General features: G+C 58.9%; 235 protein-coding genes and 1 tRNA gene (2 of these 236 cut by a window edge). 128 read left to right on the top strand and 108 right to left on the bottom strand.

Annotation, left to right across the window (positions count from 1 at the left end; translation table 11 throughout):
* The 4 genes from J7380_RS09030 to J7380_RS09015 all read left to right on the top strand — a co-directional run.
* On the top strand, positions 1-384 hold the 3' end of the coding sequence (locus J7380_RS09030; RefSeq protein ID WP_209195426.1) for an enolase C-terminal domain-like protein. It extends 723 nt beyond the left edge of the window; the window shows 384 of its 1,107 coding nt (coding positions 724-1,107); its start codon lies beyond the left edge, outside the window; the stop codon is at positions 382-384.
* Positions 381-1,496 carry an enolase C-terminal domain-like protein gene (locus tag J7380_RS09025; protein WP_209195425.1) on the top strand — a complete coding sequence of 372 codons (1,116 nt, stop codon included), beginning with the start codon at positions 381-383 and terminating at the stop codon, positions 1,494-1,496. The genes J7380_RS09030 and J7380_RS09025 overlap by 4 nt, the downstream gene beginning before the upstream one ends.
* A gap of 109 nt (positions 1,497-1,605) precedes the next feature.
* The gene (locus tag J7380_RS09020; RefSeq protein ID WP_209195424.1) at positions 1,606-2,709 is read left to right on the top strand and encodes a mandelate racemase/muconate lactonizing enzyme family protein; all 1,104 of its coding nucleotides are present in this window, start codon (positions 1,606-1,608) and stop codon (positions 2,707-2,709) included.
* Between the two features lies 1 nt (position 2,710).
* Entirely contained in the window at positions 2,711-3,988 is a 1,278-nt protein-coding gene (locus tag J7380_RS09015) for an aminotransferase class III-fold pyridoxal phosphate-dependent enzyme (RefSeq protein WP_209195423.1), read from the top strand.
* A 229-nt stretch (positions 3,989-4,217) separates the two neighbouring features.
* Here the strand turns inward: J7380_RS09015 and hemC are convergent, their stop codons facing one another.
* On the bottom strand, positions 4,218-5,177 hold the full coding sequence (gene hemC / locus J7380_RS09010; protein ID WP_209195422.1) for a hydroxymethylbilane synthase: 960 nt from the start codon (positions 5,175-5,177) through the stop codon (positions 4,218-4,220).
* 106 nt (positions 5,178-5,283) lie between these two features.
* Here hemC and hemE point away from each other — a divergent pair, with 106 nt between their 5' ends.
* Positions 5,284-6,318 (top strand): uroporphyrinogen decarboxylase, encoded by a 1,035-nt coding sequence (hemE, locus tag J7380_RS09005; protein ID WP_209195421.1) that lies wholly within the window; start codon positions 5,284-5,286, stop codon positions 6,316-6,318.
* Positions 6,319-6,400: 82 nt separating this feature from the next.
* On the opposite strand, the gene J7380_RS09000 is transcribed toward hemE, so the two are convergent.
* Entirely contained in the window at positions 6,401-7,489 is a 1,089-nt protein-coding gene (locus J7380_RS09000) for a CaiB/BaiF CoA-transferase family protein (RefSeq protein WP_209195420.1), read from the bottom strand.
* A 19-nt stretch (positions 7,490-7,508) separates the two neighbouring features.
* Positions 7,509-7,649 carry a hypothetical protein gene (locus tag J7380_RS08995; protein ID WP_209195419.1) on the bottom strand — a complete coding sequence of 47 codons (141 nt, stop codon included), beginning with the start codon at positions 7,647-7,649 and terminating at the stop codon, positions 7,509-7,511.
* Between J7380_RS08995 and J7380_RS08990 the strand changes: the two genes are divergently transcribed.
* From J7380_RS08990 to uvrC, 6 genes are all read left to right on the top strand, one after another.
* The gene (locus J7380_RS08990) at positions 7,648-8,577 is read left to right on the top strand and encodes an ABC transporter ATP-binding protein (protein ID WP_170353628.1); all 930 of its coding nucleotides are present in this window, start codon (positions 7,648-7,650) and stop codon (positions 8,575-8,577) included. The two genes, J7380_RS08995 and J7380_RS08990, sit on opposite strands and share 2 nt — an antisense overlap.
* Entirely contained in the window at positions 8,574-9,335 is a 762-nt protein-coding gene (locus tag J7380_RS08985) for an ABC transporter permease (RefSeq protein ID WP_209195418.1), read from the top strand. The genes J7380_RS08990 and J7380_RS08985 overlap by 4 nt, the downstream gene beginning before the upstream one ends.
* Positions 9,336-9,447: 112 nt before the next feature.
* Complete coding sequence (locus J7380_RS08980; RefSeq protein ID WP_170751957.1) at positions 9,448-10,245, top strand: S49 family peptidase; 798 nt, start codon at positions 9,448-9,450, stop codon at positions 10,243-10,245.
* A gap of 168 nt (positions 10,246-10,413) precedes the next feature.
* Complete coding sequence (locus tag J7380_RS08975; RefSeq protein WP_209195417.1) at positions 10,414-11,376, top strand: calcium/sodium antiporter; 963 nt, start codon at positions 10,414-10,416, stop codon at positions 11,374-11,376.
* 18 nt (positions 11,377-11,394) lie between these two features.
* Entirely contained in the window at positions 11,395-12,174 is a 780-nt protein-coding gene (locus J7380_RS08970; RefSeq protein ID WP_209195416.1) for an SDR family oxidoreductase, read from the top strand.
* 289 nt (positions 12,175-12,463) lie between these two features.
* The gene (gene uvrC / locus J7380_RS08965; RefSeq protein ID WP_209195652.1) at positions 12,464-14,338 is read left to right on the top strand and encodes an excinuclease ABC subunit UvrC; all 1,875 of its coding nucleotides are present in this window, start codon (positions 12,464-12,466) and stop codon (positions 14,336-14,338) included.
* Here uvrC and J7380_RS08960 read toward each other — a convergent pair.
* The gene (locus tag J7380_RS08960) at positions 14,335-15,219 is read right to left on the bottom strand and encodes a DMT family transporter (protein ID WP_209195415.1); all 885 of its coding nucleotides are present in this window, start codon (positions 15,217-15,219) and stop codon (positions 14,335-14,337) included. The two genes, uvrC and J7380_RS08960, sit on opposite strands and share 4 nt — an antisense overlap.
* A gap of 171 nt (positions 15,220-15,390) precedes the next feature.
* On the opposite strand from J7380_RS08960, the gene pgsA reads away from it, so the two are divergent.
* The 3 genes from pgsA to J7380_RS08945 are packed head-to-tail and all read left to right on the top strand — an operon-like array spanning position 15,391 to position 16,756.
* Complete coding sequence (pgsA, locus tag J7380_RS08955; protein ID WP_209195414.1) at positions 15,391-16,059, top strand: CDP-diacylglycerol--glycerol-3-phosphate 3-phosphatidyltransferase; 669 nt, start codon at positions 15,391-15,393, stop codon at positions 16,057-16,059.
* A 3-nt stretch (positions 16,060-16,062) separates the two neighbouring features.
* Entirely contained in the window at positions 16,063-16,308 is a 246-nt protein-coding gene (moaD, locus tag J7380_RS08950) for a molybdopterin converting factor subunit 1 (protein WP_170353620.1), read from the top strand.
* Between the two features lies 1 nt (position 16,309).
* Positions 16,310-16,756, top strand: a complete 447-nt coding sequence (locus J7380_RS08945) for a molybdenum cofactor biosynthesis protein MoaE (protein ID WP_170751946.1) — start codon at positions 16,310-16,312, stop codon at positions 16,754-16,756.
* A gap of 1 nt (position 16,757) precedes the next feature.
* On the opposite strand, the gene J7380_RS08940 is transcribed toward J7380_RS08945, so the two are convergent.
* From J7380_RS08940 to ubiA, 3 genes are all read right to left on the bottom strand, one after another.
* Positions 16,758-17,078, bottom strand: a complete 321-nt coding sequence (locus J7380_RS08940) for a hypothetical protein (RefSeq protein WP_209195413.1) — start codon at positions 17,076-17,078, stop codon at positions 16,758-16,760.
* A 1-nt stretch (position 17,079) separates the two neighbouring features.
* A complete protein-coding gene (locus J7380_RS08935; protein ID WP_209195412.1) occupies positions 17,080-18,990 on the bottom strand; it encodes an OmpA family protein in 1,911 nt (636 codons plus the stop codon).
* A 65-nt stretch (positions 18,991-19,055) separates the two neighbouring features.
* Positions 19,056-20,018 (bottom strand): 4-hydroxybenzoate octaprenyltransferase, encoded by a 963-nt coding sequence (ubiA, locus tag J7380_RS08930; protein WP_209195411.1) that lies wholly within the window; start codon positions 20,016-20,018, stop codon positions 19,056-19,058.
* 11 nt (positions 20,019-20,029) lie between these two features.
* On the opposite strand from ubiA, the gene J7380_RS08925 reads away from it, so the two are divergent.
* The 9 genes from J7380_RS08925 (at position 20,030) to J7380_RS08885 (ending at position 29,297) form a co-directional block, all read left to right on the top strand.
* Entirely contained in the window at positions 20,030-20,755 is a 726-nt protein-coding gene (locus J7380_RS08925; protein WP_209195410.1) for a 16S rRNA (uracil(1498)-N(3))-methyltransferase, read from the top strand.
* On the top strand, positions 20,752-21,600 hold the full coding sequence (locus tag J7380_RS08920) for a GNAT family N-acetyltransferase (protein ID WP_170751940.1): 849 nt from the start codon (positions 20,752-20,754) through the stop codon (positions 21,598-21,600). Before J7380_RS08925 ends, J7380_RS08920 begins: the two co-directional genes overlap by 4 nt.
* A complete protein-coding gene (locus tag J7380_RS08915) occupies positions 21,597-22,124 on the top strand; it encodes a hypothetical protein (protein WP_209195409.1) in 528 nt (175 codons plus the stop codon). Before J7380_RS08920 ends, J7380_RS08915 begins: the two co-directional genes overlap by 4 nt.
* A gap of 64 nt (positions 22,125-22,188) precedes the next feature.
* Positions 22,189-23,559 carry a glutamate--cysteine ligase gene (locus J7380_RS08910; RefSeq protein WP_209195408.1) on the top strand — a complete coding sequence of 457 codons (1,371 nt, stop codon included), beginning with the start codon at positions 22,189-22,191 and terminating at the stop codon, positions 23,557-23,559.
* A gap of 70 nt (positions 23,560-23,629) precedes the next feature.
* Positions 23,630-24,703: a phenylalanine--tRNA ligase subunit alpha gene (pheS, locus tag J7380_RS08905; protein WP_209195407.1), complete on the top strand. Its 1,074-nt coding sequence runs from the start codon at positions 23,630-23,632 to the stop codon at positions 24,701-24,703.
* Entirely contained in the window at positions 24,700-25,215 is a 516-nt protein-coding gene (locus J7380_RS08900; RefSeq protein WP_209195406.1) for a hypothetical protein, read from the top strand. The genes pheS and J7380_RS08900 overlap by 4 nt, the downstream gene beginning before the upstream one ends.
* 287 nt (positions 25,216-25,502) lie before the next feature.
* Entirely contained in the window at positions 25,503-26,306 is an 804-nt protein-coding gene (locus J7380_RS08895; protein WP_209195405.1) for a polyhydroxybutyrate depolymerase, read from the top strand.
* A 78-nt stretch (positions 26,307-26,384) separates the two neighbouring features.
* Positions 26,385-28,781, top strand: coding sequence for a phenylalanine--tRNA ligase subunit beta (gene pheT / locus J7380_RS08890; protein WP_209195404.1), 2,397 nt, complete (start codon positions 26,385-26,387; stop codon positions 28,779-28,781).
* Between the two features lie 69 nt (positions 28,782-28,850).
* Positions 28,851-29,297, top strand: coding sequence for a YtoQ family protein (locus J7380_RS08885; RefSeq protein WP_209195403.1), 447 nt, complete (start codon positions 28,851-28,853; stop codon positions 29,295-29,297).
* Positions 29,298-29,337: 40 nt separating this feature from the next.
* On the opposite strand, the gene J7380_RS08880 is transcribed toward J7380_RS08885, so the two are convergent.
* Positions 29,338-30,036: a glutathione S-transferase N-terminal domain-containing protein gene (locus J7380_RS08880; protein ID WP_209195402.1), complete on the bottom strand. Its 699-nt coding sequence runs from the start codon at positions 30,034-30,036 to the stop codon at positions 29,338-29,340.
* Between the two features lie 217 nt (positions 30,037-30,253).
* On the opposite strand from J7380_RS08880, the gene J7380_RS08875 reads away from it, so the two are divergent.
* Positions 30,254-31,060 carry a mechanosensitive ion channel domain-containing protein gene (locus J7380_RS08875; RefSeq protein ID WP_209195401.1) on the top strand — a complete coding sequence of 269 codons (807 nt, stop codon included), beginning with the start codon at positions 30,254-30,256 and terminating at the stop codon, positions 31,058-31,060.
* Between the two features lie 190 nt (positions 31,061-31,250).
* On the opposite strand, the gene ald is transcribed toward J7380_RS08875, so the two are convergent.
* Positions 31,251-32,369: an alanine dehydrogenase gene (ald, locus tag J7380_RS08870; RefSeq protein WP_209195400.1), complete on the bottom strand. Its 1,119-nt coding sequence runs from the start codon at positions 32,367-32,369 to the stop codon at positions 31,251-31,253.
* Positions 32,370-32,505: 136 nt separating this feature from the next.
* Between ald and J7380_RS08865 the strand changes: the two genes are divergently transcribed.
* Positions 32,506-32,964 (top strand): Lrp/AsnC family transcriptional regulator, encoded by a 459-nt coding sequence (locus J7380_RS08865; protein WP_170353602.1) that lies wholly within the window; start codon positions 32,506-32,508, stop codon positions 32,962-32,964.
* On the opposite strand, the gene J7380_RS08860 is transcribed toward J7380_RS08865, so the two are convergent.
* Complete coding sequence (locus tag J7380_RS08860) at positions 32,965-33,804, bottom strand: CPBP family intramembrane glutamic endopeptidase (protein WP_209195399.1); 840 nt, start codon at positions 33,802-33,804, stop codon at positions 32,965-32,967.
* 219 nt (positions 33,805-34,023) lie between these two features.
* On the opposite strand from J7380_RS08860, the gene ppk2 reads away from it, so the two are divergent.
* Positions 34,024-34,941: a polyphosphate kinase 2 gene (gene ppk2, locus J7380_RS08855; RefSeq protein ID WP_170353600.1), complete on the top strand. Its 918-nt coding sequence runs from the start codon at positions 34,024-34,026 to the stop codon at positions 34,939-34,941.
* 51 nt (positions 34,942-34,992) lie between these two features.
* On the opposite strand, the gene J7380_RS08850 is transcribed toward ppk2, so the two are convergent.
* On the bottom strand, positions 34,993-35,964 hold the full coding sequence (locus tag J7380_RS08850) for a CAP domain-containing protein (RefSeq protein ID WP_209195398.1): 972 nt from the start codon (positions 35,962-35,964) through the stop codon (positions 34,993-34,995).
* Between the two features lie 292 nt (positions 35,965-36,256).
* The gene (gene rpsU / locus J7380_RS08845) at positions 36,257-36,463 is read right to left on the bottom strand and encodes a 30S ribosomal protein S21 (RefSeq protein WP_005614280.1); all 207 of its coding nucleotides are present in this window, start codon (positions 36,461-36,463) and stop codon (positions 36,257-36,259) included.
* A 111-nt stretch (positions 36,464-36,574) separates the two neighbouring features.
* Here rpsU and J7380_RS08840 point away from each other — a divergent pair, with 111 nt between their 5' ends.
* Together J7380_RS08840 and J7380_RS08835 are read left to right on the top strand one after the other, a co-directional pair.
* Complete coding sequence (locus J7380_RS08840) at positions 36,575-37,267, top strand: COQ9 family protein (protein ID WP_209195397.1); 693 nt, start codon at positions 36,575-36,577, stop codon at positions 37,265-37,267.
* A gap of 55 nt (positions 37,268-37,322) precedes the next feature.
* A complete protein-coding gene (locus tag J7380_RS08835) occupies positions 37,323-38,309 on the top strand; it encodes an NAD(P)H-quinone oxidoreductase (protein WP_209195396.1) in 987 nt (328 codons plus the stop codon).
* A 14-nt stretch (positions 38,310-38,323) separates the two neighbouring features.
* Here J7380_RS08835 and J7380_RS08830 read toward each other — a convergent pair whose 3' ends face one another.
* Positions 38,324-39,181, bottom strand: a complete 858-nt coding sequence (locus tag J7380_RS08830) for a DUF2189 domain-containing protein (RefSeq protein WP_209195395.1) — start codon at positions 39,179-39,181, stop codon at positions 38,324-38,326.
* A gap of 193 nt (positions 39,182-39,374) precedes the next feature.
* Here J7380_RS08830 and J7380_RS08825 point away from each other — a divergent pair, with 193 nt between their 5' ends.
* On the top strand, positions 39,375-40,358 hold the full coding sequence (locus J7380_RS08825) for a quinone oxidoreductase (protein WP_170353595.1): 984 nt from the start codon (positions 39,375-39,377) through the stop codon (positions 40,356-40,358).
* A 48-nt stretch (positions 40,359-40,406) separates the two neighbouring features.
* On the opposite strand, the gene J7380_RS08820 is transcribed toward J7380_RS08825, so the two are convergent.
* The 10 genes from J7380_RS08820 to J7380_RS08775 all read right to left on the bottom strand — a co-directional run bounded on the left by J7380_RS08820 (position 40,407) and on the right by J7380_RS08775 (position 47,027).
* Positions 40,407-40,940 (bottom strand): outer membrane beta-barrel protein, encoded by a 534-nt coding sequence (locus tag J7380_RS08820; protein WP_209195394.1) that lies wholly within the window; start codon positions 40,938-40,940, stop codon positions 40,407-40,409.
* A 256-nt stretch (positions 40,941-41,196) separates the two neighbouring features.
* Positions 41,197-41,673: a YHS domain-containing (seleno)protein gene (locus J7380_RS08815; protein WP_209195393.1), complete on the bottom strand. Its 477-nt coding sequence runs from the start codon at positions 41,671-41,673 to the stop codon at positions 41,197-41,199.
* Between the two features lie 195 nt (positions 41,674-41,868).
* The gene (locus tag J7380_RS08810) at positions 41,869-42,138 is read right to left on the bottom strand and encodes a hypothetical protein (RefSeq protein ID WP_209195392.1); all 270 of its coding nucleotides are present in this window, start codon (positions 42,136-42,138) and stop codon (positions 41,869-41,871) included.
* Entirely contained in the window at positions 42,135-42,740 is a 606-nt protein-coding gene (gene plsY / locus J7380_RS08805) for a glycerol-3-phosphate 1-O-acyltransferase PlsY (protein WP_209195391.1), read from the bottom strand. The genes J7380_RS08810 and plsY overlap by 4 nt, the downstream gene beginning before the upstream one ends.
* Positions 42,740-44,020, bottom strand: a complete 1,281-nt coding sequence (gene pyrC, locus J7380_RS08800) for a dihydroorotase (RefSeq protein ID WP_209195390.1) — start codon at positions 44,018-44,020, stop codon at positions 42,740-42,742. The genes plsY and pyrC overlap by 1 nt, the downstream gene beginning before the upstream one ends.
* The gene (locus J7380_RS08795) at positions 44,017-44,469 is read right to left on the bottom strand and encodes a hypothetical protein (protein ID WP_209195389.1); all 453 of its coding nucleotides are present in this window, start codon (positions 44,467-44,469) and stop codon (positions 44,017-44,019) included. The genes pyrC and J7380_RS08795 overlap by 4 nt, the downstream gene beginning before the upstream one ends.
* Positions 44,466-44,852, bottom strand: coding sequence for a hypothetical protein (locus J7380_RS08790; RefSeq protein ID WP_209195388.1), 387 nt, complete (start codon positions 44,850-44,852; stop codon positions 44,466-44,468). Before J7380_RS08790 ends, J7380_RS08795 begins: the two co-directional genes overlap by 4 nt.
* The gene (locus J7380_RS08785) at positions 44,837-45,355 is read right to left on the bottom strand and encodes a hypothetical protein (protein WP_209195387.1); all 519 of its coding nucleotides are present in this window, start codon (positions 45,353-45,355) and stop codon (positions 44,837-44,839) included. The genes J7380_RS08790 and J7380_RS08785 overlap by 16 nt, the downstream gene beginning before the upstream one ends.
* Positions 45,352-46,287 (bottom strand): aspartate carbamoyltransferase catalytic subunit, encoded by a 936-nt coding sequence (locus J7380_RS08780; protein WP_209195386.1) that lies wholly within the window; start codon positions 46,285-46,287, stop codon positions 45,352-45,354. Before J7380_RS08780 ends, J7380_RS08785 begins: the two co-directional genes overlap by 4 nt.
* Before the next feature lie 59 nt (positions 46,288-46,346).
* Positions 46,347-47,027, bottom strand: a complete 681-nt coding sequence (locus J7380_RS08775) for a scavenger receptor class F, member 2 (RefSeq protein WP_209195385.1) — start codon at positions 47,025-47,027, stop codon at positions 46,347-46,349.
* Positions 47,028-47,100: 73 nt separating this feature from the next.
* Between J7380_RS08775 and J7380_RS08770 the strand changes: the two genes are divergently transcribed.
* The 6 genes from J7380_RS08770 (at position 47,101) to J7380_RS08745 (ending at position 54,592) form a co-directional block, all read left to right on the top strand.
* The gene (locus J7380_RS08770) at positions 47,101-47,862 is read left to right on the top strand and encodes a uracil-DNA glycosylase (protein ID WP_209195384.1); all 762 of its coding nucleotides are present in this window, start codon (positions 47,101-47,103) and stop codon (positions 47,860-47,862) included.
* Positions 47,862-48,461, top strand: a complete 600-nt coding sequence (locus J7380_RS08765) for a metallophosphoesterase (protein WP_209195383.1) — start codon at positions 47,862-47,864, stop codon at positions 48,459-48,461. Before J7380_RS08770 ends, J7380_RS08765 begins: the two co-directional genes overlap by 1 nt.
* Positions 48,458-49,078 carry a LysE family translocator gene (locus J7380_RS08760; protein WP_209195382.1) on the top strand — a complete coding sequence of 207 codons (621 nt, stop codon included), beginning with the start codon at positions 48,458-48,460 and terminating at the stop codon, positions 49,076-49,078. Before J7380_RS08765 ends, J7380_RS08760 begins: the two co-directional genes overlap by 4 nt.
* Before the next feature lie 6 nt (positions 49,079-49,084).
* The gene (moaB, locus tag J7380_RS08755; protein WP_209195381.1) at positions 49,085-49,627 is read left to right on the top strand and encodes a molybdenum cofactor biosynthesis protein B; all 543 of its coding nucleotides are present in this window, start codon (positions 49,085-49,087) and stop codon (positions 49,625-49,627) included.
* Positions 49,628-49,733: 106 nt separating this feature from the next.
* Positions 49,734-51,188 carry an HlyD family efflux transporter periplasmic adaptor subunit gene (locus J7380_RS08750; protein WP_209195380.1) on the top strand — a complete coding sequence of 485 codons (1,455 nt, stop codon included), beginning with the start codon at positions 49,734-49,736 and terminating at the stop codon, positions 51,186-51,188.
* A 5-nt stretch (positions 51,189-51,193) separates the two neighbouring features.
* The gene (locus J7380_RS08745; protein ID WP_209195379.1) at positions 51,194-54,592 is read left to right on the top strand and encodes an efflux RND transporter permease subunit; all 3,399 of its coding nucleotides are present in this window, start codon (positions 51,194-51,196) and stop codon (positions 54,590-54,592) included.
* On the opposite strand, the gene J7380_RS08740 is transcribed toward J7380_RS08745, so the two are convergent.
* Together J7380_RS08740 and J7380_RS08735 are read right to left on the bottom strand one after the other, a co-directional pair.
* Positions 54,589-55,008, bottom strand: coding sequence for an NUDIX hydrolase (locus J7380_RS08740; RefSeq protein WP_209195378.1), 420 nt, complete (start codon positions 55,006-55,008; stop codon positions 54,589-54,591). The two genes, J7380_RS08745 and J7380_RS08740, sit on opposite strands and share 4 nt — an antisense overlap.
* 5 nt (positions 55,009-55,013) lie before the next feature.
* Positions 55,014-55,814: a protein-disulfide reductase DsbD domain-containing protein gene (locus J7380_RS08735; RefSeq protein WP_247742463.1), complete on the bottom strand. Its 801-nt coding sequence runs from the start codon at positions 55,812-55,814 to the stop codon at positions 55,014-55,016.
* 157 nt (positions 55,815-55,971) lie between these two features.
* On the opposite strand from J7380_RS08735, the gene J7380_RS08730 reads away from it, so the two are divergent.
* The gene (locus tag J7380_RS08730; RefSeq protein ID WP_170353576.1) at positions 55,972-56,526 is read left to right on the top strand and encodes a YqgE/AlgH family protein; all 555 of its coding nucleotides are present in this window, start codon (positions 55,972-55,974) and stop codon (positions 56,524-56,526) included.
* Here the strand turns inward: J7380_RS08730 and J7380_RS08725 are convergent, their stop codons facing one another.
* Positions 56,527-57,477 (bottom strand): L-threonylcarbamoyladenylate synthase, encoded by a 951-nt coding sequence (locus J7380_RS08725; RefSeq protein ID WP_209195376.1) that lies wholly within the window; start codon positions 57,475-57,477, stop codon positions 56,527-56,529.
* A 136-nt stretch (positions 57,478-57,613) separates the two neighbouring features.
* Here J7380_RS08725 and J7380_RS08720 point away from each other — a divergent pair, with 136 nt between their 5' ends.
* From J7380_RS08720 to J7380_RS08690, 7 genes are all read left to right on the top strand, one after another.
* Entirely contained in the window at positions 57,614-59,317 is a 1,704-nt protein-coding gene (locus tag J7380_RS08720; RefSeq protein WP_209195375.1) for an acyl-CoA dehydrogenase, read from the top strand.
* Positions 59,317-60,363, top strand: coding sequence for an MBL fold metallo-hydrolase (locus tag J7380_RS08715; RefSeq protein ID WP_209195374.1), 1,047 nt, complete (start codon positions 59,317-59,319; stop codon positions 60,361-60,363). The genes J7380_RS08720 and J7380_RS08715 overlap by 1 nt, the downstream gene beginning before the upstream one ends.
* A gap of 4 nt (positions 60,364-60,367) precedes the next feature.
* Complete coding sequence (locus J7380_RS08710; RefSeq protein ID WP_209195373.1) at positions 60,368-60,817, top strand: DUF6173 family protein; 450 nt, start codon at positions 60,368-60,370, stop codon at positions 60,815-60,817.
* A gap of 64 nt (positions 60,818-60,881) precedes the next feature.
* Positions 60,882-62,720 (top strand): glycerophosphodiester phosphodiesterase family protein, encoded by a 1,839-nt coding sequence (locus J7380_RS20575; RefSeq protein WP_209195372.1) that lies wholly within the window; start codon positions 60,882-60,884, stop codon positions 62,718-62,720.
* Entirely contained in the window at positions 62,707-63,267 is a 561-nt protein-coding gene (locus tag J7380_RS08700) for a hypothetical protein (protein WP_209195371.1), read from the top strand. The genes J7380_RS20575 and J7380_RS08700 overlap by 14 nt, the downstream gene beginning before the upstream one ends.
* Before the next feature lie 65 nt (positions 63,268-63,332).
* Positions 63,333-63,467, top strand: a complete 135-nt coding sequence (locus J7380_RS08695) for an aa3-type cytochrome c oxidase subunit IV (protein WP_170353569.1) — start codon at positions 63,333-63,335, stop codon at positions 63,465-63,467.
* Between the two features lie 33 nt (positions 63,468-63,500).
* On the top strand, positions 63,501-64,121 hold the full coding sequence (locus J7380_RS08690) for a hypothetical protein (RefSeq protein WP_209195651.1): 621 nt from the start codon (positions 63,501-63,503) through the stop codon (positions 64,119-64,121).
* On the opposite strand, the gene J7380_RS08685 is transcribed toward J7380_RS08690, so the two are convergent.
* Positions 64,110-64,442, bottom strand: coding sequence for an AzlD domain-containing protein (locus J7380_RS08685; RefSeq protein ID WP_170353567.1), 333 nt, complete (start codon positions 64,440-64,442; stop codon positions 64,110-64,112). The genes J7380_RS08690 and J7380_RS08685 overlap by 12 nt on opposite strands.
* Entirely contained in the window at positions 64,439-65,155 is a 717-nt protein-coding gene (locus J7380_RS08680; RefSeq protein WP_209195370.1) for an AzlC family ABC transporter permease, read from the bottom strand. The genes J7380_RS08685 and J7380_RS08680 overlap by 4 nt, the downstream gene beginning before the upstream one ends.
* Here J7380_RS08680 and J7380_RS08675 point away from each other — a divergent pair.
* From J7380_RS08675 to glp, 5 genes are read left to right on the top strand one after another with little or no spacing between them, the layout of a single operon-like run.
* Positions 65,154-66,092 carry a formate dehydrogenase accessory sulfurtransferase FdhD gene (locus J7380_RS08675; RefSeq protein ID WP_247742462.1) on the top strand — a complete coding sequence of 313 codons (939 nt, stop codon included), beginning with the start codon at positions 65,154-65,156 and terminating at the stop codon, positions 66,090-66,092. The genes J7380_RS08680 and J7380_RS08675 overlap by 2 nt on opposite strands.
* On the top strand, positions 66,089-66,625 hold the full coding sequence (locus J7380_RS08670) for a hypothetical protein (protein WP_209195369.1): 537 nt from the start codon (positions 66,089-66,091) through the stop codon (positions 66,623-66,625). The genes J7380_RS08675 and J7380_RS08670 overlap by 4 nt, the downstream gene beginning before the upstream one ends.
* Complete coding sequence (gene mobA, locus J7380_RS08665; protein WP_209195368.1) at positions 66,622-67,266, top strand: molybdenum cofactor guanylyltransferase MobA; 645 nt, start codon at positions 66,622-66,624, stop codon at positions 67,264-67,266. Before J7380_RS08670 ends, mobA begins: the two co-directional genes overlap by 4 nt.
* On the top strand, positions 67,263-67,754 hold the full coding sequence (gene mobB, locus J7380_RS08660; RefSeq protein ID WP_209195367.1) for a molybdopterin-guanine dinucleotide biosynthesis protein B: 492 nt from the start codon (positions 67,263-67,265) through the stop codon (positions 67,752-67,754). The genes mobA and mobB overlap by 4 nt, the downstream gene beginning before the upstream one ends.
* Positions 67,751-69,016, top strand: a complete 1,266-nt coding sequence (gene glp / locus J7380_RS08655; protein WP_209195366.1) for a gephyrin-like molybdotransferase Glp — start codon at positions 67,751-67,753, stop codon at positions 69,014-69,016. The genes mobB and glp overlap by 4 nt, the downstream gene beginning before the upstream one ends.
* On the opposite strand, the gene J7380_RS08650 is transcribed toward glp, so the two are convergent.
* The 3 genes from J7380_RS08650 to J7380_RS08640 form a co-directional block, all read right to left on the bottom strand.
* Positions 69,013-70,005, bottom strand: coding sequence for a hypothetical protein (locus J7380_RS08650; protein ID WP_209195365.1), 993 nt, complete (start codon positions 70,003-70,005; stop codon positions 69,013-69,015). The two genes, glp and J7380_RS08650, sit on opposite strands and share 4 nt — an antisense overlap.
* Positions 70,006-70,019: 14 nt before the next feature.
* Complete coding sequence (gene greA / locus J7380_RS08645; RefSeq protein WP_170353560.1) at positions 70,020-70,490, bottom strand: transcription elongation factor GreA; 471 nt, start codon at positions 70,488-70,490, stop codon at positions 70,020-70,022.
* 139 nt (positions 70,491-70,629) lie between these two features.
* On the bottom strand, positions 70,630-71,010 hold the full coding sequence (locus J7380_RS08640; RefSeq protein WP_209195364.1) for a VOC family protein: 381 nt from the start codon (positions 71,008-71,010) through the stop codon (positions 70,630-70,632).
* An 89-nt stretch (positions 71,011-71,099) separates the two neighbouring features.
* Here J7380_RS08640 and soxR point away from each other — a divergent pair, with 89 nt between their 5' ends.
* The 4 genes from soxR (at position 71,100) to J7380_RS08620 (ending at position 75,965) form a co-directional block, all read left to right on the top strand.
* Positions 71,100-71,555 (top strand): redox-sensitive transcriptional activator SoxR, encoded by a 456-nt coding sequence (soxR, locus tag J7380_RS08635; protein ID WP_170353559.1) that lies wholly within the window; start codon positions 71,100-71,102, stop codon positions 71,553-71,555.
* A gap of 136 nt (positions 71,556-71,691) precedes the next feature.
* Positions 71,692-73,338: an electron transfer flavoprotein-ubiquinone oxidoreductase gene (locus J7380_RS08630; protein WP_209195363.1), complete on the top strand. Its 1,647-nt coding sequence runs from the start codon at positions 71,692-71,694 to the stop codon at positions 73,336-73,338.
* A 103-nt stretch (positions 73,339-73,441) separates the two neighbouring features.
* Positions 73,442-75,154 carry a tetratricopeptide repeat protein gene (locus J7380_RS08625; RefSeq protein ID WP_209195362.1) on the top strand — a complete coding sequence of 571 codons (1,713 nt, stop codon included), beginning with the start codon at positions 73,442-73,444 and terminating at the stop codon, positions 75,152-75,154.
* Positions 75,144-75,965, top strand: coding sequence for a 4-(cytidine 5'-diphospho)-2-C-methyl-D-erythritol kinase (locus tag J7380_RS08620; protein ID WP_209195361.1), 822 nt, complete (start codon positions 75,144-75,146; stop codon positions 75,963-75,965). Before J7380_RS08625 ends, J7380_RS08620 begins: the two co-directional genes overlap by 11 nt.
* On the opposite strand, the gene J7380_RS08615 is transcribed toward J7380_RS08620, so the two are convergent.
* Positions 75,958-76,956 carry a polyprenyl synthetase family protein gene (locus tag J7380_RS08615; protein WP_209195360.1) on the bottom strand — a complete coding sequence of 333 codons (999 nt, stop codon included), beginning with the start codon at positions 76,954-76,956 and terminating at the stop codon, positions 75,958-75,960. The two genes, J7380_RS08620 and J7380_RS08615, sit on opposite strands and share 8 nt — an antisense overlap.
* A gap of 56 nt (positions 76,957-77,012) precedes the next feature.
* Between J7380_RS08615 and J7380_RS08610 the strand changes: the two genes are divergently transcribed.
* The 3 genes from J7380_RS08610 (at position 77,013) to J7380_RS08600 (ending at position 78,284) form a co-directional block, all read left to right on the top strand.
* On the top strand, positions 77,013-77,228 hold the full coding sequence (locus J7380_RS08610; protein WP_170353555.1) for a DUF2007 domain-containing protein: 216 nt from the start codon (positions 77,013-77,015) through the stop codon (positions 77,226-77,228).
* Complete coding sequence (locus J7380_RS08605; protein ID WP_209195359.1) at positions 77,225-77,995, top strand: methyltransferase; 771 nt, start codon at positions 77,225-77,227, stop codon at positions 77,993-77,995. Before J7380_RS08610 ends, J7380_RS08605 begins: the two co-directional genes overlap by 4 nt.
* A gap of 124 nt (positions 77,996-78,119) precedes the next feature.
* The gene (locus tag J7380_RS08600) at positions 78,120-78,284 is read left to right on the top strand and encodes a DUF465 domain-containing protein (RefSeq protein WP_170353553.1); all 165 of its coding nucleotides are present in this window, start codon (positions 78,120-78,122) and stop codon (positions 78,282-78,284) included.
* On the opposite strand, the gene J7380_RS08595 is transcribed toward J7380_RS08600, so the two are convergent.
* The 9 genes from J7380_RS08595 to J7380_RS08555 all read right to left on the bottom strand — a co-directional run bounded on the left by J7380_RS08595 (position 78,281) and on the right by J7380_RS08555 (position 85,901).
* Positions 78,281-79,147 carry an EamA family transporter gene (locus J7380_RS08595; protein ID WP_209195358.1) on the bottom strand — a complete coding sequence of 289 codons (867 nt, stop codon included), beginning with the start codon at positions 79,145-79,147 and terminating at the stop codon, positions 78,281-78,283. The two genes, J7380_RS08600 and J7380_RS08595, sit on opposite strands and share 4 nt — an antisense overlap.
* Positions 79,144-80,091 carry a transcriptional regulator GcvA gene (locus tag J7380_RS08590; protein WP_209195357.1) on the bottom strand — a complete coding sequence of 316 codons (948 nt, stop codon included), beginning with the start codon at positions 80,089-80,091 and terminating at the stop codon, positions 79,144-79,146. Before J7380_RS08590 ends, J7380_RS08595 begins: the two co-directional genes overlap by 4 nt.
* Before the next feature lie 297 nt (positions 80,092-80,388).
* On the bottom strand, positions 80,389-81,111 hold the full coding sequence (gene phbB, locus J7380_RS08585) for an acetoacetyl-CoA reductase (protein ID WP_171122624.1): 723 nt from the start codon (positions 81,109-81,111) through the stop codon (positions 80,389-80,391).
* A 184-nt stretch (positions 81,112-81,295) separates the two neighbouring features.
* The gene (locus J7380_RS08580) at positions 81,296-82,471 is read right to left on the bottom strand and encodes an acetyl-CoA C-acetyltransferase (protein WP_170751844.1); all 1,176 of its coding nucleotides are present in this window, start codon (positions 82,469-82,471) and stop codon (positions 81,296-81,298) included.
* A 182-nt stretch (positions 82,472-82,653) separates the two neighbouring features.
* Positions 82,654-83,487 carry an EAL domain-containing protein gene (locus J7380_RS08575; protein WP_209195356.1) on the bottom strand — a complete coding sequence of 278 codons (834 nt, stop codon included), beginning with the start codon at positions 83,485-83,487 and terminating at the stop codon, positions 82,654-82,656.
* A gap of 81 nt (positions 83,488-83,568) precedes the next feature.
* On the bottom strand, positions 83,569-83,757 hold the full coding sequence (locus J7380_RS08570; RefSeq protein ID WP_209195355.1) for a hypothetical protein: 189 nt from the start codon (positions 83,755-83,757) through the stop codon (positions 83,569-83,571).
* Between the two features lie 90 nt (positions 83,758-83,847).
* Positions 83,848-84,819: a sterol desaturase family protein gene (locus tag J7380_RS08565; RefSeq protein WP_209195354.1), complete on the bottom strand. Its 972-nt coding sequence runs from the start codon at positions 84,817-84,819 to the stop codon at positions 83,848-83,850.
* Positions 84,816-85,202 (bottom strand): hypothetical protein, encoded by a 387-nt coding sequence (locus J7380_RS08560; protein ID WP_170751835.1) that lies wholly within the window; start codon positions 85,200-85,202, stop codon positions 84,816-84,818. Before J7380_RS08560 ends, J7380_RS08565 begins: the two co-directional genes overlap by 4 nt.
* A gap of 132 nt (positions 85,203-85,334) precedes the next feature.
* Positions 85,335-85,901 carry a TlpA disulfide reductase family protein gene (locus J7380_RS08555; protein WP_209195353.1) on the bottom strand — a complete coding sequence of 189 codons (567 nt, stop codon included), beginning with the start codon at positions 85,899-85,901 and terminating at the stop codon, positions 85,335-85,337.
* Between the two features lie 21 nt (positions 85,902-85,922).
* Here J7380_RS08555 and argH point away from each other — a divergent pair, with 21 nt between their 5' ends.
* The 4 genes from argH to J7380_RS08535 all read left to right on the top strand — a co-directional run bounded on the left by argH (position 85,923) and on the right by J7380_RS08535 (position 91,602).
* Positions 85,923-87,311: an argininosuccinate lyase gene (gene argH, locus J7380_RS08550; RefSeq protein WP_209195352.1), complete on the top strand. Its 1,389-nt coding sequence runs from the start codon at positions 85,923-85,925 to the stop codon at positions 87,309-87,311.
* Positions 87,311-87,493 (top strand): argininosuccinate lyase, encoded by a 183-nt coding sequence (locus J7380_RS08545; RefSeq protein ID WP_170353542.1) that lies wholly within the window; start codon positions 87,311-87,313, stop codon positions 87,491-87,493. The genes argH and J7380_RS08545 overlap by 1 nt, the downstream gene beginning before the upstream one ends.
* A 262-nt stretch (positions 87,494-87,755) precedes the next feature.
* Positions 87,756-89,021, top strand: coding sequence for a diaminopimelate decarboxylase (gene lysA, locus J7380_RS08540; protein ID WP_209195351.1), 1,266 nt, complete (start codon positions 87,756-87,758; stop codon positions 89,019-89,021).
* A 40-nt stretch (positions 89,022-89,061) separates the two neighbouring features.
* Positions 89,062-91,602, top strand: a complete 2,541-nt coding sequence (locus J7380_RS08535) for a TIGR02302 family protein (RefSeq protein WP_209195350.1) — start codon at positions 89,062-89,064, stop codon at positions 91,600-91,602.
* Positions 91,603-91,610: 8 nt separating this feature from the next.
* On the opposite strand, the gene J7380_RS08530 is transcribed toward J7380_RS08535, so the two are convergent.
* Entirely contained in the window at positions 91,611-92,345 is a 735-nt protein-coding gene (locus J7380_RS08530) for a zinc-ribbon domain-containing protein (protein ID WP_209195349.1), read from the bottom strand.
* A gap of 183 nt (positions 92,346-92,528) precedes the next feature.
* Between J7380_RS08530 and J7380_RS08525 the strand changes: the two genes are divergently transcribed.
* The 4 genes from J7380_RS08525 to J7380_RS08510 are packed head-to-tail and all read left to right on the top strand — an operon-like array spanning position 92,529 to position 95,434.
* Positions 92,529-93,206 (top strand): ATP-binding cassette domain-containing protein, encoded by a 678-nt coding sequence (locus J7380_RS08525; RefSeq protein WP_209195348.1) that lies wholly within the window; start codon positions 92,529-92,531, stop codon positions 93,204-93,206.
* Positions 93,203-94,102, top strand: coding sequence for a cell division protein FtsX (locus tag J7380_RS08520; protein ID WP_209195347.1), 900 nt, complete (start codon positions 93,203-93,205; stop codon positions 94,100-94,102). The genes J7380_RS08525 and J7380_RS08520 overlap by 4 nt, the downstream gene beginning before the upstream one ends.
* On the top strand, positions 94,102-94,842 hold the full coding sequence (locus J7380_RS08515; RefSeq protein ID WP_209195346.1) for a 1-acyl-sn-glycerol-3-phosphate acyltransferase: 741 nt from the start codon (positions 94,102-94,104) through the stop codon (positions 94,840-94,842). Before J7380_RS08520 ends, J7380_RS08515 begins: the two co-directional genes overlap by 1 nt.
* A complete protein-coding gene (locus J7380_RS08510) occupies positions 94,829-95,434 on the top strand; it encodes a pyridoxamine 5'-phosphate oxidase family protein (protein ID WP_209195345.1) in 606 nt (201 codons plus the stop codon). The genes J7380_RS08515 and J7380_RS08510 overlap by 14 nt, the downstream gene beginning before the upstream one ends.
* 1 nt (position 95,435) lies before the next feature.
* Here the strand turns inward: J7380_RS08510 and J7380_RS08505 are convergent, their stop codons facing one another.
* The 12 genes from J7380_RS08505 to mdh form a co-directional block, all read right to left on the bottom strand.
* On the bottom strand, positions 95,436-96,179 hold the full coding sequence (locus J7380_RS08505; protein ID WP_209195344.1) for a DUF533 domain-containing protein: 744 nt from the start codon (positions 96,177-96,179) through the stop codon (positions 95,436-95,438).
* 257 nt (positions 96,180-96,436) lie between these two features.
* Positions 96,437-97,825 (bottom strand): dihydrolipoyl dehydrogenase, encoded by a 1,389-nt coding sequence (gene lpdA / locus J7380_RS08500; RefSeq protein WP_209195343.1) that lies wholly within the window; start codon positions 97,823-97,825, stop codon positions 96,437-96,439.
* Between the two features lie 79 nt (positions 97,826-97,904).
* The gene (locus J7380_RS08495; RefSeq protein ID WP_209195649.1) at positions 97,905-98,294 is read right to left on the bottom strand and encodes an MAPEG family protein; all 390 of its coding nucleotides are present in this window, start codon (positions 98,292-98,294) and stop codon (positions 97,905-97,907) included.
* An 84-nt stretch (positions 98,295-98,378) separates the two neighbouring features.
* Entirely contained in the window at positions 98,379-98,771 is a 393-nt protein-coding gene (locus J7380_RS08490) for an MAPEG family protein (protein ID WP_209195342.1), read from the bottom strand.
* Positions 98,772-98,899: 128 nt separating this feature from the next.
* On the bottom strand, positions 98,900-99,169 hold the full coding sequence (locus tag J7380_RS08485; protein ID WP_209195341.1) for a hypothetical protein: 270 nt from the start codon (positions 99,167-99,169) through the stop codon (positions 98,900-98,902).
* A 2-nt stretch (positions 99,170-99,171) separates the two neighbouring features.
* On the bottom strand, positions 99,172-100,680 hold the full coding sequence (gene odhB / locus J7380_RS08480; protein ID WP_209195340.1) for a 2-oxoglutarate dehydrogenase complex dihydrolipoyllysine-residue succinyltransferase: 1,509 nt from the start codon (positions 100,678-100,680) through the stop codon (positions 99,172-99,174).
* Between the two features lie 2 nt (positions 100,681-100,682).
* Positions 100,683-103,640, bottom strand: a complete 2,958-nt coding sequence (locus tag J7380_RS08475; protein ID WP_209195339.1) for a 2-oxoglutarate dehydrogenase E1 component — start codon at positions 103,638-103,640, stop codon at positions 100,683-100,685.
* Positions 103,637-104,179: a DUF805 domain-containing protein gene (locus J7380_RS08470; protein ID WP_209195338.1), complete on the bottom strand. Its 543-nt coding sequence runs from the start codon at positions 104,177-104,179 to the stop codon at positions 103,637-103,639. The genes J7380_RS08475 and J7380_RS08470 overlap by 4 nt, the downstream gene beginning before the upstream one ends.
* On the bottom strand, positions 104,176-104,673 hold the full coding sequence (locus tag J7380_RS08465; RefSeq protein ID WP_209195337.1) for a DUF805 domain-containing protein: 498 nt from the start codon (positions 104,671-104,673) through the stop codon (positions 104,176-104,178). The genes J7380_RS08470 and J7380_RS08465 overlap by 4 nt, the downstream gene beginning before the upstream one ends.
* Positions 104,674-104,794: 121 nt before the next feature.
* Positions 104,795-105,676: a succinate--CoA ligase subunit alpha gene (gene sucD, locus J7380_RS08460; protein WP_170378979.1), complete on the bottom strand. Its 882-nt coding sequence runs from the start codon at positions 105,674-105,676 to the stop codon at positions 104,795-104,797.
* Between the two features lie 538 nt (positions 105,677-106,214).
* Positions 106,215-107,408 carry an ADP-forming succinate--CoA ligase subunit beta gene (gene sucC, locus J7380_RS08455; protein WP_209195336.1) on the bottom strand — a complete coding sequence of 398 codons (1,194 nt, stop codon included), beginning with the start codon at positions 107,406-107,408 and terminating at the stop codon, positions 106,215-106,217.
* Positions 107,409-107,726: 318 nt separating this feature from the next.
* Positions 107,727-108,689: a malate dehydrogenase gene (gene mdh / locus J7380_RS08450; protein ID WP_170353522.1), complete on the bottom strand. Its 963-nt coding sequence runs from the start codon at positions 108,687-108,689 to the stop codon at positions 107,727-107,729.
* Between the two features lie 146 nt (positions 108,690-108,835).
* Here mdh and J7380_RS08445 point away from each other — a divergent pair, with 146 nt between their 5' ends.
* Positions 108,836-109,591 (top strand): sulfite exporter TauE/SafE family protein, encoded by a 756-nt coding sequence (locus J7380_RS08445; protein WP_209195335.1) that lies wholly within the window; start codon positions 108,836-108,838, stop codon positions 109,589-109,591.
* Here J7380_RS08445 and J7380_RS08440 read toward each other — a convergent pair.
* A complete protein-coding gene (locus J7380_RS08440) occupies positions 109,588-109,887 on the bottom strand; it encodes a hypothetical protein (protein WP_209195334.1) in 300 nt (99 codons plus the stop codon). The two genes, J7380_RS08445 and J7380_RS08440, sit on opposite strands and share 4 nt — an antisense overlap.
* A gap of 171 nt (positions 109,888-110,058) precedes the next feature.
* On the opposite strand from J7380_RS08440, the gene J7380_RS08435 reads away from it, so the two are divergent.
* The 8 genes from J7380_RS08435 to sdhA all read left to right on the top strand — a co-directional run bounded on the left by J7380_RS08435 (position 110,059) and on the right by sdhA (position 116,233).
* Positions 110,059-110,916, top strand: a complete 858-nt coding sequence (locus J7380_RS08435) for a CoA ester lyase (RefSeq protein ID WP_209195333.1) — start codon at positions 110,059-110,061, stop codon at positions 110,914-110,916.
* A gap of 6 nt (positions 110,917-110,922) precedes the next feature.
* On the top strand, positions 110,923-111,477 hold the full coding sequence (locus J7380_RS08430; RefSeq protein ID WP_209195332.1) for an NnrU family protein: 555 nt from the start codon (positions 110,923-110,925) through the stop codon (positions 111,475-111,477).
* Between the two features lie 10 nt (positions 111,478-111,487).
* Positions 111,488-111,694 (top strand): DUF1737 domain-containing protein, encoded by a 207-nt coding sequence (locus J7380_RS08425; RefSeq protein WP_209195331.1) that lies wholly within the window; start codon positions 111,488-111,490, stop codon positions 111,692-111,694.
* On the top strand, positions 111,694-112,722 hold the full coding sequence (locus tag J7380_RS08420; RefSeq protein WP_209195330.1) for a MaoC family dehydratase: 1,029 nt from the start codon (positions 111,694-111,696) through the stop codon (positions 112,720-112,722). Before J7380_RS08425 ends, J7380_RS08420 begins: the two co-directional genes overlap by 1 nt.
* 55 nt (positions 112,723-112,777) lie before the next feature.
* Complete coding sequence (locus J7380_RS08415; RefSeq protein WP_209195329.1) at positions 112,778-113,440, top strand: DUF1194 domain-containing protein; 663 nt, start codon at positions 112,778-112,780, stop codon at positions 113,438-113,440.
* A 198-nt stretch (positions 113,441-113,638) separates the two neighbouring features.
* Positions 113,639-114,025: a succinate dehydrogenase, cytochrome b556 subunit gene (gene sdhC / locus J7380_RS08410; RefSeq protein ID WP_209195328.1), complete on the top strand. Its 387-nt coding sequence runs from the start codon at positions 113,639-113,641 to the stop codon at positions 114,023-114,025.
* A gap of 12 nt (positions 114,026-114,037) precedes the next feature.
* The gene (gene sdhD / locus J7380_RS08405; RefSeq protein ID WP_209195327.1) at positions 114,038-114,409 is read left to right on the top strand and encodes a succinate dehydrogenase, hydrophobic membrane anchor protein; all 372 of its coding nucleotides are present in this window, start codon (positions 114,038-114,040) and stop codon (positions 114,407-114,409) included.
* A gap of 18 nt (positions 114,410-114,427) precedes the next feature.
* Positions 114,428-116,233, top strand: a complete 1,806-nt coding sequence (sdhA, locus tag J7380_RS08400; protein WP_209195326.1) for a succinate dehydrogenase flavoprotein subunit — start codon at positions 114,428-114,430, stop codon at positions 116,231-116,233.
* A 68-nt stretch (positions 116,234-116,301) separates the two neighbouring features.
* Here sdhA and J7380_RS08395 read toward each other — a convergent pair whose 3' ends face one another.
* Entirely contained in the window at positions 116,302-117,357 is a 1,056-nt protein-coding gene (locus J7380_RS08395; RefSeq protein WP_209195325.1) for a glycosyltransferase family 4 protein, read from the bottom strand.
* A gap of 163 nt (positions 117,358-117,520) precedes the next feature.
* On the opposite strand from J7380_RS08395, the gene J7380_RS08390 reads away from it, so the two are divergent.
* The 3 genes from J7380_RS08390 (at position 117,521) to J7380_RS08380 (ending at position 118,936) form a co-directional block, all read left to right on the top strand.
* Positions 117,521-118,300, top strand: coding sequence for a succinate dehydrogenase iron-sulfur subunit (locus tag J7380_RS08390; RefSeq protein ID WP_170751781.1), 780 nt, complete (start codon positions 117,521-117,523; stop codon positions 118,298-118,300).
* Between the two features lie 88 nt (positions 118,301-118,388).
* Positions 118,389-118,637, top strand: coding sequence for a hypothetical protein (locus tag J7380_RS08385; protein WP_209195324.1), 249 nt, complete (start codon positions 118,389-118,391; stop codon positions 118,635-118,637).
* 152 nt (positions 118,638-118,789) lie between these two features.
* Positions 118,790-118,936, top strand: coding sequence for a hypothetical protein (locus tag J7380_RS08380; RefSeq protein WP_170751779.1), 147 nt, complete (start codon positions 118,790-118,792; stop codon positions 118,934-118,936).
* Positions 118,937-119,185: 249 nt separating this feature from the next.
* Here the strand turns inward: J7380_RS08380 and deoD are convergent, their stop codons facing one another.
* The 3 genes from deoD to J7380_RS08365 all read right to left on the bottom strand — a co-directional run bounded on the left by deoD (position 119,186) and on the right by J7380_RS08365 (position 122,321).
* On the bottom strand, positions 119,186-119,896 hold the full coding sequence (deoD, locus tag J7380_RS08375; RefSeq protein WP_209195323.1) for a purine-nucleoside phosphorylase: 711 nt from the start codon (positions 119,894-119,896) through the stop codon (positions 119,186-119,188).
* A 17-nt stretch (positions 119,897-119,913) separates the two neighbouring features.
* Positions 119,914-120,231: an H-NS histone family protein gene (locus J7380_RS08370; protein ID WP_170353506.1), complete on the bottom strand. Its 318-nt coding sequence runs from the start codon at positions 120,229-120,231 to the stop codon at positions 119,914-119,916.
* Positions 120,232-120,356: 125 nt separating this feature from the next.
* Complete coding sequence (locus J7380_RS08365; RefSeq protein ID WP_209195322.1) at positions 120,357-122,321, bottom strand: protein meaA; 1,965 nt, start codon at positions 122,319-122,321, stop codon at positions 120,357-120,359.
* Between the two features lie 143 nt (positions 122,322-122,464).
* Between J7380_RS08365 and J7380_RS08360 the strand changes: the two genes are divergently transcribed.
* The 7 genes from J7380_RS08360 (at position 122,465) to J7380_RS08330 (ending at position 129,376) form a co-directional block, all read left to right on the top strand.
* Positions 122,465-123,853 (top strand): 1-acyl-sn-glycerol-3-phosphate acyltransferase, encoded by a 1,389-nt coding sequence (locus J7380_RS08360; RefSeq protein ID WP_209195321.1) that lies wholly within the window; start codon positions 122,465-122,467, stop codon positions 123,851-123,853.
* A 112-nt stretch (positions 123,854-123,965) separates the two neighbouring features.
* Positions 123,966-125,252, top strand: coding sequence for a crotonyl-CoA carboxylase/reductase (ccrA, locus tag J7380_RS08355; RefSeq protein ID WP_209195320.1), 1,287 nt, complete (start codon positions 123,966-123,968; stop codon positions 125,250-125,252).
* 207 nt (positions 125,253-125,459) lie between these two features.
* On the top strand, positions 125,460-125,681 hold the full coding sequence (locus tag J7380_RS08350; RefSeq protein WP_209195319.1) for a hypothetical protein: 222 nt from the start codon (positions 125,460-125,462) through the stop codon (positions 125,679-125,681).
* The gene (locus tag J7380_RS08345; protein ID WP_209195318.1) at positions 125,617-126,336 is read left to right on the top strand and encodes a LuxR family transcriptional regulator; all 720 of its coding nucleotides are present in this window, start codon (positions 125,617-125,619) and stop codon (positions 126,334-126,336) included. Before J7380_RS08350 ends, J7380_RS08345 begins: the two co-directional genes overlap by 65 nt.
* A gap of 83 nt (positions 126,337-126,419) precedes the next feature.
* A complete protein-coding gene (locus J7380_RS08340) occupies positions 126,420-127,058 on the top strand; it encodes an acyl-homoserine-lactone synthase (protein ID WP_209195317.1) in 639 nt (212 codons plus the stop codon).
* A gap of 60 nt (positions 127,059-127,118) precedes the next feature.
* Positions 127,119-128,651, top strand: a complete 1,533-nt coding sequence (locus tag J7380_RS08335; RefSeq protein ID WP_209195316.1) for an AAA family ATPase — start codon at positions 127,119-127,121, stop codon at positions 128,649-128,651.
* Positions 128,648-129,376 carry an SDR family oxidoreductase gene (locus tag J7380_RS08330; RefSeq protein ID WP_209195315.1) on the top strand — a complete coding sequence of 243 codons (729 nt, stop codon included), beginning with the start codon at positions 128,648-128,650 and terminating at the stop codon, positions 129,374-129,376. The genes J7380_RS08335 and J7380_RS08330 overlap by 4 nt, the downstream gene beginning before the upstream one ends.
* Position 129,377: 1 nt before the next feature.
* Here the strand turns inward: J7380_RS08330 and J7380_RS08325 are convergent, their stop codons facing one another.
* The 13 genes from J7380_RS08325 to trpS form a co-directional block, all read right to left on the bottom strand.
* Positions 129,378-130,145, bottom strand: a complete 768-nt coding sequence (locus tag J7380_RS08325) for a TIGR02186 family protein (RefSeq protein ID WP_209195314.1) — start codon at positions 130,143-130,145, stop codon at positions 129,378-129,380.
* 2 nt (positions 130,146-130,147) lie between these two features.
* Positions 130,148-131,068 carry a sulfite exporter TauE/SafE family protein gene (locus J7380_RS08320; protein WP_209195313.1) on the bottom strand — a complete coding sequence of 307 codons (921 nt, stop codon included), beginning with the start codon at positions 131,066-131,068 and terminating at the stop codon, positions 130,148-130,150.
* Between the two features lie 248 nt (positions 131,069-131,316).
* A complete protein-coding gene (locus J7380_RS08315; protein WP_209195312.1) occupies positions 131,317-132,285 on the bottom strand; it encodes an ABC transporter permease in 969 nt (322 codons plus the stop codon).
* On the bottom strand, positions 132,285-133,379 hold the full coding sequence (locus J7380_RS08310) for an ABC transporter permease (RefSeq protein WP_170784867.1): 1,095 nt from the start codon (positions 133,377-133,379) through the stop codon (positions 132,285-132,287). Before J7380_RS08310 ends, J7380_RS08315 begins: the two co-directional genes overlap by 1 nt.
* Before the next feature lie 3 nt (positions 133,380-133,382).
* Entirely contained in the window at positions 133,383-134,912 is a 1,530-nt protein-coding gene (locus J7380_RS08305) for an ABC transporter ATP-binding protein (RefSeq protein ID WP_209195311.1), read from the bottom strand.
* An 87-nt stretch (positions 134,913-134,999) separates the two neighbouring features.
* Positions 135,000-135,998 (bottom strand): BMP family ABC transporter substrate-binding protein, encoded by a 999-nt coding sequence (locus tag J7380_RS08300; protein ID WP_170353493.1) that lies wholly within the window; start codon positions 135,996-135,998, stop codon positions 135,000-135,002.
* A gap of 158 nt (positions 135,999-136,156) precedes the next feature.
* A complete protein-coding gene (locus J7380_RS08295; RefSeq protein ID WP_209195310.1) occupies positions 136,157-136,570 on the bottom strand; it encodes a GNAT family N-acetyltransferase in 414 nt (137 codons plus the stop codon).
* A complete protein-coding gene (gene tsaB, locus J7380_RS08290; RefSeq protein ID WP_209195309.1) occupies positions 136,567-137,154 on the bottom strand; it encodes a tRNA (adenosine(37)-N6)-threonylcarbamoyltransferase complex dimerization subunit type 1 TsaB in 588 nt (195 codons plus the stop codon). The genes J7380_RS08295 and tsaB overlap by 4 nt, the downstream gene beginning before the upstream one ends.
* Entirely contained in the window at positions 137,144-137,707 is a 564-nt protein-coding gene (locus J7380_RS08285; protein WP_209195308.1) for a NifU family protein, read from the bottom strand. The genes tsaB and J7380_RS08285 overlap by 11 nt, the downstream gene beginning before the upstream one ends.
* A gap of 69 nt (positions 137,708-137,776) precedes the next feature.
* A complete protein-coding gene (locus tag J7380_RS08280; RefSeq protein ID WP_209195307.1) occupies positions 137,777-138,370 on the bottom strand; it encodes a 2-hydroxychromene-2-carboxylate isomerase in 594 nt (197 codons plus the stop codon).
* On the bottom strand, positions 138,371-138,826 hold the full coding sequence (locus tag J7380_RS08275) for a universal stress protein (RefSeq protein ID WP_209195306.1): 456 nt from the start codon (positions 138,824-138,826) through the stop codon (positions 138,371-138,373). It abuts the gene before it with no gap.
* A gap of 60 nt (positions 138,827-138,886) precedes the next feature.
* Positions 138,887-139,750: a branched-chain amino acid aminotransferase gene (locus J7380_RS08270; RefSeq protein ID WP_209195305.1), complete on the bottom strand. Its 864-nt coding sequence runs from the start codon at positions 139,748-139,750 to the stop codon at positions 138,887-138,889.
* Positions 139,751-139,809: 59 nt separating this feature from the next.
* Entirely contained in the window at positions 139,810-140,838 is a 1,029-nt protein-coding gene (trpS, locus tag J7380_RS08265) for a tryptophan--tRNA ligase (protein ID WP_209195304.1), read from the bottom strand.
* An 86-nt stretch (positions 140,839-140,924) separates the two neighbouring features.
* On the opposite strand from trpS, the gene J7380_RS08260 reads away from it, so the two are divergent.
* On the top strand, positions 140,925-141,611 hold the full coding sequence (locus J7380_RS08260) for a rhomboid family intramembrane serine protease (protein ID WP_209195303.1): 687 nt from the start codon (positions 140,925-140,927) through the stop codon (positions 141,609-141,611).
* Here J7380_RS08260 and murJ read toward each other — a convergent pair whose 3' ends face one another.
* The 3 genes from murJ to J7380_RS08245 are packed head-to-tail and all read right to left on the bottom strand — an operon-like array spanning position 141,612 to position 147,101.
* Positions 141,612-143,153 (bottom strand): murein biosynthesis integral membrane protein MurJ, encoded by a 1,542-nt coding sequence (gene murJ / locus J7380_RS08255; protein WP_209195302.1) that lies wholly within the window; start codon positions 143,151-143,153, stop codon positions 141,612-141,614.
* Positions 143,150-145,969 carry a [protein-PII] uridylyltransferase gene (locus J7380_RS08250; protein ID WP_209195301.1) on the bottom strand — a complete coding sequence of 940 codons (2,820 nt, stop codon included), beginning with the start codon at positions 145,967-145,969 and terminating at the stop codon, positions 143,150-143,152. Before J7380_RS08250 ends, murJ begins: the two co-directional genes overlap by 4 nt.
* Positions 145,929-147,101 carry a penicillin-binding protein activator gene (locus tag J7380_RS08245; RefSeq protein WP_209195300.1) on the bottom strand — a complete coding sequence of 391 codons (1,173 nt, stop codon included), beginning with the start codon at positions 147,099-147,101 and terminating at the stop codon, positions 145,929-145,931. The genes J7380_RS08250 and J7380_RS08245 overlap by 41 nt, the downstream gene beginning before the upstream one ends.
* Positions 147,102-147,188: 87 nt before the next feature.
* Between J7380_RS08245 and rsmI the strand changes: the two genes are divergently transcribed.
* The 3 genes from rsmI (at position 147,189) to gshB (ending at position 149,413) form a co-directional block, all read left to right on the top strand.
* Positions 147,189-148,046: a 16S rRNA (cytidine(1402)-2'-O)-methyltransferase gene (rsmI, locus tag J7380_RS08240; protein ID WP_209195299.1), complete on the top strand. Its 858-nt coding sequence runs from the start codon at positions 147,189-147,191 to the stop codon at positions 148,044-148,046.
* Position 148,047: 1 nt separating this feature from the next.
* Complete coding sequence (locus J7380_RS08235; RefSeq protein WP_209195298.1) at positions 148,048-148,419, top strand: YraN family protein; 372 nt, start codon at positions 148,048-148,050, stop codon at positions 148,417-148,419.
* A gap of 61 nt (positions 148,420-148,480) precedes the next feature.
* Positions 148,481-149,413: a glutathione synthase gene (gene gshB / locus J7380_RS08230; protein WP_209195297.1), complete on the top strand. Its 933-nt coding sequence runs from the start codon at positions 148,481-148,483 to the stop codon at positions 149,411-149,413.
* On the opposite strand, the gene J7380_RS08225 is transcribed toward gshB, so the two are convergent.
* The 4 genes from J7380_RS08225 to cobU are packed head-to-tail and all read right to left on the bottom strand — an operon-like array spanning position 149,410 to position 153,003.
* Positions 149,410-150,921 carry a YifB family Mg chelatase-like AAA ATPase gene (locus J7380_RS08225; protein ID WP_209195296.1) on the bottom strand — a complete coding sequence of 504 codons (1,512 nt, stop codon included), beginning with the start codon at positions 150,919-150,921 and terminating at the stop codon, positions 149,410-149,412. The genes gshB and J7380_RS08225 overlap by 4 nt on opposite strands.
* 45 nt (positions 150,922-150,966) lie before the next feature.
* Positions 150,967-151,848: a glutathione S-transferase gene (locus J7380_RS08220; RefSeq protein WP_209195295.1), complete on the bottom strand. Its 882-nt coding sequence runs from the start codon at positions 151,846-151,848 to the stop codon at positions 150,967-150,969.
* A gap of 58 nt (positions 151,849-151,906) precedes the next feature.
* Positions 151,907-152,485, bottom strand: coding sequence for a histidine phosphatase family protein (locus tag J7380_RS08215; protein WP_209195294.1), 579 nt, complete (start codon positions 152,483-152,485; stop codon positions 151,907-151,909).
* The gene (gene cobU / locus J7380_RS08210; RefSeq protein ID WP_209195648.1) at positions 152,482-153,003 is read right to left on the bottom strand and encodes a bifunctional adenosylcobinamide kinase/adenosylcobinamide-phosphate guanylyltransferase; all 522 of its coding nucleotides are present in this window, start codon (positions 153,001-153,003) and stop codon (positions 152,482-152,484) included. Before cobU ends, J7380_RS08215 begins: the two co-directional genes overlap by 4 nt.
* Before the next feature lie 99 nt (positions 153,004-153,102).
* Here cobU and J7380_RS08205 point away from each other — a divergent pair, with 99 nt between their 5' ends.
* From J7380_RS08205 to J7380_RS08180, 6 genes are all read left to right on the top strand, one after another.
* A complete protein-coding gene (locus J7380_RS08205; protein WP_209195293.1) occupies positions 153,103-153,981 on the top strand; it encodes an RNA polymerase factor sigma-32 in 879 nt (292 codons plus the stop codon).
* Entirely contained in the window at positions 153,978-154,793 is an 816-nt protein-coding gene (locus J7380_RS08200) for a ChaN family lipoprotein (RefSeq protein WP_209195292.1), read from the top strand. Before J7380_RS08205 ends, J7380_RS08200 begins: the two co-directional genes overlap by 4 nt.
* A gap of 63 nt (positions 154,794-154,856) precedes the next feature.
* Complete coding sequence (coaBC, locus tag J7380_RS08195; RefSeq protein WP_209195291.1) at positions 154,857-156,053, top strand: bifunctional phosphopantothenoylcysteine decarboxylase/phosphopantothenate--cysteine ligase CoaBC; 1,197 nt, start codon at positions 154,857-154,859, stop codon at positions 156,051-156,053.
* A 15-nt stretch (positions 156,054-156,068) separates the two neighbouring features.
* Entirely contained in the window at positions 156,069-156,524 is a 456-nt protein-coding gene (gene dut, locus J7380_RS08190) for a dUTP diphosphatase (protein WP_209195290.1), read from the top strand.
* Positions 156,524-157,561: a molybdopterin-synthase adenylyltransferase MoeB gene (gene moeB, locus J7380_RS08185; protein ID WP_209195289.1), complete on the top strand. Its 1,038-nt coding sequence runs from the start codon at positions 156,524-156,526 to the stop codon at positions 157,559-157,561. The genes dut and moeB overlap by 1 nt, the downstream gene beginning before the upstream one ends.
* Positions 157,562-157,619: 58 nt before the next feature.
* Positions 157,620-159,632 (top strand): M3 family metallopeptidase, encoded by a 2,013-nt coding sequence (locus J7380_RS08180; RefSeq protein WP_209195288.1) that lies wholly within the window; start codon positions 157,620-157,622, stop codon positions 159,630-159,632.
* Here the strand turns inward: J7380_RS08180 and J7380_RS08175 are convergent.
* Genes J7380_RS08175 through J7380_RS08150 form a run of 6 tightly spaced genes read right to left on the bottom strand, consistent with a single transcriptional unit; the run spans position 159,621 to position 166,185 of the window.
* The gene (locus tag J7380_RS08175) at positions 159,621-160,553 is read right to left on the bottom strand and encodes a glyoxylate/hydroxypyruvate reductase A (protein ID WP_209195287.1); all 933 of its coding nucleotides are present in this window, start codon (positions 160,551-160,553) and stop codon (positions 159,621-159,623) included. The genes J7380_RS08180 and J7380_RS08175 overlap by 12 nt on opposite strands.
* A 15-nt stretch (positions 160,554-160,568) precedes the next feature.
* Entirely contained in the window at positions 160,569-161,708 is a 1,140-nt protein-coding gene (rodA, locus tag J7380_RS08170; protein WP_170353468.1) for a rod shape-determining protein RodA, read from the bottom strand.
* Positions 161,705-163,654, bottom strand: a complete 1,950-nt coding sequence (mrdA, locus tag J7380_RS08165; protein WP_209195286.1) for a penicillin-binding protein 2 — start codon at positions 163,652-163,654, stop codon at positions 161,705-161,707. The genes rodA and mrdA overlap by 4 nt, the downstream gene beginning before the upstream one ends.
* Positions 163,654-164,187 carry a rod shape-determining protein MreD gene (locus J7380_RS08160; RefSeq protein ID WP_209195285.1) on the bottom strand — a complete coding sequence of 178 codons (534 nt, stop codon included), beginning with the start codon at positions 164,185-164,187 and terminating at the stop codon, positions 163,654-163,656. The genes mrdA and J7380_RS08160 overlap by 1 nt, the downstream gene beginning before the upstream one ends.
* On the bottom strand, positions 164,180-165,082 hold the full coding sequence (gene mreC / locus J7380_RS08155; RefSeq protein ID WP_170353465.1) for a rod shape-determining protein MreC: 903 nt from the start codon (positions 165,080-165,082) through the stop codon (positions 164,180-164,182). The genes J7380_RS08160 and mreC overlap by 8 nt, the downstream gene beginning before the upstream one ends.
* Before the next feature lie 56 nt (positions 165,083-165,138).
* Positions 165,139-166,185, bottom strand: coding sequence for a rod shape-determining protein (locus tag J7380_RS08150; RefSeq protein WP_039523195.1), 1,047 nt, complete (start codon positions 166,183-166,185; stop codon positions 165,139-165,141).
* Positions 166,186-166,340: 155 nt separating this feature from the next.
* On the opposite strand from J7380_RS08150, the gene rlmJ reads away from it, so the two are divergent.
* Both rlmJ and J7380_RS08140 read left to right on the top strand, forming a co-directional pair.
* Positions 166,341-167,126: a 23S rRNA (adenine(2030)-N(6))-methyltransferase RlmJ gene (gene rlmJ, locus J7380_RS08145; protein ID WP_209195284.1), complete on the top strand. Its 786-nt coding sequence runs from the start codon at positions 166,341-166,343 to the stop codon at positions 167,124-167,126.
* A gap of 122 nt (positions 167,127-167,248) precedes the next feature.
* Positions 167,249-168,982, top strand: a complete 1,734-nt coding sequence (locus J7380_RS08140; protein ID WP_209195283.1) for an adenylate/guanylate cyclase domain-containing protein — start codon at positions 167,249-167,251, stop codon at positions 168,980-168,982.
* 45 nt (positions 168,983-169,027) lie between these two features.
* Here J7380_RS08140 and J7380_RS08135 read toward each other — a convergent pair whose 3' ends face one another.
* Positions 169,028-170,596: a 2-isopropylmalate synthase gene (locus J7380_RS08135; RefSeq protein ID WP_209195282.1), complete on the bottom strand. Its 1,569-nt coding sequence runs from the start codon at positions 170,594-170,596 to the stop codon at positions 169,028-169,030.
* A 286-nt stretch (positions 170,597-170,882) separates the two neighbouring features.
* Between J7380_RS08135 and J7380_RS08130 the strand changes: the two genes are divergently transcribed.
* Positions 170,883-171,548, top strand: coding sequence for an SDR family NAD(P)-dependent oxidoreductase (locus J7380_RS08130; RefSeq protein ID WP_209195281.1), 666 nt, complete (start codon positions 170,883-170,885; stop codon positions 171,546-171,548).
* Positions 171,549-171,554: 6 nt separating this feature from the next.
* Here J7380_RS08130 and J7380_RS08125 read toward each other — a convergent pair whose 3' ends face one another.
* Positions 171,555-173,021 (bottom strand): 2-isopropylmalate synthase, encoded by a 1,467-nt coding sequence (locus tag J7380_RS08125; protein WP_209195280.1) that lies wholly within the window; start codon positions 173,019-173,021, stop codon positions 171,555-171,557.
* Positions 173,022-173,166: 145 nt separating this feature from the next.
* On the opposite strand from J7380_RS08125, the gene J7380_RS08120 reads away from it, so the two are divergent.
* From J7380_RS08120 to J7380_RS08110, 3 genes are all read left to right on the top strand, one after another.
* Entirely contained in the window at positions 173,167-174,825 is a 1,659-nt protein-coding gene (locus J7380_RS08120) for an NAD+ synthase (RefSeq protein ID WP_209195279.1), read from the top strand.
* A 257-nt stretch (positions 174,826-175,082) separates the two neighbouring features.
* On the top strand, positions 175,083-175,349 hold the full coding sequence (locus J7380_RS08115; protein WP_209195278.1) for a hypothetical protein: 267 nt from the start codon (positions 175,083-175,085) through the stop codon (positions 175,347-175,349).
* 135 nt (positions 175,350-175,484) lie between these two features.
* Positions 175,485-176,813: an FAD-binding oxidoreductase gene (locus J7380_RS08110; protein WP_209195277.1), complete on the top strand. Its 1,329-nt coding sequence runs from the start codon at positions 175,485-175,487 to the stop codon at positions 176,811-176,813.
* A gap of 3 nt (positions 176,814-176,816) precedes the next feature.
* On the opposite strand, the gene J7380_RS08105 is transcribed toward J7380_RS08110, so the two are convergent.
* A complete protein-coding gene (locus J7380_RS08105; RefSeq protein WP_170751699.1) occupies positions 176,817-177,749 on the bottom strand; it encodes an MBL fold metallo-hydrolase in 933 nt (310 codons plus the stop codon).
* 233 nt (positions 177,750-177,982) lie between these two features.
* On the opposite strand from J7380_RS08105, the gene gltX reads away from it, so the two are divergent.
* Positions 177,983-179,308 carry a glutamate--tRNA ligase gene (gene gltX, locus J7380_RS08100; protein WP_209195276.1) on the top strand — a complete coding sequence of 442 codons (1,326 nt, stop codon included), beginning with the start codon at positions 177,983-177,985 and terminating at the stop codon, positions 179,306-179,308.
* Between the two features lie 66 nt (positions 179,309-179,374).
* On the opposite strand, the gene J7380_RS08095 is transcribed toward gltX, so the two are convergent.
* The gene (locus J7380_RS08095) at positions 179,375-179,944 is read right to left on the bottom strand and encodes a gamma-glutamylcyclotransferase family protein (protein ID WP_209195275.1); all 570 of its coding nucleotides are present in this window, start codon (positions 179,942-179,944) and stop codon (positions 179,375-179,377) included.
* Between the two features lie 94 nt (positions 179,945-180,038).
* On the opposite strand from J7380_RS08095, the gene J7380_RS08090 reads away from it, so the two are divergent.
* Positions 180,039-180,485 carry an Rrf2 family transcriptional regulator gene (locus J7380_RS08090; protein ID WP_209195274.1) on the top strand — a complete coding sequence of 149 codons (447 nt, stop codon included), beginning with the start codon at positions 180,039-180,041 and terminating at the stop codon, positions 180,483-180,485.
* Between the two features lie 2 nt (positions 180,486-180,487).
* Here J7380_RS08090 and J7380_RS08085 read toward each other — a convergent pair whose 3' ends face one another.
* A complete protein-coding gene (locus tag J7380_RS08085) occupies positions 180,488-183,016 on the bottom strand; it encodes an FtsX-like permease family protein (RefSeq protein ID WP_209195273.1) in 2,529 nt (842 codons plus the stop codon).
* The gene (locus tag J7380_RS08080; protein ID WP_209195272.1) at positions 183,013-183,708 is read right to left on the bottom strand and encodes an ATP-binding cassette domain-containing protein; all 696 of its coding nucleotides are present in this window, start codon (positions 183,706-183,708) and stop codon (positions 183,013-183,015) included. Before J7380_RS08080 ends, J7380_RS08085 begins: the two co-directional genes overlap by 4 nt.
* Before the next feature lie 48 nt (positions 183,709-183,756).
* On the opposite strand from J7380_RS08080, the gene J7380_RS08075 reads away from it, so the two are divergent.
* Positions 183,757-184,383, top strand: coding sequence for an arylesterase (locus J7380_RS08075; RefSeq protein ID WP_209195647.1), 627 nt, complete (start codon positions 183,757-183,759; stop codon positions 184,381-184,383).
* A gap of 13 nt (positions 184,384-184,396) precedes the next feature.
* On the opposite strand, the gene J7380_RS08070 is transcribed toward J7380_RS08075, so the two are convergent.
* On the bottom strand, positions 184,397-184,957 hold the full coding sequence (locus tag J7380_RS08070) for a L,D-transpeptidase (protein ID WP_209195271.1): 561 nt from the start codon (positions 184,955-184,957) through the stop codon (positions 184,397-184,399).
* Positions 184,958-185,125: 168 nt separating this feature from the next.
* Positions 185,126-185,332 (bottom strand): cold-shock protein, encoded by a 207-nt coding sequence (locus J7380_RS08065; RefSeq protein ID WP_170350547.1) that lies wholly within the window; start codon positions 185,330-185,332, stop codon positions 185,126-185,128.
* 361 nt (positions 185,333-185,693) lie between these two features.
* Between J7380_RS08065 and J7380_RS08060 the strand changes: the two genes are divergently transcribed.
* A complete protein-coding gene (locus tag J7380_RS08060; protein ID WP_209195270.1) occupies positions 185,694-186,572 on the top strand; it encodes an HAD family hydrolase in 879 nt (292 codons plus the stop codon).
* A gap of 25 nt (positions 186,573-186,597) precedes the next feature.
* Here J7380_RS08060 and ettA read toward each other — a convergent pair whose 3' ends face one another.
* Positions 186,598-188,253 (bottom strand): energy-dependent translational throttle protein EttA, encoded by a 1,656-nt coding sequence (gene ettA / locus J7380_RS08055; protein ID WP_209195269.1) that lies wholly within the window; start codon positions 188,251-188,253, stop codon positions 186,598-186,600.
* A gap of 138 nt (positions 188,254-188,391) precedes the next feature.
* Between ettA and J7380_RS08050 the strand changes: the two genes are divergently transcribed.
* The 3 genes from J7380_RS08050 (at position 188,392) to dacB (ending at position 191,059) form a co-directional block, all read left to right on the top strand.
* Positions 188,392-188,862: an MOSC domain-containing protein gene (locus tag J7380_RS08050; protein WP_209195268.1), complete on the top strand. Its 471-nt coding sequence runs from the start codon at positions 188,392-188,394 to the stop codon at positions 188,860-188,862.
* 32 nt (positions 188,863-188,894) lie between these two features.
* Positions 188,895-189,515: a nicotinate-nucleotide adenylyltransferase gene (locus J7380_RS08045; RefSeq protein ID WP_209195267.1), complete on the top strand. Its 621-nt coding sequence runs from the start codon at positions 188,895-188,897 to the stop codon at positions 189,513-189,515.
* A gap of 65 nt (positions 189,516-189,580) precedes the next feature.
* Positions 189,581-191,059, top strand: coding sequence for a D-alanyl-D-alanine carboxypeptidase/D-alanyl-D-alanine-endopeptidase (dacB, locus tag J7380_RS08040; RefSeq protein WP_209195266.1), 1,479 nt, complete (start codon positions 189,581-189,583; stop codon positions 191,057-191,059).
* On the opposite strand, the gene J7380_RS08035 is transcribed toward dacB, so the two are convergent.
* Both J7380_RS08035 and J7380_RS08030 read right to left on the bottom strand, forming a co-directional pair.
* On the bottom strand, positions 191,056-191,478 hold the full coding sequence (locus J7380_RS08035; RefSeq protein ID WP_170353444.1) for a tellurite resistance TerB family protein: 423 nt from the start codon (positions 191,476-191,478) through the stop codon (positions 191,056-191,058). The two genes, dacB and J7380_RS08035, sit on opposite strands and share 4 nt — an antisense overlap.
* A gap of 83 nt (positions 191,479-191,561) precedes the next feature.
* On the bottom strand, positions 191,562-192,029 hold the full coding sequence (locus J7380_RS08030; protein ID WP_209195265.1) for an Lrp/AsnC family transcriptional regulator: 468 nt from the start codon (positions 192,027-192,029) through the stop codon (positions 191,562-191,564).
* A gap of 42 nt (positions 192,030-192,071) precedes the next feature.
* On the opposite strand from J7380_RS08030, the gene phhA reads away from it, so the two are divergent.
* The 4 genes from phhA (at position 192,072) to J7380_RS08010 (ending at position 197,519) form a co-directional block, all read left to right on the top strand.
* Positions 192,072-192,938, top strand: a complete 867-nt coding sequence (phhA, locus tag J7380_RS08025; RefSeq protein ID WP_280635744.1) for a phenylalanine 4-monooxygenase — start codon at positions 192,072-192,074, stop codon at positions 192,936-192,938.
* A gap of 129 nt (positions 192,939-193,067) precedes the next feature.
* Positions 193,068-194,642, top strand: coding sequence for a lysine--tRNA ligase (locus J7380_RS08020; RefSeq protein WP_209195263.1), 1,575 nt, complete (start codon positions 193,068-193,070; stop codon positions 194,640-194,642).
* Positions 194,643-194,690: 48 nt separating this feature from the next.
* Positions 194,691-195,092: a DUF4864 domain-containing protein gene (locus J7380_RS08015; protein ID WP_170751680.1), complete on the top strand. Its 402-nt coding sequence runs from the start codon at positions 194,691-194,693 to the stop codon at positions 195,090-195,092.
* Between the two features lie 138 nt (positions 195,093-195,230).
* The gene (locus J7380_RS08010) at positions 195,231-197,519 is read left to right on the top strand and encodes a glycosyl hydrolase family 28-related protein (protein WP_209195262.1); all 2,289 of its coding nucleotides are present in this window, start codon (positions 195,231-195,233) and stop codon (positions 197,517-197,519) included.
* Positions 197,520-197,529: 10 nt separating this feature from the next.
* Here the strand turns inward: J7380_RS08010 and J7380_RS08005 are convergent, their stop codons facing one another.
* Complete coding sequence (locus J7380_RS08005; protein WP_247742461.1) at positions 197,530-198,210, bottom strand: hypothetical protein; 681 nt, start codon at positions 198,208-198,210, stop codon at positions 197,530-197,532.
* A 123-nt stretch (positions 198,211-198,333) separates the two neighbouring features.
* On the opposite strand from J7380_RS08005, the gene J7380_RS08000 reads away from it, so the two are divergent.
* Together J7380_RS08000 and J7380_RS07995 are read left to right on the top strand one after the other, a co-directional pair.
* Entirely contained in the window at positions 198,334-198,657 is a 324-nt protein-coding gene (locus tag J7380_RS08000; RefSeq protein ID WP_209195261.1) for an antibiotic biosynthesis monooxygenase family protein, read from the top strand.
* 69 nt (positions 198,658-198,726) lie between these two features.
* Positions 198,727-199,134, top strand: a complete 408-nt coding sequence (locus J7380_RS07995; RefSeq protein ID WP_209195260.1) for a universal stress protein — start codon at positions 198,727-198,729, stop codon at positions 199,132-199,134.
* On the opposite strand, the gene J7380_RS07990 is transcribed toward J7380_RS07995, so the two are convergent.
* Complete coding sequence (locus J7380_RS07990; RefSeq protein ID WP_209195259.1) at positions 199,119-199,622, bottom strand: pyridoxamine 5'-phosphate oxidase family protein; 504 nt, start codon at positions 199,620-199,622, stop codon at positions 199,119-199,121. The genes J7380_RS07995 and J7380_RS07990 overlap by 16 nt on opposite strands.
* A gap of 265 nt (positions 199,623-199,887) precedes the next feature.
* Between J7380_RS07990 and J7380_RS07985 the strand changes: the two genes are divergently transcribed.
* On the top strand, positions 199,888-200,178 hold the full coding sequence (locus J7380_RS07985) for an excalibur calcium-binding domain-containing protein (protein WP_247742460.1): 291 nt from the start codon (positions 199,888-199,890) through the stop codon (positions 200,176-200,178).
* 7 nt (positions 200,179-200,185) lie between these two features.
* Positions 200,186-200,539 carry an MmcQ/YjbR family DNA-binding protein gene (locus tag J7380_RS07980; RefSeq protein ID WP_209195257.1) on the top strand — a complete coding sequence of 118 codons (354 nt, stop codon included), beginning with the start codon at positions 200,186-200,188 and terminating at the stop codon, positions 200,537-200,539.
* On the opposite strand, the gene J7380_RS07975 is transcribed toward J7380_RS07980, so the two are convergent.
* Positions 200,536-201,237, bottom strand: coding sequence for an ORF6N domain-containing protein (locus J7380_RS07975; RefSeq protein ID WP_209195256.1), 702 nt, complete (start codon positions 201,235-201,237; stop codon positions 200,536-200,538). The genes J7380_RS07980 and J7380_RS07975 overlap by 4 nt on opposite strands.
* 223 nt (positions 201,238-201,460) lie before the next feature.
* On the opposite strand from J7380_RS07975, the gene J7380_RS07970 reads away from it, so the two are divergent.
* Complete coding sequence (locus tag J7380_RS07970) at positions 201,461-201,751, top strand: hypothetical protein (RefSeq protein WP_170353432.1); 291 nt, start codon at positions 201,461-201,463, stop codon at positions 201,749-201,751.
* A gap of 120 nt (positions 201,752-201,871) precedes the next feature.
* On the opposite strand, the gene J7380_RS07965 is transcribed toward J7380_RS07970, so the two are convergent.
* On the bottom strand, positions 201,872-202,300 hold the full coding sequence (locus tag J7380_RS07965) for a hypothetical protein (protein WP_209195255.1): 429 nt from the start codon (positions 202,298-202,300) through the stop codon (positions 201,872-201,874).
* Between the two features lie 90 nt (positions 202,301-202,390).
* Complete coding sequence (uvrB, locus tag J7380_RS07960; protein WP_209195254.1) at positions 202,391-204,577, bottom strand: excinuclease ABC subunit UvrB; 2,187 nt, start codon at positions 204,575-204,577, stop codon at positions 202,391-202,393.
* A gap of 153 nt (positions 204,578-204,730) precedes the next feature.
* On the opposite strand from uvrB, the gene J7380_RS07955 reads away from it, so the two are divergent.
* The 3 genes from J7380_RS07955 to J7380_RS07945 all read left to right on the top strand — a co-directional run bounded on the left by J7380_RS07955 (position 204,731) and on the right by J7380_RS07945 (position 205,671).
* A complete protein-coding gene (locus J7380_RS07955; RefSeq protein ID WP_170353429.1) occupies positions 204,731-205,042 on the top strand; it encodes an ETC complex I subunit in 312 nt (103 codons plus the stop codon).
* Positions 205,043-205,519 (top strand): GNAT family N-acetyltransferase, encoded by a 477-nt coding sequence (locus tag J7380_RS07950; RefSeq protein WP_209195253.1) that lies wholly within the window; start codon positions 205,043-205,045, stop codon positions 205,517-205,519.
* Positions 205,520-205,594: 75 nt separating this feature from the next.
* Positions 205,595-205,671: transfer RNA gene (locus tag J7380_RS07945), tRNA-Arg, on the top strand.
* Positions 205,672-205,761: 90 nt separating this feature from the next.
* Here J7380_RS07945 and J7380_RS07940 read toward each other — a convergent pair.
* Positions 205,762-205,923: a hypothetical protein gene (locus J7380_RS07940; RefSeq protein ID WP_209195252.1), complete on the bottom strand. Its 162-nt coding sequence runs from the start codon at positions 205,921-205,923 to the stop codon at positions 205,762-205,764.
* Between the two features lie 341 nt (positions 205,924-206,264).
* On the opposite strand from J7380_RS07940, the gene iolG reads away from it, so the two are divergent.
* The 9 genes from iolG (at position 206,265) to J7380_RS07895 (ending at position 215,960) form a co-directional block, all read left to right on the top strand.
* Positions 206,265-207,278 carry an inositol 2-dehydrogenase gene (gene iolG, locus J7380_RS07935; RefSeq protein WP_209195251.1) on the top strand — a complete coding sequence of 338 codons (1,014 nt, stop codon included), beginning with the start codon at positions 206,265-206,267 and terminating at the stop codon, positions 207,276-207,278.
* Positions 207,279-207,401: 123 nt separating this feature from the next.
* Positions 207,402-208,322, top strand: a complete 921-nt coding sequence (locus tag J7380_RS07930) for a sugar ABC transporter substrate-binding protein (RefSeq protein ID WP_209195250.1) — start codon at positions 207,402-207,404, stop codon at positions 208,320-208,322.
* 67 nt (positions 208,323-208,389) lie between these two features.
* A complete protein-coding gene (locus J7380_RS07925; RefSeq protein WP_209195249.1) occupies positions 208,390-209,496 on the top strand; it encodes an ABC transporter permease in 1,107 nt (368 codons plus the stop codon).
* 1 nt (position 209,497) lies between these two features.
* Positions 209,498-210,319 carry an ATP-binding cassette domain-containing protein gene (locus J7380_RS07920; protein ID WP_209195248.1) on the top strand — a complete coding sequence of 274 codons (822 nt, stop codon included), beginning with the start codon at positions 209,498-209,500 and terminating at the stop codon, positions 210,317-210,319.
* Positions 210,320-210,390: 71 nt separating this feature from the next.
* A complete protein-coding gene (gene iolD, locus J7380_RS07915) occupies positions 210,391-212,223 on the top strand; it encodes a 3D-(3,5/4)-trihydroxycyclohexane-1,2-dione acylhydrolase (decyclizing) (RefSeq protein ID WP_209195247.1) in 1,833 nt (610 codons plus the stop codon).
* The gene (gene iolE, locus J7380_RS07910) at positions 212,220-213,119 is read left to right on the top strand and encodes a myo-inosose-2 dehydratase (RefSeq protein ID WP_209195246.1); all 900 of its coding nucleotides are present in this window, start codon (positions 212,220-212,222) and stop codon (positions 213,117-213,119) included. The genes iolD and iolE overlap by 4 nt, the downstream gene beginning before the upstream one ends.
* A 49-nt stretch (positions 213,120-213,168) precedes the next feature.
* On the top strand, positions 213,169-214,350 hold the full coding sequence (locus J7380_RS07905) for a phytanoyl-CoA dioxygenase family protein (RefSeq protein WP_209195245.1): 1,182 nt from the start codon (positions 213,169-213,171) through the stop codon (positions 214,348-214,350).
* 48 nt (positions 214,351-214,398) lie between these two features.
* Entirely contained in the window at positions 214,399-215,205 is an 807-nt protein-coding gene (gene iolB / locus J7380_RS07900; RefSeq protein ID WP_209195244.1) for a 5-deoxy-glucuronate isomerase, read from the top strand.
* Positions 215,202-215,960, top strand: a complete 759-nt coding sequence (locus tag J7380_RS07895; protein ID WP_209195243.1) for an SDR family oxidoreductase — start codon at positions 215,202-215,204, stop codon at positions 215,958-215,960. The genes iolB and J7380_RS07895 overlap by 4 nt, the downstream gene beginning before the upstream one ends.
* Positions 215,961-216,018: 58 nt before the next feature.
* On the opposite strand, the gene J7380_RS07890 is transcribed toward J7380_RS07895, so the two are convergent.
* Genes J7380_RS07890 through iolC form a run of 3 tightly spaced genes read right to left on the bottom strand, consistent with a single transcriptional unit; the run spans position 216,019 to position 218,668 of the window.
* Positions 216,019-216,858: a class II fructose-bisphosphate aldolase gene (locus J7380_RS07890; RefSeq protein ID WP_209195242.1), complete on the bottom strand. Its 840-nt coding sequence runs from the start codon at positions 216,856-216,858 to the stop codon at positions 216,019-216,021.
* Positions 216,855-217,691 carry a 5-deoxy-glucuronate isomerase gene (locus tag J7380_RS07885; protein WP_209195241.1) on the bottom strand — a complete coding sequence of 279 codons (837 nt, stop codon included), beginning with the start codon at positions 217,689-217,691 and terminating at the stop codon, positions 216,855-216,857. Before J7380_RS07885 ends, J7380_RS07890 begins: the two co-directional genes overlap by 4 nt.
* 8 nt (positions 217,692-217,699) lie before the next feature.
* Positions 217,700-218,668, bottom strand: coding sequence for a 5-dehydro-2-deoxygluconokinase (gene iolC / locus J7380_RS07880; RefSeq protein ID WP_209195645.1), 969 nt, complete (start codon positions 218,666-218,668; stop codon positions 217,700-217,702).
* Positions 218,669-218,795: 127 nt separating this feature from the next.
* On the opposite strand from iolC, the gene J7380_RS07875 reads away from it, so the two are divergent.
* Together J7380_RS07875 and J7380_RS07870 are read left to right on the top strand one after the other, a co-directional pair.
* Entirely contained in the window at positions 218,796-219,899 is a 1,104-nt protein-coding gene (locus J7380_RS07875; protein ID WP_209195240.1) for a Gfo/Idh/MocA family oxidoreductase, read from the top strand.
* 36 nt (positions 219,900-219,935) lie between these two features.
* Positions 219,936-221,069, top strand: coding sequence for a Gfo/Idh/MocA family oxidoreductase (locus J7380_RS07870; RefSeq protein ID WP_209195239.1), 1,134 nt, complete (start codon positions 219,936-219,938; stop codon positions 221,067-221,069).
* Here the strand turns inward: J7380_RS07870 and J7380_RS07865 are convergent, their stop codons facing one another.
* The 3 genes from J7380_RS07865 to J7380_RS07855 form a co-directional block, all read right to left on the bottom strand.
* Positions 221,070-222,068 (bottom strand): LacI family DNA-binding transcriptional regulator, encoded by a 999-nt coding sequence (locus J7380_RS07865; protein WP_209195238.1) that lies wholly within the window; start codon positions 222,066-222,068, stop codon positions 221,070-221,072. It abuts the gene before it with no gap.
* 281 nt (positions 222,069-222,349) lie between these two features.
* Positions 222,350-223,735: an aldehyde dehydrogenase family protein gene (locus tag J7380_RS07860; RefSeq protein ID WP_209195237.1), complete on the bottom strand. Its 1,386-nt coding sequence runs from the start codon at positions 223,733-223,735 to the stop codon at positions 222,350-222,352.
* Positions 223,732-224,031 carry the final stretch of an acetolactate synthase large subunit gene (locus J7380_RS07855; RefSeq protein ID WP_209195236.1) on the bottom strand. Its footprint extends 1,374 nt past the window's final position, so only the last 300 of its 1,674 coding nucleotides appear in the window; its start codon lies off the right edge, out of view; it ends in the stop codon at positions 223,732-223,734. The genes J7380_RS07860 and J7380_RS07855 overlap by 4 nt, the downstream gene beginning before the upstream one ends.

The raw sequence follows: 224,031 nt of genomic DNA, 5'->3' as shown, positions 1-224,031 counted from the left end.
GAATGCCTGACTGGAATGCACATGGCGCAGCGCATCGTCGCGGATCAGGGGGCCGAGATCTGCTGCCTGAAGCTTTCCAATCTCGGCGGGCTCAGCAAGGCGCGACGGGTGCGTGACTATCTGATTGAAAACCGTATTCCCGTGGTGGCCGAGGACACTTGGGGCGGTGAAATCACCACTGCCACCGTTGCCCATTTTGCCGCCTCGACGCCCGAAGAATACCTGCAAAACACGACAGACCTGATGAACTACAACACCCGCTCGACCGGATGCGGTGGGGCTGTGTCGCGAAACGGCAAGCTCTACGCGCCAGATGCGTCAGGTTTGGGTGTCACCCCGGATTTCAAAAGCCTCGGCGCGCCCGTGGCAGAGTACGCGCTATGAAGATCAAAACCATCACCGTCTACCAAATAGACCTGCCGCTCGAACATCCCTATTGGCTGTCTGGCGGGCGTTTGAAATTCGAAACGCTGGACGCAACGCTGGTGAAGATCGAAACCGATACTGGCTTGATCGGCTGGGGCGAGGGCACGCCTTGGGGCCATACCTACGTGCCCGCCCACGGCCCGGGCATTCGTGCCGGGATCGAGACCATGGCCCCCTTCATTCTGGGCCTCGACCCGCGCCGGGTGCTCGAGGTCGAACGCGCCATGGACACGGCGCTGCCCGGTCACCTCTATGCCAAAAGCCCGATCGATATGGCCTGTTGGGACATCGCCGGGCAAGCGGCGGGCCTGCCGATTGCCGACCTGATGGGCGGCGGGTCCCGCACCCCGCGCCCGATTGCCTCGTCCGTCGGTGCCAAAACCGCCGAAGAAACGCGCGAGGTGATGACCCGCTACCGCGACCGAGGCTACATCGCCCATTCGGTCAAAATCGGCGGAGACGTCGAACGCGATATCGCCCGCATCCGCGACGTGGAAACCATCCGCCGCCCTGGTGAGATTGTCCTCTATGACGTGAACCGCGGCTGGACCCGCCAACAGGCGCTGCGGGTGATGAAAGCCTGCGAGCCAATGCAGGTGATGTTCGAACAGCCCTGCGAATCCCTCGACGACATCGCTGCCATCGCCCCCCGCCACGCCTCACCCGTCTCAGTGGACGAAAGCCTCGTCACCCTGCAAGACGCCACCCGCATCGCGCGCGACGGTCTGGCCGAGGTCTTTGGCATCAAGCTCAACCGCGTCGGCGGCCTGACCAAAGCGGCCCGGATGCGTGATATCGCGCTGGCCCACGGAATCGACATGTTCGTCATGGCCACCGGAGGCACAGTTCTTGCCGATTCCGAGGCCCTGCATCTGGCCGCCACCATTCCCGATCAGAACTGCCATGCCGTCTGGGCCTGTCAGGACATGATCACCGTCGATATCGCCAACGGTCGCGGCCCTCGCAACAAAAACGGACACCTCCACTTGCCCGAAGCCCCGGGCCTCGGCGTCCAACCCGACGAAGACGCCCTCGGCCCCCCAACCGCAACCTATGAGGCCCCGCGATGATCCGTCCCTTCATCTGGCTAGAAATATCTCGGGGTGTGAATTGGCCGCAGGCCAAGAGAGGGGCTGGCCCCTCTGATGACAACGCGCTGCACCCCGAAGGACGACGGCCATGAAGATCACCAAACTCACCCTGTGGTCGGTCGACCTCACCAGCCACGAAACTTATCACATGGCCGAAGGTAAAACCTGCGCCACGGTCAAGACCCATGTTCTGTGCCTAGAAACCGACACTGGCCTGAAAGGTTGGGGCGAGGTCTGCCCAATCCCAAACTACCTGCCCGCATATGCCGATGGTGTACCTGCGGCGATCACCGAGATGGCCCCGGAAATCCTAGGGGTGTCGCCTTTCGGGGCCGATGCCCCGATGCGCAAGCTCGACGGGTTTCTTCAAGGCCACCGCTACGCCAAATCCGTCGTCGATCTTGCCCTATGGGACCTGTTCGGCCATGCCACAGGCCAGCCGGTCTATGCTTTGCTGGGCGGGCGCACGCGTAAGGACATGCCGCTCTATCACTCGATCACCTGCATAGACCCCGATGAGATGGCCCGCATCGCGCAGACCGCCTATCAGACCGGTATTCGCCAGTTTCAGGTCAAACTTGGCGTCGAAGCCGACTGGCAGGCCGATGCCGAACGCCTGACCAAAGTGCGCGAAGCTGTGGGGCCGGGGCCAATCGTCTACGGAGACTGGAACTGCGGCGCATCGCGCCTGCAGGCTACACGCACGGGGCGGGCGGTGGCGCATCTGGATGTGATGCTGGAACAGCCCTGCAAAACGCTGGAGGACTGCGCCGCTGTCCGGCAAGCAACAGGCCTGCCGATGAAGCTGGACGAGAACGCCCATGATCTGGCGTCGCTGCTGCGCGCGCATGAATTGGGTTGCATGGATGCCGTGGCGCTGAAACTGTCCAAGTTCGGTGGGCTTTCGGCCATGCGTCGCGCGCGCGATCTGACCGTGCATCTGGGGGCCGAGATCTGCGCGGAATGCACATGGGGGTCCGATATCGTCACCGCAGCTTCATTGCATTTCGCCGCCTCGACCCCGCAGGGATCGCTGATGAACACCTGCGACCTGTCCTCTTATGTGGCCCCGCGCCTCTGCCCCGATGCGCCCAGCCGCAAGGATGGACGCATCGCCCCGCCCGAAGGCCCCGGTCTGGGCGTGACGCCCGACCCGGAAATCCTTGGTTCCCCGATATTGGAGATCGCCTGAGATGCTCAAGATCAACACTCAATCCGAATGGATCGCCCGCGCCAACGCCGCATTGCCCGCCGGGGGATTTGGCAATTTCGACCCCGGCATCATCATCGCCCGTGGCGAAGGCAGTCGCGTCTGGGATGAGGACGGGACGGAATATATAGACTATCTGATCGGCTCCGGACCGATGTTGTTGGGCCACGGCCACCCCGAGGTGATGGAGGCGGTGCTGGAACAACTGCCCAAAGGCATGACTTTTTTCGCCAACAACGCCAGGGGCATCGAACTGGCCGAGGCGATCATCGACGCCGTGCCGTGTTGCGAACAGGTGCGCTTTGTCGCCTCGGGTGGTGAGGCGGATATGTACGCCATCCGTCTGGCCCGCGCCTATACCGGTCGCGACAAGATTCTGAAATTCGAAGGCGGCTATCACGGCATGAGCGCTGAGGCGCAGATGAGCCTCGCCCCCAGCCGCCGCGTGAACTTCCCGCAGGCGGTGCCCGACAGCGCCGGCATCCCGGCGGGCGTGGCCGAGCAGATGCTGATCGCGCCGTTCAACGACCTTGAGGCCGTCGCAGCCCTGCTGGATGAACATGACGACATCGCCGCGATCATGGTCGAGCCGCTGCAACGGATCATCCCGCCAATGCCCGGATATCTGCAGGGCCTGCGTGACCTGTGCGACAAACACAATGTCCTGCTGATCTTTGACGAGATCGTGACCGGTTTCCGCCTGGCTTATGGCGGCGCGCAAGAGAAATACGGCGTGACGCCCGATATCTGCACGCTGGGCAAGATCACCGGCGGCGGCTTCCCTCTGGCCGCGCTGGGCGCAAGCACCGAGATCATGAAGCATTTCGACAAGGCGCAGGTCGGCGAAGACGGCTGGCTGATGCAACTGGGCACATTGTCGGGCAATCCGGTGGCCTCGGCCGCAGGGCTGAAAACGATGGAAATCCTGCGCCGTGAAGGTACCTATGAGCGTCTGAGGGCCACAGGGGCCGCATTGCAACAGATGCAGGTTGATGCGCTGACAGCGGCCGGTATCCCGCATCAGGTTTGTGGCGATGAAACTCTGTTTGATATCTATTTCACCGATGCCCAGTGTCGCGACTATCGCAGCGCTCGGCACGATGACCCCCGGCGCAACGTGGATTACAACAACAGCTTACGGGCGAGTGGCATCTTTAAATCGCCCGGAAAGCTCTACCCTTCCCTGGCGGTAACTGACACGGATATTGAAATGACAAGGGAAGCGGTCAATACGGCGGTCGAGTTGATTGCCAATAGATGACCGCATGCTGCGCAAAAAAAGGACGGGCCGCTGTCAAATCAATGACAACGGCCCTAACTGATCGGATCTCAGGATCGGGTCTCACCCCCTCGAACACCACTTAAAACGGTACAGACTTACAAAACTTTCGACTTATTTGAGACCGAGCCGACTTCACAACCGGTATGCAAGCGTTATGCCTGACCCATCAGGTAACGGCAGTGAAGTAGTTCACATTGCGTGAATTTTTTTAGTTTCGCCAATCAAAGAATCCGGCACCCGCCTGTGCAAGCAGGGTTTTAGCAACGGTGCGTCCCATTTCGACGCCGTCTTCAATCGATCCTACAACGTCTTCGGTGATCGCCTCAGACCCATCCGGGCGCAAAACCTCGCCCCTCAGGTGAAGTTGACCCGCATTGATCTCAGCCAGACCCGCTATTGGCGTTTCGCAGGAGCCGTCCAGCGCGGCCAGCAATGCGCGTTCGGCGGCCAAACGCTGCCCCGTTTCAATGTGGTGAATCGCTTCCAGCATACCCGCAGCACGGGAATCGCCGCTGCGGCGTTCGATGCCAATGGTGCCCTGTGCGATGGCGGGCAGCATGTCCTCGGGTGCAATGGCGGTGGCGGGGACGTCTTCCATGTTCAGGCGGCGGATACCGGCCATGGCCAGAAAGGTACAATCGGCCACGCCGTCCGCCAGTTTCTTCAGCCGCGTCTGCACGTTGCCTCGGAATTCCACTACGTTCAGGTCAGGCCGACGATTCAACAACTGCGCCCGGCGGCGCAGGGATGAGGTGCCGACGGTGGCACCCTGCGGCAGGTCGTGGATTGATTTCAGGCTGGGCGAGATGAACGCGTCGCGCACATCTTCACGCGGCAGGAAGGTGTCCAGCACCAGACCTGCGGGCTGCTCCACCGGCATATCCTTGGTGGAATGCACCGCGATGTCGATATCGCCGCGCAGCATCGCCTCTTCGATCTCTTTGGTGAACAGACCCTTGTTGCCGATCTCTTTCAACGGGCGGTCTGCGTCGATCATGGCGCGGTTGTCGCCGGTGGTCTTGATGACCACGATCTCGAACGCCTCTTCGGGCAGATCGAACGCCGCTGCCAGCCGCTGCCGGGTTTCATAGGCTTGTGCCAGCGCCAGAGGCGATCCTCGGGTGCCGATCTTGAGAGGTTGGGCGGGGGAGGGCAGGGTCAATGTCATGGCCACAGCTTTAATCGCGTCACATTGCCCTGACAATGGGGGCAGAGCTTGACAAATTGCCACTGAGGGCCGACCCGTGGCGCAAACCAGATGATTGGGGGCAAAGATGGCCGAGACAAAGAAGATACTGCGCGCATTGGCAGGTGAAGTTCAGGATGTGCCGCCGATCTGGATGATGCGTCAGGCCGGGCGCTACCTTCCCGAATACCGCGCGACGCGGGCGCAGGCGGGGGATTTCCTGTCGCTGTGCTATAACCCCGAGCTGGCGGCCGAAGTCACATTGCAGCCGATCCGTCGCTATGGGTTCGATGCGGCGATCCTGTTTGCCGATATCCTGTTGGTGCCACAGGCGCTGGGCGCGGATTTGTGGTTTGTCACCGGTGAAGGCCCGCGCCTGTCGACCATTACTCAGCAGGCCGAGTTCGATGCGCTGAAGCCCGTGGATGCGATTCATGAGACTTTGTCTCCGGTCTATGAAACCGTGCGCATCCTGTCGCGGGAATTGCCGTCCGAGACGACTCTGATCGGTTTTGCGGGCGCGCCCTGGACGGTGGCCACCTATATGATCGCCGGGCGCGGCACGCCGGATCAAGGCCCGGCCCATGCCCTGCGCGAGGGCAATGTGGCGTTGTTCGAGGCCCTGCTGGAGCGGATTACGCTGGCGACGATCGAATACCTCTCGGCCCAGATCGAGGCCGGGGCCGAGGTGGTCAAGATCTTTGACAGCTGGGCCGGGTCCCTGAAGGGCGAGGCATTCCAGAAATATGCGGTTGAGCCGTGCCGTGTGATCACTCAGGCCATCAAAGAACGTCATCCCGGAATTCCGGTCATCGGTTTCCCGCGCGAGGCCGGTGAGGGCTATGTCGGGTTTGCCAAAGCCACCGGCGTGGATTGTGTGGCGCTGGACAATTCGGTCGCGCCGGATTGGGCGGCGGCCAATGTGCAGGTGGATGGCTGTGTGCAGGGCAATCTGGCCTCGTCCCATATGGTGACGGGCGGGCAGGCTTTGGTGGATGAGACGCGGCAGATCGTTGAGGCGTTTTCCAAGGGGCCGCATATTTTCAATCTGGGGCATGGGATCACGCCGGATGCTGATCCTGAGAATGTGCAGCTGATGATTGATACGGTGCGCGCGCGGTAAGCCGGGTGGAAGGGGGCCAGCCCCCTTCTTGGCCTGCGGCCAATTCATCCCCCGAGATATTTTTGGCCAGATGAAGGGTGGATCAGTTTTTGGTGTCGAGGTCGGCGAGAATCTCGGCCCGGTGTTCGTCTCGATTTGGGCTGGGTTTTGATTGCCAGTCATGGGTTGAGAATCGTGGGGCGGCCACAGCTTGCAGGTTGCCGTTCTGCGTTGTCCAAGTTTGGCGACTTTGGTTCATTGGGTGGTCAAGTGCCTGTTCGGGGCTGAGAACCGGCGCGACGCAGGCGTCTGAGCCGTGGAACAGGTGTGCCCAGTGGTCGCGCGGTTGTTGGGCGAAAATCGCTGTAAGGCGTTTGGTGAGCGTGGGCCAGCGCGTGCTGTCATACTGCTGTTCAAAGCCCGGGTCTTCTGACAGGCCCAGTAGCTGCAGGAATGTGGCGTAGAATTTGGGTTCCAGGCATTGCACCGTGATGAAGCCGCCGTCGGCGCAGCTGTAGGTGCGGCTCCAATGGGGGCCGTCGAGAAGGCTTTGACCTCTGATTTCATCAAGATTTTCGGTTTGCCGCAGGCTCATCAGCAGGTTCATCATATGGGCCGAACCGTCGTAGATGGCGGCATCGACGACGGTGCCTTCCCCTGTCTTTTGAGCATGTAGCAGGCCGGCCAGGAGGCCCGCCACCAGATACATGGCGCCACCGCCGATGTCGCCCACCAAAGTCGCGGGAGTCTGTGGCGGCTGACCTGCTTGCGACGCGTACCAGAGCGCGCCGGACAGCGCGATGTAGTTCAGGTCATGCCCCGCGGTGTTGGCCAGCGGGCTGTTCTGGCCCCAACCAGTCATGCGGCCATAGACCAGTTTGGGGTTCAGGGCGTGGCAAGGAGCCGGGCCGAGGCCCAGCTTTTCCATGACACCTGGGCGGAATCCTTCGATAAGCGCATCGCCAGAAGCGATCAGGCGTTGGGTGATGTCCAGATCGTCTGAGTCTTTCAGATCCAACGCAATCGACCGTTTACCGCGATCCAGCACCGATTGCTCGGGCATTCCGGGTGTTCCTGCCCCTCCCTTGCGGTGGATGGTGATCACATCTGCGCCCATATCTGCCAGCAACATGGCGGCGAAGGGGGCGGGACCCAGCCCTTCGAATTCGATGATCCGAAAACCGTTCAGCATTTTGCCGCTCCTGTAAGTATCACCGCAGGGTTTCGGGAATACCGGCGAATTGCAAGCCCGGGCAGGCTTCGGCAAAATCCGCGTAACGGCCGGTGCGGAATGGGTCTGTTCTGTGCTGGCCCACCGGGGTAGGGTCGCCGTCAGGACAGGGAAACAGCATGACCACCATTCTTTCGATCAGGGATTTGCGAAAATCCTATGCTGACGGGTTTGAGGCGCTTAAGGGCGTGACTTTGGACATTCGGCAGGGTGAGATTCTGGCCTTGCTGGGTCCGAATGGCGCGGGCAAAACAACTCTGATTTCAACCATCTGCGGAATTACCACGCCGAGTTCGGGTACAGTTACGGTCGGAGGGCATGACATCCAGTCCGACTTTCGCGCTGCGCGCCGGATGATCGGCCTTGTCCCGCAGGAGATCGCGCTGGAGCCATTCGAAAAAGTCTGGAACACGGTACGTTTGTCGCGTGGGCTGTTTGGCTTGGGTCGAGATGACGCGCGGATCGAAGAGATCCTGCGCAAGCTGTCCCTGTGGGACAAGCGCCGCAATGCCATCAAAGAGCTGTCGGGCGGGATGAAGCGCAGGGTGCTGATCGCAAAAGCGTTGGCGCATGAGCCGCGCGTGCTGTTTCTGGATGAACCCACCGCCGGTGTTGATGTTGAATTGCGCAAGGATATGTGGGAGATCGTGGCCGAACTGAAACAGGCGGGCGTCACGATCATTCTGACCACTCATTACATCGAAGAGGCCGAAGCAATTGCCGACCGCGTTGGTGTCATCGACAAAGGCGAATTGCTGCTGGTTCAGGACAAGAACACTCTGATGGCGCAAATGGGCAAGAAGCAGATCGAAGTCATGCTGACCGATCCCATCGCGTCGATCCCCGACAGTCTTGCAGCGCATAACCTGACGTTGAATGGCAATGGCGATGCCCTGATCTATACCTACGATACCCATGCCGACCGCACCGGCATCACCACGTTGCTGAACGATGTGGCGCAAGCCGGGCTTATTCTGCGCGACGTGCAGACCCGTCAGTCGAGCCTGGAAGAAATCTTCGTCAATCTGGTGTCGGGAGAGCCTGCATGAACTGGTCCGCAATCGCTGCTATTTACCGGTTCGAAATGGCCCGGTTTTTCCGGACGCTGGCACAGAGCTTTTTGTCTCCGGTTCTGTCGACCTCTTTGTATTTCGTCGTCTTCGGTACTGCGATCGGCAGTCGTATCCAAGAAGTTGAGGGCGTATCCTATGGCGCGTTCATCGTGCCGGGTTTGATCATGCTGTCGGTGGTGACGTTGTCGATATCGAACGCGTCTTTCGGGATTTATTTCCCCAAATTCCTTGGCACGATCTACGAGCTGCTCTCGGCCCCTGTGAACTTCATCGAGATCGTGATCGGCTATGTGGGGGCGGCGGCGACCAAGGCGCTGTTCGTAGGAGTGGTGATCCTGATCACAGCGACGTTTTTTGTGGATTTACGGATCGAACATCCGCTGGCGATGGTGGCGTTTCTGGTGCTGACTTGCCTCAGTTTCTCATTGCTTGGGTTCATAATTGGCATCTGGGCAGGCAACTTCGAGCAGATGTCGCTGGTGCCGCAACTGGTGGTAACACCGTTGATCTTTTTGGGTGGCACATTCTATTCGATCTCGATGCTGCCGCCGGTTTGGCAAACGATCACATTGTTCAATCCTGTAGTCTATCTGATTTCAGGTTTCAGATGGTCGTTTTATGGGCTGGCGGATGTGCCGATAGGCTTCAGCCTGCTGGCAATCGTGGCCTTTACAGGCATTTGTCTTGGCATCATCTGGTGGATTTTCAAAACCGGTTGGCGCATTCGCAGCTAGGTGCGTTTGGCGTTGCATTTTTGCCCATCAACTCCGGGAAATGTGATCCGGCTGCATCTAACGTTCAAACGGTCCCTTGTTTAGCACAATGGCGCACTCTACATCGGCTCCCATGAAACTCAGCCTGCCCTTTGTCAAAAAACAGCCATGCGTGGCCATTGTGCGTCTGTCCGGAGCCATCGGAATGGCCGGCCGAGGATCGATGTCCGACACGTCGCTGGCCCCGGTTCTTGAGAAAGCCTTTCGCAAAGGCAAACCCGCCGCCGTCGCTCTCGAGGTCAACTCTCCCGGCGGTTCACCGGTGCAAAGTTCTTTGATCGGCGCGCGTATTCGGCGGTTATCTGAGGAATTAAACGTTCCTGTCATAGCATTTGTCGAAGATGTCGCCGCCTCGGGCGGGTATTGGCTGGCAGCTGCAGCTGATGAAATTTATGCCGACGACAGTTCGGTTCTGGGGTCCATCGGAGTGATCTCATCCGGCTTTGGCGCGCATGTACTTTTGAAACGTCAGGGGATCGAGCGGCGCGTGCATACGGCCGGAGAGTCGAAATCCATGCTCGACCCGTTCTCGCCCGAAAAGAAAGAGGATGTGGCCCGGCTAGAGCGCCTTTTGGGTGATATTCACGAAAATTTCATCGCCCATGTCAAAACCCGGCGTGATGGAAAACTGGATGAGAGTCAGGATCTGTTCACCGGCGAGATTTGGCTGGCGCGTCGCGCGCAGGAATTGGGATTGATCGACGGGATTGCTCATCTGAAACCCAAGATGCAAGAGCGGTTCGGCGACAAGGTAAAATTCCGGCGCTATGGGTTGCGGAAACCTTTGTGGTCCCGGTTCGGTGCTTCCTTGGCACAGGATGCGATTGCAGGGCTTGAGGAACGCGCGGCCTATGCGCGTTTTGGGTTGTGACGTGATTATCAAGATTGTCACCCTCTTCCTGATCGCCATGGGCGTGTTGGCCATGTTTGGAAAGCTGCGTTTTCCCGGACAAAAAAGGTTGCAATCGGCACGGTGTCCGCGCTGCGGGCGGTTCAGGATCGGTAAAGGCCCCTGCGCCTGCAAAAAAGGAGGCCGTACATGACGGCATGGCTGTTATCCGGCCTCGGATTGCTGATCCTGTTGCTGGCAGGAGATGCGCTAGTACGTGGTGCGGTAAACCTGAGCCTGCGTCTGGGCGTACCTGCGTTGATCGTCAGTCTGACGATTGTGGCCTTTGGCACTTCGGCGCCTGAATTGTTGATCGCTATCAGTGCGATCAAGGAAAACGCGCCGGGTATTGCGCTCGGGAACGTGGTCGGGTCGAACACGGCCAACATCCTGCTGGTATTGGGCCTTCCAGCGTTGCTTGCCACTTTGCACACAAGCGAATGCGACAGCCGCAAGAACTATGTCTTCATGATCATGGCCACAGTGTTGTTTATTGGGTTGGCTTTCTTGGGCGAATTCAATCTGGTCAGCGGAGGTATCCTGCTGGCTGCACTGGCTCTGGTCCTGTGGAATGCCTTCCGCGAGGCCCATGCCCATCGGAAAGCCTGTGGTGAGGCTTGCAACGATGACGAAGAACTGGATGGCCTCGAAGAGGCCGACCCGGATATGCCGTACTGGAAGATCGCGATCTATCTGCTGCTGGGTCTGATCGGATTGCCGATGGGAGCGCATCTGCTGGTCGAAAACGCAACCGTAATCGCGCGCACCTATGGGATCAGTGAAACGATTATCGGCCTGACCTTGGTGGCGGTCGGCACGTCTCTGCCTGAATTGGCCACGACGGTTATGGCGGCGTTGCGGCGTCAGGCGGACGTTGCGCTAGGTAACGTGATCGGGTCAAACATGTTCAACCTGTTGGCCATTGTCGGTATCGCGACATTGGTCGGGCGAATTCCGGTTGATCCCGAGTTCCTGCAATTCGATCTGTGGGTCATGCTGGGCGCCTCATTGCTGCTGATCCCGTTCGTGTTTTTCAAGAAAGATATCACGCGCGTGTGGGGCTTGCTGTTGACCCTGCTCTATGCGGTCTACATCGTCACATTGCTGGCGTAATGTGACGGAGAGTCCCCGATGACCCGAGCCCTTGTAACCGGAGCAGGTATTCGCCTTGGCCGGGCCATGGCCCTGTATCTGGCGCAGCGTGGATATGATGTCGCTGTCCATTATGCTTCGTCCGAACAACCGGCGTCGGATGTCGTAGCCGAGATACGATCAATGGGTCGCAATGCTGTTGCCCTACAAGCCGACCTGCTGGACGAGGCGCAGGTGAACGCCCTGTTGCCCCGCGCAGCCGAGGCATTGGGTGGGTCGATCACCTGTTTGGTCAACAACGCCTCGATCTTTGAATACGACAATATCCAAACGGCCACGCGGCAAAGCTGGGACCGGCACCTCGAAAGCAACCTGCGCGCGCCTTTTGTGCTGACCCAGGCGATGGCTGAACAAGGGTTGCAGCCCGACACCGATGCGGCAGGCGAACCGGTTGCAACCGGTCTGATCGTCAATATGGTCGACATGCGGGTACGCAAGCTGACCCCCGAGTTCATGTCCTACACCATCGCCAAGATGGGTCTGTGGGCGCTGACCCGCACTGCTGCGCAAGCGTTGACTCCGGCGATCCGCGTCAACGCAATCGGTCCCGGTCCCACGATGCAGGGGCACCGCCAAAGCGTCGATCACTTCAATGCGCAACGGCGGAACACGGTATTGGAGCGCGGCGCGAACCCTTCAGACATCACTGCCGCGCTGGGGTATTTTCTGGATGCACAGGCGGTCACAGGGCAGCTTTTATGTGTGGATGGTGGGCAGCATCTTGGCTGGCAAACTCCGGATGTTTTGGGCGTTGAATAGGTAATTCTCAGATAAGTTTTGCACCGCTCTCATTTCCGTTACCAACACGTTACAAAAATGTATTGTTTTTCATGCACTTGTCTCGTTTGAGAAAAATAATTAACAAAAACAAATGGTTAAGTTATTGCCTAATTTTTGTGCAAATCAAGGAATCCTTAATGAATTAAGGGAAAATCGCGATACCCGGAAACTTATCTTCATACTTATCCACAGAAACCGTGGATTTGTTTTCTCTTGATCTGAGGCGCGCAAGATTGCAGCCATGGTCAGGGAATCATATTTCAGACACATGACCGTCCAGAACGAATCGAACTCCGAAAACCAGAGCGTTGGATACGAGTGTATACAGCGATATGTGAAAACGCTGGACAGTTCTCCGGGCGTTTACCGGATGTTGGATGCCGACAGTCGTGTTCTGTACGTGGGCAAGGCGCGAAACCTGAAGGCGCGGGTGTCGAACTATACGCGGCCCGGACATTCGGGGCGGATCGAGAAGATGATCGCCGCGACGGCTTCGATGATGTTTCTGACCACGCGGACCGAGACCGAGGCGCTGCTGCTGGAGCAGAACCTGATCAAGCAGCTCAAGCCCAAATACAACGTGCTGCTGCGCGACGATAAGAGTTTTCCGAACATTCTGGTGTCGAAGGATCATGGCTTTCCGCAAATCAAGAAACATCGCGGGGCCAAGAAAGAAAAGGGCGCCTATTTCGGCCCTTTCGCCAATGCGGGCGCGGTGAACCGGACGCTGAACCAGCTGCAAAAGGCGTTTCTGCTGCGCAACTGCTCGGATTCCATGTTCGACAGCCGCACGCGGCCCTGTCTGCTGTATCAGATCAAGCGTTGTTCGGGGCCGTGTGTGGGGTTGATTTCCGAGGCCGACTACGGCGAAAGCGTCAAGGATGCGGAACGGTTCCTGTCGGGCCGCTCGACCAAGGTGCAGGAGGATCTGGCCGAACAGATGATGGCCGCGTCCGAAGCGATGGAGTTCGAACGCGCCGCCAGCCTGCGCGACCGTATTCGCGCGCTGACGCAGGTGCAGACGTCCCAAGGCATCAATCCACGCGGCGTTGCCGAGGCGGATGTGATCGGCCTCTATATGGATAGTGGGCAAGCCTGTGTGCAGGTGTTCTTTATCCGGGCCAACCAGAACTGGGGCAACAAGGACTTTTACCCTCGGGTCGGGGCGGATGTGTCGCCTGCCGAGGTGATGGAGGCTTTCCTTGGGCAGTTCTACGACAACAAGGAGCCGCCGCGTCAGTTGATCCTGTCGGACGGGGTCGAGAACGCTGATCTGATGCAGGACGCGCTGTCGGAAAAGGCCGGTCGCAAGGTGGAAATCCTTGTGCCGCAGCGCGGTGAGAAACAGGAGCTGGTCGCCGGGGCCCTGCGCAACGCGCGCGAGTCGCTGGCACGGCGCATGTCGGAAAGCGCCACGCAGGCCAAGCTGTTGCGTGGCGTGGCCGAGGCGTTTGATCTGGACACGCCACCCGAGCGGATCGAGGTCTACGATAACAGCCATATCCAAGGCACCAACGCGGTGGGCGGCATGATCGTGGCGGGCCCCGAGGGGTTCATGAAAAACGCCTATCGCAAGTTCAACATCCGGGGTGATGACCTGACCCCCGGCGACGATTTTGGCATGATGAAAGAGGTTCTGACCCGCCGTTTCACCCGCCTTTTGAAAGAAGACCCGGATCGGGACAAGGGCCATTGGCCCGACCTGCTGCTGATCGACGGTGGCGCAGGACAGGTGAGTGCGGTGCATGAGATTATGGTCGAACACGGTGTCGAAGACATCCCGATGGTCGGCGTCGCCAAGGGCGTGGATCGCGACCACGGCAAAGAGGAATTCCACCGCATCGGCCAACGCGCCTTTGCGCTGAAGCGTAACGATCCGGTGCTGTATTTCATTCAACGCCTGCGGGATGAGGCGCACAGGTTCGCCATCGGCACCCATCGCGCCAAACGGGCCAAGGCCGTTGGGGCGACGCCTCTGGACGAAATCCCCGGCGTGGGCGCGGCGCGCAAACGCGCCCTGTTGACCCATTTCGGCAGCGCCAAAGCGGTCAGCCGGGCCAATCTGGCGGACTTGAAGGCGGTGGACGGGATCTCAGCCGGGTTGGCGCAGAAGGTCTATGATTTCTTTCACGACAAGGGCTAGGCCCGCCGCCCGCGCCACAGGATGTACAGCCCTGACGCCACGATCAGCGCCGACCCGATCCACACGGTCTGGTCCAGCCGCTCATCAAACATCACAACGCCCAACCCGATCCCGAACAGCAGCCGCGAATAGCGGAAGGGCGTGACGGACGACACCTCACCCGTGCGCATCGCCTTCATCAGCGAGGCATAGGCCATGACGCCCATCACGATTGCGCCGGTCAAATGCAGGCTGACTTGCGCGCTTAGGGGCTGCATCGGTGTGCCCTCCCAGAACTGATAGGCCAGTCCGGCGATGATGATGCAGAGGAAACCGTAGAACCCCAGCACCTCGGTCCCCAGTGACGCGGGCGCGGCGCGGCTGGCCAGATCGCGCCCGGCAAAGCCCAGCATCCCCAACACCGCAAGGATGGACAGGGCTGAGAAGCTGTCCCCGGTCGGTTGGATGATGATCACGACGCCGAAAAGACCGATCAGAATGGCGCTCCACCGCCGCCAGCCGACGGTTTCGCCAAAGACCAGAGCAGCGCCCGCAACAACGACCAGAGGCGTGGCCTGCAGGATCACCGTGGCTGAGGATAGTGGGGTCAGCGCGATGGCCAGCACATAGAACAACCGCCCTAGGATTTCGAATATCGCACGCACCTTCATCGGGCGCGACAGTACATCGGTCTGAAACAGCCGTGTGCCGCGCAGCAGTGCCACCACGGCATAGATCACCGCACCGCCTGCGCCGAACAGTACCAGCACCTGCCAGATCGAAATCGCCGCCGAGGCCGCTTTGATCAGCGCATCCTCAAGCGCGAACAGTGCCATTGCGGCGATCATCCATGCGCTGCCGATCAGGTTCGATCGGGGGTCGGTTTGAATGTGACGGGTCATGTATCGCTCTGTCTGGGCCAGCCGCCAATCTGACCGCAAAGCCCGCGCGCGCCAAGCCGTGTGATTGGGGTTGCGACCCTTTGACCCCGAAGGCCACAACTGCCTGTGATCGGGTCAGATTTTCAATGGTCCATCTTTTATGTCCTGAACCGGCGATGTAGAGTTTTTTCCATGAAGTGGAATTTGCCCAATATCCTGACCGTGCTGCGCCTTATGGCTGCCCCCGGTCTGGCCGTGATGTTTTTGTATTTCACCCGGCCCTATGCCGACTGGTTTGCTCTCATCCTGTTCATGTCAGCGGCGATCACCGACTGGTTCGATGGGTATCTGGCCCGTGCTTGGAAGCAGGAAACCAAGATCGGAGCGATGCTGGACCCTATTGCCGACAAGGCGATGGTGGTGATCGCGCTGATGATCCTTGTGGGCTATTCGACCGAGCACTGGACGCCTTGGCTGGTGCTGCCCGCCACCGTGATTCTGTTCCGCGAGGTGTTTGTTTCGGGGTTGCGGGAATATCTGGGCGATGTGGCGGGGACTTTGAAAGTGACCAAGCTGGCCAAATGGAAGACCACAGCGCAGATGTTTGCCATTGCGGTGTTGTTTTCACAGGGAATTTTTGAACATTACTTTGTCATGGCCACGTTTGGCATGGACCCTGCGACCATTGATCAGGTTCTCATTGGACAGCTTGAGGACGTAAACCACATCCGCTGGCATCTGGAAGGTATGTTCTGGTCCGGCCGGATCGGTCTGTGGCTGCTGTGGATCGCGGCGACGCTGACGTTGATCACCGGCTATGACTACCTACGTAAAGCCATGCCCCATCTGAAGGAGAGCTAAGCGATGGATGTGCTGTATTTCGCATGGGTGCGCGAACGCATCGGTCTGCCCAAGGAAAAGGTCGAGACACAGGCCGCAACCGTATCCGAGCTGGTCGCGGAACTGACCGCGCGTGAAGATCGCTATGCCGCTGCTTTTGCCGACCTGTCGGCGCTGCGCGTGGCGCTGGATCAGGAACTGTCGGACTTTGATGCCCCCTTGTCGGGCGTGCGCGAAGTTGCGTTTTTTCCGCCCATGACAGGTGGCTAAGATGCGGATCGTCGTACAAGAAGCCCCGTTCGACATGGGGGCCGAGGCCAACGCCTTTGCTGCCGGGGATGAGGCCGCAAATGGGGCCATCGTAACCTTCACTGGTGTTGTGCGCGATCTGGCCACAGGCGATCTGGACGTGATGGAGATCGAGCATTATCCCGGCATGACCGAGCGCGCCCTGACCAAGATCGCCGAAGAAGCACAATCGCGCTGGTCGCTGGGCGATGTGCTGGTGATTCACCGCCACGGAAGGCTGGCTCCGGGGGATCGGATCATGATGGTGGCCACAGCCTCGCCTCATCGCAAAGACGCTTTCGAAGCGGCAGAATACCTGATGGATTACCTGAAATCCCGTGCGCCGTTCTGGAAGAAAGAGATCACCAATTCTGGTGCTGACTGGGTCGCTGCCAAGGACGAAGACGAGGACGCGCTGACGCGCTGGTGATTTAATCTGCGTTGTTGATGCGCCCGCGCAGCTCTTCGGCCTCTTGCCTTGCTGCGCGTAGCCCATCCATGGCGGCGGACAGTTCGGCCTCGGCTTGCGTTAGCTGGTTGGTCAGTTCAGCCTCGCGCTGCTGCAGATATGTGATGGCCTGATCGCGGGTTTCCTCGGCCTCGTGCAGCTCCTGGCTCATGCGGTCCAGATCGGCCACGTCGCTTTGGCGCACGCGGGACAGGCGATGGGCCAGCCAGTTGGCGAACCACCCCATGCAAAACGCTGCAAACAAAATGACGGCGGTGGCGATGATGAATTCTAGTCTGTTCAACTTACTGGTCCCCTGCGCCGGTTTCTTCGGCGTCTGTTTGTGCGTCTTCTGACGGCTGTGTGTCCTGTTCCAGCGCTTCCAGACCCGTCTCGGAATTGGCGACGGGTTCAGGGCGGATCAGGCGGAATTCAATCCGACGGTTTTCTTCGCGACCTTCCTCGGAGCCGTTGTCGGCGATAGGTTGCGTTTCGCCGTATCCCACTGCGGTGTAGCTTGCGGTGGGGACGCGCCGTCCGCGCAGCTCGTTTAGGATGGACTGTGCCCGAGCCTGGCTGAGCTGCTGATTCATCTCTTCCCGGCCCTGACTGTCGGTGTGGCCCTGGATCTCCATCCGGATTGGGCCGCATTCGCGCAGAATGTCGGCGATCTGGTTCACAGTATCACGCGAATCCGCCGCCACCGTGGCCGAGCCAGGTTCGAAGGCAATCTTGCTGGCCGTCTGAACTTCGGCAATGCGGTCTTCGCATTGCTCGGGGTCTGGCAGGGCGTCTTCGGGTTCCGGAGGTTTTTGGTAGGTGATCGAAAGTGTGTATTCCTGCGCTTCGCCCAGCTTGTCGGACAAAAGGCCAGCGATGCGCGCTCTGGTGTCGGGTTCATGGCTGACGCCGTTCAGCATGACATCGTCCGGCGTCACAGTCAGAGCGCCATTGTGCAGTAAGGACAGCGCCTCAAGCCCGGCCAGGACGCGCACGGCCCAGTCGGTGGGCAGGTCAGGCACAACGCGGGTTGCAGTATAAACCTGTTCCGAGCCAAACGCCGCGCGGGCATAGCTGTCGACCATGTCCCGAAGGGTTTCATCACCCAAGCGCCCGCGCATTTGGACCAGCCCTTCGGGGCTGCGCGTGGCGGAAAACTCGGGCGGGCCTGTGGGTTCGTCGGTATCAGGCTCGGGCAGGACGGCGTGAAGGGCGAAGACCTCGGGCAGCGCATTCTCAAGCTCGCCTACCACGCGGTCGAAAGTGGCGGCGTTCGTACCCATCTCGGCGACCAGCGTGATGTCGGCGTCAGACATGGTCACAGATCCCAAACCGATCTGAGCTAACGCCTTGATGCTGAGCGTTGCGGCCTCGGACCAGCGGGGTGATGGAACGCCCAAACCGATCGTACAGGTGTAAGGTCCGGTCAGCCCTGCCGCTTCGGCGGTGGCAATGATGGCGTTTCGGGAATCCTGATCAGGCGCCGAACACGCGTCGAAATGACCGCCTTCGGCATCGACAATGTAGCGCAGCGTAAACGGCGTGATCACCGGCCGCGGGGCCGTGATCGACAACCCGATCCTAAGGCTGGGTGGGGCAGCGCGCGTCAAATCCTGTTCAAGCCGTTCCTTTTCCTGCTGGCTGTCGGCGATAGCGGTAATCCTCACCAACCCCGGACTGGCCGAAATCTTGGCGCGCGGAAGCCGAACAAGGGCTTCGATCGCGTAGGTCAGTGCCTCGTCCCAGCCTTTGGGCTTGGGATAATCAGCGGTCTCAAGAAGGTCAGATACGTTGTCCCCGTCCAGCCGATGCAAACGCTCCATCAGAGCCTCGCGGTCCTGGCTGAGCGGGACCAGACCTATCACCGAAATACCGCTGTCATTGCGCAGAATTTCGGCCGAGAACTTGGGTGGTGCCAATTGGGTCGTGGGTGCGACCTCCATCTCGTCAATAACGCGCGAGGTGTCGACTTCGGTGCCGGCAGCGGTCAGGGCGCTGAAACGCGCGGCTTCGTCAGCAGCGGTGCCAGTCAGTATGACGCGCAAGCCGTCGGATTCGACCTCGGCCCAGTCATGGCCTTTCAGATCAAGCGCGCGGCGCACCGCGAATTCCGATGCCTCTTCGACCTTGGTGACCGAGTAACTGGCGGCCAGCAGAGACAGCCCGGCAGAAACCAGGAAGATAAAGGCAACAGCTAGGAGATAAGGCAGACGCATGTGCAGACAGAAGACTCCTCGGGTGATTGAGCCGGACTCTTACAGAGGCCCGGCCCGAGGTGCAATCAGACCAGCAAGGCCACACAAAGGAAGATCAGCGGAATAAGGCCGGTGTCGCGATTTGCGCGGAAAAGTTGCAGCAGCTTGGCGTTGTCTTCGGTGTCCAGTCCGCGCAATTGCCACGCCATGTGCCACCCCATCGCCCACGGCCCGGCCAGCGCAACAAAAAGCGCCATGATCGAGGCCTGAGTCGTTGCCGCGTCGATGATCGCCAGCCCCATCAGCGACACGGTCGCAACGAGGAAGTATTTCAGCCATCTGGCTGTATCTGAACCAAACAGGCGTGCAGTGGATTTGATGCCGATCAACTCGTCATCTTCGGCGTCCTGATGGGCATAGATCGTGTCGTAGAACAGCGTCCAGGCGATTCCGGCCAGATAGAGCGTGATCGCGGGCACCCCGACCGTTCCGGTATGCGCTGCCCAGGCCAGCAGAATGCCCCAGTTGAACGCCAGTCCCAAAAACACCTGGGGCCACCATGTAAAGCGTTTTGCGAACGGATAGATTGTCACCGGCAACAGCGACAGGACGCCCATCGCAATCGCAGCTTGATTGAAGGTCAGCAAAATACCCAACGCCAACAGGCATTGCAGCCCCATCCAGACAACCGCTTGTCGTACCGTGACCTGACCTGATGGGATCGGACGCGACCGAGTACGCTCGACCTGAGCGTCGAACTCGCGATCGGTGATGTCGTTCCACGTGCAGCCGGCGCCGCGCATCAGAAAAGCGCCGATTGCGCAGCCAATGGCGATCCAAAGGTCTTCCCATCGCGGGGTGCCATCGCTGAGGATGGCCAGCGCAAGACCCCACCAACAGGGAATCAGCAACAGCCATGTGCCGATGGGCCGGTCCGCGCGGCTTAGGCGCAGATAGGGGCGGGTGAAGGCGGGCGCATGGGTGTCGACCCAGTTGCCGCTTACGGCATCAGCGACCTGACCGTCTGGTGTTGGGGCATTGCCTTGCATATTAAGGTCTCATGAGTGCAAAGATCAGACTGTATGTAGAGCACCCTTTGGGTCCGGGGCAATCGGTTCCTTTGACGCGTGATCAGGCCCACTACCTGTTTGGCGTCATGCGGCTGGCCGTGGGCGGGCAGGTGGCTCTGTTTAACGGCCAGGATGGCGAGTGGCTTGCCGACGTGGCCGAAGCGGGCAAGCGTGGTGGCGTGCTGTCCTGCGCCCGCCAGACCAAACCACTGCAAATGCCGCCCGATCTGTGGTTCCTGTTTGCGCCGATCAAAAAGGCGCGCACCGATTTCATTGTCGAAAAAGCAGCCGAGATGGGGGCCGCGCGTATCCTGCCCGTGCAGACTGAGTTCACCAATTCCGAGCGTATACGCCAAGACCGTCTTCAGGCCCACGCAGTCGAAGCGGCAGAGCAATGCGGCGGAACTTACGTGCCCGAGGTTTCCGATCTGCAGCGGCTTGATCGCGTGCTGGATGGGTGGCCAGAAAACCGACAACTGATGTTCTGCGACGAGGCAGAGGTTGGGTCGGCCCTGCGATTGGCAGCCAATGAAACGGGCCAACCCTGGGCGATTCTGATCGGCCCCGAGGGCGGGTTTTCGGATCGCGAACGGGCCCGCTTGTCTGGTCTTCCTTACGCACATGTGGTCAGCCTTGGGCCACGTATTCTGCGCGCGGATACAGCAGCGGTGGCGGCGCTGACCATGTGGCAGCAGGCACTGGGGGATTGGTCGTGAGCTGGCAACAGGCCCAACAAGAGGACGTGCCACGCATCACCCGGTTTTTGTCCGACCACATTCAGACCTCGATGTTTCCTCTGGCCAATCTGCGGGATTTTGGTTTGAGGGGCACGGACCCTCGTGCCTTGAACGTCTGGACTTTGGGTGACGGCCCGCGCGCGGTCTTCGCGATCACGAATGAGGGCATGGTCCTGACCCAGTGCCCGGACTGTTCCGATGACGAGCTTATGGCCGCGATTGACCTGATCCGGGGGCGCCCCTTGTTCGGCATCGCCGCCGAGGCGGCTCAGGCGCGGCGTATCATGCAGATGGCGGGATGGGCCGGCAGACCCGCGACGCTCAACAGTGATGAACCGGGCTTTACGCTGGACCTGACACAGCTTGTCGTGCCGGACACGACGGGGGCTATGCTGGAACCTTTAAGCGGGTTTTACGGGGACATTGCCGAAGGCTGGCGGACCGACTATTTGATCGAGGCGATGGATTTCGATCCCGCCCGCGCGCGAAAACAGGCGCGTAAGGACTTTGTCGCTTATACCCAGCGCAACTCACATCGAATATTGCTGATCGACGGGCAGCCCGTGGCCATGACCGGGTTCAACGCGCGCTTGCCTGACGTAGTCCAGATCGGAGGGGTCTATACCCCGCCCGAACTGCGTGGACGGGGGTATGCCCGCTTGGCGGTTGGGTTGCATCTGCTTGAGGCAAACGCCAGTGGCGTATCCCGTGCCGTTCTGTTTGCGGCTTCTGATTCCGCAGCGCGTGCTTATATGGCTATTGGATTCAAACCGGCAGGGCAGTTTTCACTGATCCTGTTCAAAGACCCAAAGGACCCGGCATGAGCTTTATCCGACCCGAAGCCAAACTGACCCTGTGGCGCTGGCGCGAAGTGCTGGTCGCCGTGGCCGTTCTGCTGGTTGGTCTGAGCTGGATTGGCGGCCCCGGCGGATTGCTGGGCTGGATGGGCTGGGTATTGGTGATCGTCGCGGCGGCGCTGACCGTGATCGGTGTGCAACGCGCGCGGTTTCGCACTGGCGCGGGTGGTCCCGGAGTTGTCACCATCGACGAAGGGCAGATTACCTATCTCGGTCCGCTGGACGGCGGAATGGTCGCCACGCGCGAGATCGAACGGCTGGCGCTGGACCCGACCTCGAACCCGGCGCATTGGGTGCTGTCGCAACAAGGCCAGCCGACGCTTCACATTCCCGTGAATGCCGAAGGGGCAGAGGCTCTGTTTGATGTGTTCTCGAACCTGCCAGGGCTGAAAACCGAACAGATGCTGGCCGAACTGAACGGCGGCGCGGTGCATCCCGTGGTGATCTGGGAAAAGCGCCCGATGCGCCCGGCGCATCTGCGGCTGCATTGACACTGGCGGCATTTCCCCCCACGACTGACCCAAAGACAGACACATCAGGATCGGAGAGCGGTTCATGTCCATCCCCCAGTCCGGCGGCGGGCCGATCGAACGCCACGAACAACTTGCGGAATATCTGGAATCGGGCTGCAAGCCCAAAGCCGATTGGCGCATCGGGACCGAGCATGAGAAGTTCGGCTATTGCAAGGACACGCTGAAACCGCTGCCGTTCGAGGGCAAACGCTCCATCGTGGCGGTGCTTGAGGGTCTGCGCGACCGCCATGGCTGGGCCGAGGTGCGCGAGGGCGACAACCTGATCGGTCTGGAAAAGGACGGCGCGAATGTCAGCCTTGAGCCCGGTGGCGCGTTGGAGCTGTCGGGTGCTCCGCTGGAGACGATCCACGAGACCTGCGATGAGGTGAACACCCACCTGCGCGAGGTGAAGGATATCGCCGATGAGATCGGCGTGGGATTCATCGGTCTGGGCGCGGCTCCGATCTGGACCCATGATGAGATGCCGTTGATGCCCAAGGGCCGCTATCGGCTGATGAACGACTATATGGAGAAGGTCGGCACCATGGGCCGCGCCATGATGCGGCGCACTTGTACCGTTCAGGTCAATATCGACTTTGGGTCTGAGGCCGACATGGTGCAGAAACTACGCGTGGCGCTGGCCTTGCAGCCGGTGGCGACGGCGCTCTTTGCCAATTCGCCGTTTTTCGAGGGCAAGCCCAACGGCCAGAAAAGCTGGCGCAGCCATATCTGGCGGCATCTGGATGATGCGCGGACCGGGATGCTGCCTTTCGTGTTCGAAGAGGGGTTCGGGTTCGAACGCTATGTCCAATACGCGCTCGATGTGCCGATGTATTTCGTCTACCGCGACGGGCAGTATATCAACGCGCTGGGCATGTCCTTCCGCGATTTCCTGCAGGGCAAACTGCCCGCGCTGCCCGGCGAGACGCCGACGCTTTCCGATTGGGCTGATCACCTGACAACCGCCTTCCCCGAGGCCCGCATCAAGAAATACATGGAGATGCGCGGCGCCGATGGCGGCCCGTGGCGCCGCCTGTGCGCGCTGCCTGCCTTTTGGGTGGGTCTGACCTATGATCAGGGCGCGCTGGATGCGGCGTGGGATCTGGTCAAGGGCTGGGACGCGGAAACCCGCGAGGAACTGCGCGTTCAGGCGGCGGTTCAGGGCCTTCAGGCGCAGGTCGGCGGCATCAACATGCACGATCTGGCGCGCGAGGTCGTGGCGATCTCCGACGCCGGTCTGAAATCCCGCGCTTTCCCCGGCGCAGGTGGTCTAGTGCCGGATGAGACGCATTTCCTGAACGCGCTGAAAGAAAGCATCGACACAGGGAAAGTCCCCGCCGATGAGTTGCTGGATCACTACAATGGCGACTGGAACGGCGATCTGACCCGGATTTATCCCGAATACAGCTATTGATCCGCACCGTCCCGCTTGCAATCGCGGGGCGGGGCCGATAGCAGGTTGGCGACCAAATTCAGAGGGCGTCATGGACGATCTTAAGGCAAAATATCTGGGGCAAATCGCCGAGGCCGGCGACGAGAACGCGCTTGAGGCGATCCGCGTCGCCGCCGTGGGCAAAAAAGGCGAGGTCGCGCTGAAGATGCGCGAGCTGGGCAAAATGACGCCCGAGGAACGCCAGATCGCAGGCCCCGCGCTGAACGCCCTGAAGGATGAGATCAACTCGGCGCTGGCCGCCAAAAAGGCCGCGCTGGCCGATGCCGCGCTGGATGAGCGTCTGCGCACCGAATGGCTGGACGTGACCCTGCCGACCCGCGCGCGCCGTCAGGGCTCGATCCACCCGATCAGCCAAGCGACCGAGGAGCTGACCGCGATCTTTGCCGAGCTGGGCTTTGCCGTAGCCGAAGGGCCTCGGATCGAAGACGACTGGTACAACTTTGACGCCCTGAATATCCCCGGCCACCACCCCGCGCGGGCCGAGATGGACACGTTCTACATGCACCGCGCCGAAGGCGACGACCGCCCGCCGCATGTGCTGCGGACGCATACATCGCCGGTGCAGATCCGCTCGATGGAGAAACAGGGCGCGCCGATCCGCGTCATCTGTCCGGGCGGCGTATACCGTGCCGACTATGACCAGACCCACACGCCGATGTTCCATCAGGTCGAGGGGCTGGCCATCGACAAGGACATCTCGATGGCGAACCTGAAATGGGTTCTGGAAGAGTTCGTGAAGGCGTTCTTTGAGGTCGACGATGTCGAACTGCGCTTCCGCGCCTCGCACTTCCCCTTCACCGAGCCGTCGGCTGAGGTCGATATCCGCTGTTCCTGGGATAACGGCCAGCTGAAGATCGGCGAAGGCGACGACTGGTTGGAGATTCTTGGCTCGGGCATGGTCCACCCCAAGGTGATCGCCGCCGGTGGGATTGATCCGGAGGTCTATCAGGGTTTTGCCTTCGGCATCGGGATCGACCGTCTGGCGATGCTGAAATACGGCATTCCGGATTTGCGGGCGTTCTTTGACAGCGATCTGCGTTGGCTGCGCCACTATGGGTTCGCTGCACTGGATATGCCGAACCTGCATGGTGGGTTGTCGCGGTGAATGAGGAGAAAATGGTCACGGCGTGTGAAAACGTTTGTCGTGATTTTTCTTGGGCAACCGGGTTCGTTAATGATTTGGCACCAATGATCGCTCTTGCTGGGGCGATCCTTCTATTCTTTTTGCAGCGGCGTACTGATCAAAGAGCGAATGAAAGACGTTTGAAGCAAGAAGTCTACCGCAAATACTTGCGTTGGCTCGCCGATAATATCGGTCACTTGAACAGCAGTGATAACAATGAAACGGAAACGCGCTTTGAAATTGTTCGACTTAGAATGGAGATGATGTGCATCGCCTCCGATGAAGTCGTAGTTGCATTGAAAGAGGTAGGGGAAGCGCGGGAAAACCTATCTGCGCAAACCGCGCAGAACTTCGCAGAAGCTATTGCCAAGCTAGTACTGAGTATGAGGAGAGATGGATTTCCCTATACTGGAATTAGTCAGAATGACATTGCGGATGTAATTGAAAAGCTACCTTTCAAGTTTACTCCAGACAACGCTCAGGAGGAGGTATAGCGCCGCTGTTGTCTCGAATTATGCGCGGAGCAAAGGCCGATAGGCCGCCGCGCTATCGCCAGACCGCCCGGACGGGCTGGCGATTTGTCTCCGCCAGCACAACGCTCGAACAGCGCGCGGATTTGGCTGGCATAAAGTGCCCAACACCGACCGAAGATCGCCACCCCGCGGTCTGGCGACAGCGCGGCTTGTGATCTGATATTACCAATGGGCGATCGCGCGGCTTGTTACAGGTTCCCACAGGGTTGTGACGTGACAGTTTGCGTCAGGCGGCTAGGCTCCGGCCTATGATTTATCGACTACTTTTTCTGCTGCTGACCGCTACCCCTGCACTCGCCATGGGTCCGTGGAAATCCGATTGCCATGGCGACACCGCCTGCGAGCTCGGAGACCGCTCATATCATGTGCTGGAGCCCGAGGGATGGGACGGGGAAACCCCTCTGCCCATTCTGCTGCATTTCCACGGCTGGGCGCGGCAGGGGACTGTGGTGGTGAATCATCAGCGCATCGCCGGGGCCACAAAACTGCGCGGCGTGTTGCTGGTGGCCCCCAACGGCTTGGGCAAAAGCTGGGACTTCTGGACATCAGACACGCGTGACGTTCCCTTTGCCGATGCGGTGCTTGAGGATGTGGCCAAGCGCTATCCGGTTGATCCTGAACGCATCTATGTCTCGGGCTATTCCTTCGGCGGCGCGATGGCGTGGCGCTATGTGTGCCAGTCGGGCAATGACGTTGCCGCCCTGCTGGCCGTTGCGGGCAGCATCCGCCAGACCGAGGACTGCCCCGAAGCCCCGCGCGAGGCGCGCCATGTGCACGGCCTCAGCGATACGGTGATGGATTTCCCGTATGGCACCAATGGCGACACGACCTATCCGGTGGCGCTGTGGCGCGCGGCTTATGGGTGCCACGATGCCACCCCGCGCGGCGATTGGAGCGTGGTGCCGATCCTGACCCTCAGCCGGGTGGAATGGACCGACTGCGCGCGCGGGCAGGTCACGCTGGACACGCATCCGGGCGGGCATTTTATCCCCCATGGCTGGATCGGGCGGCAATTGGACGAGCTTTTGGGCCGCACCCCCACCTATCCCTAATGCGCAGCGCTTGCACCTTGGCGCAATCTTTGTCATTGCCTGTGCCGACTGGATATCTGCCAAAAAAGGCCCCGAGCAATGAAATTCACTCTGTCCTGGCTGAAAGACCACCTCGACACGGACGCGTCGGTTGATGAGATCGCCGAGGCGCTGACCGACCTCGGCCTTGAGGTCGAAGAGATCGTGAACCCGGCGGACCGGCTGGCGGGCTTTACGCTGGGCCATGTGAAGCACGCAGAAAAGCACCCCGACGCCGACAAGCTGCGCGTTTGCACGGTGGAAACCGATGAGGGCGATCTGCAGATCATCTGCGGTGCGCCCAACGCGCGCGAAGGCATCACCGTCGTGGTTTGCAAGCCGGGCATGTATATCCCCGGTCTGGATATCACCATCAGCGTCGGCAAGATCCGGGGCGTCGAAAGCTTTGGCATGATGGCCTCCGAGCGTGAGCTGGAGTTGTCGGACGAGCATGATGGCATTATCGAACTGCCCTCGGGCGAAGTCGGTGATCGCTTCGTCGACTGGTTGGCCGAGAATGACCCGTCCAAGGTCGATCCGATGATCGAGATTGCGATCACGCCGAACCGCCCCGATGCGCTGGGTGTGGCGGGGATTGCGCGCGATCTGGCCGCGCGTGGGGTGGGCACGCTGAAAGAGCATATCCACGCGCCAGTGCCCGGCGATTTCGAATGCCCGATCAAGGTGACGATAGACGACGACACCCTGGACGGCGCGCCGCATTTCACCGGACGTTTGATCCGGGGCGTCAAGAACGGCCCCAGCCCGCAATGGCTGCAGGATCAGTTGAAGGCCATCGGTCTGCGTCCCATTTCGGCGTTGGTGGATATCACCAACTACATGACCTTTGATCAGAACCGCCCGCTGCACGTGTTTGATGCGGATAAGGTGCAGGGCAACCTGCGAGTTCACCGCGCCAAGGGTGGTGAAACGCTGGTGGCGCTGGATGAGAAGGAATACACCCTGCAGCGCGGCATGATGGTGATCTCGGACGACAAGGGCGCGGAATCCATCGCGGGCATCATGGGCGGCGAGGAAACCGGCTGTACCGATGAAACGGTCAATGTCTTCCTTGAAAGCGCGTTCTGGGATCATGTGCAGATCGCCCTGACGGGCCGCGCGCTGAAAATCAATTCGGACGCACGTTACCGCTTTGAACGTGGCGTTGACCCGCAATTCACCCGTGAAGGGTTGGAGCAGGCGACGCAGATGATTCTGGATATCTGCGGCGGCGAGGTATCCTCGGTTGTCGAGGCCGGGAAGGCCCCGAACCACGCGCGCGCCTACAAGCTGGATGCGGCGCGGGTGCAGTCTCTGGTCGGGATGGATATTCCTGAAAGCGAACAGCGCCAGACCCTGACCCGTCTGGGTTTCCGCCTTGAGGGGGAGATGGCGCAGGTGCCCAGTTGGCGCCCTGATATCATGGGCGAGGCCGATCTGGTGGAAGAGGTTGCGCGGATTGCCTCGCTGACCAAGCTACAGGGTAAGCCGCTGCCGCGTGTGACTGATGGCATCCCCAAAGCGGTGATGACCCCGACGCAGCGCCGTCAGTCGATGGCGCGCCGGACATGTGCGGCGCTGGGGTACAATGAATGTGTGTCTTATACCTTCATTGATCAGGCGTCCGCTGCCCTGTTTGGGGGCGGCGATGCCGCGACGCAGCTGGAAAACCCGATTTCCTCGGAAATGAGCCATATGCGCCCCGATCTGCTGCCCGGTCTGCTGCAGGCAGCCGCGCGTAATCAGGCACGCGGCTTTGCCGATGTTGCCCTGTTCGAGGTTGGCCCTGTTTTCCACGGCGGCGAGCCCGGCAACCAGAAAACCCAGATCACTGGTCTACTGGTGGGCCGCGATGGTCCCAAAGATGTGCACGGGGCTGCGCGCGCCGTGGATGTGTTTGACGTCAAAGCCGATGCCGAGGCCGTACTGGCCGCGATCGGTGCGCCCGCCAAGGTGCAGGTCTTGCGCGATGGCGATGCATGGTGGCATCCGGGCCGTCACGGCAAAATCTGTCTGGGTCCGAAAAAGGTGCTGGGCGTGTTTGGTGAACTGCACCCGCGCATCCTGCAGGCGCTGGATATCAAGGGCCCGGCGATGGCCTTTACCATCTGGCCGGACGAAGTGCCTCTGCCGCGCAAGTCCGGGGCTACCCGTGCGGCGCTTGAACTGCGCGATCTGCAGGCGGTGGAACGTGACTTTGCCTTTGTGGTTGATGCGGATGTCGAAGCTCTGACCTTGGTGAACGCAGCGGCAGGCGCGGATAAGGCGCTGATCGACGATGTACGCGTGTTCGATGAATTCATCGGTGGTAGCCTGGGTGAGGGCAAGAAATCGCTGGCCATCACCGTGCGTTTGCAACCGACGGACAAGACCCTCAAGGAAGAGGATATCGAGGCGGTTGGTCAGAAGATCATCGCCAAAGTGTCCAAGGCCACGGGCGGCGTTCTGCGCGGCTGATCGGTGGGGCACGATAACAAGACAAAAGGGGCCGGACGCGCCCCTTTTTCATTTCAGGAGGAGCAAGACATGCTGAACGTTTACCTCTCGGGCGAGATTCACACCGATTGGCGCGACCAGATCATCGAAGGCGCGCAGGGGCTGGATATCACCTTTAACAGCCCGGTGACCGACCACGCGGCCAGCGACGATTGCGGCGTGGCCATTCTGGGGGCCGAGCCGAACAAATACTGGCACGACCACAAGGGCGCGATGGTCAACGCGATCCGCACCCGTAAGGGGATCGCGGATGCGGATGTGGTCGTGGTCCGCTTTGGCGAGAAATACAAGCAGTGGAATGCGGCCTTCGACGCAGGTTATGCTGCCGCTCTGGGCAAATCCCTGATCGTGCTGCATGGCCCCGACCATCAGCACGCGCTGAAAGAGGTCGACGCCGCAGCTCTGGCGGTGGCCGAGCACCCCGCGCAGGTGGTCGAGGTTCTGCGCTATGTTCTGACCGGGCAACTGCCCGGATAGCGGTCGATAGGGCGGGGCAATGCCTCGCCCCCCATATGCCTTAGCTCGTCGCAGGGATAACCAATCCGCGCTGGACCGCCGGGCGGTCCAGAAAGCGGTCCACATATGGCTGAAGGTTGGCGAAATCAGACCATCCAAGCAGCTCTTTCACACCGTAATAGTCCAAGCCTCGCAGCCACGGCACAATGGCGATATCGGCAATTGAATAGCTGCCCGCGATCCATTCCTGCCCTTCAAGCTGTGTGTTCAGCACATTGAGCAAGCGCTTGGCTTCGTTGATGTAGCGTTCGCGGGGGCGAGGGTCTTCGATCTCGCTACCGGCGAATTTGTGGAAATAGCCAAGCTGACCGAACATCGGGCCAAGGCCACCCATCTGGAACATCAGCCATTGTGTCACGCGGGCTTTGTCCGCTGCGGTCGCGCCCATCAACTGATCGCTTTTCTCTGCCAGATATAGCAGGATTGCGCCGCTCTCGAACAGGGATACAGCCTCGCCATCCGGGCCGTTGGGATCAATAATCGCAGGGATTTTGTTGTTTGGATTCAGCGACAGGAATTCGGGGCTTTTGACATCTGAATCTGCGAGTGTGACTAGATGTGCCTCGTAAGGAAGGCCAATCTCTTCCAGCATGATCGAAACTTTGACACCGTTTGGCGTTGGATAGGAATAAAGCTGCAACCTGTCGGGTGTCTGGGCAGGCCAGCGGCCGGTAATTGGATGAGTTGAGGTGTCAAGCATGGTGCGCTCCTGAATGCGGTTCCGAGTTGAGGTAAGCACTGGCTAAATGTGTTACCAGTAGAGCACCTGTGCATTCCCGGTCAGTTCTTGTGCATTTCGCAACAGAGGGGAAAACCAGGTTATTCCGCACCTAGACCAGAGGCGCATTCTCGCTCACAATCTTGTGTATCCCGCATCTGTACCGCGGGTTTTGCATAGCTCGCATAAGGAGAGACGTGTGGACGAGGTTGTAACGCAGGTCGGAGCGTTTGCTCCGCTTATTATGAATGCAGTCAAGGCACTGATTGTTCTGATTTTGGGCTGGATCGTGGCCGGTGCGATAGGCGGTATGGTGCGCCGGCGCATCAACGCGACCCCGCAGATTGACCCGACTCTCGGCAACTTTATGGCCAGCCTTGTGAAATGGGCTATCCTGGCGATGGTTCTGGTCGCCGTTCTGGGGATTTTCGGGATTGAGGCCACAAGTATTGTCGCCATTTTGGGTGCGGCATCGCTGGCTATCGGTCTGGCGCTGCAAGGGACGCTTAGCGATCTGGCGGCGGGCGTGATGCTGGTGGTATTCCGGCCTTACAAGCTGGGTCAATATGTGGATATCGGCGGTACTGCTGGGACGGTGCAGGACCTGAACCTGTTCACGACCGAATTGGTGACGCCGGATAACGTGCAGATCATTGTTCCCAACGGGCAGGCTTGGGGAACGGTGATCACCAACTATTCGGCCCATGACACGCGACGCGTGGACCTGGTATTTGGGATTGATTACGGCGACAGCGCAGATCAGGCGATGCAGATCATTCTGGACGTGGCCAAGGCGGATGAGCGTATTCACAGCGATCCTGAACCATGGGTGCGTGTGACCAATTTGGGCGACAGCTCGGTTGATCTGACGGCGCGGCTGTGGTGTGCCGCTGCAGATTATTGGGACGTTAAGTTTGAAATCACGAAGGCCGTTAAAGAAGCGTTCGATGCCAAGGGGGTATCGATTCCTTATCCGCATTCGGTCGAGATCCAAAAACAGGCATAACGCTCCCGCCCGTCATACGGGCATTGGAATGCCCTTTTCCGGTTGGGCCCAGCGCCGCGCTGATCGCGCGGCGCTTTTTCGTTTGTTGCAACGTTGGTCAGAGGTTCGACCGCGCCGCGCGATCAGCGCGGCGCTACGCCCAACGCTGTAAACGCACTCGTCAGAGGGCGCTTTCAGGGGCGGGAGTATCTTAAGCCTTGATGACGACGTTGGGGGACACCACGTCGATCCCGAGTGCTTTGCCGACGGCGTAGTAGGTCAGCTTACCCGCATGTACGTTCAGTCCGGCCATCAGATGAGGATCGTCCTGACATGCTTGTTTCCAGCCTTTGTCGGCCAACGCCAGCATGAAGGGCATGGTAGCGTTGCCAAGCGCGATGGTCGATGTGCGGGCGACAGCTCCGGGCATGTTGGCGACGCAATAGTGCATGATGCCATCAACATCATAGATCGGTTCGGCATGGGTCGTCGCTTTCGACGTCTCAAAACACCCACCCTGATCGATCGCAACGTCGACAAGGACTGCTCCGGGTTTCATGGTAGAAAGTTGCGCGCGGGTCACCAGCTTTGGCGCAGCCGCACCGGGGATCAGCACCGCGCCGATGACCATGTCGGCGGATTGGATCAGCTCGGCCGTTGCGCCGGCTGTCGAGTATTGGTTCTTAAACGTTCCGCCAAAAACGTCATCCAGATAGCGCAGGCGCGGCAGCGACCGGTCAAGAACCGTCACATCTGCCCCCATCCCTGCGGCGATCTTGGCGGCATGTGTTCCCACGACACCACCGCCAATGACAACAACTTTCGCTGGACCAACTCCGGGAACGCCGCCCATCAGAACACCGCGCCCGCCATTGGCCTTCTGCAGGGTCCACGACCCGACCTGCGGGGCGAGGCGGCCTGCAACCTCGGACATGGGTGCAAGCAAAGGCAGCCCCCCATTGGCGTCCGTTACAGTCTCGTACGCGATAGCCGTACAGCCCGAAGCAAGCAGGTCATGGGTCTGGTCTGGGTCCGGGGCCAGGTGCAGATAGGTAAACAGCAGCTGTCCCTCGCGCAGCATCTTGCGTTCGCCTGCCTGCGGTTCTTTGACTTTGACGATCATGTCGGCAGTGGCGAAAACTTCGGCTGCGGTGTCGACAATGCGCGCTCCGGCTGCGACGTAGTCGGCATTGTCAAAACCCGAGCCCTGACCGGCTCCGGTTTCAATGATCACCTCGTGGCCGCGCGCGACCGCTTCTTGCGCAGCGTTCGGGGTCATTCCGACGCGGAACTCCTGCGGTTTGATTTCTTTGGGGCAACCGATCTTCATTTGGTCTCTCCGTTTGTAAACTGCTTAAATAATGGGCAACTTTGTGCGCAATTTCTGTGAAACTCTGCCCGTATGAACGCTTTATTTCCGGATAATTTTCGGTATTTTGACCTGAACTCGCAAAAGGATTGCGCAGATGGCCATTGATACGACGGATCGAAAGATTCTGGCGGCATTGCAGCGTAACGGTCGGATGTCTAATGCAGAACTGTCCGAACAGGCCAATTTGTCGCCTTCGGCCTGCCACAGACGGGTGCAACGGTTGGAATCCGAGGGCTTTATTCGCAACTACGTTGCCTTGTTGGATGCACGCAAGATGAACGTGCCGACAACCGTATTTGTCGAGATCACTCTGCAAGGACAGGCCGAAGAGGTTCTGGATGCCTTCGAAAAGGCCGTTGCCCGTATTCCGGATGTGCTGGAGTGTCACCTTATGGCGGGAACGGCGGACTACATCCTGAAAGTCGTCGCCGAAAACACCGAGGACTTTGCCCGCATCCATCGGCAATACTTGTCGCGACTACCCGGAGTGGCGCAGATGCAAAGTTCGTTTGCGCTTCGAACCGTGTTCAAAACCACGGCTTTACCGGTTTGATCAGGCCGGTCCGGGATAGGTGAACAGCACCAAATGCGCGGCGTTGAAGCAGAAATGCATGAGGACAGGAACCCACAGACGTCCGGTTGCATAATAACCCAGCCCGCAAGCCGCGCCCAGAATGGTTGCGAAACCTGCCAATGCCGGTCCTCCGCCGATGTGAACCAAACCAAACAAAAGGCTTGCAGCAGCTATCCCCAGACCCGCGCCAAAACGGGAAGAGATCAACGATTGCAAATAGCCGCGAAAAAACACCTCTTCCGTCAGGCAGGTCAAGAAGAGATTGGACAGCGCGAAGATCACCCACCAATGGGGCAGACTGATCTCGGGGCGGACGGCATTGACGGCAGAACCCACTGCCAACAGGGCAGGCAACAAGGCGAAACCAACTGCCAACGGGATTTTGCGCAGTGCCACAGCCCCACCAATCATGCCGGGCCACGCCAAAGCGACGGTGAACAGCACCATGGGCTTGTCCAGGTTCAAGTACATCGTGAAATCGCGACTTAAAGGGCCAGATTGAACCTGATCAAGGACCAGAAGGTTGTGAAATCCCGGGACCAGATGCGCCCCGAGCGCGATGCACCATATGACGAGTGTAATATGGCCAAGCGCGGCCCACATCCCGGACAGGTTGCGCAGCATCAACGCGCCTGCAAAACCGACAGTAACCACCCCTGCGGCGATCGGCGTAACCAGCCCCAGTGTCAGCGAGACCGCTCCGAAAACCCCCAATAGTCCCATACCCAACGCCGGTTTGCCTGATACGGTGCTGACCATGGCGGCGATCAGCAAAAGCCACGGCCAGATCGCGGGCAGCAATGCGAAAAAATGGGTCAAAGTCGCGCCTTTGCAGTTCGGTTTGCGCCTTGATGCCGTGGTTGGGCGCGTTCTGGCAAGACGGTTCAACAGTGAACGGGCTGCGGATTTGCGTCACAGTGATCTTGCCGCCGTAAGCTGTTAGGCTTAGGAAAAGACCTTCATCAATTCATCCGATGACATCAGGCGGTTACATGCGCCCGATACGGTCCGAACCCGGGAATTTGTAAGGAGCAGACCTTGGCTGACGAATATAACGACGCCTCTAAAGACTGGCTTGAGGCCGAGCTGGAAGACACGCTGGACGAAGATTTCGAGATCGAGTTCAGCGAGCCCATGTTGTCGATGGAAATCCGCAAGATCTACAAGGATCAGCACCCCGAGATGCTGGACCGCAAGGTCTATTTCCGGAACCTGCTGCGTCTTCAGGCCGAGTTGATCAAAGTGCAGGATTGGGTGCAGCACACGGGTGCCAAGGTTTGTATCCTGTTCGAAGGTCGCGACAGCGCGGGCAAGGGGGGCGTGATCAAGCGGATCACGCAGCGCCTGAACCCACGGGTTGCGCGTGTCGTTGCTCTGCCCGCGCCAAGCCGTCGGGAACAAAGCCAGTGGTATTTCCAGCGCTACGTTCCGCATCTGCCTGCAGCGGGCGAAATCGTGCTGTTCGACCGGTCATGGTACAATCGCGCGGGCGTCGAACGGGTCATGGGCTTTGCGACCGAAGATCAGGTTGAACAGTTCTTTCAGGACGTTCCCGAATTTGAACGGATGCTGGTGCGCTCGGGCATCATTTTGCTGAAATACTGGTTCTCGATCACCGATGAAGAGCAGCAGTTGCGGTTCCTCATGCGCATCCACGATCCGATGAAGCAGTGGAAGCTGTCGCCGATGGATCTGGAATCTCGTATCCGATGGGAGGCCTACACTAAGGCCAAAGAAGACATGCTGTTCCGCACCAATATCCCGGAAGCGCCGTGGTATATCGTCGAAGGCAATGACAAAAAGCGCGAGCGTCTGAACTGTATCGAACACCTGCTGACCAAGATCCCCTACACGGATGTACCGCAGGAAAAGGTCAACCTGCCTGATCGCAAGTACAACCCGGAATACGAACGCCGTGTTCTGCCGGACGAACTGCACGTGCCAAAAATATACTGATCGGTCCGAAAGGATGCGAAGCAGCGCTCTGCTTCGCATCAGGTTGGAGCGTTAGGCTGCGTCCATCATGCAATCGACGTTGAAGAAGGTGAGCGAAAAGAAGTCTTCGGCTCCGCCAGACGTCATCTCGGGACAGATTGGTTCGTCCGCAACCGGGACTGAATCATCTGCTATGACCAAATCCATGTCGTCCTGGGTCTCAGGCGGGGTCATGTCGTCATCATTCCACGCGAATTGATCGAAATCTTCTTTTAGCTGCTGAATGAATGCGTCCAGTTCAGCCAGAAAGGCCGCAACATCGAAGCAATCTGCATCAGCGTCTTCGGTGTCCGGCTGTTCAGGGGCCGGATCGTCGTTGTCGGTGACGTCAGTACCCGGCTGTTCTGGGGCTGGGTCGTCGGTTTCGGTAAGGTCAGTATCCGGCTGCTCCGGAGAAGGATTGTCCGTTTCTGTGACGTCAGTGTCCGGCTGTTCGGTGACTGGGTCTTCGGTCTCGGTCACATCAGTATCGGGTTGTGCGGGGTCTGGCTCTGCAGGTGGGGTAGGCGCCATGGCTGTGCCGCCGCTGTCCAGCATGACTGCCGCATCAGTTGTGGCAAAGTTCTGCGTGACGATCACGGCGTCAGAACCCTGCATATCGCCGGTCTCGATGCCGATGCCGATATATTTGAAATCAGGATTCAGGATATTCGCGCGATGACCGGGGCTGTTCATCAGGCCCTGGTGCAGTTGCGCCACGTCGTCGCTGATCCCTGGCGCGCCGCGCTCTGATTGCCAGGCGATATTCTCGCCAGTTCGCCAACTGCCTTCAAGATCGAACCCGGCCGCCTGCATCCGCTGGGTGGCGGTTGATCCGCCTGACCCGGTGTGGCTGAACGTGTCCGTATCCAGCATCCAGCTGCTGTGATCTTCCGACGAATCGTTGAGCTGCGTTTCAAGCTGTAATGGGTCCAAGCCACGAGACGTACGCTCTTGGTTGATCAACGCCAGCATTTCCCGTTCTACTTGACTTGCTGCAGACATTTTTGCCTCCTTAAGTTGTTGTGTCCGAATGGACAGACCCACTTAGAGAACCGGCAAAAGACATGAACAGTGAGGTCGGAAAGATCGGCGCATTTCGGCGGGAGGGCGCACCGAAACAGAGATTCGCCGCGCTGGATAACGCCGAGAAAATGGCAAATCAATGTCTCGGCGAGTTGTTGCGATCGCTAAGAGGCGGGGCCGGCGAAATCCCTCTTAAAAAACGACAAACCCCCGGGCGGGGCCTCGGGGGTCGTCAAATAGTGTCATCCAAAGCCGGACGAGCATCAGGTGCTTAGAGCAAACCTTCGCGCTGTGCTTTCTTACGTGCCAGTTTACGGGCACGGCGGATCGCTTCAGCTTTCTCGCGCGCTTTTTTCTCGGACGGTTTCTCGAAATGTTGCTTAAGCTTCATTTCACGGAACACGCCTTCGCGCTGCAGCTTTTTCTTCAGGGCACGAAGCGCCTGATCGACGTTATTGTCGCGAACACTAACCTGCATGTGGTTGTCACCACCTTTCTAGATAGAGTTGCAAGGAAATTGCAGGAGGTGGCCGTATAGCAAAGCCGCTCTAACTTGTCTAGTACTGGTGCCAGAACCCGGAGAACCGCCATGACCATATCCTACGAAGATACCAAAACCCAGCTTTTGGACGCTATGCTGGCCCATGTACCGTTTGATGGCTGGTCGGAAACCAGCTTTCGCATGGCCATCAGTGACTGCGGTATTGATGAAACGCTGGCACGGTCGATCTGTCCTCGTGGTGCGGTTGATATGGCCCTGGCTTTTCATGCCCGCGGGGACGCGGCGATGGCAGAGCGTCTGAAAACCGAAGATCTGAGCGATCTGAAATTCCGTGACCGGATCGCTGCTGCTGTCCGGTTCCGTCTTCAGGCGGTAGAGGACAAGGAACTCGTGCGTCGTGGGATGACGTTGTTTTCTTTGCCGATGCACGCGGCTGATGGGGCCAAGGCGATGTGGCAGACCTGCGATCTGATCTGGGACACGCTTGGCGATACATCTGACGATGTGAACTGGTACACCAAGCGGGCGACGTTGTCGGGGGTCTATTCCTCGACCGTGCTGTTCTGGCTGGGGGATGATTCGCCTGACCAGCAGAGAACGTGGGAGTTTCTGGACCGCCGCATCGACAACGTCATGCAGTTCGAAAAGCTCAAGGCGCAGGTGAATGGCAACCCACTGTTCAAGCCCTTTCTTGCGGTGCCGAATTGGTTGGCAGGTCAGGTTAAAGCTCCGATGAAGATGCGGGCTGATCTGCCGGGAATGCTGAACCCGCGCAAGTAAGCGTCTGGGCCTTTCCGAATTCGCCTGTTAGGCATTGGGCAAAGGAGAATTGCCCATGACCCAGACAATGCGCGCTGTAGAAATCACCAAACCCGGCGGGCCCGAGGTTCTGCAGATAACGGACCGACCGGTGCCTGAACCTGCTGCGGGTCAGGTGGTGCTTAAGGTGGCCTATGCCGGGGTAAACCGTCCGGATGCGCTGCAGCGGGCGGGTGCGTATGATCCTCCTCCGGGTGCCAGCGATCTGCCGGGGCTTGAGGCATCGGGTGAGGTCGTGGCCCTAGGTTCCGGCGTTCAGGGGCTTTCAGTTGGTGACCAGGTTTGCGCCTTGTTGCCCGGCGGCGGCTATGCCGAATACGTTGCCACGCCCGCTGCCCATTGCTTGCCGGTGCCAGAGGGGATGGGCCTGAAAGAGGCCGCGTGTCTGCCCGAGACCTTCTTTACCGTCTGGTCCAATGTCTTCACACGCGGCGGTCTGAAAGCGGGAGAGCGTTTTTTGGTTCACGGCGGCTCCAGCGGGATCGGAACAACGGCGATCCAGCTTGCAAATGCCTTCGGCGCACGGGTCTTTGCCACTGCCGGATCGGCCGAGAAATGCGCCGCTTGCGAGAAACTGGGGGCCGAGAAGGCGATCAATTACCGGGATGAGGATTTCGTATCCGCAATGAGGGCCGAGGGTGGGGCGAACCTGATCCTTGATATGGTGGGCGGGGACTATATCCCGCGCAACGTCAAAGCTCTGGCCGAGGATGGGCGGCTGGTTCAAATCGCCTTCCTGCAAGGCCCCAAGGTCGAGCTGAACTTTGCCATGATGATGGTGAAACGCCTGACCCTGACCGGCAGCACCTTGCGTCCGCAATCCGATCTGGCCAAGGCCAAAATCGCCCAGGACCTGCGCGAGGCAGTCTGGCCGCTGCTGGATGCGGGCAAGATTGCCCCGGTGATGGACAGCGAGTTTGACATGGCCGAGGCCTCAGCGGCCCATGCGCGGATGGAAAGCTCGGGTCATATCGGCAAGATCGTTCTTAAGATCGGCGGCTAGGACCGTCTTCCGGTTCAGGTCACGGCGCAGCGATACAGGTGCCAGGTGGCGTGGCCCAGAACCGGAATGACAACAATCAACCCCAGTAACATCGGGATCGCGCCCAGTATCAACGCACTGGACACAACCAGACCCCAGGTCAGGATGACCGATGGGTTGTGCCGCAGAACGCGAACCGATGTCACTACGGCGAGCGGCACCCCGACTTTGCGGTCAAGAAGCAAGGGGAAGCTGATCACGCTTGTGGCCAGTGCGACGAGGGCGAAGAAGAACCCGACCAAGATGCCAGAAAGGATCATGACCCAGCCTGCCTTTGTTGTGAAAACTTGGAGTACGAAGGTGCTGAACGAGGTCGGTAGATCAGGACCCAATGTCTGAACATAAATGCTCTGCGCGACCATCAACCAGATCAGCAAAAGCGCCACCAGATAGAAGCCCAGTGTCAGAATGGCCCCGAACGAGGGTGACCGGAATACACCAAGTGCATCCAGCCAATGGGCTTCGGCCCCTTGCTCGCGTTTTCGGCTGATTTCATAAAGACCCACGGCCGCCACAGGCCCGATCAATGCGAAACCTGCGATCAGGGGGGCCAGTAAAGGTATCATATTCCGGTTCAGGCCGAACCCGAACATCAGCAAGCCCGCCAGAGGGTAGATCAATACCACGAAGACCGCATCTGCGCGGGTTTCCATAAAGTCTTCCGAGCCGGCTCGCAGACACGCCCAGAGGTCGCTGAAACTCAGCGTCTGAACCTTGGGCATTTTGGGTGTCCCAGCGCCACCAATTCCGGTGACGCTCTCTGCAACATGATCACTGGTGGCTCCCAGCGTTTGGGCCGCCCAGCTGATCGGATTTCCTATCGTCCTGACCATCGTCATCCCCTCGCGTTTGCCTATCAGCGCCGCAGAGATGATCCGGTACGAGTTGCCTGTGGCCGGACCAGCCGGCAACGCTCAAGCACCAGTATAGCATAATTTTTTGCGTTTGGGTCGCCTTGGACCTGCTTGTGCCGATTGCTCTGGATCGCAGGCGTGTTAGCTTGGCCCCAGGTTACAGGAGGTGAGTATGCAGCAAACGGCACGTACCGTCGTCATTCACGAACACGGCGGCCCCGAGGTTCTGAAGATCGAAGACCGTCCGATAGGCGATCCTGGACCGGGCGAAGTTCGCATTCGTCATCAAGCCTGTGGATTGAACTTCATCGATGTCTATCAGCGGACCGGCCTCTATCCGATGGACTTGCCGCACGCATTGGGAATGGAGGCGTCTGGGGTGATCGAAGCGGTGGGCGAAGGCGTCACCCATCTGCAACCGGGCCAACGCGCCGCCTATGCGGCTAATCCCTCTGGTGCTTATTGCGAGGCGCGCGTGATGCCGGCCGCACAGGTTTGTCCTTTGCCTGATGATATCTCGTTTGATGCGGCTGCGGCCATGATGCTTAAGGGGATGACGGTCGAGTATCTGTTTCACCGCACGACCCCGCTGAAACGGGGTGACACCGTTCTGTTCCACGCCGCCGCCGGTGGTGTCGGGCTGATTGCGTGCCAATGGGCCAAATCCGAGGGGATCAAGCTGATCGGTACGGCTGGAACGGATGAAAAATGCAGTCTGGCTCAGTTCAACGGGGCGACACATTGCATCAACTACCGGACCGAGAATTTTGCCGAGCGGGTCGCCGAGATCACGGGTGGCAAGGGCGTCGATGCGGTGATGGATTCGATTGGTGCGCAGACATTTGCAGGCTCTCTGGAATGCCTGAAACCACTGGGTATGATGATTTCCTTTGGCAATGCTTCGGGGCCGGTGCCGTTGATGGATATAGCCATTCTGGCCAAGAAAGGCTCGCTCAAGATCACGCGACCGACTTTGTTTACTCACACTGCTGATCACGCCGTCTGTCAGGCCATGGCGCGGCGCCTGTTCAACAAGGTGCAGGGGAATGAGGTTAAAATCCATATCGACCAGCGCTTTCCGCTTGAGCAGGTCGCCGACGCCCACCGCGCGCTTGAAGCCCGTCAGACGACAGGAAGTACGGTCTTGGAGCTGTAGTCTGGCAAGGTCCCGACGTGTGCCGGGACCGTTTCTGGAGGCGTTAAATCAAAACCGATAGGCCGCACGGGCCTGAAAGGTTGTGGCGTCAACATCAACGCCGGATGAATTGAAATCGTTGAACTCGTGATACAGGATTTCACCGCCAATGCTGACATTGGGTGCGACGATATGTTCGTAACCGGCACCGATAAACCAACCATTATCGCTGCTCAGATTGTCGGTACCAGCCTCGGCATATCCGCCGATGCCATAAAGCAGTCCCACTGACGTGACCTTGTAGCCAGCACGGGCCTTGATGCGCCACACATCCTCGACCGTGGCCGCGCCGCCCAGATCAACATCGGTCCAGTCATAGTCGAAGCCGCCACCTACGACCCAATCCCCCAGATCGTAATCATAACCCAGAATGATACCGCCGATCGCGCCGTCTCCGTCGATGCCAGAGACGTTGGTGTCGATATCGGCATAACCAACCTGCAGACCGCCGTAGAAGCCCGTCCAGTTGCCAGAAGACTGCGCAGCAGCGGATCCTGCGGCCAGAAATGCAATGCCTGCCGCTGCTAAAAGACGTTTATTCATATTGTGTTCCTTTCCCTCAAATTGGTTTTTTGTGCCGACCCACGGATGATCGTGCGCTCACATAACTGAATACGTTTGAGCGAGAGGCTGGATCATTCACGGATGAAAGTGGGTTGTCGACGCGGGCATCTGCAGCGCGGGCATTCCGGACAATCCGAAGCAGAGGCGGTTAGGGAAAGTATGCGAGTGAATTAAAAACAAAAGAAAAACGGCGGCAGAATGCTCTGCCGCCGTTGTGTTGGAGTGCGTAGGCGGATTATTGCGCCTGCAGTTCTGCCGGAGTTTTGTCGGCAATGTCTTTCCAGTTGGCGTCCGCACGCTCGTTAAAGCCCGGGATGTCGCCTTCCCAGCGTTCCTGAATGTCGGCCGACAGGTTCAGGTACAGCTTGTTGTCAACGATTTTCCAGTAGTTCGGGTCGCCGTCAAACTTGAAGCCCATCGCGGTGCCGAATGCGCAGTAGCCGCCATATGCGGGCAGGTACGCTTCGGGGTTTTCTTCGAATGCAGCTTTGTTTTCTTCATTGGCAAAGCGGTACAGCGCATCGTTGTGCAGCGTGGTGATGCGGTAGTCGCCCTTGGTGGCTTCGCCAACGGTGAAGTAGGCAACCGGGTCATAACCCTGCAGCGCCAGACCGGTCGAGCTTGCGTTCAGTTCAACGCCAGCGGCCAGAGCCGTGCTTGCAACTGCAACAGACAGCGCAACGCCGCCGATGAGGGATTTGATCTTGTTCATGGTTTTCACCTTTCGTGAATTGAGCCACCGGACGACACCCTGAATTGTGCCTGAGTGACCCTTTCGATTTTGTTCCGTGCGGTCGGTAATTGGCCGTCACGACACCGAAGTGGGTAATGCTGTGATCACGTTCAAAACAATCAATTGTGATTGTGCGTAATAGAATAGGTTTTGTGCAAATATGCAGAGTAGAGCCTAGAAATCAGGCGCAAAGCCAACAACGAATTCAATCACTTTTTCAGCCGGCATCTCACACGGGCGCAGCAATGCACCACTATTTGCCGTCATGTACAGGTTCAGGCTGATGTAATCGGTCCCACCAAGCTCGTGTGCTACCAGCTTTATGGATTTTCCGCCTGCCAGCGCGGTTCGGCTCACGACATAGCGACGCCCATGACTGCGCCCAGTTGACGTTCCAAGCGGGATGCGGAAAACCGCCGTCAGGAACGGCGCCAGCGCGGTCAAGATTTTCCGATTTTGGGTTCCGTTCCGGCCCGGATGCGGGCGATATTTGCCCCGTGACGCCAGTAGACCAGCAAGGTCAGGGCCACACCCAATCCAAACGCAGTGCCATTGGTCAGAAACATCACCCAAATCGTCGACATCGCGGCAGCACTGAGAGCTGCCAAAGACGAGATTCGCCAGACGACTGCGGCAAACAGCCATGTCAGGCAACAGGCAACACCGACCCGCCAGTCCAGCATCAGCCATAGCCCAAGGAAGGTTGCAACACCTTTGCCGCCCTTGAAACCAAGCCATACTGGAAAGCAGTGACCCAAAAAGGCGGCCAGCGCAGCGATTTGTGCAGCGTCTTCGCCAGCCACGATCCGGGCCAGCAGGACGGCCATTGCGCCTTTTGCGGCGTCAAAGATCAGCGTCAGCGCGGCGGCGCGCTTGTTCCCGGTGCGCAGAACGTTTGTGGCGCCAATATTGCCCGATCCGATATTGCGCAGATTGCCGAGCCCCATGACATTGGCGATGATCATGCCAAAGGGGATCGACCCCATCAAATAACCAAGCGCGGCCCAAAGGATCAGTTGGGCCGTGGAACTGTCAATGGGGGGCATCAGGGTCTCCGGTATACTTCTTGGCCTGCGACATAGGTTGCCGTGACCTTACCTTGCATCCGCTGGCCGTCAAACGGAGTGTTCTGCGATTTCGATTTCAGGCTGAAACGATCCAGCACAAAAGGCACATCCGGGTCGAACAGGACCAGATCGGCGGGTGCGCCCTCGGTCAATCGACCACTATCCAGACCCAGCCGTTTTGCAGGGTTCAAAGCCATCGCCCGGAACAGGGTCGGAAGATCAAGCTGTTCGGCATGGTAAAGGCGCAGTGCGGCAGGCAACAGCGTTTCCAGCGCAACCGCCCCCGAGGCCGCTTCTTCAAAAGGCAGACGTTTACTTTCTTCGTCCTGCGGCGTGTGCATGGAACTGATTGTATCAATCAGTCCGGTCCGCACCGCCTCGATCACCGCCTGCCGGTCATCCTCGGACCGCAGAGGCGGTTTCACCTTGAAGAAGGTGCGATAGTCGGCCACGTCCAACTCGTTCAGCGTCAGATGGTGGATCGATGTGCCTGCGGTGATGTCCAGCCCGTTGCGTTTGGCGCGTTCCAGCGCGGGCAAGGCGCGGGCGGTGGTGATCTGATCGGCGTGATACGCGGCCCCGGTCATCTCAAGCAGAGCAATATCGCGGTCTAGCCCCATGCGCTCGGCCATGGGCGAGACGGCAGGCAACCCATAAAGCGCGGCGAACTTGCCGCTGGTCGCGGCGGCCCCGGCGCTGAGGCCTGGCTCCTGCGGGTGCGCGATCACCAACGCGCCGCAGGACTTCGCATAAGTCAGCGCGCGGGAAAACACCTTGGTATTGGCGATCACATGGTCGCAATCGGTAAAGGCCACGGCACCTGCATCTTGCAGAAAGCCGATCTCGGTCATCTCGCGACCGTCGCGGGCTTTGGTCAGGGCGGCCATGGGCAGCACATTGACCGGAGCATCCGCCTGCGCGCGACGCGTGGCGAATTCCAGCGTTTCGGGCGTGTCTATAGCGGGGCTGGTGTCGGGGCGGGTGACGATCGTGGTCACGCCCCCGGCCGCAGCGGCCAAACCGGCGGATTTATAGCTTTCCTTGTGTCGCTCACCGGGCTCGCAGACCTTGACGCCGATATCGACGATGCCGGGGGCGAGGCAGTGCCCGCCGCAGTCGATCACCTGCGCGTCTGTGGCCGGAGCGGCACCTTCACCGAGGCCAGCGATACGTCCGCCCGAGACGTGCAGCCAGCCAAGCGTGTCCGTTCCCGCCTCGGGGTCGATCAGGCGGGCATTGGTGAAAAACTGGTCGGTCATGTCTGGGCCTCTCGGGCTTTGGTCAGGGCTTCCATGGCAGCGTCCGGGTCGGGGAGGTATTCGAATACCAGGAAACGCAGGTGCGAAAACACGATGTTGTGTCCGTTGCGATAGAATTTCAGGTCGGGATGAACGGATAAGGATTTTGCTTTGAATATCTCGCTGATCCACCAGACGTTGCGGTTGGTCACGACATAGACGCGCCGCGTGCGGATCAACCGTTCCCACCACATGAAAAACGCCAGAAACAGCGTGCATCCGATAAGCTTCCAATAGTCGCGGACAGTCTCTGCAAACCACGGGCTGGCAATCCAACTGAGCGCAAGGCAGGCAATTAGAATGCGATATGCCCATCTCAGGCGTGGAGGAAAATATCCCTGGTCAGGCCGCCCATGCCACAGCACCTGTTCCGTGTCGGGTATTTTCTTGCGCCACCAGTCGTCGCTCATCCCATGGCCCTTTCTATGGCGGCTTTGGTGGCGGCGGGGTCGGCTTGGTACTTGATCAGGTGCTTGTCGCCGCTTTTGGTGACGACCTGCACAAAGCTGCCCATCGTGTTGACCGCTTCAATCTGATTCAGCGCCACGGTGCGTGGGCCGGGGCCGGTGAGGGTGGTGTCCGACATCTCCCACGTGTTTGTTAGCTCTTCTGAGGCCAGATACCACGCGCGAAACCCGATGGCGGCCAGACCCGCGGGCGCGCCGGTCCAGACATAAGGATTGCCGATCAGCCACAGCACGGTCATCGCCCCGGCCATTGCGATCGCGGCCAGAGTCAGGTTGGTCTGGATATAAGCGCGTTTGTGCGGCGTGAAGGTTACAGGATCAGCCATAGGGCACCTCCGACAATAAGCAGGGCGATCACCGCCAGTAGCGCCGACCCGATACGGCGCGGCGCGTTGTTTTCTACGGGGTTCTGGGGCGCTGAGAAGGGCTTGGCGCTTTCGGCCTCGATCATACCACCGGACCAGTTTGTTGCCTCTTCAGTGTATAGTCCCAGCAGGCGTACCCGTGGGTCGGGGTTGAGTTTCGCGGCCTTGCCGTGAAAGGCTGCGCTGCGGACGGCCATGACCCAGCCTTCGATAGCATCCAGCATTGTGCGGTTCAGCTGATCCTCGGACACACCGCCACCTTCATGCAGATATCCATACAGCCCGAGGTCTTCGAGGTCCGATACCGGAAAGACATCGATCTGCCCTCTGTCCAGACCATCGACCCCCAGAACCTGATCGGCAGCACCGGGTTCACGCAGGAACTTGGCCTCTTCGGCGCGCATGTCCAACGTGAACAGGCGGATCACACCGCGTTCATGAGGGGCCACGGTCAGGTTGCTCATGCGGCCTCGCGCAGGTTGCGGGCCAGCAGCTCCATCGCGGCCATGCGGACGGCGACGCCCATTTCGACCTGTTCCTGAATGACGGAGCGGTTGATGTCATCAGCCAGCGTGCCGTCGATTTCCACGCCGCGGTTCATCGGGCCGGGGTGCATAACGATGGCGTCGGGCTTGGCCAGCGCCAGTTTCGCCGCATCCAGCCCGTAGCGGTGGTAATACTCGCGCTCCGAGGGGATGAACCCGCCATCCATCCGCTCTTTCTGAAGGCGCAGCATCATGACGACGTCGACGTCCTTCAGACCCTCATTCATGTCGTCATAGATCTCGGCCCCGAACTCGGCAAAGGTCGAAGGCACCAGCGTCGGCGGGCCGATCAGGCGGATGCGGTTTTCCATCTTGCCCAGCAGGATCAGGTTCGACCGCGCGACGCGTGAATGTGCCACGTCCCCGCAAATCGCGATGTTCAGACGGTGCAAACGACCCTTGGCGCGGCGGATGGTCAACGCGTCCAACAGCGCCTGCGTGGGGTGTTCGTGCTTGCCGTCGCCTGCATTCAGCACGGCGCAATTCACCTTTTGCGCCAGCAGGTCCACCGCGCCGGAATGCGGATGCCGCACCACAAGAAGATCGGGATGCATCGCATTCAGCGTCATCGCCGTGTCGATCAGTGTTTCCCCCTTTTTGATCGAACTGGCCTGCATCGCCATGTTCATCACATCCGCGCCCAGCCGCTTGCCTGCCAGCTCAAAGCTGGCCTGCGTGCGGGTCGAGTTCTCAAAGAACATGTTGATCTGGGTCAGCCCCGACAGAACGTCGGAATGCTTGGTCGACTGCCGGTTCATGTCGACATAGGTCTCGGCCAGGTCAAGAATGGCGGTGATATCGGATTGCGACAGATGCTCGATGCCAAGAAGGTGACGATGGGCGAAACGCATGGGCGGGCTCCTGTCTGACAATCGAGCCGCTTATAGAAACCTGTGGGGGCTAAAGCAACCTATGGTTCAGAGCCTTCAGGCAGTTTCTCACATCCGCCTTCGGGCAGGCATCGCTCGCCGGGTCTGCACCATTTGGCATTGCCGCAATCGACCGCTTTGACCGGGACGCAGCCCTGATTGGCCGAGCATTTGAAACCCTGCCGGCATTGTGATCCGGTTTCTTCGCACAGGAACCAGCCGGGGCGGGTGCATCCACCGCCGGGCAGGCAGCTTGTGCCGCTGGCGCAGGTACGGCCATCGTCGCATTTTGGCCGGGGCAGAGTGAATTCCAGCTGGATTGCCTCGCATTCGCCACGCCCGTTGCAAGAGGTGCCGCTGGGGCAGTCCAGACTGGACCGGCACTTGTTTTCGCCCTTTGGGGCACATCTGCGATTGCCGACGCACCGTTCAAATGGGCCGCAGGAAAAGCCGCCGCCGCAATAGGTGCCACCGGGCGGGATGCAGTTTCCGTCAAAACTGCAGCGCTGTCCAACGGGGCAGCAATTCCGCCCACATCTGAGTTGCCCCGCGCGGCATTGGTTCTGGATACGGTTGCGTTGTTGGAAGCCGTTGCGATCTTGGATGCCTCGGTTCTGAACGCCGAAACGGTCGTTCACCTGCGCAAAGCCAGAGGTACTGACGGGGATCAGCAGCAAGATGACCAGAAAGAATCGAATAAGGCTCGGCATGAATAGTGCCATGGTCTGCCCGGTTGCCGGGTCGATCAAGTGCTATTCGCTTTCCCTCGGTCAAAAGCTGGTTAGATTGTGAGGCATGGAATCGGCTTTGGATTATCACACGGCGCGGGCCCTTTTGGACTGGCAGATCGAACTGGGCGCGACCGAGTCTATCGGGGATGTGCCGATAGACCGCTACGCGTTGCCTGACACCGCGCCCAAGGTCAAGAAACCTGTGGCGCAGGCGGCGCCGGAAAAACCCAAACAGGTCGATCCGGTTGCGGTGGCCAAAGCTGCGGCTCAAGGCTCGGGATCGCTGGATCAATTGCGCGCGACCATGGCGTCGTTTGACCATTGCGAGCTGAAGCGCGGGGCGCGGCAGTTGGTGTTTGCCGATGGCACGCCGGGGGCGCGGGTGATGATCATCGGCGAGGCTCCGGGTCGCGAGGAAGATCGCGAAGGTAAACCCTTTGTAGGTCGCGCGGGTCAGTTATTGGACCGGATGTTAGCCGCGATTGATCTGGATCGTCACAAGAACGTCTACATTACCAATGTGCTGCCGTGGCGGCCTCCGCAGAACCGGGATCCCAAGCCCGAAGAGATCGGGATGATGAAGCCGTTTCTGGAACGGCACGTGGCCTTGGCCAAGCCCGAGGTTCTGGTGGTCATGGGCAATATCAGCTGTCAGGCGGTGCTGGGCAAACGCGGCATCACCCGACTGCGCGGGCAGTGGGATCAGGCGATGAACCTTCCGGTGATCCCCATGTTCCACCCCGCCTATCTGCTGCGCCAGCCACAGGCCAAACGCCAAGCCTGGGCCGATTTGCTAGAGCTGAAAGCCCGTTTGGAGGGCAAGTGATGCGCATTCTGGCCTTTTCCGACCTGCATATGGCCCGCAACCGCGCCGCCGAACTGGTTGCCGCCAGCGACACTGCCGATCTGGTGATCGGGGCCGGAGACTTCTGTAACATGCGGCAGGGTCTGGACGAGGCGATGGAGATGCTGTCTGGCATCGCCGCGCCCTTGGTTTTAGTGCCCGGCAATGCCGAAAGCGCCGAGGAATTGACACAGGCCGCGCCGCAAGGCGTGCACGTCTTGCACGGCACGGGCATGACGATAGACGGCCTGCGCCTGTTCGGGTTGGGTTACGGCGTACCGCCCACACCATTCGGAGACTGGTCCTGTGATCTGACCGAGGCCGAGGCGACCGAGTTGCTGGACCGCTGCGACGGGGCTCACGTCCTGATCACGCATTCTCCGCCCAAAGGCTATGGTGATGTGACGTCGACCGGTGATGCCGTAGGATCGACCGCCGTGCGTGACGCTATTGAGCGGCTACAGCCGCAGTTGTCGTTGCACGGGCATATCCACGACAGTTGGGGATATCGCGGCACGCTGGGGCGCACTCAGATCACCAATCTGGGGCCGCGCGTGAATTGGTTTGAGGGTGCGGCATGATCGAAACTGTCACCTTACTGGCTTTCATACCGGCGGCTTTGGCGCTGAACTTCACGCCGGGCGCGGATATGATGTTCTGTTTCGGGCAGGGTCTGAAATCGGGGTCTAAACCTGCCTTGGTGGCCAGTGCTGGTGTCTCGGTCGGGCTTATGGTGCATGTTCTTCTGGCCGGGCTGGGGCTGGGCGCAGCGGTGGCAGCGCTGCCGTGGCTGTTTGACGTGATCCGCTGGATGGGCGTGGCCTATCTGCTGTATCTGGCCTGGGGCGCGATCCGAAACGGAGCCATTTCTGCAGACGCCCCCACCAGACCGGCGCATCACGCGTTCAGGGACGGCATGGTGGTGAACCTGACCAACCCCAAGGTGATCCTGTTCGTGCTGGCCTTTATCCCCCAATTCGTAAATCCGGCCCTTGGCCCGATCTTGCCGCAATTCCTGATCTTTGGCGTGGTCATTGCCCTGGGTGGGTTTGTGGTGAACGGACTGGTCGGAGTATTTGCTGGTGGCGCGGGCAAGGTTCTGATCTCGAACCCGCGCGCCTCGCGTATCATGGGCTGGGTGACGGGGGGGATTTTCACCGCCCTCGCCATCCGGCTTGCCATCATGGAAAGGGCCTGACGCAAGATGTCACGCATTGACGAAACCAAAGACTTCATTCCGGTACGGATCGCTGTTCTGACCGTCTCGGACACCCGCTCGCTGGACGAGGACCGCTCGGGGCAGACACTGGTAGACCGCATCGAAAAGGCTGGCCATTTGGTGGCGGACCGCAAGATCATCCGCGATGAGCGCGCTCAGATTGCTGATCAGTTGCGCGACTGGGTCGCCAATCCCGATATCGACGTTGTGATCTCGACCGGTGGCACTGGTCTGACCGGGCGCGATGTATCGGTCGAGGCGCATCGGGACGTCTATGAGAAAGAGATCGAAGCCTTCGGAACAGTGTTCACGATCGTGTCGATGGAGAAGATCGGCACTTCGGCCGTTCAATCCCGCGCCACGGGGGGCGTGGCCGGCGGCACCTATCTGTTCGCATTGCCCGGCAGCCCCGGCGCCTGCAAGGATGCCTGGGACGCGATTCTGGAAAAGCAGTTCGACTACCGCCACCGTCCCTGCAATTTCGTGGAAATAATGCCAAGATTGGACGAACATCTGCGACGGAAGTAGACTGGTCGCACGTTCAACTGTTCATAACCGCTTTGTGGCTTGGCATTTTTGACCGCACAGCTACCTTTTGCGGCAGGTAGCCTGATGCAACCGGGGTAAGTGCAATATGCGATTTCTGAGGCAAAGCCTTGTCGGAGTGTTTCTGGCGTCTTTGACGCTGGCTCTCTTGTTTGCGGCTGCTCAGATCATTGCGGGCGCGGTGCAGGATTTGCTGACACGCGAGGACGCGGCACCACAGGCGCGGGAACGAGTTTTTGCGGTCACTGTCCGACCGGCGGAACTGGAAACCGTGACACCTTATCTCGAGGCATTTGGCGAAGTACAAAGCCGCAGACGCTTGGAACTGCGCGCGGCACTTGGCGGGCGCGTAGTGTCTTTGTCAGATGACTTCGAGGATGGCGGTTCCGTTAGTGCCGGCGAGGTTTTGGTCGAACTGGACCCTGCCGATGCGCAATCGGCACTGGATCGGGCCAAGTCAGATCTGCTGGATGCTCAATTCGAAGAACGCGACGCCGAGCGGTCTTTACTGCTTGCTCAGGATGAGTTGAAGTCATCGGAAACGCAGGTCGAATTGCGAAACCGCGCGATGAAACGTCAGCAGGATCTTCTTGCTCGGGGCGTTGGTTCGGTGGCGACGGCTGATGATGCCGAACTTGCTGCGGCAGCCGCAGAGCAAGCGGTTTTGGCCCGGCGCATCGCGTTGGCACAGGCGGAATCGCGGGTGGATCAGGCGACGACGCTGTTGTCACGGGCACGCATCGCACTTGAGGCCGCCGAGCGTGATTTGGGCGACATGACCATCCACGCGAGGTTCGGTGGAACGCTTACGGATGTAACGCTGGTCGAAGGCCGTTTGGTTTCGGCAAACGAAAAACTGGCAGAACTGGTCGATCCGAATGCGCTTGAAGTCGCGTTCCGCGTTTCGACCGCGCAATTCGTGCGTTTGCTGGATGCCGAGGGCGATCTAATCAACGCGCCCGTCACGGTCTCGCTTGAGGTCACGGGCACTGATCTGTCCGCGACTGGTCGCATCAGCCGCGATAGTGGGTCAGCCGGTGAGGGCCAAACGGGGCGCTTGCTTTATGCGCGGATGGATAACGCGTCGGGTTTCAAACCCGGTGACTTCGTGACAGTGACCGTGCAGGAACAGCCATTGGACAATGTGGTGCGGCTGCCGTCTTCGGTTCTGGATGCGGTCGGCACGGTTCTGGTGCTGGGCACAGATGACCGGCTCGAAGCTTTGCCGGTCGAACTGATCCGTCGTCAAGGGGATGAGGTGTTGTTGCGGGGCAAAGGTCTGGACGGCCGCGAGGTTGTCATCGGGCGCACGCCGTTGCTGGGTGCCGGTGTTCGTGTCCGCCCCTTGCGGATCGAAGCCAATGCCGGGGCTGAACCCGATTTGGTCGAGCTGTCGGACGAGCAGCGCGCGCAGCTTGTCGCGCAGGTCGAGGCCAGCGACAAGATGCCGAAGGATATGAAAGACCGCGTCCTCGGGCAGCTTAGCGAGGCGAAAGTTCCGGCATCTCTGGTGCGCCGCATTGAAAACCGGGCCGGAGGTTAGCCGCTATGATGCGCGAGATCCCCGGCGCGGCCAGCGGTATCCTCAGCTATTTCACCCGACATCGTACAGTGGCGAACCTGTTGCTGCTGGTTTTGCTGGTGCTGGGTGTGGCGGCTTTGCCCAACATGCGGGCGCAGTTCTTTCCAGACGTCATCCTTGAACGTGTTGACGTCGACGTCGTTTGGGAAGGGGCGGGTCCCGAGGATGTGGACAATGGAATCGTTCAGGCGCTTGAACCTGCGCTGCTGGCGGTTGAAGGCGTTTCCAGTACCGAGGCGACCTCGCGCGAGGGGCGAACCAACATTCGGCTGGAGTTCGAGCCGAATTGGGACATGTCCCGCGCAGTAGAAGAAGTCAGAACAGCCGTTGATGGCGTGACCAACCTGCCAGAAGATGCCGAAGAGCCTACGATCCGGCGCGGTGCGTGGCGGGACCGTGTAACGGATGTGGTGGTAACCGGGCCTGTTGCCCCGGATCAACTTGCCAAATTCACCGATGAACTGATCAACCGCCTGTTCGCCGTGGGTGTTACACGGACGACCATCCGGGGGCTGGCTGCACCGCGCGTGGTGGTCGAGGTTCCGACCGCGCAGTTGATTGCCAACGATATCACACTGTCCGAGATCGCGACTGCCGTTGCGGCCGAAGTCACGGCTAACCCCGCCGGGGATGTCACGGGCGCCAATGCCCGCATTCGCACCGGCACCGAGAAGCGAACGCCTGAGGAAATTGAAGGCATCCCGCTGCGCAATTTCCCGGACGGATCCAAGTTGCTGATCGGCGACGTGGCGCAGATCCGCGTTGAGGGCGTTGACCGAATTCGCAGCTATTTCGTAGGTGAAAACCCGGCGATGTCAGTGCGGGTGGATCGCTCGAACCTAGGAGACGCAATCGAGATTCAGGGCACTGTCGAGGAGGTCGTAGCCGAGATGCAGGCCAGCCTGCCTGCAGGCGTGTCGGTCGAGCTGATCCGAACCCGCGCGCAAGCAATCACCGACAGGCTGGATATCCTGATTGACAATGGCCTCATGGGCCTGGGGCTGGTTGTGTGTCTGCTGTTTCTGTTCCTGAATGCGCGTATAGCGTTCTGGGTGGCGGCGGGGATCCCGGTGGCGATGTCTGCGGCGATTGCTTTCATGTATATTGGCGGGTTGTCGATCAACATGGTGTCGCTGTTTGGTCTGATCATCACGCTGGGTATCGTGGTGGACGACGCCATTGTTGTGGGTGAACATGCCGATTTCCGTGCTCGTCGCTTGGGCGAGGCCCCGATGGTGGCAGCTGAAAGCGCAGCGCGACGCATGGCGATGCCGGTTTTTGCCGCGACCCTGACAACGGTCATTGCCTTTTTCGGTCTGACCGCGATTGGCGGCCGGTTCGGCGAGTTGATCCGGGACATTCCCTTTACTGTGATCGCGGTTCTGATCGCCTCGTTGATCGAGTGTTTCTTGATCCTGCCGAACCATATGGCCCACGCTATTGCACATTCCGCGAAAGAACACTGGTATGATTGGCCCAACCGGGTCGTCAACCGCGGGTTCCGCTGGGTGCGCGATCAGTTGTTCCGCCCATTCATCGCATGGGTCATCTGGGCGCGTTATGTCGTTGTGGCGCTGATGATCCTGATCCTGGCAAGTCAGGCGGCGCTGTTCATCAAAGGTGATGTGAACTGGCGATTCTTCAATGCGCCCGAGCGTGGTTCGGTCACCGGCAATTTCATCATGGCAGAAGGCGCGACGCGTCAGGACACGCTGGCCATGATGCGTCAGCTGCAGATTGCCGTGGACGAATTGGGGCAAATTTACGAGGAACGCCATGGGCGCAATCCCATTGACTATGTCTTGTCCGAGATTGGCGGATCGGCGGGCCGCGGACTGTCTGCGGCGGATGGCAAGGACGAAGATCTTCTCGGCGGCATCTCGATCGAGTTGATCGATGCCGATCTGCGCCCCTATTCCAGTTTTGAATTCGTTGGCGAATTGCAGGATTTCGTCCCGCGCCATCCCAAGGTCGAATTGCTCAGTTTCCGTGGCTGGCGGTCGGGGCCGGGTGGTGATGCGATTGACGTGCAGTTTTATGGGGCAGACGTAGACACGCTTAAGGCCGCATCCGAAGACCTGCAGGCCGAGCTTTCGAAATACCCCGAAGTCTCGGCGCTGGAGGATAATCTTGCTTATGACAAGGAAGAGTTCATTCTGGATCTGACAGCGCAGGGACAAGCGCTTGGCTTCCGGATTGAAACACTGGGCCGTGTCCTGCGAGACCGTCTGAACGGGATCGAGGCCGCGACCTTCCCTGATGGTCCCCGCAGCGCTGAAATCCGGGTCGAATTGCCCGAGGACGAGCTGACTGCCGATTTCCTGGAACGCACACTGATGCGGACTCCGGATGGCGTGTATGTGCCGCTGGCTGATATCGTATCAGTTCAGCGCAAGTCAGGGTTTTCGACTGTACGCCGTGAAAATGGCCTGCGGGTCATCTCGGTCAATGGCGACATCGCGGAAGACGACCCCACCCGCGCCGAAGAGATAAACCGCGCGATGAGCGAGGAAATTTTACCCGACATCGCCGCCAAACGTCAGGTCGAATGGACCATGGCAGGTTTGAGCGAGCAGGAGGATGAGTTTCTGTCCGAGGCCCGCACCGGTCTGATCCTGTGTCTGACCGGCATCTATCTTGTTCTGGCCTGGGTCTTTGCCAGTTGGACGCGACCTCTGGTTGTTATGGCGATTATTCCGTTTGGGTTGGTTGGAACGATCTGGGGCCACTACATCTGGGAGGTGCCGCTGAGCATGTTCACCGTTGTAGGGCTGCTGGGGATGACCGGGATTATCATCAACGACTCGATCGTTCTGGTGACGACGATTGATGCCTATCAGCAGGATCGCGGGCTGGTGCCGTCTATCATCGAAGGAACCGCAGACCGATTGCGTCCGGTTATGCTGACAACGCTGACGACTGTTCTTGGCCTGACCCCGTTGCTGTATGAGGGGTCGCAACAGGCGCAATTCCTCAAACCGACGGTGATCACTCTGGTCTATGGCCTGGCCTTCGGGATGATTTTGGTACTGGTTCTGGTGCCAGCGCTGTTGGGCATTCTGAACGACCTGTCGCGCCCGATCACGGCTATGCGGCGCGCGGTGCGCGCGCCTGACCGGGTGGTGCAGGGTGCTCTTGCCGCTACAGGTACAGCGTTGCTGGTCTGGTTCGGCATAACCATGGTGCTGCCGGTCGTTACGGGTGCGCCTTTGGGTATATTGTCTGGGCTTTATGGGTCTGCGGACGGTCTCGTAGCTCTGCAAATGGGGCTGGGCGCATTTGTTGCGGGGGCGGTTGTCATTCTTGTGCTCAGCATCGCCGCGTCTGGCCTGTTTTTCGCACGTCTCAAGGCCCGCTCGGCCTAGTTTCGGCGCAGGGCCGTCTCTAATAGATCATTGACCCGGTTGCTCATGGGCAGGTCACCGCGCCGTATCTGTTCCAAGGGAAACCAACGCGCATCCAACGCATCGTCGCCTGCAACAGGCTGCCCGGACTGGTATGCGCACATCACACCAACCAAAAGGTAATGCGACACTACAGCCCCGTGCGAGTCCCGTCGCAACAGATCCAGATTGTCCAGATAATGCAGAGGCTTCGCCGTGACCGAGGTTTCCTCATGCAATTCGCGTTGTGCGGCTTGCAGAACCGTTTCGCCCCATTCCACATGACCGCCGGGAAAGCCCCACAATCCGGCGTCTGGCTGTTTGCTGCGTTGCACAAGCAGAACCTGCGCGTCGTGTATGACGACAGCCAGTGCCCCGATTTTTGGCGTTTGAACCATCGGGATCAACCCGCGCTGCACCCTTTGATGTCAACCGCGTGATTAGCGCCCAGAACGGTGATCCTGATCTCGGACCGCTCCAACGCAAAGGGCGCCCCGGATGCGCTGATCACTTCGGACGTGGCAACCAGAGTGTCACCCTGGCGCTCAGTGTCGGGTTGTGATGCCCAAAGAGTGGGATTGCCGGGCTCGATCACTGCCAGTTCCTGACCGCCAGCCGAGGGCATGGTCACCCGAGCTTCGATCTGCATCCCGTCCGATGTCGGTGTCAGGCGGCAGCTGGTCTGAGCGACCCTTGCCTCTTTTGCAGAATAAGGGCGCTGCGCGAGCGCTGCAGCAATGGCCGGGTTGCGCCCGGCATCGGCGTTCAGCCTGTGATCGAAGTCCAGTTGTGCCGGGATGCAGACTTCCTTGCACACGCCAAGATCCATCGTGCCTTTCAGATGCACTGGTTGGCCGGGATTCTTCGGTGTAATCTCAACCGGCAGAACAAGTTGGTCTTCGTACCCGATGGATTGCAGTCCATTCTGGACAAAGACTTCAGGGGTCGGCCACGTGATCGACACGTTCCCAACATTGTCCGAACTGTTCCAGTCGAAATGCGGTGGAATGCCTGCATCACCGGGCGCGCGCCAATAGGTTTTCCACCCATCATCCAACGTCACCCGCACGGCTGTCATATAGGTTCCCTGCGTGGTGCGACCACCGTCGAGAATATCCAATTCAGCCACGGTACCGGTCACCTGCGCGGATGCCGGGGCAACAACTCCAAGGGCGAAGGTCAATGCGATCGCTGAGACTGTCATGTGTACGTTCATAAGCTATAAATGCGCGGTCCTGACGCAGATTCCAAGTCACGTTCAGGTCACTCGAATGAAATCTGCGGAAATCTGCGCTGATCTCTTGCCATTCGCCGCCGCTCGGGGCCATTGTTGAAGAGCACCAAGCAAGAGATGCCATCTTATGGACCTGACCGGAAAACTGTTGATTGCGATGCCGGGTATGGGCGATCCGCGCTTCGATCATTCGGTGGTATATATGTGCAGCCACGGAGATGACGGGGCGATGGGTCTGATCATCAACAAGCCGTCAGACCTGCGGATCAAGACTTTGCTTGGGCAGCTCAACATCGCCTGCCGAATCCCTGTCGTGGGCGAACGCCTCGTACATTTTGGTGGGCCGGTCGAGATGTCGCGCGGCTTTGTTCTGCACAGTTCCGATTATGATGCGAATCTGCATTCGATGAAAATTTCGGATGATTTCAGCATGACCGCAACGCTGGACGTCCTTGAAGATTTGGCCTCGGGTCGTGGTCCGCTGAATTCGACCCTGGCGCTGGGCTATTCCGGCTGGGGTCCGGGCCAGCTTGAGGATGAGATCGCCATGAATGGCTGGCTGACCACGGATGCGTCCTCGAAACTGGTGTTCGACGTCCCCGATGACGAGAAATGGGAGGCCGCGCTTGCCACTTTGGGTGTTGATCCGTTGACTTTGTCGGCCAGTGCCGGGCGTGCCTGATCAGCGATCGCGCGGCGCAGCGGCGCGGCGCAGACGGTCATTGATTGCTGCCCCAAGGCCGTGGTCCGGGATTGGCGAAACCGCAATCGGTCGACCGGTGGTGTTCAACTGATGCAGCGCTGCAAACAGGTTTGCGGCGGCTTCGACCAAATTGCCTTCGGCCGACAGGTTGAGGTCGCAAGGAATAGACCCAAAGCCCAATAGCACCTCGTCCCCCTGAGTGGCGTCAGCGTTCAAGCGAACCGGGGCATCGGGCGCGTAGTGGGATAGTAACTGGCCGGGTGCTGTCAGCAGATCTCCGGTTTGATGTAGATGGAGGCGGGTGTTCAGGGTGCTCTCGATCTCTTCCAGCGCGACGCCGCCGGGCCGTAGCAAAGTTGGCTCACCTGCCAGTCCAACGATCGTCGATTCCAGACCGACCCCGCACGGGCCGTCGTTTACGATAGCGGCAATGCGTCCGTCCAACCCGGCCCGCACATGATCAGCGGTTGTCGGGCTGATTTGCCCTGACGGGTTCGCTGACGGCGCCGCAACGGGCCCGTCAAAGGCTTCAAGAATAGCGCGTGCCGTAGGATGGGCCGGAACGCGAACGGCCAGCGTATCGAGGCCAGCGGTCACCAGAGACGACACTTGATGGTCAGCGCGCAAGGGCAGAACCAAAGTCAGCGGGCCGGGCCAAAAAGCATCTGCCAGAACCTGTGCCCGATCGGACCATGTCACAAATCGTTTTGCGGCGTCGACCGATGCGACATGCGCGATCAATGGGTTGAAACTGGGGCGGCCTTTGGCTGCATAAATGCGGGCCACGGCCTCTCCGTTGCGGGCATCGCCGCCCAGTCCATAGACGGTCTCGGTCGGGAAGGCGACAAGCTGTCCTTGCCGCAGCAGGTCCGCTGCCTGCGCAATTCCGTCCGGGTCGGCGAACAGTTCGTGTGTTCCGTTGGGGATCATGGGTGGTGACGCCGCGTTTTGATTGCTTGTATCATGGGGACAGGTACGTAATCGTCCAAATCCAGATGAATAACGGTGGGCGCTGGGTTTTCCAACCCCGCCGTTGCAGACCTTTATACAGCCCCGAGGTGAAGCCATGCCATATCGCGCACCAGTCTCTGACTACGAATTCCTGTTCCGCCACGCGGTCGATTTCGGACAGATCGCCGCCACTGACAAGTTTTCGGAAGCCAGCGAAGACGTGGTCAGCGCGATTCTGACCGAAGCTGGAAAGATGTGCGAAGAGGTCATGGCCCCGCTGCAACGCCCCGGCGATCTGGAGCCGGCGCGGCTGGAGAACGGTGTTTTGCGCACCTCACCGGGTTATGGCGACGGCTGGAAAGCGATTGCCGAAGGCGGCTGGATCGGCATGAGCGCGGATCCCGAATATGGTGGCATGGGCCTGCCTATGACTCTGACAACCGCCGTAAACGAGATGATGTCAGCGGCCTGTCTGTCACTGCAATTGGCTCCGCTGATGACGCAGGGCCAGATCGAAGCGTTGGAACACCACGCCAGTGATGCGCTGAAAGAGCTGTACCTGCCCAAGATGATCGCGGGCGAGTGGTCTGGCACCATGAACCTGACCGAACCGCAGGCCGGTTCGGATGTGGGTGCGCTGACATCAAAAGCGGAACCCAATGGCGATGGTACCTATGCGGTGTCGGGCCAAAAAATCTACATCTCTTGGGGCGACAACGACTTTGCGGAAAACGTCTGCCACCTTGTTCTGGCGCGTCTGCCCGACGGCGTCCCCGGAACCAAGGGGATTTCGCTGTTCCTGGTACCCAAATACCTACCGGACGAAAACGGCAATCCCGGTGTGGCGAATGACCTGAAAGTGGTTTCGCTGGAGCACAAGATGGGCCTTCACGGCTCGCCGACCTGCGTGATGCAGTATGACGGTGCCAAAGGCTGGCTTGTGGGCAAGGAACATGGCGGTATGGCCGCGATGTTTACCATGATGAACAACGCGCGTCTGGGCGTCGGTGGTCAGGGCGTTGGCGTGGCCGAGGGTGCCTATCAGCACGCATTGGCCTATGCGTTGGAACGCAAGCAGGGCAAGACGCCTTCTGGTACCATCATCGACCACGCCGATGTGCGCCGGATGCTGATGAGCATGCGTGCCGACACGTTTGCGGCGCGGGCGATCATGCTGGCCAATGCGGCGGCGATCGACATGGCGACGGCCACCAATGATCCCGAATGGGTGTCGCGCGCTGCGCTGCTGACCCCGATCAGCAAGGCGTTTGGAACCGAAACAGGCATGCGCGTCTCGGAAGAGGGCGTGCAGGTCCACGGTGGAATGGGCTTCATCGAGGAAACCGGCGCGGCGCAGTTCTATCGCGATGTCCGCGTGACAGCGATCTATGAGGGAACCAACGGCATTCAGGCGATGGACCTGGTGGCCCGCAAGATGATGGATGGCGGCGAAGCGGCCAGCCGTCTTCTGGACGAGATCGAGGATCACGCCGAAACGGCCCGTGCGACCATGCCGGAACTGGCCGGTCCGGTCTGGGAAGCCACCGAAAGCCTGCGCGAGGCCACCGAGTGGTTGGTGTCGCAGGCCGATATGAACAATCGTTTTGCCGGTGCCGTGCCCTATTTGCACGCCTTCGCCCGCATTTTGGGCGCGCATTACCACCTGAAGGCGGCGCTGGCCGAGCCCGAAGGTCCGCGCTTCAAGCTGGCGCGCTTTTACATCAACGCATTGCTGCCTGAAAACTCAGGTCTGTTGGCACAGGCGCAAAACGGGGCCGAGGATGTCTACGGTCTCAGCGCAGAAGAACTGGCCGCCTGATGGACGGCGAGAGCCCTTTGACGATCCGTTATCCCTGGCCCGAGGCTCCGGCCCCGGGCGAGGCGACTGAGGTCGCCGAAGGCGTGCTGTGGATGCGCTTGCCGCTGCCCATGGCGCTGGATCACGTCAACATTTATGCTCTGGATGATGGTGACGGTTGGACGGTGATCGACACCGGTCTGTCCTCGAACAAGACGCGCCGCATATGGGCTGATTTGATGGCGGGTCCGCTGGGCGGCAAGCCGGTCAAACGGGTGGTGGTGACACATCACCATCCTGACCATGTCGGCAATGCCGGTTGGTTCCAGTCCGAACACGGGGCCGAGCTGGTGACAACCCGCACCGCATGGCTGTTTTCGCGGATGCTGCAGCTGGACGTACAGGAAACCTGGCCGACCGAGACGCTGGATTATTACCGCAGCGCCGGGATGGATGCGGATTTCCTGGCCAAACGCATGACCGAACGGCCGTTCAATTTCTGCGACACGGTCTATCCGATGCCGCTGGGCTTTACCCGGATCAAGCAGGGCAGCGTGATCCAAATGGGCGGGCGCGATTGGGACGTGCATATGGGCAATGGCCACGCCCCAGAACACGCGACCTTCTGGAGCCGTGACGACAATCTGGTGATCACTGGCGATCAGATCCTAAGCTCGATCAGCCCCAATCTGGGGGTTTATGTGACCGAACCGCTGGCCGATCCGGTGGCTGAATGGCTTGAGGCCTGTGAGCGGTTGCAAGGGTTGGCGCGCCCCGAGCACCTGGCGTTGGGCGGGCACAAGCTGCCCTTCACTGGCCTTCCGCTGCGGATGAAGCAACTGATAGACAATCACCATGGTGCGTTGGAGCGTCTGCAAAACTATCTGGACACGCCCAAAACCGCTGCCGAGTGCTTTCCGCCCCTGTTCAAACGCCAGATCGGCGATGGCGAATATGGGCTGGCTCTGGTCGAGTCGGTTGCACATCTGAACCATCTTTACCACATTGGAGCGGTGACCCGGACGCGGCGCGCAGACGGGGCGTGGGAGTTTCAACGCAAAGGGTAGAGCCATGGACAAAATCGAAACCTCGGCCGAGGCAGCAGAAGCGGCGGCCTTGCCCCGCTGTTACGAAGTCCATGCCAACCCTGACGCCCGATCCGGTACGCAAAACCTGCCCGACACACTACAAAAACCGGTTGAAAGCAAAAGCCCGGCGCAATGGGCCTATGAGCGGCTGATCCTTTATATCCAGAATTTCGAGAAAACGCTGGATGCCGATCACGAGGTCGCCATGGGCTTCACTGGTGGCGATGCAGGCGTGATGCGAATCGAAGGGATGGGATATTTCGACCCCGACATGATCACCTTTTATGGCTCGGACGGGTCCGGCGCGCGGACGCAATTGGTGCAGCATGTCAGCCAGCTGAACGTGATGCTGCGCGCCCTGCCCAAATCGGTCGAGGACAAGCCAGCCAACCGCATCGGATTCCGTCTGGCGGCCGATCTGGAAGAAAGCTGAGCGTACATCTTGCAATTCACCTCTGTGCGGCCTTGAATATGTTGGTCATTCAAGGGGAACGCTGGTGAGCCTTTTTTCAGCCGGTACAACATCCTATCGCGGTGCCTGGGCGCGGCGCCGTGTCTTTGTGCCGATCTATCTGGCCGTGCGCCTGCTGCTGGTTGCGCTAATCGCGCCGGGGGTGGCGCTGACCGTCAATCTGGCGGTGTCGCTGTCAAACCAGACCGCGCTGACGGATCAAGCCATCGCCGCGTTTGTCTTGTCTCCTGTCGGGTTCGTGGCGGCTGTGGTGGTGCTTAGCCTGTTTCTGTTGGCCGAGGTACTGGTTTTTTCGGTCATGGCGGCCTCGTTGCGAATGGGTGAACGTGACCCGTGGCGCGCGGGCAGTTCCGCCATTGGCCTGATCCTGTCGCGCCTGCCTGCTCTGTTCGGTTTCGCGGTGCGGTTCGTGTTGCGGGTGTTGCTGTTGGTTGTGCCATTTGCCGCTGTCGCGGCGGTGATCGCGTGGTGGACCCTGACCGAATATGACATCAACTATTACCTGACGTTCCGCCCGCCATCCTTCCTTGTGGCCGTGGGCCTGATCGGCGCGGTGGTGCTGGTCATGGCTTGGGTGTTGATCCGCAGGCTCTCGGCCTGGGCGCTGGGCCTGCATCTGGTGTTGTTCGAATCTGTGGCCCCCGCCAGCGCTTTTAACGTCAGCGCCACCCGGATGGAGGGTAAACGCGGGCGGCTCAAGCTTGAGCTGGCGATCTGGCTGGGCCTGCGCATTGTCATTGCCGCGTTGATTGCGACGGTGGCGGGGCTGTTGTTCGATTTGGTGCCGCTGCAGGGGGCGTCTCATCTGAAACTGGCGCTGATCTACAGTCTGATCGTTGCCGGGCTGTGGTCTCTGGCCGGGCTGGTTCTGGCCGCAACGGCGCTGGGCGCGCTGGCGGTGCTGCTGGATGGGTTTTTCGAGATCAAGACTTCGGAGCCCCCGCATCCCGAACCGGGCAATCTGCGCGTGCCGCTTCTCGCCGCTGTGGGCGGCGCGGCGGTGGCTGTGGTTGCCGGGCTTTGGGTCGGGCAGGAGGTGCTGGACCGTGTCGATGCCCCCGACCGGGCCGAGGTGATCGGCCACCGGGGGGCTGCAGCGTTGCGGCCGGAAAACACCATGGCCGCAGTTCTGAAAGCCATCGAGGACGGCGCCGATTGGGTCGAGATCGACGTCCAGGAATCAGCCGATGACGTGGTGATCGTGGCCCATGACAGCGATTTCATGAAACTGGCGGGTGTGCCCACAAAGGTCTGGGATGCCACGATGGAAGACGTGGCCGAGATCGACATCGGCAGTTGGTTCGATCCCGAATACGCCGATGAACGCACCCCGACTCTGCGACAAGTTCTGGAGGCAGCAAAGGGCAAGGCCAAGGTCATCATCGAGTTGAAGTATTACGGTCACGACGTCGATCTGGAAAACCGCGTGGCGGCTTTGGTGGAAGAGTTCGAGATGCAGGACGACATCGCCACCATGTCGCTGAAATACCCCGCCGTGCAGAAAATGGAAAAATTGCGCCCCGACTGGCGCGCCGGTGTTCTGGCCGCCACCGCGGTCGGAGACCTTTCAGGGCTTGAAGGTGAGTTTGTGGCCGTCAATGCGGGCATGGCGACGCCGGGGCTGGTGCGCAGCGTGCAGGCGGCAGGCAAGGATATCTATGTCTGGACGGTGAATGACCCGCTGCAGATGTCGGCCATGGCTTCGATGGGGGTGGACGGGCTGATCACCGATGACCCGGCGCTGGCCAACGAGGTGCTGCGCATCCGGGCCGAGATGGGCCCGGCTGAGCGCCTTTTGCTGTGGCTTGCAACTACTTTTGGCATGTCCGTGGACAAACAGGCGATGCGCGATGCAAGCCCGTAAACTGGCGCTGATCCTGTCGATTCTGACCAGCCCGGTCGCGGCGCAGGATTTCATGCGCAGCCTCGAACTGCCCGCCCATCGCGCGCTGATCGCCCAAAGCGAGGGTGCGGATTTGACGGCATTCGAGACTGATGGATGCTCGGGCGGGTTGTCGACCAGCTGGCGGTTCGTGGCCGAGACCTTCCCGAAGTTCCGCGCTTTGTATGAAGCGCACCCGCCCTGGGAATACTGCTGCGTGGCCCATGATCGGGCCTATCACAACGCGGGTGCAGCCCTGCGCGCCGAAGACAGCTATGACGCGCGCCTGTCAGCGGATGACACGCTGCGCGCCTGCGTGAAACAGCACGGCACTGAACACGCCGAAGAGTATTCTGTCCGCTATGACATGACACCCGACCAGATTCGCACAGCCCATTCCGTGACAGCCGAAGCGATGTTTGCGGCTGTTCGATTCGGCGGCGCGCCCTGCTCTGGCCTGCCGTGGCGCTGGGGCTTTGGGTATCCGGGCTGTTCGGTGTTCCAATCGGCGGCCCCTGCGCGCGAATGACGTGGTGACAGCCCTTGGATTTTCGATTACCAACGTCTCAAACACGCGAATTGGGAATCTTTCACATGGCTGAATACAAGCACGGCGAAATGGACATTAAAGTTCAGGAAAAAACATTTGACGGCTTTATCAAGGCGACCACGTGGTGCGTCGTAGCCATCGCCTTCCTGTGCCTGTTCCTGGCGGTTTTCGCTTCTTAAACCTTAAAATCGGGGTCCATCGTGATCAGGATAATGATTGCCTGCCTTCTGGCAGCAACGGTGGCCGGCTGCGTGGGCTCTCAACGTCCGCAGGCCGATTTCTCAGAGATTGCGGCCCGGTCCTATAGTGATCCCGGCCCGTCGACCCTGACGCTGTATACGATGATCAGCACGCGCACCGGTTCGGGGGCGCATACCTCGTTGATGATCAGCGGTAGCGAGCGGGTGATTTTTGACCCCGCAGGATCTTTCCGCGCCGATGTGGTGCCGATCAAGGATGATGTGCTGTATGGCATCACTCCGAACGTGGAGCGCGCCTATCGCAGCAGCCACGCGCGCGAGACGCACTATGCCCGCATCCAGACCATCGAAGTGACTCCGCAACAGGCCGAGATCGCGCTGCAACTGGCCAAACAATCCGGCCCGGTGGCAGGGGCGTTCTGTGCCAATTCAACCGCGCATCTGCTGCAGCAGGTGCCGGGGTTCGAGCAGATCAGCACCACCTTTTACCCGGTGAAACTGTCCGATCAGTTCGGCCAGATACCGGGAGTGGTGACGACGGAATACCGTGAGAATGACTCGGCTGACTTGCAAGCCGGGTTGGCAGCGAACAATGCCCTTCTGAACCAGCAGGACACGGCCCTAGCCCAGTAGATACAGCAAACCGTAAAGGGTTCCGGCCCCGCTGAAAATCGCGGCGATCACGTTCTTGGTCCACAGTCCCACGGCCACAGAGACCGCCGCAGCCGACATACGCGGTATGTCCGGCTGGCCTTCGGTCGCGGTCGGCCAGACCACCAGCGGCGCAATCAGCGCGGGGATGATCGCAACGGCGGTATAGCGCAGATGGCGCAGCAGCCATGGGGGCATCGGGCGGTCTCCGACCAATCCGATGAAGACAAAGCGCAGCCCATAGCTGCCGATCGCCAGTCCGATGATAATGGTCCAGACGGTAACGGGATCTGGCGGGGTCATGTCCGGGCCTTTCTGCGCTCAGCGATCAGTTCGGCCTGAGCGCCTGCGATCATGCCCGCGCATCCGGCGATCAGCAGGCCAAGGTTATAGGGGACGCCGACGGTAAACAGCGACACGACGACGGCAACAAGTGCCGCAACCACATGCGGTAAGGTCCGCATCATCGGCCCGATCATGGCCAGAAAGGTGATCGGCAAGGCAAAATCCAACGCCCAGCTTTCGGGAATACGGGTGCCCAGCACCGCCCCCAGATATGTCGCCAAGATCCACAGCGGCGTGATCGGCGTGACCGAGCCGACGAAATAGGCCATCCGCTGCGGCACGCTCATGTCGGGCTGTTTCTCGAACTGGATGATCGAGCTGGCATAGGATTGATCCACGGTCAGATAGGCCGCGAATGCCCTCTGCCACATCGGCGCGGCCCCCAGATAGGGCGTCAGCGAGGCGGAATACATCGCCATCCGCAGGTTCACCGCCAAAGCCGAGATCAGGATGATTGCCGTCGGCGTCTGGTCCTGCAGCAGTTGCAGCGCGGCAAACTGGGCCGCCCCGGCAAAGACGGTCGCGGTCAGCGTCATGGTCTGCAACAGGTTCAGCCCGGCCTCGGTCGCGAAGACGCCGAACAGGGTGCCAAAGGGGATTGCCACGAAGATGAACGGCGTCCCGTCGCGAAAACCCTTCCAGAAGTATGACTTGGATGTGGTGTCTGCCATGGCTAAATCCTATGGTGATGCTCGCAGCAGTATCTGTCTTACGAAGGGGTTGCAATTGGCCACGGAACTCGATCTTTCGGACTACATCATCGCCCCCGATCCCGGCGCGGCCCGCCTGACCCGCGCGGTTGAGGGCGTGGACCAGAATGGCGAGGTCAGCCAAATCTCGGTGGTTGAGGAGCGGCCGCTGACCATTTTCCTCAACTCACAGGAAATCGTGACGGCGATGACCATTGGCGACTACCCCGAATATCTGGCGCTGGGGTTCCTGCGCAATCAGGGGATGCTGTTGGCGGATGATGAAATCACCCGCGTTGATTATGACGATGATCTGGAAACCGTGGTGGTGCGGACCGCGCGTGAAACCTCGTATGAGGACAAGCTCAAGAAAAAGACCCGCACCAGCGGCTGCGCAGTGGGCACGGTCTTTGGCGACATGATGGAGGGGCTTGAGGACGTGCGCCTGCCGCAGGTTCAGGTGCGGACCTCGTGGCTCTATGACCTTGCGGCCAAGATTAACCGCACCCCGTCGCTGTATCTTGAGGCCGGGGCGATCCACGGCACGGTGCTGTGCTGCGAAAATCGTCCGCTGGTCTATATGGAAGACGTGGGCCGCCACAACGCCGTCGACAAAATCGCGGGCTGGATGCTGTCCGAAGGCGCGGTGGCCGAGGACAAGATCCTCTATACGACTGGGCGACTGACATCCGAGATGGTGATCAAAACGGCGATGATGGGTATCCCGGTGCTGGCGTCTCGGTCCGGGTTCACCGCTTGGGGCGTCGAGATCGCGCGCGAGGTCGGCCTGACCCTGATCGGTCGTATGCGCGGGCAGCGGTTCGTGTGCCTAGCGGGCGAGGACCGCCTGCTGCGCGACATCGATCCCTCCAGCGTGGCGGTTGAGGATAAGAAACATCGACGGAAGAGTGCCGGATGATCTTTGATGTTCTTTACATTATTTTCTTATTTGTTCTTTCGATCGGCATCTTACCGCTGGGCGTTCTTGCCGCGTGGAACTACTCACGCAGCAAAAGAACCGTTGTAGAAGGAATGGCTCGATTGGACGCAAACACTTTGGATCGATTGGGTTGGGAGGCAAGAGGATACATCGGGGCTTTTGATCTGCGGGCTCCCTTTCGAATGGGCTGGAACACGTGGGGACTGGCTGTCCAGAAGCAGAATGTCGCCCTGCAGCGCACTTTATTGCGCGGTTTGCCAACTGGAGTTGACGTTTCAGATGAAACCAGAAAATCGGTTCGCCGGTTCCGTCGCTATTTCAGTTTTTTTGTCGTGCCGGTAGCGGTCATAATCCTGTTTCCAGCTTACATTCGTCTTAGCCATGATTTGGCTAGCTTTTCCGGCCTGCCCTTGTACGCGTGTTTCATTTTGCTGGGTTTGGGTGTCGCGCTTTTTATATTCAATCCCCCGGAAAAATTCCAAAGATGGCCAGAGATCGAGAACCAAACATGACCAAACCCCTCGGAGTGATTCTTGCCGGTGGACTGGCGACCCGGATGGGTGGCGGCGACAAAGGGCTGTTGCAGATCGGTGGCCAGAGCCTGATGGCGCATGTGATCGACCGGATCGCGCCTCAGGTGGACGGGCTGGCGTTGAATGCCAATGGTGATCCTGACCGGTTTGCCGATCTGAACCTGCCGATCCTGCCGGATACGATTGACGGCTTCGCGGGCCCTCTGGCCGGGGTGCTGGCGGGGTTGGACTGGGCGGCGACACAAGGCGCGGACTCAATCGTCACCGCCGCCGCCGATACACCGTTTTTCCCGCGTGATCTGGTGGCACGGCTAACCGAAGCCGCCATGGGGCAAACCTATCCGCTTGTGCTGGCTACCACGCCGCGCAGGGGGGACGAAGTGCTGAAATCCGGCGGAGGCAAACGCATCAACCGGCACCCGACCTTTGGCCTCTGGCCCGTAGCGCTGCGCGATGATCTGCGGGCGGCGTTGCAGGACGGTTTGCGCAAGGTGGTGATCTGGACCGACCAGCATGACGGGCGCGAGGCGCTGTTTCCGGCGGACCCGTTCGACCCCTTTTTTAACGTCAACACGCCCGACGATCTGGCGCGGGCCGAACAGCTGCTGGAGCAGGCATGAGGGTTTACGGCGTCACCGGCTGGAAAAACGCCGGCAAGACCGGTCTGATGGAGCGTTTGGTGGCCGAGATCACTGGGCGGGGGTTTACAGTCTCGACCCTTAAGCATGCGCATCACAGCGTCGATGTAGATCAGCCCGGTACTGACAGCTATCGCCACCGCACGGCAGGCGCGTCCGAGGTGCTGCTGGCCTCGGGTCAGCGTATTGCGATCATGCAAGAACTGCGCGGCGCGCCCGAGCCTTCGATGGCGGATCTGCTGGCGCGCTTGTCTCCGGTCGATCTGGTGCTGATCGAGGGGTTCAAGCGCGAGAGCCACCCCAAGGTCGAGGCGTTCCGGGCCGAGGCCGGAAACGCGCTGATGGCTCCCGAAAACCCGACGATCCGCGCCGTGGCCAGCGACACGCCGCTGCAGGTGGATCAGCCGGTTTTTGACCTGAACAACACGGCGGCGATTGCCGATTTCATCCTGCAAGAGGTGGGGCTATGACCAAACACGATATCGCGCCCCCTCCGCTGCGCAACGATTGTTTTGCCTTGCCCGCCGGGGTGAACTGGACCCCGGTCGACGATGCGCTGGCCCTGTTGCGCGACCGGCTGACCGTGGTTGCAGGCGTGGAAACCGTGCCTTTGGCGCAGGCCACCGGGCGTATTCTGGCGCAGGAGGTTATCGCCCAACGCTCGAACCCGCCCCAGCCCAATACGGCGGTAGATGGCTATGGCTTTGCCGGGGCCGCGCTTGACGGCCCTCAGGTGATGCCGGTGCACCCGGGGCGCGCAGCGGCTGGGATACCGTTTGATGGCACGGTGCCCGACGGCCACGCGCTGCGTGTGCTGACCGGGGCGGCGCTGCCTGCGGGCGTGGATACAGTCATTCTGGAGGAGGACGTGACCGTTCAAGACGGCCACATCGCTTTTCACGGGCCGCTGAAACGCGGCGCAAATACCCGCAAGGCAGGCGAGGATGTGGCTGAGGGCGATGCGGTTCTGCCCGCCGGACGCCGCCTGACCCCGGCCGATCTGGCGCTGTTGTCGGCCACGGGGCTGGCCGAGGTTCCGGCCCGCACAGTTCTGCGTGTGGCGGTTCTGTCCACGGGGGATGAGCTGATCGAACCCGGTGAAACCGCAGGGCCGGGTCAGATTTACGACGCGAACCGCCCGATGTTGCTGTCCCTGCTGGGACGGATGGGGTTTGACGCGGTCGATATGGGCCGGGTTCCTGATGATCGCGAGGCGTTGCGGAATTGTCTGAACCAAGCCGCTGAACGCGCGGATGTGATCCTGACCAGTGGCGGCGCGTCTGCCGGGGATGAGGACCATGTCTCGGCCCTGTTGCGGCAGGCAGGGGCGATGCAGGAATGGCGGATTGCGTTGAAACCCGGTCGCCCTCTGGCGCTTGGGATGTGGGACGAAACGCCTGTGTTCGGCCTGCCCGGAAACCCGGTGGCCGCGTTGGTTTGCACGCTGATCTTTGCGCGCCCGGCCCTGGGCCTGATGGCGGGCGAGGGGTGGTCGACCCCTCAAGGCTTTGACCTGCCCGCCGCGTTTGAAAAGCGTAAGAAACCGGGCCGCCGCGAGTATCTGCGCGCCCGCATCCGTGATGGCCGGGCTGAGGTGTTCGCCTCCGAAGGGTCTGGCAGGATCAGTGGGCTAAGCTGGGCCGAAGGGCTGGTCGAAATCAGTGACGATGCGCGTCACATCAAACCGGGCGACATGGTCCGGTTCATCCCCTACGGCAGCTTTGATCTTTAATCGAAGGTTCCGGCCACGCGCCCCAAAAGCATGAACGCCCGTGCGGTGCGCGTGTCTCCGAGTGCGGTTAGATCAGCGTCGCTGGCCTCGGGTTCGAATTCGATGATCATGTGGTCGAACCGGCGCAGAAAGTGGTGGGCGGCGTCGCGGAAGATGGGATCCTGCTTCATCCGGGCTGACGTCAGCGCCAGTGACGAACGGTCCCTTATGCCGCCCAAAGCAGCCACAGCACGTCCGCGTGACCCTTGTGCAAATTGCCGCCAGATTTCCGGGCGTGCCATGTCGGGACGCAGGTCATCCATGTAGATGCCTTCCTGACTAAGAAGGGTCAGCACGTCCTGCGATGCCTGAACCAACTGGGCAGCTTTGCGATCCTTTAGCGCCAACCTCAGTGCGTTGAAACCTTCGGTATCTTCTTCTGTTTCAGGGAAGTTCAGGGCGCGGATGAACACATCCGTTCCAAGCGGAGGTGCGATGTCTTCGGCTTGTGTTCCAAGTTCCAGCGTGGTCTGGTCGCCGTTTGCATTCGGGGTCTTGCCCCGAACAGGCTGAGTCCGATGCGTGGAAAACGTGGCTAGGGTACTTTCTGTCTTTTTGGCTGTCTCGACAATTTCGTCCAGCTTTTTGGTAACATTGGGCTCATAGCCGCTGGAGGCGCGCTGCTGCTGTGCGATCAACGCATTGCGGATCGCGTCGATCGAGCTTTGCAGACGCGCGCTTTCTTCACGCATGATACGGCTCGCGCGCAGTGCCGTGGCCGCCACCCAGATCATCGCAACGGGCATGAAGACCGCCAGCAGCGTGACAACAAATCCGCCGCCTTCGATTTTTCCCGGCAACACCAGAAATACGACCGACACGACCAGCCAGATTAGGCTGAGAACGATGGCCGCGATTTCGATTTCGGTCAACGTAGGTTCCGCTGGCCGGTCATACATACCAATCGGCGTGGGCCGTTCGGTTTCGTGCTCTGGCGTGGACTCGGACATTGTCGGCGCTTGGCTCAGGCGTATTCGATACTCAGGATTTCATAGGAACGTACACCACCAGGGGTGCGGACTTCGACACTGTCACCTTCTTCCTTGCCGATCAAGGCGCGGGCGATAGGAGATTTGATATTCAGCAGACCACTTTCGATACTGGCCTCATATTCACCGACAATCTGCCAGGTCTTTTCCTCGTCAGTGTCTTCATCGACCAAAGTGACCTTGGCGCCGAATTTCACAGCACCGGACAGCTTTGCTGGGTCGATCACGTCGGCCAGCGACAAGATACCTTCCAGTTCTTTGATGCGGCCTTCGATAAAGCCCTGCTTTTCACGCGCCGAGTGATATTCGGCGTTTTCCTTCAGGTCGCCCAGCTCTCGGGCCGAAGCGATGGCTTCGATGATCGCAGGGCGCTCGACGGATTTGAGGTTTTTCAGCTCCGCCTCGAGCGCGGCATTGCCCGCAGGCGTCATGGGAATCTTTTCCATATTCTCGTCGTCCACGCGTAAATTGAGTCGCCCCGCCGCACGAGATTGGCGCCGGGGCGAGTGATTGGGTCGTCAAATACCTGACCTAAATGACGCGTGAAATGCAAGGGGGCTAAATCACCCCAACGCGGATTACAGCCTACGTGTAGCTAATCACCTCGAATTCGATCCCGTTGTCGTCATCAAAATAGAACCTTTTGCCCGGTTCGTAGTCAGCATGCGACGTTGGCGTGAAGCCTGCCTTGATAACGCGGGCTTCGGTTTCGTCGATATCTTCGACCAGAACACCAACATGATTAAGCCCACCAACGATACCATAGCTACTTTCTTGTGATGGTTTGGGATCGCTGGGTGCGTAGAGCGCCAAATATGTGTGCGCGCTGCCCACATGGACCGTATATCCGCCCGCGATGGCTGGTCCTTCCCAGCGGGTTTTCCAACCAAAGACTTCGTGCATCCATTTGGCCGAGGCCTGAGGGTCGCGGACGGTAAAGTTGGTGTGTTCAAGCGTCGCCATCATGGGATCTCCTTTTTTCAGCTTGAGGCGTGTCGCGACTCATCGTAATTTCTAAACCTAACTTTAGGTCAAGGTATTTGTTGGAGGATAAGTTGGCGTTATCCGAGGGGCTGGCCATTGGCGCTTTGGCCCGGCGCACGGGATTGGCGGTTTCGGCCATTCGCTACTATGAGGCGCAAGGGTTGATCACCCCGTGGCGCAACGCGGGCGGGCAGCGGCGGTATCAGCGCGCTGATATCCGGCGGCTGAGCTTTGTCATGATCGCCCAGCAGTTCGGTTTGTCTCTGCCCGAAATCCGGCAGGTGTTGTCGGGTCTGCCGGGCAATCGGACGCCAACACCGAAAGACTGGCAAAAGATCAGCGTCGGGTTGCGCGCGCATCTGGATCAGCGAATCGAGACGCTGACGCGGTTGCGTGACAATCTGGATGGCTGCATTGGCTGCGGCTGTCTGAGCTTGCCCAAATGTGCGCTCTACAACCCGGATGACCGGGCCAAGTCAAAGGGAAGTGGCCCCAGGTACCTGCTGGGGGACAGCCCGGACGCGTGATCTGCCGCATTGCGGCATTGTTACGCCGTGTTCTGATTGACCAAGGACTTGGTGAACATGTAGTCAGCAGGGAAAGAAAATTGCGCCGAGCACGTGCACAAAGCGCCAATTCGGAAAGTTAGCTAAGGAGCCCGCGATGGCCGATATTGAACGCGAAGCGATGGAATACGATGTGGTGATCGTGGGCGCAGGCCCGGCCGGTCTGTCTGCGGCCATCCGTTTGAAACAGCTTGATGCCGATCTGAACGTTGTCGTTCTGGAAAAGGGCTCGGAAGTCGGGGCGCACATTCTGTCTGGTGCGGTGCTTGATCCCTGCGGCCTGGATGCTTTGATCCCGGACTGGAAAGAGAAGGGCGCGCCGCTGAACACAGAGGTGCATGAAGACAATTTCTATATGCTGGGTGAGGCCGGTCAGATCCGCATCCCCAACTGGCCGATGCCGCCGCTGATGAACAACCACGGTAACTACATCGTGTCGATGGGCAATGTTTGCCGCTGGATGGCCGAACAGGCCGAAGAACTGGGCGTAGAAATCTTCCCCGGGATGGCCTGTTCCGATCTGGTTTACGGCGAGAATGGCGAAGTCAAAGGCGTGGTGGCCGGTGTCTTTGGTTTGGAAGCCGATGGCTCATATGGTCCGAACACCGAGCCGGGGATGGAGCTGCACGGCAAATACGTCTTCCTGTCGGAAGGTGTGCGTGGATCGCTGTCCAAAGAGGTTATCGCCAAATACGATCTGTCAGCGGGCAAAGAGCCGCAGAAATACGGCGTCGGCATGAAAGAAATCTGGGAGATCGACCCGGCCAAGCACAAAGAAGGCTCTGTCACGCACACGATGGGCTGGCCTCTGGGCAGCAACGCGGGTGGCGGATCGTTCATCTATCACCTTGAAAACAATCAGGTCTATGTCGGTTTCGTGGTTCACCTGAACTACAAGAACCCGCACCTGTATCCCTACATGGAATTCCAGCGCTTCAAGCACCACCCAATGGTCGCCGAGCTGCTGAAAGGCGGCAAGCGCGTGGCCTACGGTGCCCGTGCGATCACCGAAGGGGGCTATCAGTCGATGCCGAAACTGGTTGCGCCGGGTGTGGCGCTGCTGGGCTGTTCGGCGGGTATGGTCAACGTGCCGCGCATCAAGGGCAACCACAACGCGATGCTGTCGGGCAAAGCCGCAGCCGAGGCCGCCTTTGACGCGATCAAGGCCGACCGTTCTGGCGACGAACTGACCGCATACGAGACCGACGTGCGCGAAGGTGCCATCGGCGCCGACCTGAAAAAGGTGCGAAACGTCAAGCCGATCTGGTCGAAATGGGGCCTGACCGCATCGCTGATGCTGGGCGGAATGGACATGTGGACCAACACGCTGGGCTTTTCGTTGTTCGGCACCGTGGGCCACGGCAAGAACGATGCCGAGGCGACCGAGGATGCCAGCAAACACCAGTCCATCGACTATCCCAAGCCCGATGGCGTGCTGTCTTTTGACCGCCTGACCAACGTATCTTTCGCGGCCACCAACCACGAAGAAAGCCAACCCTGCCACCTGAAGCTGGCAGACCCGGCGATCCCGGTCAGCGTCAACATGCCCAAGTTCGACGAGCCTGCGCAACGCTATTGCCCGGCGGGTGTCTACGAAATGGTCGAGGATGAAAACGGTCCGCGATTCGTCATCAACTTCCAGAACTGTGTTCACTGCAAGACCTGCGATATCAAGGATCCCAGCCAGAACATCACCTGGACCACGCCGCAGGGTGGTGACGGACCGAATTATCCCAACATGTAAGCGAAAAACGGGCAATGGCAGGGTCGTGAAGGGTCTGCCATTGCCTCTTTCCGGCCGAAGCCCTAGCTTAGACAGCAGTCAACAATGGCAGGGCAGGATTTTGGTGGTATCCTTCTTACGTCGCGCGGCAGTTGCCGCGCTTCTTTCATCGGCCTTTTCGTTTCCGGGTTTTGCGGATACTGGATCCGGAGCCTATCTGGCCGGACGTCAGGCAATTTTCCAGAACGATTACTCCGCGGCCGAACGGTACTATGCGCAGGCTCTGCGTGCCGACCCCGAGAACGGTAAGCTGCTGGAAAGCGTTGTGGTCGCGCGGCTGTCGCTGGGCCAGATAAAACGCGCGTTGCCGGTCGCCCAGGCGATTGAAGAGCTCGGTATGGCCAGCCAAGCGGCCCGTATGGCCATTGCGGTTAATCTGCTGGCCCAGGGCGAGCTGGATGAATTCCTGTCCCGTGACCCGGAAACGCAAGGCATAGGGCCGCTCGTCGACGGATTACTGTTGGGTTGGGCCTATGTCGGCCAGGGTGCGATGACTAACGCGATGGAGCAGTTCGACACTGTTGCCACGCAAGACGGGCTTACCGAATTTGCGCTGTACCACAAGGCGCTGGCCCTGGCCTCGATCGGGGATTTCGAAGGGGCCGAGGCGATCTTTGCAGCCAATGGTGGCGTGATTGCTCGCTTTACCCGCCGTGCCGCGCTGGCCCGCACCGAAGTCCTGTCACAACTGGATCGTAATGCCGATGCACTTGCGTTTCTGAATGAGGTCTTTGTTGCAGGCAGCGACCCGTCGATCGAAGGCTATGAGGCACGCTTGAATACAGGCGAAACCTTGCCATTCACACATGTCGGGTCGCCACAAGACGGCATGGCCGAAGTGTTCTTTTCTGTTGGGGCAGCTCTCAGTCGCGAAGCTGCACAGAACTATGTCCTGCTTTATGCCCAGCTCGCGGCCTTTCTACGCTCCGATCATGTCGACGCGATCCTGCTGAGTGCTGAATTGCTGGATGGGCTTGAGCAATATGATCTTGCGGTCGAAGCCTACCTTAAAGTGCCGGCGACCAGCAGCGATTACCATGCGGCTGAACTAGGCCGTGCCGAGGTTTTGGGCCGCGCGGGCAAGACAGATGCCGCGGCCGAAGTTCTGCAGAACCTGGCCGCCAAAAGCCCTGACCTGCCCAGTGTGCATGTGGCGCTTGCCGATCTGCAGCGCCGCGAGGAAAACTACTCGGCTGCAGTGGAAACATACAACACGGCGATCGAACTGATCGATTCGGGTGTGGGGGGCAACTGGTTCCTGCACTACGCCCGAGGCATCTCGCACGAACGCCTCAAGCAGTGGGATCAGGCCGAAGCCGATTTCCGCCGCGCGCTGGAGCTGAATCCAGATCAGCCGCAGGTGTTAAACTATCTGGGTTATTCGCTGGTCGAGCGTCAGGAAAAGCTGGATGAGGCGCTGGATATGATCGAACGCGCCGTGGCAGCGCGCCCTGACAGCGGCTATATTGTTGACAGTCTTGGCTGGGTTCTGTTCCGTTTAGGCCGCTACAACGAGGCGGTCGAGCATATGGAGCATGCGGTCGAGCTGATGCCTGTTGATCCGGTCGTCAATGATCATCTGGGCGATGTCTATTGGGCCGTGGGTCGCGCGCGCGAGGCCGAGTTCCAGTGGAAACGTGCTCTGTCTTTCATCGATCCCGAAGACACAGATGGCGAGGCCGATCCGGACCGTATCCGCCGCAAGCTGGAAATTGGACTGGACGCGGTTCTTGTCGAAGAAGGGGCCGAGCCCCTGAAAGTGGCCAATGAAGGCTGAGGCGTTTGCCCCCGCCAAGATCAATCTGACCCTGCATGTGACCGGCCGCCGCGAGGATGGCTATCACCTGCTGGATTCGCTGGTGGTGTTTGCGGATGTCGGTGATACGTTGGGGTTCACTCCGGGCGATGATCTGTCAATCGCCGTGACAGGTGAACACGCTGAAGGAGTGCCGACAGACAGTCGCAATCTGGTCTGGAAAGCCGCGCAGGCGGCAGGCTGGACCGGCGTTATCGACCTGAACAAAGTGCTACCGCATGGCGGCGGCATTGGGGGCGGGTCCTCGGACGCGGCGGCGACACTACGGATGGCGGCAGAGCAGGGCAGGACAGTCTTACCCGACGTGGCCCTGTCGCTGGGGGCTGATATCCCGGTCTGCGTCAAGGCTCGGGCCATGCGAATGCGGGGCATTGGGGACGATTTGACGCCAGCTTCGCTGCCCTCTCTGCCAGCCCTGTTGGTTAACCCTGGCGTCGAAGTACCCACCGGGCGCGTGTTCGCGGCTTTGGAAAACCGCGACAACCTGCCGATGCCTGCAGAGATCCCCGAGTTTGAGACTGTCGAAACCTGTGCCGATTGGTTGCAGGATCAGCGCAACGACCTTGAACTGCCGACAATGGGTCTGGCTCCTGAAGTCGCCCGCGTTCTGAATGAACTGTCAGGCACCAAAGCGGCCCTTATGGCCCGCATGTCAGGGTCGGGTTCGACCTGTTTTGCGCTTTATCCCACGATGAAAGATGCGCATTTCGCCGCTTATGAGATCGGTGCGGCCCATCCCGATTGGTGGTGCCGCGCGACTCAGCTTAATTGAGGCGCGAGACCACGTAATCGGCCAAATCACGCAGCAGCGTGCGGATCTCGTGATCAGGCAGGGCCTCCAGCGATGCTTTGGCCTTGTTCGCCCAGCCGAATGCATCCGCCCGCGTTGCTTCAAGCGTGCTGTACTTGGCCATCAGCCCAAGCGCGTGGTCCAGATCACCCTCTTCCTGACGACCGCGGCCGATGGTGCGTTCCCAGAAGGCGTGTTCGTCGGGCGTGGCCTGCGCCACAGCTTTGATCACCGGCAGGGTCAGCTTTCGCTCGCGGAAATCATCTCCCACGTTCTTACCTGTGGCTGCGCTGTCGCCTTGATAGTCCAGCAGATCATCCGCAATCTGGAACGCGATCCCAAGCGCATCGCCATAGTCATAGAGCGCCCTGACCTGTTCCTCGGACGCGCCTGCGATCACGCCGCCCACCTCGGTCGCGGCCGAGAACAGCGCCGCCGTCTTGCCGCGCACGACCTGCAAGTAAATCGCCTCGGTCGTGCCCAGATCGGTCGCGGCGGTCATTTGCAGCACTTCACCTTCGGCAATCGTGGCCGAGGCATTGGCCAGGATATCCAGAACCCGCAGCGATCCTGTCTCAACCATCAACTGAAAGCTGCGAGAGAACAGGTAGTCGCCGACCAGAACGCTGGATTTGTTGTCCCATAGAAGGTTCGCAGTCGGCCGCCCGCGTCGCTGGGCGCTTTCGTCGACCACATCATCATGCAGCAGGGTGGCGGTGTGAATGAACTCGACGGTTGCGGCCAGACGCACGTGGTGATCTCCGGCATAGCCGAACAGCCGCGCTGCCGCCAAGGTCAGCATCGGGCGCAGGCGTTTGCCGCCTGCCTCGACCAGATGCGCGGTGACTTCGGGAATGCGCGGTGCGTGTTCGGACGCCATGCGCGTGCGGATCAACTCGTTGACCGCGCCCATTTCGCCCGTCAGTATTTCCGCCAAACGCTCATGCGGTTTTGTGACCGTGTCGATATTCATCACACCCTTGATACAAGGCTCGACATCCCAGTCGCCTTGCCCTTACATCCATCCCCATGAAAGAACTTTTGCGCAGCACTGATCCGACGATTCTGGCCTTTGCATCTGCCCTTCTTGAGGGCGAGGATATAGACTGCTTTCAGATGGACGTAAATATGAGCATCCTCGAAGGTGGCATCGGAATCTTCCCCCGCCGCTTGATGGTGCGCGCCGATGACCTGACCCGCGCCGAACGTGTCATGCACGACAATGATATCCCTTTGGGTCGATGACACTGTTTGCTGACGCCGACCTGACTCGAAACGACTTTCTGGGCGGGCGTGTGCGCCTGTGGCAACCCATAATGGGCTATCGCGCAGGCGTAGACCCTGTTTTATTGGCCGCATCTGTACCCGCAATACCCGGTCAGACAGTTCTGGAACTGGGCTGTGGCGCTGGGGCCGCCGTTTTTTGCCTGATGGCCCGCGTACCCGATCTGCAGGCTGTGGGGGTCGAGTTGCAGCCTGCATATGCCGATCTGGCGCGTCGGAATGCCGCTGAAAATTCCGTCTCGCTTGAGGTTTTTGAGGCTGATCTGGCCGCTTTGCCGTCCGATCTCAAACAGCGCCAGTTCGATCACGTTATTGCGAACCCGCCCTATTATCGGGCCGGAGCGCACAGCCCGGCGGCGGATGAAGGCCGTAGCGCCGCATTAGGTGAGAACACGCCGTTGAATCTTTGGATCGAGACTGCGGCCAAACGCCTTGCCCCCCGGGGTTATCTGCACATGATTCAGAAAGCGGACCGGCTACCAGATATGCTGGCCGCCTGTGAGGGGTGCTTGGGGTCCGTCGAAGTATTGCCGTTGTCCGCCCGTGTCGGTCGACGTGCTGAACTGGTTATTCTGAGGGGCAGAAAGGGCGGAAAAGCCGCGTTTCAGCTGCACGCCCCGCTGGTTCTCCATTCAGGTGAGCGCCATGAGGTAGACGGTGACAGTTACACTCCGCCAGTTTCGGCCGTATTGCGCGAAGGGGCGGGCTTGCCCGGATTTTCCAGCTGACAGGCATTAACCAGCCGATTTTGTCGGATTTGTTATATTTTCTGTGCACCCGCAGCGTGACAGGGTGGAAACGATGTGCTCAACTTCTTACGTGAAACTCAGACATCAACAGAGGAGTACCGCCATGAGCGTGAGCGCACACCTGACCGAACTTAAGAAAAAGCACGAAAACCTCGGTCTTGAAGTTGAACAAGCACAACGCTCGCCTGGTATCGACGACCTTCACATTGCTCAGCTTAAAAAACAGAAGCTAAGGCTCAAGGAAGAGATTGAGCGATTGTCGAGTTAACGGCGCATACTGGCCCGGGCGGCAACTAATGCGCCGCCAGTGATTAAAACAGCCGCGATCGCCAGGCCCCAGCTTGGGGCGGCGATCCCGGCAACCACCAGAACAAGCGTAGACAGAAGCGGGGCCGCGTAGGATGACGTGCCCAGAATTTGAATGTCTCCCTGCTTGACCCCGATATCCCAGACATAAAACGCCAAGCCAACGGGCCCTAGCCCCAAAGCTATGACCGATCCCCAGCCAAGTGCGTTGTCCGGCCAGACTGTCTCCTCAACGGCGATGTGCAAAAGGCCCGAGGCGATGGCCGTGGCCACACAGAACACAGCCACCGAACTGGTTGGCGTGTCGCCAAGGCGGCGCGACAGCACCGAATATCCCGACCATGTCAGAGCGCACAGCAGTGCCAGTGCATAGCCGGGCAAGTGTTCGGCCTGGAAACCGCTGCTACCGCCACCCGCGATGATCACGGCGGCCCCGGCGAAACCCAGGCAGGCCCCGATCAGGTGGCCGATGCGCAAATGCTCTCCGGGCAATAGCCCCGAGAGCAGGACGATCAGCAGAGGCCACAGATAGGCGATCAGCCCGGCCTCTGCGGCAGGGGCCATTCGCAAAGCCGAGAAATACAGCGCGTGATAGCCAAAAAGACCGATTGTCCCGAACAGATAGGTCGTCCAGGGGATTTCTCGAAGCTGACTCAACCCGCCTGTGGCCCATGTCCAAACCAATCCCAGCGTTCCGCCGATGGAAAAGCACAACGCGTTCAGCAGCAAAGGCGGCGTGGGCGCGGACCCAACCGTAAAGAGGGCCAGCAGGGCCCAAAGCAGGACGGCGACAAAGCCGATTCCTGTTGCGCGCGTTCTTGTCACGGTGCGGGCACCTCTTCCACCGGAATGATTTCGAACTCATCCGACAAATGCGCAGTCTTTTCAATCTCGGACATGAACCAATCGCGGAACGCCGCAATCTGAGGTCTGTTTTCGGCCCCTTTAAGACACAGAAACCGGAAGCGGCCCATGGTCTCGATTGCGACCTTGAAGGGGGCCACCAAACGGCCTTCCGCCAGATCCTTGATAATCATAGCCCTTCGGCCGAGCACGACGCCCACTCCGGCAACGGCCGCGTCAATTGCATGATCCGCGTTAGAAAAATGCGCGCCGTGCTGTGGGTTGAAGTCTACCCCGACGGCCCGAAACCATGTGGGCCAGTCAGACGGGGGCCGCAGAAACGCAATCGAGTCGTCAAAGATCAATGGCGCCTCCCGCAGGCTTTCAGGCGTCGGAAATTGTTCGGCCAAATCCGGGGTCATCACCGGGGTCAGCCATTCCTTGCGAACGGGTACAGAATACAACCCTTCGTCCCTGCCATAGCCAAAGCGGATCGCCACATCTACATCATCCCTCTCGAGGTCCATGTTACGTAATGTGGCCGAGAACTTCAGGTCGATCTCTGGATGCGCGCGGGCAAAGTCATAGAGCCGCGGAGCCAACCACTTGGCCGTCAAGGCTGGGCCCGCCGTAATGGTCAGGCTGGTGTCATTGCCCAGCCGCCGGGCCGCCTGCCAAGCGGCTTGTAGCGTAGCGAATCCGTCTGCCGCACCGGGGGCCAAGGCGCGCCCGGCTTCCGTCAATTCTACCGCGCGGTTGAGGCGACGAAACAGGGGGCGTCCCAGATGCTCCTCCAGCGATTTGATCTGAAAGGACAGGGCTGCGGGCGTGACATGCAGTTCTTCTGCAGCCTTTGAAAAAGACATGTGGCGGGCGGCGGCATCAAAGGCCCGTAGGGCGGTAAGTGGCGGTAGGTAGTCGCTCATAGGGTAAGAATATCTTAACTGAGATCAGAAGAAAGCTCGTTTGTCGGCTTTAAAAATAAGCCTCATATTGATCTCAAGTCAAACAACGCTGAACTGAAAGGAGATATTCCATGATCGAGGCAACCTCCAGCCCCTCTGTCGCCCGCGCCTTTCGGCGTGCCCATTTCGAACGGTCCCGCGCGATCGGTGACTTGGTGAAATGGCTATTCGGTTCCCGCTGAGCGCAGCGCGCGCGTTCTTACGGGATAAAAAAGGGCCGGTCTTAAAAGACCGGCCCGTTTTCGTTTTGCACAGGGATTAAACGAAGAACTGCGCACCGTTGGCCGAAATGGTCGATCCGTTGATGAACTGCGAATCGTCCGATGCCAGGAAAGCCACGCAGCGTGCGATTTCCTCGGGTTCACCCAAACGTCCTGCCGGGATTTGCGCGACGATAGAATCGCGTACTTTCTCAGGCACAGCCATGACCATCTCGGTCGCGATGTAGCCGGGGCAGATGGCGTTTGCGGTGATACCAGCCCGCGCGCCTTCCTGCGCCAGTGATTTCACGATGCCCAGATCACCGGCCTTGGTCGCCGCATAGTTCACCTGCGCGAACTGACCCTTCTGACCGTTGATCGAGCTGATGACGATGATGCGGCCGAATTTGCGCTCGCGCATGCCGGGCCAGACGGGGTGAACGGTGTTGAACACGCCGGTCAGGTTGGTGTCGATCACCTGATGCCACTGTTCCGGGGTCATCTTGTGGAACGGGGCGTCGCGGGTAATGCCCGCGTTGGCGACCACGATGTCGATAGGGCCGACCTCGGCCTCTACTTTTTCGATTCCCGCTTTGGATTCGTCATAATCAGCCACGTTCCACTTGTATGTGGCGATGCCGGTTTCCTCGGTGAATTTTGCGGCCGCTTCATCGTTGCCGGCATAGGTGGCTGCAACATTGTACCCTTCGGCTTTCAGCGCCTTGGAAATTGCTGCGCCGATGCCGCGGGAACCGCCGGTGACGAGTGCTGTACGTGCCATTTAGGCTTCCTCCAATTTAAGTCGTCTTGGTAATGCTGTTACTTTGATAGGTAATCTTGCGCAATATTATTTCGTCAAGAATCGTCGAAACCCATAGGGCAATATCGTCGCATCTTTGGGTCAGCCCCAGTGTAACAAAAAGGGCGCCTGCGGGGCGCCCTTTCTATGTTCAGTGCTTAAAAGCTTAGTCGCGCTCCACGCACAGGGCGACGCCCATGCCGCCGCCGATGCAAAGGGTCGCCAGGCCCTTTTTCGCATCACGGCGCTTCATTTCGAACAGCAGCGTGTTCAGCACCCGGCAGCCCGAGGCACCGATTGGGTGGCCGATGGCGATGGCGCCACCATTCACGTTCACGATCGACGGATCCCAACCCATGTCCTTGTTCACTGCACAAGCCTGTGCAGCGAAGGCTTCGTTGGCCTCGACCAGATCCAGATCGTCAACCGACCAACCCGCTTTCTCCAGCGCTTTGCGCGAGGCATAGATCGGGCCGACGCCCATGATCGACGGGTCCAGACCAACAGTGGCGAAGGACGCGATGCGGGCCAGAGGCTCAATCCCGCGCTTTTCCGCATTCTCGGCCGACATCAGAAGTGTCGCCGCCGCACCGTCATTCAAACCGGATGCGTTCGCCGCCGTAACCGAACCCTCTTTGGTGAAGGCAGGGCGCAGCTTGCCCATGGCCTCCATGGTTGCGCCGTGGCGGATATATTCGTCGCTGTCCATCACGATGTCGCCCTTGCGGGTCTTGATGGTGAAGGGCGTGATCTCATCCGCGAACTTACCAGCCTTTTGCGCAGCTTCGGCCTTGTTCTGGCTGGCGACGGCAAATTCGTCCTGCATGTCGCGGCTGATTTGCCATTGCTCGGCTACGTTTTCAGCGGTCTGACCCATGTGATAGCCGTTAAATGCGTCCCACAGACCGTCGCGGATCATGGTGTCGATATACTTCATGTCACCCATCTTGTGACCGGCACGCAGTGCTGCGGCGTGGGGCGACAGGGTCATGTTTTCCTGACCACCAGCGGCGACAATATCAGCATCGCCCAGCTGGATGTGCTGTGCGCCCAGGGCAACCGCCCGCAGGCCCGAACCACAAACCTGGTTGATGACCCATGCGGCGCTTTCTTTGGGCAGACCCGCGTTGATGTGCGCCTGACGCGCAGGGTTCTGACCCTGTGCTGCTGTCAGAACCTGACCCATAATGGTCTCGCTGACCTCACCCTTTTCGATCCCTGCACGTTCGACAACGGCTTCGAGAACGGCGGTACCCAAGTCATGCGCGGGTGTGTTTGCGAACGAGCCGCCAAAACTACCGACACCGGTGCGTGCTGCGGATGCGATTACTACGTTGGTCATTAAGACAATCCTTTACCGTCAAGGTTCTGTGGGAAACGTGACGGCGCAGGCAACAGGGAAAGGTCCCTATCGGTTCAGAGCGCCTCATGATCCCCCGCTCCAACTGATATTGGAATAACGCAATGCTGCTGCTGCAGCAACGGTCAGCTTGTCTCAGGTAGGGTGCCGCAAGGTAATGGAGCTCACCCCGCTGTTTTTATTTCGTTTTTTGCCTTCCAAGGGGCGGATACAGTGGGGGCGCCGAACAAGAAACCTTGAAGGCAATCGACGCCGTTAGCGACCAGAAATTCTGCATCTTCTTTGGTTTCGACCGATTCGGCTGTAACCAGAATTTCGAACTCGCGCGCGACGGCAATAAGCGCGCGAACCAGGGCTTGGTTGTCCGGATTCGCGCTGATCCCACGTATGAACTGGCCGTCAATCTTGGCTGCATCAAACAAAAACTCGCGGAAATGCCGAAAGCTGAAATTGCTGGCGCCAAAGTCGTCCAGTGCAAAGGCGACGCCGCGCGGCTGCATCCGGTCCATGAAGTCCATGACCAGTTCAGGAACAGTCATGGCAGAGTTTTCCGAGATTTCCAGGATCAGCCGCTCTCCGATACTGGTATCTTTCTTCAGGAATCGTTCGAGGACGCGCGACCATCTGCTGTATCCAATTGATCGCGCCGACATGTTGACGGACATGCGTATCTCTGGGTTCCGGGCCAATGCGCGCAGGCCCATTTCCAGCGCGATACAGTCCAACTCACGGCCAATTGGTGTGTTTTCCAGTTGAGGCATAAAGTCTCGCGCCGGTATCACTCGACCGGTTTCGTCCAGAACCCGAATGAACCCCTCGTAAAACGCGACACCATGCGGAGGGTTCGCCTGCATCACCGGTTGAAACGCCAGTTTACATTGTTTGTGCTTCACAGCGTCGGTTGCCATCTGGACCGTCGATGCATCCCGCGAGGTTACGGCCGCATTAAGCGGATTGTCCGACCCTTCTGGCAAATCCGCGAGTTTCTTGTCCGTCATGCGTGGTCCACCTTTTACCGTCATCGGTCGCCAGTGGATTTCAGAACAAACGTGTGAATTTGCCGTTAACGTCTGAAGGTATCAGCGTGCAATTCGTGACATGCGCCCGACAGAGATCGCTGCACCGATCACCGCGCCAGCAAAGCCTAGCGTCATCATGACAAAACCTAGCGCCACAAGAACGGATGCCCCGTTGTTCAATGCAGTCATCATAGCGATCATAAGACCCGTCAGACCAAATAGCGTGGATATGGTCGTTAAACGGGGCATTTCGGGTCTCCGGTTGGGTCTCGGCATATCAGGGTGATATGGGCGACGCTGACCGGTATTCAAGAAACGAGTAGGGTCGGATCGGCGGAATTAAGCCTGTTTTGCCTGTGTATTGGGCGGTTTTGCATCAAAATGCTCAAATCCGGGCGTTCCGCGATCTTCCGGGTGGCGGGCAAGGTGTTTGGCTTTGATCTGTTCTGAACTGTCACGGCTGCCGTCATGGCTGTAGCCAGGCGGCGCAAAGCAATAGGCTAGGCGTTCGCGCAGGCTTAGCCCCGGTTGGGTGGCGTCGCGCCAGATACTGACCCATTCGTGAAAGGCCACGCGCAGAGGGTTGAACGTGCCAATATTGTGAACCAGCCCGAAATCGACGCGGTCATCCTCCTGTTCGGGGACGAAAGTGCCAAACATCTTGTCCCAGATGATGAAGACACCGGCATAGTTGCAATCCAGATAGCGCGCGTTGCGGCCGTGATGGGCGCGGTGGTGGCTGGGGGTGTTCATCACCGCTTCGAACCAACGGGGCATTTTGCCAATCGCTTCGGTGTGGATCCAGAACTGATAGATCAGGTTTAGCCCGCCCACGAACAGCACCATGGCCGGGTGGAACCCCAACAGGATCAGAGGCGCGCGCACGACCATCATGAAGGTGAAAGTATAAGTCCAAGTTTGCCGCAGCGCAGTCGTCAGGTTGTAGTGCTGTGAGCTGTGATGATTGACGTGGCTGGCCCAGACCCAGCGGATGCGATGACCGAACCGATGAACCCAATAGTACCTTAAATCGTCCAGTACAAAACACAGAATGATGACCGGGATCGAGGTGCCCAGGTTCAAGGGCGTGACCTGCCACAGCCACATAAAGAACGCATAGGCGATAAAGCCCAGTAACAGGCCCGAGACGATATTCCCCGCCCCCATGATCAACGAGGTCACCGCGTCACGCGTCTCGTACCGGCCACCTCTGCCTTTGACGGTGATCCACAGGAACTCGGCCAGAATGGCGGCGATAAAAAAGGGAACGGCCCACTGAACGGCGTCAGGGAAGGTTACTTGGTCGGTCATACGGGCTCCATCAGGTTTTGCCAGTGCTGGCGCTCGAAATCGTCAAGACGGATAAGAACTTTGGGTGTGGCGAAATCGTGAAACCGGATTTCAAACCCTTCGGCGCGGTCAAGCCTGTCAAAATCCAGAAGGTGACGCGCCACGGTGTCGGCGCCGAACGACCAGACAAGGCCGTTGCCCGCAGGTGTTCGGATCAAGGCCGTATGGCCGTCATTGGTGATTGTTACATCAACAACCTCGTCGCCGGGTACGTGTCGCAACCAAGCGGCTTTTGCGCTGTCCGGGGTTAGCTGCGTGATACGAGACTTGCCCGCAAGATGCATCATCAAGGTGATCCCCGCGATCCCCCCGATCACCAGAACCAGCAAAATTCCAAGCGGCATGGCCATCCTCCCGCAGGGCAGAGTGCAAGTCGCTTGCGGCAGTGTCAAAGGTGGCGTTGCGTAAGCCTCTCGCAGAAAAAGACCGGCCCGCGAGGCACGGACCGGTTACCGCATTTTCAAAGTCGACTGCGATTAGCTTTCACCGCCCACCAATGCGCCGACAATTGCTTTGGCACTGTCGGAGTTCCATTCGGCATCGCCTATCAGGCGGGCTATTTCATCCCCGTTGGGATCAAGGATCACAGTGATCGGCAAGGCAATCACGCCAAATTCTCGCGCCACAGCCGAGCCCGCGTCCTGATGGCGGGGCAGGTTGTCGATGCCGTTTTCCTCGAAGAACTTCTTGATCCCGGCGGGCGAATTGCGGCCGGTGGCCAGCGTCACGACCTCGAACTTGTCGCCGCCGAACTCTTCCTGCAGCTCAGCAATCTGTGGCATTTCCTTGCGGCAGGGTGCGCACCACGTGGCCCAGAAATTCACCAGAACGTATTTGCCCTTGTAATCAGCCAGCGTTGCGGTGCCGCCGTCATCTTCCAACTGGAACTCAATGGGGGCCTTGGGCTTGGGTTCCTTGTGCAAGATCAGGCGTTTTAGAGTGCCGTCGCGCAGCGGCGCCAGAGTTTCGGCATCTGCGGCCAAAGCGGCATTTGCACCTAGCGCAAGGGCCATATAAAGGGGGATCAGACGAAATAGGCGCATATCAACTCCGGGTTTTCTTACATGACCGATCAATCCTCGAACCAGATGTGGGGCGGCCGCTTTGCCGCCGGTCCAGACGCGATCATGGAGGCAATCAATGCCTCGATCGGGTTCGATCAGCGGATGGCAGCCCAGGACATCGCAGGCTCGCGCGCCCATGCCGCCATGTTAGCGGCCACAGGCGTCATAAGTGATAGTGATGCGCAGGCTATTCGGGAAGGGCTGCTCACAGTCTTGTCAGAAATCCAGTCCGGTTCGTTTCAGTTTTCGACCGCGCTGGAAGATATTCACATGAATGTCGAGGCGCGCCTGAAAGAGGTGATCGGCGAGCCCGCAGGCCGTCTGCACACCGGGCGGTCGCGCAACGATCAGGTGGCGACCGATTTCAAGCTGTGGGTGCGTGATCAGTTCGACGCTGCGGAAACCGGCCTTCTGGCCCTGATCCGCGCGCTGTTGACACAGGCCGAGGCTGGGGCCGATTGGGTCATGCCCGGATTCACCCACCTACAAACGGCGCAGCCCGTCACATGGGGTCATCACATGATGGCCTATGTCGAGATGTTTGGCCGCGATCTGTCCCGCGTCCGCGACGCGCGCGCCCGGATGAACGAATCGCCGTTGGGGGCTGCTGCGCTGGCGGGCACATCGTTCCCGATTGATCGGGACATGACCGCGCAGGCGCTGGGCTTTGACCGCCCTGCTGCCAATTCGCTGGATGCCGTCAGCGACCGCGACTTCGCGCTGGAATTCCTGTCGACGGCCTCGATCTGCGCGGTCCACTTGTCGCGCTTTGCAGAAGAGCTGGTGATCTGGTCGTCGGCCCAGTTCCGGTTTGTGACGCTGTCGGATCGGTTCTCGACCGGCTCTTCAATTATGCCGCAGAAGAAAAACCCCGACGCGGCCGAACTGATCCGCGCCAAGGTCGGCCGGATTTACGGCGCGAACACTGCGCTGATGATGGTGATGAAGGGCCTGCCGCTGGCCTATTCCAAGGACATGCAGGAAGACAAAGAGCAGGTCTTTGACGCCGCTGACAACTGGATGCTGGCACTGGCCGCGATGGAGGGGATGGTTAAGGACATGACCGCCAATCGCGACAGTCTGGCGGCTGCAGCAGGCTCGGGCTTCTCGACCGCAACTGATCTGGCCGACTGGTTGGTGCGCGTTCTGGGCCTGCCATTTCGCGACGCGCACCATGTTACCGGATCGCTGGTGGCCATGGCCGAATCCAAAGGCTGCGATCTACCCGATCTGACGTTGGACGACATGCAATCGGTCCACGGCGATATTATCGATGACGTCTATTCTGTCCTTACTGTCGGAAATTCGGTAAACTCGCGACAATCCTACGGCGGTACGGCCCCGGATCAGGTTCGTACCCAGATCAAGCGATGGAAGGCGCTGGTGTAATGCGGATTGTGCAAGTTCTGGTTTTGATTGCTACCGGTTTCGGCCTAGCGGCCTGCGGGGCGGATGGCGAGCCAATCCAACCCACAATGAGCGCGAATATCGGTGTCGGAAGCAGCGGTACATATGGTGGCGTAGGCGTTGGGCTGCGCAAAGGCGGCCTTGGTGTCTTTTTGGGGCTGTAACAGCGACGGCCTTGCTTGACGCACAACGTTTTTCAAATGAGAGCAGAATGAAACAGACCGGCCTTATCCTGACCCTTGTCGTGCTTGCGGCATGTGACCCGAATTATGTACCACGCCCAGAACCAGAACCCGAACCCAGCGGTTCTGGCATTTCGATTTCCGGTTATGGTCGGGTGGGTGTGTCAACATCCAACTGAGGCAACGTTGCAAGTCGAACGGAATCCATTGATCCGCAGACCTCTTTTGGTCTAAGCGCGCAGGTATGGATCACTTTCTCTACCGCGACGGCGCGCTTTACGCCGAGGATGTCCCGATTTCCGAGATCGCAGCCGCGGTCGGAACCCCGTTCTATGTCTACTCGACGGCAACTCTGCTGCGGCATTTCAAGCTGTTCGATGATGCGCTGGACGGGATGGACCACCTTGTCTGCTATGCGATGAAGGCCGCCAGCAATCAGGCGATCCTGAAGACGCTGGCGCAGTCGGGCGCGGGGATGGACGTGGTTTCTGGCGGGGAATACCTGCGGGCCAAAGCCGCAGGCGTGCCGGGCGACAAGATCGTGTTTTCGGGCGTTGGCAAGACAGCGGATGAGATTCGCGCCGCGCTGACCGGCGGCATTCGCCAGTTCAACGTGGAATCCGAGCCCGAGATGGAAGTGATCAACGCCATCGCCTTGGAATTGGGCGTGATCGCGCCGATCACCGTGCGGGTGAACCCGGATGTGGACGCCAAGACCCACGCCAAGATCGCCACCGGCAAGTCGGAAAACAAGTTCGGCATCCCGATCGCACGTGCCTCCGAGGTCTATGCCCATGCCGCCACCCTGCCGGGGCTGGAAGTGATTGGCATCGACGTCCATATCGGCTCGCAACTGACCGAGCTTGAACCGTTCGAGCTGGCCTATACCAAGGTCGCCGAACTGACCGAACAGCTGCGCGCCGAAGGCCACGATATCCGTCGTCTTGATTTGGGCGGCGGGCTGGGCATCCCCTACACCCGCGCCAATGACGCGCCGCCGCTGCCGGTGGAGTACGGCGCGCTTATCAAGAAAACGCTGGGTCATCTGGGCTGCGAGATTGAGATCGAGCCCGGTCGGCTAATTGCTGGCAACGCGGGGCTAATGGTCAGTAAGGTGATCTATGTGAAATCGGGTGAGGGCCGCGATTTCCTGATCCTTGATGGTGCCATGAACGACCTGATCCGCCCCGCGATGTATGAGGCGCATCACGACATCGTCGCCGTGAACGAACCCGCGCCGGGCGTGGAGCAGCAACCCTATGACATCGTGGGCCCTGTGTGTGAAACGGGCGATACATTCGCCAAACAGCGCAACATGCCGCCTCTGGCCGCTGGTGATCTGGTAGCTTTCCGCAGTGCCGGAGCTTACGGAGCGGTGATGTCCAGCGAATACAACACGCGCCCTTTGATCCCCGAAGTTCTGGTGCACGGGGATCAATTTGCAGTTATTCGTGAACGGCCAAGCTTTGACGAAATCATAAACCGCGATACCATACCCGAGTGGCTTTGACGCGATTGGCGCGCGGGCCTGCTGACGGAGGCTCGCCTTTATGGCCAAACAGACCTTGCCGATCCCAAGACTGTCCCTGTGGCTGACGCATGCGGGTATGCTGGCCGAACGGGTTTGGCGCGCATTTTGGCCTCTTTTCTCAGGTATTATGGCCGTTTTGGCCGCTTTGATGCTGGGCCTGCAAGATCTGGTATCGGTTGAGACCGTATGGATTATAGGTTCTCTGGCCGTGCTTGGCCTTATGGCGGCCTTGGCGTTTGGGGTGCAGCGATTCCACCTGCCGACTCGGACCGAGGCGCTGGCGCGTTTGGACGAGACTCTGCCTGGTCGCCCCATTCAGGCGCTGATGGACGATCAGGCCATTGGGGCAATGGATGCGGATTCGGTGGCGTTGTGGCATGCGCATCAGCAGCGAATGGCGCAACGGGCGGCGCAGGCTGATCCGGTCAAACCCAACCTGCGTCTGGCAGATCGCGACCCCTATGCGTTGCGCTATTCTGCTTTGCTGGCTTTGGTTGTCGCTGCCTTGTTCGGGTCGTTCTGGAGAATTGGGTCGGTGGCCGAGATGGCGCCCGGTGCGGCCGTCGCCGGGCAGGGTCCGACGTGGGAAGGCTGGGTGGAACCTCCGCGCTATACCGGGTTGCCGACGCTTTATTTGGCGGACCAATCCGATCCGACACTGTCTGTTCCTCAAGGCAGCCGCATCACCCTACGGTTCTATGGCGAAGTCGGCGCATACAGCCTGACCGAGACGACCACTCCGCTTGGCACCGAAGCTGCAACTGAACCCGAACAGGAATTTGTTGTGGACCGGTCGGGCGAGCTGAAGATCGAAGGCCCTGCGGGCAAGGACTGGGCGTTGAACGTCATAGCCGATGCCCCGCCGATGATCAGCGTGGCCGATATTGCCGAGGCCGAGGCCGGGGGGCAGATGAAGCTGCCCTTTGCAGCCAGCGATGATTATGGCGTCGTGTCCGGTGCGGCCGTGATCGAGTTGGATCTGGCCTCGGTTGATCGTCGTTACGGCCTGACAACAGATCCCGAGCCGCGCGAATCCATTCAGGTCGAGCTGCCCATGCCGATCACCGGTGATCGTGCGGATTTTGTCGAAGACCTGATTGAGGATTTTTCACAGCATCCATGGGCACATCTTCCGGTCAAAATCTCTCTGACAGCGCGTGACGCTGCGGATCAAGAGGGGCAGTCAGAGCCCTACATGACGGCTCTGCCAGCTCGTCGGTTCTTTGATCCGTTGGCCGCGGCGATCATAGAACAACGGCGAGATCTGCTGTGGTCGCGTGAGAACGCGCCCAGAGTGGCCCAGCTGTTGCGGGCCGTTTCGCATCTGCCCGAGGGGTTCTTTCGCTCGGATACCGCATATCTGCGCCTGCGGGTGACCTTGCGCAGGCTCGAAACATTTACCGAATATGACCTGAAGCCGAAACAGCAGGAAGAGATCGCGCAATCGCTGTGGGAATTGGCGGTTCTGATCGAAGATGGGACGCTGGCTGATGCGCTGGAGCGTATGCGCCGCGCGCAGGAACGTCTGACCGAAGCGATGCAGAACGGCGCGTCGGACGAAGAAATTGCCGAGCTGATGCAAGAACTGCGTGAGGCGACGCAGGACTATATGCGCCAGCTGCAGCGCTTAGCGCAGGAAAATGGCGAAGGTGGTGAAAACCAGCAAGGTCAGAACGGCGAGACCATGCAAATGACGCAGGACGATCTGCAACGGATGATGGATCGCATTCAGGAGCTGATGGAACAGGGCCGCATGGCCGAGGCGCAACAAGCGTTGGAAGAGTTCCAACAGATGATGGAAAATATGCGAGTCACCCAAGGCCAGGGTCAGGGGCAGCAGTCCGAAGGCCAACAGGCCATGGAAGGTCTGGCCGAGACCCTGCGCGAGCAGCAGGGCCTCAGCGATCAGGCATTCCGGGATTTGCAGGAACAGTTCAACCCCGGCGCGCAGGCCGGTGAGAACCAGGGCAACGAGGGCCGCAATGGTGGTCAGGGCCGCGGTGAAAGCCACGAAGGCCAAGGGGGGCAGGGTCAAGGTTCGGATCAGGCTGGTGAGGGCCAGCAGGGCCAAGGGTCGCTGGCCGATCGCCAACAGGCCCTGAGAGACGAGCTGGGACGGCAACAGCAAAACCTGCCCGGTGCAGGAACGCCCGAGGGTGACGCCGCGCGGGATGCGTTGGGACGCGCTGGACGCGCCATGGATGAGGCCGAGCAAGCGTTGCGCAATGATGAATTGGCCGATGCAATCGACAACCAGTCCGAAGCTATGGAAGCTCTTCGCGAGGGAATGCGTTCGCTTGGCGAAGCGCTGGCTCAGAACCAACAGAACCAGCCGGGTCAGGGCGCACAGGAAGGCGATATGCAAGCCAACAACCGTGATCCGCTTGGTCGCAGCCCCGGTTCTTCAGGCACGATTTCGACCGATGACAGCCTGCTGCAGGGCGAAGATGTCTATCGCCGCGCGCGCGAGTTGCTGGACGAAATCCGCCGCCGTACGGGTGAGACGGATCGCCCCGATATCGAATTGGAATACCTCAAGCGGCTTCTCGAACGGTTCTGATTACAGGATTAGCTTCCTGATCCCGTCTGTGCCTCAAGCCACAGGCGGGCTTGGTCGACCAGCGAAACATAGCTGCCCAGAACCGGATCGGCTTGCGGTACGGCTTCGGAAATCTGCTGCGCGTTGGCATAGAGCAACAGCAAAACAACACCGATGACGATGGCGATCACAAAGCCGCGCTTGAAACCACTGCCCGAGCTGCGTGGCAGGGGCTGAACCTCATTTTTCTTCGCTACAGGTTCATCGCTGCGCAGGCTCGAGTTTATAGCCTCAACATCCGGTAGCGGTTCGACTTCGGCTGCATCCTTTGCTGCCTCGGTGCGGGTCAGTTCCTTGATACGTTCTTCGGGATCGGGCGCCTGCGGAGGATCCAGGCCCAGATCGGGCTGGGTCTCAAGGTTTTCGGCTTCCTTTGCGCGTAGATCAGCCTCGCGCGCGGCCTCTTCCTTAAGAATACTGGCAACGTCAGGATCGACATGGACAGATTTCTGCGTGTCTTCCGATTTGGCCGGTTGTTCAGCCGTCACGTCGGGTTTTTGTGGCGCAGGGGCCAGAGCCGGTTCGTCGACCGGCGGAGCAACCGGAACGGTCTCGGGTTCAACCTCTGCCGTATCGGCTACGGGGTGTTTGCTTTGAAACCAGGTCTTTTCACAGTTCGAACACTGCACATCCCGCCCTTCGGCGGGAATGACCTCATCTGGAACCTCGTACTGGGCACTGCAATTCGGACATGTAAGACGCATGCTGCCTCCGGGCCGGGGAACTGGCCTGATAATAGTTTTTTAAGGGATGATATTCCGTTAAGACCTGACAGCAAAGGGTGTTTTCGGTTTCGACAACTAAGTGTCACCAATTCGACCCGGTGCAGGCATTGAAACAACAACGACGCTCGGGCAAGAAGAGCAGCAAGCAAACTGGGGGCTTTCGTGATTGAGCTGGAAAATGTCAGCTATACTTATGGTGGTGGCGCCCTGCTGAGTGATGTATCCTTGCAGTTGCAGTCGGGGTCATTCCATTTTTTGACCGGTCCGTCGGGGGCAGGGAAAACGACGCTGCTCAAACTCTGCTATGGCGCTTTGTTGCCGACGTCGGGTCGGTTGTCCGCATTTGAACAAGACATTGCCGGGCTGGACCGGGACCAGATGGCGCTGCTGCGCCGCCGGATTGGTGTAGTGCATCAGGATTGCCGATTTCTGGATCACATGTCCCTTGCCGAAAACGTAGCGCTGCCGCTGATGGTGTCAGGGCGCGGTGAAGCTGCGCAACAAGATGACCTTTCGGAGCTGCTGAACTGGGTTGGTTTGGGCGACCGCAAGGACGCGCTTCCGCCGGAACTGTCCGGGGGTGAACGCCAACGCGCGGCACTGGCGCGTGCGGTGATCCTGTCTCCTGACGTCGTTTTGGCAGATGAACCCACCGGCAACGTTGACTGGGAAATGTCCCAACGACTGCTGCGCTTGTTGGTCGAGTTGAACAAGATGGGTAAGACGGTGCTGATTGCCACGCATGACCTTAGCCTGATACGGGCGGCCAAAAGTCAGGTTCAGGCACGGGTGTTGCGTATTTCTCAGCGACAAGTGCAATTGGCGGGGGCGGATCTATGAGTAACGGCGCCATCCGCAACCTGTTGACGCGGGACACCAGCGCTGATCGTGTTGTCCCGCCCACCGGCTATACTGCGCAACTGACCGTGTTCGTGTCAGGCGCTATGGCATTCCTGGCCGTTTTTGCCTTGGCTTTATCACTAGCTTCGGGACGGTTGGCGGATCGTTGGGCCACCGAGCTGGCCGGGGCGGCTACTCTGCGCATCAACGCGCCCGCAGATCAGCTTGCCGCCCAAACCGAGGCTGCGCTGACCGTTCTGTCGCAAACACCTGGCGTGGCGTCAGCCCGTGCTTTGACGGCCGAGGAGCAAATCGCTCTGCTCTCTCCGTGGTTCGGTGCTGATCTGCCACTGGACACGCTGCCCGTACCGCAATTGATCGAAGTGATCGAAGGCGAGCCCGGTATGGATGCTGCGGGTTTGCGTCTGCGCCTGGGGGCCGAGGTGCCCGGAGCGGTGTTGGATGATCATACCCGGTGGCGCGAGCCTCTGGTCGATGCGGCGATGTCCTTACGCAGGCTGGGGTGGGTCTCGATCCTGCTGATCGGAGGCGCCACAGCGGCGATGATCACGCTGGCGGCCAATGCGTCGCTTGCCGCAAATGCCCAGATCATCGAGGTTCTGCGACTTGTTGGGGCGCAGGACCGGTTTATCGCCAATGCGTTTGTCAGACGGTTCACGTATCGTGCGTTCTTTGGGGCAATGGTTGGAATGTTTCTTGGTATGACCGGTGTTCTGCTGCTGCCCGAGGCTTCGGATGAAGGTGGTTTTTTGACTGGGCTTGGTTTCAAGGGGGTCGGCTGGCTACTGCCAACCTTGATCCCGATACTGGGGGCCACCGTCGCGTTTCTGGCGACATGGAGCGCCGCCAGCCGTAAACTGAAGGAGCTTTCTTGATGGCAACAGCGGTTCAGTGGATACGCTCATTGGTTTTCATGATCGTCATCTATGTTTGGATGCTGATCCTTGGTATCGTCTTTGCACCCTACGCCATCTTTGCAAAGCAGGGGGCTCGGAAGGCGTGCAAGTCCTATGCGCGGTCTACTATGTGGCTGGCGCGTTGGATGGTTGGTATTCGATGCGAAGTGCGTGGAACCGCGCCAGTAGATGAGGTTGTCGTAGGCGCGAAGCACCAGTCTTTCTTGGATATCATCATGATCTTCAACGCGATGCCGCAGGCCAAGTTCATCATGAAGCGAGAGCTTATGTGGACCCCGATCATCGGAGTTTACGCGCGTCGTTTGGGGTGCATTCCGGTGGACCGCGGTAAAAAAGGTGCGGCGGTGGCCAAGATGGTCAAGGACGTAGCGAAAGAATTCGCCGAACCCGGTCAACTGGTCATCTATCCCCAGGGAACGCGCGTCGCGCCTGGGGTGCAGAAACCTTATAAGGTGGGTACTGCGATCCTGTACGAGGGGCTGGGTTTTCCCTGTGTGCCTGTCGCCACAAATGCAGGTGTGTTCTGGCCACGCTCGGGCATCATGCGTAAACCCGGCCTGGCGATCGTCGACTTTCTTGATCGGATCGAACCGGGTGTTGAACGGGGTTCATTTTTGGAACGCCTAGAAGATGTGATAGAGGATCGCTCGAATACGTTGATGAAAGAAGTGGGGTTTGATCCTGATGGAGTTCATTGAGGACATAGAAACGCTTGAGGCGCTGTACGGAACTCCTGCCGCGCCTGCGCTGCGCAAGGTGGCGCACGGCCTCACACCGCTGTATCGCAGATGGATCATGGCATCGCGCCTGTGCATCCTCAGCACTGTCGGGCCAGAAGGCACCGATGGCAGTCCGCGTGGCGATGAAGGGCCCGTTGTGCTGGAGCTTGATCCGAGCACGCTGGCCCTGCCTGACTGGCGGGGCAATAATCGGTTGGATTCCTTACGCAACATCGTGCGCGATCCACGCGTGGCGTTGTTGTTTATGGTGCCGGGGTCGAATGTGGTGGTGCGGGTCAACGGTACGGCCCGGCTGACCGCTGATGCGAGCCTGCGGGCGCGGTTCGAAAAGAACGGCAAACAGCCCGCTACGGTCGCCGTCATCGCCATTTCCGAAATCTACACCCAATGCGCCCGCGCCCTGATGCGCGCCCGCACATGGAGCGCCGGCGACGAGACGGACGGCCTGCCAACAGTCGGAGAGATTTTGGCCGAAGCCTCGGACGGGGAAGAAGGCGGCGCGCAGTACGACAAGGATTGGGGCGCGCGGGCTGCGAAAACCATGTGGTAGGCTAGACGGCCTTGGCCCTCATTTCATGCAGCATCTCTGCAACCTCGTCGGTCAGGATGTTTAGGCCACGGGCCAGTTTGTAAACAAACGCGGTCTCATGATGGTCAAAACTGCCATCCGCTGCAGCGATCATCAGTGCGGCCCGAAGAACCATTCGCCTTTGATCCGAAGTCAGGCCTGTCCCAAAGGCCGCGAATTGCGCGGCGGTTGGTTTGGCTTCGGCCGCATCGAACATGCGACGGATACGCGCCTCGTCAAAGTGCTCGTCCGTGATTTGCAGGGCGATATCGGCCATCAAAGTGATCTCGGACGGGTGCAGCTTGCCGTCTGCTTTTGCGGCGTGGCACATCGCGTCCATTGCGCGCATTGCGGTTGGGGGGATGCCGTCTGTTTCCGAGGGCAAAGGGGTTAGGCGCCTGGCTTGTCCGGCTTTCCTAAACCCGGCTAAGGTCATAAGCAACGCAATCACACCCAATCCCCAAAACCCGGATAGCATATCGGCGCGCGACATAGCCGGCTGTTGCGGCAGATCGGCCGGGAAATCTCCCAAAACCTTTCCCAGCTCCAGTTTATCTGCGGTCAGTTTATAGTAACTGTCGCTGTCGCACAGGTTCGGAGCCATGACGTAGCCGATCGAACTACGCCAGACACCGGCGAATATAATATGGGTCTTTTTGGTAAGGTGACACAGTGCCAGTCTTCGCCCTGTGTCATCTTCGATTTTGGTAGGCGCAATCAAGCTCATTTGCTCCGAGGTACCCCAAGCACCCCCGCGTCCGGCCTGTGCTTCCTGACTTTGGAACAGGGTTGGAATTAGCACTGCTAAGCAAAAGAAAAAAAATCGCATATCTGTCTCAGGTTCTTTTTTTGAATTGAGCCATCGAAATTGTCAGCCGTCACAGTTTTGTGATCAACCTTTGGGTGAGCGAAATTGAGACGAATTCGCGATAAAATAAAGGCGGGCATTCGAGCCCGCCTTTTGAAATTTTCTATACCGAAAGCTTAGCTGTGGATCGGGCCATCTCCGCACGCCAGCGCCGCTTCGCGCACGGCCTCGGAATAGGTTGGGTGCGCGTGGCAGGTCAGGGCCAGATCCTCGGCCGAGGCCCCGAATTCCATTGCAACGCAGACCTCGTGGATCAGATCACCTGCTGCGGGGCCGATGATGTGAGCGCCCAGAATGCGGTCGGTCTCTTTGTCGGCCAAAATCTTGACGAACCCATCAGCGGCGAAGTTCGCCTTGGCACGTCCATTGCCCATGAACATGAACTTGCCGACCTTATAGGCGCGACCCGCAGCTTTCAGGGTTTCCTCGGTCTCACCGACATTGGCGACCTCGGGCCAGGTGTAGATGACGCCCGGAATGACGCCGTAATTCACATGGCCATGCTTGCCCGCGACCTGTTCGGCTGCGGCCATGCCCTCATCCTCGGCCTTGTGGGCCAGCATCGGGCCCTCGGTCACATCTCCGATGGCATAGATGCCGGGCACGTTGGTCTGCCAGTCGGCCCCGACTTTGATCTGACCGCGCTGGGTCATCTCGACGCCCAAAGCCTCCAGTCCCAGGCCGTCCGAGAATGGCTTGCGTCCGGTGGCGACCAGCACGGTATCAGCGTCGATTACATGCTCGCTGTCATCTTTGCGCAGCTTGTAGGTGACCTTGGCTTTGGTCTTGGTGGCTTCGGTTTTCTGAACCGCCGCGCCCATGACAAATTTCAGACCCTGCTTCTTGAGGATGCGCTGGAAAGTCTTTTGAACCTCGGGGTCCATGCCGGGGGTAATCACGTCGAGGAATTCGATCACTGTCACCTCGGCCCCCAGTCGCTGATAGACCGAGCCCAGTTCCAGCCCGATCACGCCTGCGCCGATTACAACCATCTTTTTCGGAATCTTGCCCAGCGACAGCGCGCCGGTCGATGTCACGACGACCTTTTCATCCACCTCAACCCCGGGCAGCGAGGACGGCTCGGACCCCGAAGCGATGATGATGTTCTTGGCGGTATGAACCTCATCCCCCACCTTGACCTGACCGGCGGCGGGGATAGAACCCCAGCCTTTCAGCCAGTCGATCTTGTTCTTCTTGAACAGGAACTCGATGCCCTTGGTGTTGCCGTCGATCACCTCATCCTTGTAGGACTGCATCTGCTTCCAGTCGACCGAAGGGCTTTTGCCCTTGAGGCCCATCTTGGCAAAGTTATGTTCTGCCTCGTGCAACTGATGGCTGGCGTGCAGCAGCGCCTTGGACGGGATGCAGCCCACGTTCAGGCAAGTGCCGCCCAGCGTTTCACGCCCTTCGACAACGGCGGTTTTCAGGCCCAGCTGGGCGCAGCGGATGGCACAGACATAGCCGCCGGGGCCGGCTCCGATTACGATGACGTCATAGTTTGCCATTCAAATGGTCCTTTGTTGTTCTATGGTGTGGGCATGCGCCCTGATCCCTTGGCGATTTATTCTAACCTGAGAAACACGGTTAAAACAGCGCCGCAAGCAGCATTGCGACAGTTGCTAAAAAGCCGGCCATCCAGATGATTGTGCGCCACGGTGTCCAGCCCAGCGCATAGGCCGGAACATAAAGAACGCGCGCGATCAGAAAAATCCAGGCGGCAGTGGCGGTGAATGAGGTCGATTGTCCGGTCACGGTAATGACAAGGGCGGCAATGGCGAACAGGGTCAGCCCCTCGGTCATGTTGCTGAGCGCGCGGTGCATCCGGCCCGACGCTCCGGGGCGATCAACCTCTGTGTCGCGGGGGCCCATGGCTTTGTTCAGGTCGATCTTGCCGTGGCCGACGGCCAGATATGCGATGAACTGAACGGCCCAAAGCAGGGCGGCCAGGGTAAGAACTGTGGTTTCGGGGGTCATCTGATAGTCCGGTTTTCGGTTCAGGGCCTGAACTTGGCCGAATGCGTAGCGGGCCACGCCTTGTCTGGCGTGACCGTTCGCGCCCTATAGCGCCTGAAGGTAAAGATAAGCCGTTGCCAGGAACCCTGCCAGCCAGACAGTGGTGCGCAGGAACGGAACAGGGATGGCAAAGGCGTAGATCGGCACAAAGGCGATCCGCGCGAGCAGAAAGATCTGTGCCGCAAACAATGTACCACCGGTAAAGGCGTCCTTGGCTGACAGGATCAAAACCGCAGGGGCGAACAGGGCCATGGCCACAACGGAATTTGCTAGTGCGCGTTCCACCCGTCCGGCAACTCCGGTCAAAGGCGGCATGTCATCGCGCGCGCCACCCAGTGTCATCAGCCCGACCTGAGACATTGCAGTCAGGACATTCAGCAGCACCACAACGATGACCACAAGGCCATAGAGGGCAAGTATCGAAAGCTCGGAAGACATGATGTTTATCCTTTTGTAAATCTCAGTCCGGTCTTGCGATTACCATCCGCCGGGGGTGAAGGCAGGCTGGGTTCACAGGTATGTGCGTGCCCGTGTGCGGGATTACCCCGCACACGGTTTGTTTCAGATCAGACAGGCTGCAGCAGTTTCACCTGTATATGGGCAACGCCGCCGCGTTCGTGGTGCATCGCCAGCTCCTGCGAATCCAGAAAAGCACGGGCCTTGTCCAGATCGCGCACCTCAAACATGGCGATGGCGTGATCGCGCTGATCGGGATCGCGCCAGATATGCAGGTCGTGGATACCTGCCGCCTTGCGCATTGGCTGATCCTGACGAAACACGGTCAGCCAGGCGTCGAAATCGGCCACATCGGCCTGCCACAGAACATGTGTTGCCATGATTACAGATCCATCAGCAGGCGGCGCGGGTCTTCCAGCGCTTCTTTCACGCGGACAAGGAAGGTCACTGCGCCTTTGCCGTCGACGATCCGGTGGTCATAGGACAGCGCCAGATACATCATTGGGCGGATCACAACCTGACCATTGATCGCCATCGGGCGATCCTGGATTTTGTGCATCCCCAGTATACCCGATTGCGGGGGGTTCAGGATCGGCGAGGACATCAGCGAGCCGTAAACACCGCCGTTCGAGATGGTGAAGGTGCCGCCCTGCATTTCCGCCATTGACAACTTGCCGTCACGAGCACGTTTGCCCTTTTCGGCAATGGCTTTTTCGATCGCCGCAAAGGACATGCTGTCAGCATCGCGGATGACCGGAACCACCAGACCGGTCGGGGTACCGGCGGCCACGCCCATATGGACGAAGTTCTTGTAAACGATGTCGGTGCCGTCGATCTCGGCATTCACCTCGGGCACTTCTTTAAGCGCGTGGCAGCAAGCCTTGGTGAAGAAGGACATAAAGCCCAGACGCACACCGTGTTTCTTCTCGAACTGGTCTTTGTACTGGTTGCGCAGGGCCATCACCTCGGTCATGTCCACCTCGTTATAGGTGGTCAGCATGGCGGCGGTGTTCTGGCTGTCTTTCAGACGCTTGGCGATGGTCTGACGCAGGCGGGTCATCTTGACCCGCTCCTCGCGCGCGGCGTCGTCAGCGGCCACAGGGGCACGCGGCGCAGGGGCCGGTGCTGGAGCCGCGGCAGGCGCAGGGGCTGCGGCGGTTGCCACCGCGCGGGCCACGTCCTCTTTCATGATGCGGCCGTCACGACCGGTGCCGGTGACCTGATCCGCCGACAGGCCGGCCTGCGCCATCGCTTTTTCAGCCGAGGGCGCGTTGGACACATCCTTGCCCGTGGTCGCAGCCGCAGGGGCCGCCGCTGCCGGAGCAGCCGCCGGAGCCGCGACTGCACCCGCACCCGAGATCACGGCCAGTTTGGCCGAGGCGTCCACAGTGGTGCCCTCGGGGGCGGTGATTTCGGCCAGAACACCCGCCGCCGGGGCCGGAACTTCGACCGAAACCTTGTCGGTTTCCAGCTCACACAGCATTTCGTCCTGCGCGACGGCGTCGCCCACCTGTTTGAACCATGTGGACACGGTTGCCTCGGTCACGGATTCGCCCAGTGTGGGAACCATCACGTCAACACTGTCGCCTGATGCTGCCGGAGCGTCTGCCGCAGGGGCCGGGGCTGCCGCCGCTGGGGCGGGGGCAGCGCCTTCGCCTGCCGCGATCGTGGCCAGCAGCGCGTCAACGCCAACGGTTTCACCTTCGGCGGCGACGATTTCACCCATTACACCTGCAGCGGGGGCGGGGACCTCGACGGTGACCTTGTCGGTCTCTAGCTCGCAGAGCATTTCGTCAACTGCCACCGCATCTCCGGGCTTTTTGAACCATGTGGCAACCGTGGCTTCAGTGACCGACTCGCCCAGCGTGGGAACACGAACTTCAATGGACATCATTACTTTCCTTCAATGCTCAGCGCTTCGTTCACCAGCGCTTCTTGTTGGGCTTTGTGTTGGCTGGCCAAACCCGTCGCGGGCGAGGCCGAAGTGGCGCGACCGACATAGCGGGGCCGTGTATGTTTGGCTTTAATCCGGGTCAGAACCCATTCGATGTTGGGTTCGATAAAGGTCCAGGCACCTTGGTTCTTGGGCTCTTCCTGACACCAGACGATCTCGGCGCCCTTGAAACGCTCAAGCTCGTTGATCAGCGAGTGCGCGGGGAACGGATAGTATTGCTCAATCCGCATCAGATAGACGTCATCGATGCCGCGCGCGTCGCGTTCTTCCAGCAGGTCATAGTAGACCTTGCCCGAACACAGAACGACGCGCTTGATCTTGTCATCCTTGACCAGCTTGGTGTCAGAATTGCCATGCTGCGCGTCATCCCACAGCACCCGATGGAAGCTTGAGCCGGTGGTGAAATCCGCAGCCGTGCTGACGGCCAGCTTGTGCCGCAACAGCGATTTCGGCGTCACCAGGATCAGCGGTTTGCGGAAAGTCCGGTGCAGCTGACGTCGCAAGATGTGGAAATAGTTCGCAGGCGTCGTACAGTTTGCCACGATCCAGTTGTCCTGACCGCACATCTGCAGGAACCGTTCCAGACGCGCTGACGAGTGTTCGGGGCCTTGCCCTTCGAACCCGTGCGGTAGCAGCGTCACTAGGCCAGACATCCGCAGCCATTTGCTTTCGCCCGAGCTGATGAACTGGTCGAACATGATCTGTGCGCCGTTGGCAAAGTCGCCAAACTGCGCTTCCCACAGGGTCAGCGCGTTGGGTTCTGCCAGCGAATAGCCATATTCGAACCCAAGCACCGCATATTCCGATAGCATCGAGTCGATCACCTCGTATTGTGATTGACCGGCCCGGATGTTGTTCAGCGGATAGTACCGCTCTTCCGTTTCCTGATGGACAAAGCCCGAATGGCGTTGGCTGAACGTCCCGCGTGTCGCGTCTTGGCCAGACAGACGCACCGGATAGCCTTCGGTCAAAAGCGAGCCGAAAGCCAGTGCCTCGCCCGTAGCCCAGTCAAAGCCTTTGCCATTGTCGAACATCTGCTTTTTGTGGTCCAAAAGACGGCCCACTGTTTTGTGCAAAGCAATATCCGCAGGAACATGAGTCAGGGCTTTGCCGACCTCGGCCATAGTTTCTGGCGTGATCGCGGTATCGCCCCTGACATATTCGTCTTTATTTTTGTCCAGATGTGACCAGCGCCCATCCAGCCAGTCCGCCTTGTTGGGTTTATAGTCCTTACCGGCCTCGAACTCGTCATTCAGCTGCGCCTGGAAGGCGGCTTTCATATCCTCGATCTCGCCTTCGGGGATCAGGCCGTCTTTGACCAGACGCTCGGTATACAGCGACAGCGTGGTCTTATGCGTCTTGATCTTCTTGTACATGATCGGGTTGGTGAACATGGGCTCATCGCCCTCGTTGTGACCAAACCGGCGGTAGCAGAAGATGTCGATGACCACATCCTTGTGGAACTTCTGGCGGAACTCGGTCGCGACCTTGGCGGCGTGAACCACTGCCTCGGGATCGTCGCCATTAACGTGGAAAATCGGTGCCTCAACCATCAGTGCGATATCGGTAGGATAGGGGCTGGAGCGGCTGAAATGCGGTGCAGTGGTGAACCCGATCTGGTTGTTCACCACGATATGCATGGTGCCGCCGGTTTTGTGACCGCGCAGACCCGACAGGCCAAACCCTTCGGCCACAACACCCTGACCAGCAAAGGCCGCGTCGCCATGCAGCAGGATGCCCATCACAGCGGTACGCTCGTTGTCTTTTAACTGGTCCTGCTTGGCGCGGACCTTGCCCAGTACGACGGGGTTCACCGCCTCAAGGTGCGAGGGGTTGGCCGTCAGCGACAGGTGAACGCTGTTGCCATCAAACTCGCGGTCGCTCGAGGCACCGAGGTGGTATTTTACATCGCCTGAGCCATCCACATCCTCGGGCTTGAAGCTGCCGCCCTGGAATTCGTTGAAGATCGCGCGATAGGGTTTGCGCATCACGTTGGCCAGAATGTTCAGACGGCCTCGGTGCGGCATCCCGATAACAATGTCACGCACACCCAGCGCGCCGCCACGCTTGATGATCTGTTCCATCGCGGGGATCAGAGCCTCACCGCCGTCCAGGCCGAACCGCTTGGTGCCCATGTATTTGACGTGCAGGAATTTCTCGAAGCCCTCGGCCTCGACCATCTTGTTCAGGATGGCTTTGCGTCCTTCCTTGGTGAACGCGATTTCCTTGCCATAACCTTCGATCCGTTCCTTCAGCCAAGCAGCCTGTTCTGGATCAGAGATATGCATGTATTGCAGCGCAAAGGTGCCGCAATATGTGCGTTTCACGATATCAACGATCTGCCGCATCGAGGCCATCTGCAGGCCCAGCACGTTGTCGATGAAAATCGGCCGGTCCATGTCGGCTTCGGTAAAGCCATAGGTCTTAGGGTCCAGCTCGGGGTGGTTGGTTGCGGCGCGCATCCCCAGCGGGTCGAGATCGGCGGCCAGATGGCCCCGAATCCGATAGGCCCGGATCAGCATCAACGCCCGCAGGCTGTCCAGCACCGCGCGCTTGATCTGGTCTTCGCTGACCTCAACGCCCTTGGCTGCCGCCTTGTCTTTGATCTTTTTGCCCGCCGCCTTGGCGTCAATCTCGGCCCACTCGCCCGTGAGCGCCCCGGTCAGGTCATCCGCAGGCATCGGCGGCCAGTCAGTGCGCGCCCAGGATGGCCCCTCGGCCTCGCGCTGCACATCCGGCGAGGCATCGCCCATGGCGCGAAAGAACTCGGCCCAGGCCGCATCAACCGCGTTCGGGTCGCGTGTGTATTGAGCATATAGCTGCTCCAGGTATTCTGCATTGTGCCCCTGCATGAAGCTTGAGGCATGAAAGGCGGAGTTGGGCGAGTGCTCGGTCATTGGGTTACCTCATATGGGTTGGGACCGTATTTGTTGGTGCCTGGCTGGCTGGGGCGGGTCAGCCACCACAGCACCAGAAGCGGCGAGATCATCAGGATTAGAAGGGTGGGTATAACAATCAGTAAAGTCGCGCGGGTGAACAGGATATCCAGATTGCCGCCATGCTGGAAGCTGGACGCCATTCCAATGCCGAACACCAGCACAGCAGCGGCCCCGGCCATCAGCAGCAGCGGAAACAGAGCGTAAAGCCCGCTGCGCCCGGTATCATGCATCCGCCGCCATGCGACCGCGAGATGCGGGAAGAAAACGATCAGACTGACAATGCTCTGCACCGGTTGACTGGAGGTGGCAGCGACGGATCTCGTCGTTTCGGTCTCGGTCGTGGCGACTTGCGTGAAAAACTTAAGGTCGATGAAGCCCGCGATGAGGCTCCAGATCATGATGAACAGGAAAAAGAACCAGTATTCAGGCCGCGAGGCGCGACCAGAGAACGTGAAGAACTTGGAAAAACACGTGCGGATGGCGTCAGAGAAGGTCATGAAGGTAAAGCTCCGCTGGGCGCTCCAAACCGATTTTCGTCTGAATCAGACGCGACAAGCATCATTCCAATAATATTGGATGTAACCATCACGCTCGCTACCAGCGATGCCAAAAATGCTGGGACCAGAGTCAGAACGGCCAGTATGAACCAGAGAATAGGCCCGCCAATAAGCAAGCTGAACCCAAGAGCCAACTGATATCCGAGCCAGAAGAGAATGATCGGCATGAAAGGAAAAATGGCCTGATAGCCGTCTTCATCAGTATCCTGAAGTCTTCGGCTCATCGCTGAAAGCAAAGGCAGTGAGGCCATCATAACTACAAACAGTTGTCCAATTTCCCAGCTTAGGGAAACGCGCCAATCAAGAAGTAGTGCTACCGAAATAGGTAGAACAGAAGCAATAGGTGCGAACCACCAAAACTCGGCGCGCGAAGCTCTGCCTGAAAAGACAAAAGCCTTACGGAAGCCGGTCGATATGGCTTGCCTTGGTCCCATTAGCACCCACCCGCCCGGCGGTAACGCCGGGCAGCGCCCGACCCTCCCCCCGGGAGGGCGCTTGCAGCACCCACCCAGGGTCGGGCGCTACTCTCAGCGCCTGTGGAGAGTCGGTTTGTCATCAGCCAATCGCTTCCAGCACGGCCTCACCCAGCGTCGCTGGGCTTTCCGCAACAACGATACCGGCCGAGCGCATGGCTTCGATCTTGTCCTCGGCACCACCTTTGCCGCCAGCGACGATCGCGCCCGCGTGGCCCATACGGCGGCCCGGAGGGGCTGTGCGGCCTGCGATAAAGCCAGCAACCGGCTTTTTGCGGCCCTTCTTGGCCTCATCCGCCAGGAACTGCGCGGCTTCTTCCTCGGCCGAGCCACCGATCTCACCGATCATGATGATCGAGTGGGTCTCGTCATCCGCCAGGAACCATTCCAGCACGTCGATATGTTCGGTGCCTTTGATCGGGTCGCCGCCGATGCCGACGCAGGTGGACTGGCCCAGACCCACATCGGTGGTCTGCTTGACGGCCTCATAGGTCAGAGTGCCCGAACGCGACACAACGCCGACCGAGCCGCGCTTGTGGATGTGGCCGGGCATGATGCCGATCTTGCAGGCGTCGGGCGTGATGACACCGGGGCAGTTCGGGCCGATCAGGCGCGATTTGCTACCTTCCAGAGCACGCTTCACCTTCATCATGTCCAGAACCGGAATGCCTTCGGTGATGCAGACGATCACTTCCATCTCGGCATCAATCGCTTCGAGGATCGAGTCTGCCGCAAAGGGCGGCGGTACGTAGATCACGCTGGCATTGGCTTCGGTCACATGCTTGGCCTCGTGGACCGAGTTGAATACGGGCAGGCCCAGATGCTCCATCCCGCCTTTGCCCGGCGTCACGCCGCCAACCATTTTGGTGCCATAGGCGATGGCCTGTTCAGAGTGGAATGTGCCCTGCGAGCCGGTAAAGCCTTGACAGATCACTTTGGTATTTTCGTCGATGAGGACTGCCATTTTAGGAGTCTCCTTGATTAGATAAATTCGTCGTTTTGGCCGCTGGTCGATATGCCGAATGCGCGTTGAAGACAGCACGATAGAGCTGATCGAAATTAGCCTTCAGAAGGGTCGCCTGAAACTTTAGCTGACTTCGAACCGTCCAGAAGTTCCGTCGCACCGAAGCTTCTGGTGAAAGGTTGAGGACAACGTAGCTGTTCAATCCAATAGTCTTGGACGAAACGGAAACTATGTCTCTCCATGGAACCTCGGTTGGGGAACTTGGAAAGAAAGTTATTCCCGTATCCGAGATACAGCAGAGAATCTTTGGAAACCTAATCAAATTGATGATTTCCTTGAATCCAAACCAGCCAAAGAACAATGCACAAGACCAACCAGAAACATACGCTCTTGTCGGGTTGTTATATGTATCGGAGGTTTGAACCATCCAAGTACCGCCGACAAAGGCCAAGATGCAAATACCGAGAACGAGCACAGTTCTACCTTTTGAACGCTCGATCACTAAGGCTTGCTGATTGGTCACGCTATTAGACAATGCTCAACCCTTAACCGCCTTCACGATCTTCTCGGCACCGTCTTTCAGATTGTCCGCCGCGATCACGTCCAGGCCAGAGGTGTTGATGATCTCTTTGCCTTTCTCGACATTCGTGCCTTCCAGACGCACGACCAGCGGAACCTTCAGACCGACCTCTTTCACTGCGGCGACAACGCCCTCGGCGATGACGTCACAGCGCATGATGCCGCCGAAGATGTTGACCAGAATGCCTTTGACGTTCGGGTCCGAGGTGATGATCTTGAACGCCTCGGTCACTTTCTCTTTGGTCGCACCGCCGCCCACGTCGAGGAAGTTGGCAGGCTCAGCCCCGTACAGCTTGATGATGTCCATCGTGGCCATCGCCAGACCGGCACCGTTCACCATGCAGCCGATCTCACCATCCAGCGCGATGTAGTTCAGGTCGTATTTGGAGGCTTCGAGTTCCTTGGGGTCTTCCTCGGTCTCGTCGCGCAATTCAGCGATGTCGGGGTGGCGGTAAACCGCGTTGCCGTCAAAGCCCAGCTTGGCGTCCAGCACCTTGAGGTCGCCGCCTTCGGCCACGATCAGCGGGTTGATCTCCAGCATCTCCATGTCCTTCTCGACGAAGGCCTGGTAGAGCTGACCCATCAGCTTGACGCATTGCTTGACCTGCGCACCTTCCAGACCCAGCGAGAAGGCGATGCGGCGGCCGTGGTAAGCCTGATAGCCGGTCACAGGATCGACCGAGAAGGACAGGATTTTCTCGGGCGTGGACTCGGCCACTTCTTCGATGTCCATGCCGCCTTCGGTCGAGCAAACGAACGAGATGCGGCTGGTCTGGCGATCCACCAGCAGGGCCAGATACAGCTCACGCTCGATGCCCGAACCGGCTTCGATATAGATGCGGTTGACTTGCTTGCCTGCAGGCCCGGTCTGATGCGTGACCAGCGTGCGGCCCAGCATCTTTTTGGCTTCTTCGGCGGCCTCTTCGACCGATTTGGTCAGACGGACACCGCCCTTTTCACCGGCGTCAGCCTCTTTGAAGGAACCTTTGCCGCGGCCACCCGCGTGGATTTGCGCTTTGACAACCCACAGGGGGCCGTCCAGTTCACCGGCTGCGGTTTTGGCTTCCTCGGCGCGCAGAACCGCGCGACCTTCGGAGACCGGAGCGCCATAGCTGCGAAGAAGAGCCTTGGCTTGGTATTCGTGAATATTCATCGAAATTGTCCCGTCTGACTACGATTAGATCGTTATAGGGGTGTCTGGGGGACAAGTTTAAAGGTTTTTTTGCTGCTGACGCAGTTTTTAGCAAAGATTTTCAGTATTTGTGATCACAGTATTTTCTGGTGTGATCACAAAATTTGTAGGCGATGTATGTTGATTCGATATCTGGATGCACATGGCCATTGGTGCCAACAAATAAAGGATTTGCGACGTTTGCGCCAACATTGGCGACACGTCTAACATCAGCCGTGATTGCAAAAGAAAACCGGCCCAACGAGGACCGGTTTTTTTGAATTATGTGCTGTGGAAGGATCAGGCCAGAGAGCTGTCGATACCCTTGCACGCTTCGATCAGGCCCTTCACAGCGTTGACCGAGTTGTCGAAACCGGCTTGCTCTTCTTCGTTGAGCTTGATGTCGACAACACGCTCGATGCCGCCTGCGCCGATCACGGTGGGGACGCCGACATACATGCCATCTACGCCCAGCTCGCCATTGCAATAGGCGGCACAGGGCAGAACGCGCTTCTGGTCTTTCAGATAGGCTTCGGCCATTTCGATCGCCGAGGTGGCCGGAGCATAGAAGGCCGAGCCGGTTTTCAGCAGGCCAACGATTTCGGCACCGCCGTCACGGGTGCGCTGAACGATGGCGTCCAGTTTCTCCTGCGTGGTCCAGCCCATCTCGACCAGATCGGGCAGAGGGATACCGGCAACGGTCGAATAGCGCACTGACGGCACCATGGTGTCGCCGTGGCCGCCCAGAACGAACGCGGTGACGTCGCGCATCGAGACGTTGAACTCTTCCGACAGGAAATGGGCAAAACGGCCCGAGTCCAGAACGCCCGCCATGCCGCAGACTTTGTTGTGGGGCAGGCCCGAGAATTCGCGCAGCGCCCAGACCATTGCGTCCAGCGGGTTGGTGATGCAGATGACGAATGCATCCGGAGCATTGGCAGCGATGCCTTCACCCACGGATTTCATGACTTTCAGGTTGATGCCCAGCAGGTCATCGCGGCTCATGCCCGGTTTGCGGGGCACACCGGCAGTCACGATGCAGACGTCCGCACCTGCGATGTCTTCGTAGGACTGGGTGCCCTTCAGCTTGGCGTCGAACCCTTCGGAGGGGCCGGATTCTGCGATGTCCAGCGCCTTGCCTTCGGGGGTGCCTTCGGCGATGTCGAACAGGACGACGTCACCCAGTTCTTTCATTGCAGCGAGGTGGGCGAGCGTGCCGCCGATCTGACCTGCGCCGATCAGCGCGATCTTGGGTCTGGCCATGTGGAAAATCTCCGATGGGGTTAGAAATCGCGGTTGTGCTAGTCGGTAAAACGGATTTGTGCAAGGGTTGTGCTGCGTGGCATACAACCGCATACCGTATTTGTGCCGTCCGAGGGGCGCGATTCCTGAAGTATTCGGAAGACTAAATGTTCGAACTGGACCTGATGTTTTTTGCCGTGGCGATCCCGGCCGTGATCTTCGCCGGCATTTCCAAGGGCGGGTTCGGGTCGGGCGTGGCCTTCGCGTCTTCGTCGATTCTGGCGCTGATCCTGACGCCGGGACAGGCGCTTGCGCTGATGCTGCCGATCCTGATGGTGATCGACGTCGCCACGCTGAAACCCTATTGGAAACGCTGGAGCTGGCCGGATTCTCGCCTGCTGATCCTGGGTGCCGTGCCCGGCATCGCGCTGGGCGCGTGGCTCTACCGCACAACAGATGACGACCTGCTGCGCCTGCTGATCGGAGGGATCTCGGTCGGGTTCGTGGTCTGGCATGTGGCGCAAAGCAAGGGCTGGATTCGCGGCTTTGCCAACCGGCTGCCACCCTCTGCCGGGCTGTTTGCGGGGCTGGTGGCCGGGTTCACCAGCTTTGTCAGCCACGCCGGCGGCCCGCCCGCAGCCGTATACCTGCTGTCGCAACGCCTCACGAAGACCGAGTTTCAGGCCAGCACCGTGCTGGTCTTCTGGGTCATCAACGCGGTGAAATTCGTGCCCTTCGCCTATCTGGGCCTGTTCACGTGGCACACGGCGCTGGCGGATTTGCTGCTTGCCCCATTCGCCATTCTGGGCGCGTGGCTGGGCGTCCGGGCGCATTTCATGCTGTCCGAGCGCCTGTTCTTTGGCATCGCCTATGTCCTGCTGACCCTGACAGGCAGCAAACTGATCTGGGACGCGCTGACCTAGACGTTGGGGGGCAGCGCCTCGGCCATATCCTCATAGGACTGACCGGAGGCGATCAGGCAGGTCATCCCGTCCGGCAGCGTCACAGTGATCGTCCAACTGCCGCTTGTGTCCGAGGCATAGACCTCCATCACCGCACCTCGGCGCGCGATGCCGATGCCCTGACGGGTCTCGCCATAGGTTTCGGTCAATCGCTTGACCACGTCTTCGCGCGGGGCGCAGTTCCGGGCCTGTACCTGCCCGGCGGCCAGCACCATGATGCCCAGCCCCATCGTCATCTTGAACAGCGTCTTTTTCATCCGTGCACCCTTTCGATTCCATCTGTCCCAAAGAGTGCGGACGAGGCACCGAAATCCGGTTAAGCCAACGCACGTTGCGTCGCTTATGCTGCAATGCGGCGATTTTGCTCTTGAACTTTCCGACAAAAAATGCCCCATTCCGCGCAACTTTATTTCACAAGGGAGAGGCCAATGGACCCTCGTCAGCGCCCCTATCGTTCTGTTCTGTATATCCCCGGCTCGAAAGATCGGGCGCTGGACAAGGCGCGCACGCTGCCCGTCGACGCGATCATCTTTGATCTGGAGGATGCGGTTGCAGCGGATGAGAAAGAGAACGCGCGTGAAACGCTCAAGGCCGCTTTGGCCGCGGGCGGGTACGGCGCGAGGGTCAAGATCGTGCGCATCAACGGGCTGGACACCGAATGGGGCCGTGCCGACGCCGAGGCCGTGCGGGACATGGATGCCGATGTGGTTCTGCTGCCCAAGGTAAATTCGGCCGCTGATGTCGACGCTCTGGCGGCGATCACCGGAGATATCCCGATCTGGGCGATGATGGAAACACCGCGCGGTATGCTGAACGCGGCTGAGATTGCCGCACATCCGCTGATGGCGGGTTTTGTGATGGGCACCAATGATCTGGCCAAGGAATTGCAGACCCGGTTCCGCCCCGACCGCCTGCCGCTGATGACGTCGCTGGGCCTGTGCCTGCTGGCCGCCAAGGCCGAGGGGCTGATCATCGTGGACGGCGTTTATAACGCCTTCAAGGACGATGAAGGTCTGGCCGCGGAATGCACGCAGGGCCGCGATATGGGCTTTGACGGCAAGACTCTGATCCACCCGGCGCAGGTTGAGATCACAAACGCGGCCTATGCGCCCTCGGACGCAGAAATCGACCTGGCCCAGCGTCAGATCGCCGCCTTTGAGGAGGTCGAAGCACAGGGGCAGGGCGTTGCTGTCGTGGATGGCAAAATTGTTGAGAACCTGCACGTTGCAACCGCCCGCGAAATTCTGGCAAAAGCAGAGGCGATTTCAGCTTTGCAAGCGGGGTAAGCCAGCATGGGCTTTGTTCTTCTGATCCTTGGTGTGGCGCTTTGGTGGGCCGCACATCTGTTCAAACGCGTCGCGCCCGCACGGCGGGCGGCCATGGGCGATGGCGGCAAAGGTGCGGTGGCACTGGCGCTGGTGGCGGCGATTTTGCTGATGATCTTCGGTTATCGCATGACCGATTTCATCCATGTCTGGGCGCCACCGACATTCCTGATTCACGTCAACAACCTGCTGGTGCTGATCGCCATCTTCCTGATGAGTCCCGCCCCCAAGAAAGGCCGCCTGTTGAACAAGCTGCGCCATCCGATGCTGGGCGGGTTCAAGCTGTGGGCCTTTGCGCATCTGCTGGTAAATGGCGATCTGGCCTCGATCATCCTGTTCGGCGGTTTGCTGGCCTGGGCCGTGGTCGAAGTGATCGTGATCAACAAGTCCGAACCTGACTGGACACCCGGTGAACCCGGAACCTACGGCAAAGACGCGATGTTCTTTGTGGCTTCGATCGTTCTGCTGGGTGTCATCGGCTATATCCACGGGCTGGTCGGCCCGTCTCCGTTCGGATCGTGAGGGGAATAAAATGGCAAAACTCTATCGTCTGCTGACGGAAGAGGACACCTCGGCCTTTTGCCACAAAGTGTCTGATGCGCTGGCGAAGGGGTGGGAACTGTATGGCGATCCCTCTTACGCCTATGACGCCGCAAACAGCGTGATGCGCTGTGCGCAGGCTGTGACCAAAGAGGTCGCGGCCGACTATTCACCCGATATGAAACTGGGACAGCAATAATGGCAAAAACCAATCCGGGCCGCTTTTTCGAGGACTATTCCGTCGGGCAGGTGCTGCAACACGCGGTGCCGCGCACCGTTACCGATGGTGAACGGGCGCTGTATCACGCGCTCTATCCTGCGCGTCATGCGCTTTATTCCTCGGACGAGTTCGCCCGGGCATCCGGCTTGCCGCAAAGCCCGTTGGACGACCTGGCGGCGTTTCATGTGGTGTTCGGCAAGACCGTGCCGGATGTCTCTCTGAATGCAGTTGCCAATCTGGGCTATGCCGAAGGGCGTTGGCTGCAACCAGTCTATCCGGGCGATACGCTGCGGTCGGAATCCGAGGTGATTGGGGTCAAGCAGAACTCGAACGGAAAAACCGGGGTGGTTTATGTGCGTACCCGTGGCGTGAACCAGCGCGATGAAGCGGTCATGGAATATGTCCGCTGGGTGATGGTGCGCAAATCAGACCTTGATGCGCCTGCGCCCGAAGCGGTTGTACCGCAGTTGAAAAAGGCGTTGGAGCCAAGTGATCTGGTCATTCCGCAGGGTTTGAATTTCTCGAACTACAATTTTGCCCAAGCCGGTGAGGCGCATCGCTGGGGCGATTATGAGATCGGCGAAAAGATCGACCACGTGGACGGTGTCACCATAGAAGAGGCCGAGCATATGCTGGCCACCCGCCTTTGGCAGAACACCGCCAAGGTCCATTTCGACCTGACCTTCCGCCCCGAGGGACGTCTGATCTATGGCGGCCATGTGATCTCGATGGCGCGGGCATTGTCTTTCAATGGTCTGGCCAATGCACAGATGGTGGTGGGCCTGAATGGCGGCGCGCACGCCAACCCGTGTTTTGCGGGCGATACGATCAAGGCGTGGTCCGAGGTTCTGGACAAGGCCGAAACCGGCGTGCCCGGCGTGGGGGCGATCCGTCTACGCTTGGTCGCAACAAAGTGCGGCGAACCCTTCCTGCTGAAAAACGAAGACGGGCGCTATATGCCCAACGTGTTGCTTGATCTGGACTACTGGGCATTGATGCCTGTTTGATACCTACCCACATTCATGTGATCGCAGCCCGCGTCATTCGTGCTAGGCTGCGGTCATGCGCGCGTTCCGATCCATAGCTTTGAGTTTTTGCCTGGCTCCACCCGCCATGGCCTGCGATCTTGCGCTGGCGTTGGCAGTGGATGTCTCTGGATCCGTTGATTCCTCGGAATACCGTATTCAGATGGACGGGTTGGCTGCAGGTTTGCGCGATCCCATCGTGTCTGAAGCACTGGTGCGTGGTCAGGCCCGCTTGATGCTTGTTCAATGGACAGGCGCCTCGCGGCAGAAGATCACAATCCCCTGGACCAATATCGACAGTTTCGAAACGCTGGATCAGTTCGCCGATAAAGTGGCGGCTGATCCTCGGGTTTGGCGCAACTTCTCGACCGCAATCGGCGAGGCCCTGGAAATGACGCTGTCGAGTTTTGACGAAGTCGCCACCTGCAAAAGGCATCTTATCGATATCTCGGGCGATGGAATCTCTAACGAAGGGGTTGAGCCTAGCGAGATACATGAAGTTTTGCGTAGCCAAGGCGTAACCGTGAACGCGATTGCGATCGAAGAAAGCGAACCAGACCTGACCGCCTACTTCTTTGAAAATGTGATCGTGGGCGAAGGGGCCTTTGTGGTCTCGGCTGCGGGGTTTGAAGTCTACCCCGAACGTATTCGCAAGAAATTGTTGCGGGAAGTGACGCAGCAAACCGCAGGTCTGGACTGAGTGAATGCAGATTCGGAAGTCGCGGCGCTAACACTCGATAGACTTGAATTCATTTGTGATCACGTCATTATTTTGTGTGATCACAATTCTCAAATATGCGTCATTTTGCTCCAATATTAGGCTTTTTTGCATCTGCAGCACGTGACAGAGTCGCAAAAAACAGTAAAACGTTCGGTAGCCAACCGAAAAGGAGCCGCCATGGCCGATGTTAACCGGGGCAATCGCCCGTTATCGCCGCATCTGTCGATCTATCGCCCTCAGTTGACCTCGGTCACCTCTATTCTGACCCGTATCACCGGGAACGCGATGATCGTGGCAGCCTTGCTGATCGTATGGTGGTTTCTGGCCGCCGCAACCTCGCCCGAAGCATACGAGCGTGCGAATTGGTGGCTGACATCTGTTTTGGGTGATCTTGTGATGGCTATGTCCCTGTGGGGGTTGTGGTACCACACGCTGGCAGGTGTTCGGCACCTGATCTGGGACAACGCGAAGGGGCTGGAGTTGCCGGTCGCGGAGAAGCTGGGTTGGGCGGTTGTCATCGGGTCGGTTGTCCTGACCCTGCTGACCCTCATCATCGTTGCGTAAAGGAGGCCAGACATGCGTTATCTGACAGACCGCAAACGCGCCAGTGGCCTTGGATCGGCCAAAGCAGGCACAGCCCACTTCTGGCGGATGAAAGTCAGCTCGGTGGCATTGCTGATCCTTGTTCCGCTGTTCATCTTCACCTTTGGACCCGTGCTGGGGCAGCCCTATGATGTGGTGTTGGACTACTATTCGCGCCCGTTCCCGGCAATTGTTGCGGCACTGACACTGGTGATCAGTATGAAACACTTCGCCGAAGGCGCACAGGTGATGCTTGAGGACTATGCTCACGGCACGACCGAGAAGGTCCTAATTATCCTGACAACCTGCCTGTCCTATGGCGCGGCTGCGGCGGGCCTGTTCGCCATCGCCCGCATTGCCCTCTAATTCCCGGAGCTGAAAGAAATGGCTGCATACGAATACGAAACGCATGAATATGACGTGGTCGTTGTCGGCGCCGGTGGGGCAGGTCTGCGGGCCACCCTGGGCATGGCCGAACAAGGGCTGCGCACCGCCTGCGTGACCAAGGTTTTTCCGACCCGCTCGCATACTGTGGCGGCGCAGGGCGGCATTGCCGCGTCACTGTCGAATATGGGTCCGGACCACTGGCAGTGGCACATGTATGACACGGTCAAAGGCTCGGACTGGCTGGGTGACACCGACGCGATGGAATACCTCGCGCGCGAGGCGCCCAAGGCCGTGTACGAGCTGGAGCACTACGGTGTGCCTTTCAGCCGGACCGAGGAAGGTAAGATCTATCAGCGTCCTTTCGGTGGCCACACCACTGAATTTGGTGAAGGCCCCGCGGTGCAGCGCACCTGCGCGGCTGCTGACCGGACCGGCCACGCGATCCTGCATACTCTGTACGGGCAATCGCTGAAGAACAACGCCGAGTTCTACATCGAATACTTCGCCATCGATCTGATCATGTCCGAGGATGGGCAATGTCAGGGCGTCGTCTGTTGGAAGCTGGACGACGGCACGATGCATGTGTTCAACGCCAAGATGGTTGTGCTGGCAACCGGTGGCTACGGCCGTGCCTATTTCAGCGCGACTTCGGCCCATACCTGCACCGGTGACGGTGGCGGCATGGTGGCCCGCGCAGGTCTGGCCCTGCAGGATATGGAGTTCGTGCAGTTCCACCCCACGGGCATCTACGGCTCGGGCTGTCTGATCACCGAGGGCGCACGGGGCGAGGGCGGATACCTGACCAACTCGGAAGGCGAACGGTTTATGGAGCGCTATGCGCCCCAGTACAAAGACCTTGCGCCACGCGACTATGTCAGCCGTTCGATGACGATGGAAATCCGCGAAGGGCGCGGTGTTGGTGGCGAAGGCGATCACATCCACCTGAACCTGTCGCACCTGCCTGCCGAGGCACTGGCAGAACGTCTGCCGGGCATCTCAGAATCGGCCAAGATTTTCGCCGGTGTCGATGTGACCAAGGAGCCGATCCCGGTTCTGCCCACCGTTCACTATAACATGGGTGGTATTCCAACGAACTACTGGGGTGAGGTTCTGAACCCCACAGCCGATGACCCGACCGCTGTGGTTCCCGGCCTGATGGCTGTGGGTGAGGCTGGTTGTGCCTCGGTCCATGGGGCGAACCGCTTGGGATCGAACTCGCTCATCGACCTGGTGGTGTTTGGCCGCGCGGCAGCAATCCGGGCCGGCAAAGTGGTCGACGCGGATGCGTCGAACCCTGTGCTGAATCAGGCGTCCGTGGATAAAGCGTTTGATCGCTTTGACACTGTGCGCAATGCCAGTGGTGCAATCCCGACCGCCGATCTGCGTCTTGAAATGCAGAAGACTATGCAAGCAGACGCGGCTGTGTTCCGCACCGCGAAAACCATGGCCGAAGGCGTCGAAAAGATGACGGCCATTGCGGCCAAGATGGATGATCTGAAAGTCACCGACCGCTCGTTGGTGTGGAATAGCGACCTGATGGAGACGCTGGAGCTGGGCAACCTGATGCCGAGCGCATTGGCAACGATCGTCGGAGCCGAAGCGCGTAAGGAATCTCGTGGTGCCCATGCCCATGAGGATTTTGCCGAGCGCGATGATGAGAACTGGCGCGTTCACACCGTTAGCCGGGTCGAGGGTAATAAGGTTGAACTCAGCTATCGCCCTGTGATTGCGGACCCGCTGACGACCGAAGCCGAAGGCGGCATCAGCCTCAAGAAAATCGCACCGAAGGCGCGGACTTTCTAACGCATTTGTTCAAAAGCCACGTAAAAAGCCACCCATAAGCCGGGTGGCTTTTTTGTGGGGCAGTCTCTCTATGTGAGTTCTGCAAGAGCTTGCTTCAATTGACCAGAGATATGGGCTGGTTGGCGGGCAACAGCGAATTGCAAGCAGGCTTGGCGTTTTTCGTTCAGTTCGTCTTTTGACATTTCCATCACCCGCATCATCGTCCGGATCAATCCGCGTGGGTTTTGCGCCGGATACAACAGGTCATGACAGGCTTCGGGAGTCGTGTGTTTGTGCGGATCAATGTCCGGGCCAATGATCGGAAGCCCGAAGGTTTGGGCCAACATGGCAGTTCCCGACGTGAACGTGTTCATTGATGGCAAGGTGTAGACATGCGATTGCGAGAAAATCGTGGGAATTTCGTCGTCCGGAACACGGTCGGAAATCACGGTCACATTCGGATTCACCTGCATTCGACGCATTAGCCTGCGTCCCGAGCGAAAGACTTTCCCGACCACCGATAGCTCGAACGAATGTCCGCGATTGGTCAATTTGCGGGCGGCTTCATGCAGTTTGTCCAGGTCACGATTTCCACGCATTGCACCAAAAGCCAGGAACCGGATCGGTTGGTTGGCGGGCGCTGACCGGTTAAGCGTGACCTCTGTCGGCTCATAGACGCCAAGGTAACTTGGATGGGGAATCAATCGAATCTTCTCTGAATCTGCACCATATTCCGAGATCATGTGACGCGCCGCGTGGGGTGTATGCACATGAATCAGGTCAGACATCTGAGTCAGTTGCTGGCGAATCTGCCGAAAATTGTCGGTAAGCTCGGTCTGCGAGTGCGCTGCCTGGTTGTGGATGGTCCAAATCAGACGCCCGCCGTTTTCCCGATAGCGCTCTAGTCCTCGTTTGACTTCTTGAAAAAGCGGGCTTGTGTCATCGGATTCGACGATACGGAACAGGCGGTCATCCCAATGAAGATGAATAATCCCGTGTGCTGCTCTGAAATCGGGGTTTGCGAATTGCGCAAACGAAACCTCGCGTGGGGCGGACAGAGTGAATTCGGGGCTGCAAGCCGAATACATCATATCCTGATAAGGGTTCTTCGTGCCGTATGGAAAATTGGCGACTTTGGTTTGCATTTAGGGTCCCGGATGCTGATCATCATTTGCGGGGTCTTGCCTGATTGCTAAATCCCGGTGCATAGGCGAATTTGCCTAATTTTATTGGGTGTTTTCAAGGCTAAATGGTTGGCTTTCAGCGGTTCTGAGTGTATCAATGCGCAGGAATTTAGCGAGGTCGGAAATGGTACAGCTCACCCTGCCAAAGAATTCCCGGATCACAACCGGAAAAACCTGGCCCAAGCCGGATGGCGCAACCAACGTGCGCAAGTTTCAGATCTATCGCTGGAACCCGGATGATGGTCAGAATCCAAGGGTTGATACCTATTTCGTTGATATGGACAACTGTGGTCCAATGGTTTTGGACGCGCTGATCAAGATCAAGAACGAGATTGATCCAACCCTGACTTTCCGCCGGTCCTGCCGCGAAGGCATTTGCGGATCCTGCGCGATGAACATCGACGGGATCAACACGTTGGCCTGTATCTATGGCATGGATGAGATCAAAGGCGACGTTAAGATTTACCCGCTGCCGCATATGCCGGTGGTCAAAGACCTGATACCCGACCTGACGCATTTCTATGCTCAGCATGCCTCGATCATGCCGTGGCTGGAAACCAAGACCAACCGCCCTGCGAAAGAGTGGAAGCAGTCCATCGAAGATCGCAAAAAGTTGGATGGTCTGTATGAGTGCGTGATGTGCGCAAGCTGCTCGACCTCGTGCCCCAGCTATTGGTGGAATGGCGATCGCTACCTTGGACCCGCAGCGTTGCTGCACGCCTATCGCTGGATCATCGACAGCCGCGATGAGGCCACGGGTGAACGTCTGGACGAGTTGGAAGATCCCTTCAAACTGTATCGTTGCCACACGATCATGAACTGCGCCAAGACTTGCCCCAAGGGCCTTAACCCGGCCAAGGCGATTGCCGAAATCAAAAAGATGATGGTCGAACGGGCAGTTTGATCACAGTTTCAAAAAATGACAAACCCTGGGATGGAAACCTCCCGGGGTTTTTCCTGTCATACGGGTATTGAAATATCGGAGTACCCCAATGACTAGAATGCTGACAAAGGTTTTTCCCCTCGTTGCGCTTGCGGTTGTGTCCGCATGCAGCGGTTCAAGTGGTAACCGGGCTGACCTTGTTTTCAAACAGGTCGATTGCGCAAATCAAGCCGGGATTGAAGGCCAATTCACCACTCAGATTGTCCGTAAAGATGGCAAACACACCGAGGTGTTTGTTCCGGGCAACGGGGTTAGTGAAGCACAGGCCGCCCAAGCGAATGCCTGTGTCACCGCGTAATTCAAATGACCTGCAAGGTTGGCAAAACCATATGCCAGCCTTGCATGCAAATGAGGAATGGCGAGACTGCAAAAAGATGTGGTGACCCCCGCAGCTTTACAGCCTATTTTCCGCACAGGGAGGAGTGATGGAACCGGAATGGGATCGCTCCGATGCAAGTGCAAGAATCTGAAAACAAATCGAACGCAGCTGAGGCGCTGGCGCTTTTGGAACAGGCATGGGCTTACTACATGCCCGAACCCACCGAAACTGCAGAGCTGCGCGAACCTGAGCTTTTTGAATACGCGAACGCGGCTTGATGCGGTGGGCGGAATGGGCAATGGATAGCCATGCCTGTTCTGTTGCTTTTACTTGCCGCCGGTGTTTTCGCCTACCTTTATTGGCGGTCCAGAACGACGTCACTGTCCCGCGATTGCCGGTGGCGTCAACATCGAAAGGAAGGCATCTGGGTCTGCGCGTTTTGCGGCGCCCAGCATGAGGGTAAAGACGCGCCGAACACATGTCTTAGAGAGCGCTAAACAAGCAGGGCAGCTTCGCCCTGCTTGAGTCTATGCTGCAGGAAACGCCGCCTGCAGAGCGATCTCGACCATATCGCCAAAGCTGCTTTCACGCTCGGAAGAGGGCAGAGCCTCTCCGGTCAGCAAGTGGTCCGAGACGGTGAGAACGGCCAGTGCCCTGCATTGATGGCGGGCGGCCAGAATATACAACTCGGCAGCTTCCATTTCGACGCCCAGGATACCGTGACGCACCATCTGTTCATTCAAGTCGGGGCGCTCATCATAAAAAACGTCGGACGAGTAAATGCCCCCTACATGGGTCGGCGTACCCTTCGCGGCTGCAGCCGTCGCGGCGGCTTGCAACAGGTCCCAATCCGCACACGGAGCAAAATTCAGCTCTTTCATGATCCCGCGGGACGGCGTGCTAAGCGTGGTCGATGTCATGGCAAGGATCACGTCGCGGATATTGACCTTATCCTGCATGCCGCCGCATGAACCGATGCGGATCAGGGTCTTGGCTCCATAGTCGCGGATCAGCTCGTTCACGTAGATCGAGAGCGAAGGCATACCCATCCCGCTGCCCTGAATGGTTACGCGGTTGCCCTTCCAGGTCCCGGTGAACCCCAACATGCCGCGCACATTGTTGACTTGTTTTACGTCGTCCAGAAACGTTTCGGCCGCCCATTTTGCCCGGTATGGGTCGCCGGGCAAAAGAACCGTTTCTGCAATTTCGCCTTTTTCGGCACCAATATGAATTGTCATGTCAAAGTTAATTCCTATCAGATTTCCAAATCGGCTATATCCGCCCCGGAATTGAGCGCGTCATGAACCCATTGCGGTTTGCGTCCGCGTCCAGACCACGTTTGAGTTGGCTCAGATGGGTTGCGATATTTGGCATTTGCTTTTGGTTTACTGCCCGATCCAATGCCGCCATCCGACAATTCAGACAAGGAAAAGCCGAATTCTGCCGCAGCTTTTTCTGCAGCTTTCAAAGCCTCTTGCCGTTCGCGTTTTTCCGCTTTTATCAGCGCCTTATCTAACTGCCCGCGCAGGTCAATCAGCTCTTTGCGCGACATTTTTTCAAGGTTAATCGCCATTCGTGTTCTCCCAGCCCAAGTTTTATTACGGCGTTTTCAAAGCAATGCCGTAAATCTAACAACGGGCGATATCTATCCCAATTTACTATGGAATAGATATGGAAAAAGAACAGGTAATGCGACTGTTATTGAGCTGCGATGTTTTGAGGGTCAACCAGCGTAACAATATCCCCCATTATTGCGTTCAGCTCAAAGTTCTTGGGGGTATAGATTTGCGCGACGCCCATTGCCCTCAGCTTTTCCGCATCATCTTCGGGGATGATCCCGCCGACAATTACCGGAATGTCTAAGCCGGCGGCATTCAGGCGCGCCATGACATCCTGCACCAGAGGAATATGGCTGCCCGACAAGATCGAAAGGCCAATCACATGAGCCTGATCTTCCATTGCTGCGGCGACGATTTCTTCGGGTGTCAGGCGGATGCCTTCATAGCTGATGTCCATGCCGCAATCGCGGGCGCGGAAAGCGATCTGTTCCGCGCCGTTCGAATGGCCGTCCAATCCTGGCTTGCCGACCAGAAATTTCAGGCGACGCCCCAGTTTGTCGCTGACCGCATCCACAGCGGCGCGCAGGTCTTCCAAACCTTCGGTTTTGTTCGATACCGACCCGGACACACCGGTCGGCCCACGATATGTCCCATAAACCTTGCGCATTTCTTCGGCCCATTCGCCGGTAGTGACACCGGCCTTGGCAGCTGCGATCGAAGGCTCCATGACGTTCGCACCTGTCTGCGCCGCTTCGCGCAATGCCGCCAACGCCACGGTAACGGCGGCGTCATCGCGCTCGGAGCGCCATTCGTTGAGACGGCTGATCTGCTCTTGCTCGACCGCTGGATCGACAACCATGATGCCGCCGTCCTCGGTCTGCAGCGGTGAGGGTTCACCTTCGGTCCACTTGTTCACGCCGACGACAACGGTTTCATTGCGTTCGATGCGATTCAGGCGCTCGGCGTTCGAGTCCACCAGACGGGATTTCATGTATTCGATCGAAGCGACGGCACCACCCATCGAATCCAGATTTGCCAACTCGGCGCGCGCGCCTGCTTTCAGTTCTTCGACCTTGGCGTCGACAGCGGGGTTGCCGTCGAACAGATCGCCGTATTCCAGAAGATCGGTCTCATAGGCCAGAATCTGCTGCATCCGCATCGACCATTGCTGATCCCATGGGCGGGGCAGACCCAGCGCCTCGTTCCAGGCAGGCAACTGAACCGCGCGGGCGCGTGCCTTTTTCGACAGAGTCACGGCCAACATCTCGATCAGGATGCGATAGACGTTGTTTTCTGGTTGTTGCTCGGTCAAGCCGAGCGAGTTCACCTGCACGCCGTAGCGGAAGCGGCGGAACTTGGGATCTTCGACGCCGTAGCGATCTTTCAGAATCTCATCCCAAAGATCCACAAAGGCGCGCATCTTGCACATCTCGGTCACAAAACGGATTCCCGCGTTCACAAAGAATGAAATCCGACCGCAGAGCGCGGGGAAGTCCTCGGCCGGTACGCGCGGGCGCAGCTCGTCCAGAACAGCGATTGCTGTTGCAAGGGCATAGGCCAGCTCTTGTTCGGGCGTCGCGCCAGCTTCCTGCAAGTGATAGGAACACACATTCATCGGGTTCCATTTCGGCACATTGGTATAGCAGTACTCGGCCACATCCGCGATCATCTTCAGCGACGGTTTCGGCGGGCATACGTATGTGCCGCGGCTCAGATATTCCTTGATCAGGTCGTTCTGAACCGTCCCTTGCAGCTTGGATACATCAGCACCCTGCTCCTCGGCCACGGCGATATACAGTGCCAGCAACCATGGTGCCGTTGCGTTGATGGTCATCGAGGTATTCATCTGTTCCAGCGGAATCTGGTCGAACAGAACCCGCATGTCGCCCAAGTGACTGATAGGAACGCCGACCTTGCCGACCTCGCCCCGTGCCAACGTATGGTCGCTGTCATAGCCAGTTTGAGTGGGCAAATCGAAGGCCACTGACAGCCCCGTCTGACCCTTTGCCAGATTGCCGCGATACAATGCGTTCGACGCCTTTGCGGTGGAATGACCGGCATAGGTTCGGATGAGCCAGGGGCGATCTTTCTGCGTCTGCGTCATAACGGGCCTCGTGTCCTTGGTGGGCAATAAAATTACTCTGAAGGCTTCTAAAGCGCAATTTTCGGGATATGTCAATTCGCTGCGATGCGGCATATGCGGTTCTTGTGATTGTAGGACGCAACGTTTGCTGTCAGGGTGCGCGCATGACTGAGACCGTGGAGCTTCCGCTTTGGCTGTTTTTGCTGATCCTGGTGTTTGCCGCGGTCACATTTGCTTCGCATTTTCTGTTTCCGTCCGTGCGGTGGTTCTTTCGTCGTCGCCTTGAACGTGCGGTGAAGCGCCTGAATACGCGGCTGCAACGCCCGATTCAGCCTTTCAAGCTGGCCGAGCGGCACGACATGATCCAGCGCCTGATTTACGACCCCCAAGTGGGGAAAGCGGTTCAAGAACACGCTCGTGAAACCGGTGTGCCCGAAGCGGTGGCTTTCGAAACCGCCCGCCGTTACGCGCGCGAGATCGTGCCATCTTTTTCGGCGGTGGCGTATTTCAGTTTTGCAATTCGGGTCGCCCGCATGCTGAGCAATGCGTTCTACGATGTGCGCCTCAGCTATCAGGATGAAGAGGCGATAAAAAACATCGACCCCGACGCAACCGTTGTGTTTGTGATGAACCATCGCAGCAACATGGATTACGTTTTGGTCACGTATCTGGCCGCGCAGCACTCGGCGTTGTCTTATGCGGTGGGCGAGTGGGCGCGTGTCTGGCCGCTCAGCCGCCTGATCCGGGCCATGGGCGCTTACTTTATCCGTCGCAGATCTGGCAGCGAGCTCTACCGGCAGGTCCTGGCCTGTTATGTGCGTCACGCGACCGAAGCAGGGGTGACGCAGGCTATGTTCCCTGAAGGGGGATTAAGCCTAAGTGGTGCTCTGGGGCGTCCTAAGCTGGGTTTGCTAAAGTATATTCTGGATGGAACCAAGCCGGATGGACGAGATGTGGTCTTTGTGCCTGTCGCGTTGAATTATGACCGGGTGCTTGAGGATACGATCCTGACAAAGGCTGCGCTAGGGAATGAAAGGCGTTTTCGCGCGCGTATTGGGGTGATCACGGGTTGGATTCTCAAGCAGATCGGTCGCCGTCTGATCGGGCGGTACACTCGGTTCGGCCTCGCGTCGGTGCGGTATGGGAAACCGATCTCGTTGCAGGAGTTTCGTACCGAGCATGAGCGGGACGTTATGACGGATCTGGCGCGTGCCCTGATGGGCCGTATCAAAGATGCTATCCCGCTTGTCCCTCTGCCGGCGGTCTGCAAGCTGATCCAGGAACGTGGTGAATTGCTGGAAGATGACGTCCGACGTATTGTTTCGGATTCCATGCGACGCGACGGAACTTCGGCAGATCCAGATGACACTGTGATTACCCAAGCTCTGGACCAACTCGTGCAGAGGCGGATCCTGAAGCAGGTGGATGGAAAAATATCCCAATCTGGTCAAAGGGTTGACCTGTTGAGCTACTACGCGGCCTCTGCGCGGGAAGATATCGAGTTTGGAGATGCTGCGTCAGCAAAAGAAATTTCTGCACTCGCTGGGTCATAAAATTACAAAATAGATGCAAATTCTATTGCAATATTGCTCGGGTCCAAATATCTCATCTGGTAACGCAGGCGATTCTGCATCGCGGCGAAGGGTTAGATAAAAGGAGGCCAACATGGCTCTGGACACCGAAAGCGGTATCGCGTCCTACGACGCGCCGGAAAAAGACCTCTATGAGATGGGCGAAATCCCTCCGATGGGATTTGTACCTAAGAAAATGTATGCATGGGCGATCCGTAAGGAACGCCATGGCGAGCCGGACACGGCCATGCAGCTGGAAGTGGTCGATGTGCCCAAGCTGGACAGCCACGAGGTGCTGGTTCTGGTGATGGCCGCTGGTGTGAACTACAACGGTGTCTGGGCGTCGCTGGGTAAGCCGATCAGCCCCTTTGACGGCCATGGTCAGCCCTTCCACATCGCGGGTTCGGATGCCTCGGGTATCGTCTGGGCCGTGGGTGAGAAAGTCACCCGTTGGAAAGTGGGCGACGAGGTCGTGATCCATTGTAATCAGGATGATGGTGACGACGAACACTGCAACGGTGGCGACCCGATGTATTCGGACAGCCAGCGCATCTGGGGTTACGAGACCCCCGATGGCTCGTTCGCGCAGTTCACCAATGTGCAGGCCCAGCAGCTGATGCCGCGCCCCAAGCACCTGACCTGGGAAGAAAGCGCCTGTTACACGCTGACGCTGGCCACCGCCTACCGGATGCTGTTCGGTCACGAGCCGCATGACCTGAAGCCGGGTCAGAACGTTCTGGTTTGGGGCGCGTCGGGCGGTCTGGGATCGTATGCGATCCAGCTGATCAACACCGCAGGTGCGAATGCGATCGCCGTGATCTCGGACGAAAGCAAGCGTGACTTTGTGATGGGTCTGGGTGCCAAGGGCGTGATCAACCGCAAGGATTTCAATTGCTGGGGTCAATTGCCTACAGTCAACACGCCGGAATATGCCGAGTGGTTTAAAGAGGCCCGTAAATTCGGCAAAGCCATCTGGGACATCACCGGCAAGGGCGTCAATGTCGATATGGTGTTTGAACATCCTGGCGAAAGCACCTTCCCTGTCTCGACCTTCGTGGTGAAAAAGGGCGGCATGGTCGTGATCTGTGCTGGCACCACCGGATACAACCTGACCTTCGACGTGCGTTATATGTGGATGCACCAGAAGCGTCTTCAGGGTTCGCACTTTGCACATCTGAAGCAGGCATCGGCGGCAAACCAGCTGATGGTCGAGCGTCGTCTGGACCCCTGCATGTCTGAAGTCTTTGCGTGGAACGAGCTGCCCGAAGCCCACATGAAAATGATGCGCAACGAGCATAAGCCCGGCAACATGTCGGTTCTGGTTCAGGCTCCGCGCACCGGAATGCGTACCCTCGAAGAGGTTCTGGACGCGCGCGGGTAACCGGCCTGCTTCTCTAGAAATTGCGCCCGCGAATCGTTAATTCGGTCCGCGGGTGCGCTGTGTTTTGGGCGCGGGTGATCGTTTTCAACGACTTGCAAAACCCGACCCCGCTATTTTTGGGGAGTAGAAATCAGTGAATAGTCGCAAAAACACTGCACATGTTATGGTTGTGTTAACCCTTCGTTAACCGTTTCGGAGCGACTCTAGATGGCGAAAAATGAGTGGATACTGGACGTTTTGTCGGATCTCAACGCATTCGCCGTTGAGAACGGTTTGACCGCGCTTGCCGAGCAGTTGGATGACACCAAGCTGATCGCAGCGGCCGAGATTGCGTCCTTGAAGGATGAGGCTCGGACGCCCGCGAATGGGAACAACACCGGATATGGCTCAGGTCCTGGAGGACTTGGAAAACACCAGCACGCTCGATGAATTAAGTGATGTTGCCATCAGGCTGCGCGACCGGCTGCAAATTGAACATCTAATTTATCATTGGGTTGATGGTGCCGGGGACCAATACGGCTATACGACCTATCCGGATGCTTGGGCGGACAGATATCTTGAGCGGAACTACCATCGGATTGACCCCGTAATATTGGGCTGTTTCCAACGCTTTCATCCTGTGGATTGGAAGTCTTTGGACTGGTCCGGAAAAGTTGCCAAGAATTTCCTGCAGGACGCGCTAGAGCATGGGGTCGGTAACCAAGGCTATTCAATCCCGATCCGGGGCCCGAACGGCCAGTTTGCGCTGTTCACCGTAAACCACACCTGCGACGACGCCAGTTGGACAGCTTTCATTGATACCCATGGGCGTGAGCTGATCCTGATTGCGCATTATTTCAATCGAAAGGCGCTGGAGTTTGAACGCGACCGTCAACCGGATGCGCCGCGCGGGCTGTCCCCACGCGAGGTGGATGCCATGACCCTTCTGGCACTGGGCTATAGCCGTGCGCAAGTGGCGCATTCCTTGTCAATCTCTGAACACACGCTGCGTGTTTATATCGAAAGCGCCCGTGCCAAGCTTGGGGCGCAGAATACCACCCACGCGATCGCAACGGCGCTCAGCCGGGGATTAATAGTCGTTTAACGGCCGCGCGCACCTCGAACGGTAAATTAACCACGACTTCGTACCCCCTTCGTTCCTGCACAGGACGACAAGGGGAAAAAGTCATGTTGCGTTATCTGTTTGCCGACGAACTTCACAAGTTTCCGGACCTCGCCGACGGAATGTTCCGCGACCGGGCCGATCAATTCAAAACCCGGCTGGGTTGGGACGTGCAAATAAACGAAAAGGGGGAAGAGAGGGATCAGTATGACGATCTGAACCCGCTCTATGTTATCTGGGAAGAAGAAGACGGCAGTCATGGCGGCTCGATGCGTGTGTTGCCGACAACCGGGCGTGTTATGGTAAACGAAGTCTTCGGGCATCTGACCGGAGGTGAGCCGATCCACAGCCCACTGATCTGGGAGGTAACGCGGTTTTGCCTGTCGCGCACCGCTAGCCCGCATACCGCCGGTGCTATCATGCTGAGCGGGGGCGAAATCATGGAAGGGTTCGGCCTGACCCACATCGCTGGCGTGTTTGATGCACGAATGATCAGGATTTACCGGCTGATCGGGTCGTCTCCGGTGGTATTGGGGTCGCAAGGAACGGGGCGTGATCAGATTTCGGTAGGGTTGTGGCCTTATTCTTCCGACGATTGCAACCGTGTGGCCGAACGGGCCGGTATCCCGCGTGAACTGTCGCGTCTTTGGTTCAAGACCGCGTTTGGCGCTGGTCGGCAGCATCGGTTTGCCTTGTCGGCATAAGCTGTTGAAAACCGGAAACCGCATCTGGTGATAGCGGGCGCGGCCTTGTAGGGTCGCGCCATGTCTACGCCTTTAGTGACCTTCTCGGACGATCAGGCCGCCGCCTATGACAACATCGCAGAGATGTTGAGGTCGGCAGGCGTTGATCTGGATGACGATGCCTTGCTGAAACTGCCGGGCAACGGAAAATCCGGTGTGATGGCGGTGATCGGCAAGGCTGGGTCGGGAAAGACCCTGCTGTTGGCCGAGCTTTACAAGGCGTTAGCCGAAACCGGTGTTCAGATCGTCTCGGGCGATTTTGAAAGCCGCAAGGCGCGGGACAAACGCAGCCTTGCTATTCTTGCGCCCACCAACAAGGCGGCCAGCGTATTGCGGTTGCGCGGGGTTCCTGCGACCACGATCCACCGCATCCTCTATACCCCGGTCTATGACCCAGAATATGAGCGGATTGCCGAGTGGCTGGCCGGAAACGACGAACGCCCTGAGATCGAGGGGCTGACGGACGAGGCACTGGACCGTGCCGCCGCGTTTTATGAAAACAACAAGTCCATTCCCGGTGCTTTGGCCGCGGCGGGGCTACGTGGTTCGGATTTCATCACAGGCTGGAAACGTCGGGAAGAACCATTGGATATCGGGTTCGTGGACGAAGCCTCGATGTTGGATGACCGGCAGTTCGAAGACCTGCAGGAGATTTTCCCAACGCTGTTGCTGTTTGGCGATCCGGCGCAGCTGGCACCGGTCAATCAATCGGGCAGCATGGTGTTTGACGGTCTGCCCGAGCCGCGAAAACAAATCCTGCATCGCGTGCACCGCCAGACGGCAGACAATCCCATTTTGGATCTGGCCCATGCGCTGGCCGACCCTGCCATGGGGTTTGAAGATTTCGAGCGTTTGGTTGAACAAACGGCCCGGCAGGATGACCGCGTCGTGTGGGGACAACGGGTCGAGGTTGATCTGATGGCCCGCAGCCCGGTTCTTGTCTGGCGCAATGCAACGCGCATCCGTTTGATCCAGGCGTTTCGGCAGGTGCATGGTGCCCCGGATACCGAATTGCTGGAAGGCGAGCCGCTGATCTGTGATGGGATCGAACTGCCCTTGAAGCATCGCAAGAAGCGTCTGGACCTTGAGGCGCGCGGGCTGATCAAAGGGGCGCAGGTTGTTTATCTGGGGCCTGGTCGCAAGCCGGGTTTTTCGCGCCTGCACGTCATGGGCGCCGAAGACCCGCAGGTCAGCGCGGCCTCGATCGTGAAAATCGAAATGCCGGATGAGGAAGAGCCATTCATCCCCTATGCCGCCCGCATGGGCGCGACCTTTCTGCATGGGGCGGCCGTGACCATCCACAAGGCGCAGGGCTCTCAATGGGACACGGTGCAGGTCTTTGCACCCGATATCTACGCGGCTGCTCGGATGGGCCGAACCGAAGCGGGGCAGCCCCTTTGGAAACGTCTGGCCTATGTGGCCATCACGCGTTCGCAGGAGCGGTTGATTTGGGTCGTGCGCAATCGTCTGGCCAAACCGACCTATCCTTTGCGCGTGGATGACCTGCGGGCTGTTCCGGCGGCCTCGCTGACACTGGAAGCGGAAGAGACATGAAGACGATCATCGTAACCGGCGCAAGCTCTGGTATAGGGCGCGCCACAGCCGAGCTGTTTCTGAATGAGGGTTGGACCGTAGGTCTGTTGGCCCGCAGTGCCGATAAGCTGGACGAAATTGCGCAACAGCACCCCAAGGCGATTGTGCTGGCTGCCGACGTTACGGATCCGGTTGCGGTATCTCGGGCCTTTCGGACGTTTTCGAATAGGGCGGACAGGCTGGATGTCCTGTTCAACAATGCGGGTATCTTTGCCCCCGGTGGCACCATTGATGAGATCGCGTTGGAAGACTGGTACCAAAGTGTAAACGTCAACTTGAACGGAATGTTCCTATGCGCGCGCGAAGCCTTTCGGATCATGCGACACCAATCGCCTCAGGGCGGCCGGATCATCAATAACGGATCGATTGCAGCCCACGTGCCGCGACCAAATTCGGTGCATTATTCGGCAACGAAACACGCGATCACTGGGTTGACGCGTAGCTTGTCTTTGGATGGGCGGGCATTCGGCGTTGCCTGCGGTCAGATCGATATCGGCAACGCGCGGACGCAGATGGTGCAGGATTTGGTAGACAATGCCATCGCAGCGGGGCAGCAGGCGGACCCCACAATGGACGTTGGTGACGCTGCCCGTTCGGTGTTTCACATGGCCAGTTTGCCGCCCGATGCGAATGTTCAGTTCATGACGGTTATGGCGACCACGATGCCTTATATTGGGCGTGGGTAACTCAGGTCTCGCGCAGTAGCCGGAAGGCGGTAGAGGCGCCCCAGCCAGCGGCAATCGCGATGACCAGAGACATCAGCCCATACCAGACGGGTTGTTCGCGGGACATTGTATAAAGGAAACGTTCCAGCCCCACTTTGCGCACGTCGATGATGGTTTCAAACTGCGACACGACTGCGCCGCCACGGGTGAGGAAAATGCGCGCCGCGTACTCACCTTCGGTCAGGTCCGCTGGCATGTCGATTGAGGTCCGAAATAAGGTTTGTTCGTCCACTGCAACCGTGTCCTCGCGGATGGAATACAGCCCTTCGTCTTCGCGGATGCGCACCACGGCATCGGCGAAGTCCTGTGCTCCGCGAATGTGCATCGCTGCACCGACAGACCGGATCGCACGTTCAATCGAGACACGATAGCGTAGGTCTTCAGTATCCGATAGAATGTCATCCAGCGGCGCGCTTGTTGCGACGGCGTAGAAACTGGGCGCAAGGTCGACCAGAACGCTGTCGGTATTGACCCAAATGCCAAGCTTGCGTTCTTTCCGCCGGACAGTTACGGGGCTGGACGGTCCGGCCACGGCGACGATCACCTCAAGCGGAGGGCCGTCCGGGATCGGCGTTTCGCGTTTGACGGCCCCGAAAATCAAAATCTCGGACCCGTCAAACGTGGCCGTGATCGCCACACGATCCTGGCTAAGGCCAAGAACAACGGATTCTTCTTCGGCCAACGCGGGTGTCACGCACAGGGCAAGCAAAAGGATCAGGCGTTTCAGCATGATCAGTGCCCCCCTTCCACGCCCAGCGAATACAGCTCAGACGGTTCCAGAAGCAGATCAAGCGCCAGCTTTCCGCAAACGACCAAAACCAACGCAGCCAGCAGAACGCGCAGCTGTTCGGCCGGCATACGCGCGCCGATCACCGTGCCGATCTGCGCGCCTATGACGCCTCCGACCAGCAGCAGAACAGCCAGAACGATATCGACCGTATAGTTCGTTGTCGCGTGCAGCATCGTGGTGAACGCTGTTACGAAAATAATCTGAAAAAGCGAGGTGCCGACGACAACTTTGGTGGGCATTCCCAGCAGATAAATCATGGCAGGCACCATGATAAAGCCGCCTCCGACCCCCATGATCGCTGAAAGAACCCCAACGCACAGCCCGACCATCACCGGCGGGATGACCGAGATATAAAGGCCCGAGGTGCGGAAACGCATTTTGAAGGGCATGGCATGAACCCAGCCACGCTGTCGTCGTTTCGCAGGCGCAGCGCCACCTTTTTTGGACTTTCGCAGCGCATTCAGGCTTTCGATGAACATCAGGCTGCCGACCACGCCCAAGAAAACGACATAGCATAGGGTAACCAGCAGATCGACCTGACCAAGACTTTTGAGGTAGTTGAATACCACCACCCCAAGGGCCGCGCCCATTAGACCTCCGGTCAGTAGGACAGTGCCCATCTTGAGGTCAACTGTCTTACGCCTGAAATGTGCCAGAACACCGGAAAACGAAGACGCGACGATTTGGTTCGCCTCGGTTGCCACAGCAACGGCCGGAGGGATGCCGATAAAGAACAGAAGCGGCGTCATCAGGAACCCGCCGCCGACGCCAAACATGCCGGAGAGGATACCGACCATACCGCCCAAACCCAGCAGCAGAAAAGCGTTAACAGAGACTTCGGCGATAGGAAGGTAGATCTGCATGGGGCACTAGGTCTTGTTAACAGGTGTGTTAGGTGATGATATGCGGTCCGTTTCCGGAATGAGCTTTGAATTCTGCGTGAGGCGTGGCTTTGAACCCATTGGGTAATTCACCCGGGTGGGTATGTGTCCGGAATTGGCTGGCACAGGAAACACTCGCATACCTCTTTAGAGCGTCTGCGGCATGCAAAATCAACTGTGCATGCCGCTCTGCAGCGAACAGGACTGAAATCTGTCCGAAACTGGACTTATTACCGCTCTTTCACATAGGGCTCGCCACCCGCGCGGGGTGGAACAGCTTTGCCAACGAACCCGGCAAGAATCACCACGGTCAGGATGTAGGGCAGGGCATCCATGACCTGCACCGGGATGATGACGCCGCCTAGGTCAATATTCTGGAAACGCAGCGCAACAGCCTGAAGCAAACCGAACAGCAGACACGCACCCATCGCATGCCAAGGCCGCCATTTGGCAAAGATCAGCGCGGCCAGTGCGATGAACCCGCGACCCGCAGTCATTTCCTTGACGAACCCGGCTTGCAGGGCGGTCGCCAGATAGGCACCCGCGATCCCGCACAGTACGCCGCAAATTGCCACGGCGGCAAAGCGCAGCCCCACGACCGAGACACCTGCGGTGTCAACGGCGGCCGGGTTTTCACCCACAGCGCGCAGGCGGAGGCCAAAACGGGTGCGATACAGAATCCACCACGTCAGGGGCACCATCAGGAAAGCGACATAGACGAGGATGGAATGCCCCGACAGAAGCTCGGAGTAGATCGGTCCAACGATGGGTACGCCGCTTATGGCGTCCGCAAAGGGGAAGTTGATCGGCTCGAACCGGCCCCCGCCGAAAAGGGATGGGGTTCGCCCGCCCTGTTGGAACCAGCTTTGAGCGACCAGAACGGTCATCCCCGAGGCCAGGAAGTTAATCGCCACGCCCGAGATCAGCTGATTGCCCCGGAACGTGATCGACGCAACGCCATGCAGGGCCGACAGGATCAGTGAAGCCCCGATTCCTGCCAGAAGGCCCAGCCAGACCGAGCCGGTCACAGCAGCCACCGCGGCCGAGAAGAAGGCGGACATGAGCATCTTGCCCTCAAGCCCGATATCAAAGATGCCCGCGCGTTCCGAATAGAGCCCCGCCAGACAGGCCAGCAACAGCGGCGTTGCCAGTCGGATGGTCGAATCGAGGACTTGGATGAGTGTTACGAAAGCTTCCATCACTGCGCTCCTTTCCGCAGGCTCAGGAACAGCTTTTCAAGCGGCATCCGGACCATGTTGTCCAACGCTCCGGTGAACAGGATCACAAGGGCCTGAATGACCACGATCAGCTCACGCGGGATCGAGGTCCACAGCGCAAGTTCTGCACCGCCCTGATAGAGAAACCCGAACAGGATCGCGGCAAGGAACACCCCGAACGGGTGCGACCGCCCCATCAGCGCCACGGCGATGCCGATAAAGCCCGCGCCCTCGGTCGAGTTCAGGACCAGACGTTCCGCCTCGCCCATGACGTTGTTGATGGCCATCATCCCCGCCAATCCGCCCGAGATCAGCATGGCGATGATGGTGATGCGTACAGGCGAAATCCCGGCATAGACGGCCCCGGTTTCCGAATGACCATAGGCGCGGATTTCATAACCCAGCCGTGTGCGCCAGATCAGCGCCCAGACGGCAACACAGGCCAGCAGGGCCACGAAGAACGAGATATTCGCGGGCGCCCCCCGGAACAGAGCATTCTCGGCGGTTGAGAACATGGATTGGAAGGTTGGCAGATGCACCGCTTCGGGGAAGCGTGCGGTTGCCGGGTCTTGCGAGCCCTGCGGGCGCATTACGTTGACCAGCATATAGTTCAGGAAGGCTGCCGCGATGAAGTTGAACATGATCGTGGTGATCACGATATGGCTGCCGCGCTTGGCTTGCAGATAGGCGGGGATTGCCGCCCACATGGCCCCGAACAGGGCCGATCCGACACAGGCGGCCAGCAGGGCAATGCTCCAGTGTGGCCAGTCGATATAGAGGCACACCATGGCAACGCCCAGACCGCCCAGCATGGCCTGACCTTCGCCGCCGATGTTGAACAGACGCGCGTGGAAGGCCACGGCTACGGCCAGACCGGTGAACATGAAATTGGTCGCGTAATACAGCGTATAGCCCCAGCCATAGGTCGACCCCAGCGCGCCGGTGACCATCAGGTTAACAGCCTCGATGGGGTTTTCTCCGATGGCGAGGATGACCAGCGCCGAGAGGATTGCGGCCAATACCAGACTGATCAGCGGAATCAGAACGACATCGGCCCATTTGGGCATTTTATCCATGCTTCACGCGGCCTTTCCCGCAACACCGGCCATCAGCAGGCCCAGCTCTTTTTCATCCGTCTCATGGGGCAGGCGTTCGCCCATGATATGTCCGTCAAACATCACCGCAATCCGGTCAGACAGCGAGAAGATCTCTTCCAGCTCGACCGAAACCAGCAAGATGGCCTTGCCCTGATCGCGCAGAGCGACGATCTGTTTGTGAATGAACTCGATCGCGCCAATATCGACGCCGCGTGTTGGCTGACCAACCAGCAACAGATCGGGGTTCCGCTCGATCTCGCGCGCGACGACGATCTTTTGCTGGTTCCCGCCCGAGAAGTTCTTGGCCGCAAGCCAGCCATCGGGTGGGCGGACGTCAAACTTTTCCATCTTGGCCTCGGTATCAGCACGCAGGGCGGCGTTGTCCATTAACAGGCCCCGCTTGTAGGCCGGGTCGCGGTGATAGCCGAAGGCTACGTTCTCCCACGCGTGAAAGTCCATGATCAGACCTTCGCGCTGGCGATCCTCGGGGACATGCGCGATCCCTTGCGCTCGGCGGGTTTGACCATCCGAGCCCGCCCCGCTCAGCGCCAATGATGCGCCGTTCAGGCGGATCGTGCCTTGGCCCGGACGCATCCCGCCCAGAACCTCAAGCAGTTCAGACTGGCCATTACCGGCAACCCCAGCGATCCCCACGATTTCACCCGCGCGGACGGTCAGGTCGATGCCCTTGACCCGCTCGACACCTGCACCATCGGTGACACTCAGATTTTCGATCTCCAGCACGGGCTGGCCGGGTTTTGCAGGCAGTTTGTCAACCTGCAACAGCACTTTGCGCCCGACCATAAGCTCGGCCAGTTCCTGCGGGTTGGTATCGGCGGTTTTGACTGTCGCCGTCATCTCACCACGCCGCATGACCGAGACGGTGTCGGTGTTTTCCATGATCTCGCGCAGCTTGTGGGTGATCACAATGATCGTCTTACCCTCGGACCGCAGCCGGTCGAGGATGCGGAACAGCTGATCGGCCTCGGCCGGGGTCAGAACCCCTGTGGGTTCGTCCAGAATCAGAATTTCGGCCTTGCGATACAAGGCTTTGAGGATTTCGACACGCTGCTGCATGCCCACGCCGATCTCGTCGATACGTTTGTCGGGGTCGACGAACAGCTCGTATTCTTCTTCCAGCGCTTTCAGTTCTTTACGCGCTTTGGACAGCGAGGGGGCAAGCAGCCCTCCGTCCTCGGCACCCAGAACGATGTTTTCCAGAACGGTAAAGTTTTCCACCAGCTTGAAATGCTGGAACACCATCCCGATACCTGCCGCAATCGCAGCCTGACTGTCGGGAATTTCGGTCTTGTCACCGTTGATCCAAATCTCGCCCTTATCGGCCTTGTAAAAGCCGTAGAGGATACTCATCAGCGTGGATTTGCCCGCACCGTTTTCACCGATGATCCCATGGATTGATCCGGGGGCGACGCTGATGGAAATGTCTTTGTTGGCCTGAACCGGCCCAAAGGCTTTGGAAATCCCTTTGAGCTCAATGGCGGGGACGGTCATGTCTTGTCCTCAGATTGCCGAAAGGGCCGCATGGCGCGCGGCAGGGTAGGAGGCCGGGCGGAGGCTAAAACCCCCGCCCGCGCGATATCAGAACTGCAGTGCGGGGCAGCTGTCGTTCTCGTAATAGCTGGTCACCGTAACATTGCCGTCAATGATGTCCTGACGCGCCTTGTCGACCGCGCCTTTCATCTCGTCCGAGACCAGCGACGCGTTGTTGTCGTCCATGGCAACGCCCACGCCTTCTTCGGCCAGACCCATGGCGAAGACGCCGGTTTCAAGGTTCTCACCTGCTTTCATCGCGTCATAAACGGCGACGTCCACGCGTTTCAGCATCGAAGTCAGTACCTTACCCGGATGCAGGTGGTTCTGGTTGCTGTCCACGCCGATCGACAGGATGCCTTCGTCGGCAGCGGTTTGCAGAACACCCACGCCGGTGCCGCCTGCGGCGGCATAGATCACGTCAGCACCTTGGCTGATCTGCGCTTTGGTCAGCTCGGACCCTTTCACCGGGTCGTTCCATGCAGCCGGAGTGGTGCCGGTCATGTTGGCAACAACTTCGATATCGGGGTTCACAGCTTTGGCGCCCTGGGCATAACCACAGCCAAAGTGACGGATCAGCGGGATGTCCATGCCGCCAATGAAGCCAACGGTGCCAGATTCAGACGCCATCGCCGCCATCATGCCAACCAGATACGATCCTTCATGCTCGGCAAAGCCGATCTGACGAATGTTCGGAGCGTCCAGCCAGTTCACGTCAACCGCGACAAATTTGGTGTCGGGGTAGTCGCCCGCAACTGCCGACAGCGGATCGGCCATGGCGAAACCCATGGTGATGATCGGGTTCAGACCGGCCTCGGCAAAGCGACGCAAAGCCTGCTCGCGCTGAGCTTCGGATTGCAGTTCGATTTCGCGATAGCTGCCACCGGTTTCATCGGCCCAACGTTGCGCGCCATTATGGGCGGCCTCGTTGAATGACTTGTCAAACTTACCACCCAGGTCAAAGATCAGGGCCGGTTCAGCCAGGGCCGCACCTGCGGTCAGTGCGACGGCTGCGGCGGCGCCCATCAAGGATTTCATCAGGGTCATTTGTTACTCCCGTTGTTATTGTCGGTCGGAGCCAAGATAGCCCCGTTCACCCACTAAGAGCGAGCATATCTGTTGTGATGGCGGGAATTAAGGCCGTTTGCAACAGCCGGGGTCAACTGATTTTTGACCACTTGGTCGAGAAAAAATTCGACGACTATTCAGGTCAAGTCACATTCCATCACGAGAGCGTCAATTTTCTGATTGTTTTCGCGCACATAGTACGATTTGCGTAATCCACAGGGGCGGTAGCCGCAGCTATGGTACAAGGACAGCGCCGGAAGATTGTCCTGCGCCACGTCCAGAAAGGCGCGCGTCGCGCCCAATCTTTGGGCCTTTGCATGCCACTCGGCCATACGGATTCTTGCGAGCCCCTGGCGCTGCAGGTCAGGATGCGTCGCTATTGTCAGCAATTCCGCTTCGTCGGCGATTACCTGAAACAAAGCAAAAGACGCCGGGACCCCGACCAAATGAGTAAAACGATTCTGCAGTAAATCCGCGAATTCTGCGTCGGACCACGGGCGGGATTGTGTAAAAGCCGCAGAATGGGTCTTGGCAAGGGCTTGCGGAGTCATCCGTCCAACAAAACTGGCGGCGAGTCTTTGGACGGGGCCGCATCTGCCGCGCGGATATAAAGCGGCGCAGGCGCGCTGTTTGTGTTTTGCCACTTCTGAGACGCCACATTTGCGATCCCGCGAACCTGTACTTCGGGATCATCGTTGAAGGTCAGTAGACCTAGTGATTCCGCCTGTTCAAGCGGGATCAAGGCCGGGTCTTGACCCTCGGGTGAGATATAAACTTGATCCCGTGGTGCGCGAATGGCCGGTAACGCGCCTTGAGTTTCTTGCGCCAGCGCCTCAAAACCCGAAACGCCGACGGCCGGAACGCCAAGGCCCAACGCCAGCCCACGCGCAGCGGATACCGAAATTCGGATGCCGGTGAAATTACCCGGCCCGATACCAACGCCGATGGCTGAAAGGTCTTTCCACGTGTATCCGGCTTGGGTCAGCAAATCTTCCAGCATGGGCATCAAGTGTTCTACCTGACCGCGTGTCATGGCGTCGACTTGAACCGCAATGATCCGATCTCCGCGTAACAAAGCGGCCGCGCAATGCGCGGCCGATGTATCAAACGCCAGAATGATCGGATCAGACGGCAACAGGGCGTACCTCGGTCACTTCAGGGATGTAGTGACGCAGCAGGTTCTCGATCCCCATTTTCAGTGTCAGGGTCGAGGACGGGCAGTTCGCGCAGGCCCCCTGCATGTGCAGATACACAACGCCGCGGTCAAAGCCGTGGAAGGTGATGTCGCCACCATCTTGGGCCACAGCAGGGCGCACACGGCTATCCAGAAGGTCCTTGATCTGGTTCACGACTTCCGCGTCTTCGCCGGTGTGTTCGGCGTGGCCAGAGGCGGTTGTGGCATCAGCAGCCATGACCGGTTGGCCCGACTGGTAATGCTCCATCACTGCGCCAAGGATCGCGGGCTTGATGTGGTCCCACTGAACATCTTCGGATTTGGTGACAGTCACAAAATCATTGCCAAAAAAGACGCCGGTTACGCCGTTGACGGTGAAAATCCGGTTGGCCAAAGGTGACTTCTCAGCCGCTTCTGCCGATGGAAAATCTGCAGTGCCCGCCTCCAGCACAGTCTGGCCGGGCAGGAATTTCAGGGTTGCAGGGTTCGGCGTGGATTCGGTCTGGATGAACATAGCGCGGCTCCGTTTCAGTTGCCTCTGATATGCGGGTCCGCGCGCGGGAAGTCAAGATTTGGAACGATTCTAAATTTCGGCCGCCAGCGTTATCGCCTCATCTAGCCGGTCATCGCCCCAGAACAGCTCATCCCCGACCAGAAAACTGGGGGCACCGAACAGTCCTTTGGCCTGCGCGATCTCGGATTGTTTTTTCAACGCAGCTTTTATCTGAGGGTTTTGCGTCTGGCTCAGCGTCTCTTCGGGCAATCCGGCGGCGGTCAGACATGTAACCAGAACCGCGTCATCAGCGATGTTCTGGCCATGGGCAAACTCGGCAGAGTAGACGGCGCGGACAAAGGCGGCTTTTTGGGCCGGGTCTTCGATGGCCAGCGTCAGGCGGGCCGCCTTCAAGCCGTTTTGCGGAAACGGATCGGGGCGCTGGAACGGCAGGCCGCGGTGGGCGGTCAGACGCTCCATATCGCGCCACATATACTGCCCTTTGGCTGGATAGAGGTTGAACGGCGAATCTGTCCAGCCCTGTGCAAAAAAGATCGGACCCAGCAGGAAGGGCTGCCAATCGACACTCACGCCACGCCGGGCAGCGGCCTCTTCGATCCGCATCGCGCTGAGGTAGGAATAGGTCGAGGCGAACTCGAACCAGAACTGAATGCTGCGGGGCATCTAGGTGATTTCTTCCAGTTTTTCCTTGCTCAGATCACCGGGGACGATGGTGATTGGGATCGGTAAACTGCCGGAGTTTTTAGTCAGCTGCGTCACCAGAGGACCGGGGCCCTTCTTTTCGACGCCCGCGCCCAACACAAGCACACCAATCTCGGGGTCGGATTGCACGTGTTCGATGATCTGCGGCACGGGATCGCCTTCGCGGATGGCCAATTCGGGGTCGACGCCCTGCTTGTCACGCATCCACTTGGCGAAAACCTCGTAATGGGCGTGGATGCGTTCGCGCGCCTCTTCGCGCATCACTTCGGCCACGCCGATCCAGTGATTGAACTCATCGGGGGGAATGACCGACAGGATCGTCACGCCGCCGCCCGTATGGGCCGCGCGCATGGCTGCAAAACGCATTGCGTTCAGGCATTCGCGGCTGTCATCCAATACCACCAGGAACTTACGCATGGGTGTCCTCATTCATTTCGGGCGATCATGCCCGACCAAATGCGCGCTGGCAACCGAAGCCTATCGCGTGCTGGCAGCCCAGTCCCAATACAGCTCGCGCGCGCGCCGGGCGATGGGGCCGACCTGATATTGCGTATCCTGCAGCGCCGTGACCGGGGTGATTTTGCTCATGTTGCCGGTCATGAAGACCTCATCAGCTTTGTGGAAATCTTCGAAACTCAGGATCACTTCGTGCACGGTCACACCGTCTGCACGCAGGTTTTCGATATGGCGCGCGCGGGTGATTCCGGCCAGAAAGGTGCCGTTCGGGGTGGGGGTGAACACCTCACCATCCCGGACCATAAAAATGTTTGCGGTCGCGGTTTCAGCCACATGTCCCAACGCATCCGCGACTAAGGCGTTTGAGAAACCGTTGGACCGAACCTCTTGCAACATTCGCGCATTGTTGGGGTAGAGACAGCCCGCCTTGGCGTTCACAACTGCTGATTCCAGAACCGGGCGACGGAAGCGCGTATAGCCCAGTGTGACCGACGCAGATTCGGGCGCCATTGGAATCTCTTCCAGGCAAATCGCGAAACCTGTGCTGTTTTCAAGCGGCACGATCGCCGTGCGGTCGCCGTCGATACCCCAATACATCGGACGGATATACACCGCCGCGTCCGGCGCATAGCTTTCCAGCCCTTCGCGGATGATCTCGACCATCTGCTCGGTGGTCACAAACGGCGTCAGCATCAAAGCCTCGGCCGAGCGGTTCACGCGGGCACAGTGCGCCTCAAGATCGGGGACCAGACCGTCGAAATAGCGGGCTCCATCGAAGACGGACGACCCCAGCCAAGCGCCGTGATCGGCTGCCCGCATGATGGGCGCATCCCCGTCATGCCACTGACCTTCGAAATAGGTGCGAATATTCTTGCCGACTGCCATCACGCCCTCCCAAGCTTTGCGGCAAACCTAGGAAGACGTCGCAGTAACGTCCAGAGCAATCAGCCCTGTTTTGCGCCAACCATGCCCACGATTTCGTAAGTTTGTTGCAGGATGGGGGCGGCAACAGCGCGCGCCTTTTCTGCTCCGTTGGCCAGAATCCGGTCAATCTCGGCCTCTTCGCCCATCAGGCGGGCCATCTCGCCCGAGATCGGGGCCAGTTTCGCCACGGCCAACTCTGCCAGCATCGGTTTGAACTCGCCAAACTGCTTGCCGCCAACCTCGGTCAGAACCTGCTCGGCGGTCTGATCGCTGAGCGCCGCGTAGATATTGACCAGATTGCGCGCCTCGGGGCGGTCTGACAGGCCATCCACATCCGATGGCAGCGCATCGGGGTCGGTCTTGGCTTTGCGGATTTTCTTGGCAATCGTGTCGGCGTCATCGGTCATGTTGATCCGAGTCATATCCGACGGGTCCGAGGACGACATCTTGCGCGACCCATCCCGCAGGTTCATCACGCGCGGGGCAGGGCCGCCGATGACGGGTTCGGTCACCGGGAAGAACTCGACGCCATAGTCATGGTTGAACTTGATGGCAATGTCGCGGGTCAGTTCCAGATGCTGTTTCTGATCCTCACCCACCGGCACATGCGTCGCGTGGTAGGTCAGGATATCCGCCGCCATCAGCGCCGGGTAGGCGAACAGACCCAGCGAGGCATTCTGCGCATTTTTGCCCGCCTTGTCCTTGAACTGCGTCATCCGCTGCATCCAGCCCATCCGAGCGATACAGTTGAAAATCCAGGCCAATTGAGTGTGCTCGGGCACTTGGCTTTGGTTGAACAGGATGGATTTTTCCGGGTCCAGACCAGCGGCGATGAAACCGGCGCAGACCTCGCGCGTCTTCTCGCGCAGGCGGGCGGGGTCCTGCCAGACGGTGATCGCGTGCAGATCGACCATGCAGTAGATGGTCTCAAAATCGTCGCCCTGCATATCCACAAAACGCTTGAGCGCACCCAGGTAGTTGCCAAGATGCAGGTTTCCCGACGGCTGGATGCCGGAAAACACGCGCGGTGTGAACTGGGTCTCGGTCATCGAAGGGAACTCCCGTCTGGAAAAATCAGCCCCCGTCGCTTACCCATGAGGCAAAGGGACGTCAACAGCCGCGAAAGGCCAGCCCAATGAGCAGTGAGCATTATACACCCGCCGTGAACCCTTTGCCGCCCGTGGTGGCGGCGCTGGCCTTGTTCATTTTCGGGATAGAGGTGATCTTCATGCTGGGCGCGCGGGGTTTGGTCGGTGGGCCAGGAGCGATTGGGTGGCGTCTGGACGCGCTTCAACACTATGCGTTTTCGCCGGACATTTTCGATTGGATGATGAAAAACGTGCGCTGGCCGTTCGAACACCTGATCCGCTTTGTGACTTACCCGTTCGTGTCGGCCAATTTCACCCAGGCGGTCTTTGTCTGTGTCTTTGTTCTGGCCATGGGCAAAATGGTGGCCGAGGTTTTTGGCAGTGTTGCGATGCTTGTGATCTTTGTGCTGTCGGGCATCGGCGGGGCGCTGGCCTATGCGCTGCTGCTGGACCCGCAATACCCGCTGGTCGGAGGGTTCCCACCCGTCTACGGCCTGATCGGAGCGTTCACGTGGATTTTGTGGCGCAAGCTGTCGCTGGTGGGTGAAAACCAATCTCGCGCCTTCAGCCTGATTGCCGTGTTGATGGGCATCCAATTGCTGTTTGGTCTGATCTTCGGCGGTACGCTGGATTGGGTGGCTGATCTGGGCGGGTTTAGCACGGGCTTTGCGCTGTCATTTGTGGTTGGTCCCGGCGGTTGGTCCCGGATCATTGGTGGAATTCGGCGCGACTGATCAGGACCGGCGCAGGGCGGATTTGAACTCGGACAGGCGGAACGCCCGCAGCAGGTGACCCAGCCCGAAATAGGTAACCGCGGCTGCGGTGATCAGCCCCAGCAGCGCCAGATAGCGCCAGCCCGCCAGATCGAAGGCCCAGCCAAACAGATACAGCGCCGCGTAAAGCATCGCGCCCATCCCCGCAGACGCCGCCACGATGCGCCATGCGCGCCGTTTGAACCGGTCGTCGAACCGCGCCTCTTCTCCCATGCCGCGCGCGCCCAGGATCAGCAGCCCGACCATGGCCCATCCGGCGGCCGAGGCCGCAATCGCGGGGGCAACCCACCCGACCAGCGGAAACAATCCAAAGGCCAGCCCTGCATTCACCACCATGGCCACCACCGCATAGTGGAACGGCCTGCGCGTATCTTCGCGCGCGAAATACAGCGGTTGCAGCAGCTTTTGCAGCATGAAAGCCGGCAGGCCAATGCCATAGATCGCCACGGCCAGCGCGGTGGCGGCGGTATCCTCGGCGGTGAATTGGCCACGCTCGAACAGGACCGAGACCAGAGGGATCGGCATGATCACAAAGGACACTGTTGACGGAAGGGTCAGCAGCAGCGTGAACTCTCCGGCCCGCGAAAAGGCGTTGCGGGCGCCGTCTTTGTCACCCGCACGCAAGCGGCGAGACAGGTCAGGCAGCAACACGATTCCAACGGCGATGCCCACCACGCCCAAAGGCAGTTGATACAGGCGGTCGGCAGCAAACAGCCAACTGACCGCGTTTTCCGTCTTCGAGGCGACAAGCTGCCCTACCACCAGATTAACCTGTGTGACCCCCATCGCCAGCGCAGCCGGCACGGCGATGCGCACCATGCGGCGCATTTCCGCGCTGAGTTTCGGCCGGCCGGGACGGATGCGGATGCCCGCGCGCTCGGTCGCGATCCAGACCAGCGCAAGCTGTGCCGCTCCGGCCACAGGAATGACGGTGATCAGCCAGCGGATGACCTCGCCGCCCGAAATGGCTCCGGCGATCAGGGCGGTGCAGGCAAAGATGTTCAGCAGAACCGGCGCGGCGGCAGCGGCCGCAAAGCGGCCCGTGGCGTTCAGAACGCCCGAAAACAGTGCGGCCAGTGACATGAACAGGATGTAGGGGAACACGACATAGCCGTAATCCACGGCCAAATCGAAACGTGCGTCGCCATAGAACCCTTCGGCGGTGATCCAGACCAGTGCGGGCATGAACACCATCGCGAGCCCAACCAGCCCCAGAACCGCCACGGCCAGCAGGTTGAAGGCATCCTGAGCGAATCCTTGGGCGTTCTCGTTCCCTTCCAGCCGTTTGGAAAACATCGGCACGAAGGCCGCGTTGAACGCACCTTCGGCAAAGAAGCGGCGGAACATGTTGGGCAGGCGAAAGGCGGCCACAAAGGCGTCCATCACCGGGCCCGGCCCGATAAAGGCCGTCAGAAGAATTTCCCGCAGGAACCCCAATATCCGACTGGCCAGGGTCCAGAACCCGACCGTGAACAGGCCCGAGAACAACCGGATCTGCTTCATGATTCCGCGCGCTCGGCGCCCTCGGTGATGGCTTTGCGCAGCTTCGCCTCAAGCCCGCGCTGCTTGCTGTCCGAGTGGTATTTCAGCCCGAACATATCCTTGACATAGAACGTATCCACCACCTGTTCGCCGTAGGTCGCGATCACCGCGTTGGCGACATAGACATTGGCTGCGGCCAGCGTGCGCGCCAGATCATAGAGCAGACCGGGACGGTCACGGGTATCGACCTCGATTATCGTGTAGATCTCTGACCCGTCATTGTCGAAGATGATATGTGTCGGCACGTTAAAGGCGCGTTCGCGTTTCTTGATCTTGTCACGCGATTTCAGCGCGTCGCGCGCCACAACTTCGCCCTTTAACGTTTTGTGGATCATCTGCGTCAGGCGTGGCAGACGACTGGCTTCGAATGGGCGGCCATCTGCGTCCTGTATCCAGAATGCATCCGTGACATAACCATCCTTGGTCGTGTAGCTACGCGCATCGACCACGTTCGCCCCAACCAGCGCCAGTGCGCCGGCAATCCGTGCGAAAATACCCGGATGGTCAGCCATGGCGAAACAGGCGCGGGTGGCGTCGCGATCTTCATCCGGTTGCAAGCGAATTTCCATGGCGCCCGCGTCGCCACTGTGATCTAGCGATTGCAGCATCTCGGCAAACTCAACATGTGTCGACAGGTTGAGCCCCTGCCAATACGGGTCGTAGTGCCGACCGGTCTCGGTTTTCAGGTCAGCCTTGGACCAATCGGCCAATTCGGCGCGCAGGGTCTTTTTGGCCTCGGCTCCGCGATTGGCACGGTTGAGGTCTTCCATCCCCGTCTCTAGTGCGCGTTTGGTTTCCGCGTGCAGGGCGCGCAGCAGGGTGGCTTTCCAGTTGTTCCACGTATCCGGCCCAACGCCGCGAATGTCACAGACCGTCAGAACTGTCAGCAGGTCCAACCGTTTGACCGTTTTTACGGCCTTCGCGAAATCGCGTACCGTGCGCGGGTCGGAAATGTCGCGCTTCTGCGCCATGTCAGACATCAGCAGGTGATAACGCACCAGCCATTCGACCGTTTCGCAATCGGCCTTGTTCAACCCAAGCCTCGGCGCGATTTTGCGGGCCATCTGCGCGCCGAGGATCGAGTGATCTTCGGGCCGCCCCTTGGCGATATCGTGGATCAGCAGGGCGACATACAAAACCTTGCGGTTCACGCCCTCTTTCAGGATCGACGAAGCCAACGGGAGGGATTCCACCAGTTTTCCGCGTTCGATCTGGTTGAGGTTGACGATGCATTGGATGGTGTGTTCGTCCACCGTATAGCTGTGATACATGTTGAACTGCATCATCGCGACGATGTGCTCAAATTCGGGGATAAAGGCCGACAGGACCCCCAGCTCGTTCATCCGGCGCAGGGCGCGTTCGGGGTTGCCGTGTTTCAGCATAAGATCAAGGAAGATACGTTGTGCTTCCTTGTCTTCGCGCATGTCCTCATCGATCAGGTTCAGGTTCGCTGTCACAAGACGCATCGCATCCGGATGGATCAGCATTCCCGTGCGCAACCCTTCCTCGAACAGGCGCAGCAGGTTCAGCTTGTCGGACAGGAACTGGTCCGGGTCGGCCACGTCCAGGCGGCCATGGACGACTTGATACCCTGCCTTGACCCGTGGGCGCCGGCGGAAAATCCGTTCCAGCAGCGGTGCGCCCTTCATGTGCGCGGCTTCCAGCTTGGTTAGGAAGATGCGGGTCAATTCGCCCACCATCGTCGCCTCGCGGAAATACCGCTGCATGAAAACCTCGACGGCACGGCGACCGGCGCGATCCTTATAGTCCATGCGATCGGCCACCTCGACCTGCATATCGAAGGTCAGGTGCTCAGTGGCGCGGCCCGTTACCAGATGCAGATGCGAGCGCACGGCCCACAGGAACTCCTCGGCCTCGTCGAAGGCTTTGTACTCGTCTTCTGTTATCAGCCCCAGCGGTACAAACTCAGACACGTCTTGAACGTCGTAGATGTATTTCGCGATCCAATACAGCGACTGCAGGTCGCGCAGCCCGCCTTTGCCTTCTTTGACATTGGGCTCGACCATATAGCGTTGGCCCTGCTTCTTATGACGCTCGTCACGCTCTTGCAGTTTGGCTTCGATGAATTGACGTTCGGTGCCTTTGAACAACTCGTCCCGCAGGCGGGTTTTGAGTTCATCGCCCAAGGCCGTGTCGCCCGCCAGATAACGCTGCTCCAGCATAGCTGTGCGGATGGTGAAATCCTCGCCCCCAAGCCGCAGACAATCCTTGATGGTGCGCGAAGAATGCCCGACCTTCAGACGCAAATCCCATAGGATATACAGCATGGACTCGATCACGCTTTCGGCCCATGCAGTGATTTTGTAGGGCGTCAGAAACAGCAGATCGACATCTGACGCGGGGGCCATCTCGCCCCGCCCATAGCCGCCCACGGCAAGAACCGCGATCTTTTCGCCCTGCGTCGGCGTTGCCAGAGGGTGAAGATCGTGGCTTGCGACCTGCATGGCAGTGCAGACCAGTCCATCGGTCAGATAGGTGTAAGAATGTGTCAGCGGCCGGGCGTCGAACGGGCTTTGGGAAAACGCATCAGCGATGGCTTGACGCCCTGCCTTTTGGGCATCCCGCAGAATGCGCACGCATTCTGCCCGGCGCGCGGTGTTGTCTGATATGTTTTCAAAGGCTTCCGACAGTTGCGCCAGAACGGCGGCGCTGTCGAAGATGTCTTGGGCCGGGCAGATCAGCTCACCTTTTGGGGTGAGCGTCAGCGCCGGTCGATCAGAAACCGGCGCCTGAGAAGCTTTGTGGGGCAGGGTCAATCACTACTACCTGTTTGTTCTGGATCGTGGCAACTGCCAGACCGCGTTCGTTGGTACCGTCCGAGCGCAGGCGAAAGATGCCGCCCACGCCCTGGAAACCGGCATTCTGTGTCAGGGCCGAAGCCGTCAGCGCATCCGATTTACCCTGGCTGACCAAGGCTCCGATGGCGGCAATACCGTCATAGGCCAGACCGCTAATTGGATGCGGTGCCTCACCATACGTATTGTTGTACCGCTGACGATAGGACTGTGCCTTGGCCGGGTCGGGTAGCGCGAACCATCCCCCCTGCACGCCAGGCAATTCAAGCGTCTGAGCCGGAATATCCCAGCGTGTCAGACCGATATATTGCGTCGTTGCTGGCGAGATACCCGCCTCGGGCAACAACTGCGTATAGAGAGGCAACGCACCGGCTGTTGTTGCTGTCAGGAACACCGAATCCGCGGCCGATGCATCCACCGTGGCCTTGATTGTGGGAACTGAATTGATCACGCCCTGCTGAGACCGGTCATAGCCGATCGTTCCAGCGTTGTTGACGCGGCTGTTGCTTAGCGCATTGGCAATGGCCGACTGACCCAACTGGCCTGCCGCATCGTTGCTGTGCACGATGACCATGTTGTTTTTGCCCTGCGAACCGGCAAAATTAACGAGTCGGTTAGCCGTGTTGTCGAAGGTGGGACCCAGGACAAAGACGTTCCCGCCAGCGATGCTGGTGTTGTTCGAGAAAGACAGGACATTCACGTTGTTGTTTAAAACGGCCAATCCTGCCGAGTTTGCGGCCTGCGCGTAAACCGGACCCAGGATAACCTTTGCACCATCCGCAACGGCCCGTTGGGCCACCTCGGCCGCCGTGTTCGAGCTGCCGCGCGTGTCATAAACCCGCAGGTCGATCTGCACATTTTGCAAATCTGCCATGGCCATTCGTGCTGCGTTCTCAAGGCTTCGGGCCAAGGCCGCATCGCCCGAATTGGCTGATCCCGCAGGAACCAGCAGCGCCACAGGCACCGGCTTAGAGGTGTTAATCGATGGCCCTCCGCCCAGTCCTGTTGTCTCACAGGCGGTCAGAAAAGCGGCGGTGGCCAAAACGGCGGCGGTTTTCGCCAGTTTGCGAACGGGCTTGCAAACGGTAAACATCTGAATGAAAACTCCCTGTCCCGGCGACTTGAAAGACGCCATTTTATTAGGTCGCGATAATAAACGTCACGCTGCGAGGGTCCAGCTTTGAATCACCAAAAAGTCAGATTGGGCGCGGGCCTGTATTTTGTCGCCACTCCGATCGGAACGGCGCGCGATATCACGCTCAGGGCGCTGGATGTGCTGGCCTCTGCTGATGTGGTCGCCGCCGAGGATACCCGCAGCCTTCGGCGCCTGATGGAGATTCACGGTGTGCCATTGGAGGGACGGCGCATTCTGGCCTATCACGATCACAGCGGTGCAGGCGCGCGGGGCAAGATCCTGGACGCGCTGGCCGAAGGGAAATCGGTTGCCTATGCCTCTGAGGCCGGGATGCCACTGATTGCTGATCCGGGTTATGATCTGGGGCGTCAGGCGGCTGAGGCCGGTCACATGGTGACCTGTGCGCCCGGGCCATCGGCGGCCCTAATGGCCCTGACACTGGCCGGATTGCCAACGGATGCGTTCTTTTTTGCCGGGTTCTTGCCCAATGCATCGGGGGCTCGCCGGGCACGGATCGAGGCGTTGCGCGACATTCCCGGCACGCTTGTTTTCTACGAATCGCCAAAGCGTGTCGCGGCCTGCCTTTCCGATCTGGCAGATGTATTAGGAGAGTCGCGTCATGCCGCCTTGTGCCGCGAATTGACCAAGAAATTCGAAGAGGTTCGCCGCGGGACTCTGAAAGACCTTGCCGAAGGGGTGCAGGATCAGACCATCAAAGGCGAAATCGTTCTGTTGGTTGATCGGAGCCATTCGGAAACTGTTAACGAATCTGACGTAGAAGAGGCTTTGAAAAGGGCCTTGGAAACCCATTCGGTTCGGGATGCGGCGGATCTGGTTTCGGAAATGTACAAACTTCCGCGCCGTCCAATTTATCAGAAGGCGCTGAAACTGGGAAAGCGATGACATGTCTGCGCGATCTGTTCGAAGTTCTGTGTCTTACCAGGCTGGTCAATCCGCCGAGATGCGGGTTGCAACTGATTATGAACGTCGTGGCTTTTCCATCGACCACCGCCGTTGGCGCGGGGCCGGTGGGGAAATCGACCTGATCGCGCGTGACGCTAATGGTTTAGTGTTCATCGAGGTCAAGAAAAGCAGCAGTTTCGATCAGGCGGCGTCGCGGATCAACCGGCGGCAGATGAACCGGATTTGTGCCTCGGCGGCGCAGTTTCTGGAACATGAACCGGATGGGCAACTGACAAATGTGCGCTTTGACGCCGCGCTTGTGGATGCCTCGGGCGCTGTTCAAATCATCGAAAACGCCTTTGGGCAAGCCTGACCCCCATTGAACCCTCGGGCTCGCTGGGCCATGTATCTGGCGTGAAACTGAGGGACACGCCATGAAAATCGCCTTTCAGATGGACCCGATCGGGGCCGTGGATATCAATGCAGATAGCTCATTCCGACTGGCCGAAGAGGCGCAGGCGCGCGGGCACACGCTGTTTTTCTACGGGCCGGATCAACTGGCCTATCAGGAAGGGCGGATCACGGCGCGCGGCCATGACATGACCGTTCAGCGCGTGGCGGGCAATCCGGCAGAGCTGGGCCCCGAGCGTGAGGTTGATCTGGCTGATTTCGATGTGATCTGGCTGCGTCAGGATCCTCCGTTCGATATGCACTATATCACTTCAACGCATTTGCTGGATCGCCTGAAGGGCAAGGCGCTGGTCGTGAACGATCCGTTCTGGGTGCGCAATTACCCCGAAAAACTGCTGGTTCTGGATTTCCCCGATTTGACACCACCGACGACGATTGCGCGCGATCTGCAGACGATCAAAGCGTTCAAGGAAAAGCATGGTGATATCATCCTCAAGCCGCTTTATGGCAATGGCGGTGCGGGCGTGTTCCGGTTGGATGCCAATGACCGCAACCTGACCTCGTTGCATGAATTATTCACCGGTTTCTCGCGTGAGCCGCTGATTGTTCAGAAATTCCTGCCCGATGTCAGCAACGGCGACAAACGGGTGATCTTGGTGGATGGTGAGGCGGTCGGCGCAATCAACCGCGTGCCTGCCAAGGGCGAGACGCGGTCGAATATGCATGTGGGCGGTCGCCCGGAAAAGATCGGCCTGTCCGAGCGTGATCTGGAGATTTGCGCCGCCATTGGTCCTTTGTTGAAGGAAAAAGGCCAGATTTTCGTCGGCATCGACGTGATCGGAGATTATCTGACCGAGATCAACGTGACCTCGCCCACCGGTATTCAGGAGCTAGAGCGGTTCGACGGTGTGAACATCGCCGAAAAAATCTGGCAGGCGATTGAGGCCAAGGTTTAAGACGCCGCCCGGGCGCTGATACGAAAGCTCAGCGCCTCGGCCACGTGGGGGCGGCGGATATCCGGCGCGCCTTCAAGGTCTGCAATGGTGCGCGCAACCCGCAGGATGCGGTGATAGGCGCGCGCCGACAGGCCGAACCGTTCGGCGGCTTTCAGCAACAGCTCTTTTCCTTCGGGGTCGGGGGCCGCGATTTCCTCCAACAACTTACCCTCCATATCCGCGTTCTGGTGGGGCTCCATGCCCTCGAACCGCTCCGCCTGCGCGGCGCGTGCGGCTTCGACTCGTGCGGCAACGGTGGCGGAGCTGTCCCCGGAAGGCGGTAAATCCAGATCGGTGAACCCGACCGGAGGCACCTCGATCCGCAAGTCGAACCGATCCATCAGCGGGCCAGAGATACGGCCCAGGTAATCCTCGCCACAGACCGGCGCGCGGGAACAGGCGCGGGCGGGGTCCGTCAGATAGCCGCATTTGCAGGGGTTGGCGGCGGCCACCAGCATGAAGCGACAAGGGTATTTCACATGGGCATTGGCGCGGGCGACCATGACCTCGCCCGTTTCAATCGGTTGGCGCAGGGTTTCCAGAACGGTACGTGGAAATTCGGGGAATTCGTCCATGAACAGAACCCCGTTATGGGCCAGCGAAATTTCACCGGGTTTCGCGCCTCGACCACCGCCGACAATCGCGGCCATTGAGGCGGTGTGGTGCGGTTCTCGGAAGGGGCGGGTGCGGCTGATCCCGCCTTCGTCCAGCAACCCGCAGAGCGACTGGATCATCGAGGTTTCCAGCGCTTCGGATGGGGTCAAAGGCGGCAGGATACCCGGCAGACGCGCGGCCAGCATGGATTTGCCCGACCCCGGCGTGCCGATCATGATCAGGTGATGCCGCCCGGCGGCGGCGATCTCTAGCGCGCGTTTGGCCCGCTCTTGCCCTTTTACATCGCGCAGGTCGCGCGCGCTGGGCGCAAGGTTGACCTCGCCGGGTTGGGCGGCGGACAAAGGGGCCTGGCCCGAGAAATGTCGCACCACATCGCCCAGTGATGTGGCCCCGATGACCTGTGTAGCATCGACCCACGCGGCTTCGGCGCTGGAGGCTTTGGGGCATAGCAGCGCGCGATCTTCCGCGGCGGCGGTCATGGCGGCGGGTAGGGCGCCGACCACGGGTACAAGCGATCCGTCCAGTGACAGCTCACCCAAGGATACCGCGCCTTCGGCGGCGTCGGAGGGAATGATCTCCAGCGCGGACAGCAGCGCAACGGCGATGGGCAGGTCGAAATGGCTGCCCTCTTTCGGCAGGTCGGCAGGTGAGAGGTTGATGGTGATGCGCTTGGATGGCAGCGCGATGGCCATGGAACTGAGCGCGCTGCGCACGCGGTCGCGGGCTTCGGACACGGCTTTGTCGGGCAGGCCGACGATGGAAAAGGCGGGCAGGCCCGGCGAGACGGCGCATTGCACCTCGACCGGGCGGGCCTCGACCCCTTGGAAAGCAACGGTATGAGAGCGGGCGACCATGAACGACCTTTTTGGTTAACAGGTCGTTGCTGGCACGCCGCCGGTTTAGGAATCGTTAACGCCTGCGACCATGGCTGAGAATTTCGGCCACGCGCCCGGGTCTGCGGCGGTTTTGTCACGGCAGAACGGGTTGCAAAAGCCCCAGATGCGGCCGTCCAGTTCAAGAAAATCCGTCACAGGGTCGCCGGAATAGGGGCAGGTGGCGTTGACCGAGGGGCCTGAATCCACCACGCGGGCTACGGGCGACCTGACTGGCCAAGGTTGTGTCGGCAGGTCCAGCGCGTAGGGGAAGGGATCATAGGCCACGGTCAACCCCATCGCGCGCCATTGGCGGGCAGGCAGGTCTGACAGCAGGTCAAGGCAATAGACCCGGTTTGCGTCCGAGACTGGCAGACCATAGCCTATGATCCGCGCGGCCACCGGGGCATAGAAGACATCCGCCAGGGAATATTCGCCAAACAGCGGACCGGTGGTAGCCCCGGACACGCTGCGAGCATGGGCCCACAGGGTCTCGATCCGCTCAAGGTCGCGCAGGGTATCTGCCGAGGGTTCAAACCCGGCCCAGCAATGGTACAACTGCATCGGGCATTCGCCGCGCAAGGCGGTGAACCCGGCCACCATCTCGGCGCATAACCAGCGCGCGGCGGCGCGGGCGGCTGGATCTGCAGGCCACAGCCCGGCGTCGGGATGTCGTTCGGCCAAGGTCTCTGCCATGGCGAGGCTTTCGCCTACCACCATCCCGTCGGGCATGCGCAAGGCGGGCACCAGACGGGCGGGGGCGAGTGGCTTCATATCCTCGGCTATGGTGCCGGAATAGAGTCCGATCATATGGGTTTTGTAAGGCAAGCCGAACTTTTCCAGCATCAGCCAGCCGCGCATGGACCAGCTGGAAAACAGGCGGTCCCCGATAAACAGATCATAGGTCATGCACGCAGGATGGCGTGGCCTGGCACGGCGGTAAATCAGAGATTTGTGCGCCGGTGCATCACGCGAGGTGATTGATCCGCCCGACCGACCAGCGATCCCCGTGATGGGTCAGTTCCGTGACCGAGAGGTTGTCGATCTTGTGGCTGAACGCCTCTTGCGCGGTCACGTCCAGCGCGCGCTGTACCTGTGTCAGGATCACGCCGAAATGCACCACGATGACCAGATCGCGCCCGCTATGATCAGCAATCAGTCGGTCGATCACGGCATCTACCCGCGTACGCACCTCGTTCCAGCTTTCGCCGCTTGGGGGGCGCACGTCACCGGGATTGTCCCAATAGGCAAAGGCCAGTTCGGGGTCTTCGGCCTCGATATCTTTGAAACCGCGCAGCTCCCACGTGCCGAAATTGATCTCGCGCAGGTCGGGGTGATGGGGCAGGCGGGTGCGTGTTCCCTGAATGGCCGAGGCCGTATCCGCGGCGCGGGACAGGTCGGACGAAATCACCACCGCGTCAGGCGGCAAGTGGTCGTGCAGGCGCTGGATCGCCACTGTGTCGCTGAGATCAGCGGGCAGGTCGGACCAGCCCACCATGGTTTTGGCATGGGTCGGGCCGTGGCGAACAAGATGCAGGCGAGTCACGGCAGCTGTCCTTTCAGTACCAGAGGCAGCCCGGCTGTGACTTGCACCGCCAGATCGGCCTGCGCGGCCAATGCGATGTTCAGCCGTCCCTGTGCCTCGCGAAAGCGGCGGGACAGGGCGTTGTCGGGGACAATGCCGTGGCCGACTTCGTTCGATACGACTACAGTCTGGGCTTGGCAGGTATTCAGCGCATCCAAAAGCTGGGCTTGTTCTTGTTCCAGATCGTTTTCCGCCAACATATGATTGGTCAGCCACATCGTCGCACAGTCAATCAGACAGACCTGATCCTGCGTCAAGGCGGCCAGAGCAGGGCGCAGGTCGAACGGAGCCTCGATCGTCGTCCAACCCTCCCCTCGTTGCTTCACGTGGGACTTCACCTTTTTGTGCATTTCATCATCAAACACTTGTGAAGTTGCGAGGTAGATGCGGCTTTTCCCTGTTGAAACAGTGAGTTGTTCGGCAAATGCCGACTTTCCCGAGGCTGCTCCGCCCATAACAAAGGTCAAATCCGAACCCACTGGTGTTACCTTCCATGTGATCCACCCGGTTTTGTCCTGCGTATCGACCACAAGTCGACAAGGCAAGGCTGGCTAGGCCTGCGAAAATGGGAGGCTTCCATGGCTCTGGATAATACAAACGATTTTTCGATGTCGCGACAGGCGATGAAAGCGGAACTGCTGGATGCAGAAACCGAGCTGAAACTGGCGTATGCTTGGCGAGATCATCGCGATGAACAAGCCCTGCATCGCTTGATTACCGCCTATATGCGGCTGGCGATTTCCATGGCGGCCAAATTCAAACGGTACGGCGCGCCGATGAACGATCTGATCCAGGAGGCGGGCCTGGGCCTTATGAAAGCCGCCGACAAATTCGATCCTGACCGGGGCGTGCGGTTCTCGACCTACGCGGTCTGGTGGATCAAGGCCAGTATCCAGGATTACGTGATGCGCAACTGGTCGATGGTGCGGACGGGGTCGACCTCATCCCAGAAATCTCTGTTTTTCAATATGCGTCGTGTGCAGGCCCGGCTGGAGCGTGAGGCCGCGACGGAAGGGATGGATCTGGATCGCCACCAGCTGCACCAGATGATCGCCGCCGAAATCGGCGTGCCTCTGCGCGATGTCGAGATGATGGAAGGCCGTCTGTCGGGTTCGGATTTTTCGCTGAACGCGGTGCAATCGTCGGATGAGGACGGCCGTGAATGGATCGACGCGCTGGAAGATGATCGTGAACAGGCCGCCGAGACGGTTGAAAACAGCCACGATACAGAACAGCTGCGCGAATGGCTGGTGACGGCCATGCAGGCGCTGAACGACCGCGAACGCTTTATTGTGCGGGAACGAAAACTGCGCGAACCATCGCGGACCTTGGAAAGTCTTGGGGAAGAACTGGGCCTGTCGAAAGAACGTGTCCGTCAGCTTGAGGCTGCAGCATTTGTAAAAATGCGCAAGAACCTTGAAGCGCAATCGCGCGAGGTGCAACACTTCATCGCATGAGACAGTTTGCGATTCTGCTGTGCGCGTTTGTGGTTACAGCCGGTATAGGCCGGGCTGACGGGCTGATTCCTGACGATGTTGCCGACGCAATGCGTGCGGCTGACGTGGTGATCCTGGGTGAAATCCACGACAACCCACAGCATCACATCGTCCAGAAAGAGGCGTTGGAGATCATCAACCCTTCGGCGGTGGTCTGGGAAATGGTCACCGAAGAGGGTGCGCAGCGGCTGGGTCAGAAGGCTGCGACCAACCCCGAGGAATTGGACCGTATCCTGAAATGGGCCGAGATGGGGTGGCCGTCCCTCAGCATGTATTACCCGGTTTTTCAGGCCACCGATGCGCCGGTCTATGGCGCGATGGTTCCCCGCGCGGCGGCGCGCGCAGCGATGGAGCGTGGTGCAGCAACGGCGCTGGGCGCGGATGCGGCGCGCTATGGGCTGACTGTGCCTCTTTCGGCTGCGGATCAGGCTGCACGCGAAGCGGATCAACTGGCGGCGCATTGCGATGCGCTCCCGCAAGAGGCGCTGCCTCAGATGGTGGCCATCCAACGTTTGCGCGACGCGGTTCTGACGCGTTCGATCTTGCGTGCTGACGACGAAACAGGCGGGCCGATTGCTGTGATCACCGGCAATGGGCATGCCCGCAAGGATCGTGGAATTCCGACGTTCACGTCCCGGCTGCGCCCCGGTTTGAAAGTCTTTGTGTTAGGGCAATCCGAGGATGGCGCGATCTCGGGTGAGTTCGATGCTGTGATCGACAGCCCTTCGGTCGAACGCGAAGACCCCTGTCTGGCATTCCAGACGCAGAATTAACCGCTGGAACTGTCTGGCCTGCTTGCCTAATGTCAGGGCCGACCGGGACGGGAAGGGCTGAACATGCTGGCATCGAAACGAATTCTGCTGATCATCGGCGGAGGCATCGCAGCCTATAAATCACTGGATCTGATCCGACGCCTGCGCGAACGGGGTGCTGCGGTGACCCCGGTTCTGACCCGCGCGGCTGAGGAGTTCGTGACGCCTTTGTCCGTGTCTGCCTTGGCCGGTGAGAAGGTATATCGCGATCTCTTCGATCTGACCGATGAGGCCGAGATGGGCCATATCCAACTGTCCCGCTCCGCCGATCTGGTGGTGGTTGCCCCGGCCACTGCCGATCTGATGGGCAAGATGGCGGGTGGTTTGGCCAATGATATGGCCTCGACCCTGCTGATGGCGACGGATACGCCGGTTCTGTGTGCACCTGCGATGAATGTACGGATGTGGGATCACCCCGCCACGCAGCGCAATCTGGCGCAACTGCAGGCGGATGGTGTCCGCTTTGCTGGCCCGAACGAGGGCGACATGGCCTGTGGCGAATACGGCCCCGGCCGCATGTCCGAACCGCTGGAGATCGTTGCGGCGGTCGAGGCGCAGCTGGGCGGCGGCCCCTTGCAGGGCAAGCGTATTCTGGTCACGTCGGGCCCCACCCATGAACCCATCGATCCGGTGCGCTATATCGCCAACCGGTCTTCGGGCGCGCAGGGAACGGCGGTGGCGCGGGCGCTGGCCGCACTGGGGGCCGAGGTGGTTTTTGTCACCGGCCCGGCGGATGTGGCCTCGCCCCAAGGCGTGCAGGTGGTTGCGGTCGAGACCGCGCAACAGATGTCGGATGCGGTGGACGCCGCCTTGCCCGTGGATGCGGGCGTGTTTGCGGCGGCTGTGGCGGATTGGCGCGTGGCCAGCGCCTCGGACCGGAAGTTGAAAAAAACCCGCGACGGCCTGCCCGCGCTGGAATTTGCAGAAAACCCCGACATTCTGAAACGCGTCTCGCATCTGGAAACGGATCGCCCCGCGCTGGTCGTGGGCTTTGCCGCCGAGACCGATAATGTGATCGAACACGCCACCGCAAAACGTGCGCGTAAGGGGTGCGACTGGATCGTCGCCAATGACGTCAGCCCCGCCACCGGCATCATGGGCGGGTCTGAGAATGCGGTCACGCTGATCTCGGACGCGGGGGCGGAAGAATGGCCGCGTATGGGCAAGGACGCCGTGGCCGAGCGTTTGGCCCGCAAGATCGCTGACGCGCTGACCGCCTGAGGGAAAGGAAACAAGATGGTTGCAATCCGTGTGATCCGCGAGGAGGGCTCTGACCCCTCAGTTCCGTTGCCGTCCTACGAAACCACCGGCGCGGCGGGAGCGGATGTGCGGGCCAACCTGCCGGATGGCGCGTCGATCACACTGAACCCCGGACAGCGCGCTTTGGTGCCCACCGGCCTGCGGATCGAAATCCCGAATGGCTTTGAGGTACAGGTGCGCCCAAGGTCCGGGCTGGCGTTGAAACACGGGATCACGTTGCCTAACACCCCGGGTACAATCGACAGCGACTATCGTGGCCCGCTGGGTGTGATCGTGCTGAACGCCGGGCAAGAGGTGTTCGAGATCACCCACGGCGAACGCATCGCGCAGCTTGTCGTGGCCCCGGTCGTGCAGGCGACGTTTGAGTCTACCGATACGCTCAGCGATACCGAACGGGGCGCGGGTGGGTTCGGCTCGACCGGGCGGGGCTGATGCTGCTGGTTTTCATTCTGGCCGCCGGGCTGTGGGGTGTTGGCTATTTGGCGGGCGTGTCACGCACCGCGCGGATGACATCCGTCGGGGTGCTGCTGTTGGGCGTGATCACGGCGCAACTGGTTCTGCCGGATGGCCACCCCTTGCGTCAGGCGACTGGCGGCTCTGCAGCAATGTGGCTGATCTTGGGTGGTTTCGCGGTTCTGGTTCTGGTTTATGGAAGGGTGCTGAAAGCGTTGCGAAACCGTGCAACGCCCGCCACGAAGGAGCCCGCCATGCCATCCGACCAATTCACGGAAACCGAACTGGAACGCTATGCCCGCCATATCGTGCTGCGGGAACTGGGTGGGCCAGGTCAGAAAAAGATGAAACAGGCCCGTGTGCTGGTCATTGGTGCAGGTGGTCTGGGTGCGCCTGCCCTGCAATACCTAGCCGCAGCCGGGGTTGGGACCATCGGTGTGATCGACGATGACGAGGTTGAGAACGCGAACCTGCAACGTCAGGTAATACACCGTGACGCGGATATCGGGATGCCCAAGGTGTTCTCGGCGCAGCAGGCCATGCAGGCGCAAAATCCTAATGTGATCGTTCGGCCCTATCACCGTCGTTTGACCGAAGAGATCGCGCAGGATTTGTTTGCCGATTTCGATCTGATCCTCGATGGCACCGACAATTTCGACACGCGCTATCTGGCCAACCGCACGGCGGTTGCGCTGGGCAAGCCGCTGATCTCGGGTGCGCTGTCGCAATGGGAAGGACAACTGAGCGTCTTTGACCCGGCCCATAACGCCCCCTGCTATCAATGTATCTTCCCCGAGGCCCCGGCCCCCGGATTGGCCCCGTCGTGTTCCGAGGCGGGGGTGATCGGCCCTTTGCCCGGCGTTGTGGGATCGATGATGGCGGTTGAGGCGATCAAGGTGATCACTGGGGCGGGGCAGGCTTTGCGCGGTGAGATGCTAATCTATGACGCGCTTTATGGTGAAAGCCGCAAGATCACACTGTCACGCCGCGCCGATTGTCCGATTTGCGGTAAGTGAGCGCGCGCACTGGATCATCCCGCTCTGCGTTCCTAGGTTGTGATCAAAGGAGAGTTTCATGACAAACCCGATCCTGTCCGACTGGACCACACCGTTTGAAATCGCGCCCTTTAACACGATTGCCGACACTGATTTCGCCCCCGCGCTCGATGCGGCCCTAAACGCTCACAACGCGCAGATCGACGCGATTGCAGGCAACTCAGATGCGCCCACATTCGCCAATACGGTTGAGGCGCTTGAGGCCGCGGGTGAGCAGTTGGACAAGGTTCTGTCCGTCTTTTTCACCGTGGCCGGGGCCGACAGCAACCCGGCGCGTGAAAAGCTGCAGCGGGATTTCTCGCCCAAGCTGGCGGCGCATTTCTCGGGGATTTCGTCGAACAAGGCGCTGTTTCAGCGGGTGGCCGACCTGTGGGCCCGCAAGGATGATCTGGGCCTGACCGAGGAACAGGCGCGGGTGCTGATGCTGACCCATCGCGGATTTGTGCGCGCAGGCGCGGCGCTGACCGGGGATGCGGACGCGCGGATGCAGGCGATCAAGGCGCGGCTGGCCTCGCTGGGGACATCCTTTACCCAGAACCTGCTGGCGGATGAGCGCACGTGGTTCATGCCCCTGTCCGAGGATGATCTGGACGGTTTGCCCGACTTCGTCGTGGATGCGGCCCGCGCCGCAGGGCAGGAAAAGGGCGCAGATGGCCCGGTTGTGACCCTGTCGCGGTCCGTTATTGTCCCTTTCCTGCAATTTTCGCCCCGCCGCGATCTGCGGGAAACCGCGTATAAGGCATGGACCGCACGTGGCGCCAACGGGGGCGAGACGGACAACCGCGAGATCGCCGCCGAAATCCTTGCCCTGCGTGAAGAACGCGCCAAGCTGTTGGGTTATGACAATTTCGCGGCCTACAAGTTGGAAACCGAGATGGCCCGCACGCCGGACAAAGTGCGCGACCTGCTGATGCAGGTCTGGGAACCCGCCAAGACCCGCGCGGACGCGGATGCGGAAATTCTGACGCAGATGATGCAGGCGGATGGGGTCAATGGCCCTCTGGCCGCGTGGGATTGGCGCTACTATGCCGAGAAGCGCCGCAAGGCCGAGCATGATCTGGATGAGGCCGCGCTGAAACCCTACTTGCAATTGGACCGGATGATCGAGGCCGCCTTTGCCTGTGCCAACCGTCTGTTCGGGCTGGAGTTCGCGCCGCTGGATGTGCCGCTCTACCACCCCGATTGCCGCGCGTGGGAGGTCACGCGCAATGGCCAGCATATCGCGGTGTTCATCGGGGACTACTTTGCGCGCGGGTCCAAACGATCCGGGGCGTGGTGCAGTGCGATGCGGTCTCAGGCCAAATTCCCCAAGGTACAGGCCCCGGTCGTGATCAATGTGTGCAACTTCGCCAAGGGCGATCCGGCGCTGCTGTCATATGATGATGCGCGGACACTGTTTCATGAATTCGGCCATGCGCTGCATCAGATGCTGTCAGATGTGACTTATGAAAGCATCTCCGGCACATCAGTGGCGCGCGATTTCGTCGAACTGCCCAGCCAATTGTACGAACACTGGCTGGAAGTGCCCGAAGTTCTGGCCGAGTTCGCCACCCATGCCGAAACCGGCGCACCGATGCCGCAGGACATGCTGGACAAGGTGCTGAAGGCCGCCAATTTCGATCAGGGGTTTCAGACGGTCGAATATGTCGCCTCGGCGCTGGTCGATCTGGAATTCCACGACGGTGCGGCCCCCGCCGATCCGATGGCGAAACAGGCGCAGGTGCTGGACGGTCTGGGGATGCCTCCGGCCATCGGGATGCGCCACGCCACGCCGCATTTCGCGCATGTGTTTGCGGGTGACGGCTATAGCTCGGGCTATTACAGCTATATGTGGTCCGAGGTCATGGATGCCGACGCCTTCGCCGCCTTTGAAGAGGCCGGAGGGGCATTCGACCCCGACCGCGCCAAAGCGTTGGAGGAGAACATCCTGTCCACCGGAGGATCGCGCGAGGCCGAAGACCTGTATCTGGCCTTCCGGGGCCGCTTGCCGGGGGTCGAGGCGTTGCTGAAAGGGCGCGGGCTAGTAGCCTAAAGCGCGATCGACGAGGTGCAGGTAGGGTTCGCCCGCCTCGCCACGTCGAATGTTCTCAACGATCACCTGCGCGGCTGTCACCGGCCGCGTTTCCGAGGCGATATGCGGCGTGACCGTCACGTTTGGATGCGCCCAATAAGGGTGATCAGCGGGCAGAGGCTCAACCCGGAACACGTCCAGCGTGGCGTGGCCGATCTGCCCTGTGTTCAATGCATCCAACAGGGCGTCGTCGTCGATCAGAGGGCCTCGGCCCGGATTGATCAGGCGCGCGCCTTTGGGCAGCAGGGCGAGGGTTTCCGCGTTCAACAGGTTCTCGGTCGCAGGCGTGTCGGGCAGCAGCAGAACGACGATTTCGGCGCTGGCCAGCGCGTCGCGCAGCCCTTCATCGCCGTGCAGGCAGGTGACGCCGGGGATGTCTTTGGGCGAGCGGCTCCAGCCTGTGACGTTGAAACCCAGCGCCTTTAGTGCCCGCGCGGATGCCTCGCCCAACATGCCAAGGCCCAGAATACAGACAGTGCGTTCAGGGGCCAGCGGTGGGGCCTCGGGTGTCCATGTGCCGTCCTGCAGGGTGATATGGCGGTCTATCCCCAGATGATAACGCAGCACATGGCCGACCACCCATTCGGTCATGCCTTGCGTCAGCCCGTGATCGACCATCCGCGCCAGCGGGACGGTCAGAGAGGCGTTGCCCGCGATCTTCTCGACCCCGGCCCAGAGGCTAAGCACGGCCTTGAGGTGCGTATAGGGGGTGAAATCCAGCAGCCCTCCATTCGGGGCATAGACCACATAGTCGACCTGATCGGCCGGCAGGTCGGTGGCAAGATGGGTATCCACGCCTGCTTGTTCCAACCCTTTAGTCAGCAGTGGTTCATACACGGGCCACAATTCAGGGCGCGCGGAAAACAGAACGTTTACGGGCATCGGGGGCCTTTCAAATCAGCGGGGACGGTGGATATGGGCGCTTTGCACAATACCGAAGGCCGCCATCAGAACAAGCATCGCCGAGCCGCCATAGCTGACCATCGGCAGGGGCACACCCACGACCGGGGCCAGCCCCATCACCATCGACATGTTGACGGCAAAGAACAGGAAGAAGTTCAGCGCGATGCCCAGCGTCACCAGCGACGAGAACCTGTCCTTGGTCGACAGCGCCGTGACTAGGCAGAACACAAGGATCAGCCCGTATAGCGTCAGCAGAGTGATCCCGCCGACAAAGCCAAACTCTTCGGCCAAGGTGGTAAAGATGAAATCGGTGTGTTTTTCCGGCAGGAAGTTCAGGCGCGATTGCGTGCCTTGCATGAAGCCGCGCCCATTCCACCCCCCTGATCCCAGCGCGATCTTGGACTGGGTGATGTGATACCCCGCGCCCAGGGGGTCGGTCGACGGGTCCAGAAACGTATCAATGCGACGGAACTGGTAGTCTTTAAGCAATTGCCACTCGGTCCCGCGGCTGTTGAACACGGTTGCGATCAGGCCGACCACCGCCGCGATGACGGCGGCAAAATAGGCCCAGTGGACACCGGCCAGGAACATCAGTCCTCCGCCCGCCGCAAGCAGCAGGATCGACGTGCCCAGATCGGGCTGCTTTAGGACCAGCGCCGTCGGGATCAGGATCAGCGCAACCGGGATCAGAACCCATATCGGGCGTGAGGTTTTATGCGAGGGAAGCCAGTCGTAGTATGCGGCCAGTACCATCACCAACGCCACTTTCATCACCTCGGAGGGTTGCAGCCGCATGAAGCCCAGATCAATCCAGCGCTGCGCGCCCATACCGATTGTTCCGAAAAGCTCAACCATGATCAGCAGCCCGATTGAGCCCAGATAGGCCAAAACAGACATGTTTCGCCAGAACCAAATCGGAACCAGCGCGATGATGAACATCACTGTGAGGCCCAGACCAAAACGCTCCATCTGGGGCTCGGCCCACGGGGTCCAGGATCCTCCGGCCACGGAAAACAGCATCAGGAACCCGGCGCTGGCCGTGCTGATCAGCAAAAGCGTCAGGGGCCAGTTCATGTATAGGAACTTGCGGAACCCCGATGGCGTGGATTTGACGGCGTATTCAAGATAGCTCATGCGCGGTCCTTTGTGGTTGGACGCGCTTTGGGGCGGCGGTCGCCTTCAAGCTGTTTCTGTTGTTCCTTTATGCGTTCCCGGTCTGCGACAGGATAGGCTTCGAGTGGGGGCGTGCCGTTGTAAAGCGCCTGTAGCATAATATCCCGCGCGACGGGTGCGGCGGCCTTAGAGCCGCCTCCGCCGTGTTCTACAACAACAGCGATTGCGTATTTGGGTTTGTCATAGGGGGCAAAGCTGACGAACAGCGCGTGGTCGCGGCGTTCCCATGGCAGGTCTTCGTTTCGGATCACGCCTGCGGCACGTTCGGCCTTGGTGATGTTGCGCACCTGACTGGTGCCGGTCTTGCCAGCCATGCGCAGATCGTCAGCAATGATGCGGCTGCGATAGGCGGTACCACCCCGATCATTCGAGACCGAGAACATGGCCTTGCGCACCTGTTCAAGATTGTTCGGGTTGACCGCCAAAGGTTCACCCAGGCCCGAGGGTTCTTCGACGCCGTTAATCGAACGAACAAGTCTTGGCTTCACTTCACGTCCGGTGGCGATCCGTGCAGTCATGACCGCAAGCTGCAGAGGTGAGGCCAGCATGAAACCCTGACCAATCGACGCATTTGCTGTGTCGCCCACAAGCCAGCTTTCACCGTGTACCCGCTCTTTCCATGCCTGGTTCGGGGCCAGCCCAGCCGCAACTGCCGACATCGGAATGTCATGTTTGACACCCAGCCCGAAAACACGCGCCATGTCGGAAATCTTGTCGATACCGGTCCGCAGTGCCACATCGTAGTAATAGACATCACAGCTGCGCTTGAGCGAAAGGTTCAGATCGACTGTCCCATGCCCGCCGCGCTTCCAGCAGTGGAAACGGCGGCTGCCCACCTTGAGATGGCCGGGGCAATAAACGGTATTGCCGGGGCCGATCACTCCGGCCTCAAGCGCGGCCATGGCGGTGATCATCTTGAAGGTTGATCCCGGAGGGTACGTGCCTTGGACTGTCTTATTCGCAAGCGGGCGGTAATTGTCTTGTGTGAGGGTTCGGTAATCCCCAACCGAGATACCGCGCACAAACAGGTTGGGGTCAAAACTGGGGGCTGAACTGATCGCACGGATATCGCCGGTCTCACAGTCGATCACCACCGCCGCAGCGCTTTCACCCTCCAAACGGGCTTGCGCGTATTGCTGCAGATCGGCATCGACGGAAAGTTGCAGATCGGCGCCGGCCTCGCCCTCTTGCCGGTCCAATTCGCGCATGACGCGACCGGTGGCGTTGACTTCGACCCGCTTGGCCCCGGCCTTGCCGCGCAGGGTGCTTTCCTGCTTGGCCTCAAGTCCAACCTTGCCGATTTGAAAGCGGGGGATGCGTAAAACCGGCTCGGGGTCGTCGATCTGGCTTAGGTCATAATCACTGACTGGGCCGACATATCCGACCACATGGGCAAAGTCCTCGTAGCGCGGATATTGCCGCGTCATGCCGACTTCGGGTGTCACCCCCGGCAGGGCGGGCGCATTGACGGCGACTTTCGAGATATCCTCCCATGTGACCTGATCAGCCAACGTGACCGGAAGAAACGGGGCCGAACGGCGCATCTCGGTCTTGGCGCGTTCCATTTCGTCTTCGGTCAGCGGAATCAGGGACGACAGCCGCGTCAGCACTTCGTCCACATCGCCTGCGTCCTCGCGGACCATCACGATACGGTAGGAAGGTGAGTTTTGCCCGATGATCTGACCGTTTCGGTCATAGATACGTCCGCGGGTCGGAGGGATCAGGCGAATGTTGATGCGGTTTTCTTCGGCCAGCAGGCGGTATTCATCGGCCTGATCGACCTGCATATAACGCATGCGAGCGGCCAAACCCCCGATAAAGGCAGCTTGCAACCCGCCAAGAATCAAGGCCCGACGGGGTAAGCGCTTATAAGCCAGTCCTTGTGATTTGGGCTTGTGTTGCTTCATCAGCGTGCCCCCATCGTGCCGGTTTCGGCGGCGGATATGCGTTGAACGCCAAAAGCGCTCTGACTGAGCAGAACGATCAAAGGGTAAATAGCTATTGTCAGAACCACTTGAATCACGACGGGCCCCAATGTCGCCTGTTGCACGGACACAATAGCAAGGATAACGCGGTTGAGCACAAAAACTGCCGTGATCACCACCGCTGATGTCATCCACTCACTTGGAAAACCGGCATCTCTCATGCCCAGCGATGCTGTTCGCAGATAGGCCGCGCCAATGACCACCAATGCCGCCATCAGGCCCGGCGGACGCTGAAGCAACAAGTCGGCAGTCAGCATCACAACCGCTATCAGCGGAATCGGCACAAATTCGGGCCGGCGCATGACCCACGCGAACGTCAACGCTATCAGCAGATCGGGAAAGGGCCAGCGGTCCGGTTTCGTATCCAGCGGAAGAAGGTGCATGAACAAGATCAGCATTGCCAGAAACAGATACAATGCGCGCTTGGTCCAAAGCTGAGACGCGTTCCTATCCATCTCCGACCTCTGCTGGTGTCAGGGCGGCTTCTGGACGTCGCGGTCCGACGATATCCCCCGAGTCTTCGATGGCAGGAGCCGAGTGGAACCGAAGAACACGCAAGAATTCCAGCCGTTCGAAATCCGCAGACAAGCGTACACGCAGGCGCCCGCCCGGATCGGCCGTGATCTGGCCGATCAGCAGGCCGCCGGGAAACACTCCGCCATCACCTGACGTGACAACACGGTCGCCCGGTCGTACAAGTTCGCGATTTTCCAGAAACTCGACGGCGGGTGCGGATGTGTTATCGCCCGCGATCAGTGCAGTCTGGCCCGAAGGCTGAATCGTCGCGGGAATAGCGCTTGAGGCATCGGTCAATAGGATGACCCGCGCCGTGTCGGGGCCAACGCCCGAGATGCGCCCTACCACGCCAATACCGTCCATCGTTGCCCAGCCATCCATTATGCCGTCGCGTTCACCAACATTCAGCAAAACCGATTGCCGAAAGGGTGAGCCGCTGTCGGCCATAACGACACCGGTGATATAGGTCAGACGCGGGTCAAGCCGTACGTTGTTGAGGTCCAGAAGGCGCGCGTTTTCCTGTTCCAACTGCAGGGCGGCCTCTTTCCAGGCACGCATCAGGCGCAACTCGCTGCGCAGTTCCTGGTTCTGTTCGCTCAGCCGCTGATAGCTTTGGAAGTCGCGGGCCAGATTCACGATGCCGGTGACCGGAACCATCGCCCATTCCATCGAGGGCACAACCTTGTCGACCACTTGCGCGCGGAAACGTTCAACCCGAGGGCTGTCGATGCGCCAGACGAGAAAGATGCCCAACAGGCAAAGCACAACAATCCCCAGCAACAAGCGGCGCAGAGGTGCCGTGTATTCATCGCGCTGTGATCGGTCGTTTGCCACAGGTTACCTTCCCGTGCTGCTCTTGCCCGAGTTCTTACCCCGAAAGGGTGCGCGCCTTAGCTTTCGTAGTCAATCGCGTGGCGCAGTTGTTTTTCGTATTCCAGCGCTTTGCCGGTGCCCAAAGCCACACAATTCAGGCTTTCATCGGCAATCGACACAGCCAGACCAGTCTGTTCGCGCAGCGCAAGGTCCAGATCGCCCAGCAGCGCGCCGCCGCCGGTCAGCATAACGCCACGGTCCACAATGTCCGCAGCCAGATCGGGCGGTGTGGTTTCCAGTGCGGTCATCACCGCCTCGCAAATCTGTTGAACAGGTTCCGAAAGCGCCTCGGCCACTTGGGCTTGGCTGATCTCGATTTCCTTGGGCACGCCATTCAGCAGGTCGCGGCCCCGGATATGCATTGACTGGCCACGGCCATCGTCTGGCATCCGCGCAGTGCCGATGGTGGTCTTGATGCGTTCCGCAGTAGATTCGCCCACCAGCAGGTTCTGCTGACGCCGCAGATACGAGATGATCGCCTCGTCCATACGGTCTCCGCCGACGCGGACCGAGCGCGCATAGACGATGTCGCCCAGCGACAGAACGGCAACTTCGGTGGTGCCGCCGCCGATATCAACGACCATGTTGCCGGTCGGGTCAGTGATCGGCATGCCTGCACCAATGGCGGCTGCAATCGGTTCGGCAATCAGGCCCGCGCGGCGCGCACCTGCCGACAGAACCGACTGACGGATCGCGCGCTTTTCTACGGGGGTCGCACCGTGTGGCACGCAGACGATGATCTTGGGCTTCGAAAAGGTCGACCGTTTATGCACCTTGCGGATAAAGTGCTTGATCATTTCCTCGGCAGTGTCGAAATCAGCAATCACGCCTTCGCGCATGGGACGGATCGCCTCGATCGAGCCGGGGGTTCGGCCCAGCATCAGCTTGGCGTCCTCACCGACGGCCAGCACCTTTTTGACACCGTCCTTGACGTGATAGGCGACAACCGAAGGCTCCGACAGGATCACACCGCGCCCTTTGACATAAACCAGCGTGTTCGCTGTCCCAAGGTCAATCGCCATGTCCGCCGTGAACAGGCCGCCCAGATTGCCAAAGATTCCCATGTTTTCAATGATCCCGTTCGTCAAAATTTCCACTGCCCGCGACTCGACGGTTCCGGGACGGATGTCTTATAGGGTGCCATCTCGCCCGGTAAAAGGGCTGATTCCGCGTCAATCAGCACCTTTCCGCCTTAATGATAGGGACTTTAGAAGGCAACATGCTCTCATATCAACATATTTACCATGCTGGAAATCTGGCTGATGTGCAAAAGCACGCTTTGTTGGCGTGGGTGCTGGAATATTTGACCCAAAAAGACAAACCATTGACCTATCTCGAAACACATTCAGGTCGTGGTTTGTATCACTTGGACGCGGATGAAGCAGTGCGAACAGGCGAAGCTTTGGCCGGGATAAAGCGGGTGCAGCGCGAAGGTTGGTTCGCAGCGGATCATCCGCTGTCACGTGCGCTGACGCAGGTTCAGGCGACACACGGACGGCACGCCTATGCGGGTTCACCCCTGATTGCGGGTAATTTGCTTCGCGATCAGGACAGAATGCATTTGGCCGAACTGCATCCACAAGAATTCGGCGCCTTGTCGCTGGCCGTGTCGCGGTTCGGAGCAAAAACCTACAAGCAGGACGGATATGAGTTGGCGCATTCGCTTCTGCCGCCAACGCCGCGGCGAGGGGTTCTGTTGATTGATCCGAGCTACGAGGTGAAGTCAGAGTATGACCGGCTGCCGGGTTTTATCTCTAAAGTGCATCGGAAATGGAACGTAGGCGTTATTGCCTTGTGGTATCCAATCCTTGCGGACGGGCGGCACAAGTCGATGGTCGCGGCGCTGCAAGGGCAAGACTTACCAAAGGTCGAGTGTCACGAAGTCCGATTTCCCGCCGCGCGCGAAGGGCATCGCATGATCGGATCAGGGATGCTCGTTGTAAATGCGCCGTTCGGAATTGCGGATGAGATGCGCCGTTTGGATGCGTTGTTTGCCAAGCTCTGAAGATGCCTGAATACACTTGATCAGGGCATTCGCGTCTTTGCGATACACGCCTTGGGTGTTTTTACAAAATCTGTTTTGGAAATGGGGTGTTCGGTCCTAGACTTTGGTCTAGGAGGTGCGGGATGGATCGCCGACTAGCCACGGTTCTGGCCGCTGACATGGTGGGCTATAGTCGCCTGATGGAAGCTGATGAGCAAGGCACGCTTGCCCGCCTGCGCACACACCGGATTGAGTTGATCGACCCGGCCATCGACAAGAACCGCGGAAAGATTATTAAGACGACGGGCGACGGAATGCTGGTTGAATTTCCCAGTGCCAGCGACGCCGTAACCTGTGCTGTCGAAGTGCAGAACCGGATGCTGCGTCGCAATGCGGATGTCTCGAAGGACCAGCGTATTCACTTTCGTATCGGCATAAATCTGGATGAGATCATTTTCGAGGATGGCGATATTTTTGGTAGCGGCGTCAATATTGCCGCCCGGCTTGAGCAATCTGCAAATGCCGGTGAGGTTCTGATCTCGGGCGCGGTGCATGAACAAGTCTCGGACCGATTGGAGTTGCAATATGATGATCTAGGCGATCTGACACTTAAGAACCTGTCTCAACCTGTTCATGCCTATCGGGTCGCTTTGGATGGCACGGTTGCAGACGATGCGTCAGCAGGTGACGGCGATACCAAAGTGGTCAAACCCTCTATCGCGGTTTTGCCCTTCGCAAACATGAGTGGAGATACCGATCAGGAGTTTTTTGCCGACGGTCTTACTGAAGATTTGCTGACCGAGTTGAGCCGCCGGCATGAGCTGTTCGTGATCTCGCGCAATTCCAGTTTTGTCTACAAGGGACAGGCTGTGAATGTACGCGAAGTGGGTGCTAAGCTGGGTGCGCAATACATCGTCGAAGGTAGTGTCCGAAAGGCTGGCAACAGGGTACGTGTCACCGTTCAGCTGATTGATAGTTACAGTGATGGCCATGTCTGGGCTGAGAAGTATGATCGGGACCTGGATGACATTTTCACAATACAGGACGAGGTTATCTCGGCCGTGGTTGCCACACTTCCCGGTCGTATCGAAGCCTCGCAGCAAGAGGGGCTGACGCGCAAGAAACCTTCCAGTTTTGCAGCCTATGAATGCGTTTTGGCCGCGAAAGTCCTGCATCACCGCAGCACGCGCGAGGATAATGCCGAGGCGACAAAGTTGATCGATCGCGCTATTGAACTGGATCCGGATTACGCGCACGCCCATGCCTGGAGCGGTTGTATCCGCGGTCAGGCCTGGGGATACGGTTGGTGCGATGATCGTGAAGCCATGCTGGGCGAGTGTGAAAAGGCGATCCTCAAGGCCGCTTCTCTGGATGATAACGACGCGGATGTTCATCGTTTGATGGCTGCGGTAGAGATTTTGCGAAACAACCTCGGCCGGGCGCGGTATCATCAGGAACGCGCGCTGTCGCTGAACCCGAATTACGATCTGGTTGTGGTTCAGATGGGCGAATTGCTGACATGGTCGGGTCGTGCCGATGAAGGTGCCGAGTGGATACAAAAGGCGATGCGTCTGAACCCTCACCACCCTGCACGGTTTTGGAGCCATCTTGGAAAGGCGCGGTTCGGTGCCAAGAAGTATGATCAGGCATTAGAGGATTTCGCCCGGTTGCCTGCCCTCGACACGCTTCAGAACGCATATGTAGCTGCCTGCCATGCGTGGCTGGGAAACCAGGTCGAAGCGCGAGCTTACGTTGACGCAATTTACGAGGCCCAGCCAGAGTTCAAGATCGCTGATATTGAAGGCATGCTGCACTACGCCAGCGATGAAGATTTTCGGCATTTTGTGGATGGGATGCAAAAGGCCGGGTTGTCCTGACCTTTGCAACGAAAAAGCGGCCCGCAAAGACGGGCCGCCGTTCGGTCAGGTCAAATCTTTGTAGCTGATCTCGCGCGCATCAGCGCCCGGACCCGCTTTTTCACGTCTTACAATCAGGCGGTTCAGCGCGTGGATGTAAGCTTTGGCCGAGGCGACGACGGTATCGGTGTTCGCCGACTGGCCGGTGGCGATCATGCCGTCCTCTTCCAACCGAACAGACACCGTGGCTTGGGCGTCTGTTCCTTCGGTCACTGCGTGGACCTGATAGAGTTGCAGATGCGCTTTGTTGGGATAGATCGAGCGGATTGCCTTGAAAGTCGCGTCTACCGGACCGTCGCCATGTTCGGTGGCGATGATATCCTTGCCGTCCATCTCAAGTTCGACCGTAGCCTCGGCTTGGCCGCCTGTGCCGCAGGTCACCTTCATCGACACGAGCTGCAAATAGTCGTCGTGCTGATCCATGGTCATCAAGGCAATGAGGTCGTCGTCAAAGACCTCTTTCTTGCGGTCGGCCAGATCCTTGAACCGAACAAAGATGTCCTTGAGCTGGTTGTCGCCCAAATCAAAGCCCAGGGTCTCCAGCTTGTCGCGCAGGGCCGCGCGGCCCGAGTGTTTGCCCAACGGCAAAGACGTGCCGGACAAGCCGATATCTTCGGGGCGCATGATCTCAAAGTTTTCGCGGTTCTTCAGCATCCCGTCCTGGTGGATGCCGCTTTCATGCGCAAAGGCGTTTTTGCCGACGATAGCTTTGTTGAATTGCACATTGAACCCGGACACCGTCGCCACGCGGCGCGAGATATGCATGATCTTGGTGGTGTCGATGCCGGTGTGCCACGGCATGATGTCATTGCGCGTGCGAAGGGCCATCACGACCTCTTCCAACGCGGTGTTGCCGGCGCGTTCGCCGAGACCATTGATGGTACACTCGATCTGTCGCGCGCCGCCTGCGACGGCGGCCAGCGAGTTCGCCGTCGCCATGCCGAGATCGTTGTGACAGTGGGTGGCGAAAACCACCTCATCTGCACCCGGTACGGTCTCGATCAGGCGTTTGATCAGGTCGGCGCTTTCGACCGGAGCGGTATAACCCACCGTGTCGGGGATGTTGATCGTCGTCGCGCCCGCCTTGATCGCGATCTCGATCACGCGGCACAGGTAATCCCACTCGGTCCGGGTGGCATCCATCGGCGACCACTGCACGTTGTCGCACAGATTGCGTGCATGGCTGACCGTTTCGTGGATCTTCTCGGCCATCTCGTCCTGGGTCAGGTTCGGAATGGCGCGGTGCAGCGGAGAAGTGCCGATGAAGGTGTGAATGCGGTTCTGGCGTGCGTGTTTCACCGCCTCCCAGCAGCGGTCAATGTCTGCGAAATTCGCGCGGGCCAGACCGCAGATACGGCTGTTTTTCGAGCGCTCGGCAATCTCGCTGACAGCTTTGAAATCACCCTCGGAGGCGATTGGGAAACCGGCCTCGATGATGTCGACGCCCATTTCGTCCAGCAGTTCAGCAATTTCGAGCTTTTCGTTATGGGTCATGGTTGCGCCGGGGCTTTGTTCGCCGTCGCGCAAAGTGGTGTCAAAGATCAAGACGCGGTCTTGGTCGGTCACGTTGGTCATGGGAATCTCTTTCTTCTTCTGTCCTAAAGCCTATGGCGCGCGGGCGTCCTCCTCTGAGCGGGCGCGCCGGATGGCACGCTCAGAGGCGGATTAGGATCAGTAGGCCACGCAGCGACGCACCGCGTAGGGCGGTGTCGGCAATAAGGATATCTGCGCGGTTGATCATGGGGTTGAGGTTATACAGACAGCGCTGCGAATGAAAAGACGGAATTTGCAGCTTGTTACCGGTCGTGTTTGTTTTTCGGGAAATATTGATTGGTGAGGGCAGGCTGCTAGGTGAAGAGGCATGCAAACGGCACTTATCATCGGCGCGTCCGGGGGGATCGGTTCAGCCCTTCACGCGCGACTACTTGGGCAATCTGTTTCAGTCACGACCCTGTCGCGGTCTGCGGACGGGTTCGATTTGATGGATCCGGACAAATCCAACGCGATTCTCGGCACGCTGACTGGCCCTTATGACATGATCTTTGTCGCGTCCGGCGCGCTTGAGATCGAGGGGGCCGCGCCGGAAAAGTCGATAAAGGCAGTGTCTGCGCAGGCCATGATGGATCAGTTCGCATTGAACGCGGTAGGCCCCGCTTTGGTTCTGGGGCACGCAGCCAGACTGATGCCCCGTGACAGGCGCTGCTTGATTGCCGTGCTTTCGGCCCGCGTAGGGTCCATCGGCGACAACCGGTTGGGTGGATGGGTCAGTTACCGCGCGGCCAAGGCCGCCGTGAACCAGATTGTGCATACAACCGCGATCGAATTGGCGCGGACGCATAAACAAAGTGTTTGCGTGGCCTTGCACCCCGGCACGGTTCAAACCGCGTTCACCGAGAAATACTTAGGTCGACATCCGGCAGTTACGCCGGACCAGGCGGCTCAGAACCTGTTGGCTGTGGTTAAATCGCTGACCCATGCTGATACCGGCGGCTTCTTCGATTGGGCGGGGCAGACCGTTCCGTGGTAGCCTGAGCTACCCGTCCGAGGGTGTCTCGGTCGGTTGGGACGCGGGCGGGGTTTCCTCTGGCGCCGTCGTCTCAGCCTCGCTGCTGCTGGGCAAGACGTCGTTTTCCCAGGTGCCAGTCTCGACCTCTCCATTGGCATAACGCATGGTGCCGTCACCGTGGCGTTTATTGTCGCGGAAATTGCCCTCGTAGACGTCGCCGGTGGCATAGGTCGCGATACCGCTACCACTGATTTTTCCGTCAACCCACCCACCGGTATATGTGAAATTGCGTGCAGTGGTGACGGTACCTTGGCCGTGCCGCTTGCCGTTAAGGAATTCGCCTTCGTAGACTGTGCCATCCGGAAAGCTGGCTTTGCCAGTGCCTTGGCGGTTTCCGTCAACCCATTCGCCCTCGTATACATAGCCATTGGCCAATTTCAGAACACCTGAGCCATGGCTCAGGCCATTCCTGAACTGGCCCGAATAGACTACGCCGTTGGGATAGGTGACGGTTCCGCGGCCTTCGTAGATGCCAGCGATCCAGTCACCGTCGTAGACAGTGCCATCCGGGTAAGTGTGGACGCCTTTGCCGTGGGGCAGGTCGACGCTGAAATCCCCCACATAGACCGAGCCGTCAGGATAGGTCATCTCGCCGAACCCGTCGATCTGGCCTCCGGACCATTCGCCGTTATATTCAAACCCGTCTGCGCCAACAAAGCGGCCCTTGCCTTCTCGACGGTCATCGACATACGCGCCTTCGTATGTCGTGCCGTTCACATAGGTCGCCTTGCCGGTGCCCTGACGGCGCCCGTCCACCATGTCGCCTTCGTAGACGTCTCCGTTCGCCAGAACCTGCCGGCCCTTTCCGGTCATCCGACCTTCAAGCCACGCACCGCTATAGGTCATGCCGTCGGGAACGGTCAGAGTGCCTTCTCCATGGCGCTGCCCACTTAGGACGTCGCCTTCATAAACGTTACCGTTTGCCCAGGTGATTTTGGCCTTGCCCTGCTTGACGCCTTCGACCCAATCACCGTCATAGGTGTAGCCGTTCGGATTGGTCAGAATGCCTTTGCCGTGACGCTTGGCATCTTTGAACTCACCTTCGTACCGTTGACCGTTCGCATATGTCGCAATGCCGGTGCCGTTGATCGTGCCGTTAGCCCAGTCGCCCTCATAGCTGCCACCGTCAGCATAGATGATCTTGCCACGTCCCTCGGGCTGACCCTTTGCAAACATACCTTGGTAGATCGACCCATTCGCGTATCGGGCAATGCCGCTGCCTTGAATTTCGCCCTCGGACCACTGGCCAGTGTATTCGAACCCGTCCGGTAGGCGATACGTGCCGGTTCCGTGGCGCAGGCCGTTCAGAAACGTACCTTCGTAGACGCCGCCGACCTCGTCATCGGCCGTGATCACTTGTCCTTCCTGCGCGCTAACGGTTCCGGCCATCAAGGCCAGGGCCGTTACAGCAATTGAGGTGCGGAATGCATTCATGATCGTTCCAACCTGCCCGGTTATCATCCTTTTGCGCAAAACTAAGATACCGCAGGGGGCAGGGCAACGGCTTTTGCCGCATTTGCCTTTCACTCGCGCTGCGATCTGCTAAATGGCATAAGACTGACGAGGGCAAGAGGGCAGCATGGCCGACCGTTTCCGCATCACTCTGGCGCAACTCAACCCGACTGTGGGGGATATCGAAGGCAATGCGGCGCAGGCGCTTGACGCATGGGAACAAGCGCGCACCGCAGGGGCCGACATGGTGGCGTTGCCGGAAATGTTCATAACCGGTTACAATACGCAGGACCTGGTCATGAAGCCTGCTTTCCATCGCACTGCCATGGCCGCTATCGAGGCGTTGGCCGCGAAATGTGCAGATGGACCTGCTTTGGCGATCGGCGGGCCTTGGGTGGAAGACGGCCATCTATACAACGCTTACCTGATTCTGAAGGGCGGCAAGGTCAGTAGCAAGGTGTTGAAACATCATCTTCCCAATGAAACCGTATTCGACGAAGTGCGCCTTTATGATTCAGGCCCTTTGGGCGGGCCTTACTCAGTTGGCAATACGCGCATCGGCAGCCCGATCTGCGAGGACAGTTGGCATCCGGATGTGGCCGAGACGCTGGAAGAGACCGGGGCCGAGTTCCTGCTGATCCCGAATGGTTCGCCCTATTTTCGCGACAAATACGATATCCGCCTGAATCACATGGTTGCACGTGTGATCGAGACCGGGTTGCCCCTGATCTATCTGAATATGGTCGGTGGACAGGACGACCAGGTATTTGACGGCGCGACTTTTGGCCTGAACCCGGGCGGAGAGCTTGCTTTCCGAATGCCCGTTTTTGACGCGGCCCTAACTCATGTTGATCTGGAGCGTGGGGACGACGGGTGGCGTATCGTGCCGGCAGATATCGTGCCGCAGCCCGATGCATGGGAGCAAGACTACCGCGCCATGGTCCAGTCTCTGCGGGATTACATGGGTAAAACGGGGTTCAAAAAATGTGTTCTTGGACTGTCCGGAGGGGTGGATTCGGCTTTGGTTGCCGCGATTGCCGTGGATGCGCTTGGGGCCGAGAATGTGCGCTGTGTTATGCTGCCGTCGGAATATACCAGCCAGGCCTCGCTGGACGACGCCGAGGCGGTCGCCAAGGCACTGGGCGTGCATTACGACTATGTTCCGATTTCGGATAGCCGGGCGGCCGTTACTGGGACTCTGTCCCCGCTCTTTGCCGGGCGAGACGAGGATCTGACCGAGGAAAACATTCAATCCCGTCTGCGCGGGCTGCTGCTGATGGCCATATCAAACAAGTTCGGCGAGATGTTGCTGACCACCGGTAATAAATCCGAGGTCGCCGTGGGCTATGCCACGATCTATGGCGATATGAATGGCGGCTATAACCCGATCAAAGATCTGTACAAGACGCGGGTTTTCGAAACATGCCGTTGGCGCAATGCCAATCATCGCGACTGGATGAAGGGCCCCGATGGCGAAGTTATTCGGCCGTCGGTCATCGACAAACCCCCCAGCGCCGAACTGCGCGCGGATCAGAAGGATAGTGACAGCTTGCCGGATTATCCGGTGTTGGACGCGCTTTTGGATATTTTGGTCGATCAGGACGGCTCGATCGCTGATTGCGTTGCTGCTGGTTTTGACGAAGCGGATGCCCGCAGGGTCGAGCATCTAATCTATATCTCAGAGTACAAGCGGTTTCAGTCTGCGCCCGGAACACGTCTGACAAGTCGTGCCTTCTGGCTGGATCGCCGCTATCCGATAGCGAACCGGTGGCGCGACCGCTCCTGAGATAGATTGTCGGCAATCCCGATCCAATTTCCCTAGCGATGATAAAGTGTTTCCACTCAATCCCCTTTGAGCGGGGTAATAGCCTTTGTTTGGCAGTTTTCCTTGTCGATAGGCCGCTTTTTCGCCACATTTTAGCTGTATTGTCGCCCAATGTCGGGCGGGTGTGACGCAATTGGGCTGAAGAACCCATACGATTGACTGGATCAGGTCAATTTGCGCGTCGCCTCAGATGTCTGTGTTAACGATTTGGTATCGCCATGCGTGAGGAATACGATAAACCGCTGCATTCTCCGTTACCGTGGAAGTCCATGGAATCGGAAGGTCAGGTTCTGGATGAAACCAAGCTGGACCTGGCGATTGCCGACCTGATGAGCCAAGAGCATTCGGTCAAGTCGGAACCAGAGCCAACACCGCCAACGATTCCGGCCTCCGAGGACAAGCCTGAAGAGGCTGCACCTGACTCAGTCATCGGGTTTTCTGCCTCGCTTCGGCAAAAATGGGCTGAACTGGTCGGGGCAGCCTGAGCGCTTGCGGTTTTTGGAAACTGTGCTGGATAGCCACAGATCACGAAAATAGTAACAACCACGACTTCGGTCGTATTGCCACTGGTTGTGCGACGGGCATTCATTGCGGTCCGAGCAATGATAAAAGAGCGGTAGATGCCCGGCCCGAAACCCACCCACGTGGAACCAGATTTGAACCTTCCGAAATCCGTGGATGTCGTGGTGATCGGAGGAGGAATTATTGGTGCCGTAACCGCTTTGGAGCTGTCCGAGCGGGGCGCACGGGTTCTACTTTGCGAAAAAGGCCACATAGCTGGTGAGCAGAGCTCGCGCAATTGGGGTTGGGTGCGATTGGGTTTGCGGGATCCTCGCGAAATTCCTTTGATGCTGGAGGCCCAGAAACTCTGGGAAGGGCTTGATGACCGTGTCGGGCGCAAAACCGGATTTACCCGGTCAGGAATCCTGTTTGGTGCCTCGGGTCGCCGCGGGGCCCAAAACCTCGAACGGTGGGCGCAGCATGTTGAGGGATTGCAGACAGGCGCAGAATTGCTGTCTGGCGCTGAACTGGACGCTGTGTTGCCGGACCACGAAACTAGATTGAACTACGCGCTCTACATGCCTCGCGATGGGCGGGCCGAGCCGCAGTGGGCAGCCCCTGCGATCGCCGAGGCCGCCCGCGACAGGGGTGCGGTGCTCATGACCAACTGTGCAGTACGCAGCGTGGATGTGCAGGATGGGCGCATTGCCGGGGTGTTCACTGAACGCGGCCGTGTCGCCTGTGACTTCGCGGTATTGGCAGGCGGCGCCTGGTCCCGCCTTTTCGCAGGCAACGCGGGTATAGATTTGCCACAGCTCAAAGTGCTGAACACGGTGTTACGGGCTTCTCCGGTTGCAGGTCCCGAGACAGCTTTATGGTCGGACGACTTCGCAATTCGCAAACGTGCGGACGGAGGGTACACAATAGCATCTGGCCATGAGAATACGGTGGATATCGTCCCTGACAGCTTTCGATTGGCCCGGCGTTTTCTGCCCGCATTTAAGCAGGAATGGCGATCACTCCGGTTCCGATGGTCCAAACGTTGGGCGGTCGAAGCACAAGAGGACAGATCGTGGCTGCCTACGGATGTCACGCCGTTCGAGCATACCCGCGTTCTGGACCCCGATCCTTCGGGCAAGGTTCTTCGCCGCGCTTGGGCGAGTGCGCAGAAAGCAATTCCGGCCTTACAGGCAAGTGAACTGGTTCAGAGTTGGGCCGGGATGATCGACGTTACACCCGATGCTATACCTGTCATTTCGGGTGTGGATACGATGCCGGGTATGTTCATCGCCACGGGCTTCTCTGGCCACGGCTTTGGCATAGCGCCCGGCGCGGGCCGTCTTATGGCTGATTTGGTCGCGGACACAACACCATGTGTTGATCCGGCCGCGTTTCGTCTGTCACGTTTTACCGATGGCTCACGCGTGCGGCCGGACCCAGGATATTAAAGGTTAGCCCATCATCTGATAGCTGACGGGGACAAAGCGGAAACCATCCCCGCGTGTTTCAACAAAACCTGCTGCAGGGAACGGCATATGAAACCCGATCATCGGGACTTTATCTGCGGCCAGCATACCCAAAACCTTACGGCGTGATGCTGTGGCTGCAGCTTTGTCCATGTCAAAGCGAACCTCCCATTCGGGATGCGCGAAAGACCAGACATAGTGGTTTGCGAGGTCAGCAGTCAGAACCAGACGCTGCCCGTTGCTTTCAAGGTGATAGACAGTGTGTCCCGGTGTATGGCCATACGCCGCGACGGCTGTGATGCCTGATGCGACTTCTCCGCCATCGCCAAGGAATGTCATCTTTTCAGCTTGCGGAGTGACCTTGGCGGCAACCAGATCGCCGACGCGGTTCCCTGCATCCTGAGCTGCCCAGAAATCATATTCGGGCGAAGCGGTCACAAAACGCGCGTTGGTAAATGTGGGGGCATCATTGGTTGTCATGCCGCCGATGTGGTCGGGATGCATATGGGTAAGCACGACGACGTCGATCTGATCAGCGGTAACCCCCGCATCCGCAAGAGCGGCCTGAATACCCCCCTGACCCAGGCCGGTGTCGAACAGAACCAGCTCGGATCCGGTGTTGACCAGCGTCGGGGTAAAGAAGAATTGGGCTTGGTCGGCAGGGATGAAGTTGTCGGCCGAGACCTTGGCAAATTCCTCGTCCGAGGCACCGCCGCCGAAAATCTCTTTGGCGCCGTCACGCGGCAAACTGCCATCCAAAAGCGAGGTGACCGTGAAATCGCCCAGTTGAAACGATTTGGCGATTGTCGAGTTCGCTTTGGTTTCGTTCGTTGCTGCCAGCACCGGAGTTGCAGCGGCGGCAAAAGGCAATGCTGCGGCTGAACCGAGCGCTGCGCGGCGTGTCAGTTTGATGGTCATGTCTCATTCTCCCTGTCAGAGCACCAGTTTTAATCCTAGATCGGTGAAGGCCACTTGCCAGTTCACACATCAGTGAAATGGGCTGCGTGAGCGAACATAGCATGTTAATTTTTGCTCATGTTGCGATCCGCGCCGGATCTGAAGGCAGATTTGTTTCCTGCCGCCCCGTTTTCCTGCATGTGCTGGACAAAATGCCCATCCTGTGACAAGAGCCGCGCCAACAGGAGACACCTATGACAACCACCCGTTTCGCCCCGTCGCCCACCGGTTACATCCATGTGGGCAACCTGCGCACCGCGCTGATGAATTATCTGATCGCTCGCAAGGCAGGCGGCACGTTCATCCTGCGCATCGACGACACCGATCCCGAGCGGTCGAAGGAAGAATATGTCGACGCGATCAAGCAGGATCTGGAGTGGCTGGGTTTGCATTGGGACCGGGTCGAGCGTCAGTCCGACCGTCTGGACCGCTATGCCGAAGCAGCCGACAAGCTGCGCGAGATGGGTCGTTTCTATGAGGCGTTCGAGACACCGACCGAGCTGGACCTGAAGCGCAAGAAGCAGCTGAACATGGGCAAGCCGCCGGTCTACGACCGCGCGGCGCTGGATCTGTCGGAGACCGAGAAAGAAGCCCTGCGCGCCGAGCGCGGTAATGGCGTGTGGCGCTTCAAGCTGGATCACGAGCGGATCGAGTGGAATGATGGCATTCTGGGCGACATCTCGATTGATGCGGCGTCAGTGTCCGATCCGGTGCTGATCCGGGGGGATGGTCAGGTTCTGTATACAATCGCGTCGGTGGTCGACGATACCGAGATGGGCGTGACCGATGTGGTGCGCGGATCAGATCATGTGACCAATACTGCGACGCAGATTCAGATCATTCAGGCGCTGGGTGGAGACTGCCCGCGCTTTGCGCACCATTCGCTGCTGACTGGCCCGCAGGGTGAAGCGCTGTCGAAACGTCTGGGTACGCTGGCCTTGCGTGATCTGCGCGAACAGGGCGTGCAGCCGATGGCTCTGCTCAGCTTGATGGCGCGTCTGGGGTCCTCTGATCCGGTCGAATTGCGTTCGGACATGGCCGAGCTGATTGACGGGTTTGACATTGGCCGTTTTGGCGCGGCGCCGACCAAATTCGACGTGCAGGACCTGTTTCCGCTGACCGCAAAACACTTGCAATCGTTGGCGCTGGCCGATGTGGCCGATGCGGTCGCCGATGCGGGTGTCCCGGCTGAGCTGGCCGAGTCGTTCTGGGCCATGGCGCGCGAGAACATCACGACTCTGGCTGATCTTAAGGGTTGGTGGGATCTTTGCCGCGACGGGGCCGAACCTTTGATCGCTGACGAAGACCAGGCATTCATCGCCGAAGCCGTTGCGCTGCTGCCAGAAGGCCCGTTTGACGGTGAAACCTGGGGTGCCTGGACCAAGGCCGTCAAAGAGGCAACAGGTCGCAAAGGTAAGGGGCTTTTCATGCCGTTGCGCAAAGCGCTGACAGGGATGGAGCGCGGACCGGAAATGGCGACTTTGCTGCCCTTGCTGCAAGTGATCCGCGCGCGCGGGTGATAAACGCGCTCTGCGGCGCACGTATTTTCTACCAAAGAATGGCCGGGCAAGCGTTCCCGGCCTTTCTTACAAAGAGTGGACCAGTTTTGCAGAAAGATGCTGCAGGCGGGTATCCACAAATTCGGTCTCGTTCGGTTTCAACTGCTGGTGGCGCGGATAGCGAGGTTCGGCGCGGTCGTTCAGGATCGGAGCATCCCATCCATCAGTGGTGGCAAAAAAGCGGTCCGCCCCGGCTTCGCCAAAGGCCCGCAGATAGCCTTGCACAACCACATCGATATAGCTGAGCAGCAAGGGATGGCAATTGGTCGGTTCGGCGTGACGGCCATGAGGCACTGCATAGACGGCGATTTCCACATCGTGAGTCAGGGGATGTGTCACGGCTTGGGTTGCGGGTACCCGGTCATAGGCCCATTCGCGTTCATCCAGAGCGGCCCAATCGTTTCGAGGCACATGCGCGATCATACCTTCGATTTCGCTGTCCGGGTCCGGAATGGCCGTTAGAAATGCCACCGGGCGAAGGTCCGTATGCCTCCAAGCGCGACGCCAGCCCTTCAGGCGGGCAGGGCGGGCACCCGGAAAATCGTGGGTCGCAAGGTTGACCAGGCTTCCGTAGCCAAAGAAGTATGGGTCTGCCATGTGCCGCTGTGTCCTTTGCGCCGATTGATGTATGTCAAACCGCTTTTTTGCCGGACATGCAATAAGGTCGCATCTTGAAATTTGGGAGGCGACCATGCGCATTACCAAACGGACGAATATTGCGGTGCGCCTGCTGATGTATTGTGCCGCGCATCAGGACAGGCTTGTGACCAAATCCGAGATTGCCGAAGTGTGCAACATCTCGGAAAACCACTTGGCGCAGGTGATCAATCAACTGAGTCAGCTTGACTATCTCAGCACGCAAAGGGGTCGAAACGGAGGCATGACGCTTGCCAGACCCGCTGACCAGATTCGTATCGGGTCGGTCTTTCGCCATGTCGAAGGGAATCTGCCGCTGGCCGAGTGCTTTGCCGATGCAGACAACACGTGCCCATTGACCGATGCGTGCCGTTTGCGGTTGGCGCTGCAAGATGCTGCCGAAGTGTTTTATGCGTCGTTAGATGACATCACGCTGGACGCGCTGGTATGCGACAACGACCAACTGTTGCAGATACTGCAACCCGTGGCCTGCGTGCGATAGGATCAGTCGCTGGCGCGCAGAATACGGGCGGGTCTCACGGCGAGAGGGCGCAAAGCGAAGATCAGACCTGCGCCCAGCGTGACCAGAATTCCGGCCAGAACAATGCCGATGGCCGAGGGCCAGATGACCGCAAAACGGGTGTCAAAAATATAGGTGGCAACTGCCCATCCACCCAGAATACCCGTCAACAGCGCCACGCTTCCGGCAGCTGCCCCCAAGAGAGCTGCGCGCATGGTGAAGCTGAACAGGATGCGACGCCGGTCAGCGCCCAGCGTTTTCAGGATCGCGGCTTCATATCGTCGGGCCGGTTCGCCCGCCGCAGCGGCGCCGATCAAAACCAGAAACCCGGTCAACAGCGATACGCCCGCACCGTAAGACGTTGCAGCGGCCAGACCGGCCAGTAGGTTTGACACCCGGTCAATTGCGTCGCGCACCCGAATGGCAGTGATATTGGGAAACTGCCCGGCAAGGTCACGTAATATCGGGCCTTCGGCCTGTTCTTCGGCGTAGACTGTCGCGATGAAACTGTGCGGTGCTCCGGCCAAGGCGGACGGGTTTATCGACATGATGAATCCCATGCCAGCATTGGAAAAGTCGACTTCGCGCAGGGATGTCAGCTCTGCCGTGATGTCGCGCCCGAGGATGTTGACTGTCAGCATGTCGCCAAGGTTAAGCCCCATCTCTTCGGCTTCTTCTGCGGCGAAACTGACCTGAGGGGGACCTGCATAGTCCTCGTCCCACCAGTCCCCTTTGGTGATACGTGCGTTGCTTGGTGGCGTTGCTGAATACGTAACGCCTCGGTCGCCGTCCAGAACCCAGTGGTCACCCGCCACATCACGCGCAGGGCTGCCGTTGATCTGAGTGATGATGCCGCGCAGCATCGGAGCACTCTCGATGCGGTTGACCGCCGGGTCGGTTTCCAGACGTTCGAGAAAGCCGGGCATTTGGTCTTTTTGGATGTCTACGAAAAAATACGACGGTGCCACATCCGGCAGATTTCCCGAGATCGCATTGCGAAGTGTGCCGTCGATCTGGCCAACTGCCGCCAAAACAGACAACCCCAACCCAAGCGAAAGAACAACCGATGCCGCCCCTTCCCGTGGATCGGAAATGGCCGACAGCGCCCATCGCATTGCGGGTTTACCGCGGGCCCAGGGGGCGCTGATACGAGCCAGCTTTCGGATGGCAAATGCGGATAGGGCCAACAGAGCCAGCGCGCCGACCAACCCTCCGGAAGTCCAGAGCGTCAGGCGGGTCGATCCGCTGAACCAAGCTGCAGAGGCAACAAGCAATCCCAGCCCGATGACCGTCGCCACTAGGAATACAGGGCGCGGAAAAACGCGTGCCGATGAAAGGGCATCGCGGAAGAGTGTTGCCGCGCGGACCTGTTCAGTGCGGGCCAATGGCCAAAGGGTAAACAAAAACGCAGTTAGCACTCCATAAAGTGCCGCCTCGGCCAGCGGTTTGGGGTAGATAGAAAACACTGCGGGTACGGGCAGGCGCGCCTCGATCAATGGGGCAAGAAGCACGGGTGTCAGACCACCCAGCACAAGGCCCAGCAGGATGCCGATTCCAGACAGGATCCCGATCTGGATCATATAGGTTTGGAAAATTGTCGCTCGATCCGCACCCAGTGTGCGCAGCGTCGCGATCGTTTCCGTTTTTTGCGACAAATAGGCCCGTACGGCGGCTGATACGCCGATGCCTCCGACCGCCAGTCCGGACAGGCCAACCAATACCAGAAACGCGCTGAGCCTATCTACGAACTCGGCGATGCCGGGTGCCCCGTTTCGGGCGTCGGTCCATCGCATTCCGGTGCCGTCGAACGTCTTGTCTGCGGTCGTGGCCAGCTGGGCAAGGTCAGTGTCGCGTGGCAAGTCCAACCGGTATTTGGTTGAAAACAGTGTTCCGGGTGCCAACAACCCCGAACTGCCCAAATCCTCGGTGCGAACCAGTGTGCGTGGGCCCAGCCCGAACCCGTCTGCCGCTCCGTCAGGTTCGTGGATAAGTGCAGCTGTCAGCACAAAGTCTTGCGAGCCAAGAGCAAAAGTTTGGCCCACCGAAAGGTTCAATCGGTTCATTAAAGACGGGTCCATGACCGCACCGGGCAAACCCCGATCACCCTCAAGCGCCTGAGACAGAGTCATGGTGGGCTCTAATAGGGTTTCGCCCACCAAAGGATAGGAATCGTCCACGGATTTTACTTGCGTCAGCGCGCGCTGCGCGGCCTCTGCCTGCCCGGTTACGGCCATCGACCGGAAATCGACGACTTCGGAGGTTGCCTCGGCTGCCTGTGCCATCCAAGCACGCTCATCGTCGGACGCGAAGCGATAGGTGAACTCTAACTGTGCGTCTCCGCCCAACAACGCGGCGCCTTCCTGTGACAGGCCGCTCTGAATTGCGTATCTGACCGAGCCAACAGCTGCGATGGCAGCCACCCCAAGCGCCAGACAGGCAAGGAAAACGCGGAAACCACGTAAGCCGCCGCGCAATTCGCGCCGCGACAGCCGCCCCGCAAGGCGCAGGCTCATTCGGCGGCCTCTTGCCGTGTGTCTTCGGTAATCCTGCCATCGCGCAGCCGGATCACACGGTCGCACCTACGGGCCAGGCTATGGCTGTGGGTTACAAGGACCAATGTCGCGCCGTGGCGGTCCCTTAGGTCAAACAGAAGATCGACGATTGCCGCGCCGTTGGTTTCATCAAGGTTTCCAGTGGGCTCATCCGCCAGCAATATTTTCGGTCGAGGAGCAGCCGCGCGCGCAAGTGCGACGCGCTGTTGTTCGCCACCTGACAGCTGTGCAGGGTAATGGTCGTGCCGGTGGGAAAGGCCGACTGCATCCAATTCCGCTTGCGCACGAGAGAATGCATCTTTCTGGCCGGCAAGTTCCAGCGGCGTTGCTACATTTTCCAATGCCGTCATGGTTGGGATCAGGTGAAAGTTCTGGAACACAACGCCCATCGTGTTTCGACGGAACCGAGCCAAAGCATCTTCGTCCATACGGCTCAAGTCCTGGCCGAGAGCGCTGATCTTGCCGCTGGTTGCCCGTTCCAATCCACCCATCAGCATCAGCAGTGAAGACTTGCCAGACCCGGACGGCCCAACCAGCCCCAGAGTTTCATTCTGAGCAACCGAAAGAGTGATGTCATGCAGGATATCCACCCGACCGGCATTGCCATCCAGCGATAAAGCGGCATGTTCAAGGGACAGAACTGGTAGAGTCATAGGGCAATCCAAAGCGGGGGCGTTGATGACTGATATGGAGCGGTTATGATGTTGCGCAAGGCTTTGATCACGGTGCTTTTTGCCTGCTGGGGCGTCATGGCAACAGCGGAAACCGTTGTAATTGCCGCATTGGGGGATTCCCTGACTCAAGGGTACGGCCTGCCAGAGCGTGATGGGTTTGTGCCGCAACTTGGCCGTTGGCTTGAAGGTCAGAATGCTGACATCCGCTTGATCAACGCCGGTGTTTCAGGCGACACAACCGCTGGCGGTGCTGCAAGGGTGGGTTGGACCCTGACCCCCGAAGTTGACGGGTTGATCGTCGCACTCGGTGGAAATGACCTTTTGAGGGGAATCGATCCGGCCGTTTCACGCGCCAATCTTGCAGCCATCCTGAAAACCGCGCAGGAAGCGGGTGTTGAGGTCTTGCTGGTCGGCATGCAGGCCCCGGGCAACTACGGGGCCGAATATAAGGCGGCCTTCGATCAGATGTACCCTGATCTGGCGCAGCAATTTGGCACCGCCTATGCCCCCAGCTTTTTCACGGGTCTCACATCTGACGCAGACCCGAATGCAGCGCGTCGATTTATGCAACCTGACGGCATCCACCCCAATGCCGAAGGCGTTGCGTTAATCGTTCAGGACCTTGGGCCTTACGTTCTGGATCTTGCCGATTAAGCCGTAGGATGGATCAAACAACCGTAACCACGGTTCCGATCGGCACACGTTCGTAAAGATCGACAACATGTGAATTCAGCATCCGGATGCATCCGTTAGATGCGGCGGTGCCAATCGTCTGTGGCTGCGTGGTGCCGTGAATGCGAAAATACGTGTCGACCCCGTTCTGAAACAGGTACAACGCCCGCGCGCCAAGCGGGTTGTCCCCTCCGCCGGGTTGGACGTAGTCGTTATCCTTGAAACGCGCATAGGTTACCGGCTCGCGCTCGATCATCTCGTTGGTGGGGCGCCATGTGGGCCACTCTTTCTTGACGTCGATGGTCGCTGTTCCAGTAAACTCGAGCCCTGCTTTGCCGACTCCGCAGCCATAGCGAATCGCCTTGCGCGGTTCGGTCACGAAATAGAGGTAGAAAGACCTCGGTACGACAAGAAGCTGGCCGGGCAGGAATTCTTTCTTGATCCGAACGTACTGGGGCGTCGGGTCGTATTCAGCAGTCTTCGTTTTTGCTGATGCAACGCCCGGCACAAGGCTTAGGGCGGTGGCGCTTGTCATGAAGCTTCGGCGTGTGAACATGTCTTATCTCTTCACTCGAAAAACAAAATCTTGAACAGAGTGTCGGAATGATATCCGATCCGGTCAATCTGCGGTGAAGAGTAACTGAAATGTGATGTCGTCAACGGGCCACACTATTCGGGCCCGTTGAGAAAAAGGGCAGAGGAAAGCCTCTGCCCTTTCAATGGCTTATGCCAGTTGAATGTCGTCGGCGCTTTCGCGGCCGTCACGACCCGAGCGCAGCTCGTACGTGACTTTCTGGTTGTCGGCCAGACCGGTCAGGCCCGAACGCTCGACAGCCGAGATGTGAACGAAGATGTCTTTGCCGCCATCTTCGGGTGCGATGAAGCCGTAGCCTTTGGTGGTGTTGAACCATTTAACGGTGCCTGCGGGCATATCCGTATTCTCCTGTTTGGTGCTGCCCACGGGGATGCGGCAGCCTGGCGTCGTAGTCTGGATCGAATGACTGAGCGCCGAAAAAGGAGACAGTAGGTCGAAATAGAAAAACGTTAGCCCTTTGGATATGGCATCGGGGTGGCCTCGTGGCAAGGGTGGAATGTGGCGGTAAGTGACTAAGGACCAAAGCTATTTGGGGTTTCCGAAAACATATATCCTGTTACTGCTCTGACAAATCATTGGCACCAAATGATTAGATAACTATATGATAGGGCTTCATAATTTTTGAGTTCCTCGGATTGTATAGCTCGTTCAATATCCCTAGATGTTGTTCGTCGGATAGTTAAGGAAGGGCTGAGAATTGGCCGAAAATACAGAGTTTAAACAAAACGTCGTTGCTCTTGTTTATGATTTTGATGGGACACTGAGCCCAGAAGCCATGCAGCACTATGGCGTGCTGCCTGAGCTTGACGTGGCCCCCAAAGATTTTTGGGCAGATGTGAAATCCAAGCGCGTCGAAGAAAATTCAGAAGAACTTCTTGTCTATATGCGCGAGATGATCGCGATATCAGAGGCTAAGAGAGTCAGGCTAGACAGAAGTAAGTTCAACGAGCACGGAAAAGAAATTAAATTTTTTGACGGTGTTTCGGAGTGGTTTTCCAGAATTGAGGAGTTTGCAAAAGGCTTAGCTGGCGATGCTGATGTTCAGTTGGAACACTACGTAGTATCTTCGGGCCTCAGAGAAATGATTGAAGGCTGTGACATCTCTCATCACTTCAAAGAGATATATGCCTGTGAATTTTATTATGATCAGTACGGCCATCCCAAATGGCCAGCGAGAGTAATATCCGATACTTCCAAGACGCAGTATTTATTTAGGATAAACAAGGGTGTCTTGGATGTTAACGAAAGTATAAACTCGCACATGCCGAGACAAGAGCGGCGGATTCCATTCGACAATATGATCTATTTTGGCGATGGTGACACCGATGTTCCCAGCATGGCGGTTGTCATGCAAAACGGCGGGCACGCTGTTGCCGTGCATAAGCCAGGAGAAAGTCACGAAAAGTGCCTCAAACTTAAGGAGGCAAAGAGAATCGACTACTTTTGTCCAGCAGACTTTAGAGAAGATTCAGAGTTGGATAGGCTGGTTAAAGACACACTGAGGGTGATCGTTTCAAGAGTGGCTCTGAGGCAGCGAATTTTTGAACTGCCACCAAGAGGAGAAATTCGAGGGTAGAGAAACTCTACCCTCGAATATTGGCTCAACGCGCAAACTTCTTATGCTTCAACCGCTTGGGCTCCAGCGCATCCGGTCCCAGACGGCGCTTTTTGTCCTCTTCGTAATCCTCGAAGTTGCCCTCGAACCACTCCACATGGGCATCACCCTCAAACGCCAGAATATGCGTGCAAATCCGGTCGAGGAAGAAGCGGTCGTGCGAGATCACCACGGCGCAGCCTGCGAAATCGACCAGCGCGTCTTCCAGCGCGCGCAGGGTTTCGACGTCCAGATCGTTGGTCGGTTCGTCGAGCAGTAGAACGTTGCCGCCCTCTTTCAGCAGGCGGGCCATGTGAACGCGGTTGCGCTCACCGCCGGACAGCAATGAGACCTTTTTCTGCTGGTCACCGCCCTTGAAGTTAAACGACGAGCAATAGGCGCGGGAATTGACCTGCGCGTCGCCCAGTTGGATGATCTCGGCACCGCCGGTGATCGCCTCCCACACGGTATCGTTGTCGGCAAGGTCATCGCGGGACTGGTCAACATAGGACAGCTCGACCGTGTCACCCAGTGTGATGGTGCCGCTGTCGGGCTGTTCCTGACCGGTGAGCATTTTGAACAGGGTCGATTTACCGGCACCGTTGGGGCCGATGACACCGACGATGCCGCCGGGGGGCAGGGCAAAGTCCAGCCCTTCGATCAGTTGCTTGTCGCCCATGTGCTTGGACAGACCCTCGACCTCGATCACTTTGCCGCCAAGGCGCTGGCCGTTGGGGATGACGATCTGGGCGCGGGTCAGCTTTTCGCGCTCGGACTGTTCGGCCAGTTCGTTATAGGCGTTGATCCGGGCCTTAGATTTGGCCTGACGGGCCTTCTGGCCCTGACGCATCCATTCCAGTTCGCGCTGCAGCGTCTTCTGTTTGGACTTGTCCTCGCGCGCCTCCTGCTCCAGCCGTTTGGCCTTTTGTTCCAGCCACGCCGAGTAGTTGCCCTCGTACGGAATGCCACGGCCGCGGTCGAGTTCCAGAATCCAGCCGGTGATGTCATCCAGGAAGTAACGGTCGTGGGTGACGATCAGGATGGTGCCTTTATAGTCGATCAGGTGCTGTTGCAGCCAGGCGATGGTCTCGGCGTCCAGGTGGTTGGTCGGTTCGTCGAGCAGCAGCATGTCGGGCGCTTCGAGCAGCAGCTTGCAGAGCGCTACGCGGCGTTTCTCACCACCCGAAAGGTTGGCGATGTTGGCGTCGTCCGGCGGGCAGCGCAGCGCCTCCATCGAGACGTCGATCTGGCTGTCGAGATCCCAGAGGTTCTGGCTGTCGATCTCGTCCTGCAGCTTGGCCATCTCATCGGCTGTTTCGTCCGAGTAATTCATGGCGAGATCGTTGTAACGGTCGAGGATCGCCTTCTTCTCGGCCACGCCCAGCATAACGTTTTCGCGGACGGTCAGCGATTCATCCAGCTGCGGTTCCTGCGGCAGATAGCCGACCTTGGCACCTTCGGCGGCCCATGCCTCGCCGGTGAAATCCTTGTCGAGACCGGCCATGATCTTCATCAGGGTCGATTTACCCGCGCCGTTGACGCCGACAACACCGATTTTCACGCCGGGCAGAAAGCTCAGGTGGATGTTTTCAAAGCACTTCTTGCCACCGGGATAGGTCTTGGAGACACCCTGCATGTGGTAGACATATTGATAGGCGGCCATGTCGCGTCCTCTGGGTCGGGGAAATTGGGTTGATCCGCTTGATATCCAAGCGGGGCGGGCGGGGCAAGCTGGTGGTTTTGTGAATTTTGCATTCGGATGTGCGGCGGTAGTTGTCCGATTGTAGCAAAGGGGGGAAGCATGGCGGATTTGGCGGAACTGATTGCAGGTTGGGCCAAGCCGGGTCGGCTGGAATGGATTGGTCTGCGACCTGATCGCAGGGCCGAGGTTCAACCGGTCGATACTGTTTTGATCTCCGCCGATGGTTTGGAAGGCGACCGCGCTCGTGCGGGCAAACGGGCGGTGACGCTGATCCAGCAGGAGCATCTGGTCGCGATTGGATCGTATCTGGGTCGCGGGCCGGTTGCGCCTGAAATCTTGCGGCGCAATCTGGTTGTCTCAGGGATCAATCTGGCCGCTCTCAAGGGGCGTGAGGTGCAAGTCGGTGAAGCGATTTTGCGCTTTACCGTGATCTGCGCGCCCTGCAGCCGGATGGAGGAGGCTTTCGGTAAAGGCGGCTATTCTGCCGTGCGCGGCCATGGGGGCTGGTGTGCTGAAGTTGTCAAACCCGGTCGGGTCAAGCTGGGCGATGTCGTGCAGCCCGTTGATTGACAAGCCGTCCCAGTTCTGAACAACAGCAAAGGATGGAACGTTTTGCCATACCATACGCGAGGCCCGGTCAGGTAATCGGTCTGTTCGGGGGGTCTTTTGATCCACCGCATCAGGGACATGTTCATGTCACGCGAGAGGCTATGAAGGCATTTGGGTTGGATCGGGTATGGTGGCTGGTATCCCCCGGAAATCCCCTGAAAACACAGGGACCAGCGCCATTGGCGGAGCGTGTCCGCGCCGCGCAGAACGTGATGCAACATCCGCGCGTCGAGGTCACGGATATTGAAGCGGTGACGGGGACCCGGGCGACCGCAGATACTCTGGCGGCATTGCAGCGACTTTATCCGCAGGTACGGTTCGTATGGATCATGGGGGCTGACAACCTTGCCCAGTTCCACCTCTGGAAAGATTGGCGAACCATCATGGATAACGTGCCTGTCGGTGTCGTCGCACGCCCAGGTGATCGTATTTCAGCGCGAATGTCTCCGGCGGCCAAGGTCTATGCGACGTATCGCATAGACGGGCAGGCGCGGCATCTTCTGGGGCGGGCGCAGGCCCCGGCGTGGTGTTTTGTCAATGTCCCAATGCTTGATGTGAGTTCAACTGAACTTCGCAATCGCGGCATCACGGCGAATGGGGTGTTGCCGGAATAGCCCCCACCGGAGCATAATCCTTTTGACCGGTTGTTCGCCCGCGATCTGTAGGATTTTAATTGGCTATGGCTGATCGTTTCACACGTCGTTTTGTTTTGGCTGGCCTTGGGGCAGCGATGGCTCCGGGCGTTGCCCTGGCGAATGCACCGCTGGTTTCCCTTAGGCCGCAACTCCGGGGCGCGCAACCGCTGGGGGCGGAACGCCTGATACAGGCTGCGGGTTTGCGCGGTGAGGTTGCTTTTGCCGTTGCCGATGCGCAGACCGGGGTCGAGTTGGAAGCGGTCGGAGGAGATCTCGGCTTGCCGCCAGCGAGCGTGGCAAAAGCACTGACCGCGCTTTACGCGTTGGATGTTCTGGGCCCGGAATTCCGCTTTGAGACAAAGCTGGTTGCGGATGGCACCATTGAAAATGGCGTTTTGAATGGCGACCTGATCCTTGTGGGTGGCGGCGACCCATTGCTGGACACAGATGCGTTGGCAACGATGGCAGCCAATCTGCGCGAGGTTGGGATTACCGAAGTTCGGGGCGCATTCAAAGTGTATGATGGGGCGTTGCCTTACGTGTTCAGCATTGATCCGGGGCAACCTGACCATTTGGGTTACAGCCCTTCAATCAGCGGGATATCCCTGAACTTCAACCGTGTTCATTTTGAGTGGAAACGGGCCGGAACCAACTACGATGTGACCATGGATGCGCGCAGCGCGCGGTATAAGCCTGCGGTGGACATGGCGACGATGTGGGTCGAAGCCCGCAAGGCCCCGATCTACACCTATGAAGCCAGTGCCCGGCAGGATCGCTGGACCGTGGCGCGCGCTGCCCTTGGCAACGGCGGAGCGCGATGGTTACCGGTGCGCAAACCCGCCCTTTATGCGGGAGATGTGTTTCGGACGCTTGCCCGGTCCAACGGGATTGTCTTGGATCGGGTTCAAGTGACGCGCCAAGCGCCAGTCGGTCTTGCTTTGGTTGTGCATAACAGCGATCAGCTGGACAGCATTTTGCGCGGAATGCTCAAATACTCGACCAATATCACCGCCGAAATGGTGGGTATGACGGCATCAAGAGCGCGTGGCGCGGAATTGCAGAGTCTGACGGATTCGGCAGATGAGATGAACCTTTGGGCCGCCGAGACTTATGGGGTTGATGGCGTCGCAATGGTGGATCACTCGGGATTGGGGGATGCGTCGCGCATAGCCCCGAGCGCTCTGGTCAAGATGCTGGTCGCGGCGCAAAAATCTGGCGCGCTGCGCCCATTGCTGAAACGGTTTAATCTAACTGACAGTCAGGGCCGACCAGTCAAGAACCACCCAATCAAAGTGGACGCCAAAACCGGAACATTGAATTTCGTGTCCGGCCTGGGTGGGTTTATTACGACGCCTGACGGGTCTGAACTGGCTTTCGCCATCTTTACCGCCGATGTTGATCATCGCGCAAAAATACCACGCTCTCAACGCGAACGCCCGTCAGGCGCACGAAGTTGGAATAGCCGGTCGCGCAGATTGCAGCGCGCCCTCATTGCAAGATGGGGAACCCTAAGCGGCAGTTAAGTCGTGTGACGCGCACGCGCGCCACGCTCGATCGCTGCAGCATGCAAGCGGTCGATATTCAACTCGTACCGGATTTCTTCCAACAAACGCAGCTCGGTTTCCGCCAGCGACCCATCAGCGGCTGCCACGTCGCAGGCCAGTGCATAGGCTGTTTCGTTCAATCGCGCGGGCAGGTTTTCGCGGATCAGGCCGAACAATGCGTCTAACCCGTCCTCTTGCTCGAACAGGTCGAACACGATTTGCGATACGCGACGGGTGCGGTCGGCATCGTATTCTGCAAAAACCGGCAGCATGTTCACCGCGCCTTCGATTTTAACCAGTTCAGCCGTGCGAATGGTTTCGTCCGATGCTGAAATCGCCACCATGATCGCAACAAGGCAATCCTGCGGTGACATCGGGTGAGGCACTTGATCGGTCATGGCGGGGTCCTGATAGAGCTGTTCTAAGCGCGCACGATAGGAGGGACCGGGATCGGGTTCAACGCATTTCGGCGGCCAAAGCGTCACAGGATGGGCAAAGGCCCGCGCGTTTTGGTCTGGCGCAGCACGAAATTGCTGCGGGTGTCGCGCACAAGGCCGGATTTCAACAGGCGTTGCATGATGAAATGTTCAAGGTCCTCGGGGGTGCGGGCGTAGACCTTCAGGATGAAATCGTGGTCCCCGGTGATCGAGGCGCATTCAACGATTTGGGCTTCGGTCTCGACCAGGCGCAGGAAGGACGCGATGCTGTCCTCTTGGTGATCTTTCAACGCGATGTGAACATAGGCGATCGCATTCAGCCCTACCGATTTTGCGGGCACCCGCGCGGCATATCCTGCGAGGACGCCCGTTGCCTCAAGATCCCTCACGCGCCGCCAGCATTGCGAGGCCGACAGCCCGGTCCGGTCGGCGAGATCCTGCATGGACAGACGCCCGTCTGACTGAAGCTCTTGTAGAATGGCGATGTCGGCAGGCTGAAGGATTTGGCTCATAATTTAAGAATTATCGAAATGTTTTGGTCAAAAATCCAGTAATTGCTCACGCCTTTAGGTCATTTTTACCACAAGTATGGGCTAAAATTCTATCGAGGAGGACGTTTCATGCCCAAATCCACCAAATACGTGGCCAAACAGGCCGACGCGCGCGGCCATATTGCTTATACTGCCGAGGAGGATGCGGTTTGGGCGGACCTTTATGCAGCGCAGCAGGAAAATGTGCAGCGCTACATGGCGCGTGAATATCTGGACGGGTTGAAGCGGTTGGAGATGCCCGAAACCCGCGTTCCGTCCTGCGCGGATATATCCGAGCGTCTTCTGGACCTGACCGGGTGGCGGGTTCAGCCGGTTCCGGCGCTGATCGGGTTCAAAACCTTTTTTGGTATGCTGGCGGATCGAGTTTTTCCTGCAGCCTCGTTCATCCGGTCGCGCGAGGATTTTGACTATATTGAAGAACCCGACATCTTTCACGAAATCTTCGGCCACACGCCCCTACTGAGCGACCCGCGTTTCGCGGCTTTCAGCCATGCGATCGGCAAGGCCGGGGTGCAGGCGGGGAACAAGGACTATGCGTGGCTGATACGCCTCTATTGGTTTTCGATTGAATTCGGATTGCGCCGACAGGACGGGCAGATCAAGGCGCTGGGCTCGGGGCTGGCGTCCTCGCCCACGGAACTGGTCTATGCTGTGGATAGCGACATTCCTGACCGGGACCCGTTCGAGATCCTGACAATCTTGCGCACGCCTTATCGGATCGACATGCACCAGATGGGGTACTTTGTACTGGGCGACCCCGAAGAACTGTTTGCCGCCGCTGATAGGGATCTGCTGGCTGATGTGCATCAGGCACAGCGTTTGGGTCTGTTGCCTAATAAGTTCCCACCGAAAGTAACGGCAGCCGAGTAAGCCGCAATCGGGGTTTCCGTTCAGAAAAACAGCGCGCTTTATTGACTCATGCTGCACCGGCACAATAGGAGGGGCCGGTCGGGTCGCATGGGGCGTCCCGCGCTGTATTTCCCGATGGAGCACCTAAAAATGTCTGAACTGCGTGAAACCGCGATGTCGTCCAAGGCCTGGCCTTTCGAAGAGGCGCGCCGGGTCCTCAAACGCTACAGACAAGGTGCGCCGGAAAAGGGGTATGTGCTGTTCCAAACCGGCTATGGCCCGTCGGGCCTGCCGCATATCGGCACCTTTGGCGAGGTCGCGCGGACCTCGATGGTGCGGCACGCGTTTGAACAGATCAGCGATATCCCGACCAAGCTGATCTGCTTCTCAGATGATATGGACGGGTTCCGGAAGGTTCCGACCAACGTGCCGATGCAGGACGAGTTGAAAGAAGACCTGCACTTGCCGCTTACCAAGGTGCGCGACCCGTTTGGCACGCATGAAGGGTTCGCCCAGCACAACAACGCGATGCTGTGCGATTTTCTGGATAGTTTTGGGTTCGAGTATGAATTTGCCTCGGCCACTGATTACTACACCAGCGGCAAGTTTGATGAGACGCTGCTGATTGCGCTGGAGCGCTTCGACAAGATACAAGAAATCATGCTGCCGACCCTCGGGCCCGAGCGGCGCGAGACCTATTCATGCTTCTTGCCGATCAGCCCGAAAACCGGCCACGTGCTGCAAGTGCCGACGCTTGAGCGCAACGTGTCCAAAGGCACCATCGTCTATCAGGAGCCTGATGGCGAAAAGGTCGAAATCCCGGTCACAGGCGGCAACGTCAAGATGCAGTGGAAGCCCGACTGGGCGATGCGTTGGGCCGCGCTGGGCGTGGACTATGAGATGTCGGGAAAAGACCTGATCGATTCAGTCACGCAATCGTCGAAAATCTGCCGGGCGCTGGGCAAACAGCCGCCCGAAGCGCTGAGTTATGAGCTGTTCAATGATGAGCAGGGGCAGAAGATCTCGAAATCCAAGGGCAACGGCTTGTCGATGGAAGAGTGGCTGACTTATGCCGCACCCGAAAGCCTGTCGTATTTCATGTATCAAAAGCCCAAGACGGCCAAGCGTCTGTATTTCGACGTCATTCCCAAGGCTGTGGACGAGTATCATCAGCAGCTGCGCGCCTATCCGGGACAAGAGCTGAAAGCACAGCTGAACAACCCTGTCTGGCATATCCATGGCGGTGCGGTTCCTGAGTCGACGCTTATGGTGCCGTTTGCCATGCTGTTGAATGTGGCTTCAGTATCTGGTGCCGAGGACAAAGAGGCGCTTTGGGGTTTCATCCGCCGCTACGCGCCGGAGGCTACGGCTGAGACCCATCCTGATCTGGATCAGGCGGCGGGCTTTGCGGTGCGCTACTTCAACGATTTCGTCAAACCAACCCGTGAGCACCGCGCACCGACGGATCAGGAACGCGAGGCGCTGGAGGCGCTAAAAGCTGCGCTTGAGGCTTATGACGGCCCGATCGAGGATGAGGCGTTGCAATCGGTGGTCTATTCCATCGGACGCGAGCGGTTCGACCCGATGCGCGGCTGGTTCACGGCGCTCTACGAAGTGCTGCTGGGTGCGTCGCAAGGCCCGCGCTTTGGCGGGTTTATCGCGCTTTATGGTGTGCCTGAAACCATCGCTCTGATCGACAAGGCGCTGGCCGGAGAACTGGTCTGATTTGACCTGATGCTGTGTGGGGCTACCCTTGGTTTAGGAGGTGGCCCCATGCGTCGACTATTGCTTGCTTTGTCCCTGAGTGCCGGTCTGGCCACGGGTGCGTTTGCCCAGAATGCCGAGATCGAGGCCAATATCGCCGCACAGATACAGGCGTTTCAGGCGGATGATTTCGCCACTGCGTTCACATTTGCCAGCCCCAATATCCAACGTCTGTTTCAGACGCCCGAGAATTTCGGCGTGATGGTCAAGCGCGGCTATCCGATGGTTTGGCGTCCGTCGGATGTGCGGTTCCTGGAACTGCGCGAAATCTCAGGGCTGCTGTGGCAGAAGGTGATGATCACCGACGTCGACGGCCGGGTGCATATTCTGGACTATCAGATGGTGCAGCGTGAAAACGGCTGGAAGATCAATGGCGTGCAGCTGTTGGGTAACGGCGATCCGTCGGCTTGATGCAACACCACCGTGCGCGGTCATGAGCGACGGTTAATTCCTTTTCTTTACTCAGGCCTATGCGTTCGGGGCGTTCCCCCGGGCACTGGGTTAATGCGCGCGGCGTTTGGCTGTGGCGCGATTGGGAAAGGGATTTCTATGAACAAGGCAATCACCGACGGCATTGTGTTCATGCCGCCTGCTTTTGCAAACGGTCTGAGCGTTTGGTCCAGCGGAGACGGCACACCGGGGTCGCCCACTTATGACGGATCGGGCACTGGCGCGTTCGTTCCTGCGGATGCGGATTTTGGCGGCTGTCTCGAGATCCTGAAGGTCAGCGCTACTCAAAAGCTGCGGTACATGGGTCAGACACCCTTGCAGCCGGGATGTTATCTTCAGATCAAAGCGAGGGTGAAAGCGATCAGCGGTCCCTTGCCCGAAGTTCGGATCGCCGCATGGGCAGGGGGTGCAGGTGACTCGCATGTGAATGGCGTGATCGAACAAGGCCCCGCGACCCAGCTTTCAGGTTATGGCAGGGTTCAGGAAATCACCGCGATTGTTGGCACGGGTCAGCGCAACGGTGTTGATATGCCGTGGGGCGTCGCAGCGCTGTACGGCCACTTCGGATTGGACTTGGTTGGGGCAAACGGTGCCGTTGTTCGCGTTGATGATATCGAGATCACCGATGTCACAAATGTTTTCCTGCGCGATATGATCAGCCTTGTCGATGTGCGTGACTTCGGTGCGATTGGTGATGGCGTCGCAGATGATACGGCTGCATTTGTGGCCGCTGATCGGGCGGCGGCCGGGCGTCGTGTTTTCGTGTCAGAAGGGACATATGCGCTGACGCAAAACACGACCATCGCCTCTGAGATCGAGTTTGAAGGCACTGTCACAATGCCTGACGACAAGATGTTGTTACTGACGAAAAACTTTGATCTGCCCGCCTACATCACGGCTTTTGGGGACGAAGAGCTGGCCTTTAAAAAGGCGTTTCAGGCGTTACTGAACAATTCGGATCATGAATCGCTAGACATGGGTGGGCGCAAAATTTCGGTCAACGGTCCGATAGATATGGCTGCGGCGGTTCCAAACCGACAGAGCGGTTTTTCGACGCGCCGCGTCATCCGAAACGGCCAGTTTGATGTGAAAAGCAATTCGGCTTGGGATACCGAAGTTTTCACTTCGGTCGCCACCTATAGCCCTTCGGACCCGACCCGCCTGACCAATGTTGCCAATGTGGCCAATATACCAGTTGGTGCGTTGGTTCAGGGAAACGGCGTTGGTCGCGAAATATATGTCCGGTCCAAAAACGTGGGTGCGGGTGAAATTAGGTTGAACGCCCCCATTTTTGACGCCGCGGGCACCCAAAACTTCACGTTTTATTCGTTCAAGTATCTTTTGGATTTCATCGGCTTTGGCACTCTGCGCAAGTTCGGCATGGAGGAGATTGAGTTTCAGTGCAACGGCCGCTGCAGCGCGATCCGGCTTGCTCCGTCCGGGAGTACTTTCGCGGTCGCCAACTGTTTCATAAGCCGTCCGAAGGACCGGGGCATCACCTCGATTGGAACGGGATGTCAGGGAATGCTGATTGATAATTGTCAGTTCCTGTCGAGCGAGGAGTCGTTCAATGTGCCGGACCGCAGGTCCATTGCCTTGAATGCGACGGCCAATGACGTCAAATTGCGACACAACCGAGCTGTCAGGTTCCAAAGTTTCGCGGTTCTGGCGGGGACGAACAACCTGGTGCTTGGTAACCATTTCTTCCAGGGGGACAGTATTGCCCGAGGCGTGCGCAGCGCAGGGCTTGTCATGATTGGCACATATAACAGCTCGACTATTTCCGAGAACTACGTCGACAACTGTTTTGTGCAATGGACGAACGAGAGGGATGCGAACCCGACTTACACGGCCGGGTTTTCGTTCAGTGCTATGACCATCACGGACAATATTTTTTACTGCAACGAGGTTGCGCCGTGGTTCAGCAATATCGTGATCCGCCCGCATGGTCCTGGGCATTTCCTGAATGGAGTCGTCATTGCTGGGAACAAATTCCGGTCGGTCAACGGAACTATTGATCGTGCTGAACGCGTGGACACGACTTTTGCGGGGCTGAACCATTTTAGGCACCTGAACGTAAGTGTCAGGGACAACACGTTTCATGGTGTTACGGCGAAGGTCGAAAATCCCTTGCGTTTGCGGTTTTCGCAGAACTCAAACTCGCAAGTGTGGGGGGTTTGGGCTCAAGGGCGTTTACCATTCGGGGGAAAAGCACGTGGGTGTGATGCGGTCACAGTCCTGGGGCCGCTGAGAAATAGTTTTGGGCAAATCGTGCATGACACGCCTTATGTCGAACTTGAGCAAGGTGCAGGCAATGACGTGATCAACCTTCGCTGGTCGCAGTCACTTCGCGGAACGGTGTCTACCATGATCCGAATGGAGGTCTGATCTGCGGGTTTCAGAAATCCGCCCATATTGCGACCTTGATGCCCGTATCATTGCGGGCATCTTTTCGTTCCAACCCCAGAACCCATGTTGTCGGTCTGTCCTGCTTGCGGATCATGACTGAGGGGCGCACACGCCAATACAACGGGTCCCCGGAGCGATAGGATGTTTCTATCTGCAACAGCGGGTTGAGCAATCTGGGTGCGGACAGGCCGGTTGTGATATCCAGTTTTCTGAACAGCGCATCATGAGTGCGGTATTCCAGCGTTGTGTCAATTGCGACCCACCCGCTGCCCCAGCCGGTCTGGAAACCTCTGCCGTAGGACAGTGTCGCCTTGTAAAGGGCCCAGGCGTCACGGTGTCGGTGATGTACTCCGACGCCGAACTCTGCTGCGAAGCGCCCTATATTGTTCAAATCGGCAACCGGAACGCGGGCGAAAACGGTGGCGTGCCCATAAATGTCTCGGTTTTCTTCAAAGTCGAAACCCAGTGTCAGGTTCTCGCGGTAGCCCCATTCCGCATACAGAGCTGACTTATAGTCATACCCATAGTCATCTTTGAAAACTGTGACCGAAGCGGCAGTGAATGCCGAGTCCTTGGCACGCAGCCAGGCGCCGGGCCACGCGGGGGACGCCACAAAAAACAGAGCAAAAAGACAGCCAAGCCGGAACATGCGCAAAGCATCGGGCAGCATGGTTAACGGATCGTTAGTTATTCTTACTTTTTCGCAAATACCGGTTTGTGGCGCACCGTTCAGGAAACCCCGGGACCTTTTTAGAACTTGTGTTAGGCTCGACCAGAACAAGGGAGATTCCAGATGCCGAACATCGCGAAAAATGCCAGCGTCCAGACCGTAATCACCACATTCGAGATGACGCCGGGCACATGTCATGACCTGCTTGAAGCGCTGACAGATGCCTATGCCGAGTTCATTTCCAAGCAACCGGGATTCATCGCCGCAGGTTTACATGTCAATGACGCGCAAACCCGGATTGCCAACTATTCGCAATGGGAGCGGCGCGAGGATTTCCTGGCCATGCTACGCACGCCGGAAATGCGCGACCGCAATCGTAGAATAAACGAAATGTGCAAAAGCTTCGAGCCGGTGATGTATGACGTTGCCGAAACATTTGGTACTTAGTGACCTAAATCAAAGCCGACCCCTTGGTATTGGTGCAAATTTCCGATGAATGAAACGGAGGTGCGCGTCATGTATCACAATATTTTGGTCCCGATTTCCTTTGATGCAGAACGGGATATTTCCGGCCCTTTGAAACTGGCAGAGGTTTTGGCAACGCCAGATGCTCAGGTCACGCTGCTTCATGTGGTCGAGCATATCCCCAATTATGCCATCTCATACATGCCACCCGAATACCTGAGCGAGGCGCGTAACGCACTTAAAACAGAGTTAGACGGCCTTGCAGCCAAATTGCCCAACGCAAAGGGTATTGTGATAGAAGGGCACTCGGGCCGTAGCATTCTGGACTGGGCGGCAGAGCATAAACCTGATCTTATCATAATGGCGTCGCACCGTCCGGGGATGCAGGACTTGTTGTTAGGCTCTACGGCGAACCACGTTGTCCGGCACGCCGCTTGCGCGGTTCACGTTGTGCGCTGACTGGGCAAGAAATCTACGGGGGCAAGGCGCCATGCCTTGCCGAACCCGCCATTCAAAAGCCCATCGGTGACTTCAAAGCGGACGAACCTGAAATCCGTAAAGTCGACATACAACTTGGCTTTCGGACGCTGATTTAGGTAATGGTTGCGCAGATCAACGTACTCAGACGTACTGCGCGCAACGAATTCTGCTTTGGCATGCAGTGTTAGCCGTGGATGGGTTAACGGATCTCCGGTTTCACCCGGTTCACCAAGTAAAATGGCGCAGTTCGGATTTGCATTCAGGGCGTGCGTATGGTCGGCCAAGTCGGAAATCAGCGTGATGGGCAATCCATTCGGCCCCACGGCCAGCGCAATCCGAGAGACGGACGGAAACCCATTTCCTGGTCGGCTCACAGCCAATGCGCCAAAAGTTGCCGAGGCGACAAGATCACGTGCCAGTTTTCGCGCGTCGTCGTCTACGGTTCTAAAAGGATTGGTTTCTGCCATTTCAATCAACATACCATGCGTGTTGTGGTCCAGATTACCCTAGCCGCAGAAATCAGAGGCAACCACAGTCCTGATCACCAAAACTTAATAAGGCGTGTGCGGAAACAGGGTGCTCGAAATCGCTTTAAACCGTGTATACTACTCACATATGTCGATCCGAGATTCCTCCCTGCGTCCGGTCTTTACCGACCCGACTTGCCCCGAGCGCCAGCGGCGTGCGGATGTTACGCGTAACAGAGCACTGTCTCCGCTTCGGATCACACTGATGATCCTGATGCTTCCGATCACGACCGCGGCGATTGCGTTGAGCGTGTACCTACGTACGTCAGATTTTGATCAGGAAGAGGCCGTCTTGCATCTGGTGGCGCTAATAGGCGGGTGCAACGCGGCTCAGACGGTTTTGCCAGGTCCCTATTTCGAAGGTCAGCCCGGCTATCACCCGCGCAACGACCCGAATACGGATGGCGTGGCGTGTGATTTTGTCCAACAAGACGCACTGGCAAGGCCCCAGCAGAGCTCGGAGCGCGTCGGTAACGCCAAATTCCTGCGCCCCTGATCCCTGCATGACCCGCGACGAGTTCAACAGTTTCTGCGACACTCTCAAAGCGACCACCCATGTGGTGCAATGGGGTGATGCGGATGTTTGGAAAGTGGGTGGTAAGGTGTTTGCGATCTGCGGCTGGAACAATGGCCAGGATGCTTTCACCTTCAAAGCCACCGATCTCGCCTTTGAGGTTCTGAGCGACGAGCCCGGTATACGCCCAGCGCCCTATCTGGCTTCGCGCGGGATGAAATGGCTGCAGGTACACGAGGAACGCGGGATGAGTGATGCGTCGCTGCGCGAACATATCGTGACCTCTTATGATCTGGTTGTTGCGAAGCTAACCAAAAAGTTGCGAGCAGAGCTGGGGGTTTAACCCTTCATCGCCTGCAGCAATTCCAGCAACTGTTTGCGGTCATCATTATCGGCATAGTCACCGGTAGCCAGACGCTCGGCAATGCGCAGGCGCAGGCGCTCCTGTTGGGTGCGCACCTCTTCTCCGGCTGTCTCAGCCAGGGTTTTCATGATCGCCGCTACGGCCTGCTGGCGTTTGGTGGTTGGGTTGGCGATGTAATCCACAAGGCTCTGCTGCCCGGAATCGAGGATGTTTTCGGCCAGATCGCGCAACTGCTCACCATTGGGCAGCAGCGTGGCGGGTGCATCCTCGGGCGGCAGGATTTCCGGCGCGCTGCGCGGGGTTTCGGCTAGCGCATTGGCCCCGTCCACAAAGGCTTCGGTGATCATCCGCGTGATCCGGACCGCGCGCGGGTCTTTGAACAGGGCCGAGGCGATGGCCACGCCGTAATCCGTATAGACCCAAGGGTTGACCCGCCGCCCGCCGCGCCCTTTGGGCTTTGAAATCACGTTTTGTGATTGCAAATCGGCGACCTCGGCATCGGTCAGCTGAAAGCGGTAGCCCTCGAACAGGTCCTTGTTGCGCGACACGGCCTGATTGAAGGCGCTGACGGATTTTCCGTAGAACTGTGCCAGATCCTCGGCCAGCACCACGCGGGTGCCACGCACGCGGTGAATGGCGCTTTGGACCTCATGCGTGCTGGGCAGGGTGTTCGTCATGGCAACCGTTTGGAATCACAATTTGTGATTTCAAACGTGAAGCAGAGAGCGCTGGGCTGCAACTGTGAAGTGTCAGCCGTCGCAAATTGCTGAGGCTTAAAGTTGAAATTACCTCGAATAACAAACTCTCAATATGAGATTATTTAGCGGCGTGTTAATATGTTCTTGGCGAGGTTGCATAAACCCAGCAAAGCGCAATCTCGTCCCATGAGGGAGGAAAATGATGTTTGCGCGAATTACTCAATTTAAAATGAAGCCCGGCACCCGTGACGCCGCAACTGAGAAGATGAATGCACTGAAATCCGAAATTATGGGCATGCCCGGCATGCACAGCTTTACCAATGTCATGAATGAAGACGGTTCAGGCTATGTGATCTCGGTGGTCGAGAGTGAGGAAACATCGAACGCGAACGCCTCGAAAGTGGCCGAGCTCTGGGGGCATTTCGCTGAATTTATGGAAGGCCCTCCCTCACCAGTTGGGTATGATGTGATTGCCCATTGGGATAAGGGGTGAGCACGGACCCGCGCGAGAAACACTCGCGCGGGGTATAGGTGCTCGAGACTTATGCAATCAAACTAAATACCGTGGAAACGCGCTGAGGCAAAAATCAGGAATAGTCATATTCCAGATGGTTTATGACAGTTGAGCCCCAGCACATTCGCGGAAAATCCGCACCGGGTCAGCAGCGCCGTCCAGCGAGAATGTGGCCACATGATCCTGCGTGAATGCGTAGGCTATTTGGTTGTACTCCAACCCATCAAGCACGTTTCCGAAACCCGTATTTGTAACCGTCAATGACTTTGCGTCATCGGAAAGAACATGGCGGGATGTGGCAATTTCGATCGGGGACGATCCTTCGAAGCGCATTGCGAACCACGGAGTCTGTGTCCAATCAGAGTTCGCTTGGGTCACGGTGATTGTATAAAGCGGTTTGGACGGCTCGTAGGTAAGGAATATTTTCGCCGCGTCGGTCTCGTGCGACAGGGTGCAAATTTCATCAACGGTTACATCCCACGCGTAGGCAGGGGTGCTGAGGATCATTAATAACAAAACGGCTCGCATAACCTGAACCTAGCTACAGAACGCAGTTGGGCAAGGTGACAGAATCAAATTTCGCCATGCGCGGCATCTTTGAATTACGTCTTTAACGGTCTACCGTTTCCTCCGCTTCACATTCCCGCCCCGCTGCCCCGGCCTGCCAGCCGTTGACCGTCCGCGCGCTTTTACTGCGTCTTCCGAGGCCTTCTCGACCGCCCATTGCCGCGCCATGGGGTCGTCGGCGACGGCCAGATCGACCGCTTCCAGACGTTTGATCTCATCCCGGATGTTGGCGGCCTCTTCGAACTCAAGGTTCTCGGCGGCTTTGCGCATTTGTTCGCGCAACCCGTCCAGATGCGCCTCAAGGTTCGCGCCGTGCATCGGTTTGTCGATGGTGGCGGTGACGCGGTTCATGTCGACGTCGCCCTCATAGAGCCCGGCCAGAACGTCCTCGACGTTTTTCTTCACCGTCTCGGGCGTGATGCCGTGTTCCTCGTTATAGGCGATCTGTTTGGCGCGGCGGCGGTTGGTCTCATTCAGCGCGCGCTCCATGGAGCCGGTGATCTTGTCCGCATACATGATCACCCGGCCCTCGGCGTTGCGCGCGGCGCGGCCGATGGTCTGAACCAGAGAGGTCTCGGACCGCAGGAACCCTTCTTTGTCCGCGTCCAGAATGGCGACCAGCCCGCATTCGGGGATGTCCAAACCTTCGCGCAGCAGGTTGATGCCGACCAGCACGTCGAAGGCCCCCAACCGCAGGTCGCGCAGGATTTCGATCCGCTCGATCGTGTCGATATCCGAGTGCATGTAGCGCACCTTGATGCCCTGTTCGTGCATGTATTCGGTCAGGTCTTCGGCCATGCGTTTGGTCAGTGTCGTGACCAGCGTGCGATATCCATCGGCTGCGACCTTGCGCACCTCGTCCAGCAGGTCGTCCACCTGCATCGAGACGGGGCGGATTTCAACCTCGGGGTCCAGCAGGCCGGTGGGGCGGATCACCTGTTCAGTGAAGACGCCGCCGGTCTGTTCGATCTCCCACTTGGCAGGGGTGGCCGAGACAAAGACGGATTGCGGGCGCATGGCGTCCCATTCCTCGAACTTCAGCGGGCGGTTGTCCATGCAGGACGGGAGGCGGAACCCATGTTCGGCCAGCGTGAATTTACGGCGATAGTCGCCCCGGTACATGCCGCCGATCTGCGGGACGCTGACGTGGGATTCATCAGCGAAGACGATGGCGTTGTCGGGGATGAACTCGAACAGTGTCGGGGGCGGCTCGCCCGGCGCGCGGCCCGTCAGATAGCGAGAGTAGTTCTCGATCCCGTTGCAGACGCCGGTGGCCTCCAGCATTTCCAGATCGAAATTGGTGCGCTGTTCCAGGCGCTGGGCTTCCAGCAGTTTGCCCTCGCCAACCAGTTGATCCAACCGGGTGCGGAGTTCCTTTTTGATCCCGATGATTGCCTGCTGCATCGTCGGTTTCGGCGTCACGTAGTGGGAATTGGCGTAGACCCGCACCTGCTCCATCGTGGCCGTGCGTTCGCCGGTCAGCGGGTCGAATTCGGTGATCTGTTCCAGTTCCTCGCCAAAAAAGGACAGCTTCCAGGCGCGGTCTTCAAGGTGAGCGGGCCAGATTTCCAAGGAATCGCCGCGCACACGGAACGACCCGCGCTGAAACGCCTGATCGTTGCGGCGGTATTGCTGGGCGACCAGATCGGCCATCACCTGCCGCTGGTCGTAGTCGTGGCCCACCTTCAAATCCTGCGTCATCGCCCCGTAGGTCTCGACCGAGCCAATACCGTAGATGCACGACACCGAGGCGACGATGATCACGTCATCGCGTTCCAACAGCGCCCGCGTGGCCGAGTGGCGCATCCGGTCGATCTGTTCGTTGATCTGAGATTCTTTTTCTATGTAGGTGTCGCTGCGCGGCACATAGGCCTCGGGCTGGTAATAGTCATAGTAGGACACGAAATACTCGACCGAGTTTTCGGGGAAGAAGCCTTTGAACTCACCATACAGCTGCGCGGCCAGCGTCTTGTTGGGGGCAAGGATGATAGCGGGGCGCTGGGTTTCCTCGATCACCTTGGCCATAGTGAAGGTCTTGCCCGTGCCCGTCGCGCCCAGCAGAACCTGATCGCGCTCGCCATCGCGAACGCCGCTCGCCAGCTCCGTGATGGCGGTGGGCTGGTCCCCTGCGGGCGCAAAATCAGTGTGCATGACAAACGCCTTGCCGCCCTCAAGCTTCAGGCGGGCGCGGACATCTTCTGAGGTCAGCTGCGTCTTGTCGGAATGTGCATAGGCCATAAGGGGGGATTCCTTTCGGGCCTGATTTTGGTCTGTTTTTGTTCTTGTTCAAGGGGGCATTTCCAATCGCTTCAATTGCGACAATTGCGGGCTTGTCCGGGCGGCGCGTCTGACGCATAAACACCCCTAGCCAAGCGAGTACGGAGAGGCGACATGCGCGCACGGATTTACCAACCTGCAAGGAATGCCATGACTTCGGGAATGGCCAAGACCCGCAAGTGGGTTCTGGAATATGCCCCTGCGTCTTCGCGCGAGGTTGATCCGCTGATGGGTTGGACGTCGTCGTCCGATACGCAGACACAGGTGCGCCTGAAATTCGATACCAAGGAAGAGGCGCTGGACTACGCCAAAGACAACGGTATCGAAGCCATTGTCAGCGAGCCGCATAAGCGCAAACCAAATTTGCGCGCCCGTGGATATGGTGAGAATTTCGCCACCGACCGACGCGCGCCCTGGACGCACTGAATGATCCACATTCGCCTGGCTGATCCCACGTCGGATGGTGTGCGGCAACTGGTGCAGGCTCACTTTGCACATAGCGAAACGGCAGGACCGGCTGAAAGCAATCATACTATGGATGCGCAGGGGCTAGCCGGGCCGGACATGCGGTTTTGGGCTGCGTACAACGACAGCAGGCCTGTCGGTTGTGGCGCGCTGAAAACATTGCCGGACGGCACCGCCGAGGTGAAGTCCGTACATGTTCTTTCATCTGAACGGGGGAAAGGGCTGGCGCGCGAGATAATGAACCACTTGGAAACTTTGGCGCGGGCCGAGGGCGTTTCGGCATTGGTTCTTGAAACCGGAGCGGCGCATCTTATGGAATATAACGCCGCACGTAAGCTCTATGAAGCTCTGGGCTACGCATATTGCGGACCGATTTACGGATATGAGGCAGACCCAAATAGCGCGTTCATGCGATTGGACCTTAACCCAAAGGCTTGAAACTCGGCCGCGCGACAGGGTCGCAATTACCGCGTTGACTTATCGGTTGGCGTTGTCCAATAAAAGCGAACTTGCGCCCACGTAATTCAACTGGATAGAATATCCGACTTCTAATCGGGCTGTTGGGGGTTCGAGTCCTCCCGTGGGCGCCATTTCATCTGACGGCTGAGTTTTGATTAAAAAAGACCGAGCCCTTGGCGACCAGCCAAGGGGAGTTAGCAACATTGTCGCGATGGTTTTGCCTATTTGGCGAAAACCAGCCGTGCCAGAAAATACAATCCAACCACTGTGATGATCAGGAAAACCGGGTTCCCGACGATTTGACCGATCCAGGTTGATACGCCGAATTCTCCGAAATTGAACCCGCCCAAACTGAATTTCGACGTAATTTCATAATCAAACATTTTGACAGCACCCCACAAAACAATGGGTCATTATGACATAAAATTTGTGAAAATTCTTCGCCTCAAGTGAGTGACACGTAAGTGTCTGAAAATTAAACCCTTACACCACCCATGTATTTTGGGAGCGCGAATGTGCGCCACCAGAATCACCCAGGTTTCAAAAAGGTCTCTAACTTTGAAACGTTTGAAATCGTGAAGGTATCATTCGATCTTCGATCTGCAATCGAGTCTGAGTAGAGCTTGTGACTTGCAATACGGATGCCCCGACCGTGAGAAAAAACATTGCAACCGGTTGCAAAAATGAACATTGTTGCGCTGAGAAGAGGATTCGGGAGGCCCCCATGCTAAAGATCGGATTACTGGGAGCAGGACGTATCGGGCGTGTGCATGCAGATGCAATCGCCGGGCATCCCCAGTCCGAGTTGGTGGCAATTTCTGACGCAGTGACCGAGGCGGCGGATACTCTGGCGTCCCAATACGGTGCCAAAGCGGCCAGTTCTGAAGAAATTATCGCTGATTCCTCGATAGATGCGGTCCTCATTGCTACGCCAACCGACACGCATTCCGATTTGATCCAAGCCGCAACCAGCGCGGGAAAGGCTGTTCTGTGCGAAAAGCCCGTGGATTTGGACCTAGAGCGTGCTCAAGCCTGTCAAATGGCGGTTGCTGAGACAGCTCAACCTGTGATGATCGGGTTTAATCGTCGGTTCGATCCCAGCTTTTCGGCCCTTAAAGCTGCGGCTGATCAGGGGGAGATCGGAAAACCCGAGATGCTATCTATTACTAGCTTCGATCCGGCGCCTCCTCCGATCAGCTATGTCAAAGTGTCTGGCGGCCTGTTCCGCGACATGATGATACACGATTTCGATATGGCGAACTATTTGATGGGTCAGTTGCCGGAACAGATCTCTGCCGTTGGCAGTGCGATCGTCGATCCCGAAATCGGACAAGCAGATGACGTGGATACGGCTGTTGTAACAATGACTTACAGCAGCGGTCAGATCGCCGTTATCAAGAATTCACGGCGTGCGGTCTATGGTTATGATCAGCGGATCGAGTTGTTGGGGTCCGGCGGATTGCTGCAAGCCAACAACGTATTGGAAAACGCTGTGGTGAAATCCACGGCTCAAGGCGTCACAGGTGCCAAGCCAACGTATTTTTTCCTTGAGCGTTATATGCCAGCGTACCGCGCCGAATGGGATGCGTTTGTGAGGGCAGCGCAACACTCCTCACCTATGCCGGTCACTCTCGCAGACGGAGTGGCCGCCCTAGCCATGGCCGAGGCGGCGACCCGATCACTGCGATCTGGTCTGGCAGTGGCTTTGGCTGATGTTTTGAAACCGGTTGCAAAATGAATCGAATTCCGGAAACTGGGGAAAGCTCCGCGTGTTTCCGGAGCACAGGAGATTCGGTCCGTCCGAATGATTGGGGCTGACGCCCCGACAAAAAGACAAACTGTTCTAATGGGAGGAAACCAAATGAATAAGTTCGTTAAAGGCGTAGTAGCCGCAGGTGCGTTGGCACTGGCCACGCCTGCATTTGCGCAGGAAATCGTGGTCGTGTCCCACGGGCAGGCGAATGATGCGTTCTGGAACGTTGTGAAAAACGGGGTCGAGCAGGCAGGCAAGGATGTCGGTGTCAACGTCGAATATCGCGCACCTGAGACCTTTGACATGGTGGCCATGTCGCAGTTGATCGACGCCGCTGTGAACCAAGAGCCTGACGGGCTGATCGTCTCGATCCCCGATGCGGATGCGCTGGGGCCGTCAATCGAGCGGGCCGTCGCGGCGGGTATCCCGGTGATCTCGATCAACTCGGGTTCCGATGTGTCCAAAGAGCTTGGTGCCTTGTTGCACGTAGGCCAGGATGAATTCGATGCGGGTAAGGCAGCGGGCGAAAAGCTAGCCTCGATGGGAGGCAACAATGCAATTTGCGTCAACCACGAGGTTGGCAACGTCGCACTTGACCTACGCTGTGCGGGTTTTGCCGAAGGGTTTGCGGGTAGTGTAGAAGTACTGCCGACCTCGAACGATCCGTCCGAGATCGAATCCAAAGTATCTGCTGCACTGGCCGCGAACGAAGATGTCGACACAATCATGGCGCTGGGTGCCAGCTCGGCTGGTGAGCCGACAGTTGCGGCGGTCAAGGCGTCGGGACGCGACGTGAACGTGGCGTCGTTCGACCTGTCGGCAAACTTCTTGCAGTCGATTGCGGATGGCGATGCTGCGTTTGCCATCGACCAGCAGCAGTATCTGCAGGGGTATCTGGCAGTGAACTTCATGGGGCTTCACGCCAAGTATGGCCTGATGCCGGGTGGCAATGTTCCGTCAGGCCCGAACCTTGTGACAACGGAAAAAGCCGCACAGGTCATCGACTTGTCGTCGCAGGGCATTCGCTAAACCAAAGGGACAGTGAAAACCGAAACGGCGCCGTGCTGCGCCGTTTCAATCGAAGTGGGAGGGAACCATGAGCGAGACAGCGCCAGTTGCCGCAGACGAACGGGTGAAAAAAGAACCGTTCCTGACAAAATTGATGAAAAGACCAGAATTGGGTGCGATGGCCGGTGTCGTATTGGTGGTCATCTTCTTTGGCCTCACCGCCGACGCGTCCATGTTTACCCTGGCCGGAGTGATGAATTTCATGACCCCTGCGGCACAGCTTGGCATCCTGGCGATTGGGGCCGCCCTGCTGATGATCGGGGGAGAATTCGACCTGTCGATTGGTTCGATGGTGGCGTTTGCCGGTCTGTTCTTTGGTGTCTGTGTGGTTACGTGGCAGCTGCCGCTGATGTTTGCCATCCCGATGACCTTTGTGTTTGCGGCATTCGTCGGCGCGATCAACGGCAATATCGTGATCCGCTCGGGGCTGCCCTCATTCATCGTGACGCTCGCATTTTTGTTCATTCTAAGGGGCTTGTCGCTGGTCGGATTGAAAATGGCGACCGGTGGGTCGACGCAGCTGCGTGGCGTCCGGGATGCGACTGAAAATGACTGGCTTGCTCCGTTTTTCTCGGGCGAGGCGTTCGCTGGCCTGTTCTCGTGGCTGGCGGCCAACGGTATGATCGATACGTTCAAAAGCGGCGCGCCCAAGGTGCCCGGTATTCCGGTCGAGATTTTGTGGTTCATTGTGCTGGCTGTGGCCGCGACCTATGTGTTGCTACGTACACCGGCCGGGAATTGGATTTTTGCGTCGGGCGGAGACAAAACCGCTGCGTCGAATTCGGGTGTTCCAGTGAACCGCGTCAAGGTTTCTCTGTTCATGCTGACGGCTTGTTGTGCCGCACTGGTCGCGATCATTACGGTGATGGATGCGGGTTCGACCGATGCGCGTCGGGGGTTCCAGAAAGAGTTCGAGGCAATTATCGCTGCGGTGATTGGCGGTTGTCTTCTGACGGGCGGTTACGGTTCCGCCATCGGCGCATTCTTTGGTGCGATCATCTTTGGCATGGTTGTCATCGGCCTGACCTACACCGATTTCGATCAGGACTGGTTTCAGGTCTTCCTGGGTGCGATGTTGCTGATCGCCGTTCTGTTCAACAACGCGATCCGTAAACGCGTGACAGGAGAGCGTTGATATGACCGAAGATACCAAGTTCCACCACGGAGATTCCGCAACCGACAGTGCACCCATTGTCGAGATGAAGGATATCGAAAAGCATTTCGGCAATATCATCGCGCTGGCCGGCGTCAGCTTTGATGTGAAGCCGGGCGAATGCCACTGTCTGTTGGGCGACAACGGAGCCGGCAAATCGACTTTCATCAAGACTATGTCCGGCGTTCACAAACCGACCAAGGGCGAGATCTATTTCGAAGGCAAACCACTGCATTTCGACACGCCCCGCGATGCGATGGAAGCAGGGATCGCAACCGTCTTTCAGGATCTGGCGATGATCCCGTTGATGAGCGTGACCCGCAATTTCTTCATGGGGCGCGAGCCGACCAAGGGGAAAGGTTTGCTCAAGCGGTTTGATGTCGAGCAGGCGAACGACGTTTGCATGGAAGAGATGCGCAAAATGGGCATCAACCTGCGCGGTCCTGATCAGGCTGTGGGCACCTTGTCCGGCGGTGAACGTCAGACCGTTGCGATTGCGCGGGCTGTCTATTTCGGGGCGAAGATTCTGATCCTGGACGAACCTACATCGGCCTTGGGTGTTCGCCAGACCTCGAACGTGCTGGCAACGATTGACCGGGTGCGCAGTCAGGGCGTGGGTGTTGTATTCATCAGCCACAACGTGCGGCACGCGCTGGCCGTGGGTGACCGGTTTACCGTGCTCAATCGCGGCAAGACATTGGGAACGGCGCGACGGGGCGAGATCACGCCCGAAGAGTTGCAGGATCTGATGGCGGGCGGTCAGGAAATGGCCGAACTCGAAGGCTCCTTGGGCGGAACGGTGTAACGCCCAGCCCGTCAGGACTTATCGAAATTGCAGGAATGGCCGGGATGGCCTTGTGTTGAAAAGGGATCACAATGGGCAACACAGTCCGATTGACCGCAGCGCAAGCTTTGGTGCGCTATCTGGGTGCGCAGATGAACGAGGCCGGAGAGCCGTTTATCGCAGGCGTCTGGGCCATCTTTGGCCATGGGAATGTGGCCGGGCTGGGCGAGGCGCTGCATGCAGTGAAAGACAGCCTGCCTACCTATCGCGGCCATAACGAGCAGACCATGGCCCATTGCGCGATTGCCTATGCCAAGCAAAAGCGCCGGACGCAGACGATGGCAGTGACGTCCTCGATTGGGCCGGGGGCCACGAATATGGTGACGGCGGCGGCGTTGGCCTATGTGAACCGCCTGCCGGTCTTGCTGTTGCCCGGCGACGTGTTTGCGACACGCGGGCCTGACCCGGTCCTGCAACAACCCGAGAACTTCAGCGACGGCACGGTCAGCGCCAATGACTGCTTCCGCCCGGTCAGCCGTTACTTCGACCGGATCACTCGGCCTGAACATCTGCTGACCGCTCTGCCGCGCGCCTTCCGCACCATGACGGACCCCGCCGATTGCGGACCGGTCACGCTGTCCTTCTGTCAGGATGTGCAGGCCGAGGCCTATGATTATCCCGAGAGCTTTTTTGAACCCCGCGTCTGGTATCAGCGCCGCATCCGCCCGGATGAAGGTGAGCTGGCCCGCGCAGTGGCGGCGCTCAAGGCGGCCAAACGGCCGGTGATCATTGCAGGCGGCGGGGTGCACTATTCGGATGCGACGGATGCATTGCAAAGCTTTGCGGAAATGCACAACATCCCCGTCACCGAAACGCAGGCGGGCAAGTCCGCGCTGGCCTGGGACCATCCGTTGAACCTGGGCCCCGTTGGCGTGACCGGGGGTGAACCGGCCAATGATGTCTGCGCCGAAGCTGATCTGGTTTTGGCAGTAGGGACGCGGTTGCAGGATTTCACCACCGGGTCATGGGGCCTGTTCTCGAACCCGGATCGCGAGATGGTGTGCCTGAACACCAACGCCTATGACGCTGAAAAACACGGCGCGATGCCGTTGCAATCTGACGCCCGTGTGGGTTTGGAGGAACTGGGCGCTGCCCTTCAAGGCTATCGCGCCGATCCTGTTTCGGACACGCTCAAGGCGGATTGGTATGGTAAGGTCGACAAGCTGACGGACGCGCCCGGCGACGGGAACGCGCTGCCGACGGATATGCAGGTTGTGGGCGCGGTCCAGCGCGCCTCGCACAACGATACGGTGGTGATGTGCGCGGCTGGCACCATGCCGGGGGAGTTACACAAGTTGTGGAAAGCCCCGCGCCCTGGCGCGTATCACATGGAGTACGGCTTCAGCTGCATGGGGTATGAGATCGCGGGCGCCATGGGCATCAAGATGGCCGAGCCCGAGCGCGACGTGATCTGCTTTACCGGCGACGGCACCTATATGATGGCCAATTCCGAGATGGCCTCGGCCGCGATGATGGGCGTGTCCTTCACCGTGGTGATCACCGACAACCGGGGTTTTGGCTGCATTAACCGTTTGCAGATGGGCACCGGCGGGGCCGAGTTCAACAACCTGCTGGACCACGCGGTGCATGAGAACCCGTCCAATATCGACTTTGCCGCCCATGCGGCTGCGATGGGCGCGACCTCGGTCAAGGTCGGCTCGATTGCCGAGCTGGAGGACGCGCTTGCCAAACGCGCCGATATCAAGGGGCCTTATGTGGTTGTCATCGACACCGATCCTTACCCCTCGACCGAATATGGCGGCACGTGGTGGGAAGTGGCGGTGCCCGAGGTCAGCATCCGCCCCGAAGTGAACGAAAAACGCGCGGCTTATGAGCTGGCGATCAAGGAAAGAAACACGAAATGAGCGTGAAAATCGGAATCTCTCCGATCGCGTGGCAGAACGATGATCTGCCGGATCTGACCGCTGCCTACACCATGGAGCAGGCGCTGAAAGAGTCGCGTGAGATCGGCTATACTGGTGTCGAACGCGGCCAGCGGATGCCCGGCGATACCGAAGGGTTGCGCGCCTATCTTGAGGCGAATGACATTGCGCTTTGCGGTGGTTGGTGCTCGGGCGCGTCGCTGGTGAATGACTTTTCCACCGAACGCGAGGCCGTGCGCGAACAGGTCGAACAATTCGTGGCGCTGAACAGCCCCTGTATCGTGTACGCCGAATGCTCGAACACCGTTCAGGGTCAGATCGGAACGCCGGTGAACGACCGCCCGAAACTGTCGAAGGATGAAGTTCTGGCCTACGCCGCCAAGATCACCGAATTGGCCAAGTGGATGGCCGATCAGGGCATGCCCATGGCCTATCACCATCATATGGGTACGATCATCGAAAGCGAAGATGACGTGAACTGGCTGATGGAAGGGTCGGGCCCCGAGGTTAAGCTGTGCTTTGACACCGGCCATTTGCTGTTTGGCGGCGGCGATGTGCTGGCCACTCTGAACCGTTGGGGCGACCGGGTGCATCATGTGCATTTCAAGGATATCCGCCCGCAGGTCGTGCAGGATACACGCGAGAACAATCGCAGCTTTTTGGATGCCGTCATTGCTGGCGCCTTCACCGTGCCGGGAGATGGCTGCATCGACTTTCAGGCCGTCGCAAACGCGCTGAAGACGATGGATTACAGCGGCTGGATCGTGGTTGAGGCCGAACAGGACCCCGCCAAAGCGCCACCTTACGAATATTCGAAGAAAGGTTACGAGCACATTGTCGAAGTCTGTGGGGAGGCTGGGCTTACGATCACTACATAACTCACCGCCCCCTGGGGCAACACCGAAGCCATGAATAAAGGAGAAAGTCATGGTTAATCAAGAACTTGGATATGTCGGATATTTTGACCGGGAATCCTGTGATCTGGATGAATTCAAGGTGTTGACCTCTCAGGCCCTACAGACGTCAGCGGTGCCCCATGCGGCGGGCATTGAAAAGAACGTACCCGTTTATGACATGAATGCCCTGCGGCCTGCGCTAGAGGATGGCGCACAGCGTAAAGCTCTGCTTGCGGAATGGGGGCAGGTGTTGAACAGCTCGGCCGGAGTGATCGCGCTGAAAGGCGCTTATGCGGATACCGCCGTGATCGACCGGGCCACTGAGGTGTTTCAGCAGATCATCGATGAAGAGCGCGAAGGCGGGGCAGGCGAAGGCGATCACTTCGCGGCCTCAGGGGCCAATGACCGGGTGTGGAATGCGCTGCAAAAGCAATGCATGAAGGATCCCGAAGGCTTTGCGCTTTACTTCGGCAACACCTCGATTGCCGCCGCGTGCGAGGCGTGGCTGGGGCCGAACTATCAGATGACCGCACAGGTCAATCAGGTCCGCCCCGGCGGCAAGGCACAGCAAGCGCATCGGGACTATCATCTGGGGTTTCAAAGCGCGGATAGTGCCGCGCGGTATCCCGTTCACGCGCATTTGGTGACAGCGACTCTGACCTTGCAGGGCGCCGTTGCGCATTGCGATATGCCGGTCGAAAGCGGACCGACCAAGCTGTTGCCGTTTTCGCAGCTTTATGCACCGGGCTATCTGGCGTTTCACGATGCAGCCCACCGCGACCATTTCGAAGCCAACTATATCCAGTTGCCATTGGACAAAGGCGACGCCGTTTTCTTCAACCCGGCGCTGTTTCATGCGGCGGGCGAGAACCGCAGCGCGGATATCAACAGAATGGCAAACCTGCTTCAGGTCTCTTCGGCCTTTGGGCGCGCGATGGAGGCCATAGATCGGCGTGCCATGTCGCTGAGGGCGTTCCCGGCGCTGGTGGCGTTGAAGCAGCGTGGCGATTTGTCGGTGCCAGAGCTGGACGCGGCCATCGCGGCCACTGCCGAAGGGTATCCGTTTCCGACCAATCTGGATACGGACCCTCCGGTCGGCGGGAACGCCCCCGCCAGCCAAGCCGATGTCCTGCGCAGCGCGGTATCCGAAGGGTGGACAGAAGAACAACTGGCACAGGCGCTTGCAGCGCTGGAAACCCGACAGGCAGCATAACGCAATATCGGGCGGGCGAACGTGCCCGCCCAACACGGAGAACACGAGATGGCAGACCTTTTGAAAAAACCCTTCGGCACGCGCGGAAAGGTACATGACATCACTCCGGCCAGTGCCGGATGGCGCTATGTCGGGTTTGGCCTCTACCATCTTCGCGCAGGCGACACAGCTTCTGAGGTGACCGGTGATCGCGAGGTCATCCTGGTCATGGTAGAAGGCAAGGCGCAGATCACCGGGGCAGGGCAGGATTGGGGCGTGCTGGGCGACCGGATGGATGTGTTCGAAAAGACCCCTCCGCATTGTCTTTATCTGCCAAACGGGACCGATTGGCAGGCAGTGGCGGAAACCGACTGCGTTTTGGCGGTGTGCTCGGCCCCCGGAAAGGGTGGTCATTCGGCGCGCCGGATTGGGCCGGACGGGATCACTCTGACGCAGCGCGGCAAGGGCACCAACACGCGCCATATCAACAACATCGCGATGGAGGCGGAAGACTACGCCGACAGCCTGCTTGTGACCGAGGTCTTTACGCCCAACGGCAACTGGTCATCCTATCCAAGCCATCGCCATGACGAGGATGATTATCCCCGGATCACCTATTTGGAAGAGACTTATTATCACCGGCTGAACCCCGCCAACGGGTTTGGCATTCAGCGCGTGTATACCGATGACGGCCAGTTGGACGAGACGATGGCTGTATCCGATGGCGATGTCGTGACCGTGCCGCGGGGCCATCACCCTTGCGGCGCGCCCTATGGGTTTGAGATGTATTACCTGAACGTCATGGCAGGTCCCCTGCGCAAATGGCGGTTTGTTCCGGCCCCCGAGGTCGAATGGATCATGGAGCGAGATAGTTGACCCAAGATTTTGCGAATTACCCCAGTTTGAAAGGCAAAACCGTTGTAATTACCGGCGGCGCCGGTGGTATTGGAGCGCAGACCGTCCGAGCGTTTGCCCAGCAAGGCGCGAAAGTCGGATTTCTGGATATCAACGCTGATGCCGGGCACGCACTGCTGGCCGAGCTGGAAGGCGAGCACGCATTCGCGCAGTGCGATCTGCGCGACGTCGGCACGCTGCGCGACGCACTGGAGCAACTGTCCGAGGAACTGGGCCCGGCGCATGTTCTGGTCAACAATGCGGCCCATGATGATCGCCACGACTGGCGCGAAGTCACGCCGGAATATTGGGATGAACGTATGGCGACGAATATCCGCCACATGTTCTTTGCCATTCAGGCTGTTGCGCCCGGTATGATTGCGGCCGGCGGCGGCTCGATCATCAATCTGGGTTCGAACTCCTGGTGGGAATGTGGCGCAGGGTTCCCGGCCTATGCCACGGCGAAATCCGCCGTACATGGCCTGACCCGGACAATGGCGCGCGAATTGGGCGATCACCGCATCCGCGTCAATACCGTCGTTCCCGGCTGGATCATGACCGAGCGCCAAAAGGACCTGTGGGTCACGCCCGAGGCGCTGGCCAAACAGGTCGACCGCCAGTGTTTGCCAGACCCGATTGACCCGGTCTATGTGGCGCGGATGGTGGTGTTTCTGGCCTCGGACGATGCGGCCATGTGCAGCGCGGGGAATTTCATGGTCGAGGGCGGCTCGATCTGATCCCGCGCTTTCGCGGCATCAGGCTTGTGGGGGCCGCGACCCGTTGACCGAGTGTGTCTTACTTCTGCGGTGGTGCCCCAAAAGCGCGGATCACGGCGCGGGCGGCGGCCTCGACCGGGTCTTGCGTTTCTTTCAGGATAGTCACGCGATCAAACCGGTTTGGGTCGCGGTTGACTGCTGCGCGTAGGGCATTCCCAAAGGCCATCCGCAGTTCGGTGCCGATGTTGAACTTGCAGATCGACGTGTCGCGCGACAGCCGCGCGCGTTGTTCCACCGGCACGCCCGAGCCGCCATGGATCACCAGCGGGACCTCGGTCAATGCGTCGATCTCGGCAATACGGGCCTCGTCCAATCCGCCTTCTTTGTCTTGTTGCAGGTGGACGTTGCCGACCGAGATCGCCATCGCATCGACACCGCTTTGCCGGGCAAATTGCGCGGCCTCCTCGGGGTCTGTGCCGTTCGATCCTTCCCCGCCGGAATAGCCGACAAACCCGATCTCACCCTCGCAGGAAACCCCGGCGGCGTGGGCCATCTCGGCGATGGCGGCGGTCTCGTCAATATTTTGCTGCAGCGGCTTGCGCGACCCGTCGAACATCAACGAGGTAAAGCCGCTGTCCAGCGCGATCTTGCACTCCTCATACGTATAGCCGTGATCCAGATGCGCCACGACAGGGACCGAGGCGTTTTCAGCCAGGTGCCGGAACATTTTTCCAAGAATGGGTAAGGGCGTATGCTCGCGACAGCTTGGTCCGGCTTGCAGGATGACGGGCGCATTTTCGGCTTCGGCTGCGGCCACGTAGGCGCGCATGTCCTCCCAGCCCAGCGCTACCAGCCCGCCGACGGCATAGCCCTGCGCGTAAGCCGGTTGCAGCACATCTTTCAGCGTAACAAGGGTCATTTGAACTTGGCGATCATGTCTTTGATGCCCGGAATCGTTTCGATCTGATAGGCATGGGTGGGTTGGAAATACTGCACCAGAGACCGCTGGGTCAGGCCACCGAGGATGGTGAAGTAGTACATCTCATACCCCGGCAAGACGCAGCAGGGGTGATACCCGGTGTCTATACAAACAGTCGAGCCATCGACGATGTGATAAGCATCCCCCGGTTCGTTGTCCTCGCGCTGCAACATCTGCAGACCCGAGCCCCAGTTGGGTTTGAAGCGGAAATTATAGGTCTCGTCATGGCGTGTTTCGTCGGGCAAGCGGTTGGTGTCGTGCTTGTGGCTGGGGAACCCTGACCAGCCACCTTGACCGACGGTGAACAACTCACTCACCAGCAGACGCCCCACCTTGTCGTGCTGTTTCTGACCCAGAATATGTTTGATCTTGCGATGGGTCTTGGTGTCATCGCTGCCATATTGCACAAGGTCATGTTCACGCACGTCGAACGGATCCAGCACCTTGTCGTATTTCGCGCCAGCTACAAAGACCTCGGCGGATTCAGACACGCAGACCATTTGCGCTTTGGCACCCACGGGAACATAAGCCCCTTCGGGTTCGCCATCCCAAACGTCTTCGCCCCGGTTTCCCAAAGCAGGGAAGGGGACGCCTTCCACATCGACATCGACGCTGCCGGTTGCCGGAACAATGCAGGTTTCATATCCGGGTACCTGATATTCGAACGCCTCGCCCTTTTTCAATTTGACGATGTTGAAATAGTTCAACGGAACTTTAGGGTCATCAGTATCCACAATGGGTTTGTTCTGGTTGTCGAATGGGGCAATATGCATGAGACCTCCTAGGTCGTTGGACCGGGATGGGACGCCAGAAACGCATCCAGCTCAGACGTCGTTGGCATGGCTGGTGAACATCCGGGTTTGGACACGACAATGGACGCACAGGCCGACCCGCGCATCACCGCGTCTTTCAGCGGATACCCCGCCGCGATCGAGGCCAGCAGACCTGCCATAAAGCTGTCGCCAGCGCCCACAGGTTTGATCGCGTCGACAGGGTAGATGCCGGTTTCGATTTCTTGTCCGTTGGCCAGTGTCACTGCGCCTTTTTCACCCATTTTGTAGATGACGACGCGCCCCGGTTTCCCAGCCAGTTCTTGCGCTTTAGCAAAGCCCTTTTCCATACCGCCAGCCATGAAGCCGAATTCTTCATCGTTTCCGACAATCAGATCGCTGGCCGCGCCCGCGCGTGACAAAACATCTGCTGCCACTTCCGCAGACGGCCAGCTGTAAGGACGGTAGTCGATGTCGAAAATCACCGGCAATCCGGCCGAGCGGGCGTTTTGAAGGGCGCGGAATGTGGCGCTGCGCGAGGGTTCAGCCGCAAAGACAGTTCCGGCGGACAGTACGGCTGTGAATGAAGTGTAGTCTACTCGGTCGACGTCTTCTTCGGTGACCTGAAAGTCGACCGCTCCGTTCCGGTAAATGACGTTCTGGAAATCCTCGGTCCGGCTTTCATACAGCGCCAGAGAGGTGCGATATTCACCCCCCAGAACACGGATGTAAGATGTGTCCACTCCGTAGTGGGTCAGCCTGTTCATGCAGAACCGCCCCACCGCGTCATCCGAAATCGACGTGACCAAAGATGCCTGACTGCCAAGTTTTACCAGCCCGGCGCAGATATTGGCCGAAGATCCCCCCAAGTCGGCTCCAAAGGCGCCGGCATCTTCGCTTTTGACACCGACAGGATCTGCAAACAGGTCAATGCCCGCGCGCCCGAAAACAGCAAATCGGTTTCCTTTGATCCCATCCATCAGGGTGCTCACGTCGTGTCCTCCGGCGAAATAGGGTGGGCAGGGATGGTTGGTCCTTGCGTTGAATCAATTCACACGATACTCATTTTGCAACCGGTTGCAAATACAATGTTCGGAGCGGTTGCAAGTGCCAGAAATCGGAATTGGAATCGTCGGTGGCGGCTATATGGGCAAGGCTCATTCGGTCGCAATGGCCGCGGTGGGGGCGGTGTTCAACACAGCATTGCGACCCCGACTTGAGGTGATCTGCGCGTCTACGTCGCAGAGCGCAGAGCGGTATCGCGCAGCGTATGGGTTCGCGCGGGCGACCAGCGACTGGCGCGCCTTGGTCGCCGACCCAAAGGTCGAGGCAATCGTGATCGCCTCTCCCCAGTCTACGCATCGCCAGATAGCCGAGGCTGCCGCTGCGCTGGGCAAGCCGGTGTTATGCGAAAAGCCTCTGGGCGCGTCACTGGAGGACAGCCGCGCCATGGTGGTAGCCGCTGAAGCAGCCGGTGCAATTAATATGGTTGGGTTCAACTATATCCGGACCCCCGCCAGTCAATATGCAAGACAGTTGATTGCCAGCGGAGAGATTGGCGACGTCACCTGGTTTCGAGGGGAACATACCGAGGATTTCTACGCCGACCCTCAGGCCCCGGCGACCTGGCGCACGACGGGCATGGCAAACGGCACCATCGGTGATCTGGCCCCACACATGGTCAACGGTGCGATGGCACTGATCGGACCTATCACGCAGGTGATGGCAGATGTGGAGACCGTCCACCGCCATCGACCGGGCGGAGAGGTCACGAATGACGACCACGCCCAGATGATGTGCCGGTTCGAAAATGGTGTCATGGGGAACCTCTATTTCAGCCGCGTCGCGACGGGACGGAAGATGGGGTACGCCTATGAGATCTCTGGCACCAAAGGCGCGATCCGCTTTGATCAGGAGGATCAGAATGCCCTGTGGCTGTACCGCCGCGAAGGGCCTGAGGCGTCGCGAGGCTTCACCAAGATCCTGACCGGTCCGGCGCACCCGGACTATGAGCCCTTCTGTCAGGGACCGGGCCATGGCACCGGGTATCAGGACCAGATCATCATCGAAGCGAAGGATTTCCTGCAGGCCATCCATACAGGCCAAAACATCTGGCCGACCTTCCGCGACGGGCATGAGGTGAACCGCGTTTTGGCGGCGGTGCTTGCGTCCTCGGACCAGCGGCAATGGCAGGACGTCAGTCAATTCTGACCGAACAAACGAAAAGACAACAGAGAGACTAAGATCATGGCAAAGCTGAAATGGGGCATGATTGGTGGTGGTGAGGGCAGTCAGATCGGGCCTGCACACCGGTTGGGCGCGCTGGCCGACGGGATGTTCGAATTCACCGCAGGTGCGTTGGACCATCGCCCCGATGTCGGGCGCGAGTATGCGCAGCGTCTGGGCGTGGCGCAGGACCGTGCCTATGGCGACTGGCAAGAAATGTTGGTTGGTGAAAAAGACCGCTCCGACCGCATTGATCTGGTGACGATTGCCACCCCGAACGCCACACATTTCGAGATCGCCAAAGCCTTTCTCGAGGCCGGTTTCCACGTGTTGTGCGAAAAGCCGATGACCATGACCGTGGAAGAGGGCGAGGAGATCGTGCGCGTCGCCGAAGCCTCGGGCAGGATCTGCGCGGTGAACTATTGCTATTCCGCCTATCCGATGGTGCGGCAGGCCCGTGCGATGGTACGGGCGGGCGATATCGGCAAGGTGCGTCTGGTGGTGACGAATTTCAGCCACGGCCACCACGGTGACGCGACCGACGCGGATAACCCCCGCGTGCGTTGGCGCTATGACCCGGCGATGGCGGGCGTTTCTGGTCAATTCGCCGATTGCGGTATCCATGCGCTGCACATGGCAAGCTTCATCAGCGACGATGAGGTGAAAACCCTGTCGGCGGATATGGCCTCGACCATCCCCAGTCGCGAGCTTGAGGATGACGCCATGATCAACTTCCGAACCGAAGGTGGCGCAGTGGGGCGGTTGTGGACGTCTTCTGTGGCTATCGGGCGGCAGCACGGATTCGATATTCAGGTCTTTGGCGAAACCGGTGGTTTGCGCTGGGCATCCGAGCAGCCCAACCAGCTTGTCTATACCCCGGTCGGAGGGCGCACTCAGATCATCGAAAAAGGCGAAGGCGGGTTGCACGACGACGCGCAGCGCCTGTCACGCGTGGCGATTGCCCACCCCGAAGGCTTCCCTCTGGCCGTGGCGAATATCTATTGCGATTTGGCTGATGCCATTCAGGGAGAGGTTCGAGATGGTCTGCCAACCCCTGCCGACGGCGTCCGATCCATCGCAGCCGTTCACGCAGCGGTGGCGTCGTCCAGAAACGATGGGGCTTGGACAGACGCGCGCCCACCGATGTTTCGCTGATCAGGGGCGGGGGCGCAATGTGCCCCGCTCGATCACCCGACAGGGAAAGATGCGGGCCTCGGGGTAGCGGTCGGGGTCTTTCAACATCTCTTCCACAAGATCGACCGACGCCGTGATGATCTGCTTGATCGGCTGGTGGATTGTCGTGAGGTCAACGCTTTCCCAACGCGACATCTCCATGTCGTTCAGGCCGATGATTCCGATATCATGACCTGGCTTCATCCCGTGATCGCTCATGGCTGACAATGCGCCGATTGATAAAATATCGTCGCCACAAAAATACCCCTCGGCAGGGGTATCCGCCAACAGACGCAGCATTTCGGCGCGACCTGCCTCGAACGAATAGGCACCCGCGAAGGAATGCGAAACGTTCAGGCCGGGGTGTTTTTCGACCTCTTCCATGAAGCCGCGATAGCGGTCCATGGCAGAGGTCGCATCTTTGGGACCGCCCAGATAACCGATGCGTCTGTACCCTCGTGCAAGCAACTCTCGTGCAGCCATGCGCCCGCATTCCACGTTGTCGATCCCCACCACGTGAACCTCGGGCGACGTAGCAGAACGCCCGAATGTATGCACCACGGGAACGCCTGCATCGTGGAACGCCTTGGCAAAACTTGGTGGCAACGTCGAAGAAGCCACGATGGCCGCATCGACCGAGTATTGCCGCAACATCCTGACAGAGTTTGCGGGCTGAACCTCGTCCGTCAGGTTGACGATCAGGGGCCGCAGGCCGCGTTCCTGTAGGGTGCGGGTGAACAGATCAAACACCTCAAGGAATATGGGGTTGTGAAAGTTGTTCGAGATCAGGCCGATCAGCTTGGTCCGCCCCGTGGTCAGTGACGACGCCAAAGCATTTGGGCTATAGCCTAGTTCGGCAGCGGCCTTTTCGACTTTGCCGCGGGTTTTGGCTGAAACCGAGGCACCTTCGGTAAAAGTGCGCGACACAGCAGACCGCGAAACTCCGGCCAGCGCCGCGACATCTTTCAGTGTGACACTCATGATGTGGGCCTAATCGGTTTTAGGGAAGAAATTGGTGCGGTCATGAGGAAATACTACGCAATATTGCACCGCGCTTGCAATCGGTTGCAACGGCATCGTTGTGGCAAGAGCAAAGAAAACTGGGCCTGTATGCGAAAACTTGGTCGACCCAATGGTTAGCAGAAACGGGTACCATCGACACAAAAGGTACTTTCGGCTGCATCAAACAGAAAAGTTGCGGTCTGATCTTTCCTGACGCATCAGGCACAACAACGGGCAGCTGCTCACCCTAGTCAATGTCCTCAAAGCTTGATTACAGCCATCTTGTCCTGAGTCATGTCATGCATCGTATAGCCGATGCCGCCCGTGTTGTATCCCGATTGCCTCCGTCCCGCGAAGGGCATCCAATCGACCCGGAATGCCGAGTGATCGTTCACCATAACGGCGGTTGCATCCAGATGTCTGATGGCTTGCATGGCCGTGTCCAGAGCTTTGGTGAAGACGGCCGCCTGAAACGCGAAAGGCAGGCTGTTGGCGGCGGCGAACGCATCCTCGATCCTGTCGTAGCTATAGAGGCAGACCACGGGTCCAAAGACTTCGGATGTTGAAACCCGAGCGTTGGCGGGTGGGTCCAGCAAGACGGTTGGCGCATATGTCGTTGGGCCCAACTTTCGTCCGCCAGTTAGCAAGGTTGCGCCACCCTCAACGGCCTCGTCCACCCATTCGGCAACGCGATCAACTTCACCTGGGCGGATCAGGGGGCCGCATTCGGTATCTTCCTGACGCGCATCGCCAACCTTAAGTGCGGACGCCGCCTTGGCCAGCTTTTGTGCAATGTCCTCTGCGATGCCCGTGGGCGCGAAAAGGCGCTGGACCGAGACGCAGACCTGCCCGGAATGATAGAACCCGCCTTTGGTCACGAGTGGGATCATTCCCTCAATATCGGCGCTTTCATCCACGATCACGGGTGCGGCCCCGCCATGTTCCAGCGCACATCGCACTCCGGGGGCCAGCTTGGACCGCAGCATCCAGCCTACCCGCGCCGAGCCGATAAAGGAAAAGAACCCAACGCGCGTATCGGTGATCATCTGCTCGGCCACATCGTTGTGACAAATCGCAAGGTTGCACCAATTTTGGGGCAGACCGGCCTCGTACAGAATCTCGACAAATGCCTTGCAGGACAGTGGTGTATCCAAAGCGGGTTTGACGATCACCGGGCAGCCTGTAGCCACTGCGGGGGCGACTTGGTGAACGATCAGGTTGAGCGGATGGTTGAACGCGCTGGCCGCGACAACCACGCCTATCGGTTCGCGCTGTGTAAAGGCGACCCGACCCGAGCCCGCCGCTGTCAGGTCCATCGGGATTTCTTTGCCAGCCATATGGCCAATCTCGTGGACGCACAGCTCGACCCCGTCGATTGCGCGGGTCACTTCAATGCGCGCGTCGACTAAAGGCTTACCACCTTCACTGGCGATCAGCATCGCCAGTTCGTCGGCCCGTTCAGACATGATGCGGGCTGTGTTTTTCAGGATCTCGATCCGCTGAAAGGCCGGCAACCACGCGTCGCGCGACCGGTGTAAACCATGCGCCACGTCCAACATGGAATCCACATCATCCCACGTGTTGATCGCAACACTACCGATCTTCTCAAGATCAAAAGGGTTGAGAACGTCCAGAGTGTCCCTCATATCAGGCACACCTTTGCAGCCAGTTCATCAATCAGCACACGCTGGTTTTCGCTGTAGTCCACCGGCAGGTCAATCAGGTGAACGCCGCCCGCCTGGAACGCCTTTTCGAAGGTTGGGACCAGATCTTCGGTACGTGCGATCCGATGTCCGGTCGCGCCATAACTGTTGGCGTATTGAACGAAATCGGGGTTGTTGAATTCCAGTCCCCAGTCGTCGAACCCCGCATGCGACTGCTTCCACCGGATCATCCCGTATGAGCTGTCATTCAAAACGGTCACAACCAGATTGAGGCCAAG

Source organism: Ruegeria sp. R8_1, from assembly GCF_017743815.1.
In the GTDB taxonomy this organism is placed as follows: Bacteria; Pseudomonadota; Alphaproteobacteria; order Rhodobacterales; family Rhodobacteraceae; genus Ruegeria; species Ruegeria lacuscaerulensis_A.
This window is presented reverse-complemented; position numbering and strand designations above follow the sequence as displayed.

Excerpts from the sequence above, each read along its gene's own strand:
- J7380_RS08350 (WP_209195319.1), top strand. The coding sequence starts at position 125,460 with ATGGCGAAAAATGAGTGGATACTGGACGTTTTGTCGGATCTCAACGCA.
- J7380_RS08840 (WP_209195397.1), top strand. The coding sequence starts at position 36,575 with ATGACCATATCCTACGAAGATACCAAAACCCAGCTTTTGGACGCTATG.
- J7380_RS08815 (WP_209195393.1), bottom strand. The coding sequence starts at position 41,673 with ATGAACAAGATCAAATCCCTCATCGGCGGCGTTGCGCTGTCTGTTGCA.
- J7380_RS08245 (WP_209195300.1), bottom strand. The coding sequence starts at position 147,101 with ATGTTTACCGTTTGCAAGCCCGTTCGCAAACTGGCGAAAACCGCCGCC.
- J7380_RS08065 (WP_170350547.1), bottom strand. The coding sequence starts at position 185,332 with ATGCCCGCAGGCACCGTTAAATGGTTCAACACCACCAAAGGCTACGGC.
- J7380_RS08640 (WP_209195364.1), bottom strand. The coding sequence starts at position 71,010 with ATGATGGCGACGCTTGAACACACCAACTTTACCGTCCGCGACCCTCAG.
- pyrC (WP_209195390.1), bottom strand. The coding sequence starts at position 44,020 with ATGACCGACCAGTTTTTCACCAATGCCCGCCTGATCGACCCCGAGGCG.
- sucD (WP_170378979.1), bottom strand. The coding sequence starts at position 105,676 with ATGGCAGTCCTCATCGACGAAAATACCAAAGTGATCTGTCAAGGCTTT.
- J7380_RS08440 (WP_209195334.1), bottom strand. The coding sequence starts at position 109,887 with ATGAAAAAGACGCTGTTCAAGATGACGATGGGGCTGGGCATCATGGTG.
- J7380_RS08675 (WP_247742462.1), top strand. The coding sequence starts at position 65,154 with ATGGCTAAATCCTATGGTGATGCTCGCAGCAGTATCTGTCTTACGAAG.
- J7380_RS08285 (WP_209195308.1), bottom strand. The coding sequence starts at position 137,707 with ATGTTCATCCAGACCGAATCCACGCCGAACCCTGCAACCCTGAAATTC.
- J7380_RS07955 (WP_170353429.1), top strand. The coding sequence starts at position 204,731 with ATGCGCGCACGGATTTACCAACCTGCAAGGAATGCCATGACTTCGGGA.
- J7380_RS08915 (WP_209195409.1), top strand. The coding sequence starts at position 21,597 with ATGAGCTTTATCCGACCCGAAGCCAAACTGACCCTGTGGCGCTGGCGC.
- J7380_RS08590 (WP_209195357.1), bottom strand. The coding sequence starts at position 80,091 with ATGAGCGACTACCTACCGCCACTTACCGCCCTACGGGCCTTTGATGCC.
- J7380_RS08180 (WP_209195288.1), top strand. The coding sequence starts at position 157,620 with ATGACAAACCCGATCCTGTCCGACTGGACCACACCGTTTGAAATCGCG.
- J7380_RS08365 (WP_209195322.1), bottom strand. The coding sequence starts at position 122,321 with ATGACGCAGACGCAGAAAGATCGCCCCTGGCTCATCCGAACCTATGCC.
- J7380_RS08885 (WP_209195403.1), top strand. The coding sequence starts at position 28,851 with ATGCTGAACGTTTACCTCTCGGGCGAGATTCACACCGATTGGCGCGAC.
- J7380_RS08605 (WP_209195359.1), top strand. The coding sequence starts at position 77,225 with ATGACACTGTTTGCTGACGCCGACCTGACTCGAAACGACTTTCTGGGC.
- J7380_RS08505 (WP_209195344.1), bottom strand. The coding sequence starts at position 96,179 with ATGAGCTTGATTGCGCCTACCAAAATCGAAGATGACACAGGGCGAAGA.
- J7380_RS08985 (WP_209195418.1), top strand. The coding sequence starts at position 8,574 with ATGAACTGGTCCGCAATCGCTGCTATTTACCGGTTCGAAATGGCCCGG.
- J7380_RS07965 (WP_209195255.1), bottom strand. The coding sequence starts at position 202,300 with ATGCGAGCCGTTTTGTTATTAATGATCCTCAGCACCCCTGCCTACGCG.
- J7380_RS08015 (WP_170751680.1), top strand. The coding sequence starts at position 194,691 with ATGCGTCGACTATTGCTTGCTTTGTCCCTGAGTGCCGGTCTGGCCACG.
- J7380_RS08140 (WP_209195283.1), top strand. The coding sequence starts at position 167,249 with ATGGATCGCCGACTAGCCACGGTTCTGGCCGCTGACATGGTGGGCTAT.
- J7380_RS08630 (WP_209195363.1), top strand. The coding sequence starts at position 71,692 with ATGGCCGATATTGAACGCGAAGCGATGGAATACGATGTGGTGATCGTG.
- J7380_RS08600 (WP_170353553.1), top strand. The coding sequence starts at position 78,120 with ATGAGCGTGAGCGCACACCTGACCGAACTTAAGAAAAAGCACGAAAAC.
- J7380_RS08415 (WP_209195329.1), top strand. The coding sequence starts at position 112,778 with ATGCGCGCGTTCCGATCCATAGCTTTGAGTTTTTGCCTGGCTCCACCC.
- lpdA (WP_209195343.1), bottom strand. The coding sequence starts at position 97,825 with ATGGCAAACTATGACGTCATCGTAATCGGAGCCGGCCCCGGCGGCTAT.
- J7380_RS08270 (WP_209195305.1), bottom strand. The coding sequence starts at position 139,750 with ATGGCAGTCGGCAAGAATATTCGCACCTATTTCGAAGGTCAGTGGCAT.
- J7380_RS08260 (WP_209195303.1), top strand. The coding sequence starts at position 140,925 with ATGAGCAGTGAGCATTATACACCCGCCGTGAACCCTTTGCCGCCCGTG.
- J7380_RS08075 (WP_209195647.1), top strand. The coding sequence starts at position 183,757 with ATGTTGCGCAAGGCTTTGATCACGGTGCTTTTTGCCTGCTGGGGCGTC.
- J7380_RS08205 (WP_209195293.1), top strand. The coding sequence starts at position 153,103 with ATGGCTCTGGATAATACAAACGATTTTTCGATGTCGCGACAGGCGATG.
- J7380_RS07925 (WP_209195249.1), top strand. The coding sequence starts at position 208,390 with ATGAGCGAGACAGCGCCAGTTGCCGCAGACGAACGGGTGAAAAAAGAA.
- J7380_RS08615 (WP_209195360.1), bottom strand. The coding sequence starts at position 76,956 with ATGAATATCGACACGGTCACAAAACCGCATGAGCGTTTGGCGGAAATA.
- J7380_RS08835 (WP_209195396.1), top strand. The coding sequence starts at position 37,323 with ATGACCCAGACAATGCGCGCTGTAGAAATCACCAAACCCGGCGGGCCC.
- J7380_RS08935 (WP_209195412.1), bottom strand. The coding sequence starts at position 18,990 with ATGCGTCTGCCTTATCTCCTAGCTGTTGCCTTTATCTTCCTGGTTTCT.
- J7380_RS08005 (WP_247742461.1), bottom strand. The coding sequence starts at position 198,210 with ATGCTGCCCGATGCTTTGCGCATGTTCCGGCTTGGCTGTCTTTTTGCT.
- J7380_RS08995 (WP_209195419.1), bottom strand. The coding sequence starts at position 7,649 with ATGCTGTTTCCCTGTCCTGACGGCGACCCTACCCCGGTGGGCCAGCAC.
- J7380_RS08535 (WP_209195350.1), top strand. The coding sequence starts at position 89,062 with ATGGCCAAACAGACCTTGCCGATCCCAAGACTGTCCCTGTGGCTGACG.
- J7380_RS08115 (WP_209195278.1), top strand. The coding sequence starts at position 175,083 with ATGCGTGAGGAATACGATAAACCGCTGCATTCTCCGTTACCGTGGAAG.
- J7380_RS08795 (WP_209195389.1), bottom strand. The coding sequence starts at position 44,469 with ATGAGCGACGACTGGTGGCGCAAGAAAATACCCGACACGGAACAGGTG.
- J7380_RS07885 (WP_209195241.1), bottom strand. The coding sequence starts at position 217,691 with ATGCATATTGCCCCATTCGACAACCAGAACAAACCCATTGTGGATACT.
- J7380_RS08380 (WP_170751779.1), top strand. The coding sequence starts at position 118,790 with ATGCAAGTGCAAGAATCTGAAAACAAATCGAACGCAGCTGAGGCGCTG.
- J7380_RS08070 (WP_209195271.1), bottom strand. The coding sequence starts at position 184,957 with ATGTTCACACGCCGAAGCTTCATGACAAGCGCCACCGCCCTAAGCCTT.
- iolE (WP_209195246.1), top strand. The coding sequence starts at position 212,220 with ATGAGCGTGAAAATCGGAATCTCTCCGATCGCGTGGCAGAACGATGAT.
- J7380_RS08945 (WP_170751946.1), top strand. The coding sequence starts at position 16,310 with ATGCGGATCGTCGTACAAGAAGCCCCGTTCGACATGGGGGCCGAGGCC.
- J7380_RS08120 (WP_209195279.1), top strand. The coding sequence starts at position 173,167 with ATGGCCGACCGTTTCCGCATCACTCTGGCGCAACTCAACCCGACTGTG.
- J7380_RS08735 (WP_247742463.1), bottom strand. The coding sequence starts at position 55,814 with ATGACAGTCTCAGCGATCGCATTGACCTTCGCCCTTGGAGTTGTTGCC.
- J7380_RS08345 (WP_209195318.1), top strand. The coding sequence starts at position 125,617 with ATGGGAACAACACCGGATATGGCTCAGGTCCTGGAGGACTTGGAAAAC.
- phbB (WP_171122624.1), bottom strand. The coding sequence starts at position 81,111 with ATGGCACGTACAGCACTCGTCACCGGCGGTTCCCGCGGCATCGGCGCA.
- J7380_RS07985 (WP_247742460.1), top strand. The coding sequence starts at position 199,888 with ATGATCCTGATGCTTCCGATCACGACCGCGGCGATTGCGTTGAGCGTG.
- ccrA (WP_209195320.1), top strand. The coding sequence starts at position 123,966 with ATGGCTCTGGACACCGAAAGCGGTATCGCGTCCTACGACGCGCCGGAA.
- moeB (WP_209195289.1), top strand. The coding sequence starts at position 156,524 with ATGCTGCTGGTTTTCATTCTGGCCGCCGGGCTGTGGGGTGTTGGCTAT.
- J7380_RS08045 (WP_209195267.1), top strand. The coding sequence starts at position 188,895 with ATGGAACGTTTTGCCATACCATACGCGAGGCCCGGTCAGGTAATCGGT.
- odhB (WP_209195340.1), bottom strand. The coding sequence starts at position 100,680 with ATGTCCATTGAAGTTCGTGTTCCCACGCTGGGCGAGTCGGTCACTGAA.
- J7380_RS09000 (WP_209195420.1), bottom strand. The coding sequence starts at position 7,489 with ATGCTGAACGGTTTTCGGATCATCGAATTCGAAGGGCTGGGTCCCGCC.
- J7380_RS08020 (WP_209195263.1), top strand. The coding sequence starts at position 193,068 with ATGTCTGAACTGCGTGAAACCGCGATGTCGTCCAAGGCCTGGCCTTTC.
- J7380_RS08200 (WP_209195292.1), top strand. The coding sequence starts at position 153,978 with ATGAGACAGTTTGCGATTCTGCTGTGCGCGTTTGTGGTTACAGCCGGT.
- J7380_RS08310 (WP_170784867.1), bottom strand. The coding sequence starts at position 133,379 with ATGGATAAAATGCCCAAATGGGCCGATGTCGTTCTGATTCCGCTGATC.
- pheT (WP_209195404.1), top strand. The coding sequence starts at position 26,385 with ATGAAATTCACTCTGTCCTGGCTGAAAGACCACCTCGACACGGACGCG.
- J7380_RS08880 (WP_209195402.1), bottom strand. The coding sequence starts at position 30,036 with ATGCTTGACACCTCAACTCATCCAATTACCGGCCGCTGGCCTGCCCAG.
- sucC (WP_209195336.1), bottom strand. The coding sequence starts at position 107,408 with ATGAATATTCACGAATACCAAGCCAAGGCTCTTCTTCGCAGCTATGGC.
- iolB (WP_209195244.1), top strand. The coding sequence starts at position 214,399 with ATGGCAGACCTTTTGAAAAAACCCTTCGGCACGCGCGGAAAGGTACAT.
- rlmJ (WP_209195284.1), top strand. The coding sequence starts at position 166,341 with ATGCTCTCATATCAACATATTTACCATGCTGGAAATCTGGCTGATGTG.
- coaBC (WP_209195291.1), top strand. The coding sequence starts at position 154,857 with ATGCTGGCATCGAAACGAATTCTGCTGATCATCGGCGGAGGCATCGCA.
- J7380_RS08825 (WP_170353595.1), top strand. The coding sequence starts at position 39,375 with ATGCAGCAAACGGCACGTACCGTCGTCATTCACGAACACGGCGGCCCC.
- argH (WP_209195352.1), top strand. The coding sequence starts at position 85,923 with ATGACCGATCAATCCTCGAACCAGATGTGGGGCGGCCGCTTTGCCGCC.
- J7380_RS08325 (WP_209195314.1), bottom strand. The coding sequence starts at position 130,145 with ATGCTGAAACGCCTGATCCTTTTGCTTGCCCTGTGCGTGACACCCGCG.
- hemC (WP_209195422.1), bottom strand. The coding sequence starts at position 5,177 with ATGACATTGACCCTGCCCTCCCCCGCCCAACCTCTCAAGATCGGCACC.
- J7380_RS09025 (WP_209195425.1), top strand. The coding sequence starts at position 381 with ATGAAGATCAAAACCATCACCGTCTACCAAATAGACCTGCCGCTCGAA.
- J7380_RS08980 (WP_170751957.1), top strand. The coding sequence starts at position 9,448 with ATGAAACTCAGCCTGCCCTTTGTCAAAAAACAGCCATGCGTGGCCATT.
- ubiA (WP_209195411.1), bottom strand. The coding sequence starts at position 20,018 with ATGCAAGGCAATGCCCCAACACCAGACGGTCAGGTCGCTGATGCCGTA.
- J7380_RS08745 (WP_209195379.1), top strand. The coding sequence starts at position 51,194 with ATGATGCGCGAGATCCCCGGCGCGGCCAGCGGTATCCTCAGCTATTTC.
- J7380_RS08220 (WP_209195295.1), bottom strand. The coding sequence starts at position 151,848 with ATGACCTATGATCTGTTTATCGGGGACCGCCTGTTTTCCAGCTGGTCC.
- J7380_RS07905 (WP_209195245.1), top strand. The coding sequence starts at position 213,169 with ATGGTTAATCAAGAACTTGGATATGTCGGATATTTTGACCGGGAATCC.
- J7380_RS08235 (WP_209195298.1), top strand. The coding sequence starts at position 148,048 with ATGTCTGCGCGATCTGTTCGAAGTTCTGTGTCTTACCAGGCTGGTCAA.
- J7380_RS08370 (WP_170353506.1), bottom strand. The coding sequence starts at position 120,231 with ATGGCGATTAACCTTGAAAAAATGTCGCGCAAAGAGCTGATTGACCTG.
- iolD (WP_209195247.1), top strand. The coding sequence starts at position 210,391 with ATGGGCAACACAGTCCGATTGACCGCAGCGCAAGCTTTGGTGCGCTAT.
- trpS (WP_209195304.1), bottom strand. The coding sequence starts at position 140,838 with ATGACCGAGACCCAGTTCACACCGCGCGTGTTTTCCGGCATCCAGCCG.
- J7380_RS07860 (WP_209195237.1), bottom strand. The coding sequence starts at position 223,735 with ATGAGGGACACTCTGGACGTTCTCAACCCTTTTGATCTTGAGAAGATC.
- J7380_RS08485 (WP_209195341.1), bottom strand. The coding sequence starts at position 99,169 with ATGGCAACACATGTTCTGTGGCAGGCCGATGTGGCCGATTTCGACGCC.
- J7380_RS08425 (WP_209195331.1), top strand. The coding sequence starts at position 111,488 with ATGGCAAAACTCTATCGTCTGCTGACGGAAGAGGACACCTCGGCCTTT.
- J7380_RS08280 (WP_209195307.1), bottom strand. The coding sequence starts at position 138,370 with ATGCCCCGCAGCATTCAGTTCTGGTTCGAGTTCGCCTCGACCTATTCC.
- J7380_RS08395 (WP_209195325.1), bottom strand. The coding sequence starts at position 117,357 with ATGCAAACCAAAGTCGCCAATTTTCCATACGGCACGAAGAACCCTTAT.
- lysA (WP_209195351.1), top strand. The coding sequence starts at position 87,756 with ATGGATCACTTTCTCTACCGCGACGGCGCGCTTTACGCCGAGGATGTC.
- J7380_RS07890 (WP_209195242.1), bottom strand. The coding sequence starts at position 216,858 with ATGACCCTTGTTACGCTGAAAGATGTGCTGCAACCGGCTTACGCGCAG.
- J7380_RS08785 (WP_209195387.1), bottom strand. The coding sequence starts at position 45,355 with ATGAGCAACCTGACCGTGGCCCCTCATGAACGCGGTGTGATCCGCCTG.
- J7380_RS08910 (WP_209195408.1), top strand. The coding sequence starts at position 22,189 with ATGTCCATCCCCCAGTCCGGCGGCGGGCCGATCGAACGCCACGAACAA.
- J7380_RS08715 (WP_209195374.1), top strand. The coding sequence starts at position 59,317 with ATGGACGGCGAGAGCCCTTTGACGATCCGTTATCCCTGGCCCGAGGCT.
- uvrB (WP_209195254.1), bottom strand. The coding sequence starts at position 204,577 with ATGGCCTATGCACATTCCGACAAGACGCAGCTGACCTCAGAAGATGTC.
- J7380_RS08470 (WP_209195338.1), bottom strand. The coding sequence starts at position 104,179 with ATGACCTTCTCTGACGCCATCCGCACGTGTTTTTCCAAGTTCTTCACG.
- J7380_RS08580 (WP_170751844.1), bottom strand. The coding sequence starts at position 82,471 with ATGACCAACGTAGTAATCGCATCCGCAGCACGCACCGGTGTCGGTAGT.
- J7380_RS08765 (WP_209195383.1), top strand. The coding sequence starts at position 47,862 with ATGCGCATTCTGGCCTTTTCCGACCTGCATATGGCCCGCAACCGCGCC.
- J7380_RS08490 (WP_209195342.1), bottom strand. The coding sequence starts at position 98,771 with ATGTCTTCCGAGCTTTCGATACTTGCCCTCTATGGCCTTGTGGTCATC.
- J7380_RS08960 (WP_209195415.1), bottom strand. The coding sequence starts at position 15,219 with ATGACCCGTCACATTCAAACCGACCCCCGATCGAACCTGATCGGCAGC.
- dacB (WP_209195266.1), top strand. The coding sequence starts at position 189,581 with ATGGCTGATCGTTTCACACGTCGTTTTGTTTTGGCTGGCCTTGGGGCA.
- greA (WP_170353560.1), bottom strand. The coding sequence starts at position 70,490 with ATGGAAAAGATTCCCATGACGCCTGCGGGCAATGCCGCGCTCGAGGCG.
- murJ (WP_209195302.1), bottom strand. The coding sequence starts at position 143,153 with ATGAAGCAGATCCGGTTGTTCTCGGGCCTGTTCACGGTCGGGTTCTGG.
- J7380_RS08080 (WP_209195272.1), bottom strand. The coding sequence starts at position 183,708 with ATGACTCTACCAGTTCTGTCCCTTGAACATGCCGCTTTATCGCTGGAT.
- moaD (WP_170353620.1), top strand. The coding sequence starts at position 16,063 with ATGGATGTGCTGTATTTCGCATGGGTGCGCGAACGCATCGGTCTGCCC.
- iolC (WP_209195645.1), bottom strand. The coding sequence starts at position 218,668 with ATGGATGGGATCAAAGGAAACCGATTTGCTGTTTTCGGGCGCGCGGGC.
- sdhD (WP_209195327.1), top strand. The coding sequence starts at position 114,038 with ATGCGTTATCTGACAGACCGCAAACGCGCCAGTGGCCTTGGATCGGCC.
- J7380_RS07920 (WP_209195248.1), top strand. The coding sequence starts at position 209,498 with ATGACCGAAGATACCAAGTTCCACCACGGAGATTCCGCAACCGACAGT.
- J7380_RS07995 (WP_209195260.1), top strand. The coding sequence starts at position 198,727 with ATGTATCACAATATTTTGGTCCCGATTTCCTTTGATGCAGAACGGGAT.
- J7380_RS08555 (WP_209195353.1), bottom strand. The coding sequence starts at position 85,901 with ATGCGCCTATTTCGTCTGATCCCCCTTTATATGGCCCTTGCGCTAGGT.
- J7380_RS08520 (WP_209195347.1), top strand. The coding sequence starts at position 93,203 with ATGAGTAACGGCGCCATCCGCAACCTGTTGACGCGGGACACCAGCGCT.
- J7380_RS07970 (WP_170353432.1), top strand. The coding sequence starts at position 201,461 with ATGTTTGCGCGAATTACTCAATTTAAAATGAAGCCCGGCACCCGTGAC.
- J7380_RS08130 (WP_209195281.1), top strand. The coding sequence starts at position 170,883 with ATGCAAACGGCACTTATCATCGGCGCGTCCGGGGGGATCGGTTCAGCC.
- J7380_RS08830 (WP_209195395.1), bottom strand. The coding sequence starts at position 39,181 with ATGGTCAGGACGATAGGAAATCCGATCAGCTGGGCGGCCCAAACGCTG.
- J7380_RS08300 (WP_170353493.1), bottom strand. The coding sequence starts at position 135,998 with ATGACCCTGATGAAATCCTTGATGGGCGCCGCCGCAGCCGTCGCACTG.
- J7380_RS08095 (WP_209195275.1), bottom strand. The coding sequence starts at position 179,944 with ATGGCAGACCCATACTTCTTTGGCTACGGAAGCCTGGTCAACCTTGCG.
- J7380_RS08695 (WP_170353569.1), top strand. The coding sequence starts at position 63,333 with ATGGCTGAATACAAGCACGGCGAAATGGACATTAAAGTTCAGGAAAAA.
- J7380_RS08135 (WP_209195282.1), bottom strand. The coding sequence starts at position 170,596 with ATGACCAACGTGACCGACCAAGACCGCGTCTTGATCTTTGACACCACT.
- J7380_RS08340 (WP_209195317.1), top strand. The coding sequence starts at position 126,420 with ATGTTGCGTTATCTGTTTGCCGACGAACTTCACAAGTTTCCGGACCTC.
- sdhC (WP_209195328.1), top strand. The coding sequence starts at position 113,639 with ATGGCCGATGTTAACCGGGGCAATCGCCCGTTATCGCCGCATCTGTCG.
- hemE (WP_209195421.1), top strand. The coding sequence starts at position 5,284 with ATGGCCGAGACAAAGAAGATACTGCGCGCATTGGCAGGTGAAGTTCAG.
- J7380_RS08085 (WP_209195273.1), bottom strand. The coding sequence starts at position 183,016 with ATGAGCCTGCGCCTTGCGGGGCGGCTGTCGCGGCGCGAATTGCGCGGC.
- J7380_RS08650 (WP_209195365.1), bottom strand. The coding sequence starts at position 70,005 with ATGTCCGAGTCCACGCCAGAGCACGAAACCGAACGGCCCACGCCGATT.
- J7380_RS08750 (WP_209195380.1), top strand. The coding sequence starts at position 49,734 with ATGCGATTTCTGAGGCAAAGCCTTGTCGGAGTGTTTCTGGCGTCTTTG.
- J7380_RS08545 (WP_170353542.1), top strand. The coding sequence starts at position 87,311 with ATGCGGATTGTGCAAGTTCTGGTTTTGATTGCTACCGGTTTCGGCCTA.
- gltX (WP_209195276.1), top strand. The coding sequence starts at position 177,983 with ATGACAACCACCCGTTTCGCCCCGTCGCCCACCGGTTACATCCATGTG.
- mrdA (WP_209195286.1), bottom strand. The coding sequence starts at position 163,654 with ATGAAGCAACACAAGCCCAAATCACAAGGACTGGCTTATAAGCGCTTA.
- J7380_RS08730 (WP_170353576.1), top strand. The coding sequence starts at position 55,972 with ATGGACCTGACCGGAAAACTGTTGATTGCGATGCCGGGTATGGGCGAT.
- mobB (WP_209195367.1), top strand. The coding sequence starts at position 67,263 with ATGAGGGTTTACGGCGTCACCGGCTGGAAAAACGCCGGCAAGACCGGT.
- J7380_RS08105 (WP_170751699.1), bottom strand. The coding sequence starts at position 177,749 with ATGACCATCAAACTGACACGCCGCGCAGCGCTCGGTTCAGCCGCAGCA.
- J7380_RS08275 (WP_209195306.1), bottom strand. The coding sequence starts at position 138,826 with ATGCGTAAGTTCCTGGTGGTATTGGATGACAGCCGCGAATGCCTGAAC.
- J7380_RS09020 (WP_209195424.1), top strand. The coding sequence starts at position 1,606 with ATGAAGATCACCAAACTCACCCTGTGGTCGGTCGACCTCACCAGCCAC.
- J7380_RS08035 (WP_170353444.1), bottom strand. The coding sequence starts at position 191,478 with ATGACCGATCAAGTGCCTCACCCGATGTCACCGCAGGATTGCCTTGTT.
- J7380_RS08435 (WP_209195333.1), top strand. The coding sequence starts at position 110,059 with ATGGACCCTCGTCAGCGCCCCTATCGTTCTGTTCTGTATATCCCCGGC.
- mobA (WP_209195368.1), top strand. The coding sequence starts at position 66,622 with ATGACCAAACCCCTCGGAGTGATTCTTGCCGGTGGACTGGCGACCCGG.
- J7380_RS08820 (WP_209195394.1), bottom strand. The coding sequence starts at position 40,940 with ATGAATAAACGTCTTTTAGCAGCGGCAGGCATTGCATTTCTGGCCGCA.
- J7380_RS08610 (WP_170353555.1), top strand. The coding sequence starts at position 77,013 with ATGAAAGAACTTTTGCGCAGCACTGATCCGACGATTCTGGCCTTTGCA.
- J7380_RS07865 (WP_209195238.1), bottom strand. The coding sequence starts at position 222,068 with ATGAGTGTCACACTGAAAGATGTCGCGGCGCTGGCCGGAGTTTCGCGG.
- J7380_RS08225 (WP_209195296.1), bottom strand. The coding sequence starts at position 150,921 with ATGGTCGCCCGCTCTCATACCGTTGCTTTCCAAGGGGTCGAGGCCCGC.
- moaB (WP_209195381.1), top strand. The coding sequence starts at position 49,085 with ATGTCACGCATTGACGAAACCAAAGACTTCATTCCGGTACGGATCGCT.
- J7380_RS08315 (WP_209195312.1), bottom strand. The coding sequence starts at position 132,285 with ATGGAAGCTTTCGTAACACTCATCCAAGTCCTCGATTCGACCATCCGA.
- J7380_RS08150 (WP_039523195.1), bottom strand. The coding sequence starts at position 166,185 with ATGGGAATCTTTGGCAATCTGGGCGGCCTGTTCACGGCGGACATGGCG.
- J7380_RS08700 (WP_209195371.1), top strand. The coding sequence starts at position 62,707 with ATGCAAGCCCGTAAACTGGCGCTGATCCTGTCGATTCTGACCAGCCCG.
- J7380_RS08570 (WP_209195355.1), bottom strand. The coding sequence starts at position 83,757 with ATGCCCCGTTTAACGACCATATCCACGCTATTTGGTCTGACGGGTCTT.
- J7380_RS08390 (WP_170751781.1), top strand. The coding sequence starts at position 117,521 with ATGGTACAGCTCACCCTGCCAAAGAATTCCCGGATCACAACCGGAAAA.
- J7380_RS08175 (WP_209195287.1), bottom strand. The coding sequence starts at position 160,553 with ATGCCCGTAAACGTTCTGTTTTCCGCGCGCCCTGAATTGTGGCCCGTG.
- J7380_RS08620 (WP_209195361.1), top strand. The coding sequence starts at position 75,144 with ATGAAGGCTGAGGCGTTTGCCCCCGCCAAGATCAATCTGACCCTGCAT.
- J7380_RS08110 (WP_209195277.1), top strand. The coding sequence starts at position 175,485 with ATGCCCGGCCCGAAACCCACCCACGTGGAACCAGATTTGAACCTTCCG.
- J7380_RS08775 (WP_209195385.1), bottom strand. The coding sequence starts at position 47,027 with ATGGCACTATTCATGCCGAGCCTTATTCGATTCTTTCTGGTCATCTTG.
- pheS (WP_209195407.1), top strand. The coding sequence starts at position 23,630 with ATGGACGATCTTAAGGCAAAATATCTGGGGCAAATCGCCGAGGCCGGC.
- J7380_RS08330 (WP_209195315.1), top strand. The coding sequence starts at position 128,648 with ATGAAGACGATCATCGTAACCGGCGCAAGCTCTGGTATAGGGCGCGCC.
- J7380_RS07950 (WP_209195253.1), top strand. The coding sequence starts at position 205,043 with ATGATCCACATTCGCCTGGCTGATCCCACGTCGGATGGTGTGCGGCAA.
- J7380_RS07980 (WP_209195257.1), top strand. The coding sequence starts at position 200,186 with ATGACCCGCGACGAGTTCAACAGTTTCTGCGACACTCTCAAAGCGACC.
- J7380_RS08865 (WP_170353602.1), top strand. The coding sequence starts at position 32,506 with ATGGCCATTGATACGACGGATCGAAAGATTCTGGCGGCATTGCAGCGT.
- J7380_RS08385 (WP_209195324.1), top strand. The coding sequence starts at position 118,389 with ATGACTAGAATGCTGACAAAGGTTTTTCCCCTCGTTGCGCTTGCGGTT.
- rodA (WP_170353468.1), bottom strand. The coding sequence starts at position 161,708 with ATGAGCTATCTTGAATACGCCGTCAAATCCACGCCATCGGGGTTCCGC.
- J7380_RS07990 (WP_209195259.1), bottom strand. The coding sequence starts at position 199,622 with ATGGCAGAAACCAATCCTTTTAGAACCGTAGACGACGACGCGCGAAAA.
- J7380_RS08670 (WP_209195369.1), top strand. The coding sequence starts at position 66,089 with ATGATCTTTGATGTTCTTTACATTATTTTCTTATTTGTTCTTTCGATC.
- J7380_RS08790 (WP_209195388.1), bottom strand. The coding sequence starts at position 44,852 with ATGGCTGATCCTGTAACCTTCACGCCGCACAAACGCGCTTATATCCAG.
- J7380_RS08335 (WP_209195316.1), top strand. The coding sequence starts at position 127,119 with ATGTCTACGCCTTTAGTGACCTTCTCGGACGATCAGGCCGCCGCCTAT.
- J7380_RS07940 (WP_209195252.1), bottom strand. The coding sequence starts at position 205,923 with ATGTTTGATTATGAAATTACGTCGAAATTCAGTTTGGGCGGGTTCAAT.
- J7380_RS08710 (WP_209195373.1), top strand. The coding sequence starts at position 60,368 with ATGGACAAAATCGAAACCTCGGCCGAGGCAGCAGAAGCGGCGGCCTTG.
- J7380_RS08560 (WP_170751835.1), bottom strand. The coding sequence starts at position 85,202 with ATGCCGCTTGGAATTTTGCTGGTTCTGGTGATCGGGGGGATCGCGGGG.
- J7380_RS08565 (WP_209195354.1), bottom strand. The coding sequence starts at position 84,819 with ATGACCGACCAAGTAACCTTCCCTGACGCCGTTCAGTGGGCCGTTCCC.
- J7380_RS08770 (WP_209195384.1), top strand. The coding sequence starts at position 47,101 with ATGGAATCGGCTTTGGATTATCACACGGCGCGGGCCCTTTTGGACTGG.
- J7380_RS08125 (WP_209195280.1), bottom strand. The coding sequence starts at position 173,021 with ATGAATGCATTCCGCACCTCAATTGCTGTAACGGCCCTGGCCTTGATG.
- J7380_RS08465 (WP_209195337.1), bottom strand. The coding sequence starts at position 104,673 with ATGGGACCAAGGCAAGCCATATCGACCGGCTTCCGTAAGGCTTTTGTC.
- J7380_RS08685 (WP_170353567.1), bottom strand. The coding sequence starts at position 64,442 with ATGACCCCGCCAGATCCCGTTACCGTCTGGACCATTATCATCGGACTG.
- J7380_RS08430 (WP_209195332.1), top strand. The coding sequence starts at position 110,923 with ATGGGCTTTGTTCTTCTGATCCTTGGTGTGGCGCTTTGGTGGGCCGCA.
- J7380_RS08680 (WP_209195370.1), bottom strand. The coding sequence starts at position 65,155 with ATGGCAGACACCACATCCAAGTCATACTTCTGGAAGGGTTTTCGCGAC.
- J7380_RS08090 (WP_209195274.1), top strand. The coding sequence starts at position 180,039 with ATGCGCATTACCAAACGGACGAATATTGCGGTGCGCCTGCTGATGTAT.
- J7380_RS08360 (WP_209195321.1), top strand. The coding sequence starts at position 122,465 with ATGACTGAGACCGTGGAGCTTCCGCTTTGGCTGTTTTTGCTGATCCTG.
- J7380_RS08725 (WP_209195376.1), bottom strand. The coding sequence starts at position 57,477 with ATGATCCCCAACGGAACACACGAACTGTTCGCCGACCCGGACGGAATT.
- J7380_RS08420 (WP_209195330.1), top strand. The coding sequence starts at position 111,694 with ATGGCAAAAACCAATCCGGGCCGCTTTTTCGAGGACTATTCCGTCGGG.
- J7380_RS08320 (WP_209195313.1), bottom strand. The coding sequence starts at position 131,068 with ATGCAGATCTACCTTCCTATCGCCGAAGTCTCTGTTAACGCTTTTCTG.
- J7380_RS08445 (WP_209195335.1), top strand. The coding sequence starts at position 108,836 with ATGTTCGAACTGGACCTGATGTTTTTTGCCGTGGCGATCCCGGCCGTG.
- rpsU (WP_005614280.1), bottom strand. The coding sequence starts at position 36,463 with ATGCAGGTTAGTGTTCGCGACAATAACGTCGATCAGGCGCTTCGTGCC.
- pgsA (WP_209195414.1), top strand. The coding sequence starts at position 15,391 with ATGAAGTGGAATTTGCCCAATATCCTGACCGTGCTGCGCCTTATGGCT.
- J7380_RS08510 (WP_209195345.1), top strand. The coding sequence starts at position 94,829 with ATGGAGTTCATTGAGGACATAGAAACGCTTGAGGCGCTGTACGGAACT.
- J7380_RS08515 (WP_209195346.1), top strand. The coding sequence starts at position 94,102 with ATGGCAACAGCGGTTCAGTGGATACGCTCATTGGTTTTCATGATCGTC.
- J7380_RS08530 (WP_209195349.1), bottom strand. The coding sequence starts at position 92,345 with ATGCGTCTTACATGTCCGAATTGCAGTGCCCAGTACGAGGTTCCAGAT.
- iolG (WP_209195251.1), top strand. The coding sequence starts at position 206,265 with ATGCTAAAGATCGGATTACTGGGAGCAGGACGTATCGGGCGTGTGCAT.
- J7380_RS08895 (WP_209195405.1), top strand. The coding sequence starts at position 25,503 with ATGATTTATCGACTACTTTTTCTGCTGCTGACCGCTACCCCTGCACTC.
- J7380_RS08030 (WP_209195265.1), bottom strand. The coding sequence starts at position 192,029 with ATGAGCCAAATCCTTCAGCCTGCCGACATCGCCATTCTACAAGAGCTT.
- J7380_RS08010 (WP_209195262.1), top strand. The coding sequence starts at position 195,231 with ATGAACAAGGCAATCACCGACGGCATTGTGTTCATGCCGCCTGCTTTT.
- sdhA (WP_209195326.1), top strand. The coding sequence starts at position 114,428 with ATGGCTGCATACGAATACGAAACGCATGAATATGACGTGGTCGTTGTC.
- J7380_RS08975 (WP_209195417.1), top strand. The coding sequence starts at position 10,414 with ATGACGGCATGGCTGTTATCCGGCCTCGGATTGCTGATCCTGTTGCTG.
- J7380_RS08990 (WP_170353628.1), top strand. The coding sequence starts at position 7,648 with ATGACCACCATTCTTTCGATCAGGGATTTGCGAAAATCCTATGCTGAC.
- J7380_RS08000 (WP_209195261.1), top strand. The coding sequence starts at position 198,334 with ATGCCGAACATCGCGAAAAATGCCAGCGTCCAGACCGTAATCACCACA.
- ettA (WP_209195269.1), bottom strand. The coding sequence starts at position 188,253 with ATGGCCGCCTATCAATATGTCTACCACATGCAGGGTGTCTCCAAGACC.
- J7380_RS08160 (WP_209195285.1), bottom strand. The coding sequence starts at position 164,187 with ATGGATAGGAACGCGTCTCAGCTTTGGACCAAGCGCGCATTGTATCTG.
- J7380_RS08760 (WP_209195382.1), top strand. The coding sequence starts at position 48,458 with ATGATCGAAACTGTCACCTTACTGGCTTTCATACCGGCGGCTTTGGCG.
- uvrC (WP_209195652.1), top strand. The coding sequence starts at position 12,464 with ATGACCGTCCAGAACGAATCGAACTCCGAAAACCAGAGCGTTGGATAC.
- J7380_RS08780 (WP_209195386.1), bottom strand. The coding sequence starts at position 46,287 with ATGCGTTTCGCCCATCGTCACCTTCTTGGCATCGAGCATCTGTCGCAA.
- J7380_RS08850 (WP_209195398.1), bottom strand. The coding sequence starts at position 35,964 with ATGTCTGCAGCAAGTCAAGTAGAACGGGAAATGCTGGCGTTGATCAAC.
- J7380_RS08495 (WP_209195649.1), bottom strand. The coding sequence starts at position 98,294 with ATGACCCCCGAAACCACAGTTCTTACCCTGGCCGCCCTGCTTTGGGCC.
- J7380_RS08720 (WP_209195375.1), top strand. The coding sequence starts at position 57,614 with ATGCCATATCGCGCACCAGTCTCTGACTACGAATTCCTGTTCCGCCAC.
- J7380_RS08475 (WP_209195339.1), bottom strand. The coding sequence starts at position 103,640 with ATGACCGAGCACTCGCCCAACTCCGCCTTTCATGCCTCAAGCTTCATG.
- plsY (WP_209195391.1), bottom strand. The coding sequence starts at position 42,740 with ATGCCCCCCATTGACAGTTCCACGGCCCAACTGATCCTTTGGGCCGCG.
- J7380_RS08295 (WP_209195310.1), bottom strand. The coding sequence starts at position 136,570 with ATGACTCCGCAAGCCCTTGCCAAGACCCATTCTGCGGCTTTTACACAA.
- J7380_RS08690 (WP_209195651.1), top strand. The coding sequence starts at position 63,501 with ATGATTGCCTGCCTTCTGGCAGCAACGGTGGCCGGCTGCGTGGGCTCT.
- ald (WP_209195400.1), bottom strand. The coding sequence starts at position 32,369 with ATGAAGATCGGTTGCCCCAAAGAAATCAAACCGCAGGAGTTCCGCGTC.
- J7380_RS08305 (WP_209195311.1), bottom strand. The coding sequence starts at position 134,912 with ATGACCGTCCCCGCCATTGAGCTCAAAGGGATTTCCAAAGCCTTTGGG.
- J7380_RS08970 (WP_209195416.1), top strand. The coding sequence starts at position 11,395 with ATGACCCGAGCCCTTGTAACCGGAGCAGGTATTCGCCTTGGCCGGGCC.
- J7380_RS08740 (WP_209195378.1), bottom strand. The coding sequence starts at position 55,008 with ATGGTTCAAACGCCAAAAATCGGGGCACTGGCTGTCGTCATACACGAC.
- J7380_RS07870 (WP_209195239.1), top strand. The coding sequence starts at position 219,936 with ATGGCAAAGCTGAAATGGGGCATGATTGGTGGTGGTGAGGGCAGTCAG.
- gshB (WP_209195297.1), top strand. The coding sequence starts at position 148,481 with ATGAAAATCGCCTTTCAGATGGACCCGATCGGGGCCGTGGATATCAAT.
- J7380_RS08925 (WP_209195410.1), top strand. The coding sequence starts at position 20,030 with ATGAGTGCAAAGATCAGACTGTATGTAGAGCACCCTTTGGGTCCGGGG.
- deoD (WP_209195323.1), bottom strand. The coding sequence starts at position 119,896 with ATGACAATTCATATTGGTGCCGAAAAAGGCGAAATTGCAGAAACGGTT.
- J7380_RS08575 (WP_209195356.1), bottom strand. The coding sequence starts at position 83,487 with ATGACGGACAAGAAACTCGCGGATTTGCCAGAAGGGTCGGACAATCCG.
- mdh (WP_170353522.1), bottom strand. The coding sequence starts at position 108,689 with ATGGCCAGACCCAAGATCGCGCTGATCGGCGCAGGTCAGATCGGCGGC.
- dut (WP_209195290.1), top strand. The coding sequence starts at position 156,069 with ATGGTTGCAATCCGTGTGATCCGCGAGGAGGGCTCTGACCCCTCAGTT.
- J7380_RS07975 (WP_209195256.1), bottom strand. The coding sequence starts at position 201,237 with ATGACGAACACCCTGCCCAGCACGCATGAGGTCCAAAGCGCCATTCAC.
- J7380_RS09015 (WP_209195423.1), top strand. The coding sequence starts at position 2,711 with ATGCTCAAGATCAACACTCAATCCGAATGGATCGCCCGCGCCAACGCC.
- J7380_RS07930 (WP_209195250.1), top strand. The coding sequence starts at position 207,402 with ATGAATAAGTTCGTTAAAGGCGTAGTAGCCGCAGGTGCGTTGGCACTG.
- J7380_RS08050 (WP_209195268.1), top strand. The coding sequence starts at position 188,392 with ATGGCGGATTTGGCGGAACTGATTGCAGGTTGGGCCAAGCCGGGTCGG.
- glp (WP_209195366.1), top strand. The coding sequence starts at position 67,751 with ATGACCAAACACGATATCGCGCCCCCTCCGCTGCGCAACGATTGTTTT.